The following is a 216481-nucleotide window of genomic DNA, read 5'->3' as shown; positions in this document are numbered from 1 at the left end:
GGTTACATTCCGAACCCGGAAGCTAAGCCTTACAGCGCCGATGGTACTGCAGGGGGGACCCTGTGGGAGAGTAGGACGCCGCCGAACAATTCTTGGGAAAACCCCCGCACCATTCGGTGCGGGGGTTTTCTGCGTTTCAGGGCTTTTGGGTGCCGGGCCCTTCCAAGAGGGCCCTCCACCTCCCCTTACAGACGTCCCGCTGCCTTCAGGGCCAGATACGCATCTGCCAGTGCCGGCGCCAGTTCTTCCGGGGTCTCGTCGACGACTGTGACTCCGTGACGGCGGAGCTGCTCTGCGGTGCGGTGGCGTTCACTTTGGGCTTGGGCAGCGGCTGCAGCTTCGTAGACAGAGTCAGTGCTTCCACGGGCGTTCGCCATGCGCGCGATGTACGGATCCGCCACCGATGCCATCAGAATTGTGTGGCGCTGGGTGAGTTGGGCGAGCACGGGGAGCAGACCCTCCTCCACGGGGGCCGCGTCGAGGCTTGTGAGCAGCACGATGAGTGAGCGGCGGGGGGCCGTGCGGAGTGCGGTTGCCGTCAGTCCTCGGGCATCCAGTTCGACCAGTTCCGGTTCGAGGGTGGCCATTGCGTTGACCAGGGACGGGAGGACGTCGCGTGCTGTGCGGCCCTGGACGAGGGCGCGTACCCGACGGTCGTAGGCGAGCAGGTCCACTCGGTCGCCGGCGCGTGAAGCGAGAGCTGCCAGGAGCAGGGCCGCGTCCATGGAGGCGTCGAGGCGTGGGGCGTCTCCCACGCGGCCGGCTGAGGTGCGGCCGGTGTCCAGGACGCTCAGGATGTGGCGGTCCCGTTCGGGACGCCACGTACGCACGGCGACGGCGGACTGGCGGGCCGTCGCTCGCCAGTCGATGGAGCGGGTGTCGTCCCCTGGGACGTACTCGCGCAGGCTGTCGAATTCTGTCCCTTCGCCGCGGGTGAGCACACTGGTGCGGCCGTCGAGTTCGCGGAGACGGGCGAGTTTCGAGGGCAGGTGCTTGCGGCTGGTGAAGGGGGGCAGCACGCGTACTGTCCAGGGGACCTGATGGCTGCCTTGGCGTGAGAACAGACCGAGGGGGCCGTAGGAGCGGATCGTCACGCGGTCTGCTTGACGGTCGCCGCGGCGGCTGGGGCGCAGCCGGGTGGTGGCCCGGCGGCGTTCGCCTGCAGGAACGGTCAGGCGGTGGCGTGAGGCCGCGATTTCCGTGCCGGGCTGCCAGCTACTGGGGGGCCAGGCGTCGCGCAGGCGGGCACGGAGGAGGCGGCGCGACGGGTTGGTGACGGTGAGGGTGACGTCGGCGGTCTCGCCCAGGCGGACGGACGTGTCGCCGGATCGGGTCAGGCCGAGGCGCCGTACCGGGGCCGCGAGGGCGAAGTCGCAGGCGCAGGCCAAAGCCAGGGGGCCGTTCACCGCGAGGATGCCCGTCCAACTGGGGTCCCAGATACCCACGGGGAGGGAGCCGAGGGCCGCGAGGAGCGCGGCGCGTCCGGTGAGTGGCATCAGCGGGGAACGGGGACGTGGGCGAGGATCGCGTTGATGACGGAATCCGCTGTGACGCCTTCCATCTCGGCCTCCGGGCGGAGTTGCACGCGATGTCGGAGAGTCGGGAGAGCCAAGGCCTTGACGTCGTCGGGGATGACGTAGTCACGGCCCGTGAGCCATGCCCATGCTCGCGAGGTGGCAAGGAGGGCCGTGGCGCCGCGTGGGGAGACGCCCAGGGTGAGGGAGGGCGACTCGCGGGTGGCCCGGCAGATGTCCACCACGTAGGCGGTGATTTCCGGGGAGATCGCGGTCTTGGCGACCGCGGCACGGGCGGCCTCCAGGTCGGCCCCGCCGGCCACGGGGCGTACGCCTGCGGCGCGCAGGTCGCGCGGGTTGAAGCCTTCGGCGTGTCGGGTGAGGACGTCGATCTCGTCCTGGCGGGAGGGGAGAGGGACCGTCAGTTTGAGGAGAAAACGGTCCAGTTGGGCTTCGGGGAGGGGGTATGTGCCCTCGTACTCGACCGGGTTCTGGGTTGCGGCAACAAGGAACGGGTCGGGGAGCGGGCGCGGGGTGCCGTCGACCGTGACCTGGCGTTCCTCCATGGCTTCCAGGAGGGACGACTGGGTCTTCGGGGGCGTGCGGTTGATCTCGTCTGCCAGGAGGAGGTTGGTGAAGACCGGACCGGGCTGGAACGAGAACTCGGCGGTGCGAGTGTCGTAGACCAGGGAGCCGGTGACGTCGCTCGGCATCAGGTCGGGGGTGAACTGCACGCGCTTCGTGTCGAGTTCGAGGGCGGAGGCGAGGGCGCGTACGAGCAACGTTTTGGCGACCCCGGGGACTCCTTCCAGTAGTACATGTCCGCGGCAGAGGAGGGCGACGACGAGGCCGGTCACGGCAGGGTCCTGGCCGACCACGGCTTTGGCGATCTCGGCGCGCAGGGCTTCCAGGGAGGCTCGGGCTTTGCCCGGGTCCCCGATCTGCCCGGCGTTGTCAGTGGTCGGGTCCATCATGGACGGCGTACCTCTCTTTCGAGGGCGTCGAGTTGGTCGGCGAGGGCGATGAGAGCCGTGTCGTCGGCGGGGGGCGGGCCGAAGAGGAGGGAGTTCAGAGTCTGTCCGTCGCCGTGGAGGTGGGCGGACAGGGCGGGGAGCAGGGCCTCGGGCGCGTGCGCCTGGGCGACGGGGACGCCTACGAGGGGGGCGAGGCGGGTGCGGGTGGTGGAGCGTAGAGCGGCGGCCGCGCGGTCGCGGGCGTTCGCCTTGCGGTAGAGGCGGGCGCGGCCTTCGACGGTTTCGGAGGCGCGGATCGCCACGGGGAGTTTCTCGGGCACGAGGGGGCCCAGTCGGCGTGCCCGCCAGAAGGCGGCGAGGGCTGCCGCGACGAAGAGTTGCAGTGTGCCCCAGCGCCAGCCGGAGGGGAGCAGGTCGAAGAAGCCTTTTTCGTCGCCGGTGTCGGTGGCGGAGTTGTCGGAAAGCGAGGGGAGGTACCAGACCAGATGGGGGCGGGAGCCGAGGAGTTGGAGGGCGAGCGAGGCGTTGCCCTCCTTGTCGAGGCGGTCGTTGAAGAGGATGTCGGGCGCGCCGAGGATGACGGTGTCGCCGTCTCCGGAGGTCTCCGGAATGCGCAGGAGGGTGGCCAGACGCTCGCTGCGGTAGCACTTGTCGGCGCCGAGGCGTGTGGTCGTGTAGCGGATGCCGCCCGTGTCCGCGGTGCCCGCGCGGCGGGCGGCGGGCAGTTGGCAGTCGGGGGCGAGGGTCGAGTCGAAGCTGGTGGCGGGGTCCGCGGTGACGCCGGGGACGAGCTTCTCGACGGACGAGCTGCCTGGGGCGACGAAGACGGTGCGGCCACCGGAGGGTGCGATCGCGGAGTGCAGCCTGGTCTGTTGACGGTGCGTCAACAGGTCGGGGAGTGCGACCAGGAGAGTTGTGTCCGGGGCGGCTGCTGCGCGGGCTCCGTCCAGAGTGGTGACCACGCGTGTGGACACACCGCGGTCTGCGAGGAGTTCGGCCACGGCGCGGCTGCCGTGGGAGTCGACGGAGCGTGGGTCGAGTTCGCCGTGCCGCGTGTCGGAGCGGATCACGGCGATCACGACGGCCGCCGCCAGGAGGAGCACTACGGCGAGTGCAATGCCGCGGGCGCGGGTCCACACCTGGCGTGCGGTGGGCGAGGCCGAGGTGGAGGGGAGCATGACCTCGGTCGTCATCCGGCGGCTCCCTGGCGGGCGTTGTGGGCAGTGCTGGGGCTGCTGCTCGCGAGTTGGGGCTTGGTGCGTTCGAGGTCGCGGTCGAGTTCGGCCATGCGGTGGTACGACTGCTCGCTCGCCCTTCGGCCGCCGTATGTCACATCGTCGAAGTCCCGGGCAGCGGCGTGCAGCCGGTCTCGGTGGTCGGGCAGTGCGCGGCCCGCTTCTGCGGCTGCTTCGTCCGCGGTGCGGCCGGGGCGGATGTCGAGCAGCGCGCGTTCCTCGAGGGAGCGGACGATGCCGCGCATGCGTTCCTGGACGGCTTGGTTCCAGTGGCCCTGGGCGGCGTGCGCCTCGGCGGCCGCGCGGTGTTCGGCGGCGCTGCGGGGGCGATCGTCGAACAGGGTGGCGGACGAGGCGGGTTCGCGCCGTGGTGTGCCCAGCCGCCACCACAGCGCACCCAGCAGTGCGAGGACGGCCACGATGACGATGACCAGGCCGAGTGTGCCTCCGGGGGTCGCGGCCGCCGCCGAGCCGAACAGCTTGTCGACCCAGTCCCAGAAGGCGTTCAGGGCGCGCTGGAACAGGCTGGGGTCGTTCTCGTGGTACATGCGCTTCGACAGCTCGCGACGGGCTGCCTCACGTGCGGGGTCCCGAGGGATCGTCACGGGCGGCTCGTTGCCGGAGTGCGCCAGCGACAGGACTGAATTGTTGCCGGCGCGCAGCAGCGTCCGTACGGCCGATTCTGCGGCACGCGGCACGGCCGTTGGCACCGCTGTGAGAACTCCCCCCGTGATGCTCACCGCATCAGCCTCCCGAGCCTGCGTCGGTGCCGTAGCCCTGGACACCGGCAGCGCGGCCCAATTCGAGATCCAGGGCTTCGCGGCGGATGCGCTGGTCGATGTAGAGGAGCACGGTGACGCCGGCGTTGATCGGGAAAGTGATCATGGAGCCGATCACGGAGCCGATTCCACTGATGATGAGGAAGGTCCAGCCGAGGTTGTTGCCCTCACCGTTGAGGAAGCCGACGACGCCCTCGCCGCCGAGCGCTGCGGCGAGGAAAGTGAAGGGGACGACGATGATCGCCGAGATGATGTTCGCGATGATTCCGGCGAGCAACTGGATGCCAAGGACACGCCACCAGGAGCCTCGGACCAGCTTCGCGGATCGGCTCATCGACTTCACGATGCCCTGCTTCTCCAGCATCAGTGCGGGCGACGCCAGGGAGAAGCGGATCATCAGCCACAGGGCGACGACGCCGGCGGCGAGGCCGCCCAGGACGGCGAGTGCGACACCCCCGTCGGTGTTCCCGAAGACCGCCACGAGGATGCCGGGCAGCGCGCCCCCGAACACAATGGTGACCGCGATGAGGGGCAGCAGCAGGATCAGGCCGAACAGCTTCACGACCTGAGGGCGGGCGTCGCGCCAGGCCTCTCCCGCGGTCACCGGGCGGCCGAGGACCGCGCGGCTGGTGACGGTGGTGAGCAGGGCGGTCGCGGCGACTGTGGCGATCAGAGTGATCAGGAAGACCGCACCGGAACTGAGCATGGCCTCGCCCATGGCGCGGGTCAGTTCGCTCGCGGTGGCGCTCGGCTCGTCGAGGGCCGCGGTGCTGGTGTCGTTGAGCACCAGGCCCTGGAGCAGGATGACGAGGACTTCGGTGACCACCGCGACGGTCAGGGAGATGCCCAACACCGTGCGCCAGTAGGTGCGCATGGTGGAGACGGCGCCGTCGAGGATCTCGCCCACGCCGAGCGGGCGGAGCGGAATGACACCCGGTTTGGCGGCCGGCGGGGGGCCGCCCCAGCCGCCGCCCCATGCGGGGTATCCGGGAGTGCCGTAGGCCTGGAAGCCGCCGGGACCATGGGCTCCTGGGCCGGGGGGAGGCTGGGTGCCCCAGCCCGGGCTGGGCGGTGGGGGCGGCGGAGCAGGTCGGTCGGAGCCTGCGGAGCCGGCGGGCGCGGACCACTGGCCGGGTGGCGGCTGCTGCTTGGACCACTGCGGGCCGGGGCCCTGCGGGTCAGGCGTGCCCTGCGGGTCGGAACGGGGCTGGTCCGCGGGCTCCGCGGGGCCGGGGCGGTCGGTGGGCCCGGCAGGGCCGGACGCGCCGGGCTCCTGCCCGTCGGACGGGGCAGATCCGGGCGAGGCCCAGCCCGGAGTGTCTTTCATCGTCGCTCCTTCACGGTGCCCGTCCGCGGTCGCGGCGGCAGGTTGGCAGCCATCGTGCCATGGGGTGGTCGCCGGGGTACCGGCCGCGGTATGGGCTGCACACCTTCAATTGTCCGCCGGATAAGGGGCAGACTGACCGCATGGCTGATCAGTACGTGCAATCCGGCGAAGACAGCAGTCCGACCGAGATACCGGCGATCCGCTGGGAGGAGCCACCAGAAGGGCCCGTACTGGTACTTCTCGACCAGACGAGGCTGCCGGCAGAGGAGGTCGAGCGGGTTTGCACGGACGCACCCGCGCTGGTGGAAGCGATCCGTTCACTGGCTGTGCGCGGGGCGCCGCTGCTCGGGATCGCGGGAGCGTACGGTGTCGCGCTCGCCGCCGCGCGTGGCTTCGACGTGGACGAGGCCGCAACCGCGCTGGCGGGTGCCCGGCCCACTGCGGTGAACCTCGGTGTCGGTGTGCGCAGGGCCCAGACCGCCTACCGGGCCGAGTTCGCCAGGAGCGGCGACGCCGGGCAGGCTGCGGCGGCGGCGCTCGCCGCGGCCCGTCGGCTGCACAAGGAGGACGCCGAGGCCAGTGCCCGTATGGCCGAGTGTGGGCTGGCACTGCTGGACGAGCTGTTGCCCGGTGGCGGGCACCGGATCCTCACCCACTGCAACACCGGGTCGCTGGTGTCGGGCGGGGAGGGGACCGCGTTCGCGGTGGCGCTGGCGGCGCATCGCACGGGGAGGTTGCGTCGGCTGTGGGTGGACGAGACGCGTCCGCTGCTGCAGGGCGCTCGACTGACCGCTTACGAGGCGGCCCGCAGCGGCATGGCGTACACCTTGCTCACGGACAACGCGGCGGGCTCGCTCTTCGCGGCGGGCGAGGTGGACGCGGTGCTGATCGGGGCGGACCGCATTGCGGCCGACGGTTCGGTGGCGAACAAGGTCGGGAGCTACCCGCTCGCCGTGCTCGCGCGGTACCACCATGTGCCCTTCATCGTGGTGGCACCGGTGACGACGCTGGACCCGGACACCCCCGACGGGGCCTCCATCGAGGTCGAGCAGCGGCCCGGCCATGAGGTGACCGAGGTCACCGCACCCCAGGTGCCGGTGGCGGGAGCGGAAGCAGGAGGCGGAGTTCCGGTGGCGCCGCTGGGGACCCAGGCGTACAACCCGGCGTTCGATGTGACGCCGCCGGAGTTGGTGACCGCGATCGTCACGGAGGAGGGTGCCGTCTCACCCGTGACGGCTGAGGCGCTTGCGGAGCTGCGTGCCAGGTCGCGCGAGGTGACGATCAGCTGAGGGTGGGCTCGGCCCGCGGGCGAGGTCTGCCGGGTAGCGGTCCGAGGCCGGCCAAGGGCGCTCCTCGGCCGTCCGTCAGTGAGTGGAGTCGGGGCGGGCAGGCCACGTCCGTCGTGGCATCGCTGCACTCCGGCCAAGGACTGCTGGACCGACCGTATGGTCAGGCTCCGCCTACCCTGGGTAGCTGACATCCGTGTCTGAGATCGACCTCGCGGGACAGGGGCAGACAGTGACGGCCGAGTACGACTATCGTCACGGGCCAGTGACGCTGCTCACCTGCACCTTCGCCACCGTTATGAGAATGGGATGATGTCGTTTATGAAGGGACGAGTCCTTGTCGTCGACGACGACACGGCACTGGCCGAGATGCTCGGCATCGTGCTGCGTGGTGAAGGTTTTGAGCCGTCTTTCGTAGCCGACGGCGACAAGGCGCTGGCCGCATTCCGGGAGAGCAAACCCGACCTGGTGCTGCTCGACCTGATGTTGCCCGGGCGGGACGGTATCGAGGTGTGCCGCCTGATCAGGGCTGAGTCGGGCGTGCCGATCGTGATGCTCACGGCCAAGAGCGACACCGTCGATGTGGTGGTCGGGCTGGAATCGGGTGCCGACGACTACATCGTGAAGCCGTTCAAGCCGAAGGAGCTGGTCGCCCGGATCCGGGCGCGGCTGCGGAGGTCGGAGGAGCCGGCACCGGAGCAGCTGGCCATAGGTGACCTTGTCATCGATGTGGCCGGTCACTCCGTGAAGCGCGAGGGGCAGTCGATCGCGTTGACGCCGCTGGAGTTCGATCTGCTGGTGGCGCTGGCGCGGAAGCCGTGGCAGGTGTTCACGCGCGAGGTGCTGCTCGAGCAGGTGTGGGGATACCGGCATGCTGCGGACACCCGGCTTGTGAATGTTCACGTGCAGCGGCTGCGCTCCAAGGTCGAGAAGGACCCGGAGCGGCCGGAGATCGTGGTGACCGTCAGGGGCGTCGGCTACAAGGCAGGGCCCAGCTGACATGTCCGGTGACAGTGCCGCTTCGGCGCCGGGGCCGGACAGGGTCGGCGCGGGGCGGCCTGTCGGCCGGAGGACGACAGGATCGCGCTGGGGCCGGCTGCTGGAAGGCGGACTGCTGCAGGGCGGCGTCCAGGGCAGTCCGGTGCTCCGCTTGTTCATGCGCTGGGTCCGTCGGCCGTTGCTGCCCGTCATGCGGCTGTGGCGGCGCAACATCCAGCTCAAGGTCGTCGCCACCACGCTGCTGATGTCCTTGGGCGTGGTGCTGCTGCTCGGATTCGTCGTCATCGGGCAGGTGCGCAACGGGCTGCTGGACGCCAAGGTGAAGGCCTCGCAGAGTCAGGCCACCGGCGGGTTCGCCGTGGCCAAGCAGAAGGCCGACGAGGCGGCGACCGGAACCAGCGACGACGGTACGGCGGCGGACGGACGGCAGTCGCAGAACCTCACCTCGTGGATGAGCGACCTCGTGGAGTCCCTGTCCAGCGGTGGCCAGGGCGCCTTCGACGTGGTGACGCTGCCCGCGGGCGACGCCAACAGCGGCGGCGGGCGCGGACCGCGTGCCTCCGGGTACGTCGACCCGACGGCCAGCGTGCCCGAGGACCTGCGCGCGCGGGTCAACGACGACACGACGGCAGCGCAGAGCTACACCCGCATCGTCTACTGGAACGACAGGGAGTCGGAGCCGGCACTCGTCATCGGCAAACAGGTCAACGACCCCAACGGCGAGCCGTACCAGCTCTACTACCTCTTCCCGCTCACCCAGGAGGAGAAGTCACTGAGCCTGGTCAAGGGCACGCTGGCGACCGCGGGGCTCTTCGTCGTCGTACTGCTCGGGGCCATCGCCTGGCTGGTGGTACGGCAGGTCGTCACGCCCGTGCGGATGGCCGCGGGGATCGCCGAGCGGCTCTCCGCCGGGCGGCTGCAGGAACGTATGAAGGTCACCGGCGAGGACGACATCGCCCGCCTCGGCGAGGCCTTCAACAAGATGGCGCAGAACCTTCAGTTGAAGATCCAGCAGCTGGAGGACCTCTCGCGGATGCAGCGGCGGTTCGTGTCGGACGTGTCGCACGAGCTGCGGACACCGCTGACGACCGTGCGGATGGCGGCGGACGTCATCCATGAGGCGCGGGAGGACTTCGACCCGGTGACCGCGCGGTCGGCGGAGCTGCTGGCCGACCAGCTCGACCGGTTCGAGTCGCTGCTCGCCGACCTGCTGGAGATCAGCCGGTTCGACGCGGGGGCGGCGGCGCTGGAGGCGGAGCCGATAGACCTCAGGGAGGTCGTACGGCGCGTCGTCAGCGGGGCCGAGCCGCTCGCCGAGCGCAAGGGCACTCATATACGTGTTCTGGGCGACCAGCAGCCCGTCGTCGCCGAGGCGGACGCGCGGCGCGTGGAGCGGGTGCTGCGCAACCTTGTCGTCAATGCCGTGGAGCACGGCGAGGGCAAGGACGTCCTCGTCAAGCTCGCCGCGGCCGGTGGGGCCGTCGCCGTCGCGGTGCGCGACTACGGCGTCGGACTCAAGCCCGGTGAGGCCACGCGCGTGTTCAGCCGCTTCTGGCGGGCCGACCCGGCACGCGCGCGTACGACCGGTGGTACGGGCCTGGGGCTGTCCATCGCCCTGGAGGACGCGCGGCTGCACGGCGGCTGGCTGCAGGCCTGGGGCGAGCCCGGCGGCGGCTCACAGTTCCGGCTGACGCTGCCGCGGACCGCGGACGAGCCGCTGCGGGGCTCGCCGATACCCCTGGAGCCCAAGGACTCGCGGCGCAACCGGGGACTCAACGACGCGGGGCTGCCGCGCGGCGACAAATCCGCCACCGTGCCCGCGCAGCCGGTCCCGGACCAGATGTCGCCCATAGCCCCCAGAGGGGGCGGAGCGGCCCCCACAGCCGACCCGACGGCACTGCCCGGGAACGGCGCGCGCGTGGTGCCCCGTCCGACTTCAGGGACCAGACGACACGGCGAGACGCCCGGCGAGGACGGAGCCGAGACCTCGAGCCGCCCCGACACCGGGCCGCAGGACTCGAAGAAGCAAGGGGAGGCATTTCGTGGCCGCTGACCGCCTGGGGGGCGCCGGACGCAGACCGATGCGCGCGGCGGCGTACGCAGTCTGTGGCGCCGTACTGCTGGCGGGATGCGCCTCGATGCCCGACAGCGGAGACCTGCGCGGCGTCGACTCCACACCGCGGCAGGACACCCAGGTGCGGGTCTTCGCCATGCCGCCTCAGGAAGACGCCCAGCCCCCGGACATCGTGTCCGGTTTCCTCGAAGCGCTGACCAGCGACGATCCGAACTATTCGACGGCGCGGCAGTACCTGACCAAGACGGCGTCTCAGACCTGGAAACCGGGGCTGTCCAGCACGGTCCTCGCCAACGGGCCCGGCATCGCCCCCAACCGCCTGGGCGGCCGGGAGGGCGACGACCTTTCGTTCACACTGACCGGCACCAGGGTCGCGAAAGTGGACGAGCAGCAGGCGTACTCGCCCGACGACGGGCCGTACGCCGCGCCGGTGCATCTCACGCGCGACAAGAAGACCAAGCAGTGGCGCATCGACAGGCTGCCGCAGGGCGTCGTCATGGGTAAGTCGGACTTCCAGCGCAACTACATGTCCGTCAACAAGTACTACTTCGCCTCCAACGCCGCGGCCGGGACAACGGCGCAGCCGGCGGCCGTCGCCGATCCCGTGTACGTCCGCCGGCGCGTGGACCCCATGACGCAGATGGTCCGCTCGCTGCTCAACGGGCCCACGACCTGGCTCGACCCCGTGGTGCGGACCAGCTTCCCGACGGGTACGGCGTTGAAGGACGGCGCCACCGCGCTGACGCCCGACGACCAGAACAAGCTGACCGTGCAGCTGAACGAGAGGGCCCGCCGTGTCGGGCACGGTCAGTGCAACGAGATGGCCGCCCAGCTCCTGTTCACTTTGCAGAACCTCACCCCCGCGGTGGACCAGGTCGAGCTGCAGTCCGGCAATGCGCGGCTGTGCTCGCTCCGCGAGACCGACGCCGCCACCGCGCGCGGTGCGGTGCAGCAGCCCGGCTACCTGTACTTCATCGACAACAAGAACCGGCTCGTACGGATGGGGAGCGGCGACAACAGCAGCCCCAGGGCCGAACCGGTGGCCGGGGCGCTCGGCGAGGGTGCGAAGCAGCTGCGCTCGGTCGCCGTGTCGCACGACGAGAACAAGGCGGCCGCCGTCTCCGGCGACGGCAAGGAGCTGTACGTCGCGTCTCTGGTGTCCGGCGATTCACTCGGAACCCCCCTACTGACCAGCCACGCCAAGTCCGCACAGGACCGGCTGGCGGCGCCCAGCTGGGATGTCCACGGCGACCTCTGGGTGGCCGACCGCGACCCCGGCAACCCCCGGCTGCTCCTGCTGGAACAGGGCAAGGGCGAACCGCTACCGGTGAAGATCCCGGAGCTGGACGGCCGTATCCAGGACGTCCGGGTGGCCGCCGACGGGGTGCGCATCGCGCTCGTGGTGGCGAAGGGCAAAAAGAAGTCTCTGTTCATCGGGCGTATCGAGCGACGGCAGGAAGCCACGGAGGACCGGCCCACCGTCTCGGTGCTCGGACTGCACTCCGCAACACCGGAATTGGAGGACATCACGGCCATGTCGTGGGCCGGGGACAGCCGGCTCGTGGTGGTCGGGCGTGAACAGGGCGGACTGCAGACCATGCGGTACGCGCAGGTCGACGGGTCCACGCCCGAGGGACCGGCACCCGCGGCCCTGTCCGGGATCAAGGAGATCACCGCGGCCGAGTCCGACCGGCTGCCGTTGGTGGCGGACTCGGAGGACGGGATCGTACGACTGCCGTCCGGCGGGCAGTGGCAGAAGGTCACGGACGGGGTGGCGCCGGTCTATCCGGGGTGACCCCGGTCTGTCCGGGGTGACGCCGTCTCTCGCGGGGTGTCCACAGGGAGTTATCCACAGGGCTGGCCCGGGGGCTCGGGTGTTGGCAGAGTGGTGGGCATGCGGGGGTGGTGGCAGGACCTCACCGACCTGGTGCTGCCGGCCGAGTGCGGAGGCTGCGGGAGGCCTCGCACGGTGCTCTGCCCGGAGTGCCGTGCCGTCCTGAGCGGGACCGCACCGAGCCGGGTGCGACCGGTGCCGGAGCCGCCCGGGCTGCCCGTGGTGCACGCGGCCGCCCGGTACGCCGACGAGGTGCGAGCCACGCTGCTGGCCCACAAGGAACGGGGCGCGCTGGCCCTCGCGGCACCGCTCGGCACGGCCCTGGCAGGGGCCGTGCGGACGGGGCTCAAGGAGGCGGCCGGCCCTGCCACCGCGGGCGGCGGAGCGCCCGTGCTGCTCGTTCCCGTTCCGTCCTCGCGTGCGGCGGTACGGGCTCGGGGCCACGACCCGGCACGGCGGATCGCGCTCGCGGCTGCGGGCGAACTGCGGCGGAGCGGGACGGTGGCCCGAGTCCTCGCCGTGCTGCGGCAGCGACGCGCCGTGGCCGACCAGTCCGGGCTCAACTCCCGGCAGCGGCTGGACAATCTCGCGGGCGCCCTGGCGGTGGCCCCCGGCGGTGACCGGCTGCTTCGCGGCGGTTCGGTCGTGCTCGTCGACGACCTGATGACCACCGGCGCGTCCCTGGCCGAAGCGGCGCGCGCCGTGCGGGCGGCGATCGAGCCGGAAGGGAGGGCGGGCACGTACGGGGGGAGCGAACAAGAGGCGGCTGCGCAACGGCAGTTCTCGGGGCCGGTTTCGTACGGCGAAGCAACTTCGGCCGTGTACACGGCAGCTGCTCGGGAAGGCACAGGAGAACGGATCGCCGGCTCGGCGGACGCGGGGCCCGTTGGTATGCACTCAGTGCCAGGAATGGCGGGTGCGGGCGGCGCAGGTGGCGTGATCTGCGCAGCCGTGGTCGCGGCGCCCCCAGACTCTTTCGAAATAAACCGGAACTGACTGCCAACTTGCATCGTTGCAGGTAATGAGAGGGTCAATTCACCTGAACGGAGGTACGCCGCGGTAGAGGGTGACGACATCCGTCCGGGCGAGATATGTTCGGTTGTGAGAGAAAGGCGCAGGCCATCGCTCTCGTACCCGAATGCCGTGCTGCGGGTTTTTCACAATCACCCGTCGCGGTGGAGTGGAGATCTCGTCTGCGGGGGAGGAGGTGGAAGTCACCGAGTCCGTAGGTTCCGGAGCTCGCCGGAACCTGGTGCAAAAGGGAGATGCTCCGCCAGTGGAGCGGAGTGATCCGGGAACGGAGTTCTGCGTGGACATCGTCGTCAAGGGCCGCAAGACCGAGGTGCCCGAGCGGTTCCGCAAGCACGTGGCCGAGAAGCTGAAGCTGGAGAAGATCCAGAAGCTCGACGGCAAGGTGATCAGCCTCGACGTCGAGGTGTCCAAGGAGCCCAACCCCCGACAGGCCGACCGTTGTGACCGAGTGGAGATCACGCTCCGCTCCCGCGGTCCGGTGATCCGGGCGGAGGCGGCGGCCAGCGACCCGTACGCGGCGCTGGACCTGGCGGCGGAGAAGCTGGATGCCCGGCTGCGCAAGCAGCACGACAAGCGGTTCTCCCGCCGTGGCGCGCGCAGGATCTCGGCCGCCGAGGTCCCCGACCACGTCCCGGACGCGGCGACGCTCAACGGGAACGGCCACCCCGTCCACGAGGAAGACCAGGACGGAGTGCCCACCAAGAAGATCGGTTCACTGGAGGTCAAGGGCGAAGGCCCCCTCGTCGTCCGCGAGAAGACCCATGTGGCCTCCCCGATGACTCTCGACCAGGCCCTCTACGAGATGGAACTGGTCGGACACGACTTCTACCTGTTCGTCGACTCCGAGACGAAGGAACCCAGTGTCGTCTACCGGCGGCACGCCTACGACTACGGCGTCATCCACCTCAGCACCGACCCGATGGTTGCCCAGGCGCAGTCTCCCGCGCCCGGCGGCACCCTGGGTGGCTGACCCGCGCGGCTGACGGCTGAGCCGGTGCCCCTGGAGCGCCCGTGCGCCCCCAGGGGCACCGGTGTGCGACCCCTTCACGAACCGCTCTGTCACCGCGTTGTCGTCCGGGCATGGAATCATGGCGGCAAGGGCCCAACCGGTGGGCCGCTGCCTTGGGTTGGCGATGGCACAGCACCACAGGCCACAGCCTTCAGGGGGAGGAACGATGGCGGACAGCTTCGGACCGATGCATGAGGAGGATGCCGACGGCGGCGTCGTCGGCATGGGCCCGGACGCGGGCTCTCCACGCAAGGAGCCGATCAGAGTCCTTGTCGTGGACGACCACGCCCTCTTCCGCCGGGGCCTGGAGATCGTGCTCGCGGCCGAGGAGGACATCCAGGTCGTCGGGGAGGCCGGGGACGGCGCGGAGGCCGTCGACAAGGCGGCCGACCTGCTGCCGGACATCGTCCTGATGGATGTACGGATGCCGAAGCGGGGCGGGATCGAGGCCTGCACCTCCATCAAGGAGGTCGCGCCCAGCGCCAAGATCATCATGCTGACGATCAGTGACGAGGAAGCCGACCTCTACGACGCGATCAAGGCGGGCGCGACCGGTTATCTCCTCAAGGAGATCTCCACGGACGAGGTGGCCACCGCCATTCGCGCGGTGGCCGACGGGCAGTCGCAGATCAGCCCGTCCATGGCGTCGAAGCTGCTCACCGAGTTCAAGTCGATGATCCAGCGGACCGACGAGCGCCGGCTCGTGCCCGCGCCGCGGCTGACCGACCGCGAGCTGGAGGTCCTCAAGCTGGTCGCCACCGGGATGAACAACCGGGACATCGCCAAGGAGCTGTTCATCTCCGAGAACACCGTGAAGAACCACGTCCGCAACATCCTGGAGAAGCTGCAGCTGCACTCCAGGATGGAAGCGGTGGTGTACGCGATGCGGGAGAAGATCCTCGAGATCCGCTGAAGGGCCGGTGGCCCCGGTCAGCGCATGGCCGCGACGAGTGCCCGGGTCACCTCCTTGGTGAGCGGCTCGTGTAGCTCCGGGGCGTCCACGCGCTCCACTCGTACGCTGGTGCAGTTCACCCAGCTCGCCGCTTCGACCAGCGCCTCCGCCACGGCCGGGACCACCTTGGGGCCGTCCAGGGTGACCTGCTTGGCGACCAGCGTGGCGCCGTCACGGGCCGGGTCCACCCGGCCGACGAGGCGGCCGCCGGCGAGGACCGGCATCGCGAAGTAGCCGTACACCCGCTTCGGCTTCGGGACGTAGGCCTCCAGGCGGTGGGTGAAGCCGAAGATCCGCTCGGTGCGCGCCCTCTCCCAGATCAGGGAGTCGAAGGGGGACAGCAGAGTGGTGCGGTGGCGGCCGCGCGGCGGGGTGTCCAGGGCCGCCGGGTCGGCCCAGGCCGGTTTGGACCAGCCCTCGACCGTGACCGGGACCAGGCCCGAGTCGGCGATCACCGCGTCGACCTGCTCGCCCTTGAGACGGTGGTAGTCGGCGATGTCCGCGCGCGTGCCCACGCCCAGGGACTGGCCGGCCAGGCGGACCAGACGGCGCAGGCACTCCGTGTCATCCAGCTCGTCGTGCAGCAGAGCGTCCGGGATCGCGCGCTCGGCGAGGTGGTACACCCGCTTCCAGCCGCGGCGCTCCACGCACACCACCTCCCCGTACATCAGCGCGCGCTCGACGGCGACCTTGGCGCCGGACCAGTCCCACCACTCACTGGTGCGCTTCGCACCGCCCAACTCCGTCGCCGTGAGGGGGCCTTCGGCGCGGAGCTGCTTGATGACCTGGTCGTAGGTGCCGTCGGGGAGGTCGTGGTTCCAGTGCGGGCGGCTTCGGTAGGCACGGCGGCGGAAGGCGAAGTGGGGCCACTCCTCGACGGGGAGGATGCAGGCGGCGTGCGACCAGTACTCGAAGGCGTGCGGGGCGGCGGACGGTGCCTTCCAGTACGCCTCCTCCACCTTTGCGCGGCCCACCGCGCCGAGGCGGGCGTACGCGATGAGCTCATGGGAGCGCGCCAGCACCGAGATCGTGTCCAGCTGGACCGCGCCGAGATGGCGCAGGACACCGCGGACTCCGGCTCTGCGGTCGGGCGTGCCGAGAAGGCCCTGGGCGCGCAGGGCGATGCGGCGGGCTTCGTCTGCCGAGAGTTCGGCGGCGGGGCGCGGGGTCGTCATGGTCCGCACGATAGGAGGAGGCACTGACAATACGGGGTGACCTGCGAATTCATCAGCGGACGCCCGGGGTTGAGGCGGGTGCCGGGAGATACGGCGCCGTCGACGCCAGCCCCAGGTCCGAGGGCAGCAGGGCACCCACCCACGAGTCCCGGCGCACGCCCCGGTGGATGATCGCGGAGCGCAGGACGCCCTCGATGACGAAGCCGGCGCGCTCCGCCACCGCACGGGAGGCGTCGTTGCCGACTTCCGCGCGCCATTCCAGGCGGTCGACCGACAGCTGGGTGAAGGCCCAGCGGGAGACCTCGACGACGGCCTCGGTGACATAGCCGTTGCCGCGGTGTTCCTTCGTGCCCCAGAAGCCGACCTCGGCCATGCTCAGGGAATGCATGGTGAGGCTGAGCATGCCCACGAGTTCCTCCCCTTCGGGGAGGAAGAGAGCGAAGGTGAGTATGGAACCGTTGGCCCACCCCTTGGGGGCGAGTTCCTCGGTGAATGTCCGCGCGTGCTCGGCGAGGTAGGGCGAGGGAATCGTCGTCCAGCGCTGGATGTCGGGATCCTGGGCCGCGGCGTACACCGCGTCGGTGTCCTGGGGGCCGACCGTGCGCAGGAGCAGCCGGGAGGTCGTGAGCGTGACGGGTTCCATCGGCTGATTCTCCTCGGAGGCCCGACACGGGCGCCATCCTTTTGCCGTGCGTGAGCGCGTGATCACAATTCGCGCAATTCGTGGGTGTGATGCGGCACCATCCGCAGGGCCCGTCCGTTGTCCCTTTGAAGAAGATTTGAAGCGGTGCGCCAAGCCTTCGGCGGTCGTCGTACCGGCAGGCCTCCCGGCTTGGTGGGGTCCTCGCATACGATGGCCGTTGCTCAGCAAGTCAAATGGAAACCGACCGTCCCAGGCCCGACCGGCAAGGAGACCAACCCCCGTGTCCGTCCTCTCGAAGATCATGCGTGCAGGCGAAGGCAAAATCCTGCGCAAGCTGCACCGCATCGCGGACCAGGTCAACTCCATCGAAGAGGATTTCGTCGACCTCTCCGACGCCGAGCTGCGGGCCCTCACCGATGAGTACAAGCAGCGGTACGCCGACGGCGAGAGCCTGGACGACCTGCTCCCCGAGGCGTTCGCCACCGTGCGCGAGGCCGCCAAGCGCGTCCTCGGGCAGCGTCACTACGACGTGCAGATGATGGGTGGCGCGGCGCTCCACCTCGGTTATGTCGCCGAGATGAAGACCGGTGAGGGCAAGACCCTGGTGGGCACGCTGCCGGCGTATCTGAACGCCCTGTCCGGGGACGGCGTTCACCTGATCACGGTCAACGACTACCTGGCCGAGCGCGACTCGGAAATGATGGGCCGCGTCCACAAGTTCCTGGGTCTGAGCGTCGGCTGCATCCTCGCCAACATGACGCCGGCCGAGCGCCGCCAGCAGTACGAGTGCGACATCACCTACGGCACGAACAACGAGTTCGGCTTCGACTACCTGCGCGACAACATGGCGTGGTCGAAGGACGAACTGGTGCAGCGCGGCCACAACTTCGCCATCGTCGACGAGGTCGACTCCATCCTCGTCGACGAGGCCCGTACGCCGCTGATCATCTCCGGCCCGGCCGACCAGGCCACCAAGTGGTACGGCGACTTCGCCAAGCTGGTCACCCGGCTGAAGAAGGGCGAGGCGGGCAACCCGCTCAAGGGCATCGAGGAGACCGGCGACTACGACGTCGACGAGAAGAAGCGCACGGTCGCCATCCACGAGTCCGGCGTCAGTAAGGTCGAGGACTGGCTGGGCATCGACAACCTCTACGAGTCGGTGAACACGCCTCTGGTGGGCTACCTGAACAACGCCATCAAGGCCAAGGAGCTCTTCAAGAAGGACAAGGACTACGTCGTCATCGACGGCGAGGTCATGATCGTCGACGAGCACACCGGCCGTATCCTCGCCGGCCGCCGCTACAACGAGGGCATGCACCAGGCGATCGAGGCGAAGGAAGGGGTGGACATCAAGGACGAGAACCAGACGCTCGCCACGATCACCCTGCAGAACTTCTTCCGCCTCTACAAGAAGCTCTCCGGCATGACCGGTACGGCGATGACCGAGGCGGCCGAGTTCCACCAGATCTACAAGCTCGGCGTCGTCCCGATCCCGACCAACAAGCCGATGATCCGCAAGGACCAGTCGGACCTGATCTACCGCACCGAGGTCGCCAAGTTCGAGGCGGTCGTCGACGACATCGCCGAGAAGCACGAGAAGGGCCAGCCGATCCTCGTCGGTACGACGTCGGTCGAGAAGTCCGAATACCTCTCGCAGCAGCTCTCCAAGCGCGGCATCCAGCACGAAGTGCTGAACGCGAAGCAGCACGACCGTGAGGCGACGATCGTCGCCCAGGCGGGCCGCAAGGGCGCCGTGACCGTCGCCACCAACATGGCCGGCCGTGGTACGGACATCAAGCTCGGCGGCAACCCCGATGACCTCGCCGAGGCGGAGCTGCGTCAGCGCGGCCTCGACCCCGAGGAGCACATCGAGGAGTGGGCGCACTACCTGCCCGAGGCCCTGGAGCGTGCCGAGAAGGCCGTGAAGGCGGAGTTCGAAGAGGTCAAGGAGCTCGGCGGGCTCTACGTCCTGGGCACCGAGCGGCACGAGTCGCGGCGTATCGACAACCAGCTGCGCGGTCGCTCCGGCCGTCAGGGCGACCCGGGCGAGTCCCGCTTCTACCTCTCGCTCGGCGACGACCTGATGAGGCTCTTCAAGGCGCAGATGGTCGAGCGCGTGATGTCGATGGCGAACGTCCCGGACGACGTGCCGATCGAGAACAAGATGGTCACGCGCGCGATCGCATCCGCCCAGTCGCAGGTCGAGCAGCAGAACTTCGAGACCCGTAAGAACGTCCTGAAGTACGACGAGGTCCTCAACCGCCAGCGTGAGGTCATCTACGGCGAGCGCCGCCGTGTCCTGGAGGGCGAGGATCTGCAGGAGCAGATCGGCCACTTCATGGACGACACGATCGACGCGTACATCGCCGCGGAGACCGCCGAGGGCTTCGCGGAGGACTGGGACCTCGACCGCCTGTGGGGCGCCTTCAGGCAGCTCTACCCGGTGAAGGTGACCGTCGAGGAGCTGGAGGAGGCGGCCGGTGACCGGGCCGGTCTGACCGCCGAGTGGATCTCCGAGTCCATCAAGGAGGACATCCACGAGCAGTACGCGGCACGCGAGGCGCAGCTCGGCTCCGAGATCATGCGTGAGCTGGAGCGCCGGGTCGTGCTGTCGGTCCTGGACCGCAAGTGGCGCGAGCACCTCTACGAGATGGACTACCTCCAGGAGGGCATCGGCCTGCGCGCGATGGCGCAGAAGGACCCCCTGATCGAGTACCAGCGCGAGGGCTTCGACATGTTCACCGCCATGATGGAGGGCATCAAGGAGGAGTCCGTCGGCTACCTGTTCAACCTGGAGGTCCAGGTCGAGCAGCAGGTCGAGGAGGTCCCGGTCGAGGACGCCGCGCCGGTCGACATGGAGAAGCAGGACGTGGTGCCGGCGCAGGCGGGCAGCCGTCCGGAGATCCGCGCCAAGGGGCTGGACGCTCCGCAGCGCCGGAACCTGCACTTCTCCGCGCCGACCGTGGACGGCGAGGGCGGCACCATCGAGGGCGACTTCGTCGGTGACGAGGAGCCGGTGCGCTCGGAGGCCGACGGTCTCACGCGCGCGGAGCGGCGCAAGCAGTCCCGGAGCGGGCGCCGCCGCAAGAAGTGAGCAGCGTGCCGTAGCGGCTTGAAGGGCCGGGTCACCTCGGGGTGGCCCGGCCCTTCGGCGTACTGCGGTGCGGCCGGGAGGGCGAGCTGGGCCCGCGGCCGCTTTGGTCGTCTAGTCGTCGCCGGTGGGGCGCGGCGGGCGGGGGCCGCCCAGCTCCACCGCCGTGCAGCGCCAGCGCAGGTCCTGGCCCCGCTCCAGGCGGAAGGCCATGGCCCGCAGCTGGTCGCCGGCGCCGATGCGGGCGAAGGCCTCTACGGCACCGGGACGGGCTTCGTAGTAGCCGATGTCGCGGACGACGGGGCGTGCGCCGCGGGTGCGCAGGGGGCCGCGCTCGGCGAGCCAGGCCAGTTCGTCGTAGGCCCGGCCCGCGGTGTGCCGCAGCATCGAGTGGACGGGGCGCTGACCGCTCAGCACGGCGAGGAGGAGGTCGGCGAAGACGTCGGTGGGGCGGGGCTGGGGGAGCGGTCGGGAGTGGCCGGTGGGGCAGGGCCCCGCGGCGGCGGTACGTGCGCCCGGAGCCGCCGTGGCGGTCGCGGTGCCCTTGGGCGGGGCTGCCAGGCCGGGCGGGCGACCCGGCCCGTTGAGGGCCGTGGCCGTGCTCCCGGCCGGCGTGGCGGGGGCCGTCGGCGGCCGGTTGTCGGCGGGCCCTGCGCTCGGGGAGCGGCCTTCGGCCCGGGAGCCGGGTGGGCGGCCGCCGCCCGGGGCCGTGCGGGTCTGGGTTCCGCCCGGCGTGCGGGGCGGGGCGCCGCCGGGGCGGCGGGAGTCGCGGCGGCCGGGTGGGCGGGTGCCCGGGTGGTGCTGTGCCCTGGTCATGATCTTGTGCATGTGTGTCCCCGTTCAGCGAGACGGATTGATACCCGTCGGTAACTTGGTGTTGGGGATCTTGTACGGGGCCAGGGGCGGCGGCAGCAAGGAAGCGGGGAGCTGGGCCGGGGCGGTCGGGATCTTCACCTATCAGGGTGAAGCAGGGGGCCTGGAACCCCGTGATCACGGGGGTGCGCCGGGTGAATTCCGAGGCCTCAAGTGGACGCATCCGGGCATCTGGGCAGGGACTCGAAAGGGGACTCCCGCACGTATCCTGAAGGCCCTTCAGCAGGCGCCAGAGCGCGCCCAGCCACCGACCACGAAAGCGGCCAGCCATGCGCGTCTACGTCCCCCTGACCCTCTCCGGTCTCGCCGAGGCGTACAAGACGGGAGAGCTTGGGGCGGGGCCGCTCGTGGCGTACGCCGTCACGCCCGCCCTGCGCGAGTGGTACCTCTCCGACGACATCGAGGAACTGGAGTACGCCGCCCTCAACCGCGCCGCGCTGGCCTCGCTTCGGCTGCTGGCCGCGGACCCCGGGGCGGCACGGCGCCGGGTCGTGGTCGCCGTCGACGTGCCCGACGGCGCAGCGTCCGCCGACCCCGACCGGGGCCTCGACCCGGCCGCGCTCGGCGAGGTACGGGTGACCGGGACGGTGGCGCTGGCGAAGGCCGCCGCCGTTCACGTCGACCTCGACGACGCGGAGGAGGACGTGGCCGCCGCGGCCGAGGCGCTCGAAGCGGCGGACCGCGGGGACGACGACGCGCAGTTCGTGGTGGACGGCGCCGAGGACCACGAACTGCTGTGGTACGCGACGCAGGAGATCCCCAGCCTGGTCGGGTTCGCGGACTGAGCCGTCCGGCGTCCGAGCCCTCACGCGCCTTCTCCCGCCGCGCCTGCGCCCTCCGGCGTCGGCTCAGTGGCCGTCCGACCTGCGGCGCTCTTGATTGTCAGTGGCGGCGGGTACGTTTTTGGCATGGGGAAGCAGACAGGGGCGCACATTGTCTGGGACTGGAACGGGACGCTGTTCCACGACAATGACGCGATCATCGGGGCGACGAACGCGGCGTTCGCCGAGCTCGGCCTGGAGCCGATCACGCTGGAGCGGTACCGGGCGCTGTACTGCGTACCGGTGCCGAAGTTCTACGAGCGGCTCATGGGCCGGCTGCCGACGGACGCCGAATGGGAGGTCATGGACGAGACCTTCCACCGGTACTACGCCGAGCACCGGATCGGCTGCGGGCTGACCGAGGGGGCGGCGGAGCTGCTCGCGGGGTGGCGGTCGGCGGGACGAAGCCAGTCGATCCTGAGCATGTACACGCACGACGAACTCGTCCCGTTGGTGCGGGGGTTCGGCATAGAGGCGCACTTCATACGTGTCGACGGGCGGACGGGGCCCTCGGGGGGCAGCAAGGCGGAGCACATGGTGCGGCACCTTGCCTCACTGGTCGGGGTGGATCCGGCTCGTACGGTGGTGATCGGGGATGCCGCCGATGATGCGGTGGCCGCGCTGCATGTGGGGGCGCGGGCGGTGCTGTACACCGGAGGGTCGCATGGGCGGGCCAGTCTTGAGGTGGTGGGGGTGCCTGTGGTGGACACCCTGGGGGAGGCGGTTGCTGAGGCGGAGCGGTTGGCTGCGTAGGGGGTTGCGGGGCGGGGCTGGTTTCGTGGCGCCCGGCGCTGGGGCTGGGCCGGGGGTGGGTTCGCTTGCCCGCGCGTGCGGGGTGCCGCCTGCGCCCACCCGTGCCGCCCCTAGCGGCACGACTGCCCGCAGGCGGGACGGCACGGCATGGTGGGGCATTACTGCCCGCAGGCGGGACGGCGCGGCGTGGTGGGCACGACTGCCCGCAGACGGCACGGCACGGCTGTCCGCGGGCAGGGGCCGGGCGGCGGCCAACGGTCAGATCGCCGGGGCCTTTGCGCGCAGTACCGTCAGGAACTCGCGCATCCAGGCCGGGTGGTCCGGCCAGGCGCGGGAGGAGATCAGGGTGCCGTCGACCACGGCTTCGGTGTCCTGGAAGGTGGCGCCGGCGGCCTGCATGTCGGGTTCCAGGGCGGGGTACGCCGTGACGCGGCGGCCGCGCAGGCCCTCGACCGCGGCGGTGAGCAGGGGGCCGTGGCAGATCTGGGCGACCGGCTTGTCCGCGTCGAAGAAGGACTTGAGGATCTTGCGGAGTTCGGGGTCGTTGCGGAGGTACTCGGGGGCGCGGCCGCCCGGGATGACGAGGGCGGCGTACTGGCCGGGATCGACCTCGGCGAAGGCGAGATCGGCGGGCCAGGTGTAGCCGGGCTTCTCGGTATAGGTGTCGAAACCGGGTTCGAAGTCATGGACGACGAACTGGAGCTTCTTGCGGGAGGGGGCCGCGATATGGACGTCGTAGCCCTCCTCGCGAAGGCGCTGGTAGGGGTACAGGACCTCGAGTGACTCTGCTGCGTCGCCGGTGACGATGAGGATTTTCGTGGTCATGTCGGACGGCTCCCCTCGGGCGGGTGTGCGCTGTCATGGGCAACGTGCCTCCTGGGGGGTGGCCTTGCCAAGGGGTCCGGCCGTTTTCGAGCAAGGGGGATCAAATGAGGCGTTCGTTTCGTCGGGCCGCACGACCGTGGGGTCTTTGCCGCTGTGCAGAGTGTCAAAGTTCCACCCCCGGTTTTGTACACATACGGCTCATGACGGGGCCCCCGTACTGAGCGATAGCCTTATGGCGTGATCAGCGCGATAGCTCGCGGGGGCACCGTTGCCCCTGCCCTGCGCCCGGCGAGCACGGACCACCTCCGTGACCGGGCGGCAGTCGCTGGTCTTCGCGGGCAGGAGGGGGCCGGAAGGGCTCCCGGGATGCCATTCACCCCCTGGACGCGGCCGCTGCCGAGAGCAGCGTCACACCCTCGGGGCGGCTCAAATATGGCTCATATCTTCCCGCTCATCTCACCTTGCGGCATAGCGTCGACGCAGACCGGAGAACCCGGGCCGTGGCGTCGAGCCGCAGGGGAAGAGACCGTACTTCCTTCTACGTCACGCAACGGCGCGCGACAGGAGCCAGAGGACAATGCAGACCAAGCTGGACGAAGCCAAGGCCGAGCTGCTCGAGAGGGCCGCCCGGGTAGCTGAGAACAGCCCGGTCGGGGGGCACCTACCGACCGGGACGACGGACGGGAGCACCCCAGACCGGGACACCGTGCTCGCGTTCCTCCAGCGCTACTACCTGCACACCGCCCCGGAGGACCTCACCGGCCGCGACCCGGTCGACATCTTCGGAGCCGCGCTCTCGCACTACCGGCTGGCCGAGAACCGCCCCCAGGGCACGGCCAACGTGCGGGTCCACACTCCCACGGTGGAGGAGAACGGGTGGACGTGCAGCCACTCCGTCGTCGAGGTCGTCACCGACGACATGCCCTTCCTGGTCGACTCCGTCACCAATGAGCTGACGCGGCAGGGACGCGGGATCCACGTCGTCATCCACCCGCAGATCGTCGTCCGCCGGGATGTCACCGGCAAGCTCATCGAGGTGCTCAGCGCGCAGTCGGCCGGCGACCTGCCGCACGACGCGCACACCGAGTCCTGGATCCACGTCGAGATCGACCGCGAGACCGACCGGGGCGACCTCAAGCAGATCACCGCCGACCTGCTGCGTGTGCTGTCCGACGTCCGCGAGGCCGTCGAGGACTGGGACAAGATGCGGGACGCGGCGATCCGCATGGCCGACGAACTGCCCAAGGAGCCCGTCGCCTCCGATCTGCGCGAGCAGGACGTCGAGGAGGCCCGCGAGCTGCTGCGCTGGCTGGCCGCCGATCACTTCACCTTCCTCGGCTACCGCGAGTACCAGCTGCGTGAGGACGACTCGCTGGCCGCCGTGCCCGGTACCGGTCTCGGCATCCTGCGCTCCGACCCGCACCACGCCGGGGACGACAGCCACCCGGTGAGCCCGTCCTTCGAGCGGCTGCCCGCGGACGCGCGCGCCAAGGCCCGCGAGCACAATCTCCTCGTCCTGACCAAGGCGAACAGCCGGGCCACCGTGCACCGGCCCTCGTACCTGGACTACATCGGCGTCAAGAAGTTCGACGCGGACGGCAACGTCGTCGGTGAGCGGCGTTTCCTCGGTCTGTTCTCCTCCGCCGCCTACACCGAGTCGGTGCGCCGGGTCCCGGTCATCCGCCGCAAGGTCGAGGAGGTCCTGGAGCGCGCCGGCTTCTCGCCCAACAGCCACGACGGGCGCGACCTGCTGCAGATCCTGGAGACGTACCCGCGCGACGAGCTCTTCCAGACGCCGGCCAGCGAGCTCGAGTCCATCGCCACCTCCGTGCTGTATCTGCAGGAGCGCAGGCGGCTGCGCCTGTACCTGCGCCAGGACGAGTACGGGCGCTACTACTCCGCCCTCGTCTACCTCCCGCGCGACCGCTACACCACCGGGGTGCGTCTGAGGATCATCGACATCCTGAAGGAGGAACTCGGCGGTACCAGCGTCGACTTCACGGCCTGGAACACCGAGTCGATCCTGTCCCGGCTGCACTTCGTGGTGCGGGTCCCGCAGGGCACCGAGCTGCCGCAGCTGTCGGACGCCGACAAGGAGCGCATCGAGGCCCGGCTGGTGGAGGCCGCCCGCTCCTGGGCCGACGGCTTCGCCGAGGCTCTGACCGCCGAGTGCGGCGAGGAGCACGCCGCCGAACTGCTGCGCCGCTACAACAACGCCTTCCCCGAGGGCTACAAGGCCGACCACACCCCGCGTGCGGCGGTCGCCGACCTCGTCCACCTGGAGCAGCTCAGCGAGGCACAGGCCGACAGCGGCCAGGACTTCTCGCTCAGTCTGTACGAGCCCGTCGGCGCCGCCCCCGAGGAGCGCCGGTTCAAGATCTACCGCAAGGGCGAGGCGGTCTCCCTGTCCGCGGTGCTGCCGGCCCTCAGCCGGCTCGGTGTCGAGGTGACGGACGAGCGGCCGTACGAGCTGCGCTGCTCGGATCGCACCAGCGCGTGGATCTACGACTTCGGCCTGCGCATGCCCAGGTCGCAGAACGGCGGCGACTACCTCGGCGACGACGCCCGCGAGCGTTTCCAGGACGCCTTCGCCGCCACCTGGACGGGCAAGGCGGAGAACGACGGCTTCAACGCCCTGGTGCTGAGCGCCGGACTGACCTGGCGCCAGGCGATGGTGCTGCGGGCGTACGCCAAGTACCTGCGCCAGGCAGGATCCACCTTCAGCCAGGACTACATGGAGGACACCCTCCGCAACAACGTCCACACCACCCGGCTGCTCGTCTCGCTGTTCGAGGCGCGGATGTCGCCGGACCGGCAGCGGGCCGGGCACGAGATCGTGGACGCGCTCCTCGAAGAGGTCGACGCGGCCCTCGACCAGGTGGCCTCCCTCGACGAGGACCGGATCCTGCGGTCCTTCCTGACCGTCATCAAGGCGACCCTGCGGACGAACTTCTTCCAGGAGGCGGCGGGCGGCAAGCCGCACGCGTACGTGTCCATGAAGTTCGACCCGCAGGCGATCCCCGATCTGCCGGCGCCGCGCCCGGCGTACGAGATCTGGGTGTACTCGCCGCGCGTGGAGGGCGTGCACCTGCGCTTCGGCAAGGTCGCCCGAGGCGGTCTGCGCTGGTCCGACCGGCGTGAGGACTTCCGGACCGAGATCCTCGGCCTGGTCAAGGCGCAGATGGTGAAGAACACCGTCATCGTGCCGGTCGGCGCGAAGGGCGGCTTCGTCGCCAAGCAGCTGCCGGACCCGAGCGTGGACCGGGACGCGTGGCTGGCCGAGGGCATCGCCAGCTACAAGACGTTCATCTCGGCGCTGCTCGACATCACCGACAACATGGTGGCCGGCGAGGTCGTGCCCCCGGCGGACGTCGTGCGCCACGACGAGGACGACACCTACCTCGTGGTCGCCGCCGACAAGGGCACCGCCACGTTCTCGGACATCGCCAACGGGGTCGCGGAGACGTACAACTTCTGGCTCGGTGACGCCTTCGCCTCAGGTGGCTCTGCCGGTTACGACCACAAGGGCATGGGCATCACCGCCCGCGGCGCCTGGGAGTCCGTCAAGCGGCACTTCCGGGAGCTGGGCGTCGACACGCAGAGCGAGGACTTCACCGTCGTCGGCATCGGTGACATGTCCGGTGACGTGTTCGGCAACGGCATGCTGCTGAGCGAGCACATCCGCCTGGTCGCCGCCTTCGACCACCGGCACATCTTCATCGACCCGAACCCGGACGCGGCCACCTCGTACGCCGAGCGGCGCCGTATCTTCGAGCTGCCGCGCTCCAGCTGGGCCGACTACAACACCGAGCTGCTCTCCGCCGGTGGTGGCGTCTTCCCGCGTTCCGCCAAGGCCATCCAGCTCAACTCGCACATCCGTGAGGCCCTCGGCATCGAGGGCAAGGTCTCCAAGATGACCCCGGCCGACCTGATGAAGGCCATCCTGCAGGCCCCGGTGGACCTGCTGTGGAACGGCGGCATCGGTACCTATGTGAAGGCCAGCACGGAGAGCCAGGCGGACGTCGGCGACAAGGCCAACGACCCGATCCGGGTCGACGGCGCCGACCTGCGGGTCAAGGTCGTCGGCGAGGGCGGCAACCTGGGGCTGACCCAGCTCGGCCGGATCGAGTTCGCACGGCACGGCGGCAAGATCAACACGGACGCGATCGACAACAGCGCGGGCGTGGACACCTCCGACCACGAGGTGAACATCAAGATCCTGCTCAACGGTCTGGTCGCCGACGGCGACATGACCGTCAAGCAGCGCAACAAGCTGCTCGCCGAGATGACCGACGAGGTCGGCGCGCTGGTACTGCGCAACAACTACGCGCAGAACACGGCGCTCGCCAACGCCCTGGCCCAGTCCAAGGACATGCTCCACGCCCAGCAGCGGTTCATCCGTCACATGGTGCGCGAGGGTCATCTGGACCGGGCGCTGGAGTTCCTCCCCACCGACCGCCAGATCCGCGAGCGCCTGAGCGCCGGCCAGGGCCTCACCGGCCCCGAGACGGCCGTCCTGCTGGCGTACACGAAGATCACGGTCGCCGAGGAGCTGCTGCACACCTCGCTGCCGGACGACCCGTATCTGCGCGGGCTGCTGCACGCGTACTTCCCGACGGCCCTGCGCGAGCAGTTCGCCGACCGCATCGACAGCCACCCGCTGCACCGCGAGATCACCACGACCGTCCTGGTCAACGACACGGTCAACACGGGCGGTACGACCTATCTGCACCGGCTGCGCGAGGAGACCGGCGCCTCCCTCGAGGAGATCGTGCGGGCGCAGACCGCGGCCCGGGCGATCTTCTGCTCGGCCCCGGTGTGGGACGCGGTCGAGGGCCTGGACAACCGGGTCGAGGCCGCCGTCCAGACCCGTATCCGGCTGCACTCGCGCCGACTGGTGGAGCGCGGCACGCGCTGGCTGCTCAACAACCGGCCGCAGCCGTTGCAGCTCGCCGAGACGGTCGACTTCTTTGCCGAGCGCGTCGAGCAGGTCTGGCAGCAGCTCACCAAGCTGCTGCGCGGTGCGGACCTGGAGTGGTGGCAGCAGATCTACGACGAGCTGACCGGCGCCGGCGTCCCGGACGAGCTCGCCACCCGCGTGGCCGGGTTCTCCTCCGCCTTCCCGGCGCTCGACATCGTCTCGGTGGCCGACCGCATGGGCAAGGAGCCGCTGGACGTCGCCGAGGTCTACTACGATCTCGCGGACCGTCTGCACATCACCCAGCTCATGGACCGCATCATCGAACTGCCGCGGGCCGACCGCTGGCAGTCCATGGCCCGCGCCTCCATCCGTGAGGACCTGTACGCGGCCCACGCGGCGCTCACCGCGGACGTCCTGGCGGTGGGCAACGGCACCTCGACCCCGGAGCAGCGCTTCAAGGCGTGGGAGGAGAAGAACGCCGCGATCCTGGGCCGGGCGCGCACGACGCTGGAGGAGATCCAGAGCTCGGAGACGTTCGACCTCGCCAACCTGTCGGTGGCGATGCGTACGATGCGGACGCTGCTGCGGACGCATTCGTAGCAGGCGGTACGAAAGCGAGGTGCCCCGAGCCGACCGGCTCGGGGCACCTCGCTTTCGTGGCGGTGTTCAGGCGGCCTTCGGCTTGACCTTGTCCGCGCCGCCGGTGAACTCCTCGTACGCCGCCATGACCTCCTCGGTCGGGCCGTCCATGCGCAGTTCGCCGCGCTCCAGCCACAGCACGCGTTCGCAGGTGTCGCGGATGGACTTGTTGTTGTGGCTGACCAGGAACACCGTGCCGGCCTTCTCACGCAGTTCGCGGATGCGTTGCTCGGAGCGCTTCTGGAAGGACCGGTCGCCGGTGGCGAGCGCCTCGTCGATGAGGAGCACGTCGTGGTCCTTGGCGGCGGCGATGGAGAAGCGCAGGCGGGCGCCCATGCCGGAGGAGTACGTCCGCATGGGGAGGGTGATGAAGTCGCCCTTCTCGTTGATGCCGGAGAAGTCGACGATGCCGTCGTAGCGATCCCTGATCTCCTCGCGGGACATGCCCATGGCGAGGCCGCCGAGGTAGACGTTCTTCTCGCCGGTCAGGTCGCCCATCAGGGCCGCGTTGACGCCGAGGAGGGAGGGCTGGCCGTCGGTGTAGATGTGGCCGTTCTCGACCGGCAGCAGGCCCGCGACCGCCTTCAGCAGGGTCGACTTGCCGGAGCCGTTGGTGCCGATCAGGCCGACCGCCTCGCCCTTGTAGGCGACGAAGGACACGTTCTTGACGGCGTGCACCTTGCGTACGCCGGCTGCCTTCTCGGTCTGCTGGCGGCGCAGCATGCGGTTGAGGGCGGCGGTCGCGGAGCCGCGCCCGGCGCCGGTGCCGTTGACGCGGTAGACGATGTCGACTCCGTCGACGACGACGGTGGGGATGCGTTCGATGGTGTGCTCAGCCACGGCCGTACGTCTCCTCAGCCTTCCAGAAGTAGATGAAGCCGCCGACTCCGGCGAGCAGGGCCCAGCCGATGGCGTACATCCACACATGGTGCGGCAGCTGGTGGGCGTGGAAGCTGTCGATCAGCGCGAAGCGCATCAGGTCGATGTAGACCGCGGCCGGCTGTGCCTGGAGCACCGGCTCCACCCAGTGCGGCAGGTTGCTGTGCTTGCCGGCCAGCTTGTCGATGCTCCACATCACGCCGGACACGTACATCCAGGTGCGCAGGACGAACGGCATCAGCTGGGCGATGTCCGGGGTCTTGGCGCCCATCCGGGCCATGATCATCGAGACGCCGGTGTTGAAGGTGAACTGCAGGACCAGCGCCGGGAACGCCAGCACCCAGGAGAACGTGACCGGCACCCCGAAGCAGAGCAGGATGACGACCAGCGCGGCCATCGAGAACAGCAGCTGCTGCAGCTGCTGGAGGCAGAAGGAGATCGGCAGCGCGGCCCGAGGGAAGTGCAGCGCCCGGACGAGGCCCAGGTTGCCGGAGATCGCGCGGGTGCCCGCCATGATCGAGCTCTGCGTGAACGTCCAGATGAACACGCCCGTGACCAGGAACGGGACGTAGTCCGGTACGTGCCGCTTGGTGCCGAGCAGGACACCGAAGATGAAGTAGTACACCGCCGCGTTCAGCAGCGGGGTCATGACCTGCCAGACCTGCCCGAGCTTCGCCTGGCTGTACTGGGCGGTGAGCTTGGCGGTGGCGAAGGCGGTGATGAAGTGGCGCCGGGCCCACAGCTGCCGTACGTACTCGGGCAGGGAGGGGCGGGCGCCGCTGACCGAGAGGCCGTGGCGGGCGGCGAGGGCCGCGAGGTCGTCGTCGGCCGGGGCCGGCGTCGGGGGCGGTGTGTCGAGGACCTGGCTCACATCCGCTGCTTTCACTCGGGGGAGGGGGGTGCCGGCGACGTCCGGCCCGTCGGCCGGACGGTCCGTTGCCCGGCGTTTCCTTACGCTTCTCTTCACGTTCTCTTACGTCGGGACGGGACCGTATCGTCGCAACGTGAGCGTAGGACGAGTTGGCGTCGGAACGCAACCGTTTCGTCGTAACGCGTTCGTCGGGTCAGGCCGTCGGGACGACACCGTTTCGTCGCAACGCCTCCCGCGTCAGGACGCAACCGTTTCGTCGCAACGCCCTATGCTGGTCCGCATGACGACGAACGCCGAGGAGCCCCAGACGCGTCCGCGCCGCCGGACCCCCGCGGGGGCGGCCGTACTGCGGGAGGACGTGACGGAAGCCATCCGTGCGGCCGTCTTCGAGGAGCTCGCGGCCGTCGGCTATGCGCGGATGTCCATCGAGGGGATCGCGCGGCGGGCGGGGGTCGGAAAGACCGCGGTCTACCGCCGCTGGCGCTCCAAGCTGCACCTGGTCCTCGACGTCGTCTCGGCGATCGCGGTGCTGGGGCTGCCGACGCCGGACACGGGCTCCCTGGAGGGTGACCTGCGGCTGCTGTACGAGGTCACCTCGCGCGCCCTGCGGCACCCGGTGGCCTCGCAGATCATCCCGGACCTGCAGGCCGAGGCGGCCCGCAACCCGGAGATCGCCGAAGCCATGCAGAAGACCCTGCGCGAGGGGCAGGAAAGCGTGGCCCTCAAGATCATCCTGGCGGCGGCGCAACGCGGTGAGGTCGGCGCGGAGCTGGACGAGGACCTGGCGCTCGACCTGATCTCCGGGCCCCTCTACTGGCGCTCGGTGGTGATCCGCAGCCCGAAGCTGCCGAAGGGCTATCTGGCGGCGCTGGCGCGGGCCACCGCGGAGGCGCTCAAGGCCCTGTGAGTGTGCTGCGGCCCGACCGCCTGTGGCCGGAAGCGAGTCGCCGCCCGCGGTGACCGGAGTTGAGGCGGAACTGCCGTGAGAGTCGTGATCGCCGAGGACAACGCCCTGCTGCGCGAGGGACTCGTCCTGCTGCTGACGTCCGCCGCGAGGTCGTGGGCGTCGCCGGGACGACGGGGCCCGAGGTCCTGCCCGCCCTCCTGGAGCACGTCCCGACGCGGCCGTGCTGCGCCCGCGCGGCGGAGCCGCACATCGACGGCACAGCCCCGCGCCCTTTGGCGCCCCGTGCGGTGTCTAGCCCCGTGCCGCCTCCGGATGCACCCGTACCCAGCCCTCCCAGGCCGACGTGATCATGTCCTGGACGTCGTGTGTGGCCTTCCAGCCGAGTTCGGTGGCCGCGCGGTCTGTGGAGGCGACTACTCGGGCGGGGTCGCCGGGGCGGCGCGGGGTGATCGTCGGGGGGCGGTCGTAGCCCGTGACGGCGTTGATGCGGTCGATCATTTCGCGGACCGAGACGCCCTCGCCGCAGCCGATGTTGAGGGTGAGATGGCGGCCCGGTGCGGACTGGAGCGTGCGGGCGGCTGCCACGTGGGCCTCGGCCAGGTCGACGACGTGGATGTAGTCGCGGACGCAGGTTCCGTCAGGAGTTTCGTAGTCGTCGCCGAAGATGCGCGGGGGTGCCTTGGCGGTGAGCCTCTCGAAGACCATGGGGATCAGGTTGTGGACGCCCGTGTCCGCGAGTTCGGGGGTCGCGGCGCCCGCCACGTTGAAGTACCGCAGGGAGGCGGTGGAGAGGTCTGTCGTCCGCGCCGTCGCGCGGACCAGCCATTCGCCGATCAGCTTCGTCTCGCCGTAGGGCGACATGGGCAGACAGGGTGTCTCCTCCGTCACCAGAGGTACGTCCGGCATGCCGTACACCGCCGCCGAGGACGAGAACACGAAGGACGGGACGCCGGCCGCGGTCACCGCCTCCAGGAGGACGCGCAGGCCCTCGACGTTCTCCCGGTAATAGTGCAGAGGCAGCTGAACCGACTCGCCCACCTGCTTCTTCGCGGCCAGGTGGATGACCCCGCTGACATCGTGGACCGCGAGGGCGCGCGCGACCCGCTCGCCGTCCAGCGTCGACCCCACCACCAGTTGCACGCCCCGCGGCACCCGCTCGGCGATGCCCGTCGACAGGTCGTCGTACACCACGGTCCGCTCGCCCGCCTCGATCATCGCCCGGACGACGTGCGCCCCGATGTATCCGGCGCCGCCGGTGATCAGCCAGGTCATGTGCGGCCGTCCCCTTCGTCAGTTGGCCTGTGGTGGTGCGGTATCAGTGGAGCGAGCGGTGGAGACTCGCGCCGAGGACGCTTCCTATGCTCCGGAGTGCTGGGGGAGGCGGCGGGTGACCGGCTCCGGTCCGCGCGTGGGCGCGGGAGCCACGGACGCCGGGCGGGTCGAGCGCCACAGCCGGACGAGTGACAGTACGGCGGCCGCGGCGAGCAGCCCGTTGCGGGCGAGCATCAGCACACAGCCCGCCCAGGTGCAGGCCATGACCTGGCCGTACAGGGCCGGGTAGGCGATGGCACTCAGCGCGGTCGCGCCCAGCACCAGGGCGGCCACCGGGCGCTGCACGGTGTGCCGCGAGGTCAGGCACACGGCGGCCAGGCCCAGCAGCCAGATCATGTACTGCGGGCTGATCACCCTGCTGGTGACGGTGAACAGCAGGACGGCACTGAGCGCGGCGTCGTACGGCGTCGCAGGCGTCCAGCGCCGGGCCCGCAGCCGCCACAGGAGCAGCAGCGCGAAGGCGACCGCCGTGAGGGCGAGGGAGATGTGCGCCACGGTCCGCACGTGCGGGCCGGTGAACTCCATCGCGCCGTACTGGTAGCGCACCTTCCCCGGCCATCCGGCGTGCGTCGCGAAGGCGAGCGCCGTGCCGCCCAGCGACTCGATCTGCACACCCCGCCCGCCCTGTTGCCGCAGGAAGGCGAAGGGGTTGGCGAAGAGCGCCGCGAGGACCGCGAGCGACCCGGCCCCGGTGACGGCGGCCCACGCCCACGCCGAACGCGTCCTGTGTCCCCTCGGCGTGCCCAGCAGCACCAGCGCCGGCCACACCTTCACCAGGGCGCCGAGCGCCGCGAACACCCCGCACGCGCGCGTGGAGCGCGGCAACGTCAACAGGGAGATGACGGCGAAGGCCGTGACCTGCACGTCGTAGCGGGCGAGCGGCACGTGCAGGAGGAGCGGGAGGCCGCCCACCCACATCGCCGCCCCCAGGAGCGTGCGACCCGGGCGGTTGCCCGCGACGGCCAGCGCCAGCGCGACGGCCGCGTCGGCGGCGAGCGTGAGGACGACGAACGCCTGGAAGTACGTCAGTCCCGGCAGCAGCGCGGGCGACAGCAGCACCGCGCCGGCCCCCGGCGGGTACTGCCACAGCGGGTCGTGCGCGGGAAAGGCGCCGTGCGCGAGGACGCCGTACCAGTCGTGGTAGAGGTGCCACACCTCCCGTGCAACCGAGCCCCCGCCGAGCCGGGGCGCCGCGTCGTGCGCGAGCAGCCACAGCATCAGAGCCCGGGTGGCGAGCCAGGCGGCGGCGAGGGCGAGGAGCCGGCGGTTTGCGGCGGCGGTCATCACGGCTTTGGTCACGGCGTTCATCACGGCGGATCGTAAGCCGGGCGAATGGTGTATGACTGCTAATACACCGTCAATCCTCGGTAAGAGCCCGGCTACCGCACAAAATCAGCCGTGTGCTGAGCGAGGACGCGGGGCGGGCGAACCGTCGGTGGGTGCGTGCGGAGACCGTAGCCGTGGCGGTCCCCGCCGTCGTCATACTCGCGATCGGTCTGTGGGGACTCGACCGCGGCGGCATGTGGGGCGACGAGAGCGTCACCTTCCTGGTCGGGCGGCGCACGGTGCCGCAGATCTGGCAGCTGCTGCACGGCCTGGACGCCGTGCACGGCCTGTACTACCTGTTCATGCACGTCGTCCTCGCCGTCCACCCCGGTGAGGTCCTCCTCCGGCTGCCGTCCGTGTTCGGGGCCGCCGCGACCGCCGGCCTGGTCGCGGCCCTCGGCGTACGGCTGGTACGGCCGCGGGTCGGGCTGTGGGCCGGTCTGCTGTACGCGGTCACCCCGATGACCGGCCACTACGCACAGGAAGGGCGCTCGTACGCACTCGTCGCGGCGGGCGTGGCGGCGGCGACACTGCTGCTGGTGCGGGCGGTGGAGGGGCGGTCGCGGCGCGGGTGGTGGTGGTACGGCGGCGTCCTCGCCATGACCTGTCTGCTGCACGAACTGGTCGTCCTCGTGCTGTGCGCGCATGCGCTGACGCTGGCGCTCATGCGGGTGCCGAAACGGGTGTGGCTGGGCTGGGGGCGGGCGGCCGGGCTGGCGGGGGCGGTTCTGCTGCCCCTGGTGTGGGTGTCGCACGAGCAGGCGGCGCAGGTGGCGTGGCTGGTGACACCCGGGTGGGAGCAGGCGGGACTGCTCGTGCGCGACTTCGGCCCGGTCCCGGACGGGGTGGCCTTCTGGGTGTGCGTCGCGCTGATGGTGCTGGGGCTCGGGGCGGGACGGCTCGCGGCGGTCGCACTGCCGCTGCTCGTGCTGCCGCCGGCGCTCCTGATCGCCGTGTCGCAGATCCGGCCGCTGTTTCACGAGCGGTATGTGCTGTACGCGCTGGCCGGGGCGCCTTTGCTGGTCGCCGCCGGCGCCGAGTGGGTGGCCGGGGCAGTGGGGCGCCTGCGGCTGGGCGGTCGTCGTGTGCCCACCCTCCCCCGCTCTCGGCTTCGCTCGAGCGGGGGGACCCCCCTCGCCCTGCGGAACGACTGCCCACCCGACGACGGCCGGTTGACCAGGCACCGCCTGTTGTTCGGCCGGCTCGGCACCCTCACGGGAATCCTGGCCGTCGCGCTCGCCTTCGTGCAGTGTCTGCCGCTCTACCGGCAGGACCGCTCCCCGGCGCACCGTCCCGAGAACCTCGGGGCCGTCGCCGCCCGGGCCGCCCGTGACATCCGTCCCGGTGATCCGGTGCTGTTCCTGCCGTCGAACTGGCGGCTCGCGGCGCTGACCTATCCGAAGGCGTTCCGCAGGGCCCGGGACATCGCGCTGCGGGAGTCCGGTCCCCGGTCCGGGACGCTGAGCGGCATCGAGACCACCCCGGAGGCGCTGCGGCGCAAGCTGGCGGGTGTGGACCGTGTCTGGGTCGTCGCCCAGTCGAGACTCCTGAGCTCGGGGCTGCTGCCCGCCGATCCGACCGAGCGCGTCAAACTCGCCGTCGTGGAGGAGCAGTTCATCGCCCGCGAGAGATACGTCAGCGGCCGAGTGACCTTCCTCCTCTACGTCCGCCGCTCCGCCGCCTCCGCCTCCGCCGCCGTGGCCGCGTCCAGCCCCCTGGTGAGCTCGTCGAGCCGCGACCGCAGCTGACGGATCTCTTCCACGTCGAAGCCCGTCGCCGCGACGATCCGGCGCGGTACCTGGACCGCCTGCTCGCGCAGGGCGGCGCCCTCCTCCGTCAGCCGGACCTCCACCGAGCGCTCGTCACGGGCGCTGCGCTCACGCCGTACCAGACCGGCCGTCTCCAGCCGCTTGAGCAGCGGGGACAGGGTGCCGGAGTCGAGCCGCAGATGCTCGCCCAGCTTCTTGACCGGCAGCTCGCCGTGCTCCCACAGCAGCAGCATCACCAGGTACTGCGGATAGGTGAGTCCGAGGTCCTTGAGGATCACCCGGTAGACGCCGCCGAAGGCGCGCGAGGCGGCATTCAGGGAGAAGCAGATCTGCTGGTCGAGGCGGAGCCAGTCGGTGGTCGGGGTGTCGGGCGCGGTCGTCATGCGTCCAGGATAGCTCTTGCGAGCCATTTAGTTGTGCACAATTCAGTTGTGTGCTCTACTTGTGGTCGTGAGGCGGCCGCCAGAAGGGCCGCCGGAACACGACTCCGAGAAGGATGGTCATCCATGGACGCGCTCTACACCGCTGTCGCCACCGCCACCCACGGCCGCGACGGTCGCGCCTTCACCAACGACGGCAAGATCGACGTCAAGCTGGCCCCGCCGGTGGAGCTGGGCGGCAACGGCGAGGGCACCAACCCCGAGCAGCTGTTCGCCGCCGGTTACGCGGCCTGCTTCGGCAGCGCCCTCGGCCTCGTCGGCCGCCAGGCGAAGGTCGACGTCAGCGACGCCGCGGTGACCGCCGAGGTGGGCATAGGCAAGCAGGGCGAGGGCTTCGGACTCAAGGTCACCCTCCGCATCGAGCTGCCGGAAACCGTGGACGAGGCGACCGGCCGCAAGCTGGTCGAGACCGCCCACCAGGTGTGCCCGTACTCCAACGCGACCCGCGGCAACGTCGACGTCGACCTCGTCATCGAGTAACCGAGCAGCCGGCCGACCGTCAGCTCAGCGAGTGTGCCCGCTCCGTCGAGGGAGCGGGCACCGCCGGGGCCCCCTGTGGCTCCGGCATCTTCTCGCCCAGCAGCACCGTCCGTACGACCCGCTCCGCGGCCCGCCCGTCGTCGAACTCGCAGAACCGCTCCCGGAAGGCGGCCCTGAGCCCCGCCGACTCCTCGTCCCGCCAGGTGTCCGAGGCGAACAGCCAGGCCAGCTCCCGGTAGGAACGCGACACATGCCCCGGCGCCTCGGCGGTGATGTCGAAGTAGGCGCCCCGGCTCGCCGCGTACGCGCCCCAGTCGTCGGCGTGGATCACGATCGGCCGGTCCAGGTTGGCGTAGTCGAACATCAGGGCCGAGTAGTCGGTGACCAGCACGTCGGAGGCGAGCATCAGGTCCTCGACGTGCGGCTCGTCCGTCGCGTCGACCAGCACGCCGCGCGCGTGCAGATCGGCGAGGCCGAGCCCGCGCGCCGTGCCGGTGGCGAGGGTGGGGTGCAGACGTACGACAAGGGTGTGCCCGGCACCCAGGTCCGCGGCGAACCGCGCCAGGTCGATCCGGTCGACATGCCCGCCCCGGCGGTAGTCGCGGCGGGTCGGCGCATACAGCACGACCGTGTTCCCGGCGGGGATGCCGAGCCGCGCACGGACGGCCGCACCGTGCTCCGCAGGCTGCTCGACGAGCACGTCGTTGCGCGGACTGCCGGTCCGCAGCGAGGTGAAGTGGCAGGGGTACGCCCGGTCCCACACCAGCTCGGAGTGCCGGTTGGCGACCAGGCTCAGATCCCAGCGGTCGGCGCGGTGCAGCATCTTCGGCACGCTGAAGCCGTGCCGGGCACCCGGCTTGGTCAGCAGGTCGGCACCCATGTACTTGAGCGGGGTGCCCTGGTGGGTGTGCACATGGATCTGGCCGGGGCGTTTGACCAGGGAGCCCGGCCAGTTGACGTTGTTCACCCAGTACGTGGCCCGCGCCATGACCGCGTGGTACTCCCGCGAGCCCGGCGTCACATGGTCGGTGCCGGGCGGCAGCGAGTCCACCGCGTCCTCCCGGACCACCCACACCCCGCGGATGTGCGGCGCGAGTTCGCGGGCCTTGGCGTGGATCGCGGCCGGATCGCCGTGCACACCCGCATGGTGGGTGGCCGAGTAGACGGCCAGACGCGGATCGAGGGGGAGCCTCGACTGGGCGGCGTACCAGGTGCGTTGGACCGCAGCCGATGCCTTGCCGACCGTACGCCGCTTGCCCGCCCCGGCGATCCTGCGCAGACCGCGGACCCCGCGCAGGGCCGCGTACGAGGCATAGGGCGAGCTCCCCAGGAGCCGCATCTCGGTGCCGCGCGGGCCGTCCGGCGGGGTGAAGTCCTCGGGGCAGTGACGGCGGTGGAAGGAGCGCATCTCGCGGTAGAACGCGGAGCGGTCCGACGGGGTCACCCGGTCCTCGCGGGCGATCACGAACAGCATGTGGTCCAGGGCCCGTTCGAACAGCAGGGGCCGCGCCCACGCGAGGTCGTCGCGCTCCTCCAGGAACGCGAACAGGCCCTCGTACTGCGGAAAGATGTCGAAGTGCCTGCGCCCCGGCGTCTTGGTGATCGCGCCCTGCCGGCGCTGCCGGTACTCGACGCCGATCCGGTTCAGACAGGCGATGCGGTCGGCCAGCACCATCGACCGGTAGGTGACCGGCGCGTCCTCGTACAGGCCGGACGCGTACTGCAGCCCGTGCTCCTGGAAGAAGGCCCTCCGGTACGCCTTGTTCCAGGCGACCAGGAACAGATGGACGTACTGCGGGCTCTCGCGGAGGCTGAAGACGTCCTGGCCCGCGGCGGCCAGCAGGGCGGAGGCGTCGCTCGGGCCGCCCCGCCCCCACCAGTGGGTGCGTACATGGTCGAACACCAGGATGTCCGGGTCATCGGCCGACTTCAGCCGGTCGGCGACGGCGGCGAGCAGGCCCGGCGTGTAGAAGTCGTCGCTGTCGAGGAAGAGGACGTAGTCGCCGCGCGCCTCGGCCAGCCCGGCGTTGCGGGCCCGGCCGAGACCGACGTTCTCGGGCAGATGCAGCACGCGCACCCGCTCGTCGCGTGCCGCGTACTCGTCGAGGATCGCGCCGCAGCCGTCGGGGGAGCGGTCGTCGACGGCGATCACCTCGAAGTCGGGGTACGACTGTCCGAGCACCGAGTCGATGCACTCGCGCAGGAAGCCCTGCACCTTGAAGACGGGGACGATGATGCTGAAGCGGGGCACGGGTTTCAGTTCCTCACAAGGGCGGGGACCGGGGCCGGGGTGCGCTCGGCGAGCGGGATCACGGGCGGGATCGACTCGGGCGGCTCGCCCAGCAGCACCCGGCGCACCACGCGCTCGGCGGCGCGCCCGTCGTCGAACTGGCAGAACCGCTCACGGAAGGCGGCCCGTGCCGCCGTCGACTCCGCTCCCGCCCAGGAGCCGTCGCGGAAGACCCGGGCCAGCTCCTCGGGTGTGCGGGCCACCGGCCCCGGCGGGTGTTCCATCAGGTCGAAGTAGACGCCCCGGGTCTCCCGGTAGACGTCCCAGTCGTCGGCGTACACCACGACGGGCCGGTCCAGGTTGGCGTAGTCGAACATGATCGACGAGTAGTCGGTGATCAGGGCGTCCGCGGCCAGGCACACGTCCTCGGAGGAGCGGTGCGCGGTCACGTCGATGATCCGGCCGGTGCTCCGGGCCCCGCCCTGGTCGTAGAAGTAGTGGGCGCGCAGCAGCACGACCACGTCCTCGCCGGCCTCCTCGCAGAAGGCCTCCAGGTCCAGGCCCGTCTCGAAGCCCGTGTGGTAGTCGCGGTGGGTGGGCGCGTACAGGACGGCCGTCTTCCCCTCGGGGACCCCCAGCTGTCGGCGGATGCGGGCCACGTCGTCCGCCGTCGCCGTGTAGTACACGTCGTTGCGCGGATAGCCGTACTCGAGCGTCTCGTGCGCGCCGGGGAAGGCCCGCTCCCACATCTCGGTGGAATGGCGGTTGGAGGTGAGGTTGTAGTCCCAGCGGTCGATACGGGCCAGCAGCTTGGTGAAGCTGCCGGTCGCCGCGGCCACCACGGGATAGGTCGCCTGGTCGACGCCCATCTTCTTCAGCGGGGTGCCGTGCTGGGTCGACAGGTGGACGCTGCCGGGGCGCTTGACGACGGCGTCCGCGAAGTTGGCGTTGTTGACGAGGTACTTGGCGGAGGCCAGCACGTCCCAGTACTTCGTGCTGCCGATGACCGCGTACTCGATGCCCTCCGGCATGGTGTGCTCCTGGTCCGGCTCGACCAGGAACACCGAGCGCAGATGCGGGGCGAGTTCGAGGGCCTTGGCGTGGATCGCGGCCGGGTTGCAGGCATAGCCGCGGCCCCAGTAGGCGCAGTAGACGACAAGGTTGGGGTCGAGCGGGCGGCGCAGATTGCGCGCGTACCGCAGGCGCGTGCGCACCATGTGGGGGCGCGGCAGCCGCTCGGCCGCCTTCACCGCCGCCTGGTTGGCCTCGCGCAGGGCACGGAACGCCGTGTACGCCCCGGCCGCCAGCAGCCGGTGCTGCAGACCGAGGCTGCCGGGCGGGGTCCGGTGGTCGGCGGGACGGTGCCGGCGGTACAGGGTGCTCGCCAGCCGGAAGAAGGCGCGGCGCCTGCCGGACAGCCGCCTGGGATGGGCGGCGGTCTTCAGCACGGCCGCGAAGAGCTGCTCGAAGAGCGCGGCCGAGCGGTCGCAGGGCAGGTCGAGTTCGGCGGCGCGGGTGAGGACCAGGTCGGTCTGGGCGAGCAGGTCGAGGTGGTGCTCCCCGGGGAGGGCGAGCCGGCTGCCCTGTCTGCGCACCAGATGCCGTACGACGACCTGGCGCAGCACCGCGGCCTTCTCGGCCGCCAGCGTGACCAGGCCGCAGAAGCCCACATCGGTGAAGTGGCCGTCGGGGAAGCCGATGCGCTGCTCGACCAGGAAGGCCCTGCGGTAGGCCGCGCTCCACGCCGGCAGCTGCACGCCCGTCAGCTGGGGCACCTGGTCGGGGGAGAAGGCGCCCGCCGGCGTCCTCGGCAGGAGCAGCGCGGCCGGATTGGTCGGCTCGCCCTCCCACCAGGGCACCCGCTCGTGCTCCAGGTACAGGACGTCCACGTCGCCCGTCTCGGCCAGACGTGCGTCCACGGCCGCCAGCGCCCCCGGGGCGAGGGTGTCGTCGCAGTCGAGGAACAGCAGATAGGAGCCGGTCGCCGCCCGCATCCCGGTATTGCGCGCCCCGGACAGACCGGCCGTGGGGGGCGAGTGCACCGTGGTCACCCGGGAGTCCCGCTCGGCGTACCCGTCGACGACGTCCGCCGCGGGCGTGTCGGGGCCGTCGCAGACCGGGATCAGCTCGAAGTCTCCGAAGGACTGCGCGAGCACGGAGTCCAGCGCCTGGGACAGCCGGCCTGCCACCCCATGGGACGGGACGATGATGCTGAAGCGGGGCATGCTGCTCTTTCTGTCGATGTGCGTGCGGGAACCCGGGTGCGTCTCAGCCGAGGCGTCCCGGCCGCCCTGCGGGACGCCAGGTGGACGGCCGGCTCGGTGTGGGCCGCGACGGGCTGGAGGGCATGCGAACTCCCCGGAGTGAGAACGGCGTTCAGAGGCTGTCGGTGACGGTCAGCGGGCCGCCGGGTTGCGGCACGGTCGCCTGCGGGGAGCGTGCGAGGGTCGCGGCCGCTGAGGGCACGGGGTGGCGCTCGGCGAGCGGGGTCACCGGCGGCAGGTCGGTTTCGCCCAGGACGACCCGCCGTACGACCCGCTCGGCGGCGCGTCCGTCGTCGTACGGGCAGAAGCGCTCGCGGAACGCGGTCCGCAGCTGCGTGGAGCGGGAGCCGCACCAGTGGCCGGTGGCGAAGATGTCGATCAGCTCGTCCTCGCTGCGGGCGAGGGCGCCCGGCGGGAAGGCGCGCACGTCGAAGTAGGTGCCGCGGGCCGCCTCGTACGCCGCCCGGTCCTCGTCGGCGGAGTGGAGCACGATCGGGCGGTCCAGGCCCGCGTAGTCGAACATCAGGGACGAGTAGTCGGTGAGCAGGACGTCCGAGGCCAGGCAGAGGGACTCGACGCCGGGATGGCCGGTCACGTCGATGATCCGGGCGCCCTTCGGGACGGGGCCGTGGGTGCGGGCGAGGACGACGTAGCGGGGGCCCAGGCGGCGCAGAACGCGTTCCAGGTCCAGGGGGGAGCGCTGGGTGCGGCAGTGGTCGCGGTGGGCGGGGGCGTACAGGATCGCGACGCTGTCCTCGGGGATGCCGAGGGACTCACGGAGCCGGGTGACGTCGTTCGAGGTGGCCTTCTGGAACACGTCGCTGCGCGGGGAGCCGTATTCGAGCGTGGTGTAGCCGCCGGGGTAGACCCGCTCCCAGGTGAGGGTGGAGTGGCGGTTCGCCGACAGGACGTAGTCCCATTTGTCGACGTCGTCGAGGAGCCTTTCGAAGTCCAGGCCGCGCGCCGCGGCCGGGCGTTCCTGGAGGTCCAGGCCCGCATGCCCGAGCGGCGTGCCCTCCAGGGTCTGGACCAGGATCTGGTGGCGGCGCTTGACCAGGCGGGGCTCGAAGCCGGTGTCGCTGACCAGGTACTTGGAGCGGGCCAGGGCCGTCCAGTAGGCGGCCGTGTCGGGTCGGGGGAGCCAGGTCGTGCGGATGTGCGGCGCGAAGGTGCGGAAGGCCTCCTCCAGGGCGCCCGGGTTGCACCCGTGCTCGTGGCCGTCGTACGCGGTGAAGGCGGCGCGGTCGGCGCGCAGGGGCAGCCGGAGCTGGATGCGGTAGTGCAGGCGCAGCGCCGTCGCCCTCGCGGTGCGCAGGAGTTTGACGCAGAGCTTGACCGTCCTGCGGTGCAGGGCCGCCGCCAGCTGCAGTGAGCGGTAGGTGCGGTGCAGGCCCCAGCGGATCAGGGTGTGGCGGAGGCGGGAGCCCAGCGGGACGGGCTGGCCGGGGGCGCGGTGACGGCGGTAGTGGGAGCGGGCCCTGCGCAGGAACTCGGCGCGGGAACCCCGGGGGAGGCGGTTGCGATGGGAGAACACCTTCGTCAGGTGGTTGATCATGCGGAGGAACAACATCGGCCGCCAGTGGGCGAGTTGGGGGCGCGCGTCGAGGAAGGCGAAGACGCGGTCGTACTGTTCGAAGAGGTCGAAGTGCTGGCGGCTGGTGGTGGAGAGGATGCTGCCCTGGCGGCGCTGCCGGTAGTGCACGCACACCCGGTCGAGGGTCGTGATGGACTCCGCGGCCATCAGCACCGGGAACGTCCACGGGGTGTCCTCGTAGTAGCCGGGCGGGAAGGTGAAGCCCTCGCGCTCGACGAACTCCCGCCGGTACGCCTTGTTCCAGGCCACCATCAGCACCTTCAGCAGGCCCGGGCGGTCCTCCAGGCGGAAGGGCGCCGTGCCCTGCTCGGTGAGCTCGTCGGCGACGATGTTGCGGACGGTCCCGCCCGACCAGTAGGTGCGCGCGTAGTCGTAGACCACCACGTCCGGCTCGCCGGTCTCCTTGAGGCGGTCGGCAATGGCGCGCAGGGCGTGCGGGGTGAGGGTGTCGTCGCCGTCCAGGAAGACCAGGTAGTCGCCGCTCGCCCGCTCCAGGCCCGCGTTGCGGGCGCGGCCCAGGCCCTGGTTCTCGGTCAGGTGCACGGGGTGCACGCGCGGGTCGCGGGCCGCGAACTCGTCGATGATCGCGCCGCTCGCGTCCGGGGAGCAGTCGTCGACGGCGATCAGTTCGAGATCGGGATACGACTGCGTAAGCACCGATTCCAGGCATTCGTGCAGATATGCCTGAACCTTGTACGCGGGGACGATGACACTGAACCTGGGCAAGGCACATCCATGGGGTCGGCGCGGACGACGGGGCCTTGCCCGGGAACGGCCGATGGAGTGACTTGGTTACGGTGCCTGCGGCATACGGGGGACCTTGGGTGAACGGAAGGGGGCGGGACCGTAACGTCCCACCCCCTTCGGTGCGTTGTTCCCCAGAACTATTTGACGGCGCCCGCCATGACACCCGAGACGAACTGCCGCTGGAACGCGAAGAACACCACCAGCGGGATCACCATCGAGATGAACGCGCCGGGGGCCAGGACGTCGACGTTGTTGCCGAACTGGCGTACCTGCGTCTGCAGGGCGACCGTGATCGGCTGGCTGTCGGCATTGGTGAACACCAGCGCCACCAGCATGTCGTTCCACACCCACAGGAACTGGAAGATGGCCAGGCTCGCGATCGCCGGACCGCCGAGCGGCATCACGACCCGGAAGAACAGGCGCAGTTCACCCGCCCCGTCCAGTCGGGCCGCCTCCAGCAGCTCTCTCGGGATCTCCGCGAAGAAGTTCCGCAGCAGGAACACCGCGAAGGGCAGACCAAAGCCCACGTGGAACAGGATCACCCCGAAGATCGACCCGAACAGCCCGATCTTGCCGAACAGTTCGGCGATCGGAATCAGGGCCACCTGCACGGGCACGACGAGCAGGCCGACCACGGCCAGGAACCACCAGTCGCGGCCGGGGAACTCCATCCAGGCGAACGCGTAACCCGCGAGGGAGCCGATCACGACGACGAGAATCGTCGCCGGCAGCGTGATCAGCGCCGTGTTCACCAGGGAGTTGGTGATGTCGCTGTTCTCCAGCAGCTTCTGGTAGCTGTCGAAGGTGAGCGAGGAGGGCTCGGAGAAGACGTTCCACCAGCCGTTCGCGCCGATGTCCTCCGGGGCCCGCAGCGAGGAGACGAGCAGACCGAAGGTCGGCACCAGCCAGAACAGGCCGACGACGATGAGGAACACCCGCAGCAGTCCGCCACTGACCCCTTCGGTGAGCCGCGAGCCCAGCGACCTCTTCGCCCTGACGACCGTGACGGGCGGGGCCGCCTTCCTGAGACTTCCGGCATGCGTCGTCATCGCCGCACCTCCCGCTTCAGCCGGCGAACGTTGAACCACATCACCGGAATCACCAGCAACAGCAGGAACACGGCGATGGCGCTCGCGATACCCGGCTGGTCCTCGGAGAAGCCCTTGCGGTACAGCTCCAGGGCAAGCACGTTCGCGTCGTCCTGGGAGGAGTTCGGGGCGATGATGAAGACCAGGTCGAAGATCTTCAGCACATTGATCATCAGGGTGACCGTGACGACCGCGAGGACGGGCGCCAGCAGCGGCACCGTGACCCTTCTGAACACCTGCCACTCGCTCGCCCCGTCGACCCGGGCGGCCTCCAGGAGTTCACGCGGCATCCCCGCGAGCCCGGCCGCGATCAGCACCATCGCGAAGCCCGCCCACATCCAGATGTACGACCCGATGATGGCCGGCGTGACCAGCGACGGGCCCAGCCAGTCCAGGCCGTTGTACGGCTCCTTGAAGTTGCTCGCCGGCAGCCGCAGCAGTGCTCCGTCGGCCTTGGCGGGCAGGGTGAAGGTGCCGTCCCCGGCGGCCTTGGTGGACGCGACCACCTTGCCGTCCTTGACGGCCTCGATCCGCATGCCCGAGTAGCCCAGCTCGGACGGGTCGACCCCGCCCAGCTTGCCGACGCCCCTGCCGCGTGTGAAGTCCTGCCAGGCCGTGCCGGTGATCTTCCCCGGGTCCGGCTTCGCCCGTACGGCCTTCTTGGCGCCGTCGGGCATCTGGTCGGGGGCGACGCCGACGAGCGGCAGCGCCACCGAATCCCCGGTGTGGACCGCCGCCTTGGTGATGAAGCCGCCGCCCTGAGCCGTCAGCGGCGACTGACGGCCCGGGTGCGCCTTGGGGAACGCCGAGGACTGGGCGAACGTGTCGTGGACGCCCACCCACACCGCGTTGGCGACGCCCTTCTCCGGGTCCTGGTCGTACACCAGGCGGAAGATGATGCCCGCGGCCAGCATCGAGATCGCCATCGGCATGAAGACGACCAGCTTGAACGCCGTGCCCCAGCGCACGCGTTCGGTCAGGACCGCGAAGATCAGGCCCAGCGCGGTCGAGATCGTCGGCGCGAACACCACCCAGATGATGTTGTTCTTCAGGGCGGTGCGGATGCCGTCGTCGGTGAACAGGGCCTTGTAGTTGTCGAAGCCGGCGAAACCGTCGCCGGAGGAGTTGTAGAAGCTGCGGACGATCGAGTACCCGATCGGGTAGACCACGAGCGCGCCGAGCAGCACCAGCGCGGGCAGCAGGAACATCGCTGCCACGGTCTTCCGGGTGCCGGTCACGCTCTTGCGCTTCGGGGCGGCAGGGGTGGGTGGCACCCCTGCCGCCGTGGCCGACGTCATGGCCGGATCAGCTCCCGCTGCCGTATGCCGCCGCCGCGTCCTTCTCCAGCTTCGCCTGCGTACCCGCGACGTCCGTCGGATTCTTCAGGAAGTCCTGGAGGTCCTTCCACTCACCCTTGCCGGGCGTGCCGCCGAAGGCCTGCGGGGCCTGGTCGGACATGTCGAAGCGGAAGTTGTCGCCCGAGTCGATCAGCGCCTTGGCGATCGTCTGCTGGACCGCGTTCGGATACGCCGAGTTCGGCACGTTCTTGTTCGGCGAGAGGTAACCGCCCAGCTTCGCCTGGATGGTCGCCGCGTCCGGGGAGGCCAGGAACTTCGCCAGCGCCTGCGCGCCCTTGGAGTCCTTGAAGATCACCGCCGCGTCACCGCCGGTCACCACCGGTGCGGTGGCACCGACGGTCGGGAACGGGAACACCTTCGCGTCCGTGCCGATCTTCGCCTTGGTCTGCGCGATGTTGACCTGGACGAAGTCGCCCTCGTACACCATCGCCGACTTCGGCTGGTCGCCACCGGTGAAGGTGTTGGTGACGGAGTCGGTGAACGAGGTCTGCAGCGCGCCGCTCGCGCCGCCCGCCACGTAGTCCTTCTTGCCCCAGATCTGGGCGAGAGTGGTGAGCGCCTGCTTGACGGACGGATCCGTCCACTTGATCTTGTGCTGGGCGAGCTGGTCGTACTTCTCCGGGCCGGCCTGCGACAGATAGACGTTCTCGAACCAGTCGGTCCCCGGCCAGCCGTCGGCGCCGGCCACGGAGAAGGGGGTGACACCGGAGTCGTAGACCGTCTGCGCGGTGGTCAGCAGGTCCTTCCAGGTCTTGGGCACCTTCGCACCCGCGTTCGCGAAGACCTTGGCGTTGTACCAGATCAGCGACTTGTTCGCGGCCTTGTAGTAGACGCCGTACTGCTTGCCGCCCACCTTCCCGATGTCCTGCCAGCCCTGCGAGTAGTTCTTGGCCAGCTCCGACTGGACGTCGGCGTTCACCGGCTTGGCCCAGCCCTTGTCCACGGCCTGCTTGATGGCGCCGGGTTGCGGAAGCATCGCGACGTCCGGCGGCTTGCCGCCCGCGATCTTGGAACCGAGGAAGTTGATGATCGGGTCCTGGGCGGGCACGAAGGTGACCTTGGCCCCCGTGCGCTTCTCGAACTCCGAGAGCACCGCCTTGAAGTTCTTCTGCTCGGCGCCGGTCCACACGGCGGCGACCTCGAGACTCACGCCGTTCAGTTTGGGGAGCGTGACGGTGGCGCCGGTTTCCTTGCCGCCTCCGCCGCCGTTGTCCTTCTTGTCGCTGCCGCCGCACCCCGTGAGTGCCAGCGCGAGTGCCGCCGCCAGGAGGGCGGCTGAGGATTTGGCGGCCCTGTGTGTCCGGTTCTTGCTGCTCGTGCTGCGCATCACTGCCCCGTTCTCCGTTCTTCGTCGAACGTCGAGCGCTGTCCCGTGTGATCTGGTCTACGCCCGTGGGGTGGGGTCGGCAAGTGTGCGTCCGCTGTCAACCGGGGGATCGTGACCGCGTCGTGACCAGGCGTCCGGCGGTGGTGTGACCGTGGCTGGGGGCTGCCTCCCCCCAGACCCCCGCTTCGGCCTGAACGGCCTCGTCCCGGGCTGGGATGGCCGACCGCGGCTGAAAAGGACGGACCAAACAGGACCTACAGCAGCGAAGGAACCTCCGACGCCGAGACCTCCCGTGCCGCCCGTTCCAAGGCGCTGGCCAGCAACGCCAGGTCCGTCGGGCCGTTGCCCAGTTCTCGTACGGGTCTGCGGGTCGGGGGGTCGCCCATGCGCTGCCAGTCCAGGGGGACGACCGTGGGGCGGAGGGTGGCCGTACGGGGGATGCGGCCCGTGACGCGGCCGCCCTGGAAGGGGGTCGTCCGGCCGTCGGGGCGGGTCAGGGCGCCGCGGCCCGGTGCCGGGTCGTCAGGGCCGGTGCCCGGGGCGTCGAGGGTCACCCGAAGGGTGGCCTTCCGGGCCGGTTCCGTGTCCGCCGTACGGCCGCCGGGGGCGGTTGCCGCCACCAGATGGACGCCGAGCCGCTCGCCCTCGCGGGCCACCGCCTCCAGTGCCCGCATGACGGAACCCGCGGCCGGGCGGCCGGGCGAGCCGAGTGCGGGGGAGACCAGGGCGTCCAGGTCGTCCACGACCACCACCAGCCGGGGGAGGGGCGGTGCCGCCTCCGTCTGCCGGCGCGCCGCCCCCGGACGCAGCCGAATGGTCGAGCTGGGCGGGGAGTCCAGGTCGCCGGTAGCGGTCGTACCGGTCGCCCGCTGGGCCACCATGCGGCCCGACAGCTCCCGGCCCGTGTGCCACTCGGCGAAGGCGGAGCGGCCCAGCAGCTCGGCCCGGCGCTTCAGCTCGGCGCTCAGGGACTGCGCGAACTCCCGCATGCGGACGGGGTCGTTGGCGGTGAGGTGGGTCGTGACGTGCGGGACGTCCGTACAGACCCGCAGGCCGTCGCCGCTTCCGGAGGGGGTGCTCCCGGCGCCCACGCTGTCCCGGCCGTCCATCAGGACGATGCCCAGGCGGTCGGGGCGCTCGGCCGCGGCCAGCGAGGCGACCACGGCCCGCAGCAGTTCGGTGCGGCCGCTGCCCGCGGGGCCCTCGATCAGCAGGTGCGGGCCGTCGGCGGCGAGGTCCGCGCCGACCGGGCCGCGCGGACCGGCACCGAGCACGGCCAGGGCCCGCCCGCCGAGCGCCTGCGCGTCGTCCGCCGCGTCCGCCCAACGTGCCATCAGCGACGCCGGGGTGGCCCTCGCCAGTCCCAACTCGTCCAGCAGACGCGCCGCCTGGGGCAAGGGCACGGACACGCGTGCGTGCCGCTCGGTCCCGGAACCGTCCGTCCTGAGCGGCGCCAGCGCCCGCGCGAACCGCTCGGCCCAGGCGAGCGAGACGGCGTCCACGGCGGCCACGGTGCCGGGGCCTATGGGACCGGGGTGCGGAGGGGCGGTGGCCGTGGTCACGGGTGCGGGCCTGGCCATGGTGTGTGTGTCGGCCGGTGACACCGGTTCCGTGCGGTCGGCCGGGTCCGCCGGCGTCGGCGGGAGGCCCGCGGCCGCGCCTGAGGGGATCGCGGAACCGGTCCGCGCCACCCGCATCAGCCGCAGCGCCGTCGCCACGTCCCCGCTCAGCAGCGCGACCGCGCCGCAGTCCCGGAAGGCCGGTGCCACCGCGCACGCCGCCTCGTACGTCTCCGTCACCGGCGACGCGGGCGAGGCCGACACCGTCTCGGCGAGGCAGACGACATGTATCCCGGCCCGCGGCCCCTCCAGAGCCAGCCTGGCCACCGCCTCCCGCACCGCGGCGCCTCCCGGGTCACCGTCCACGACGACCACGGTGTACGGCCCGGGGAAGCCGTCCGGTTCCTCCGCGCCGTCGTCCGTCCGGGCCCAGGAAGGCCTGCGGGCCTGGGAACGGACGTCGTGGGTGCGTGGCGCCGGCCGTGTCCCGTGCCGTGCCTCCGTCTGCTGGTCCTCAAGGCGCCGCAGCAGCTCGTCGGTGCGGGCCGTGGCCTGCTCGCGGTCGTAGGCGAGGAGCAGGCGGCAGTCCTGGCCGTGGCCCGGGCGCAGGTGGGGGAGCCAGCCGAGCCAGGACCACTCCGCGGTGCGCTCCTCCAGCGGCCGGGAGCGGTCCGCGGCGATCAGGACGATCTCCAGGGCTTCGGGCGAGTGCAGCGCGGCCAGCTGGGCCAGCACCGCGCGGGACAGCCCGGACAGCCGGGTGCGAGGGCCGGCCAGGCCCAGCGCCCCTGCCTCGCGCAGATCCGCGGTCACCGGCACCGCGGGCAACAGCCCGGAGCCGTCGGGCGCCGCCCGGTCCGCCGTGCCGAGCCGCACCGTGAGCGCCTCCGGGTGGCCCGGCCCGCGCTCCCACAGCCGGGGGCCGGGGCCGAGCGCCGTCAGCAGCAGCGCGGCCGGGTCCGGCCAGGTCTCCGTGAGCTGGGGGGCGGTGCGGGGTGCGGGCCCCGCTGCGGTGTCCGGGCCGTCGTCCTCGTCGTACGTGTCATGCCCGGCCATGGTCTGCTCGCCGCGGCCGCCGGCCAGCCGTCGAGCCCAGGCGGAGAGCCCCCCGCGCCTGCGCAGGCCGGGTGGCACGTCGGTCCCGCGGAGCGGTGTTCCCTTGCGGCGGCCGGTCTCGGGGGCCTCCGTGCCGTCCTGCGCGGCGGACGTGTCCCATGCGACCGCACCGAAGCGGCCCGCGTGAGTGTCGCCGCCCGCGGATGCTTCTGCCGCCCTCATCTCCATCCGGGGGGCTCCGCCCTGCTCGGGCACCAGCGGGGGCCCGGCGGAGCGCGTGCCGCGCGACGGGGCGGCGGAGGGGTCGCCGCCGTCGGCCACGCGCGCGTGAGGCGTCGCTTCGGGCGCGGGGGTGCCGCCCGCGGGGGCCGCCGGTGTCCCGTCGGCGCTCTCCGGCTCGCGTTCGCCCCCGCAGGAGGCCACCCGGACATGCCCCTCCCCGTCCGGAGCCGTCGGCACCCGGGCGCCCGGTCCCCCGGCCGGAGCAAGCCGCAGTGCCGACTCCCCGATACGGAGCAGTGCGCCCGGTGCGAATCGCACCGGGCGGGAGCCCAGGCGGGTGCCGTCCAGGGTCGTGCCGTTCGTCGAGTCGAGGTCGGCGACCGAGACCTGGCCGTCCGCGGCGACCGTGACCGCGCAGTGGAGGCGGGAGACGTCCGGGTCGTCGAGCGGGACATCGGCGTCGGCGGAGCGGCCGATGCGGATCTCGCCGCCGTGCAGGAGGTGCACGCCGCCCGCGTCCGGACCTGCGATCACATGCAGCTGGGTCGGGGCGTCGTCCAGCTCCGGGTGCGGCTCCGGCTCGGCGGGGGCGCCCAGGGAGAGCACCGCGCCGTCGATCAACGGGGGCTCGCCGAGAGTGCTGCGGCGGTCGTCCAGGCGCTCCGCGCCCGCGTACAGCACCACCGCGCCGCCGGAGGCCGAGGCGCTCGCGTCGCCCGCGACCGCCGAGGCCAGCGCCGACGCCACCGCGGCCAGCGCCGTACCTGCGGGCGCCGTGACCAGCACGTCACAGCTCGCCGTGCGGCCCCGCGCGCGGTCGGGCGGGCCCAGGGGGTCTACGACGGTCAGCCGGATCTGCATCGCCGTCAGCGGTCCCTTCTGCGCGGGTCTGCGCGGGCGCGGACTACCCCCACCCCACACGAGCACATCGGCCAGTACTGCTACGCAAGGCATCCTCGCACCTGCCACTGACAAAGCGCCCGCCGCTCCGGGGCAAGTGATCTTGATTGGTCGGCTCTGCCCGCAAAAGTGCCTGACAGATGACGTACCGGCGACCGCTTGAGATCGGTCACGTCTGCTTCGGGCAACCGGCGGACCACGTCGAGCGTCTTTCCTTCGAACATGCACGGGGAGGCGTACGTAAGACGCTGGGACGGCGACAGGTCGGTGCCACGCACAGCGGCACTACAGTGGGTCGGAACGGTAAGCAAGCAGCAGGGAGCACATGACGTGCGGCCGGTAGGCAGCAAGTACCTGCTCGAGGAGCCGCTCGGTCGCGGCGCCACGGGCACCGTCTGGCGGGCCCGCCAGCGAGAGACCGCGGGGGCCGAGGCCGCCGTGGCCGGTCAGCCCGGCGAGACCGTCGCGATCAAGGTCCTGAAGGAAGAGCTCGCGAGCGACGCGGACATCGTGATGCGCTTCCTCAGGGAGCGCTCGGTGCTGCTGCGCCTGACCCACCCGAACATCGTCCGGGTGCGCGACCTGGTGGTCGAGGGCGATCTGCTGGCGCTGGTCATGGACCTCGTCGAGGGCCCCGACCTGCACCGCTACCTGCGCGAGAACGGCCCCTTCAGCCCGGTGGCCGCATCTCTGCTCACCGCCCAGATCGCCGACGCGCTCGCCGCCAGCCACGCCGACGGCGTCGTGCACCGCGACCTGAAGCCCGCCAACGTCCTGCTCAAGCAGGACGGCGGTCAGATGCACCCGATGCTCACCGACTTCGGCATCGCCCGCCTGGCGGACTCCCCGGGCCTGACCCGCACCCACGAGTTCGTCGGCACGCCCGCGTACGTAGCACCGGAGTCCGCCGAGGGCCGCCCGCAGACCTCCGCCGTAGACATCTACGGCGCCGGCATCCTGATGTACGAGCTGGTCACCGGACGTCCCCCGTTCGGCGGCGGCTCGGCCCTGGAAGTACTGCACCAGCACCTGAGTGCCGAGCCGCGCCGCCCGTCCACGATTCCGGACCCGCTGTGGACGGTCATAGAGCGCTGTCTGCGCAAGAACCCGGAGGAAAGGCCCAGCGCCGAGAACCTCGCGCGCGCCCTGCGCGTCGTCGCCGAGGGCGTCGGCGTGCACGCGAACGCCGCGCAGATCGCCGCCGCGGAGGCCGTCGGCGCCCTGCTGGCCCCCGACCCCATGCCGGCCGCCGTCCCCGGCTCGGCCGACCCCACACAGGTCCTCCAGCACGGAGCGGGCTCGTACGACCCGAACGCGGCGACCAGCTTCCTGCCCCACACCGGCGGCGCACCGGGCGCCGCCGATCCCACCGCCGTACTCCCGAACACCGGTGCCGCGGACCCGACCGCCGTCATGCCCCCGATGCCCCAGGGGCAGCCGGCGCACCACCCCGAGCAGCCGCACCCCTGGCAGAACCAGCTGCGCGCGGCCCGCGACCGCAACGAGCAGACACAGGTCCAGCAGTACCTCGACCCCGACGAGGACCCGCTGCGCCGCCGCCCCCAGCGGCAGGTCGCCCGCCCGCAGCAGCAGCGACCCCAGCAGCAGCGACCGCGACAGGCGTACGGCTATCCGCAGCAGCAACAGCCCCAGCAGTACGCCCCGCCGCAGCACCAGCAGCCCCAGCGGTACGCGCCTCCTCGGGAGCCCCAGCCGCAGCAGCCCGCACGTGAGCCCCGGCAGCCGCGGCAGCGCAGCGCCAACCCGATGAAGATCCCCGGGCTCGGCTGCCTGAAGGGCTGCCTGTTCACGATCGTCATCCTGTTCGTCGCCGGCTGGCTGGTCTGGGAGCTGAGCCCGCTCCAGGAGTGGATCGGCACGAGCAAGAGCTACTGGCAGCAGCTGTCCGACCTGTTCAGCACCGTGAGCGGCTACATCGGGAAACTGGGCGACCTGGTCGGCAGCAAAGGCGGCAAGTGAGCAGCGAGCTTGGTGATTTGTCGACACCTGGCGGGTGATTTCCGTCTCTGCGGTGAAGGTTGGCTCCTCGGACGCGTAGCTTTGGCGACACAACGCGTCCCGTAGGAGCAGTCTTGGCACGGAAGATCGGCAGCCGGTACACCGCGAACCAGATCCTGGGGCGGGGCAGCGCCGGCACGGTGTGGCTGGGCGAGGGGCCCGAGGGGCCCGTCGCCATCAAGCTGCTGCGCGAGGATCTCGCGTCCGACCAGGAACTCGTCGGCCGCTTCGTGCAGGAACGCACGGCGCTGCTCGGCCTCGACCACCCGCACGTGGTCTCCGTCCGCGACCTGGTGGTGGACGGCAACGACCTCGCGCTGGTCATGGACCTCGTACGAGGCACGGACCTGCGCACCCGCCTGGACCGCGAACGCCGACTCGCGCCCGCGGCGGCGGTGGCGATCGTGGCCGACGTCGCGGACGGCCTCGCCGCCGCGCACGCGGCGGGCGTCGTGCACCGCGACGTCAAGCCGGAGAACGTGCTCCTCGACATGCAGGGCCCGCTGGGTCCCGGCGGCTCCCACCCCGCCCTCCTCACCGACTTCGGCGTCGCGAAGCTGATCGACTCCCCGCGCCGCACCCGTGCGACGAAGATCATCGGCACCCCTGACTACCTGGCCCCGGAGATCGTGGAGGGCCTGCCCCCGCGCGCGGCCGTCGACATCTACGCCCTCGCGACCGTCCTCTACGAGCTGCTGGCGGGCTTCACCCCGTTCGGCGGCGGACACCCCGGCGCCGTGCTGCGCCGTCACGTCACGGAGACGGTGGTCCCGCTCCCGGGGATCCCGGACGAACTCTGGCAGCTCCTCGTGCAGTGCCTGGCCAAGGCACCGGCCTCCCGGCTGCGCGCCTCGGAGCTGGGCGCCCGGCTGCGGGAACTGCTGCCACTGGTCGCGGGGATGCCGCCGCTGGACGTGGACGAGCCGGACACGGAACCGACTCAGGAGCCGGAGACGACGGCCGGGGAGGCCGCGGCCCCGGCCCGGGAACGGGTACGGCGCGGCGCGGTTCCCCTGGTACCGGGCGCCAAGCCGGCCGACTCCAACCGGGACACCCATACGTCGATGAGGGTCCCGGCCCCGGACGAGCTGGCCGGCGGCGCCCGCGGAACGGCCCGGGTGCCCCGGGCGGCGGGAGCACCGCGACCGGGTTCCGCACGGCACCGCGCCGTCACGCGCCGGCGCCGGATGGTGCTGGGGACGGCCGCGGCGCTGCTCGTGGCGGCGGCCGGCGTGGGGACATGGCTGGCGACCTCGGGGGACGACGCGGGGGCGACACCGCAGGACTCGAAGCACTCGGCGCCGGCTTCGCCGTAGTTGTCAGCCCGTCGCGGGGGAGTGCGAGGACGAGGCCCCTCAAGGGCCGAAGCGGGGGTCCGGGGGCGGTAGCCCCCAGCGAGGGCCGCGCCGCTTGGCGGAGCCGTTACGCTGGGGGTGTGGCAGTCGTCGATGTATCCGAAGAGCTCAAGTCCCTCTCCTCGACCATGGAGTCGATCGAGGCCGTTCTGGACCTCGACAAGCTGAGGGCAGACATCGCCGTGCTCGAGGAGCAGGCGGCCGCGCCGTCCCTGTGGGACAACCCGGACGAGGCGCAGAAGATCACCAGCAAGCTGAGCCATCTGCAGGCCGAGGTCAGGAAGGCCGAGGCGCTGCGGGGGCGGATCGACGATCTCGCCGTGCTCTTCGAGATGGCCGACGAGGAGGACGACCCGGACACCCGCGCCGAGGCCGAGTCCGAGCTCGCCGCCGTCAAGAAGGCGCTGGACGAGATGGAGGTCCGGACGCTCCTGAGCGGGGAGTACGACTCCCGCGAGGCGCTCGTCAACATCCGCGCCGAGGCCGGTGGCGTCGACGCCGCCGACTTCGCGGAGAAGCTGCAGCGGATGTATCTGCGCTGGGCGGAGCAGAAGGGCTACAAGACCGAGCTCATCGAGACCTCGTACGCGGAAGAGGCCGGCATCAAGTCGACCACCTTCGCCGTGCAGGTGCCATACGCCTACGGCACCCTCTCGGTCGAGCAGGGCACCCACCGGCTCGTGCGTATCTCGCCCTTCGACAACCAGGGGCGGCGCCAGACCTCCTTCGCGGGCGTCGAGGTGCTTCCCGTGGTCGAGCAGACCGACCACATCGAGATCGACGAGTCCGAGCTGCGCGTGGACGTGTACCGGTCGTCCGGGCCCGGCGGCCAGGGCGTCAACACCACGGACTCCGCGGTGCGCCTCACCCACCTCCCCACCGGCATCGTCGTCTCCTGCCAGAACGAGCGCTCGCAGATCCAGAACAAGGCCACCGCGATGAACGTCCTCCAGGCCAAGCTCCTTGAGCGCCGCCGCCAGGAGGAGCAGGCCAAGATGGACGCCCTGAAGGGCGACGGCGGCAACTCCTGGGGCAACCAGATGCGTTCGTACGTCCTGCACCCGTACCAGATGGTCAAGGACCTGCGCACCGAGTTCGAAGTCGGCAACCCCGAGGCCGTGTTCAACGGTGAGATCGACGGGTTCCTCGAGGCCGGAATTCGCTGGCGCAAGCAGCAGGAGAAGTAGCCGAGCCAAGTAACTTTGTCGACTTGCCAACTGCCGCCCCATGGGCGGCAGTTGCTGTTTGTCTGGGTTCTACATCACACTCACAGGTTCCAACTCGATGTAAACGAGACGCAAGTGGACATTGCGCGCGCAACGCCCTTGACGTTGCTTTGAAAAATGGGAAGGGTAAAGCGCGGCATGCGTATCTCTGGGGCGCATGTGAACCGGGGGAATTTCGCAATGCAGCTACCTCCGTCGATCACGGCCCCCGAGCGCCGCCCAACTGACGAGCAGCTACTGGGGGTAGCAACCACATGACGAACAAGACGCGGATCCGTGTCGCGCGGATTGCCGCGGGTGCCGTGATCGCCGCAGGCGCCTCGCTGACCGCTGCGGGTGTCGCATCCGCCGACGACTGCGGCCTCCTGGGCATCTGCATCACCCCGGCGCCGACCGACCCGGCGCCGACGGATCCGGCCCCGACCGGTCTGCCCACGGACCTCCCGACCGACCTGCCGACGGATCCCACCGACGAGCCGACCGAGCCGACGGAGGAGCCGCCCACCACTCCGCCCACCGACAACCCGACCTCCGAGCCGACCAACCCGGGCAACGGGAACGGCAACGGCAACGGGAATGGCAACGGGAATGGCAACGGGAACAACGGTGGTGGCAACTCCAACACCAACCCCGACGGCAACTCCGGCACCTCGGCCCAGGACGAGGGCTCCTCGGTCCTCACCGACACCGGCTCGAACACCTCGACCCAGACCAAGGGCAACGGCCAGCAGCTCGCCGAGACCGGTGCCGGCGAGACGACCTTCCTGATCATCGGTGCGGCCACCATGATCGCCGGTGGCGTCGGCTTCCGCATTCTGCCGCGCCTCGTGGGCGGCCGTGGCGGTGCGGCTGCCTGACGGTAGCCGTGCGCACACACCATGTGTGCGACGACGTACGGCGAGGGGCCCGGAGCGTGCATCGCTCCGGGCCCCTCGGGCGTCTCGGTGTCCCTGTGACGCGCCTTACGCGGTCTGGTGCGCCAGCAGCGCCACCGCCGCGATCAGCACTGCCAGCAGTGCGATCAGCGCCATGGGGTTGAGCCCCGCGAAGAAGTTCTCCTGCTGCAGCCGCTCGCGGTTCGCGCGGCACACGGGGCACCGGCCCTCGCTCACGGGCGCCGCGCAGTTTGCGCACACCAGCCGGTCGTACGTCATGCGCTCGCCCTCCTTGCGAATACGTTCCACTGGGAGAACGGTTTGTGGTTGCCGAACGTTCCCCTCTCTACTGTGCCAGGTTCCTCCGGAGGGTGCGCGGGGTCGCCCCGAGAGGGGCGGTGACGCTCGTCTCGCGGCTGCCGGCCGGTGGGGGCTTGTCGCGCCCCGCGGCGGAGCCGCAGATCGATACAGTCCCGCGCCCCTTGAAAAGCCGCTGCCCTCTCCGGCACAAAAGGGCACAAGTCGCTCTCAACCGCAACCGCTGCCTGCGCTTGTGCACCCGACTCGCGTATGGTCACGCTCATCTACCCCCGGCGACCCGTGGTGCATCCGTGATCCGATTCGACAATGTCTCCAAGGTCTACCCCAAGCAGACCCGTCCTGCACTCAGGGATGTGTCCCTGGAAGTGGAGAAGGGCGAGTTCGTGTTCCTCGTGGGGTCCTCGGGCTCCGGAAAGTCCACCTTTCTGCGGCTGATCCTCCGCGAGGAGCGGTGCAGTCACGGTCAGGTGCACGTTCTGGGCAAGGACCTCGCGCGCCTGTCCAACTGGAAGGTGCCGCAGATGCGCCGCCAGTTGGGGACGGTGTTCCAGGACTTCCGGCTCCTGCCGAACAAGACGGTGGCGGAGAACGTCGCCTTCGCGCAGGAGGTCATCGGCAAGTCGAAGGGCGAGATCCGCAAGTCCGTGCCGCAGGTGCTCGACCTCGTCGGGCTGGGCGGGAAAGAGGATCGGATGCCCGGTGAGTTGTCCGGTGGTGAACAGCAGCGCGTGGCCATCGCGCGCGCCTTCGTCAACCGGCCCAAACTGCTCATCGCGGACGAACCGACCGGCAACCTCGACCCGCAGACCTCCGTCGGCATCATGAAGCTGCTCGACCGGATCAACCGGACCGGCACCACCGTGGTGATGGCGACGCACGACCAGAACATCGTGGACCAGATGCGCAAGCGCGTCATCGAGCTGGAAAAGGGCCGCCTCGTCCGCGACCAGGCACGCGGCGTCTACGGCTACCAGCACTGACCGCCACGTCCACGGAAAGGCTCAACCAGTCGCCATGCGCGCACAGTTCGTACTCTCCGAGATCGGTGTCGGTCTCCGCCGCAACCTGACCATGACCTTCGCGGTCATCGTCTCCGTCGCCCTGTCCCTGGCCCTGTTCGGCGGGTCGCTCCTCATGAGCGACCAGGTCAGCACCATGAAGGGCTACTGGTACGACAAGGTCAACGTCTCGATCTTCCTCTGCAACAAGAGCGACGCCGAGTCCGACCCCAACTGCGCCAAGGGCGCGGTCACGGACGACCAGAAGAAGCAGATCCTCGCCGACCTGGACAAGATGACCACCGTCGTCCAGAAGGTCACCTACGAGTCGCAGGACGCGGCGTACAAGCACTACAAGGAGCAGTTCGGCGACTCCCCGCTGGCCAGTTCCCTCACGCCGGACCAGATGCAGGAGTCGTACCGGATCAAGCTGAAGGACCCGGAGAAGTACCAGGTCATCGCGACCGCCTTCGACGGGCGCGACGGAGTGCAGTCCGTTCAGGACCAAAAGGGCATTCTGGACAATCTGTTCGGGCTGCTCAACGGAATGAACTGGGCCGCGCGGGCCGTGATGGCGCTGATGCTCGTCGTCGCGCTGATGCTGATCGTCAACACCGTGCGCGTGTCCGCGTTCAGCCGGCGGCGCGAGACCGGGATCATGCGCCTGGTCGGTGCCTCGGGCTTCTACATCCAGGCGCCGTTCATCATGGAGGCGGCGGTCGCCGGGCTCATCGGCGGAACGGTGGCGTGCGGATTCCTGGTGATCGCGCGGTACTTCATCATCGACCACGGTCTGGCCCTGTCCCAGAAGCTGAATCTGATCAACTTCATCGGCTGGGACGCCGTTCTGACCAAGCTGCCGCTCATCCTCGCCACGAGTCTGCTGATGCCCGCGCTTGCCGCGTTCTTCGCGCTGCGCAAGTACCTGAAGGTGTGACGCATGCCAAGAGGGCCGTACGGTCAACCGGCCGTGCGGCCCTTCTCGTTGTCCTAGACTCACCGGCATGTCAGGTCGTGACCTGTTCTGCCAGCCCCGCCGCATTCGCCGCGGGGCCGTCCTGACATTGGTCTTCGCGAGCGTGCTCGTCGCGGGCGCGGCGACCGGCTCCTTCTCCGAAGGCGACCGGAAATCCCCGTCCGGCGCGGCCCGTTCGGCCGTCCCCGCCGGTCATCACGAGGACGTGGCGAAGGCCGCCGAGGAGGCCATGGCCGACGGCAAGTCCCCGATGGAGGCCGCCGAGCGCGCGGTCAGCCGTAGTGGGGACCGCTGGGGCGCCGTCTACTCCGAGGGCGAGTACCAGGAGTTCGAGGAGGCCCTCGACGGCCAGTACACCGGTGTCGGCCTGTGGGCCCGGCGCGAGCGGGACGGCCGTATCGAGGTGACCAAGGTGGCCGCCGACTCGCCCGCGGCCGCCGCCGGGATCCGCAAGGGCGACCGGCTGCGCAGCATCGACGGCGAGAAGGTCGACGGGCAGCCCGTCACCGAGGTCGTCTCGTTACTGCGGGGCGACGCCACCGACGCGGCAGCGGGTACGGCGGTGCGGCTGGGCCTGCAGCGCGGCACGCGCGCGTGGATCGAGATCTTGCGCCGCGCCCATCTGTCCACCGATTCGGTCACCGTCCGAAAGCTCGCCGGCGGGGTCACCGTGATCAGGATCGCCGCATTCACCAAGGGCTCCGGCGACGTGGTCCGCACCGCGGTACGGCAGGCCCCCGCCGGCGCGGGGATCATCCTCGACCTGCGCGGCAACTCCGGCGGCCTGGTCACCGAGGCCGTGACCGCCGCCTCCGCCTTCCTCGACGGCGGCCTCGTCGCCACGTACGACGTCAACGGCGAGCAGCAGGCCCTGCATGCCGCCCCCGGCGGCGACACCACCAGGCCCCTGGTCGCGCTCGTCGACGGCGGCACGATGAGCGCGGCCGAGCTCCTCACCGGCGCCCTCCAGGACCGGGGCCGCGCGGTCGTCGTGGGCTCCCGCACCTTCGGCAAGGGCTCGGTGCAGATGCCGAGACAGCTCCCCGGCGGCTCCGTCGCCGAGCTGACCGTCGGGCACTACCGCACCCCCTCCGGCCGCAGCGTCGACGGCCGGGGCATCACCCCCGACCTGGACGTCACCTCACAGGGCCAGGCGGCCGTGGAGCGGGCCGAGACCGTCCTCGGCGGACTGGGCGACGCCGACTAGACGTCGGATGGATGCCGGTTAAAGGACTGGCCCCCACACCCCCGCGTAGTGCGAAAATGGACGGCACTATGAGCAAGGGAATGTACGTACCGAAGGAGTCCCAGCCCAAGCAGGGCGGGGCGGCCGCGAAGGCCAGGGACGGCGAGAAGGGCGGCAAGCGCAAGATCGTCGCCCAGAACAAGAAGGCCAGGCACGACTACGCGATCGTCGACACCTACGAGGCCGGCCTCGTGCTGACCGGCACCGAGGTCAAGTCGCTGCGCGAAGGACGCACCTCGCTGACCGACGGCTTCGTCCAGATCGACCGGGGCGAGGCGTGGCTGCACAACGCCCACATCCCGGAGTACCACCAGGGCAGCTGGACCAACCACTCCGCGCGCCGCAAGCGCAAGCTGCTGCTGCACCGCGAGGAGATCGACAAGCTGGAGTCCAAGGCGCAGGAGACGGGTCACACGATCGTGCCCCTCGCCCTGTACTTCAAGGACGGCCGGGCGAAGGCCGAGATCGCCCTCGCACGAGGCAAGAAGGAGTACGACAAGCGCCAGACCCTGCGGGAGAAGCAGGACCGGCGGGAGTCGGACCGGGCGATCGCGGCGGCGAAGCGGAAGCAGCGGGGCGCGTAGCCGGTAGGTCGCGGGGAATACGGTGGCATCCGACCTCGTTGGTTCTGTACGATGGCACCAACACCGGCTGAACCCGGTGTGAGCATTGAAAACACAACATGGGGATGATCGGTTTCGACAGCGGCTGTCGAAGCAGGGGAAGCGTGTCGAGGAAGCGGCAATGATCTCGTAAACCATATGTCGCAAAAAATAATCGCCAATTCCAAGAGCGATTCTCCCGAGCTTTTCGCTCTCGCTGCCTGATCAGGTAGTGATCGAATAGCTCCTTAATGGGAGTGTCAGCCCGGGGCTGTTCCCGACCCGGATCCTGGCATCAGCTAGGGGACTAAACCTTGATCCCGGTCACGGGGTGAAGAGGGAAATCAAACAGTGACTGGGCCCGTCGGCGACTTGTTCGCGTGATCGCCGGGGCCGAGAAAATCGCAGCGAACTGCACACGGAGAAGCCCTGATTCCGCACCGTTGGACGCGGGTTCGATTCCCGCCATCTCCACTCATCCCATGTGGGCAAGGCCCCGTCGCTTCCGAGCGGCGGGGCCTTTGTCGTGTACACCTTCACAGAACCCGCACAGGTGCCCTAAGGTGATCGCGACCGGCGACTGGGGGGAACCAGACCGTGCGGGACCAGTCCGGGCCCTACTTCGAGAAGTACGACGCCGATTTCGGGCTCAGTGGCCTGACCGGGTCCTTCGCCCTGTCGACGCCGCCCGGGACGGAGGAGGCGGCACTCGGACTCGTCACCGGGAAGCTGATTGCATACGACGGTGAGACGCCCGTCGACAGCTCGGGCATCGAGCGGCTCAGCGAGGACGAACGGCACATCCTGGGTTTCGACGTGTTCCACGACGACTTCGGGTATGCCGAGGAACTCCGGGCGGATCTGGCCAAGCTCCTGGACTCCCCGCTGTCCGAAGAGGCGCTCGGCGCCGTGTGGCTCGCCGCCACGGGAGGCGTGTGGGATCCGCCGGCGCATGGAATCGGCGTGCGCGACTGGCTCGCGCGGATGGATGCGACCTGCGCGGCCCGTCCGCCCCGGACGATGGTGGGTCGTGCACCGGGACCGTCGTGGTCGTTCTGGCGGCTGCCGGCCGTCGAAACCGTGCGGGACGCGATCCTGGCGGAGATCCGCGCGTCCGCCGGCGAACTCCCCGGCCTCACCCCGGCGCTCGTGGAGGTCGCCACCAGGGCCGACCTCGATCTCGGGTTCCGGCTCTTTCTGCGGGCACTCAAGACGGCAGCCGTGCCGGTCCCGGAGGAGCGCTGCAACAGGCTCTGCGAGCTCGGTGAACCGTTCGGATATCCCTTCCAGGTCGTCTACGAGGGGCTCACCGTCGTGTGGCAGCCCCTGGAGGTCGCGCGGCGTCTCTTCGACGGTGACTTCGGGTTGTCCGAACTCGCCGGTCAGTTCGACCCGATCTGGGAGCGGTCCGTCCCGGCGCCCGAACTCCTGCACCGGAGCGTCATCGCCGACGGCTATCACGTCCCCGGCGTGCAGGCGCTCGTGCTGTGGGAGGACACCGTCCGGCTGCTTCGGTCCCCGCTGTCCGGGGACACCCTGACCGCGCTCTGGGTCGCCGCGTCGAACACGGACCCCGGCCGCTTCGCAACCGACGGACCGGGCTGGCTGCGCAGAATCGCCGAGGCATGCCGGGCGCGGCTGGCCGCGGCCGCCCCCGAGCACACCCCCGCCCTGCCCCCGATCCGGGCCGACCTGGCGGACGCGGTCCTGCACGAACTCCGGGAAGCCACACCCCTGTTGGAGCCCGAGCACGCGACCGCCCTGGAGCAGGTCGTCGTCCAGGTCGACCCCGACCTCGGATTCCGGCTGCTGCTGAGAGTCCTGAACACGGCGTCCGGGTCACTCACGAAAGGGCAGTACGCCCGCTGCCGGGCTCTCGGCGAACGCTTCGGCTACGGCGAGGATCACGTGTCCTACGCGATCGAGCACCTCGCCCAGGACGAGTGACCGCAGGGCCGGCCCCGCCCCGCACCTCTGCATGGCCGCACGGCCTCACCCCACCCCACGAAGGACCCGCCCGCGCATGTTCCTGATCCATCTCCTGCCCAAGCTGCCCCGCGAGATCTGCCTCGCCGTCCTCGGGCTCATCGGCGGTGTCTACCTGGCCGGCCACGGCATCGTCCAGGCCCACGCCGAACTCACCGGCATGCCCGGGACCGTCCAGGTCGGCGACTGCCACCGCGCCACCGGAGCGTGGAGCGACCTCTGGGAGGACGGATGGGTCTGTGCCGGGGCGTTCGAGTCCGACGACCACCGCGTGCGGATCACAGCCGTCGAGATCGACGGCATCCTGACGTCCCCTCCCGACAAGCCCCTCGCCGTCCGCGTGGGCGGGGCCTCGGCCCACACCGCGGCCCAGGACAGCTCCGGCCGGTGGAAGTGGCCCGCCCTCACCGGCGTCGTCGTGCTCGCCTTCACCGCCTGGCGGATCCGCTCCCTCCGAGGGCTGCTGCGTGAGCGCCGCGTCGGCGCGGCCGTACACCCGGTCTCGGCCTGAGGGTCTGCTCCCGTGTCCCACAAGCGCGGCGCCCGATGTGGTGGCGCACCACATGTCGACGGACCGTTCACGCTTCTACGGTCCCTCCCCATGACCCAGACCAGAGCCGCACGTCACACCACCGTCCTCGCGACCCTCCTGGTCGCCCTGATCGCCGCCTTCCTCACCCCGGGCAGAGCATCCGCCGCCTCCCTCCAGGAAGTCACCGGCTTCGGCTCCAACCCCGGCGCCCTGCGCATGTTCCGCTACGTGCCCGACGGGCTGCCCGCCGGGCGGCCCGTCGTCGTGGCGCTGCACGGCTGCACACAGGACGCCTCCGGCTACGGCACCGGCAGCGGCTGGCTCCAGCTCGCCGACCGGTGGGGGTTCTCCGTCGTGCTGCCGCAGCAGCAGAGCGGCAACAACGCCTCGAACTGCTTCGACTGGTTCCAGAGCGGGGACATCGAGCGGGGGCAGGGCGAGGCCGCGAGCGTCGCGCAGATGGTGGACCGCCAGCTCGCCGACGTCGGCGGGAACGCCTCGCGGGTGTATGTCACCGGGCTGTCGGCCGGCGGTGGCATGACCGCTGTGATGATGGCGGACTACCCGGAGAAGTTCGCCGCGGGCGGGATCGTCGCCGGGCTGCCGTACGGATGCGCGCAGGCCGCCGGATCGCCGTATGTGTGCATGTACGTCGGTGCCACGCAGACGGCGAAGCAGTGGGGGGACCGGGTGCGCGCCGCCCGGCCGGGCTACACCGGCCCCTGGCCCACACTCACCGTCTTCCAGGGAACGGCCGACTACACCGTCAAGCCCGTCAACATGACCGACCTGATGAAGCAGTGGACCGATGTGCACGGGGCCGACCAGACCGCGGACGCCGGCGACACCGTCGCCGGCTATCCCCACCAGGTCTTCCGGGACCCGGCAGGGAACACCGCAGTCGAGACGTACAGCATCACCGGGATGGGACACGGGCAGCCCGTCGACCCCGGCAGCGGCACCGCGCAGTGCGGTGCCGCCGGGGCCTACCTCCTCGATGTCAACCTGTGCGCCGCCTACCGGCTCGGGCTCGCCTGGGGCCTCAGCGCAGGGTGAACGTCGACAGACGTACGCCCTTGCTCAGCACCAGGTAGACGTCCGTACGGCCCTTCGTCGCGCCCGACAGCTTCGCGGTCACCGTCGTGTAGTCGTACGGCGACGACGTGCCCGCGAAGCGCGCGGTGCCGACGAGGGTGCCGGTCGGTGAGCCGAGCCGCACCTCGACCGTGCCGGACGACGTTCCGGCGACCCGTGCGCCGAACTCGCCCGTGTCCGGGACCGGTCGGGTGTCCGCGAACTTCAGCCACGCGCCGTCGGAGGCCGCCGACACCGCCGTACCGCTCGCCTTGGACTCGTCGACGAGAGCGATGCCTGCGGAGTAGTCGTCGAAGTTCTCCGCGCGGGTCGTCCGCGAGAGGTCGCGGGGCGGGATGGTCTCGCCCTTCACCTGCCAGGCGGCCCGGGCACGGATGTCGGAGGACGACGAGCCCACCAGGACGTCATAAGTGCCGCTCTCCACCACCCACTTGGAGCGGGTGACGTCCCAGTGCGCCAGGTCCGACGGCCGTACCTGCAGCCGGACCGTCCTCGTCTCACCGGGCTTCAGGGACACCCGCTGGAAGGACTTGAGCTGCTTGAGCGGCTGTTTGTCGCGGGAGACGCGCTGATGGGTGTAGAGCTGGACGACCTCCGCGCCCGCCCGGCTGCCGGTGTTGGTGACCCGCACCTCGTAGCCGTCGCCCACCCGCCGCAGACCGGAGTACGCGAACGTCGTGTACGACAGGCCGTAGCCGAAGGGATAGAGCGCCTGCCCCCTGAAGTACTGGTAGGTGCGGTCCGACTTGATGATGTCGTAGTCGAGGATCGACGGGAGGTCGGCGTCGGACCGGTACCAGGTCTGGGTGAGGCGGCCCGACGGGTCGGCGTCGCCGTAGAGGAGGTCGGCGAGGGCGTTGCCGGTCTCCTGGCCCGCGTGGGTGGTCCACAGCAGTGCGGGGACCTCCTTCTGCAAGGAGCCCAGCGTGGTCGGATAGCTGTTCTCGACGATCACCACCGTGTGCGGGTTGGCCGCGCGCACGGCCTTGACCAGGGTCTCCTGTGTCGGCGCCAGGGCCAGGTCCGTGCGGTCGTGGGCCTCGCGGCCGTTGATGGAGGGGTCGGAGCCGACCACCACGACGGCCTGGTCCTTGCCCTTGACCGCTGCGACCGCCTCCTCGACACCGCTGCGGACCACGTCCTTGGTGTAGTGGGCGGCCTGGTCCTTGGCGACCAGACCGAGGGTGCCGTCCGTGCCCGTCGGGCCCAGGTAGACCGGGTTCGACCACCAGGACTCGGCGGTCTCGTAGCCGGCGTAGCGGAGCAGGTACGTGCCGTCGTCCTGGCGTTCCAGCTTGAACTGCTGCTGTACGTACCAGCCGTTCGGCTGCTTCTGGTCGTTGACGAAGTTCGACCAGTTGTAGCCGACGTACCTGCCGTTCGCCGCGGAGCGCAGGGTCACGATGCCGGAGCCCCAGTCGAAGACGTCGAACTGGGCTCCCGTACCGGAATCCGCCGTCTCCTTCAGGGGCGCGCCCGCCTCGCCCGTCCCCGCCGTCACGTACTTGCCGGTCGCGGTGTCCTTCAAGGCGATGCGGTCCACGCCCTCGCTGCTCGCGACCGGGGCGCCCAGCTTGGACTCGATGCCGTCCTTCGGGGTGACGGCGTAGGGGAGGGTGCCTGAGTACCAGTCGGTGTAGAGGGTGTCGGCGAGCGGGCCGACGACGGCGGCACTGCCCGTCTTCTTCAGCGGCAGCGCGCCGTCGTTCTTCAGCAGGACCACCGACTCGGTGGCCGCCTTGCGGGCCAGGGCGCGGTGGGCGGGGCTGTCGATGACGGACGCGTCGATGGAGCCGTACTTGCCGCCGCCGGGGTCGAACTCGCCGAGGCGCACGCGGATGCTCAGCACGTCTCCCGCGGCCTTGTCGACGTCCGACTCCTTCAACAGGCCTGTGGACAGCGCCGACTTGATCGCCGTGGTCGTCGGGCCGGAGTCCGTGTCGTTGTCGGTGAAGCTGTCGATACCCGCCTTCAGCGCCGCCGCGTCGGCCTCGGTCAGGGTGCCGTAGTACTTCTGGCTGCCGACCAGGTTGCCGGGCGCGTAGGCGTCCGTGACGTTGAGCAGCCGCTCGGAGGTCCAGGTGCGGACGGTGTCGTCGAGAGCCGGATTCACCGTGTTCGGACGGCCGTTGACCAGGTTGTACGAGGACATCACGCCCGTCGCCGCGTCCGCCTCGACCGCGGGCTTGAAGGCCTGCACGTCGTACTCCTTCAGCACGCGCGGCCGCAGTTCGGAGCTTGTGGTGTCGCGGTGCTCCTCGTTGTTGTTGGCGAGGAAGTGCTTGATCGTCGGGGCCGTCTTGAGATGGTCCGGGTCGCCTCCCGTCAGGCCCGTGCCGTACGCCGTGGAGATCGCGCCGGTCAGATACGGGTCCTCGGAGTAGCCCTCCTCGTTGCGGCCCCAGCGCGGGTCGCGCAGCAGGTTGACCACGGGCGCCCACAGGTTCAGGCCCCAGCCCGCGGGGCGGGTCTGCTGGAAGCCGCGTGCCTCGTCGCCGACCGCCGAGCCGACCTGGCGGAGCAGGGCCGGGTCCCAGGTCGAGGCAAGGCCGACGGCCTGCGGAAACACGGTCGTCTTGCCGAGCCAGGCCACGCCGTGCAGGGCTTCGGTGCCGGTGCGGAAGGACTGGATGCCGAGGCGGGGGATGGCGGGCTCGTACTGGTGGAGGAGCGAGATCTTCTCGTCGAGGGTGAGGCGGGAGAGGAGATCGGAGACGCGGGCCTCCACCGGGAGGCTCGGGTCGCGGAAGGGGTAGGCGGGGTCGTCGGCGTGGGCGGGGACGGTGGCGCCCAGACCCGCGATCAGGGTCAGGGCCGCCAGCAGCGTGGTTCTTTGTCTTTTGCGCTTGCCCTTCATGTCACGGCTCCTTCAAGTAGGGCCTTGCACAGGTGAGTTGGTCAGGCATTGCGTGGCATGGTGCTCGCCCGCTGCGTCAGTCGCGGCGGCAGCAGCGTGGCCTCGGGTACGGCGCCGCCGCCCAGCTTCTTCATCAGGAGCTCCACCGCTCGCTCGCCCACCTCGGCGGAGGGCAGGGCGACCGAGGTGACGGGGACGCGGACGGATTCGGCGAGTTCGTCGGGGCAGATGGCGGTGACGGAGAGGTCGCCGGGGACCCGCAGACCGAGCTGCTCGAAGGCCTCGATGAGCGGTTCGAGGATCGGCTCGTTGTGGACGACCACCCCGGTCAACGCCGGTTGTTCGCGCAGGAGTTGTTCGGCTACCAGACGGGCGGCCGCGGGCGAGGCCTCGCAGGGGTGCACGGAGGAGGACAGCCCGCTGCGGTCGGCGGCGGCCGTGAAGCCCTGCACCACGCGCTGGGCGAACGCGGTCTGCCGCACGTACACCTCGGGCGGCGACCCGACCAGCGCCACCACCCGGTGCCCGAGCCGCGCCAGATGCTCCACGCACGCCTCACCGGCCGCCTTGAAGTCGAGGTCGATGCAGGTCAGACCCTCGGAGTCGGCAGGGAAGCCGATCAGTACGGACGGCCGTTCCAGCGAGCGCAGCAACGGCAGCCGCGGCTCACGCAGTTGGACGTCCATCACGATCAGCGCGTCCACCAGCGCCGTGTCCGCCACCCGCCTGAGCCCCTCCTCGCCCTCCTCCTGCGTCAGCAGCAGCACGTCGTGGTCGTGCTTGCGGGCCGTCGTCACCACCGACACCGCGAACTGCATCACCACCGGGACGTGGATGCCCGCCCGTAACGGGATCACGAGTGCCAGGACGTTCGACCTGCTGCTGGCCAGGGCGCGGGCGCCCGCGTGCGGCCGGTAGCCCAGCTCGCGGGCGGCCGCCTCGACCCGCTGCCGGGTCTCCTCGGAGATCGGGCGCTTGCCGCTGAGCGCGTAGGACACGGTGCTCGGGGAGACCCCGGCGTGCCGTGCCACATCGGTGATCTTCACCATCAGCCCAGCTCCAGGGAGAGGAAGCCGGTACCCGCCTGTGCCCGCGCCGTCCGCTCCCCGGCGGCGAGGCTCCACTCCGCCACCGGCTCACCGCACGAGGCCCGCAGCGTGTCCCCTTCGCGTACGACGGTGAAGGTCACGTCCCCCACCTGCACCGTCACCTGCGCGCCCCGCTCCAGGCCGTAGGCCCGCAGGGTGACCCCGTCGGCATGGTCGTAGTCGGGGCGGTCGGCCACGGCGCCCACCGGGATCACCGTGCCCGGCCGTACCAGCAGGGGCACGCTCAGGAAGCCGTGCCGTTCGCGCACCCAGCGCGGCCCGGTCACCGTCCGCCCGCTCAGGAAGTGCGTCCAGGTGCCCTCGGGCACGTAATAGGACACGTCTCCCTCGTCGTCGAAGACCGGCGCGACCAGCAGATCCGGCCCCAGCATGTACTGCCGCTCCAGATGCGCGCACCCCGGATCGTCCGGGAACTCCAGCACCATCGCCCGCATCATGGGCACGCCCTCGGTGTGGGCGGTGCGCGCGGCCTCGTACAGATACGGCATGAGCCGGAGCTTCAGCCGGGTGAACTGCCGCAGCACGTCCACCGACTCCTCGTCGAACAGCCAGGGCACGCGGTAGGAGGAGCTGCCGTGCAGCCGGCTGTGGGACGACAGCAGTCCGAAGGCCAGCCACCGCTTGAACAGGGCCGGGGTCGGGGTCCCCTCGAAGCCGCCGATGTCATGGCTCCAGTAGCCGAAGCCGGACAGGCCGAGCGAGAGCCCGCCGCGCAGTGACTCGGCCATCGACTCGTAGGTCGCCTCGCAGTCGCCGCCCCAGTGCACCGGGAACTTCTGGCTGCCGGTCGTCGCCGAGCGGGCGAAGAGCACGGCCTCGCCCTCGCCGCGGTGCTTGCGCAGCACGTCGAAGACGGTGCGGTTGTAGAGGTACGTGTAGTAGTTGTGCATCCGCTCCGGGTCGGAGCCGTCGGACCACTCCACGTCGACGGGTACCCGCTCGCCGAAGTCGGTCTTGAAGCAGTCCACGCCCTGCGCGAGCAGTGCCTCCAGCTTCGAGGCGTACCAGTCGCGGGCGGCCGGGCTGGTGAAGTCGACCAGTGCCATGCCCGGCTGCCACATGTCCCACTGCCAGACGCTCCCGTCGGGCCGCTTCAGCAGATGGCCGAGCGCCTTGCCCTCAGCGAAGAGAGGGGAGCGCTGGGCGATGTACGGGTTGATCCAGACGCAGACGCGCAGGCCGCGCGCCTTCAGCCGGGCCAGCATGCCCTCCGGGTCGGGGAAGACCCGCGGGTCCCACTGGAAGTCGCACCACTGGAACTCCCGCATCCAGAAGCAGTCGAAGTGGAAGACGGAGAGCGGGAGTTCACGTTCCCGCATGCCCTCGATGAAGGACGTCACCGTCTCCTCGTCGTACGAGGTCGTGAAGGACGTCGACAGCCACAGGCCGAACGACCAGGCGGGCGGCAGGGCCGGCCGGCCGGTGAGGGCCGTGTACTTGCGGAGGATCTCCTTGGGGCCGGGGCCGTAGATGACGTAGTACGTCAGCTCCTGGGTCTCCGCGCTGAACTGGACCCGGGACACCGCCTCCGAACCGACCTCGAAGGACACCTTGCCCGGGTGGTCGACGAAGACGCCGTAGCCCGCGTCCGTCAGATAGAACGGGACGTTCTTGTAGGCCTGCTCGGTGGCGGTGCCGCCGTCGGCGTTCCAGATGTCGACGACCTGGCCGTTCTTGACCAGTGGGCCGAAGCGCTCGCCGAGGCCGTACACGGACGTACCGACTGCAAGGCCCAGCTGTTCCCGCAGGTAGTGCGCCCCCTCCGCGTTCCGCATGATGCCCATGCCCTTGGGGCCGCTGGAGGTGAGGGTGCGGCCGTCGGCGAGGAAGTCGACGTGCCAGGAGCCGGTACGGGCCACTCGGACCGACAGGGCGCCGGAGGTGAGGGTCGCGTGCTCGTCGTCGTAGCCGACCTGTGGGGCGAACTCTTCCTCCGCGAGGTCGAATTCGGGGCCCCGCGGTTGCTCGCCCTCGAAGTGGGTGAAGGTGAGGCCGATGACGTCGGGCATCGGGGTGTGTGCGCTGATCGTCACGACCGGTCCCTTCAGCAGGTCGCCGCGGTGGCGGATGGGCTGGGTCGGCGCATGGATCTCCAGCGAGCCGCCCGTGGCCGTGACGTCGAGAACCTCGACGGGGTGGGCCGCGGTGACTCCCTCGCGCAGCAGCCAGTAACCATCGGTGAACTTCACGTGGGGGGTCCTTACTTGACGGCACCGACGGCGATGCCGCGGGTGAGGGTCCGCTGGAAGACGAGGAAGAACACGATCGCCGGGAGCACGCCGAGCAGGGCCGCCGCATTGGTCATCGTGGCGTCCATCAGGCGCTGGCCCTGGAGGACGCCGAGGGCCACCGACACCGTCTGGTTGTCGTTGGAGATCAGCATCACCAGGGGGAGCAGGAACTCGTTCCAGGTCCAGATGAAGAAGAAGACCAGGAGCACGCCGATGGTCGGCCGGCTGACCGGGACGACGATCCGCCACAGCACCTGCCACTTGTTCGCACCGTCGATGCGGGCCGCCTCGATGATCTCGCGGGGGAACTGGCCCAGCACCGACGAGAGCAGATACGTGCCGAAGGCCGCCTGGATCACCGTGAAGACGATGATCACGCTCAGCCTGGTGTCGTACAGGCCGGCTTGCTTGGCCAGGTAGTAGATCGGGTAGACCAGCGCCTCCTGCGGCAGCACGTTGGCGAGCACGAAGAAGGCCAGGACCCAGGTGCGGCCCTTGATCCGGCCGATGCCGATCGCATACGCGTTGAGGACGGAGAGGATCACCGCGAGCACGGCCACCGAGCCGCTGATCAGCACCGAGTTGACCAGCTTCCGGCCGAAGTCGACGCGTTGCCAGAAGCTCTTCAGGCCGTCCAGATACAGGCCCTCGGGCAGGCTGAGCGGGCCGTGCTGGGAGTACTCGGCCGGCGACTTGAACGCGTTGACCGCGACGATCAGGAACGGCACCACCATGAACAGGGCGGCGATGCACAGGGCGATCAGCACCGGGTAGCGGCGCAGGGCGGTCGTCATGTGCGGTCCCCTTCCTCGTCGCGGGTCTGGAGCTTCAGGAGGACCAGGGACAGCGCGAGGATGATCACCGTCAGGATCGTGGAGATCGCCGCGCCGTAGCCGACCTGGGTCTTCTCGAAGAAGGTGGAGAAGGAGAAGTAGGACGGGACGTCGGTCGCGCCGCCCGGGCCGCCCTTGGTCAGCACGTAGACCGCCCCGAACACCTTGAGCGCGGCGATCGTGCACCAGGTCAGGACGACGTAGATCTCCGGGCGGATCTGCGGCAGCGTGATGTGCCAGAAGCGGCGCCACCAGCCCGCGCCGTCCAGCTCGGCCGCCTCGTACAGCTGCGGGTCGACGCGTTGCAGGCCCGCCATGAACACCACCAGCGGGAAGCCGATCTGCACCCAGACCATCACTCCCATCACGCTGTACAGCGCGATGTCGGGGTCACCGAGCCAGTCCTGCTGCCAGCTGCCGAGTCCGACCGCCTTCAGCAGTTCGTTCAGGGAGCCGTTGTCGGGGGCGAGGATCCAGCTCCAGACGATCCCGGCGACCGCGATCGGCAGCACCTGCGGGAGGTAGAAGCAGGCGCGCAGCACCGCGGCCCACCTGGATCCGAAGTGCTTGCCGATGTAGTCGAACAGGGCGGCCGCCAGGACGAGACCGATCATCGTCGGTACGACCGCCATGGCGACGACCATGAACAGGCTGTGCCGGAACGACGCCCAGAACTCCGCGTCGTCCATCAGCTCGCGGTAGTTGGCGAGCCCGGTCCACTTGGGGCTGCCGATGCCCTGCCACTCCGTGAAGCTGACGCCCGTGTTCATCAGGAACGGGACGACGATGATCGCCGTGAAGGCCAGGATGCCGGGGAGCAGGAACAGGGCGTACGAGTCGCGGGTACGGGGGCGGCGCGGGCCGGCGTCCGGGTGCTTGTCGACGGCCCGCGCACCCCGTTCGACGGTCACCGTCATTTCGTCGGCGCGCCCTTGTCGTAGGCCTGCTGAAGTGCGCTGAGGTAGGCGGCCGGTTTCTCGCTGCCCGTCATCAGCTTCTGCGTCTCGGAGACGAGGACGTCGTAGAAGCCGTTCACCGGCCAGTCCGGGTAGAAGGCCAGGCCGTCACGCCCGCTGAGGGTGTTGAAGTTGGCGATGAGCTGCTTGGACTTCGGGTCCGTGATGGCGGAGGTGTCGGCCGCGACCGGGATGCCGCCCTTGTTGCCGAGCAGGTTCTGGATCTTCTTCGACATGGTGATGTCGATGAAGTCGTAGGCCAGGTCCTTGTTCTTGGCGTTCTTGGGGACCACCCAGATGTTCCCGCCCGAGCCGAGGGTCAGGTTCGAGCCGGGCCACAGGGTGGTGTCCCAGTCGAACTTGGCCTCCTGCTGGAAGCGGCCGTACCACCAGCTGCCGGAGAACAGGATCGGTGCCTTGCCCTGGATCCAGGAGACGCCCGCGTCCTCGGCCTTGGTGCTGGTGGACTTCTTGCTGATGTAGCCCTTCTTCACCCAGTCGGCGAAGGTGTTCGCCGCGTACGTCCAGGCCGTGTCGTGGAAGTCGGTCTTGCCCTTGTACAGCTCGTACTTGTCGACCCAGGAGCGGTCGGCCTTGGAGAGGGCCAGCTGGTAGAGGTACTGCTGGGCCATGTACTCGGCGCCCGCGTTGGCGAGCGGGGTGACGCCCTTGGCGACGAACTTGTCCATGGCGGCCGTCAGTTCGTCGAACGTCTTCGGCTCGCTGATCCCGTACTTCTTGAAGAGATCCTTGTTGTAGAAGACCATCGTGTACTCGGCGTAGTTGGGGACGCCGTACCAGTTGCCGGAGCCCATGACGCCGTTGGTGTCGTACCTGCTGGTCGTGCGGACGCCCGCGCTGAGCTTCTTGTCCCAGCCGAGCTTGGTGGCCTCGGCCGTCAGATCGGTCAGCAGGCCCTGTTTCGCGAGAGCGCCCGCGGTCGCGTTGCCCTTGTTGTACTCCATGATGTCGGGCACGTCGGAGGAGTTAAGGATCATGGGCGCCGTCTTCTGGATCTGTTCGAAGCCCTTCTCCTCGAACTTCACCTTGACGCCCGGGTGTTTCGCCTCGAACTCCTTGATCGCCTCGTTCCAGGCCACGCCCATCGCGCTGTCGGGACCCTCGTAGTGCCAGAGCTTGAGCGTCTTGGCGTCGGAGGACCCGCTGTCCGAGCCGCCGCATGCCGTGACCAGCAGCGATCCGCCGAGGAGCGCGGCCGTGACCGTCATCACACGCCTTCGTGCCGTCAACATCCCGTGCCTCCTGGAGAGCCGGATGGGTAGTCGGGGCGTCACGCGGCGGTCGGATCCGGTCGTCGAATCGATTCGATGCGTGACGTCGAAGCGCTTCGACGGGCGAAGGTATGTGCGGGCCGTGGTCGCGTCAATGGATCGGACGGGAATTGCTGTCCGGGGCCATGAGGATCTGGTGGGCGAGTGCGATCAACAGCGCCGCGGCGGCCGCTGTCACCGGCACCCCGAACCCGGCCGTCGGGGCCACGTGGTCCACCAGCCGGCCACCGGTCGCGGAGCCGCAGGCGATCCCGCCGAGCAGGCCGGTCACCGCGAGGGTCATGCCCTCGTTGAGGCTGCCCTCGGGGGTGCGCCGCTGCACCAGCGTCATCGTCGTGACCATGGTCGGAGCGGTCGCCATGCCCGCGACCAGCAGTGCGCCCGCCAGCAGCAGGAGCGAGCCGGTGAGGGCGGCGGCGAGGAGGGGGAGGGTCAACAGGGTGGTCATCGCGGCGATGCACCACGGCAGTCGGGCATCGGCGGGACCGCTCGGCTCGAGGGCTCCGTACAGCAGACCCGCCCCGCACGAACCGGCCGCCTGCAACGCGAGCACGAGGCCCGCAGCCGAACGGTGTCCCTGTGCGTCCGCGAACGCGATCGTGACGACCTCCATGGAGCCGAACACCGCGCCCATGGCGAGACAGACGGCGAGCAGCGGGGGCATTCCGGGCGCACGGAACGGGGACCTGGCGCGGGCCTGGCGCCGTACCGGCGGCTCGGTCGAGCGCTGCGCGGCGAACACCAGCATGCCGGCGAGCAGCAGCACCGCCCCCACCAGCGTGCCCGCCTCCGGGAAGAAGGTCCCGCACAGGAAGGCCGCGAGCACCGGGCCCAGCATGAAGCAGAGCTCGTCGGCGGCCTGTTCGAAGGAGTTCGCGGTGTGCAGCGCGCCGTCGTCGCCCTTCAGCAGATGGGCCCAGCGGGCGCGGGACATGCCGCCGATGTTCGGGGTCGTCGCGGTGGCGGCGTAGGAGGCGAACAGAGTCCAGGCGGGGGCGCCGAAGTGCACACAGAGCAGGAGGGCGAGGGAGCCGAGGGCCGCGATCACCGTGGCGGGTACGGCGATCCGGGCCTGTCCGTAACGGTCGACGAGCCGCGCGGTCCACGGCGCCACCACGGCCGTCGCCGCGAGGCCGGTCGCGGTGACGGCGCCGGCGAGGGCGTACGAGCCGCGCGCGCCGGAGACCATCACGACCGCGCTCACGCTGAACATGCCCATCGGGAGCCGCGCCAGCAGATTCCCGAAGGTGAAGGCGCGGGCGCCCCGGGTGGCGAGGAGTCGGCGGTAGGGACCGGGCGGACGGTCGCGGGTGCGGGGGCCGAAGTCGACGGCGACGAGGGTGTCGGCGGTGACGGTGAACAACGGGGCCGTGTGCGGAGTCGGTTGCGGCATGGGCACTACGGTCGCCCGTGGGTGATCAAGGGGTCCAACACCTTCTCCGCACAAATTCACGCATCTGTGGTGTAAGTCCTGTTGTACGTTCGCCGGATGCCCGCGACCAGCCATCTCGACCCCCGCCTTCTGCGTGCCTTCCTCGCCGTCGCCGAGGAACTGCACTTCACACGTGCCGCCGCCCGGCTCTACGTCGCCCAGCAGGCGCTCAGCCGGGATGTGCGGCGCCTGGAGCGGGAGCTCGGGGCCGAGCTGTTCGTGCGCAGCACCCGGCAGGTGACGCTCACGGCCGACGGTGAGCGGCTGGTGCCGTACGCGCGCCGGGCGCTTCAGGCGCAGGACGAGCTGCTGGCCGCCTTCGGGCAGGCCAGGCCGCTGCTGGTCGACCTCAACTACCGGGGCGCGGCCACCGCGCGCCGCGTCCTGCACCGCGCCCGCGAACTCGCCCCCGACCACGAGCTGATGGCCCGTTACGAGAGCGGGCTGACCGGCGCGGCGGAGGAACTGCTCGCCGGGCGGCTCGACGCGTCGTTCGGCCGCTTCGCAGGCCTGGACCCGGTGCTGCGGGCCCGGCTGGAGCACCAGCCGGTGCGCTACGAGCCGATGGCGGTCGTGCTGCCCGAAGACCACCGGCTGGCCGAGCTGGACGCGGTGCCGCTCGCCGCGCTGGCGGGGGAGACGGTGTACGCGGGAGCGGGAAATCCGCGGACACCGGAGTGGACGGATCTCGCCCGTCGGCTGTTCGACGGCCGGGGCATCGAGATCGCGCCGCCCGTTCCGCTGGCCGTGGGGGAGGAGGAGTTCGAGCGGATCATGGCCAAGACGCGCAACCCGATCCTCGCCGTGGTGGAATTTCCGGCCATGCCAGGGAGGGTGCTGCGGCCCTTGACCGATCCTGTGCCGCTGTCGCCGGTGTCACTTGTGTGGCGGAAGGGGCTGGTGCACCCGGCATTCGATGCGCTTCGACGGGCGGCGGCCGAACTGTCGGCGGAGGAGGCGTGGCTTGGGGTGCCCTCCGATGGATGGTTTCCAGGCATCGACGCGGACGTCATGCCCGCCGGGGCCCGGCGGAACCGCTGACCGGACACGAACGGGCGGCGCACTCCGACGCGTTGTCGGTGTACGCCGCACTGGGGTGGGACGGTTGTGCGGGGTGGCCCGCGCTCTCATGACGGTTACTTCGGCTCGCTGTTGAACTTCGATGCCGACCAGAAGTAGCCGAGGACCGCGAGGCCGACGCACCAGGCGATGGCGAGCCAGCCGTTGTGGCCGATCGGGGTGCCGAGGAGGAGTCCGCGCAGGGTCTCGATGGCGGGAGTGAAGGGCTGGTACTCGGCGATCGGCTGGAACCAGCCCGGCATGGTGTGCAGGGGGACGAAGGTGCTGGAGATGAGCGGGAGGAAGATCAGCGGCATCGCGTTGTTGCCGGCGGCCTCGGCGTTCGGGCTGACCAGGCCCATCCCGACCGCGATCCAGGTGAGCGCCAGGGCGAACAGCGTGACCAGCCCGAAGGCGGCGACCCACTCCAGGACGGTGGCGTCGGTGGAGCGGAAGCCGATGGCCACGGCGACCGCGCCGACCAGGACCACGCTCATCAGGCACTGCAGCACGCTGCCGATCACGTGCCCGATGAGCACCGACCCGCGGTGGATGGCCATGGTGCGGAAGCGGGCGATGATGCCCTCGGTCATGTCCGTGGAGACGGACACCGCGGTGCCGATCGTGGTGGAGCCGACGGTCATCAGCAGCAGGCCCGGCACGAGGTAGGCGATGTAGTCGGAGCGGTCGGCGCCGCCGCCGAGGCCGGCGCTCATCGCGTCTCCGAAGATGTAGACGAAGAGCAGCAGCAGCATGACCGGGGTGAGCAGCAGGTTCAGGGTGAGTGACGGGTAGCGGCGGGCGTGCAGCAGATTGCGCCGCAGCATCGTGGAGGAGTCGCGCACGGCGAGGGAGATCCGGGTCGGGCGGGCGGGAGCCAGAGGGGCGCTCATCGCAGGGCCTCCTTGGGGTGGGTGCTGCTGGTCAGGGCGAAGAAGACGTCGTCGAGGTCGGGGGTGTGCACGGTCAGCTCGTCGGCCTCGACGCCGGCCGAGTCCAGCCGGTCGAGGATGGAGCGCAGTTCGCGCTGGCTGCCGTCGCTGGGGATCCGCAGGGCGAGGGCTTCGTCGTCCCGGGCCGCCTCGGCCAGGGCGGAGGCGGCGCTCTGATACGCGGCCGGGTCGGTGAAGCGGAGCCGTACATGGCCGCCGGGGACGATCCGCTTGAGCTGCTCGGCGGTGCCTTCGGCGGCGATCCTGCCGTCGTGGAGGACGGCGATACGGTCGGCGAGCTCGTCGGCCTCGTCCAGGTACTGGGTGGTGAGGAAGACGGTGACGCCGTCGCCTGTGACGAGGTCGCGGATGATCTGCCACATGGTGTGCCGCGAGCGCGGGTCGAGACCGGTGGTCGGCTCGTCGAGGAAGATGATCCGCGGACTGCCGACCAGGGTCATGGCGATGTCGAGGCGGCGCTTCATGCCGCCGGAGTAGGTGGAGGCGGGCTTCTTCGCGGCCTCGGTGAGGTCGAAGCGCTCCAGGAGTTCGGCGGCGACCTGCTGCCCCTCCCGCCTGGGGAGGTGGTGCAGGTCCGCCATCAGGAGCATGTTCTCCTCGCCGGTGATCAGGTTGTCGACGGCGGAGAACTGCCCGGTGACGCCGATCGCGGCGCGCACGGCCTGCGCGTCGGTGGCGAGGCTGTTGCCGCCGACGTACAGGTCGCCGGCGTCGGCGCCGACGAGGGTGGAGAGGATCTTGACGGCGGTGGTCTTGCCGGCGCCGTTCGGGCCGAGCAGGGAGAAGATCGTTCCTTCCGCGACGGCCAGATCGATGCCGTCGAGGACGGTCTTGTCCCCGTAGGACTTGCGCAGCCCGTTCGCTGAGATGGCCAGGTCGGTCATGGGAAGTGCTCCTTCGAAGGCTGGGAGGCCGCGGGCGGTCAGAGGCTGCGGGCGGTGATGTCACCGGAGGAAGTGGTGGCGCGGATGTCGAGTTCGGCGGTGCCGTCGTTCTTGAGCGCGTTGCTGATGCGCCCGTGGCCGGTGCCGGCGTCCAGGACGGCGGAGACACCGGCCGCGGCGCCGACCGAGATGTCGCCGGACTGGGTGCGCAGGGTCACCGTGCCGCGTACGGCCTCGCCGATCCGGATGTCGCCCCGTGCGGTGCTGATCTCGGCGGGGCCGCCCAGCCGGCCGACCTCGACGTCGCCGTCGACCGCGGTGAGGCGGAGGCTCGCGGCCTCGTCGATCTTGATCTGGCGGTAGGCGCCTTCGAAGACGACGTCACCGAGCCGGCCGACGGTCCGCAGCTCGGCGCCGGCCGTCCTCGCCTCGACGTGGGAGCCGGCGGGCAACTGGACGGTGACCTCCACGGATCCCGAGGGGCCGAGGTACTGGTTCTTCGCCGGCTTCGCCTCGACCCGCAGAATCCCGTCCCGGTAGACGGCCTCCAGCTGCTCGGCCGCCTTCACATCGCGGTTCCGGGAGGCGTTGGCGGGCCGGACCTCGACCGTGGTGTCGGTCCGGTCGGCGGCGATGAACTGGATGCGTCCGGCGGGGATGTCGAGGACGGCGGAGACGACGGCGGGGGTGTCGAACTTCTGCATGGTGCTCTCCTTCGTGTACAGCGGGCGCTCTGTCGGCCCGCTGTTTCTGATAGTGGAAAGCTACGTTGCGTTCATGGATCGAGCAACATGCTTGTTGCGTAGAAAGGCAATCAATGCAGGTGAGAGCAGGTAAATCGTTGCAACGGTTCAAAATTTAATGCAACGTCAGCACTCTGATCATTGCAATGGGATGAAGGTGAACGCTAGAGTGGGGGCGCCGAAGCGGGCGTACGAAGGAGAAGACGATGCCGGGAGGCAGGCTCACCCAGCAGGACCGCCAGCAGATCGCGCTCGGGCTGGCCGACGGCCTCGCCTACGCGGAGATCGCCCGACGCCTGGACCGCCCGACCTCGACCATCACGCGCGAGGTGCTGCGCAACGGCGGCCCCACCGCCTACCGCGCCGAGCTCGCCCACCGCGCGACGGCACACCGCGCCCACCGCCGCAAGCAGGCCGCACCCCGGAGCTCGCAGGCATCCCCCCAGCCCTACGGGCGTGACGCCGAGGCGGTGCGCGCGTACGAGGAGACGCTCGCCACCGTGTTCGTGCAGTCGGGCACGCCGCAGATGATGGCCCGGGTACTGGCCGCCGTCTGCCTCAGCGACGCCGGCAGCCTCACCGCCGCCGAACTCGTACAGCGCCTCCAGGTCAGCCCGGCGTCCATCTCCAAAGCGGTCGCGTTCCTCGAGGAACAGGGCATGATCCGACGGGAACGCGACGCACGCCGCCGGGAACGGTACGTCGTCGACTCCGACGTCTGGTACCAGTCGATGATGGCCAGCGTCCGCGGCACCGCCCAGGTCGCCGAGACCGCACGGCAGGGCGTCGCCGTCCTCGGCGCCGGCACCCCGGCCGCCGTCCGCCTGGAGAACATCGCCCGCTTCCTCGACTTCGTCTCGGAGAGCATCGCCAGGGCAGCGGACCAGGCGCGGGACGTGCTGCATACGCGGCCCGAAACGGGTTCGGGCGGCAACGCGGAGCCACGTTCGGATCCCTGACGGACAGGTTCGGATCACTCATTGAGGTGAGGCGACCACGTTTTCCCCTGGGTACGCTGAACCGACAGTCGAGACTCCGTCCCATGGGAGCACCGATGAGCGCCGCATCCGACGACAGGTTGGACGACGAGCCCGCGTACCGCTGGCCCGTCCCGCCCCCCGGGGGCTGGACCGCGGACGACCTCGACCGGATTCCGGGCCTCCCGCCGCACACGGAGTTGATCGACGGGAGTCTCGTCTTCATGAGTCCGCAGACCGCATTCCACGTTCGGTGCATGCGCCTGCTTGAGCACACTCTTCTCGGACAGGCGCCGGATCACCTGGATGTCATGCGGGAGATGACGGTCAAGCTGGATGCGAAGAACCGGCCCGAGCCGGACATCCTGGTCCTCCCCCTGGAGGCGACCACCGGACCCGACCAGACCTGGTACAAGCCCGAGGACGTCATCCTCGCCGTCGAAGTAGTCTCCGCCGACTCCCGGGAGCGCGACCGCGAGGTCAAGCCCCGCAAATACGCGGCCGCCGGCGTTCCGCACTTCTGGCGGGTCGAGCAGGACGACGACAAGGGATACCCCGTCGTGTACGTCTACGAGCTAGACCCCGCCACCAAGTCCTACGGCCTCACCGGCATCTTCCACGACAGGCTCAAGGTCTCCGTGCCCTTCGACATCGAGATCGACCTGACGGCCGTCGACCGCCGCGGTCGATGAAACCTCGCCGCCCGTTCGTGATCCTTCACGGAGACCTCTTCGTAATGCGGAGGTCTTCGTAACGTACGGCCGCAGAACCTCTCATCCCCCCTCCGCCCGGGGTGAGAGCAAAGTTCCTTTCCGGTCACCCAGTGCCACAGGCCGGAAACGCTGCCTCCCTACCTTCGGGACTCATCACCGCTCATCTGCCCCAAGCACGACCGAGCCCCGGAGCACCGTGGAGGCGTCATGACAGCCCCTAGCACAGCCCCCGCACCCAGCAGGGGAGGCCGCTGGATCCAGCAGTGGGATCCCGAGGACGAGACCTTCTGGAACGAGACCGGAGAGAAGATCGCCAAGCGGAACCTGCTCTTCTCCGTTCTCTCCGAGCACATCGGGTTCTCGATCTGGACCCTGTGGTCCGTGCTGGTGCTCTTCATGGGCCCCGAGTACGGGCTCACCCCGGCCGACAAGTTCCTGCTGACCTCGATGGTCACCCTGGTCGGCGCGGTCGTCCGCGTCCCCTACACCTTCGCCGTCGCCATCTTCGGCGGCCGGAACTGGACGATCATCTCGGCCAGTCTGCTGCTCATCCCGACGATCGCCGCGTTCACGGTGATGAAGCCGGGAACCTCCTTCGACACCTTCCTCTGGATCGCCCTGCTGGCCGGCATCGGCGGCGGCAACTTCGCCTCCTCCATGACCAACATCAACGCCTTCTTCCCGCTCCGTAAGAAGGGGTGGGCGCTCGGCCTCAACGCGGGCGGTGGCAACATCGGCGTGGCAGCGATCCAGCTCGTGGCCCTCGCGGTCATCGGCGCGAGCGGCGGGCCGCGCGTGCTGCTCGGGATCTACATCCCGCTGATCGTGGTCGCCGCCATCCTCGCCGCACTGTTCATGGACAACATCGAGAACGTCAAGAACGACACCGGCGCCGCCAAGGACGCCGTGAAGGACGCCCACACCTGGATCATGTCCGTCCTCTACATCGGGACGTTCGGCTCCTTCATCGGCTACAGCTTCGCCTTCGGGCAGGTGCTGACGAACCAGTTCGGCCGTACGCCGCTGCAGGCCACGTACCTCACCTTCATGGGCCCGCTGCTGGGCTCGCTGATCCGTCCGGTGGGCGGCTGGCTCGCCGACAAGTACGGCGGCGCGAAGATCACCCTCTACAACTACGTCGCCATGGGCGCCGCGACCGCGGTCCTCGTCGTCGCCAGCATGCAGAAGTCGCTGCCGCTGTTCGTCGTCGCCTTCGCGGTCCTGTTCTCGCTCACCGGCATCGGCAACGGATCCACGTTCAAGATGATCCCTGGCATCTTCCAGACCAAGGCCCTCGCCAAGGGGCTGGAAGGTGAGGAGGCGGCCAAGTACGGGCGCCGGCTCTCCGGGGCGTCCATGGGTCTCATCGGCGCGGTCGGGGCCCTCGGCGGCGTCGGCATCAACCTGGCCTTCCGGCAGTCCTTCCTCTCCTACGGTTCCGGCACCGGCGCATTCGTCGCCTTCCTCGGCTACTACGCCCTGTGCTTCGCTGTGACCTGGGCCGTATACCTTCGACGCCCGGCCGCGGCGGTGCGGTCCGAGGCTGCCGCAGAGGCGAAGCCGCAGCTCAGCTACGCCGAGGTGTGACGTAACACCAGCGACATGTAGCCGAACCGAGCCTGTCACGGACCGTTGACAGGCTCGATCGGCATGCCAGGCAGTACCGCCGTACTGCATGTACGACGACTCTTCGGGACGAGAGCCATGTACGAGGAACAGCAGCGACCGGATCCGGGCCGGCAGAGCCCCCTGGCGGGATTCACCGTGGGCGTGACCGCCGCCCGGCGGGCCGACGAGCTGGGCGCGCTGCTGCAGCGACGGGGAGCCGCCGTCCTGCATGCACCCGCCCTGCGCATCGTGCCGCTCTCCGACGACAGCGAACTGCTCGCGGTGACGAAGGACCTGATCGACCAGGCGCCGGACGTGGTGGTCGCCACGACCGCCATCGGCTTCCGTGGGTGGGTCGAGGCCGCCGAGGGATGGGGGCTCGGCGAGCCGCTCCTCGACCGGCTGCGGCATGTGGAGCTGCTGGCGCGCGGACCCAAGGTCAAGGGTGCGATACGGGCCGCCGGGCTGACCGAGAAGTGGTCGCCGTCGAGCGAGTCCATGGCCGAGGTGCTGGACCGGCTCCTCGAGGAGGGCGTCGACGGGCGCCGTATCGCCGTACAGCTGCACGGCGAGCCGCTGCCCGGTTTCGTGGAGTCGCTGCGGGCCGCGGGAGGGGAGGTCGTCGGGGTCCCGGTGTACCGGTGGATGCCGCCGGAGGACCTGGCGCCGCTGGACCGGCTGCTGGACGCCGCGGTCTCCCGGGGCCTTGACGCGATCACCTTCACCAGCGCGCCCGCCGCCGTGTCGCTGCTGAACCGGGCCGAGGAGCGCGGGATGCTGCCCGAGCTGCTCGCCGCCCTCCACCACGACGTGCTGCCGGCCTGCGTCGGCCCCGTCACCGCGCTGCCGCTGCAGGCTCACAGCCTCGACACGATCCAGCCCGAACGCTTCCGGCTCGGGCCCCTGGTCCAGCTGCTGTGCCAGGAGCTCCCGAACCGGGCGCGGTCCCTGCCCATCGCCGGGCACCGGGTGGAGATCCGCGGCCATGCGGTGCTCGTGGACGGCGACCTCAAGCCCGTACCGCCCGCCGGGATGTCGCTGCTGCGGGCGCTGTCGCGGCGGCCGGGCTGGGTGGTGGCCCGGGCGGAACTGCTGCGGGCGCTGCCCGGTGCCGGACGCGACGAGCACGCGGTGGAGACCGCGATGGCTCGGCTGCGGACGGCTCTCGGTGCGCCGAAGTTGATCCAGACGGTGGTGAAGCGGGGGTATCGGCTGGCGTTGGATCCCGCAGCGGACGCGAAGTACGCGGACGTGTGACCCTGCGCGAGCCTGCGGGCAGTCGTGCCGCTGGGGCGGCTCCCGACCCAAAGAAAGGCGGCACCCCCCGCAGCGCCGGGTTGCGCAGCCTGCCTGTGGCTCACCCCGATGCCGGTACAGGCTCACGCCCGTAGAGAAGCAGCGCCCGCACCAAACACCCCACCGCCACCGTCGACACAACCGCCCGCACCACATTCCACGCCACCCACACGTGCTCGAAGTGCTCCCGTGCCGCCGTCGGATCCTTCATGTGCGCCAGGTCGTTGTTGAGCGGGATGTTGACGGCGACCGTGGTGAGGAAGCCGAGCGCGTAGGCCGCCAGGGCCGTCCACACCCACCAGCGGTACGGCTGCCCGCGCAGCTGCCACGAGGAGATTGCCGTGAGCAGCAGCGCCCCCATGAAGCTGAGGAAGAACACCGGGTTCTGGATCACGTCGTTGATGTTCCGCATCACCTCGACGTAGACCCGGTCCTCGCTGCGGGCCAGCGCCGGCATCACGCAGCACGCGAAGATGTAGTAGACGCCCGCGATCAGGCCCGTCGCGACCGTGGCCGCACCCAGTACGAATCCCGTGCTCCTGCTGTGGGTTGTCATGCCCTCCAGTCAACGGACGGCGGCGCGGCCGGAACATCGCCGAGAAGCGCAGCCGCATAAGCGCGCGTCCAGCCGTCGCCCTGTCCACCGGCGGTACGGGGTCTTCCGGCCGCGCCAGCGGGAAGGCACTGTAAGAGGGATCGGTTGCTTCAGCCCTCAGGTTCCCGAGCCAGGCGGTGACAGGCACATGGCACTGGGTACGGCCACGGTCGCGTACGAGCTGCGGTTCGACGCCGGGCGGATCTGTCTCGACCTCCTCGCCACCACCCATCCCGAGGAGCGGTTCGACTCCCTCGAGGTGCTGTGCGCCTGGATCACCGGGGCAGGCCTGGTGCCCGCGACCACCCCGCTGACCCATGCCGACCCGTCCTGGCTGACCGGCTTTTGTGAACTGCGCGGACAGATCGGGCAGTTGGTGCACGCGGGACTCGCGCAGGCGCTGCTCAGGCCGTCGTACGACATCGCGCTCGCCCGCGTGAACGAGATCGCCCGTGTCTCACCTCCCGCCCCACGCGCCGTGCGGAGCGAGGACGGCTCGCTCGTACGTGAGTTGGACGGCCCGCCCGAGTGCGCGGCGCTGCTCGGCGCGATCGCCCGGGACGCCGTGGAGCTCCTCACCGACCCCGTCGCACGGGCCGGTCTGCGGCAGTGCGAGGGGGACAACTGCCCGATCGTTTACGTGGATTCGTCCCGGGGGCGCAGGAGGCGCTGGTGCTCCAGTGAGGTCTGTGGGAACCGCGAAAGGGTGGCCCGGCACCGTCGGCGGGCGGCTGTGGCGCGCACCTGACGTCCGGTATGCGGCTTCTGCGAAGGAGTCGTCGAAGTGATTTCGATTACACACCGTTTACCTCATCCGTGACATGGGCAGCGGTTGCGATCTCGCCAATGTGGCGGAAATGTAAAGATCGCGGGGTGGGAATGTGCGCCCATGTCCACCTCGTCACGTCACTCAGAAGAAAACTGTCATCTCACGTTGAACATGACCTGGCCCACATCCGTACCCGTGGAGGAGCGACCGACTGGGGGAACCCCCGGACATCGGAGGTGGGCGTGCGCAAGGATTCCGTCGTGGCCAATGAACGTGGATCGAGGGCCCGACATCGCATGTCCCAGCCCTCGGAACCTGATGAGGAGCTGATGCGTGCGCTCTATCGCGAGCACGCCGGACCTCTCCTTGCATACGTACTGCGCCTGGTGGCCGGAGACCGGCAACGCGCCGAGGACGTGGTCCAGGAGACATTGATCCGTGCCTGGAAGAACGCCGGTCAGCTCAATCGGGCGACCGGATCTGTACGCCCCTGGCTGGTGACGGTCGCGCGCCGCATCGTCATCGACGGCCACCGCAGCCGGCAGGCCCGGCCGCAGGAGGTCGATCCGTCGCCGCTGGAGGTCATCCCCGCGGAGGACGAGATCGACAAGGCGCTGTGGTTGATGACGCTGTCGGACGCGCTGGACGACCTGACCCCGGCCCACCGGGAGGTGCTCGTCGAGACCTATTTCAAGGGGCGTACCGTCAACGAGGCCGCCGAGACGCTGGGCATTCCCAGCGGCACGGTGCGGTCCCGGGTGTTCTATGCCCTGCGGTCGATGAAGCTGGCACTGGAGGAGCGGGGGGTGACGGCGTGATGAGTGTTTACGGGGGAAACCAGGGATTCGGTACAGGTGGTTCGGGTATGTCTGGCTCCATGATGGGATCTCCGGGCCCGAGCGAACACGAGACGGTCGGCGCCTACGCTCTCGGCATCCTCGACGACGCCGAGGCAACCGCTTTCGAGGCACACCTCGCGACCTGCGAATGGTGCGCCCAGCAGCTCGACGAGCTGGCCGGGATGGAACCGATGCTCGCCGCCCTCGCGGACCTTCCGGGGACGGGTTCGCCCGCGATCGGGGAGTCCCTGTCCGCCAGGCCCAGCCCGCGGCTGGCGGAGAAGCTGGTCGACGAGGTCGCCGAGCGCCGGGCGCAGAAGCGCCGCAAGGGCTTCTATCTGGTGGCGGCCGCGGCAGCGCTGATCATCGGCGGTCCGCTGGGTGTCATGGCGGTCAACGGCGGCGGTGACTCGGGTACGACCGCCACACCGCTGGCGGCCGGAGCCAAGGCTGCCTTCGGCACCATCTCCGACAAGGTCTCCAACACGGACGCGTCCACCAAGGTCAAGGCGACCGTGGCGATGGAGCAGAAGGACTGGGGCACCTGGGGCGTCGTCGAGCTCAGCAACGTCAAGGGCCCGCTGAAGTGCTCGCTCATCGCCGTCGGCAAGAACGGCGAGCGCGAGACCATGTCCTCCTGGTCGGTCCCGAAGTGGGGCTACGGCATTCCGAACGGCAAGACCGAGGAGGCGAAGCAACCGCTCTACGCCCAGGGCGGCGCGGCCCTCAAGCCCAACGAGATCGACCATTTCGAGGTCATGACCTTCCAGGGCAAGAAGCTCGTCGAGGTCGACGCGTAGTTCTCGTGAAGATCGACGCGTAACTTACGTAGCTTTGCCGGGTCCCCTTCGCGTACGGTTGACGGCTGCCATGCACGTCAGAAGGGGGCCCGGTGGCCGCTCAGGCTCAACCCGAAACCGCCGTCGGCTCGGATCACGACTCCGTACGCGACCGAGAGATCAGCGTCGAACAGGAACACCTCGACCGGGTGTACCGGCGTCTCGAGGAGAAGATCCACGAGGCCGAGTTCCTGATGAACGACGCGGCCAAGCGCGGTCAGGTCGGCACGCCCGGCGCCCTCGCCGAGCGGGACGCACAGGTCTTCCGGGCGGGAATCCACCTCAACCGGCTCAACAACGAGTTCGAGGACTTCCTCTTCGGGCGGATCGACCTGCTGCTCGGCAAGGACGGCAAGAAGGGGCCCGACGGCGCCTACACCGCCGTAGAACCTGCCGAGGGCGCCGTGCGGGACGACGACACCGCCGATATCGCCGAGACCCTGCACATCGGGCGGATCGGTGTCCTGGACTCCGAGTACGCGCCGCTCGTCATCGACTGGCGGGCGCCCGCCGCCGCGCCCTTCTACCGCTCCACCCCGGTCGACCCCGGCCGGGTGGTGCGCCGCCGTGTCATCCGCTCCAAGGGCCGCAAGGTGCTCGGCGTCGAGGACGACCTGATGCGCCCCGAGCTCAAGGCCTTCCTCGACGGCGACGAGCTGCCCGTCATCGGCGACGGCGCCCTGATGGCCGCCCTGGGCCAGGCCCGCAGCCACACCATGCGGGACATCGTCGCCTCCATCCAGGCCGAACAGGACCTGGTCATCCGCGCGCCCGCCGCCTCGGTGACCTATGTCGAGGGCGGCCCAGGAACGGGCAAGACGGCCGTGGCACTCCACCGCGCCGCCTACCTCCTCTACCAGGACCGCCGCCGGTACGCGGGCGGCATCCTGATCGTCTCCCCGACCCCCCTGCTCGTCGCCTACACCGAGGGGGTCCTGCCCTCCCTCGGCGAGGAGGGCCAGGTCGCCATCCGCGCGATCGGCTCGCTCGTCGACGGCGCGGAGGCCACGCTCTACGACTCCCCGTCCACGGCCCGCGCCAAGGGCTCGTACCGCATGCTCAAGGTCCTGCGGAAGGCGGCGCGCGGAGCCCTGGAACTGGGGCCGACGGCCGACTCCGGGCGCGCAGCCTCCGGTCAGCTCGCCTTCGGTGAGGACGACACGGACGCGTCCGCAGCCCCGGCCGGCCCGCCCACCCGTCTGCGGGTCGTCGCCTTCGGCCGCCGTCTGGAGCTGGAGGCCGCCGAGCTGAGCCGTATCCGCCAGGCCGTGCTCGGCGGCACCGCGCCCGTGAACCTGCTGCGCCCCCGCGCCCGCAAGCTGCTCCTCGACGCCCTGTGGGCACAGTCGGGCGCGGCCGGCCGTCACACCGACCCGGAGCTCGCCGCCGAACTGCGCTCCTCCTTCGACGAGGACGTGTCGAGCGAGGACAGCTTCCTCACCTTCCTGGACGCCTGGTGGCCCGAGCTCACGCCCAGGGCCGTCCTCGCCGCCATGGCCGACGAGCGGCGCCTCGGCCGCTGGGCCCGCCGGATCCTCAACCCGGGCGAGGTCCGCAGGGTCGCCCGCTCGCTGCGCCGCGACGGCCACTCCGTGCACGACATCGCCATGCTCGACGAGCTCCAGTCGATCCTCGGTACCCCGGCCCGCCCCAGGAAGAAGCGCGAACTGGACCCGCTCGACCAGCTCACCGGCCTGGAGGAGCTGATGCCGGTGCGTGAGGAGTCGCAGCGCGAGCGCGCCGAGCGACTCGCGCAGGAGCGCACCGAGTACGCCCACGTCATCGTGGACGAGGCCCAGGACCTCACCCCGATGCAGTGGCGCATGGTCGGCCGCCGCGGCCGGCACGCCACCTGGACCGTGGTCGGCGACCCGGCCCAGTCCTCCTGGTCCGACGTCGACGAGGCGGCCGAGGCGCGGGACGAGGCCCTCGGCACCCGCCCCCGCCGCCGCTTCGAGCTCACCGTCAACTACCGCAACCCGGCCGAGATCGCCGAGCTCGCCTCCAAGGTCCTGGCCCTCGCCATGCCGGGCGCCAAGTCACCGTCGGCCGTACGGTCGACCGGTGTCGAGCCCCGCTTCACCGTTGTACGGGACTCCCTCGCGCAGTGCGTCCGCGAGGAGGCCGCCCGTCTCCTCGACCGCGTCGACGGCACGGTCGGCGTCGTCGTCGCCATGCAGCGCCGCGAGGAGGCCGCCCGCTGGCTCGCCGGGCTCGGCGACCGGGTGGTGGCCCTCGGCAGCCTGGAGGCGAAGGGCCTGGAGTACGACGCGACGGTCGTCGTCTCGCCCGCGGAGATCGCCGACGAGTCCCCGGCCGGCCTGCGGATCCTGTACGTCGCCCTCACCCGCGCGACCCAGCAGCTGACCATCGTCTCGACCGACCGCGACGACCCGGACGCGAACGCCGTCCCCGACCTGCTCCGGGACTAGCACGTGCTCCATCGAAGTTAAGAACCGGATGAACTCTCGGCACGGGAATGGCCTTACGGGATCTGTTTGTTAGCCTGGGTGTGGCACCGGCCCGATCCAAGCCCCCGGGCCCAACCTTCGTCGCTACGAGCGACCACTTGCCGCGAGGCGAGCATGGCGGGTCGGTGCCACTGACCTGCGAGAGGCCCGCGTCACCCTGTGACGCGGGCCTCTTTTGCCGTGAACAAAACGATCGCAATCCGGAGCGGCTAACGCCTACTCGGCAGTAGGTGCGACCATCGGACGGCATACCCAGCGTCACGGTGAAAGCAGAGGAAGTCGGCCATGGCAACGGCGCCCAGCGTCTCCTACTCCATTACGGTCCGGTTGGAGGTGCCCGCGAGCGGAACCGCGGTCTCCCAGATCACCACGGCCGTAGAGTCCCACGGAGGCTCGGTGACCGGCCTCGACGTGACCGCCTCCGGGCACGAGAAGCTCCGCATCGACGTCACCATCGCGGCGAGTTCGACGGCCCACGCCGACGAGATCGTCACTCAGCTGCGCGGCATCGAGGGCGTCACCCTCGGCAAGGTCTCCGACCGTACGTTCCTGATGCACCTCGGCGGCAAGATCGAGATGGCGTCGAAGCACCCCATCCGCAACCGTGACGACCTCTCCATGATCTACACGCCGGGTGTGGCCCGCGTCTGCATGGCGATCGCCGAGAACCCCGAGGACGCCCGCCGCCTCACCATCAAGCGCAACTCCGTTGCGGTCGTGACGGACGGCTCGGCCGTGCTGGGCCTCGGCAACATCGGCCCGAAGGCCGCTCTCCCGGTCATGGAGGGCAAGGCGGCCCTCTTCAAGCGGTTCGCCGGCATCGACGCCTGGCCGCTGTGCCTCGACACCCAGGACACCGACGCGATCGTCGAGATCGTGAAGGCGATCGCCCCCGGGTTCGCCGGCATCAACCTCGAGGACATCTCCGCACCCCGCTGCTTCGAGATCGAGGCGCGGCTTCGCGAGGCCCTCGACATCCCCGTCTTCCACGACGACCAGCACGGCACCGCGATCGTCGTCCTCGCCGCCCTGACGAACGCACTTCGCGTCACCGGCAAGGCAATTGAGAACATCCGGGTCGTCATGTCCGGCGCCGGCGCGGCCGGTACGGCCATCCTCAAGCTGCTGCTCGCCGCGGGCGTCAAGAACGCCGTCGTCGCCGACATCCACGGCGTCGTGCACAGCGGCCGCGAGGACCTGCGGGAGGCCGCGGTCGACTCCCCGCTGCGCTGGATCGCCGACAACACCAACCCCGAGGGCCTCACCGGCACGCTGAAGGAAGCCGTGCGCGGCGCCGACGTCTTCATCGGCGTCTCAGCCCCGAACGTCCTCGACGGCGAGGACGTGGCCGCCATGGCCGACGGCGCCATCGTGTTCGCGCTCGCGAACCCCGACCCCGAGGTCGACCCGGCAATCGCCCGTCAGACGGCGGCCGTTGTGGCCACCGGCCGCTCCGACTTCCCGAACCAGATCAACAACGTGCTGGTGTTCCCGGGCGTCTTCCGCGGTCTGCTGGACGCCCAGTCCCGCACGGTCAACACCGAGATGATGCTGGCCGCCGCGACCGCTCTCGCGGACGTGGTGACCGAGGACGAGCTGAACCCGAACTACATCATCCCGAGCGTCTTCAACGACAAGGTCGCGGGCGCGGTGGCCGGTGCGGTGCGGGAAGCGGCGAAGGCCGCGGCAGCCTCGTAAGGGCCGGCAAGGGCTTTTCCGTAGGCTGTGAGGATCGCCACGGCAAGGCCTTGCACCGGCGCGTCGTGGAACCTGACCCTCCTGGTCGCCGTTTATCGTGTCGGCCAGGCTCAGGCCCTCTTTTCGTGTGACTCCCAAGGGTGTTCTCACGACTCCTGCGGGTGCCGGATTGGCTTTCGCGCCGCAGGTAGGGGCAGGATGCGTCCCTGGGCGCGAGGGGTCTGACCACGGACCCGGGCCCGGGGCCTCTCCGAGGACCCTGGCAGCATCGGCAGCACCGTGCCCGATATGCGGCTCCGCCGCGTGGCACGCCTCAACGGCAAGAAGAACACGGGAGTAACAACATGAACCGCAGTGAGCTGGTGGCCGCGCTGGCCGACCGCGCCGAGGTGACCCGCAAGGACGCCGACGCCGTGCTGGCCGCGTTCGCCGAGACCGTCGGCGAGATCGTCGCCAAGGGCGACGAGAAGGTCACCATCCCCGGCTTCCTGACCTTCGAGCGCACCCACCGTGCCGCTCGCACCGCGCGCAACCCGCAGACCGGCGACCCGATCCAGATCCCCGCCGGCTACAGCGTCAAGGTCTCCGCGGGCAGCAAGCTGAAGGAAGCCGCGAAGGGCAAGTAAGCGCTCCGCTTCGAGCGCCGGGCAACTGCGACCGCCGTCGGCCGACGGGACGTCGGTGGCTGGTCGCGCCCGCGCGGCGGTAGCCGCATGTAGAGGCAGCCCCGCGCCCCTTCGGGGCGCTCCCACAACGCTGATGGGGCGGTCACCCGGACTTGGGTGACCGCCCCATCTGCGTTCGTACGACTGCCCGTCTACCCGAGCGCCTTGCCCGGAAGCTCGACCTTCGCGCCGAGCTCCACGAGCTTCTCCATGCTGTGTCTGTCCGGGGGATGACCCCCGGACCCCCAGCCGGAAGTCGGTGTTGCCCCTGGGCCGGCCGGCAGGCTGAGGTCAGCCGAGCGCCTTGCCCGGAAGCTCGACCTTCGCCCCGAGCTCCACGAGCTTCTCCATGAAGTTCTCGTAGCCGCGGTTGATGAGGTCGATGCCGTGGACGCGGGAGGTGCCCTGGGCCGCCAGCGCGGCGATGAGGTACGAGAAGCCGCCGCGGAGGTCCGGGATGACCAGGTCGGCGCCCTGGAGCTTCGTCGGGCCCGAGACGACGGCCGAGTGCAGGAAGTTGCGCTGGCCGAAGCGGCAGTCGGAGCCGCCCAGGCACTCGCGGTACAGCTGGATGTGGGCGCCCATCTGGTTCAGCGCGGAGGTGAAGCCGAGACGGGACTCGTAGACCGTCTCGTGGATGATCGACAGGCCCGTCGCCTGCGTCAGCGCGACCACCAGCGGCTGCTGCCAGTCCGTCTGGAAGCCCGGGTGCACGTCCGTTTCGAGCGCGATGGACTTCAACTGGCCGCCGGGGTGCCAGAAACGGATGCCCTCGTCGTCGATCTCGAAGGCACCGCCCACCTTCCGGTAGGTGTTCAGGAACGTCATCATCGAGCGCTGCTGGGCGCCGCGGACGTAGATGTTGCCCTCGGTCGCCAGCGCCGCGGACGCCCAGGAGGCGGCCTCCAGGCGGTCCGGGAGCGCGCGGTGGTTGTAGCCGCCGAGCCGGTCCACCCCCGTGATGCGGATGGTGCGGTCGGTGTCCATCGCGATGATGGCGCCCATCTTCTGCAGAACGCAGATCAGGTCCTCGATCTCCGGCTCCACGGCCGCGTTCGAGAGTTCCGTGACGCCCTCCGCGAGGACCGCCGTCAGCAGCACCTGCTCGGTCGCGCCCACGGACGGGTACGGCAGCCGGATCTTCGTGCCGCGCAGCCGCTGCGGCGCCTCCAGGTACTGTCCGTCCGCCCGCTTCTCGATGCGCGCGCCGAACTGCCTGAGCACCTCGAAGTGGAAGTCGATCGGCCGGCCGCCGATGTCGCAGCCGCCGAGACCCGGGATGAACGCGTGGCCGAGGCGGTGCAGCAGCGGACCGCAGAACAGGATCGGGATACGGCTGGAGCCCGCGTGGGCATCGATGTCGGCGACGTTCGCGCTCTCGACGTGCGAGGGGTCCATCACCAGCTCGCCCGGCTCCTCACCCGGACGGACCGTCACGCCGTGCAGCTGCAGCAGTCCGCGTACGACACGAACGTCCCGGATGTCCGGAACATTGCGCAGTCGACTCGGTTCACTGCCCAGCAGGGCGGCGACCATTGCCTTCGGTACGAGGTTCTTCGCACCGCGGACACGGATCTCGCCCTCCAGCGGGGTTCCGCCGTGGACAAGCAGGACATCGTCGTTGACGGTCATGTATCTCGCGTTCCGATGAGTGGGGCAGGGGCCAGAAGGGAAAGGGTAATCGCCGCCCACCCCCCTTCTGTAAGCCCAAGGGCGGCCCAGCTACGTCATAGCTGTGTCACAACACGAACTGTTCCCTGGTGGGCACATGGGGTCACCGGCCTGCTGGTGCGCCCGGCACGCTTCATTCCGCCCTGAGCTGCATTCACCCGCTAACCGCCATTGCCTCCCCACACGGAGGCAAGATGCGGGATCATGTCTGCCATGACCGAGGTGTCCTCGCTCACAGGGCGGTTGCTCGTGGCAACGCCCGCCCTGGCGGACCCGAACTTCGACCGTGCGGTGGTGCTCCTTCTCGACCACGACGAGGAGGGCTCCCTCGGTGTCGTCCTCAACCGTCCCACCCCGGTGGACGTCGGCGACATCCTGGAGGGCTGGGCGGATCTCGCGGGTGAACCCGGCGTCGTCTTCCAGGGCGGCCCGGTGTCCCTCGACTCGGCCCTCGGGGTCGCCGTCATCCCGGGCGGCGCGACCGTCGACGGGGCGCCGCTGGGCTGGCGCAGAGTGCACGGCGCGATCGGTCTGGTCGACCTGGAGGCACCGCCCGAGCTGCTCGCCTCGGCCCTCGGCTCCCTGCGGATCTTCGCCGGATACGCCGGCTGGGGCCCCGGCCAGCTGGAGGACGAGCTGGTCGAGGGCGCCTGGTACGTGGTCGAGTCCGAGCCCGGCGACGTCTCCTCGCCGTCCCCGGAGAAACTCTGGCGCGAGGTGCTGCGCCGCCAGCGCAGCGAACTGGCGATGGTGGCCACATATCCGGACGACCCATCGCTCAACTGATCCGTGTGACCTTCAGTACCCTTGGCACTTATGAGCACTCTTGAGCCCGAGCGCGGGACTGGTACGGGAACCCTCGTAGAGCCGACGCCACAGGTGTCCCACGGCGACGGCGACCACGAGCGCTTCGCCCACTACGTCCAGAAGGACAAGATCATGGCGAGCGCCCTCGACGGGACCCCCGTCGTGGCGCTGTGCGGCAAGGTGTGGGTGCCCGGCCGCGACCCGAAGAAGTACCCCGTGTGTCCCATGTGCAAGGAGATCTACGAGTCCATGGGCGCCGGCGGCGACAAGGGCAAGGACGGCGACAAGTAGTCCTGCCTGCGGCCCGAGGCTGGTGATCCCGCCTCCGGCTTGAGCTTGGCGAGGCCCCGGGCGCGTTTCGGCGCGTCTTCGGGGCCTCGGTCGTGTGCGGAGACCGCGGCCGTCCAGCCGCTTCCCGCCCCGACCGTGACCTGCTTCTTCGTACCCGTACAGCGACGGCTGGTCTCCGGGCCGGGCGGAGCGGCAAAGGACCGACGTGACCTCAGAGACGGAACTGATGCCTGCGCCCCGCAGCCTCGTCGCCGGCGTCGGCGAGGTGCGCCTGACGGAGCACTCCCGGTTCCATGCCGGCACGGCGACCGAGGGCGTCGGCCGCTGGCTGCGCACGGTCCTGTGGCAGGCCACCGGGCTGCCCCTGCCGGAGGCGCGGGACCTCGACGACACACACGGCGACGGCATCGCGCTCCGGCTCGGCCCAGAGCTCGGTCCCGAGGAGTACCGCCTCGTCAGCGACAAGAACGGCGTCCTCATCGAGGGCGGCAGCGCGGCCGGTGTCTTCTGGGGCGCCCAGACGCTGCGACAGCTCCTCGGCCCCGACGCCCACCGCAGGTCCCCGCTCGACCGCGACCGCACCTGGGCCGTGCCGCACCTCACGATCGAGGACGCCCCCCGCTTCCGGTGGCGCGGCCTCATGCTCGACGTCGCCCGGCACTTCATGCCCAAGGAAGGCGTCCTGCGCCATCTCGACCTGATGGCCGCGCACAAACTCAACGTCTTCCACTTCCACTTGACGGACGACCAGGGCTGGCGCGTCGAGATCAAGAGACATCCCCGGCTGACCGAGGTCGGGTCCTGGCGCGTGCGCACGAAATCCGGCCACCGGGCCTCACCGCTGTGGGACGAGAAGCCGCACGGTGGCTTCTACACCCAGGAAGACATCCGCGAGATCGTCTCCTACGCCGCCGAGCGGCATATCACCGTCGTCCCCGAAATCGACGTACCCGGCCACTCGCAGGCCGCCATCGCCGCATATCCGGAACTCGGCAACACCGACGTCATCGACACAACCACCCTCTCCGTCTGGGACAACTGGGGGATCTCCGCCAACGTACTCGCCCCCACTGACAACACCCTGCGTTTCTACGAGGGGGTGTTCGAGGAACTCCTCGGTCTGTTCCCGTCGGAGTTCATCCATGTCGGCGGTGACGAATGCCTCAAGGACCAGTGGCGTCGGTCCCCGACCGCGCAGGCCCGCATCAAGGAGCTCGGGCTCGCGGACGAGGACGAGTTGCAGGCGTGGTTCATCGGCCACTTCGACAAGTGGCTGACCGCGCGCGGTCGCCGGCTCATCGGCTGGGACGAGATCCTGGAGGGCGGGCTCGCACAGGGCGCGGCCGTGTCCTCCTGGCGCGGGTACGAGGGCGGGGTCGCCGCGGCCCGGGCCGGTCACGACGTGGTCATGTGCCCCGAGCAGTACGTGTACTTGGACCACCGCCAGGCGGCGGGCGAGGACGAGCCGGTGCCGATCGGCTACGTGCGCACCCTGGAGGACGTCTACCGGTTCGAGCCCGTTCCACCGGAGTTGACCTCCGAGCAGGCCGGACACGTGCTCGGCACTCAGGCCAACGTCTGGACCGAGGTGATGGAGGACCCCGCACGGGTGGACTACCAGACGTACCCGCGGCTTTCGGCCTTCTCGGAGGTGGCCTGGAGTGCGCTTCCCGCCCCCGCGGAACGGGACTTCGCCGACTTCGAACGGCGGATGGACGTCCATTACCGGCGACTTGACGCCCTGGGAGTGGGCTACCGGCCGCCGACCGGGCCACTGCCCTGGCAGAAACGTCCCGGGGTGCTCGGGCGGCCGCTGGACGGGGCGCCTCCGAACAGGTAAGTGAGCTCCCGAACAGGTAAGGCAAAAACGTCGTAAGCATCACCGAAGAGTGGCAATTCGTGCGCACCGGTGATGCCGTACGAAAACGGACCATCTCCCTGGTGAAGTGGGCGAATGCCTCCTAGCGGACCCCCGTCTTCGGGGCTTGCGAAGATGTGCCAGAGTTGCCACGTCCGCCCTGTCAGCACGTACCGTACGGCAGCACAGGTGGGACCAGGTGGGGCAGCGGGAAGGGGCAGCCGGTTTTGACCACGCACGCACCGCAGGCGGCGCAGGCCGTCACGCTGCCCACGACGCTGGACGAGGCCGTGGCGGCCCTCACCGCCGTGCCCGCCGCCGTCCCGGTGGCCGGCGGCACCGACCTCATGGCAGCCGTCAACTCCGGGCAGCTCAGGCCCGCCGCACTGGTCGGTCTCGGCAGGATCAGCGAGATCCGCGGCTGGCAGTACCAGGACGGACACGCCCTGCTGGGCGCCGGGCTCACGCACGCGCGCATGGGGCGCCCGGACTTCGCGGCCCTGATCCCGGCGCTCGCCGCCGCCGCGCGCGCGGCGGGCCCGCCGCAGATCCGCAACGCGGGCACCCTGGGCGGCAACATCGCCTCCGCGTCCCCCACCGGGGACGCGCTGCCGGTGCTGGCCGCCCTGGAGGCGACACTGATCATCGCGGGCCCGGGCGGAGCCCGCCGGGAGATCCCGGTGTCGCACCTGCTGGCCGCGGTCGACATGCTGCGCGCCGGCGAACTCATCGGGTACGTGCGCGTGCCGCTGCTGCACGCGCCCCAGGTCTTCCTGAAGGCGACCGGCCGGACCGGCCCCGGACGCGCGGTCGCGTCCGTCGCGCTCGTCCTCGACCCCGCCCGGCGCGGAGTCAGGTGCGCCGTCGGTGCCATAGCGCCGATGCCGCTCAGGCCCCTGGACGCCGAGCAGTGGGTCGCCCGGCTCATCGACTGGGACAACGGCCGGACGATCGTCCCGGAGGCGCTGACCGCCTTCGGCGAGTACGTCGCGGCGGCCTGCATCCCCGACCCCGTTCCCGAACCGGACGGCACCGTCCAACAGCTTCCGCCCGCCGTACTGCACCTGCGGCGCACCGTCGCCGCGCTGGCCCGACGAGCACTGGGGAGGGCGCTGTCGTGACCGACGACCAGCACGGAGAGGGCACACCCCACGGCGGCGGCCGCTGGGACCCGCTGCCCCAGGGTGACTACGACGACGGCGCCACCGCCTTCGTGAAACTCCCCGAAGGGGGCATCGACGCCCTCCTGGCCTCATCCGACAGCCCCCTCGCGGCGCCCGGCCACGGCTATGTGCCGCCGCCGATAACGGCCGATCCCGGCGCGGGCGCGGGGGCCGACCCGGCGGCGACCGGCAACTGGGCCGTGCCCGCCGACGGCGCCCGGTGGCCCGACCCCAACGCCGTGCCGCAGGACACCACGGGCGACCGGTTCGGGTACAACCCCGCGGCCACCCAGCAGTGGAACTTCGAGGAGACGGCGACCCGGGAGTCCGCCCCCGCGCCGGGTCACGACGTGACCGGGCAGTGGTCGATCCCCGTGGCCGGTGGCGACCTCCCGGACGAATCGGGTGAGTTCACCACGTCGTCCCTCGTCCAGCAGTGGGGCGGCACACCGCCGGCCACGCTCCCGGGCGGTGCCCCCGCCCCCTGGGCGACGGAAGCGGCGGGACAGCCCTGGGGGCAGCCGCGGACCGAGGAGCCGACGGCGCCCGAGGACGGCTCCGGGCACGCCTACGAGCAGCCCCCGGCCCACACCGACGGCCGGCCCGCCGAGCACGCCGGCACCGGCCACGCGCCCGTGGAGCCGGACCCGGCAGCGCACGAGCCCGAGAACGCGCGGGCGCACGCACACGAGCAGTCCAGGCCCCAGGCCGACGAGTACGGGCCCGCACCCACCGACGCGTATGCGGAGACGCCCGCCGGATCCGCCGTGAACGCCTCACAGCCCCCGCACGGGTCCGGTGAGGCCGACGGAGCGGCGGAGAGTGCCCAGGAGGCCGCTGAGGCCCCTGAGGGGGCCGTGGAGCCGCTCACGGAGCCCGCGGCGGAGGCCGGGCCGGACGGCTCCGGACCGTCCACGGCGACGCCGGCCGAACCCGCCGCCTCCAACCCGCCCGACTCTCGGGACACTTCGGATACTTCGGTCGAACCGGACGCGGTCGACGGCTCCGGCACCGAAGCCGCGGAGGAGGCCCCGCCGCCCCCCGGCGAGGAGCACCCCCTGGCCTCGTACGTCCTGCGCGTCAACGGCGTCGAGCGCCCCGTCTCGGACGCCTGGATCGGCGAGTCGCTGCTCTACGTGCTGCGCGAGCGGCTCGGCCTCGCGGGCGCCAAGGACGGCTGCTCCCAGGGCGAGTGCGGAGCCTGCAACGTCCAGGTCGACGGCCGCCTCGTGGCCTCCTGCCTGGTGCCCGCCGTGACCGCCGCCGGCAGCGAGGTCCGTACCGTCGAGGGCCTCGCCGTCGACGGGCAGCCCTCGGACGTGCAGCGCGCGCTCGCCCGGTGCGGCGCCGTGCAGTGCGGGTTCTGCGTGCCCGGCATGGCGATGACCGTGCACGACCTCCTGGAGGGCAACCCGGCGCCCACCGAGCTGGAGACCCGCCAGGCGCTGTGCGGCAACCTGTGCCGCTGCTCCGGCTACCGGGGCGTCGTCCAGGCCGTACAGGAGGTCGTCGCCGAACGCGAGGCGCACTCCGAAGGAGACGCTTCCGAACAGGACGGCGACGAGGCACGTATCCCTCACCAGGCGGGTCCCGGAGCCGGCGGTGTCAACGCGTCGGCGTTCGAGTCACCCGGGTTCCCCGCGCAGCCGGGACCGCATGACCAGGCGTACGGACAGGACGGAGGCCAGGCGTGAGCAACGAAGCCGCCACCGCGACCACCGCCGCGGAGGCAGCACCCGCCCCCGAGCAGCTGCCGCACGGCCTCGGCGCCTCCCTGCCGGCCGCCGACACCCGTGCCAAGACCGAGGGCACGTTCCCGTACGCGGCGGACCTGTGGGCCGAGGGCCTGCTGTGGGCCGCCGTACTGCGCTCCCCGCACCCGCACGCGCGCATTGTGTCCATCGACACGTCCCACGCGCGCGAGATGCCGGGCGTACGAGCCGTCGTCACCCACGAGGACGTACCGGGCACCGCCCGCTACGGCCGCCGCAACGCCGACCGGCCCGTGTTCGCCTCCGAGGTCGTGCGCCACCACGGCGAGCCCATCGCCGCCGTCGCCGCCGACCACCCGGACACCGCGCGCATGGCCGCCGCGGCCGTCATCGTCGAGTACGAGGTGCTCGACCCGGTGACCGACCCCGAGCAGGCCTTCGAGGCCGAGCCGCTGCACCCCGACGGCAACCTGATCCGGCACATCCCGCTGCGCCACGGCGACCCGGACGCGGCCGGCGAGATCGTCGTCGAGGGCCAGTACCGCATCGGCCGCCAGGACCCGGCTCCCATCGGCGCCGAGGCCGGCCTCGCGGTGCCCCGCCCCGACGGCGGTGTCGAGCTGTACCTCGCCTCCACCGACCCGCACGCGGACCGCGACACCGCCGCCGCCTGCTACGGCCTCGAACCAGAGCGCGTCAAGATCGTCGTCACCGGAGTGCCCGGCGCCACGGCCGACCGCGAGGACCAGGGCTTCCAACTCCCGCTGGGCCTGCTCGCGTTGAAGACCGGCTGCCCGGTGAAACTCACCGCCACGCGCGAAGAGTCCTTCCTGGGGCACACGCACCGGCACCCGACCCTCCTGCGCTACCGCCACCACGCCGACGCCGAGGGCAGGCTGGTGAAGGTCGAGGCGCAGATCCTCCTCGACGCGGGCGCGTACGCCGACACGTCCTCCGAGGCCCTCGCGGCCGCCGTCGGCTTCGCCTGCGGCCCCTATGTCGTCCCGAACGCCTTCATCGAGGGCTGGGCCGTACGCACCAACAACCCGCCCTCCGGCCATGTGCGCGGCGAGGGCGCGATGCAGGTGTGCGCCGCCTACGAGGCCCAGATGGACAAGCTGGCGAAGAAGCTGGGCATGGACCCGGCGGAACTGCGCCTGCGCAATGTGATGGCCACCGGGGACGTACTCCCCACGGGCCAGACGGTGACCTGCCCGGCCCCGGTGGCGGAACTGCTCCAGGCCGTCCGCGACTTCCCGCTCCCCGCGCTGCCCAAGGACACCCCCGAGGACGAGTGGCTGCTGCCCGGCGGCCCCGAGGGCGCGGGCGAACCGGGCGCGGTGCGGCGGGGCGTGGGCTACGGCCTGGGCATGGTGCACATGCTCGGTGCGGAGGGTGCCGACGAGGTCTCCACCGCGACCGTGAAGGTCCAGGACGGCGTGGCGACCGTGCTCTGCGCGGCCGTGGAAACCGGCCAGGGATTCACCACGCTGGCCCGCCAGATCGTCCAGGAGACCCTCGGTATCGACGAGGTGCACGTGGCGCCCGTGGACACCGACCAGCCGCCGGCCGGCGCGGGCTGCCGCGGCCGCCACACCTGGGTGTCAGGCGGTGCGGTGGAGCGCGCGGCCAAGATGGTCCGCACCCAGCTCCTGCAGCCCCTGGCGCACAAGTTCGGCATGTCGACCGAGCTGCTCCAGATCACCGACGGCAAGATCACCTCGTACGACGGTGTCCTGTCGACCACCGTCACCGAGGCGATGGACGGCAAGGAACTGTGGGCCACGGCCCAGTGCAGACCCCACCCGACGGAGCCGCTGAACGAGGCCGGCCAGGGCGATGCCTTCGTCGGCATGGCGTTCTGTGCGATCCGCGCGGTCGTCGACGTCGACATCGAGCTCGGTTCGGTACGGGTCGTGGAGCTGGCGCTCGCCCAGGACGTCGGCCGGGTCCTCAACCCGGCCCAGCTGGCCGCCCGTATCGAGGCGGGCGTGACGCAGGGAGTCGGCATCGCGTTGACGGAGAACCTGCGCACCGCGCGCGGGCTGATCCGCCACCCGGACCTGACGGGGTACGCCCTGCCGACCGCCCTGGACGCACCCGACATCCGGATCGTCAAGCTGGTCGAGGAACGCGACGTGGTCGCCCCCTTCGGCGCGAAGGCGGTCAGCGCGGTCCCGGTGGTGACGTCCCCGGCGGCCATCGCCTCCGCCGTACGGGCCGCCACGGGTCGCCCGGTGAACCGGCTGCCGATAAGGCCGCAGGCCGCCGTGGTGACCGACCGGTGACCGCACAACTGGCGGTCGTGCAGGGCGGCATGTACTTCGCGTGAGAGGCGTTGTCGTCATCACCGGTGATGGGGGTACCTCCCACGCCCTTTAGGCAGTGGGGGAGGCGTCCGGCAAGTCGACGGTGGCGCAGGCGCTGGCGGAGAGGCTGCCGCGGGCGGCACATGTGCGGGGTGACGTCTTCCGGCGCATGATCGTGTCCGGGCGCGAGGAGTACGTCCCCGGGGCCGACGGCGAGGGAGAGGCGCAGCTCCGGCTGCGGTACCGGCTGTCGGCGGCGGCCTGTGCGCACGCGGCCCCTGTACGTCGTCGTACTGGCTCCGGGTCCCGGGGCCGTGGCCGCGCGGGAGGCGGGGCGGGCGAAGACGGGCTGCGGCGCGTGGACGCGATCCTCGCGGGGCCGGAACGGGCGAGGGTGCGCTGAGCGTCCTGTGGTCCGGGGCGTTGTCAGTGGCGGGGCGTACTGTTCTGAGCAGTGGGGACGGCCGCCGGAGTCGTACGGCGCGACGACGCATGCCCGGCCGCGCCCCGCACGGGGACTGTGAGCAGACACATGCGCCGGGGCACATGTGACGAAGCACATGCGGGGGATGCAATGAGCACGACCGGTGCCGCCACGGCGGTGATCACGCTGACCGAGGACCAACTCGATCCGTACGTCACGCACGGGGCGACGCGCCGCTGGCTGACGGGGCCCGGACTGCCGGGCGACAGCGGCCTGTTCACCTTCGAGGAGCTGTGCCGGGAGGGCCTGCGGACGGTCGGGGACTCCACCGGTGACCCGGATGGCCGCCTGGCGGCGGAGCTGCGGGATCAGCTGGTCATCGGGGCGCTGCTCGACCCGCGGGGCCTGGAGACGGAGTCGGTGCTGCTGGACGGCGCGACGGGACAGATCGCGACGACGTACTTCCTGCACGACCGCCCCGACCTGATGGACAGCCGCCCGCTGGCACCGTCGCTCGGCACGCTGGTGCGGTTCGCGACGGCCGCGGACGAACTGGCCGGGCTGCGCGGCCGGTTCGCGTCCTACGCCGGCCGTTTCGGACCGAAGGCCGCGGCCGAGGCGTCACGCCACCTGCTGGCGGTGTTCGAGGAGGGCACGGACGGCGAGGTGCCGCCGTTCTGGAAGATGGCGGCCCTGATCCGCCCCCTGTCCCTGGTGGCGGGTCCCGGAACGGCCTCCGGACTCGCTCTCGACCTCCCGACCCGCCTCCTGGACGGGGAGTTCGGCCACGGCAAGGTGTGGCGCTTCGAGGACGTCGACTTCCCCTCGACCCTCACGCACGAGCCCACCCGACGCTTCCTGCGCGACACGGGCCTGCCGGAGGACGGCGTGCTCTTCCACCTCGACACGGACGTCCCCCTGCCGACCCTGGCCGAGCACTACGCCTACCAGGGCCCGGACGGCTTCGATCCCGCCCGGCTGCCGCACCGGGCCTCCCACCTGATACGGCTGGGCAACCTCATCGAGGACAACAGCCTGGTGGTCGACGGCGAAACGGGCGCGGTCCTCAACTGGAGCGAGCCCGAGGCCACCCTGTATCCGCTGAACACGGACGTCTCCACCCTGGCCTTCACCCTCTGGCTCCTGCACCGCGAGAGGGCCATCGACGAGGACCTGGCGGGCGAGCTGACGACCGACGCCTACGACGAGCTGGCCACGACGATGATCCACACCCTGTCGGCCATCGACCCGACCACCCTGACGACGAAGCCGGGCCGGCACTACTGGACGGAGGCGTTCCAGGACGAGGCGGGCGGGGTGCTGTGACCGCGAGGGGGAGTTCGGGGCAGGCGGCCGGAACACGCTGAGGGCGGCACCCTCAGCGGGTGCCGCCCTTCGTTGCCTGGTCAGGCAGCCTGAGGCCGTGGCGGGAATTGAACCCACGTACCTCGCTTTGCAGGCGAGTCCCTAAGCCACTCGGGCACACGGCCGGGTCGATGCGGAGCGCCTGGCTCCGTTCCGAACTCGGTGAAACGACCGTACGGCCGGGCCGGGAGGGAGCTCAAGGGAAACACGGGGGCTGCAACGGGACTGCCATACGGCGTTCATGAACGGGCGGCGGCCGGCCGTGCCGGGTGACACCGATTGGTACCACGTAGTACCGTCGAAGCATGGCTGGACTGAACCTGCGGTTTACGGACGAAGAGCTCGACGCCCTGCGTGAGCGTGCGGCGGCCGAGGGGCGCAGCATGCAGGCCTTTGCGCACGACGCGGTGATCGCGGCTATAAACGAGCACTCCCGGCTGTTCAACGAGGCCGCTGAGCACGTCCTGAAGGCGAGCGCCGAGCTGAACCGGAGGCTCGCCTGATGCACTACCTCACCCTGCCCGAGCTGCTGAACCTCGCACAGCGGCTCGGGGCGGACGAGGTGCGTGACTACGGGCTGCTGGACTCGGCCCTGGCGCGTCCGCAGTCGAGTGTCTTCGGGCAGGACGCCTATCCGGACGTGTGGCAGAAGGCCGCCGCGCTGATGGAGTCCCTTGCACGCAACCATGCCCTCGTGGACGGCAACAAGCGCATCGCCTGGTACGCCACCTGGGTCTTCCTCCACATGAACGGGCACCCGTTGGACGCCGACTTCGACGTGGACGAAGCGGAACGTTTCGTGCTGGATGTCTGCCAAGGCGCTCTGGACGTACCCAAGATCGCCGCCCAGTTGCCCCGCTTCGCACGCTGACTGTGACCTCGGTCCCACCCGTCGGCGACGTGGCCCCGTCCGCGCGTTGACCCAACCGAGGCGCCGGTAGGGTGGCCCGGTTGTCATACCCAGCCGAGCCGCCCCAACAACCCACGGAGACCGTGACTACCACCGCCGCCAGCTCTGCCTCGCACTCCCACCACCTCTCTCCCGCCTTTCCCGGCCGTGCCCCCTGGGGCACCGCCAGCAAGCTGCGTGCCTGGCAGCAGGCGGCGATGGAGAAGTATGTCCAGGAGCAGCCCCGCGACTTCCTCGCCGTGGCCACCCCCGGCGCCGGCAAGACGACCTTCGCGCTGACGCTCGCCTCCTGGCTGCTGCACCATCACGTCGTGCAGCAGGTGACCGTGGTCGCGCCGACCGAGCATCTGAAGAAGCAGTGGGCGGAAGCGGCGGCGCGCATAGGCATCAAGCTGGACCCCGAGTACAGCGCGGGTCCGCTCGGCAAGGACTACCAGGGCGTGGCCGTCACGTACGCCGGTGTCGGCGTGCGGCCCATGCTGCACCGCAACCGCGTCGAGCAGCGCAAGACCCTCGTCATCCTCGACGAGATCCACCACGCCGGTGACTCCAAGTCCTGGGGCGAGGCCTGTCTTGAGGCCTTCGAGCCGGCCACGCGCCGGCTCGCGCTGACCGGTACGCCGTTCCGCTCCGACACCAATCCCATCCCCTTCGTGACGTACGAGGAGGGGAACGACGGGATCCGGCGGTCCGCCGCCGACTACACCTACGGCTACGGCAACGCGCTCGCCGACCACGTCGTGCGGCCCGTCATCTTCCTCTCCTACAGCGGCAACATGCGCTGGCGCACCAAGGCCGGTGACGAGATCGCCGCCCGGCTCGGCGAGCCCATGACCAAGGACGCGATCAGCCAGGCCTGGCGCACCGCCCTCGATCCGCGCGGCGAGTGGATGCCCAGCGTGCTGCGCGCCGCCGACCAGCGGCTGACCGAGGTCCGTAAGGCCATCCCGGACGCCGGCGCCCTCGTCATCGCCTCCGACCAGGACTCCGCCCGCGCCTACGCCAAGCTGATCCGTGAGATCACGGGCAACAAGGCGACCCTCGTCCTCTCCGACGACGTCGGCGCCTCGAAGCGGATCGACGAGTTCAGCGAGAGCAACGACCGCTGGATGGTCGCCGTCAGGATGGTGTCGGAAGGCGTCGACGTGCCACGCCTCGCGGTCGGCGTGTACGCCACCACCATCTCCACCCCCCTCTTCTTCGCCCAGGCCGTCGGCCGCTTCGTGCGTTCGCGGCGGCGCGGCGAGACCGCCTCCGTCTTCCTCCCCACCGTCCCCGACCTCCTCACCTTCGCCAACGAGATGGAGGTCGAGCGCGACCACGCCCTCGACAAGCCGAAGAAGGAGGGCGAGGAGGACCCGTACGCCGAATCCGAGAAGGAGATGGAGGAGGCGAACAAGGAGCAGGACGAGGACACCGGTGAGCAGGAGGAGTTCTCCTTCGAGGCGCTGGAGTCCGACGCCGTCTTCGACCGGGTGCTCTACGACGGCGCCGAGTTCGGCATGCAGGCCCACCCGGGAAGCGAGGAGGAGCAGGACTACCTCGGCATTCCAGGGCTCCTCGAACCCGATCAGGTGCAACTCCTGCTCCAGAAGCGGCAGGCCCGGCAGATCGCGCACAGCCGCAAGAAGCCGGACGCCGAGGCGGACCTGCTGGAGCTGCCCGCCGAACGGCGCCCGGTCGTCTCGCACAAGGAGATGATGGAGCTGCGCAAGCAGCTCAACACCATGGTCAGCGCGTACGTCCACCAGAGCGGCAAGCCCCACGGCGTCATCCACACCGAGCTGCGCCGCACCTGCGGCGGCCCGCCGAGCGCCGAGGCCACGGCGGGACAGCTGCGCCAGCGGATCGCCAAGGTGCAGGAGTGGGCCACGCGTATGCGGTGACGGCCGCCGCGTGCCGTACCGGTCGTGCTGTACGTATCGGGACATACGGAGGTACTCCCTCCCCGTATGTGACCGGATTCTGGACGGATACTTCCGCTCAGCGAACCCCCTTCGCTACTGTCCGGCTACGCACACGCCCCGTGGCAGCGCCGCCGCGGAGCGCAGCCGTGAAGCGACGCGGCCCGGCAGCGGCCGGGCCGCCGGCCGATCGGCGGCCTCTGTTGCGCGTCATCGACGGGACTCGGTGACGCACCGCCGCGCGGAGGTCGCCGACCTCACCACTTGGAGGAGTGGGCGTCGTGACCGCGGAGACTTCCCAGACGCTCGACCGGGGGCTACGAGTCCTCAAGCTGCTGGCCGACACGGACCACGGGCTGACCGTCACCGAGCTGTCCAACAAACTGGGCGTGAACCGGACCGTGGTGTACCGGTTGCTCGCCACGCTGGAACAACATGCGCTCGTACGGCGTGACTTGGGTGGCCGCGCCCGGGTCGGGCTCGGGGTGCTCAGGCTGGGCCGGCAGGTGCATCCCCTGGTGCGGGAGGCCGCGTTGCCGGCGCTCCGGTCGCTGGCCGAGGACATAGGCGCGACGGCTCATCTGACGCTGGTGGACGGGGCGGACGCGCTGGCCGTGGCGGTCGTCGAGCCGACGTGGACGGACTATCACGTGGCGTATCGGGCCGGGTTCAGGCATCCCTTGGACCGGGGCGCCGCGGGCAAGGCGATCCTTGCCGCGAGGGCCAAGCCGGCGGCGGAGTGCGGGTACACGCTGACGCATGGGGAGTTGGAGGCGGGGGCCAGTGGGGCCGCGGCGCCGCTCCTCGGGGTCACCGGGGTCGAGGGCAGCGTCGGTGTGGTGATGCTGGCCGACGCGGTGCCGGAGCGGGTCGGACCGCGGGTGGTCGATGCGGCCCGGGAGGTGGCCGAGGCCCTCCGCTGAGCGGCCCACCGGGTTGGCCGATGCGCCAAACCGCTCCCGTCACCTCTGGCCGATCCTCTCACCGCTGTCCGCCCGTCCGCCCGCATCATCAGGGGCCAGGCAGTGGAACAGCGGAGAGGGTGACCAGTGGACGCAGTCGGAAACCGGGCCGAGGTAGGGCAGCAGACGGGTCCGCTCGACCTCACCTCCGATGTCGTCGCCCTCACCCGCGCCCTGGTCGACCTCCCCTCCGAGAGCGGACAGGAGGACCGGATCGCGGACACCGTCGAGGCCGCCCTGCGGGGCCTCGCCCATCTCACCGTCGAGCGGATCGGCAACTCGGTCGTCGCGCGTACCGGCCTCGGCCGCCCCCGACGGGCCGTCCTCGCCGGGCACCTGGACACCGTCCCGGCCGCGGGGAACCTGCCCTCCCGGCTCCACGACGACCGCGTCCACGGCCTCGGCGCCTGCGACATGAAGGGCGGCGTCGCCGTCGCCCTCCGCCTCGCGGCCACGGTCCCGGCCCCCACCCTCGACCTCACATACGTCTTCTACGAGTGCGAGGAGGTCGAGGGCGACCGCAACGGGCTGCACCGGATCGCCGCCGAGCGGCCCGAGCTCCTGCGAGCGGACCTGGCGATCCTCATGGAACCCTCCGACGCGGGTGTCGAGGCCGGCTGCCAGGGCACCCTCACCGCCGACATCGTGGTGCGCGGGGCGCGCGCCCACACCGCCCGCTCCTGGATGGGCGCCAACGCCGCGCACCTCGCCGCCCCCGTCCTCCAGCGGCTCCACGACCACGTGCCCGAGCGCGTCGTGATCGACGGGCTGGAGTACCGGGAGGGCCTCAGCGCGGTCGCGGTACGTGCCGGGGTCGCCGGGAACGTCGTACCGGACGAGTGCGTGATCACCGTCAACTCCCGCTTCGCGCCGAGCCGTTCACCACAGGAGGCGGAGGCTCGCGTGCGGGGGCTCTTCCCCGAGTACGAGGTCCGCGTCACCGAAGTCGTCCCCGGCGCCCTCCCGGGGCTGGAGCGCCTCGCCGGCCTCGTGTCCGCTCTCGGCGCCTCACCCCGCCCCAAGCTGGGCTGGACGGACGTGGCCCGCTTCGCCGCGCTCGGCACACCCGCCCTCAACTACGGCCCCGGAGATCCGACGCTGGCGCACACGGCGGGAGAGTGCGTACCGGTCGAGCACCTGCGCACCTGCGAGGAACGCCTCAGGAAGTGGCTCCTTCAGGCACCTTTGAGCCCCGCCAGCGTCCGCAACTGAAGCCACAGCACCAGCCGTTCGTCGGGGTCGTCGAGGTCGATCCCGACGTGCTGCTGTGCCTGCTTCAGGCGGTAGCGGCAGGTGTTCGGATGCACGGCGAGCAGCTTCGCCGCGCCCGCCATGTCACAGCCCGCGTCGAACCAGCTGACCAGGGTGCGCGCATAGTCGGTGCCGTGCTGCTCGTCGTACGCCAGCACCCGCCGCCACGCCCCCGCGCTCAACTCCCGCCGCTCGCCGAGCACTTCGGACAACCTCAGCAGTGTCACCCGCGGGCGCACCTCGTCCACCGTCGCCACCGGCAGGTCAGGTCCGAGCACCCGCAGCACCAGCTCGGCGTCCTCCCGCGACCCCACGACCTCCACCGGCCCCGCCACCACCTCGCCCAGCGCCGCCCGCACGGGCACCCGCAGCGCCTGCCCGGCCCGCGCCACGATGTCCTCAGCCAGCCTCTTGTGCCGCGCGCCCGGCCCGGGGAGGACCGCGTACACCACCCCGTCGACCAGCACGCACGCGTGCCGCCCGTAACGTGCCTCGCACTGAAGTCGTACGACGTCCAGCAGGCGCAGGGCGGACTGCTCGGCGTCCGGGAGGCTCGCGGCGTCCAGGACGAAGGCGGCCACCCGGACCGCGCCCTCGAGTCCCAGGCGGTCGAAGGCGGTTGCCGGGTCCGCGGTGCCGTCGAGCAGGCGGCGCAGCAGGTCGCTGTTCTGGTGGCGGGCCAGTTCCTGTGCCGCCCGGGCCCGCAGCAGGAGCAGCGCCGCCGTGGACGCGCCCTGCGTCAGGGTCTCCTCGGCGTCGGGTGCGAGCGTGCCGTCGTCGACCACCCAGACCGAGCCGAGCGTCTCGCCGCCCGCGCGGACGGCGACCGCGAGACGCGGCAGGTCGCCTTCCCGGAGCGCGGGCATCCGTACCGGCCCCCGGGCGGCGAACAGTGCCCGGTACTGCTCGGTGTTGGGCGTGCTGGCCGGCACCTGGAGGCCGAGGATGCTCTGCCGCCGGTCCTCGTCGACCGGCTGGCCCGGCACCGTGGAGTAGGCGAGGATCCGCTGGCGCGGGTCCTCCACGGCCGTGGCACCGCCGGTCGCCGCGGCGACCGCGTCCGCGAGCGCGAACAGGTCCCCGAGGCCGTTCACCGACGGTGCGGGCCGGGCCGCGATCGCCGAGGACAGCAGCAGGTGGACGTGGTGCCAGGCCGCGTCCTCGTCGACCGACAGCAGCGCGAGGCCGTGCGTCTCCGCCTCGCCGGCCGGCCCGTCCGGGCCGCGTACGACGAGCCCGGTCATCCCGGCCTCCGCGGCCACCCGGACGAGGGGACCCGCGGCCGCCGCCCGCACGCCCACGGCCAGCAGCAGCGCGCCCGGCGCAGGCGGCAGCGGGGCGTGGGCGTCGTAGAGCAGCGCCTCGGTGACCGGGGCGGCGAGCCCGGCGGGGGCCGTGTGCAGGCGCAGCGAGGGGCCGCCGATGACGTCCAGCAGGTCGCCGAGGGTGCAGGCGTCCATGGGGCTCCTCGGGTGCGGGTGCGGTCGTACGGCGGCCGGTTGGCCGATTCCGAAAAGAACGTACGCAGCGGTTGTGCAGACGCACAACCCGGGGAGGTGTGCCGGGCTCGAAACTCGACTCATGACCCTCGACAGCCCGCCCGGAGTGAGCATTCGCACCGTCCACGACGTCGCCGGTCTCGCCGCCGTCGCCGACTACTTCAGCGAGGTCTGGCAGACCCCGCGCAGCGCCCCGCCCTACCCGGCCGAGGTGCTGCACAGCCTCGTCCACGCGGGCGGCGCCGTGCACGCCGCGTACGACGGGACGCGGCTAGCGGGAGCGTCGGTCGCGGTGTTCGGGCCGCACGGGGACGCGTACTCCCTGGTCGCCGCCGCCGACCGGGGCCTCGGGTACGCCGTCAAGCAGGCCCAGCGCGCCTGGGCCCGCGGCCTCGGCGCCGGCACCATGCGGTGGACCTTCGACCCGCTGGTCGGCCGCAACGCCCGCTTCAACCTGGCCAAGCTGGGCGCCACCGGCACCGAGTACCTCGTCGACTTCTACGGCCCCATGGCCGACGGCGTGAACGACGGCGACGAGAGCGACCGGCTGACGGTGACCTGGGAGCTGGCGGCGCCGGCCCCCTCGTCCGAGACCACCGACCGGGACACCGCCCCCGGCACCCACACCGCCCCCGACGGCGCGACGCTCGCCCGCCGGGACCCGGCCGGCCGGCACATCTGGTGCCGGGTCCCGGACGACATCGTCCGGCTCCGCGCCGCCGACCCGGAACTCGCCCTGCGCTGGCGGTATGCCGTCCGTGAGGTGTTCACGGAGGCCTTCGCGCAGGGGTTCAGGGCGACGGGGATGTCCCGTGACGGCTGGTACACCCTTTCGAGAGAGGCAGCGGCATGAAGCTGGAACGCGTGGAGATCGTCCATGTGGAGATCCCGCTGGTCACCCCGTTCCGTACGTCCTTCGGCACGATGACGACGAAGGACACCTTCCTGCTCCATGTCGTGACCGACGAGGCGGAGGGCTGGTCGGAGTTCGCCGCCGACCCGGAGCCGCGGTACTGCTCGGAGTTCGTGGCCGGTGCGGAGATCGTGCTGCGGGACTTCCTGCTGCCGCCCGTCGCCGCCCTTCCGCGGCTCACCGCGTCCGCGCTCGCCCCCGCCATGGCGAAGACCAAGGGCCATGAGCTGGCGAAGGCGGCCCTGGAGACGGCGGTCCTGGACGCGGAGCTGCGGTCGTACGGCATGCCGCTCGCCACCTACCTGGGCGCGGTGCGCGACCGGGTCCCCGCGGGGGTGTCCGTCGGCATCAAGGACTCCGTCCCCGAACTGCTGGACGACGTCGAGCGCTACCTCGCCGAGGGCTATGTCCGCATCAAGCTGAAGATCGAGCCGGGCTGGGACGTGGAGCCGGTCCGGGCGGTCCGCGAGCGCTTCGGGGACGCGCTGCCCCTCCAGGTCGACGCCAACACGGCGTACACCCTCGCCGACGCCGAGCATCTGCGGCGCCTGGACTCCTTCGGGCTGCTGCTGATCGAGGAGCCCTTGGACGAGAACAACCTGTACGCCCATGCGCAGCTCCAGAGGCGTCTGCAGACGCCCGTCTGCCTCGACGAGTCCCTGCACAACGCCCGTGACACCGCCTCCGCGATCGCGATGGAGGCCTGCCGGGTCGTCAATGTGAAGCCCGCGCGCGTGGGCGGCTATCTGGAGGCCCGCCGCATCCACGACGTGGCGCACGCCCACGGAGTGCCCGTGTGGTGCGGCGGCATGCTGGAGACGGGTATCGGCCGCTCCCCGAACCTCGCCCTGGCCGCCCTCCCGGGCTTCACCCTCCCCGGAGACACCTCCGCCTCCAGCCGCTACTTCGCCGAGGACATCACCGAACCGTTCGTCCTGAAGGACGGCCACCTGCCCGTCCCCACCGGGCCCGGGATCGGTGTCGAACCGCTGCCGGACGCCCTGAGGCGGTTCACCAGGGAGAAGCGAGACCTGTACGTGAGCCGACCGACACCTGGCCGGAAGTGACCGTCACGTTAGATTGATCCCGTGCTCTCTCGCCTCACACGCCCCCAGGCCCTCGCCGTCTGCGCACTGCCCGTCGTGGCGCTGATCGCCACCGCGGTCCTCGCGCCGCTGCCGTTCTCGCTGGCGCAGCCCGGGCTGACGGCGAACGTGCTCGGGGACAACAAGGGCACCCCGGTGATCACGATCTCGGGGGCGAAGGTTCGGCAGACGAGCGGGCAGCTGCGGATGACGACGATCGAGGCGACCAACCCGGACGCGCATGTCTCGCTGGGCGATGTGATCAGTGCCTGGTTCGCCACGGACCGGGCCGTCATGCCGCGCGACTCGGTGTATCCGAGCGGGCAGTCCACCAAGGAGATCGAGCAGCACAACAGCGCGCAGATGAAGCAGTCCCAGAACGCGGCGACCCGGGCCGCCCTGGACTATCTGCACCTCAGTGACAAGAAGGTCAAGGTCACGCTGAAGCTGGCCGACGTGGGCGGTCCCAGCGCCGGGCTGCTGTTCACCCTCGGCATCATCGACAAGCTGGACGGGAACGGCAGCGGCGGCGACCTCACGGGCGGCCGCCGGATCGCCGGTACGGGGACCATCGACGGCGACGGGACGGTCGGCGCCGTGGGAGGCGTGGCCCTCAAGACGCAGGCCGCGCGCCGGGACGGCGCGACCGTCTTCCTGGTCCCGAAGGCCGAGTGCTCCGACGCCAAGTCGGAGCTGCCGAAGGGTCTGCGGCTGATCCCGGTGACCACGCTGAAGGGCGCCGTGAACTCCCTGGTGGCACTGGAGACGGGCAAGGGGACCGTCCCCAGCTGCTGATTCAGTCGGTGTCCTCCAGGGGGTGCTGCCAGCGGAGGCCGGGGAAGCGGGTGAAGTCACGGTCGGCCGAATAGAAAGTGGCGCCGTGCTCTATGGCAAGAGCGGCGAGGTAGGCGTCCTGGACGAGGTTGGCGCGCGCGCCTACTTTGCGGCACAACCGGTCGAAGATGTCCCAGTGGCGTGGCCCTTCGACCAGCGGGACGGTCGCCGGGGCATCGCGCAGGGCCTGCACGAAGTCCAGTGCGGACTCCACCGGTGCCGGATCGCGGTAGATCCGTGGGTGCGTCACGATGCGCACGAAGCCGCTGAGCACCACCGAGCTGAGGCCGATGGGCTCATCGCCCTGGAGCCGCTCGGTGAGCCATGGGTTGTACGCGGCGTGCTGTTCGACGTCCTTGCGGAAGGAGTACACCAGGACGTTCACGTCGCAGAAGATCATTCGATGCCGTCCATGATGTCGAGCAGCGCGGCGTTGTTGTCCAGGTCGACACCCGGACGGACACCGCCGGTCCCGTAAGTGGGCAGGTTGACGATGTTCTGCGCCGCCGCCACATCCCGTGCGAACGACGCCCGCAGTGCATCCTCTATCACCGCACTGACCGTGACGCGTCTGCGCGCCGCCCGCAGCTTGGCTTCCTGGATCAGGTCCTCGGAGAGGTCGACTGTTGTCCTCATGCATACGAGCGTAAGACGGCTGCATCATGATGCGCCATGGTGAATCGATGATGCACGGAATTGACCGTCCGCATCTACTTCACGAACCCCTCCGCCTTCATCCAGTCCAGTGCCACCTGATGCGGGTCCTGCCCGTCCACGTCCACCTTGGCGTTCAGCGTCCGCGCCACCGCGTTGTTCAGCCTCTTCGTCACCGGGTCCAGGACCTCGGCGATCCCCGGCCACTTCTTCAGGGCCTTGGTGTTGATCTCCGGCGCCACGTTGTAGTTGGGGAAGAACTTCCTGTCGTCCTTCATCACCGCAAGGTTCATGGACTTGATGCGGCCGTCGGTGGTGAACACCTCGCCGTAGGTGCAGCTCCCCTTCTTCACCTGGGTGTAGATGATCCCGGTGTCCATCTGTGTGATGTTCTTCGCGGGCACGCTCATCCCGTACGCCTTCTCCATGCCCGGCAGCCCGTCCGCCCGGTTGGCGAACTCGCTCTCCACGCACAGCGTCACCGCGCCGGGGTCCTTCCTGGCCAGCGCGGCCACGTCGGACAGCGTCCTGGTGCCGTACTTCTTGGAGTTCGCCTGGTTCATCGCCAGCGCGTAGGTGTTGTTGAGGGATGAGGGCGGCAGCCAGGTCAGGCCGTTCCTGAGGTCCGCGTCGCGCACGGCCTGCCACTGCTTCCGCGGATCGGGGATCGGCTCGCTGTTGCCCTGGTACGTGATCCACGCGGTGCCCGTGTACTCGTACATGCCGTCCGCGTCGCCCTTCTTGACCGCCTCCCGCGCTCCGATCGAACCCTGGATGCCCGTGCGGTCGAGGACATCCGCGCCGGCCGCCTGGAAGGCGATGCCCATGATCGCGCCGAGGATGAGCTGCTCCGTGAACTCCTTGGAGGTGACGGTGAGATGGGCGCCCTTGAGGGGCTCGCCCCGGGCGATGGAGCCGGGCTTGACGTCGTCGGCCATGGGCGAGCCGCTCTGCAGGCCGCAACCCGAGGCGGCGATGAGCACCCCGGCCGACAGCAGACACGTACGCCCTCTCACGTCCCCACCTCCAGCCCCCGTGGCCTGAGCAGGAGTTCCGCCAGCGAGGCGAGCCAGTCCACCAGCAGTGCCAGGGAGACCGTGAGGATCGAGCCCAGCACCAGAACGGGCATCCGCTGGGTCGTGATGCCGGTCTGGATCAGCACACCGAGGCCGCCGCCTCCGCCGAAGGTCGCCAGAGTCGCCGTGCCGACGTTGAGGACCAGTGCCGTACGGATACCCGCGAGGATCAACGGGACGGCGAGCGGCAACTCCACGCGCGACAGCACGCCCATGGGGGACATGCCGATGCCGCGTGCCGCCTCCAGCAACGTCGGGTCGTTGGCCTTCAGACCTGCGATGGTGTTCGACAGCACCGGCAGGATGGCGTAGATCGTGATGCCGATCAGGGCCGACTTCATTCCTGTGCCGAGCCAGATGACCAGCAGCGCCAGCAGGCCGATCGCCGGGGTCGCCTGGCCCATGTTGGCGATCGTCATCGCCACCGGGGTCGCCTTCCGGAACGCCTTGCGGGTGAGCAGGATGCCCAGCGGGATCGCGATGACCAGGACGAAGAACGTGGAGATCACGGTCAGTTGGATGTGCTGCCAGAGGGCCTTGGAGACCGCACCGCCCGAGAGCGCGTTCTCGGAGATCGAGTCGAGGTCGGCCTGACGGAACCACAGCCAGGTCGCGAGCAGGACGGCGACGATCACGGCAGGCAGGAACGTCAGCTTCTGCCAGGTGATGCGGGGCTTCAGGGGGCTCGGCGCCGGCGGCGGTGCCTCGGCCTCCTGCGGGTCCTCCTGCGGGGCTTCCTGTTCGGCCTGCTCGGGGTCCTCCAGCTCGGGGGTGGTCATGCCTTCGTCACCCCGCCGGGGCCCTCCTGTTCGGCGTGTGTCTGGGCGGCCCGCAGCTCCTCCAGCTCGTGCTGGGCCTCCAGTGCCTCCAGCCGGTCCGCCTCCAGCAGTTCGTGCACGGAGTTCATGAGCGTCTCCATGTCGACCACGCCCTCGTACTCGCCGCGCCGCCCGGTGACCGCGACCCGCCCCGCGTTGTCGGTGAGGACCGCCTCCAGGGCGTCCCGGAGCGTGGCGTCCCTGGTCACGGTGTCGCTCACCAGCGTGCCCGCCCGGGCCAGCGAGCCCCGCGCACGCATGAGGTCGCCGCGCCTGAGCCACTTGTAGGGCCGGCCGCGCTTGTCGAGCAGCAGGATCTCGTTGGTGCCGCTGCCGCGAAGCCGGTTGAAGATCTCCTGGAGCGGGTCGTCGAGGGTGACGGTCGGGTAGTCGGTGATCTCGACGTCCCGTACCCGGGTGAGGTTCAGCCGCTTCAGGGCGGCCCCCGCCCCCACGAACCCGGACACGAAGTCGTCCGCCGGGTTGGTCAGGATCGCCTCCGGGGTGTCGAACTGCGCGATGTGCGAGCGTTCGCGCAGCACGGCGATGCGGTCGCCCAGCTTGATCGCCTCGTCGAAGTCGTGCGTGACGAACACGATCGTCTTGTGCAGCTCGTGCTGCAGCCTGATCAGCTCGTCCTGGAGGTGGTCGCGGGTGATCGGGTCGACCGCGCCGAACGGCTCGTCCATCAGCAGGACCGGCGGATCGGCGGCCAACGCCCGTGCCACGCCGACGCGTTGCTGCTGTCCGCCCGACAGTTGCCGCGGATAGCGGGCGCGGAACTCGACCGGGTCGAGACCGACCAGGTCGAGCAGCTCCTCCACCCGGGACCGGATCCGCGCCTTGGACCAGCCGATCATCTTCGGTACGAGGGCGATGTTCTGGGCGACCGTCATGTGCGGGAAGAGCCCTGCCGACTGGATCGCATAGCCCACCTTGCGGCGCAGCTTGACCGGATCAATGTCGGTCACGTCCTCACCGTTGATCCGGATGCGACCACCGGTCGGCTCGATCAACCTGTTGATCATCTTGAGTGTCGTCGACTTACCGCATCCGGACGGGCCGACGAAGATGACGAGCTCGCCCGCCTTGATCTCCATGTTGACGTTGTCGACGGCAGGGCTGGGGTTGCCCGGATACCGCTTGGAGAGGTGCTCCAGCTCGATCGTCGCCCCGTGGGTGGCCTCAGGCACGGATCCCCCTGGGAATGGTCAGCCGCCCGACCAGGACGTACGCGGCGTCGAACAGCAGCGCGAGGACGATGATCCCGAGGGTGCCCGCGAGGACCTGGTTGAGCGCGTTCTTGCTGCCCAGCGAGCCGATACCGCGGAAGATCTCGTTGCCGAGGCCCGGCCCGGAGGCGTAGGCGGCGATCGCGGCGATCCCCATCAGCATCTGTGTCGAGACCCGGATCCCGGTCAGGATCGGCGGCCAGGCCAGCGGCAGCTCGATGCGCATCAGCCGCATCAGCCGGGACATCCCGATGCCGCGCGCCGCGTCCACCAGCGACGGGTCGACCCCGCGCAGTCCCACGATCGAGTTCCGCACGATCGGCAGCAGCCCGTACAGCGTCAGTGCGATCACCGTGGGCGGCACGCCAAGGCCCACGATCGGGATGAGCAGACCGATCATGGCGAGCGAGGGAATGGTCAGGATGGTCGAGGTCGTCGTGGTCGCGAGGCTGCCCGCCCAGTCGCTGCGATAGCTGACGATCCCGATCAGTACGCCGATCACGGTCGCCACGACCATGCACTGGAACACGGCGCTGGCGTGCTGGTAGGCGTCGGTGAGCAGCTGCTGGTGCCGGTTGCCCAAGTACTCCCAGAAGCTCATACGCGCGCACCCCCGGCCGTCGGCTAGGTCCTCTCGGCGTCCTCGGCCGCCTGTTCCACCAGCGGGATGATCCGCAGCGGAACGGGGTTCTCCATCACGATCGCGGTGGCGGCCCGGACAATGCCATCAAAACCGACAACCAGGTCGATGACCCTCTGGAGATCGGCGTTGGAGCGGGCCACCAGCCGGCACAGCATGTCCCCGCTGCCTGTGGTGGTGTGCAGTTCGAGCACCTCGGGCACGGTCGCCAAGTGCGCGCGGACGTCGGCCCCTTGGCCCTGGCGGATCTGGAGGGTGGCGAAGGCGGTGACGGGGTACCCGAGAGCGGCAGGGTCCACCTGCGGTCCGAACCCGCGGATGACGCCATTCGACTGAAGCCGGTCCAGCCGCGCCTGCACCGTCCCGCGCGCCACCCCGAGCCGCCGGGACATCTCAAGGACCCCGATCCGCGGCTCCCGCGCCAGCAGCACGATGATCCGGCCGTCCAGACGGTCGATCGCCACAGCCGCCTCCCTGGTGTGGTGGTCATCCTGTACAGAAGTCCGGGAAATCCCGGCCACTGACTGAACACATTGCCCAGCAAAAAAAGAAACTATTGCGCACCTTGCCGCATGGGGATGAGGCTGCCGCTATGACGCAGACCACACACCACACTCCCGACACCGCCCGGCAGGCCGACCCCTTCCCGGTCAAGGGAATGGACGGGGTCGTCTTCGCCGTGGGCAACGCCAAGCAGGCGGCGCACTACTACTCCACCGCCTTCGGCATGAAGCTGGTCGCGTACTCCGGACCGGAGAACGGCAGCCGCGAGACCGCGAGCTACGTCCTGGAGAACGGCTCCGCCCGCTTCGTCCTCACCTCCGTCATCAAGCCTGCCACCACCTGGGGCCACTTCCTCGCCCGGCATGTGGCCGAGCACGGCGACGGGGTCGTCGACCTCGCCATCGAGGTCCCGGACGCCCGCCGCGCGTACGCCTACGCCATCGAGCACGGCGCGAAGAGCGTCGCCGAGCCGTACGAGCTGAAGGACGAGCACGGCACGGTCGTCCTCGCCGCGATCGCCACGTACGGCGAGACCCGCCACACCCTCGTCGACCGCTCCGGCTACGACGGCCCCTACCTCCCGGGCTTCGTCGCCGCCGCCCCCATGGTCGAACCGCCCGCCCGGCGCACCTTCCAGGCCATCGACCACTGCGTGGGCAACGTCGAGCTCGGCAGGATGAACGAGTGGGTCGGCTTCTACAACAAGGTCATGGGCTTCACGAACATGAAGGAGTTCGTGGGCGACGACATCGCCACCGAGTACAGCGCGCTGATGTCGAAGGTCGTCGCCGACGGCACCCTCAAGGTCAAGTTCCCGATCAACGAGCCCGCCATCGCCAAGAAGAAGTCCCAGATCGACGAGTACCTGGAGTTCTACGGCGGCGCGGGCGTCCAGCACATCGCGCTCAACACGAACGACATCGTGCAGACGGTCCGCACGATGCGCGCGGCCGGCGTGGAGTTCCTGAACACCCCGGACTCGTACTACGACACCCTCGGCGAGTGGGTCGGCGACACCCGGGTGCCGGTCGAGACCCTGCGCGAGCTGAAGATCCTCGCCGACCGCGACGAGGACGGCTATCTGCTGCAGATCTTCACCAAGCCGGTCCAGGACCGTCCGACCGTCTTCTTCGAGATCATCGAGCGGCACGGCTCGATGGGCTTCGGCAAGGGCAACTTCAAGGCCCTGTTCGAGGCGATCGAGCGGGAGCAGGAGAAGCGCGGCAACCTCTGAGGCCTGTGCGGACCCTGTGAATCCGTAGAACATGCAACCGGAGAACGCCGGTTGACGCTCTCATGTCCTGTGGGTGCCAAGGGGGCATCCACAGGACTCGGGGGAGAGCGTGACCACTCCGGCAGACCTCGCCGTACCGTCCGTCCGCTGGCTCTGGCAGAAGGCCACGCTGAAGGAGCCGACGGTGCTGCAGTCGTTCGCGTTCGACGAGGCACACAAGCACCTGTACGTCCTTCAGGTCACCGCCACCGGCCACGCGGCCGGCGACCTGTGCCTGAACAAGCTGGATTACCAGGGCAACCGGCTGGGCGCCATGTATCTGAAGGGCTTCGGGCACGGCGTCAGCATGGGCGTCCAGCGCGACGCCAAGGACGGCTCCACCTGGATCTGGACCGAGGCCGACGCCGAGAACGGCTACGGGCAGGGTGTCACCCGCTTCCACTTCAAGGACGGGGCCGTCCGCACCGGCGCGGACGTCAGGATCCGCAAGCCCGTCCCGGGCTCCACCAACAACCAGCCGTCCGTGTGCACGGCCTCCCGGCGCATCGCCGTCCGCTACCGGGACAAGGCCAACAAGCCCCGCTACCGGATATGGGACCTGGACGCCTTCACCGCCCACGACTACGCCGACCCGATCGCGGACATCGCCCAGGTGGGCGCCCACCCCGACCCGAAGATCCCCTTCCAGGGCTACGCCCTGCACCGCGACGTCATCTACCAGCTCGCGGGCACGGCCTACGACGCGAAGACCAACCCGGCCGCGAAGCACGGCAACGCATACGTCTCCAGCCTCGACATCACCACCGGCAAGCTGCTCCAGCAGCAGCGCACCGAGGCCGGCTACACGCTCACCTACCGCGAACCGGAGGGTGTCGCCGTGCGCGGTACAGCGGACGCGAAGGTGTACCTCGGCTTCGCCTCGGGGGAGCGGGGGGCACGCCGCTTCTCGATCTTCGTCAAGGACGACGAACAGCCGTAGCGGGAGCCGTAGTCTGGCCGCATGGCCAGGATCAACGACGTGGGCGGTACGGAGGGCTTCGGCGCCGTCGACGTCACCGACGACGCCGCGCCCTTCCACGCGGACTGGGAGGCCCGTGTCGTGGGGCTCCTCGGTGCCCTGCGCGCGCAGGGGATCTTCAACACCAACGAGTTCCGGGACGCCATCGAGTCGATGCCGCCCAGGGAGTACCTGGCGGCGTCGTACTACGAGCGCTGGTTCGAGGCGATCCGCACCCTGCTGGAACGCAAGGGCGTGATCGAGCCGGGTGAGCTGGACGATCTCGATGGCTGACGGCGACCGTTTCCCGCCGGGCACGGCGGTCCGCACCTTCCATCACGACCCGCCGCACCACACCCGCCTGCCGCGGTACGCACGCGGCAAGCGGGGCGTCGTCCTCGAGCCGGAGGGGCGGGCGGAACTGGCCGACATCAGTGCTCAGGGGCGCGGGGACGCGCCGGTCGAGCAGGTCTACGCGGTCCGGTTCGCGGCCCGTGACCTGTGGGGCGAGGGCGACCACCACGTCGTACTGGACCTGTGGGAAAGCTACTTGGAAGCGGACGAGGAAGGTGCGGCCCGATGAGCGGTGACCACTCCGACGCGACGATCGCGCGGCGGGTACGGCGCCTGGAGACCCTGCTGGAGGAGAAGGGGATCGTGTCGGGCGCCCGGCTGGACGAGATCATCGACGCCTCCCTGACCGGCGCCTCGCCCGCGAACGGCGCGCGCGTCGTCGCCCGTGCCTGGACCGACGCGGACTTCAGGGCGCGGCTCCTGGCGGACGGCACCGCCGCCGTCCGCGAACTCGGCTACATGGAGGGCTCGTACCAGCGCCTGCGGGTCGTCGAGAACACGGACACGACCCACAACGTCATCGTCTGCACCCTCTGCTCCTGCTATCCGCTGCGCCTGCTCGGCCCGTCCCCGAGCTGGTACAAGTCCGAGGCCTACCGCTCCCGCGTGGTCCGCGAACCCCGGGCCGTACTGGCCGAGTTCGGCCTCGAACTGCCCGCCGGCACGGAGATCACGGTGTGGGACTCCAGCGCGGAGACGCGCTACATGGTGCTCCCGCGCCGCCCCGACGGCACGGACGCCCTGGACGAGGACCAGCTCGCGGCACTCGTCACCCGCAACGCACTGATCGGAACCGCGGCTGTCTGATGTTCCAGTTCCGGGTGTTCCAGCGGTTCCGGATGTCTCCTAGTCGTCGTCCTCGGCGCTCGGGCTGCCCGACGGCAGCGGCTCGTCCGGTGGGTCGCCCAGCGTCGCCAGCGCCTGCTTCGCCAGGGGCACCCTGAGCGGCGAGAAGTACGGATTGATCCGCAACGCCTCCTGCAGATGCCGCCGCGCGGGCCAGACCAGCTCCAGCTCCTGCTCGATCATGCCCCGGTGGTACGCGTACAGCGCACTGCGTACGGCGCCCCCGTGCGCCCTGTCCGTCGCCGCCATGGCGAACTTCAGCGCCCCCTTGTCGTCCCCCGCCATGTGCAGCGCCCACCCCAGGGCATCCGCCACCTCGGTCCCGGGCTGTCGCCGCCACTCGGCGCGCAGCAGCCGCACGGCCGCCCGCGCGTCCCCGTGGTCCGCCTCGAACACACCGAGCACCAGGTCGTCGTCCACACCGCCCGCCACCTCGTCCCGCACCCGGGTGCCCAGCACGTCGTACTCCGCGCGGGCGGCGTCCGCCATCCCCAGCGACTCGTACAACTCGCCCAGTTCCAGGGCATACCGAGGACACGGCTGCTTGTCGAGCGCCACCCGGTACGCGTTCAGCGCCTCCGTCGTGCGGCCCAGTGCCGCCAGCGTCCTGCCCTGCCCGGCCTGCGCGGCCCGCTGGTCGGGGTCGAGCCGCACCGCCGCCTGGAAGTGCCGGAGCGCCTCCTCCAGGTCCCCGCGCTCGAAGGCCAGCTGCCCGGACCGCTCCAGCCATGCCGCCTGCTCGGCCGGTGTGCCCGCGGCCGCCGCCGCGTCGGACAGGGCGGCCGCGGCGTCCTCCCGCCAGCCCCGGTCGCGGTAGAGGGCCGCGGCCCGCGCCCGCACGGCGGCCGCCCCCGGGCGCAACTCCAGCAGCCGGTCGAGCGTCTTCTTGGCCGCCTTGTAGTCGCCGAGCCCGGTGTAGGCGTCGATCAGCAGCGGATACGTCGTCCACCGCTTCGGCGCGAGCTTCAGCGCCGCCTCGCCCCAGGCCCGCGCCGACCGGAAGTCCCGGCGGGCGTTCGCCAGCGCCGCCATGCCGTCCAGTGCCGCCGCGTTCCCCTTCTCCCGGACCTTCAGCGAGGTCCGCAGCGCCCTCTCGGCCCGTGGATAGTTCGACGCGTCCGCCGTGCGCCGACCCTGCTCCACATAGGCCGACCCGAGCACCGCCCACGACTGCGCGTCCTCGGGGTGCGCCCGCACCCGGGCCTCGCGCCCCGCGATCAGCATCGCCAGGTCCGGCAGCGCGGCCGGCACGCCGGAGGTCACCGCCGTCAGCGCCTGGGCGCCCGGTGCGGGCGCCGGCGCCACCGGCCGGGGTGCGGCCGCCCGCTCCCAGGGCCACAGCGCCAGCGCCCCGCCGAGCACGGCACACCCCGCGACGGCGGCGATCAGCACCCGCCGGACCGGACGCGGGCGGCGGCCCTCCGCTTGCTTCTCCATGGCGATCACTGTGCGTCAATACGACGAGCACATCCCGGCATACGTCCGGTGCCGTAGACGGGGTTCACACCGATGGCCCCGGGTGCGACGCTGTGATCATGAGCCGTATCGAAGCGCCTCGCGACGAAGTGACAGGCAACCTCGTCGACCGTCTGCTGGGCGGTCTGCCCGCCGAGGCCGTCCTGACCGACCCGGACGTCACGGCCTCCTACGCCAACGACATGGCCAGCTTCTGCCCGGCCGGCACCCCCGCCGTGGTCGTGCTGCCCCGCACGGTCGAAGAGGTCCAGCACGTCATGCGCATCGCCACCGAACTGCGCGTCCCGGTCGTCCCGCAGGGCGCCCGCACGGGCCTGTCGGGCGGCGCCAACGCCTCCGACGGCTGCATCGTGCTGTCCCTCACCAAGATGGACCGCATCCTGGAGATCAGTCCCGTCGACCGCATCGCCGTGGTCGAACCGGGCGTCATCAACGCGACCCTCTCCCGCGCGGTCGGCGAACACGGCCTGTACTACCCGCCGGACCCGTCCAGCTGGGAGATGTGCACGATCGGCGGCAACATCGGCACGGCCTCGGGCGGACTGTGCTGTGTGAAGTACGGGGTCACGGCCGAGTACGTGCTCGGCCTGGAGGTCGTGCTGGCCGACGGGCGGCTCATGTCCACCGGCCGCCGTACGGCCAAGGGCGTGGCCGGTTACGACCTCACCCGGCTCTTCGTCGGCTCCGAGGGCTCGCTCGGCATCGTCGTCAAGGCGATCCTGGCGCTCAGGCCGCAGCCACCGCAGCAGCTGGTGCTGGCCGCCGAGTTCGCGTCCGGCGCGGCCGCCTGCGACGCCGTGTGCAGGATCATGGAGGGCGGCCACGTTCCGTCCCTGCTCGAACTGATGGACCGTACGACGGTCAAGGCGGTCAACGACCTCGCGCACATGGGCCTTCCGGAGACCACGGAGGCCCTGCTCCTGGCGGCCTTCGACACCCCGGACCCCGCCGCCGACCTCGCCGCCGTCGGCGCGCTGTGCGAGGCGGCGGGCGCCACCCAGGTCGTCCCCGCCGACGACTTCGCCGAGTCCGAACTCCTCCTCCAGGCGCGGCGGTTGTCACTCACCGCGCTCGAGGCCGTCAGCGGTACGACGATGATCGACGACGTGTGCGTGCCCCGGTCCAGGCTCGGCGAGATGCTCGAAGGCACCGAGCGGATCGCCGAGAAGTACCAGCTCACCATCGGGGTCGTCGCGCACGCCGGCGACGGCAACACCCATCCGACGGTCTGCTTCGACGCCGCCGACCCCGACGAGTCCCGGCGCGCCCGCGAGTCCTTCGACGAGATCATGGCCCTCGGGCTCGAACTCGGCGGCACGATCACCGGCGAGCACGGCGTGGGCGTCCTGAAGAAGGAGTGGCTGGCGCGCGAGATCGGCCCGGTGGGGGTGGAGATGCAGCGTGCGGTCAAGCAGGTCTTCGACCCGCTGGGCATCCTGAACCCGGGCAAACTCTTCTGACAGCCGGACCGCGTCACTGGGCGAGCAGCTGGTCGAGCGCGGCGTCGATCCCCAGCTGCTCGCCCTCAGTCCCCGGGGGCACCACCCGCAGCGTCCGCTCCAGCCAGGCCGACACCTGAGCGGCAGGTGCCTCCAGCAGGGCGTCACCGTCGGGTGAACTGAGCGCCATCAGAACGACGCTGCGGCCCTCCGACTTGGTCGGCCACACCCGCACGTCCCCGTGCCCGCAGGCCCGGAACACGCCCTCCACCAGGAGGTCGCGGGAGAACGTCCAGTACACGGGGTTCTCGGAGTTGATGTGGAAGGTGACGTGGACGGCGTACGGGTCGTCGGTGCGGTAGCCCAGCCGGGCCGGGACCGGAATGCTGCGCTCCGGGGACAGGATCAGTCTGAGCTCGAGCTCGCGCTCCACCACGGTGTAGTGCATGTCGTGCGGTTCCTCTCTCGGGCAGGTGTACGGGGCCCTGCGGGTGGGCCCGTACACGTGGAGAGGGGAGAGGGGCGCGAGCATTACGCGGGTTCGGAGAATTTTTTTTCCGGACGTGTGAGGACGGTGCACGGCGTTGCCCGAAAGGGGTGGGACTGGCGGGACTGTCGGTGGGGGTTGCGCCCGTCTGACTGTGCTTTCCCGGGGGCCAACCCCCGGACCCCCGGCCGAACGATTCGTGGCTCCCCGGGTTTTATTCGTGTGAAGTACATGTACGAGGTTGCCCGGAAAGGGGTGGGACTGGCGGGACTGTCGGTGGGGGTTGCGCCCGTCTGGTAGATGTGGAGGCCTCTATATTCACCCCCGAGCAGATACGGGACGACGGACATGAGCGCCCCAACCCCGGCACCCGGTGACAACAGGCCCCGCGAAGGGTATTACCCGGACCCGTCCATTCCCGGATACGTCCGGTACTGGAACGGCGCGTCCTGGGTGCCGGGCACCAGCCGTCCGGCCCCGACGGACGGCGAGTCGCTCGCCCCGCCGCCCGGCAGCGACCCGGCTCCGGTCGAGGAGACGGGACCGCACTTCTTCGACGAGGACCCGGCGCCGCAGTCGGCCCCGGCCCAGCACGGCAACCGACCCGAACCCTCGAGCGCCTGGGGCGCCGACAGCTCCCGGCAGTCCGGCTTCGGCGGCGACCAGGACCGCCGGGTCTCGTGGGGCAACCCGCCCTCCGCGGACCCTCGCCTCGCCGACGGTGCCCCGCCCCAGCCGGACGGCCAGGCGTCCCGCACCGACGGCACGGCGACGATCCCGCCGGCGAACCCGGAAGCGGACGCCCCGGCCTCCGGCGGCACGTTCGTGTTCCGCAGGCCGACGGCGCGGACCGGGGAGACGGAGCCCCCGGCAGCGGCCGGCCGCGGCATCCCCGGCCCCGGTGGCCCCGCGGCCGACGAGGGCACCATGACGTTCCGTGCGCTGTCCCAGCGCACGGGCAGGCAGGGCGGGGCGCAGAACGGCAGCACGGGGGCGCCCGGCTTCGGCGCGGGCAAGGCGGCCGCCGACCGTGCCGCGGCGGCGCAGGCGCAGCCCGCCCCCTCGGGCCCCCAGCAGGCCACCCCGGTGATCCCGCCGCAGGGCGGCGGCGCCCGGCCCGCAGCGGCCGTGCAGCAGCCCGCCGCGCAGGCCCCCGCACCCGTCGCCACCCCCATGACCAGCGGCCCCGGCGGCGGCCAGCACTCCTGGGCGCAGCAGGTCCACCGGCTCGCGGGCGCCGACGAGGACCAGCCCGTGGCCCCCTGGAAGCCGCCGGTCGAGGACATCTTCCAGGCGGCCGCCATGCGCCAGGCGGCGGCCCGCCCCGCAGGCCTCGGCAAGCGGCTGGCCGCCCGGCTGCTGGACACCGTCGTCCTCGCGGCCGTCACGGCCGTGGCCGCCGTACCGCTCGGCAGCAAGGCCGTCGACCACGTCAACGAGAAGATCGACGAGGCCAGGCTCTCCGGCCAGACCGTGACCGTCTGGCTGCTGGACGGCACGACGTCGGTGTACCTGGGCATCATCCTGGCCGTACTGCTCGGCTTCGGCGTCCTCTACGAGGTGCTGCCCACAGCCAAGTGGGGCCGCACGCTCGGCAAGAAGCTGCTGGGTCTCGAGGTGCGGGACATCGAGGCGCACGAGCCGCCGTCGTTCGGCGGGGCGCTGCGCCGCTGGCTCGTGTACAGCGTGCCGGGCCTGCTCGGCGTCGGCATCGTGGGTGTCGTGTGGTGCGTGTTCGACCGCCCGTGGCACCAGTGCTGGCACGACAAGGCAGCGGGTACGTTCGTCGCGGGCTGACCGCGTCCGACGTATGCACCAGCCGATTCGGTACTCCGGACGGCCGTTCGCCGGATGCGGAGCCGGGAGGTTCGCGGTCCACTCGGGCCATGAGCAGCGAACCGCCCCCCGGATCCGGCGGACCGCCGGAGGACGACCCGTTCAGGAAGCAGCCCCCTCCTGGCCAGGGATCGGGCTCACCGTACGACGCCCCCGGCGGTGGCGGGCAGCCACCGCCGTACGGCGGTGACCCCTACGGCGGCGGCCAGTACCCCACCGACCCCCTCGCCGGTATGCCCCCGCTCGCCGAGAGCGGCAGGCGCACGCTCGCCCGGATCATCGACCTGATCCTCGTGGGCATCGTCGTCTGGCTGCTCACCTGGGCGTTCAACGTCCACGAGTACGACGTGAACGGCAACAACCTCTCCTACACCAAGTCCTTCGCGCAGTCGCTGATCGCCGCCGTGCTCTACATCGGCTACGACACGTATCTGATCAGCAGGACGGGACAGACGCTCGGCAAGAAGTGGCTGAGCATGCGCGTCGCCAACCTCGACAACGGCTCCACGCCCTCCGTGCAGACCTCACTGACCCGCGCGGCGGTGCTGTGGATCCCGTTCGCGTTCTGCTGCGCGTGCATCTGGACCGCGATCGCGGGCGGCTGGAGCTACTTCGACCGCCCGTACAAGCAGGGCCTGCACGACAAGGCGGCCAAGACCGTGGTGGTCAGCACCCATTGAGGCGGCAGGTCAGGACGCGGCGCGCTCGTGCACGGGCTCGGAGGCCGCTGCGGCGACCGTGGCCGGTACGGGGACCTCCTGCTCCGTCTCCACGGTCGCGGGCTGCCGGACCAGGACCACCTTCGGCCTGGGCAGTGGGACCGTCATGGCGACCAGAAGCCCGAGGGCGAGTGCGGCGAAGGCGATGACCGCGATCCCCACGCCCGAACTCGTCTGCGACAGCAGCAGCATGGCGAGTGTCGAGAAGATCACGGTGCAGGAACCGTAGACGAGCTGGGCGGGCGTCGGACGAGGCATGGCAATCGTGTCCTCGGAAGTGGGGGTCCACGGGCGAGTCGGCCTGGGTTTCTGCCGATTTCCGGGCAGTCCGCCAACCGACTCTAATCGCGTGCATGCCCGAGTGGAACGAACGGTAAGCGTGACCTAACCAACAGTGCCGGTGCACAGGGGGCGCACGGAGTCATGGCGTCCATCAAGTGGACGTTCGAACGCGCCGGTCGGAGTGTCCGCAAAGCGAACCTCAGCTCCGCATAGTGCCATTGTTGTGTCCAAGTCAAGGTCTGTCTTTTCTTACCGACCTCTAGTCAAATTGCGTCACTTGACTTGCCACCTTGACCAAGAGGAACTCAAGTGACCCCAAAACCCTGGACGTTCAGAGCAACCGCGGTCGGCGTCGCGCTCGCGGCGGCCACTGCCACGTTCTCGACGTTCGCCGTGGCCCAGGCCGCCGACCCGGCCGCGACGGCCACTCGTGACCGCCATGACCCGGCGGCGGTCAAGAGCGTGGAGCAGGACGACCTCGACGGTCCGCTCTCCAAGACCCAGGATGCCCAGCGCCAGGAGGCCCTGAACCAGGTCATATCCGGCCAGGCCCAGGTCAAGGACCGGGGCGGTTCGCAGGTCGTCCAGCTGAAGGGCAAGAAGGGCGACCCCAAGTACGTGGAGCTGGGCCGGGAGAAGACCGACAAGATCTTCACGATCCTGGTCGAGTTCGGCGACAAGATAGACAGCACGTACGGCGGCACGGCGGGCCCCGCGCACAACCAGATAGCCCAGCCCGACCGGGCGAAGGACAACTCGACCGCCTGGCAGGCGGACTACAACCGCCAGCACTTCCAGGACCTCTACTTCGGCACCGGCACGGACTCCATGAAGTCCTTCTACGAGAAGCAGTCCTCGGGCCGCTACTCGGTGGACGGCGAGGTCGCCGACTGGGTCAAGGTCCCCTACAACGAGGCCCGCTACGGCAACAACGCCTGCGGCTCCACCAACTGCACCAGCGTGTGGAACGTCGTCAGGGACGGCGTCACCGCGTGGGTCGCCCAGCAGAAGGCAGCCGGCAAGTCCGACGCCGACATCAAGGCGGACCTGGCGAAGTTCGACCAGTGGGACCGCTACGACTACGACGGCGACGGCAACTTCAACGAGCCCGACGGCTACATAGACCACTTCCAGATCGTGCACGCCGGCGAGGACGAGTCCGCGGGCGGCGGCGCCCAGGGCACGGACGCCATCTGGGCGCACCGCTGGTACGCGTTCGGCAGCGACACGGGCAGCACCGGCCCCACGGGCAACAAACTGGGTGGCGCGCAGATAGGCGACACCGGCATCTGGGTCGGCGACTACACCATCCAGCCGGAGAACGGCGGACTCGGCGTCTTCGCCCACGAGTACGGCCACGACCTGGGTCTGCCGGACCACTACGACACCACCAACGCCGGTGAGAACTCGACCGGTTTCTGGACGCTGATGTCCAACGGTTCCTGGCTCGGCCGCGGCGAGGACACCATCGGTGACCTGCCCGGCAACTTCAACGCCTGGGACAAGCTGCAGCTGGGCTGGCTGAACTACGACACGGCGAAGGCCGCGACGAAGTCGAAGCACAAGCTGGGTGTCGCGGAGTACAACACCAAGAACAAGCAGGCGCTGGTGGTCTCGCTGCCCGACAAGGCGGTCACCACCGAGGTCGTGCCCCCCGCCCAGGGCTCGTCCCAGTGGTGGAGCGGCAGCGGCAACGACCTCAAGAACACGCTGACGCGGTCGGTCGACCTCACCGGCAAGTCCAAGGCCACCCTCACCCTGGACGGCTACTACGACATCGAGGCGGGCTTCGACTACCTCTACGCCGAGGTGTCGACCGACGGCGGCGCCAACTGGACCCCGCTCGACGGCACGGTGGACGGCCAGGCCATCCCGCGCGACGGCAGCGACAAGCCGGCGCTGACGGGCACGGTCGACGGCTACAAGAAGCTGTCGTACTCGCTGGACGCCTACGCGGGCCAGAAGATCGGCCTGCGCTTCCGCTACCAGACCGACGGCGGTGTGGCGCAGAAGGGCTTCACTGCCGACGAGATCACGGTGACCGCGGACGGCACGGCGCTGTTCAGCGACAACGCCGAGAGCGCGGACCCGGATTGGACCGCCACCGGCTTCTCCCGCATCGGCGCGTCCTTCACCAAGGACTACAAGCAGTACTACATCGCGGAGAACCGCCAGTACGTGTCGTACGACAGGACGCTCAAGGTCGGCCCGTACAACTTCGGCTTCTCGACGACCCGTCCGGACTGGGTGGAGCACTACCCGTACCAGAACGGTCTGTTGATCTGGAAGTGGGACACCTCGCAGCAGGACAACAACACCAGCCAGCACCCCGGTGTGGGCCTGGTCCTGCCCGTCGACTCGCACCCGACGGCGCTGAAGTGGTCCGACGGCAAGCCGATGCGCAGCCGTATCCAGTCCTACGACTCGCCGTTCAGCCTGTACCGCACGGACGGCATCACGCTGCACAACGCGGACGTCGAGACGAGGATCCCGTCCTCGAAGGGCGTGCCGGTCTTCGACGACCATGCGAGCACGTACTACGACGACTCGACCCCGTTCGCCGGTGTCAAGATCACTGACACCAATACCAAGATCAAGATCGTCAGGGAGGCCAAGGATGGCTCGACGATCAAGGTCGAGGTCGGTCCCGCGGTGAAGTAGTCGACATTTCCGCAGGTCAGAAGCGTATCGGCGGCGACCCCCTGGCGGGTTGCCGCCGATCGTGTTTAGGTGCGTCCTGTGCTTCCCTTATTGACACCGGTAACGACAACGACTCGCACGGGGGTGTGACTGCATGGCCGCAGGAGGTTTCTGCAAGCTGCCGACAGGCAGCGTGGTGGTGGCGCTGAACCTGCCCAGCCCCACCGCCGACGGCACGGGCTGCATACGCTTCCTCGTGCACGCCCAGAACCGGGCGCGGGCCCTGACCAGGCTGCGCAACCTGGGCATGCGGGCGGTGTACCTGCGCGGCAACGCCGCCCCGCCCACCCCGGACGAGATCACCGCGGTCCTGCACCACCCCGACGGCCTCATATGGCGCACGGCACCTGACATCGGTGTCGTAACCGGCCCGGAGCTGCCCCAGGAGCTGTGGCACCCGGTCAGGGCCTTGCTGAGGCGTCCCACGGCTCCGGCGCAACCGGACGTGCACGGCAGCGCCCCTTCAGGGGCGCGGGGCGGCATTGAATCTGCGGCTACCGCCGCGCGGGCGCGACCAGCCACGACGAACCTGTAGTCGCTCGACAACCCATCGCGGCACAGCGAGGCGTCAGGCAACCACAGGCTTCCCGGACAACTCCACACCCGCCGAGCGCAGCTCCTCCAGAGCACGCTCGGTGGTTTCCTCGGCCACCCCGGCGGTCAGGTCGAGCAGCACCTGGGTGCGGAACCCCTCCCGGGCGGCGTCCAGCGCGGTGGCGCGCACGCAGTGGTCGGTGGCGATCCCGACGACGTCGACCTCGCCGACCTCCCGGGCGCGCAGCCAGTCGGCCAGCTTGACGCCGTTCTCGTCGGCCCCCTCGAACCCGCTGTACGCCGCCGCGTACGCGCCCTTGTCGAAGACGGCGTCGACCGCCCCGGAGGCGACGGCGGGCGCGAAGTTCGGGTGGAAGCCGACGCCCTCGGTGCCCGCTACGCAGTGCGCGGGCCAGGAGTGCTGGAAATCGGGGTTGTCGGCGAAGTGGCCGCCGGGTGCGATGTGGTGGTCGCGGGTGGCCACCACATGCCGGTAGCCGGAGCCGCCCGCCTGCCCGATCAGCTCGGTGATGGCGGCGGCCACATCGGCACCCCCGGCCACGGCGAGGCTGCCCCCCTCGCAGAAGTCGTTCTGCACGTCAACGACGATCAAGGCGCGGCGCATGGTGGGTGTCCTTCTCGACGATGGGGTCGGGGGAGGGGTGCGGGCCCGGCCATGGAACTTCCGAGCGTATTGAGTTCCCGTCCGGTAGGGGAGGGGGCGTCACGGGGCGTATCCGGCGGCACCTGCTTTAGCTACCCGAGCGCCCGTGTACGTACTCCGTCGGAATGACCGGTTCCCCGCGCGAGAGCTGGGTCGCGGACAGCGGCAGATTGGCGCGCGCGGCCGTGTGCCGGTCGCGTACGACGTCCAGCGGCTCGCGCGCCACCACGTCGCCGCCCTTGACCAGCTCGACCAGCAGCTGCCGGTCCGCCAGCTCGGCCGGGACGGTGCCGGTGCCGACGACCTCGGCCTCCGCGACGCCGTCCGCGTCGAGGCGCCGCGCGGCCCACTTGCGGCCGCCGATGGACGTCTTGCCGCCGCTGGACTTCTTCGCCACCGGCACCAGCGGCGCCCTCGGGTCCGCGGATTCGGCGCGGGCGACCAGCTTGTACACCATCGAACAGGTCGGGTGCCCCGACCCGGTCACCAGCTGGGTACCGACGCCGTACGCGTCCACGGGCGCAGCCGCCAGCGAGGCGATGGCGTACTCGTCGAGGTCCGAGGTCACGATGATCTTCGTGGCCGTCGCGCCCAGCTCGTCCAGCTGCTGCCGCACCCGGTGCGCGACCAGCAGCAGGTCGCCGGAGTCGATGCGCACGGCGCCCAGCTCGGGCCCGGCGATCTCGACGGCCGCCCGGACGGCCTCGGCGACGTCGTAGGTGTCCACGAGCAGGGTGGTGTTCCGGCCGAGCGAGTCCACCTGGGCCCGGAAGGCGTCCCGCTCGCGGTCGTGCAGGAGGGTGAAGGCGTGGGCGGAGGTCCCGACGGTCGGGATGTTGTAGCGGAACCCGGCCGCGAGGTCCGAGGTGGAGGCGAAACCGCCGACGTACGCGGCACGTGAGGCGGCGACGGCCGCGAGCTCGTGGGTGCGCCGGGCGCCCATCTCGATCAGCGGGCGCTGTCCGGCGGCCGAGGACATCCGGGAGGCGGCCGCGGCGATCGCGGAGTCGTGGTTGAGGATGGAGAGGATCACCGTCTCCAGCAGCACGCACTCGGCGAACGAGCCCTCGACCCGCATGATCGGCGAGCCCGGGAAGTACACCTCGCCCTCCGGGTAGCCCCACACGTCACCGGAGAAGCGGTAGGAGTCGAGCCACTCGAGGGTCGCCTCGTCGACGATGTTCCGCTCGCGCAGGAAGCCGAGGACGTCTGCGTCGAAGCGGAAGTTCTCCACGGCGTCCAGGACCCGCCCGGTGCCGGCCACCACGCCGTAGCGCCGCCCCTCCGGCAGCCGCCGGGTGAAGACCTCGAAGACGCTTCGCCGTTCGGCCGTACCGGCCTTGAGGGCGGCCTGCAGCATCGTGAGCTCGTACTGGTCCGTGAAGAGCGCCGTCGAGGGAACGTCCACCGGCAGCCCAAGGTCCGCTGTGTTCATGGCAAGGAATGCTACACCCCTTCGCGTCAGTGTGACGATTTGTGGGGCCCGTGGCAGCATGGGCTGTGTGACGTCACCCGCTCCCCTTGAGATCGAACGGACCGAATCTGCGGAAGAGGTCTTCGCCGTACCCGAGCCGGACGTCCCCTGGGTCACGATCGTCCACAACGACCCGGTCAACCTCATGAGCTATGTGACGTACGTCTTCCAGACGTACTTCGGCTACACCAAGGACAAGGCCACCAAGCTCATGCTCGATGTCCACCACAAGGGCCGGGCGGTCGTCTCCAGCGGCACTCGCGAGGAGATGGAACGCGACGTGCAGGCCATGCACGGCTACGGACTGTGGGCCACCCTCCAGCAGGACCGGAAGTAGCGACTCAACCTGATGCCAGGAACCTTCGAACCGCTCCCCGGCGGCGGCGCGGCCGTCGCGCTCGACGACGTCGAGATCTCCATCATCCGGTCGCTGGCCGTCCAGCTCCTGGAGCTCGTCGGACCCGGCCCCGGCGAGGACGCCCCCGACGACCCGCTGGCCGAGCTGTTCGCCGAGGGCCCCAGTGAGCCCCCTAAGGATCCCGTGCTCAAGCGGCTCTTCCCGGACGCCTACAGCGACCCGGAGGGCACCCCCGGCACCGAGGAGGCCGAGGAACAGCAGGCGTACTCCGCCGAGTTCCGCCGTTTCACGGAGAACGACCTGCGCGCCGCCAAGCGTGAGAGCGCCCTCGCCGTGATCCGTTCCCTGGACGCGCTCACACCGGCGGGCGACGGCGGGGCGATCCTCAAGCTGTCCGTCGAGGAGTCCCGGCAGTGGCTCGGCACCCTCAACGACCTGCGCCTGGCGATCGGCTCCCGGCTGGAGATCACCGACGAGGACGACACCGACCTCCTCTACCGCCTCCCGGACGAGGACCCGCGCAAGCCGATGGTGATGGCGTACCTGTGGCTCGGCGGCCTCCAGGAGACGCTCGTCTCGACCCTTATGCCCTGATCCGAGGCGTTCGGCGTTCGCTCAGAGGACGCTCAAATCCGGATAACGATGAGGTCACCAGGGTCGCCTTCTATGCGCCCGTGGGGTGGCCTTTGTCCGGTTCTCCCTGTGGCGTGCGCCACATTTCCCTCGGGCGATCAAGATTGCGGCCGTGATAAATCTTCACGACCGCCCGGCGAACACCACCCATGTTCAGCCGGGTGCGCCACCGAGCCGGCGGATCGCCGGCCAGGCACGGACGGGTCCGCAAAACCCGCCCAGCTCCATCAATCCGGGGGGATCGAGACCCGATCCGGGGCCGACGAGAGGCCCGGGGTCGGAATGGAGAAAGGCGCACCACCACATGACCTCCGCTCAGGTCGGTACGGACAACGCCCCCGAGGGGGCCGAAGAGGGGTACGAGCGCGGGCTCGGCAGCCGTCAGGTCCAGATGATCGCGATCGGCGGCGCCATCGGCGTCGGCCTCTTCCTGGGTGCCGGGGCGAACATCGCCAAGGCCGGCCCCAGCCTCATCTTCATGTACGCCCTCGCGGGCGTGATCATCTTCTTCATCATGCGGGCACTCGGCGAGCTGCTCCTCTACCGCCCGGTCTCGGGCTCCTTCGCGGAGTACTCCCGCGAGTTCCTCGGCCCGTTCTTCGGCTACTTCACCGCCTGGACCTACTGGCTGATGTGGGTCGTCACGGGCATGGCCGAGCTGACGGCCGCCGCGATCTACGTCCACTACTGGTTCCCGCACGTCCCGCAATGGACCACCGCCCTGGTCTTCCTGGTGATCCTCTTCGGGGTCAACCTGATCTCCGTGAAGCTCTTCGGCGAGCTGGAGTTCTGGTTCTCGATGGTCAAGGTCACCGCGCTGATCGGCATGATCGTGATCGGCCTCGGCGTCCTCACCTTCGGCTTCAGCGCCGCCGGTGACACCGCCTCCGTCGCCAACCTCTGGCAGTTCGACGGCTTCTTCCCCAAGGGCGTCGGCTCGTCCCTGATGACCCTGCAGGGCGTCATGTTCGCCTACCTCGCCGTCGAGCTGGTCGGTGTCACGGCCGGCGAGTCCGAGAACCCGGAGAAGACCCTCCCCAAGGCGATCAACACCCTGCCCTGGCGCATCGCGCTGTTCTACGTCGGCGCGCTCACCGTCATCCTCTGCGTGGTCAAGTGGACCGAGTTCGCGGACGGCGTCAGCCCCTTCGTGAAGGCGTTCGCGCTGATCGGCATCCCGGCCGGTGCGGGCATCGTCAACTTCGTCGTCCTGACCGCGGCCCTGTCCTCCTGCAACTCGGGCATGTACTCCACGGGCCGCATGCTGCGCACGCTGGCGGACAACGGCGAGGCCCCGCGCGCCTTCGCCAAGCTGTCGGCCTCCAAGACCCCGGCCCTCGGCATCACCGTCTCCGTCGCCTTCATGGGCATCGGTGTGGTCCTCAACTACATCGTCCCGGAGAAGGCGTTCGGCTACGTCACCTCGGTGGCCACCGCGGCCGGCATCTGGACCTGGCTGATGATCCTGATCAGCCATGTCCTCTACCGCCGTGCGGTCGTCGCGGGCCGGCTGCCCGCCTCGTCCTTCCCGGCACCGGGCGGCGCGGTGTGCTCGTACATCGCCATCGTGTTCCTGCTCTTCGTCACCGGCCTGATCGCCTACGACGCCGACTCCCGCGTCTGCCTCTACGTGATGGCCGGCTGGGCGGTCGTCCTCGGCATCGGCTGGGCGATCCTGAAGGCGAGCAACCCGGAGGTCACCCGGCGGCGCGAGCCCGAGCTGGAGAAGGTCGGCTGACCGCAGCTCTCTGTTCGGCATCCGGGCCGTCCCGTACCACCCCTCGGTACGGGACGGCCCATCTGATCGTCCTGGTAGTCCCCCTGCTTATCCTGACGAGCATGCTGACCATCACCCAGGCCCTCGTCGACCAGATCGTCGCGCACGCGCGCAAGGACCACCCCGACGAGGCGTGCGGCGTCGTCGCGGGCCCGGCCGGTTCGGACCGCCCCGAGCGGTTCATCCCGATGCTGAACGCGGCCATGTCGCCCACGTTCTACGAGTTCGACTCCGGCGACCTGTTGGGGCTCTACCGCGAGATGGACGACCGCGACGAGGAGCCGGTGGTCATCTACCACTCCCACACCGCGACCGAGGCCTACCCGTCCCGCACCGACATCTCCTACGCCAACGAGCCCGGTGCCCACTACGTGCTGGTCTCCACCGCGGACACCGACGGCCTCGGCGACTTCCAGTTCCGCTCGTACCGGATCGTGGAGGGCGAGGTCACGGAGGAGGAGGTCACGGTCGTGGAGGCCTACTGATCTCGCGGTTCGGTCAGAATTCGTCCAGTATTCGAGATCACACTCCGGGACCGGGGCCGGGAATCGATACGATGACCCCATGGTTTTCCACGACGTGAGCGACAAGACGCCGGGCATGCTGCTCGTGGCGCGGCTGCACGTCGACCTGTGCAGGCTGCAGAGCGCCATCTGTACGCGCTGACCCCTGCCGCCGTACGGCCGTGAGCCGCGGCGCCTTGTGCACCACACGCTGTACTGCGCTGCCGCGCGCCCACCGACTGACTACTCCCGACAGGAGCCCTGAGCCATGGCCATCGAGGTCCGCATCCCCACCATCCTTCGCACCTACACCGACGGCGAGAAGGCGGTGGAGGGCAACGGGGACACCCTCGCCGAGCTCTTCGCCGACCTCGAGACCCGGCATGCGGGCATCCAGGCCCGCATCGTGGACAACGGCGAGCTGCGCCGCTTCGTCAACGTCTATCTGAACGACGAGGACGTCCGCTTCCTCGAGGGCATCAACACCAAGGTCGCCGACGGCGACAACGTCACGATCCTGCCGGCCGTGGCCGGCGGCATGGCCTGATCCGCATGCGCTACGACTCCCCGCTGGCCGCGGTGGGCAACACCCCCCTGGTGCGCCTGCCGCGGTTGTCGCCGTCCGAGGACGTCCGCATCTGGGCCAAGCTGGAGGACCGCAACCCCACCGGCTCGGTCAAGGACCGCCCGGCCCTGCACATGATCGAACAGGCGGAGAAGGACGGCCGTCTGACCCCGGGCTGCACCATCCTGGAGCCGACGAGCGGCAACACCGGCATCTCCCTCGCCATGGCCGCGAAGCTCAAGGGCTACCGCATGGTGTGCGTGATGCCCGAGAACACCTCGCAGGAGCGCCGCGACCTGCTCGGCATGTGGGGCGCGGAGATCATCTCCTCCCCGGCGGCGGGCGGCTCCAACACCGCGGTCCGGGTCGCCAAGGAACTCTCGGCCGAGCACCCGGACTGGGTGATGCTCTACCAGTACGGCAACCCGGACAACGCGGGCGCCCACTACGCGACCACCGGCCCCGAGATCCTCGCCGACCTCCCCTCGGTCACCCACTTCGTGGCGGGCCTCGGGACCACGGGGACGCTGATGGGCGTCGGCCGCTTCCTGCGCGAGAACAAGCCCGATGTGAAGATCGTCGCCGCCGAACCGCGCTACGACGACCTGGTGTACGGGCTCAGGAACCTCGACGAGGGCTTCGTACCGGAGCTGTACGACGCCTCCGTGCTGACGACCCGCTTCTCCGTCGGCTCGGCGGACGCCGTCACCCGCACCCGTGAACTCCTCCAGCAGGAGGGCATCTTCGCGGGCGTCTCCACCGGAGCGGCCCTGCACGCGGCGATCGGCGTCGGCACCAAGGCCCTCAAGGCCGGCGAGAGCGCGGACATCGTGTTCGTCGTGGCCGACGGCGGCTGGAAGTACCTGTCGACGGGCGTCTACACGGCGGCCACGACGGAGGAAGCCATCGAAACGTTGCAGGGGCAGCTCTGGGCGTGATCAGCCACCCCAGGGGCGCGGGGCTGTGTTGAACATGCGGCTCCGCCGCGTGGGCGCGACCAGCCCCCACTGGCCCGCAGACAAGTAACCGGCCCCACCAGCGGAGCGCTACGTCGCCAGGTGACGGACCTGGTCCCACAGGACCGGGTCCACCACACCCACCCTCCGCCGGAACTCCCACACCGGAACCTCGCGCAGCTCGTCCGTCTCCAGGAAGCTCGCGCGCCCCTGCGCATCGCCCACGGCCCCCGGCGGCAACGGGATCACCCCGGCCCGCTCGTCGTGGTACTTGCTGGTGATCTTCGCGACCACCGCCCGCTCCCCGTGCACCACCAGCACCAGACAGGGCCGGTCCTTGTTGCCCGGCCGGTCCTCGTACGGAACGTTCGCCCACCAGATCTCCGCGGGCTTGGGCCGCCCGCCACCCCGCACGCCCGGCCGGCCCGGCGGCCGCGTCCGGCGCCCCGCCGGCCGCCGCCCCCGCCCCCAGCCGTCGACGAGCGTGGCGACCAGCGCGAGCAGTATCACCGCCGCGAGCGCGAGCCACCATGACGTGTCCATACGAAGACGTTACCGGCGCACGATCAGCGCCGCGCGCCCTCTGCGCAACCCGCGCTCGCCCTCTCGCGCCTCACCCGCCCCGCTTCCAGCCGAACCGGTGACACCACAGGTGAGTTCGCCCACAACAGCCCCTGCCTGAGGAGCGACCGGACGTTTTGCGCCTTACGCTCGACGGACCGCACGACCCCCGTTCCCCTTCCCAGAAAAGTTCCCGCCAGCGGAGGTTTCTGCTTCATGAAGCTCACCGTCGTCGGTTGCTCGGGGTCGTTCCCGTCCGCGGAATCGGCCTGCTCGAGCTACCTCGTAGAGGCCGACGGCTTCCGGCTGCTTCTCGACATGGGCAACGGTGCCCTTGGCGAGCTGCAGCGCCACTGCGGTCTCTACGACCTCGACGCGATCTTCCTCAGCCATCTGCACGCCGACCACTGCATCGACATGTGCGCCTACTTCGTGGCGCGCTACTACCGGCACGACGGCGGCCGCTGCGACCCGATCCCCGTCTACGGACCCGAGGGAACGGAACACCGGCTGACCACCGCCTACGCCGACACCCCCACCGCCTCTTCCATGAGCGAGGTCTTCGACTTCCACACGGTCAAGCCGTCCACGTTCGAGATCGGCCCGTTCACGGTGCACACGGAACGCGTGGCCCATCCCGTGGAGGCGTACGGCATCCGCATCGAGCACGGCGGGACGTCCCTGACCTACTCCGGCGACACGGGCACGACCCCCGTCCTGGACGAACTCGCCCGCGACACCGACCTGTTCCTGTGCGAGGCCGCCTTCACGCACGGCAAGGAGAGCATCCCCGACCTGCACCTCAACGGCCGCGAGGCAGGCGAGACGGCGGCCCGGGCGGGCGCCCGGCGCCTGGTCCTGACGCACATCCCGCCGTGGACCGACCCACAGGTCAACCTGGCGGACGCCCGCGCGGTGTTCGACGGCCCGGTGGAACTGGCGGCGCCGAGGCAGTCGTACGAGATCTAGCGCGACGAACATGCGGAAGGCTCCCGGAACCGAGGGGTTCCGGGAGCCTTCGTGCAGTCCGGGGCCGGCCTACTTGGCCTCCGCCTTCTGCAGCTCCGCCAGTTCCTCGTCGGACTCGCGGCCCGGCGTCGGCAGGTTGAACCTGATGATCGCGAAGCGGAAGATCACGTAGTAGAGGACACCGAAGCACAGGCCCACGAGCATCAGACCCCACGGGTTGGTCGCGATGCCCAGGTTCAGCCCGAAGTCCACCACGCCCGCCGAGAAGCCGAAGCCGTCCTTCATGCCCAGCGCCCAGGTCAGCGCCAGCGAGACACCGGTGAGGACCGCGTGGATGGCGTACAGGACCGGGGCGATGAACATGAACGTGAACTCGATCGGCTCGGTCACGCCCGTCACGAAGGACGTCAGCGCGATCGAGAACATCATGCCGCCGACCACCTTGCGGCGCTCCGGGCGGGCGCAGTGCACGATCGCCAGACAGGCCGCCGGCAGACCGAACATCATGATCGGGAAGAAGCCGGTCATGAACTGGCCGGCCGTCGGGTCGCCCGCCAGGAAGCGCGCGATGTCACCGCTCTTGCCGTGGTAGTCGCCCGCCTGGAACCACGGGAACGAGTTCAGCAGGTGGTGCATGCCGATCGGGATCAGCGCACGGTTGGCCACACCGAAGATGCCCGCGCCGACCGCGCCCGACCCCACCAGCCACTCGCCGAAGTTGTGCAGACCCGTGCCGAGGACCGGCCAGATGTAGCCGAAGACGATGCCGATGACCAGGCCCGCGAAGGCCGACAGGATCGGTACGAGCCGGCGGCCGCCGAAGAAGCCCGCCCAGTCCGGCAGCTTGGTGCGGTAGAAGCGCTGGTACAGCAGCGCGACCACGAGACCCATCACCACACCGCCGAGCACCTTGGCGTCGACCGGCGCGTTCACCATGACGACCTTGCCGTCGACGGCCGTCGCCACCTTCGGCAGGTTCTTGTCCGTGAACGTGGCCAGCACGTTCTTGAAGACCAGGTAGCCGACGACCGCGGCCAGCGCCGTCGAGCCGTCCGACTTCTTGGCGAAGCCGATCGCGATGCCCACCGCGAACAGCAGCGCCATGTTGTCGAGGATCGCGTTGCCGCCCGCCGCCATGAACCCCGCGATCTTCGTGAGGAACGTGGGGAAGGACGGGCGTCCGAGCATGTCCGTGTTGCCCAGCCGCACCAGAAGGGCGGCGGCGGGCAGGACGGCCACCGGGAGCATCAGGCTGCGGCCGATACGCTGCAGCACAGCCATCGCGCCGGGGCCCTTCTTCTTCTCGGCCGCGGGAGCGGCGCTGGCCGTGGTCACAACTTCCTCCAGGGGGCAGAGCGCCGCCCGGGGACAGGGAAGAGGGCGGCGGCATTGCTGGTCTGAACCATTGTCGAACACTCAGTGGTTTAGACCTGTGGTGTAGACCTGTTGTAGCACGGTGAAGGCCGGATAAGGAACCCACTGTTTTCCGGTGATGCCCCGTAAGGTTGGCGAGCGTCTGTCTGCTGGTGTAGACCAGTTGCGGAGCACACCGCGCGTGAGGAGACTGACATGGCCAGCAAGGCTGAGAAGATCGTTGCCGGGCTCGGCGGCATCGACAACATCGAGGAGATCGAGGGCTGCATCACTCGGCTGCGCACCGAGGTCAGCGACGCCTCGCTGGTCGACGAGACCGCCCTGAAGGCCGCCGGCGCCCACGGCGTCGTCAAGATGGGCACCGCGATCCAGGTCGTCATCGGCACCGACGCCGACCCCATCGCCGCGGAGATCGAAGACATGATGTGAACCGACGTGAGATGAGCCACGGCCACCCCGGCCCGCACTCACTCGTTGGGGCCCCTTCCCACCACGGGAGGGGCCCTTTCCGCTTGTACGGCTAGGCTCAGCGCCATGTCTCGAATCGACGGCCGCACCCCCGAACAACTCCGCCCGATCACCATCGAACGCGGCTGGAGCAAGCACGCCGAGGGCTCCGTCCTCATCGCCTTCGGCGACACCAAGGTCTTCTGCACCGCCTCCGTCACCGAAGGCGTCCCCCGCTGGCGCAAGGGCAGCGGCGAGGGCTGGGTCACCGCCGAGTACTCCATGCTCCCCCGCGCCACCAACACCCGCGGCGACCGCGAGTCCGTCCGCGGCAAGATCGGCGGCCGCACCCACGAGATCAGCCGCCTCATCGGCCGCTCCCTGCGCGCGGTCATCGACTACAAGGCGCTCGGCGAGAACACCATCGTCCTCGACTGCGACGTCCTCCAGGCCGACGGCGGCACCCGCACGGCCGCGATCACCGGCGCATACGTGGCCCTGGCCGACGCCGTCGCCTGGGCCCAGGGCAAGAAGCTGATCAAGGCCGGCCGCCAGCCGCTCACCGGCACCGTCTCGGCGGTCTCGGTCGGCATCGTCGGTGGCGTCCCCCTCCTCGACCTCTGCTACGAGGAAGACGTGCGGGCCGACACCGACATGAACGTCGTCTGCACCGGCGACGGCCGCTTCGTCGAGGTCCAGGGCACCGCGGAGGCCGAGCCGTTCGCCCGCGAGGAGCTCAACTCCCTTCTCGACCTGGCGGTTTCCGGCTGCTCGGAACTCGCTGTCCTTCAGCGCAAGGCGCTTGATACGGTCCTCGAAAAGTAAAGGACGCACCAAGCGGAACGGCGGCCCGAGGCAACCCGGACGCCCCTCCCAGCGTCCCTACGAATGCGGGCGCACGGCACACCACCGTGCGCCCGACCAGTACGGGGGGCCCACGGGCCTGGACACGGAGGGACCACAGTCATGGCCGCGAGCCGAGGCCGCCGCATCACCGTCACCATCGCAGCACTGGCAGCCATAGGGCTGACCGCGGGCCTCACCACCGGCTGCGACGCCGTCGACAAGGCCCTGGACTGCGTCCAGACCGCCGACACCATCGCCGACAGCGTCACCGACCTCCAGCAGGCCGTGGAAAACGCCTCGAACGACCCGACCCAGCTCGACGAGTCACTCGCCTCCATCGACAAGAACCTCGACAAGATCGGCGACAAGACCGACAACGCCGACGTCAACAAGGCAGTCGACGACCTGAACAAGGCCGTGAGCAACGTCCGTACGGCGATCAAGAACGGCGACAAGACCCCGGACGTCAGCCCCGTCACGGACGCGGCGGGCGAACTCACGAAGGTCTGCACCTCGTAAGGACCCCCTACGGGCCGCGCCGTACTGTTGCCCCATGACGACGCGCTTGATCCTCGCCACCCGCAACGCCGGAAAGATCACCGAGCTCAGGGCGATCCTCGCCGAAGCAGGACTCGCCCATGAGCTGGTCGGGGCGGAGGAGTATCCGGATGTCCCCGACGTCAAGGAAACAGGTGTGACGTTCGCCGAGAACGCGCTCCTGAAGGCCCACGCCCTGGCGCAGGCGACGGGCCTGCCGGCGATCGCCGACGACTCGGGTCTGTGCGTGGACGTGCTGCACGGCGCGCCGGGCATCTTCTCCGCCCGCTGGGCCGGCAAGCACGGCGACGACCGGGCCAACCTGGAGCTGCTGCTGGCCCAGCTGTCGGACATCGCGGACGAACACCGGGGCGCGCACTTCGCGTGCGCGGCGGCACTGGCACTGCCGGACGGCCGGGAACGCGTGGTCGAGGGGCAACTGCGGGGCGTGCTGCGGCACACCCCGGTGGGCATGAACGGCTTCGGCTACGACCCGATCCTCCAGCCGGAGGGGGAGACGCGGACGTGCGCGGAGCTGAGCGCGGAGGAGAAGAACGCGATCAGCCATCGGGGGAGGGCGTTTCGGGCGCTTGTGCCGGTGGTGCGGGAACTGCTGGGCTGACAACGGTGAAGGTCCACCTGCGTTCAGGTGGACCTTCGAATCAAAGGTGTGCGGCCGGAGGGACTCGAACCCTCAAGGGATTTCTCCCACAACATCCTAAGTGTTGCGCGTAGGCCAATTCCGCCACGGCCGCTTGCGCGCTCATGCTACCCGGCGTGGCGGCTTCGTAGTCGAGGGCCTAGGCGGCTCTACGGCCACCTCGGCACCACGTGTTGGTGATCGCATGGCAATTGGGGCACAGCAACCGCAGGTTCTCCCGCCTGTCGTCGCTCCAGTCCCCGTTGATGTGATCGACCTCCAGCGTCATGGGCTTCCCGAGCCACTCGGGACCTGTTCCGCACTCGGCGCACTCCTGGGGGACGCCCACCTCCAAAAGCGCCCGGCGGAGCAGATGGGTCCTGGTCCGGCGCCGGCCGTCGTGCTGGATCAGGATGTCCTCGGCGCGCCTGAGCGGTGTGGTGCCTGGCCCGCCGCGTTGATGGGCCTGCCCAAGGAAATGGGAGGTGTCGAGACCGTCCTCGGTCACCCAGCGTCGGAGGTGAGCGCGCAACCTGCTGTTGTAGGGCTCCATCCCGAGAGCGCGCAGCGTATCGGCGATGGAGGTTGCTCCTGCGACCGCTCGGCGCAACTCGTCGGCGGCTGGTCGGGCGGGCACTCCGCTCGCTCGCCTCTGGCGGGGCATGTGCGAGACGTCGATTCCGAAGTGGTCGAAGCGCCGGAAGAGATGACGGCGCAGTTGGCCGTATGGCCGGGTGCCGAAGAACGCGATGACCTCGTCGATGTCCGAACACTGCGCGGCGGCTTCTGCCAGTCGTTCCCGGGTGTACTGCACGCCGCTGCTCATGAAGCCCTGCCCTTGCCGCGTCCCCGGTAACTGTCCGTTGTCGAGTGGCAGTTGGGGCACAGGAACCGCAGGTTCTCGATGCGGTTGTCGCGCCAGTTGCCGTCGATGTGATCGACCTCCAGAGGGAGCGGATGCCCTCGCCACACCGCTTCCGTCCCGCATCGGGCGCATCGCTCTTGCATGCCCAGGGCCGTCAACGCCCACTTGAGTCGATCGCTGGGGATGCGCCGGGCCTGGCCGACGGGCTGCTCGACGAGCAGTCCCTCAGGTGTCCGGGGACGCCATGCCTTGCCGCGTCTGGTCGGCACCTGAAAGTGCGAGGTGTCGATGTCGTACGCCTTGATCCGTCGGCTGATGTGAGTGTGGTGCCCGCCGACGACCTCGAGCCCCAGGTGCCGTAGCACCTCGCACATGTTCGTCGACGCGGAGACCGCCACTTGCAGGATCTCTCGTGTCCACTTCACCCCCTCCCGCTCGAAGTGCGACGTGTCCACCCCCAGCTTCTTCATCCGTCCCAAGACATACCGCCGGGTAGAACCCCCCGGATCCACCCCCAGCCTCACCAACGCCTCCGACAACGTCCGCGCCCCCCGAGCCGCCTCCTCCAGCCGCTCCTTGGTGTATGCACTGGCCCCCATGAGCCCCCTCCGTTCCGGCCGCACGTTCGCAGCCCGTACGGAGTAACGAACAGCTCATCCGACAGTCACGCCCGAAATGTAAAGCGGCCCGCACCGGGGCATCCCGGTGCGGGCCGCTGAAGCAGCGGAGACGGACCCTCAGATCCCCAGGTCCTTGATGATCTTGGCCACGTGACCCGTCGCCCGCACGTTGTACAGCGCCCGCTCGACCTTGCCCTCCTCGTCCACGATCACCGTGGAGCGGATGACGCCCATGTACGTCTTGCCGTAGTTCTTCTTCTCGCCGTACGCGCCGTAGGCCTCGGTGACCGTCTTCTCCGGGTCGGCCGCCAGCGTGATCTTCAGGGACTCCTTCTCGCGGAACTTCGCCAGCTTCTCCGGCTTGTCCGGGGAGATGCCGATGACGTCGTAGCCGGCGCCGGCCAGCAGTTCCAGGTTGTCGGTGAAGTCGCAGGCCTGCTTGGTGCAGCCGGGCGTCAGGGCCGCCGGGTAGAAGTAGACGATGACCTTGCGGCCCTTGTGGGCCGAGAGGGACACGTCGTTGCCGTCGGCGTCGGGGAGGGTGAAGTCGGGGGCCACGTCCCCCGGCTGGAGTCGCTCGCTCATCGAACCAGCGTAACCGGGGGTCCTGACGGTGCAGGGGCGGGCGGAACTGACAGACTGTCCAGAACAAGTAGCAGCAGGCAGGCATCAGGCGACTTCGGAGGCCCCACGGTGGCGGACACGTCGGACATCAGAACCCCGGCGCAGATCGAGGCGGACATCAGGCGCCGCCGCGAAGTGCTGGCCGAGACGCTCGACGAGATCGGGGTGCGGGTGCATCCGAAGACGATCGTCGGCGATGCCAAGGCCAAGGTCGTGTCGAACATCGATCAGACCCTGGGACGGGCCTACGTCGGGGTCAACAAGGTCGTGAGCGATGTGAAGGCGCAGTTCGTGGACGAGGAGGGCGCGCCCCGGCTTGAGCGGATCGTGCCGGTCGCGGTCGTCGCCGTGGGACTGGTGGGCCTGCTCGCGCTCGGGACCCGGCGGCGCAGGGGCTGACCAAGCGCCGACCCGGCGGCGTACGGACTGGGTAAAGGCAGGTAGGTTCAAGGCGTGAGCGCCAAGAGAAACGAGCACAGCACCCAGCACGACAAGCTGCCCATCCGGATGCTGCACGACCGAGTCCTCGTGCGGCAGGAGACCGGTGAGGGTGAGCGGCGGTCGGGCGGGGGCATCCTGATCCCCGCCACGGCGGCGGTCGGGCGTCGGCTGGCCTGGGCCGAGGTCGTAGCGGTGGGCCAGAACGTACGGACCGTGGAGCCGGGCGACCGGGTCCTGTACGACCCGGAGGACCGGGCCGAGGTGGAGGTCCGGGGCGTCGCCTACGTGCTCATGCGTGAGCGTGACCTGCATGCCGTGGCCGCGGACCGCTTCGAGGGGTCCGAGGACACCACGGGTCTGTACCTGTAGGGCCCTGTAGCTGTAGGGCCCTGCACCGGTAGGACCCCGTACCTGTAGGACGCCGTGTCTGTTGGACGGCGGCGAAGAGGGCTGGTGACCATCGTCACCAGCCCTCTTCGTCGCTTCAGGTCGGCGGGCCCCCCGTGCCCGCCGAGGTGCCCACGTCCGTGCCGGCCGTGGTGCCGCCGTCGCCGGTGCCTCCGGTGTCCGTGCCGTCCGTCGTCCCGCCGTCGGTCGTGTCGCCGGTCGTCCCGCCCGTCGTGGTGTTTCCGCCGTCCGTGGTGCCACCGGTCGTGTTTCCGCCGGTCGTGCCGCCGTTCGTGGTGTTGCCCGTGGTGTTCGCCCCCCCGTTGGTGGCGCCGCCGTTGTTCTGGCCCTGGGTCTGGCCCTGGTTGTTCTGGCCGTTCGTGGTGGGCGTGGGGCCGGTGGTGCCGCCCGTGCCCGGCTGCTGCGAGGGCTCGTCGGTGGCGGGCGGCTCCGTCTCCTCGGCGCCCGGCTGGAGCTGGAGGTCGAAGTCCGTCGCCGGCTTCCCCTTCAGGGCGTCCTTCGTGTACTGCGCCCAGATCTCGGCGGGCGGGCCGCCGCCGTTGACGCGCGCCAGGCCCATCGCGCCGTACAGCGACTTGTGGGCGGCCGTGACCGGGTCCTGGCCCATCACGGAGACGACGGTGGCGAGGTCGGGCGTGTAGCCGGCGAACCAGGCGGCGGTGTCCTCCTCCGCGGTGCCCGTCTTGCCGGCGGCGGGGCGGTCCGCGCCCTGGGCGGCGGTGGCGGTGCCGTTCTCGACGACGCTCTGCAGGATGGACGTGGTGGTGTCGGCGGCCTCACGGCTGACGGCCTTCGAGGTCGTGTCCTTTGGCAGCTCGACGACGTCCTTGCCGTCCTTGGTGATCGAGTCGATCATCGTGTACGTGGAGTGCTCGCCGTGGTTGGCGAGTGTCGCGTAGGCCTCCGCCATGTCGAGGACGCTGGCGGTGTTCACTCCGAGCGCGATGGACGGGGTGCCGGTGAGGTCGGGGGTGTCGGACGGGATGCCGAGTGCGACCGCCGTGTCCTTCACCTTGTCGGGGCCCACGTCCACGGCCATCTGCGCGTACACCGAGTTGACGGACTTGTCGGTGGCGGTGCGCACGGTGATGTCGCCGTAGGAGACGTCGTCCTCGTTCGCGGGGGAGTAGCTGCCGCCGGACCAGCCCTGTACGGGGCGCTTGTCGGTGCCGTCGTAGTAGGTGTTCGGGGTGATGGTCTCGCCGTCCTGCGTCGTGGAGTGGTTCTGGACGGCCGAGGTGAAGACGAAGGGCTTGAAGGTGGAGCCGACCTGGAAGTCGCCGCGGGTCGCGCCGTTGGTGTACTGCTTGACGTAGTCGATGCCGCCGTACATCGCGACGACCTTGCCGGTCTTCGGGTCGACGGAGGCGCCGCCCGCGCGGACGTAGTTGTCGACCTTGTTGTGCTTCTTGTTCAGCTTGGACATCACCTTGTCGTTGACGGCCTTCACGAAGGCGTTCTGCTTGCTCTTCTGCAAGGTGGTGGTGATGCGGTAGCCGCCGGCCTCGAGGTCGTCCGCGGTGACGATCTTGTTCTTGGTGAGGTAGTCCCTGATCGCGGTGACGATGTAGCCGCGCTGCCCGGACATGCCGGTGGAGACGGTCTGTTCCTTCGGCATGGGGAACTTCAGGCCGGACCGCTCGCCCTCGCTCAGCCAGCCCTTCTTGACCATGCCGTCCAGGACGTAGTTCCAGCGGGCGACGGCGGCCGCCTTGTTCTCGGGGTGCGCGATCACGTCGTACTCGCTGGGGGCGTTGACGAGCGCGGCGAGGTAGGCGGCGTGGGCCGGGTCGAGGTTGGTGGCGTTCTGGCCGTAGTAGGCCTGGGCGGCGGCCTGGATGCCGTAGGCGTTGCGGCCGAAGTAGCTGGTGTTGAGGTAGCCCTCGAGGATCTTGTCCTTGGGCTGCTCGCGGTCCAGCTTGATCGAGATGAAGAACTCCCTGGCCTTGCGGGTGAGCGTCTGCTCCTGCGCGAGGTAGTAGTTCTTCACGTACTGCTGGGTGATCGTCGAGCCGGACTGCTTGCCCTTGCCGGTGGCGGTGTTCCAGGCGGCGCGCAGCATCGCCTTGGGGTCGATGGCGGACTCGGAGTAGAAGTCGCGGTCCTCGGCGGCCAGGACGGCGTGCTGGGCGTCCTTGGAGACCTGGGCGAGCGTCACGTTCTCCCGGTTGATGTCACCGTCGCGGGCGATCTGGGAGCCGTCCGCGTAGAGGTAGACGTTGGCCTGCTTGGTGGCGAGGGCGTTGGCGGGCGGGATCTTGACCAGTGAGTAGCCGAGGAAGAACAGGCCGATCAGCAGCAGTATGCCGATGACGAAGGTGCCGAGCACCATCCGCCAGGTCGGGATGAGCCGGCGCCAGCCGGTGCGCCTGGGCCGCTTCGGCTTCTCGCCGCCCGGCAGGGGAGCGCCCGGCTCGGCAGCGCCTTGCGCCTGTCTCGGTGCCCAGCCCTGGTTCGGCTGCTGCGGCTGCGGCTGGTCGCTCATCTCGTGCACGGACTCCTGTTTCGCGTCGTACGTTCCCGTACGCCCTCGTACGCCATCTGCGCCCCCTCTTGAAGACTCTCGCACCATGCGTTCCGTTCCCGGATCACGGCACGCGTCCCCTCGGGAAAATGCGTGGCGTACGTCACTACCGGCGGACTAGGCTCCTGCGCTTCGGTGTCGGGCGGTCCGGGAGGTTGACTGACGTGGGCTCGGGACGGTTGTACGCGGCCGTCGTAGCGGGCGGTTTCAGACGTTACGCGACGTATCGGGCGGCCACTGCGGCCGGGGTGTTCACCAACACCGTCTTCGGGCTGATCCTCGTCTACACGTATCTGGCGCTGTGGGACGAGAAGCCGCACCTCGGCGGGTACGACCAGGCGCAGGCCGTCACCTATGTGTGGCTGGGTCAGGCGATCTTCGCGGCGCTGGCGATCGGGGGCAGCGGGGTCGAGGGCGAGTTGATGGAACGGATCCGGACGGGGGACGTCGCGATCGACCTGTACCGGCCGGCCGATCTTCAACTGTGGTGGCTGGCGGCCGACGTGGGGCGCGCGCTGTTCCAACTGCTCGGCCGGGGCATCATCCCGTTCGGCTTCGGTGCGCTGGTCTTTCCGGTGGCGCTGCCGGGGGATCTGGCGACCTGGGGCGCGTTCCTGGTCACCCTGGTGCTGGCCATGGTGGTCGGTTTCGGTATCCGTTACCTGATCGCCCTGTTGACGTTCTGGCTGATGGACGGCAGCGGAGTGACGCACCTGACCATGCTCGCGGGCTTTTTCTGCTCGGGGATGATGCTGCCGCTCAATGTGTTCCCGGGCGCGCTCGGCGATGTCGTACGGGAGTTGCCGTGGTCGGCGCTGCTGCAGAAGCCGGCGGACGTGCTGCTCGGGGAGGCCGATCCGTGGGGGACGTTCGCCTTCCAGGGGGCGTGGGCGGTGGTGCTGTTGGGGGCCGGGCGGCTGCTGCAGTCGGTGGCGACGCGGAGGGTGGTCGTTCAGGGTGGCTGAGGTGAGCCGGGTGGTGGACGGGCTGCGGGCCTACCGTCTGATCGGCGGGATGTGGGTCCGCTCCACGATGGCGTACCGGGCGTCCTTCGCGATGACCACGTTCGCCAACTTCGCGGTGACCGCGCTGGACTTCGTGGGGATCCTGCTGATGTTCTCGCGGGTGAAGGTGCTGGGCGGCTGGCCGCTGCCCGAAGTCGCCTTCCTGTACGGCCTGTCGAGCGTCGCCTTCGGGTTCGCGGACCTGGCGATCGGCTCGATGGAGCGGCTGGGGCAGCGGGTGCGCGACGGCACGCTGGACACGCTCCTCGTACGTCCGGCACCGGTGCTGGCGCAGGTCGCGGCCGACCGGTTCGCGCTGCGGCGGCTGGGGCGGATCATGCAGGGTGCGCTGGTGCTCGGGTACGCGCTGGCCGCCGTCGACATCGACTGGACGCCGCTGCGGGTGCTGTTGATGCCGGTGATGGTGCTGAGCGGCGCGGGGATCTTCTGCGCGGTGTTCGTGGCGGGCGCGGCCTTCCAGTTCGTGGCGCAGGACGCGTCCGAGGTGCAGAACGCGTTCACGTACGGCGGTGCGACGCTGCTGCAGTATCCGCCGACGGTGTTCGGCCGGGAGCTGGTGCGCGGGGTGACGTTCCTGCTGCCGCTGGCCTTCGTCACCTGGCTGCCCGCGGCCTATGTGCTGGGGCGGCCGATGCCGCTCGGGCTGCCGCGATGGGTGACCTTCGCGCCGCCCCTGGTGGCGGCGGCGTGCCTTGCGCTGTCCGGTCTGGCGTGGCGGGCGGGGCTCAGGACGTATCGGAGTACGGGGAGTTAGCGGGGTGACGATGGACGCCTTCATTGAACTGGACCGTGTGGAGAAGGTCTTCGACGTACGCAAGAAGACCGGCTTCCTCAAGCGCGAGCGACGGCAGGTGCGGGCCGTCGACGGCATCTCCTTCACGGTGGCGCGCGGCGAGATGGTCGGCTACATCGGCCCGAACGGCGCGGGGAAGTCGACGACGATCAAGATGCTGACGGGGATCCTCACCCCGTCCGGCGGCCGGCTGCGGGTCGCGGGCATCGACCCCTCGCGCGAGCGCACGCGCCTCGCGCACCGTATCGGGGTGGTGTTCGGGCAGCGTACGACGCTGTGGTGGGACCTGCCGCTGATCGACTCGTACAAGCTGATGCACCGCATGTACCGGATCGCGGACGCCCGCTACCGCGAGAACCTCGACCGCTGTGTCGAACTCCTGGAACTCGCCGACCTGTTGGACGTCCCGGTACGGCAGCTGTCGCTGGGCCAGCGGATGCGCGGGGACATCGCGGCGGCGCTGCTGCACGACCCGGAGGTGCTGTACCTGGACGAGCCGACGATCGGCCTTGACGTCATCTCCAAGGCCAAGGTGCGGGGGTTCCTGCGGGAGTTGAACGCCGAGCGGGGCACCACCGTGCTGCTGACGACGCACGACCTCCAGGACATCGAGCAGCTGTGCTCGCGGGTGATGGTCATCGACCACGGGCGGCTCATGTACGACGGAGCGCTCGCCGGGCTGCACGAGGTGGGGGAGAGCGAACGCACCCTGGTGGTGGACCTGGAGCGGGAGACGGCGCCGATCGACGCGGCACCCGCCCGGGTGGTGAAGGTGGAGGGGCCGCGGCAGTGGCTGGCGTTCCCGGCGGGGGAGTCGGCGGCGGCGCTGGTGGCGCGGATCGCGGCGGAGTATCCCCTGGCGGATCTCTCGGTGCGGGAGCCGGACATCGAGGACGTGATCGCCAAGATGTATGCGGGTTCGGCCCCGGGACAGGCCGAGAAAGCGGTCTCGTAGCCGCGCGGCGGGCGAACTCGTAGGCTGCCTTGTATGACCGACGACGCCGCAGTCCCGGAGCTTCGCGCATCCGACGCCGATCGTGAACGAGTCGCCGAGGTCCTGCGGGACGCCCTCGCGGAGGGGCGTCTCGACATGGAGGAGTTCGAGGAGCGGCTGGAGGCCACCTACAAGGCGCGGACCTACGGCGAACTCACGCCGATCACCCGTGATCTGCCGGTCGCCGGGGTGACCCCGCCGCCTCCGGTGTCGCTGGCCAAGGAGCCCGTGCAGAGCGGGAGTTGGGCCGGACGGGTCGTCGGCGGTGAGGGGTCCTCCTCGTGGGCGGTCGCCGTGATGTCGGGGTTTCAGCGCAAGGGGCGCTGGACCGTGCCGAAGGTGTTCAACTGCTTCGCCTTCTGGGGCGGCGGGGAGATCGATCTGCGCGAGGCGAACTTCGCGGACCGCGAGGTCGAGATCAACTGCGTTGCCATCATGGGCGGGATGAACATCATCGTGCCGCCCGGTGTCGAGGTCGTGGTGCGTGGCATCGGGATCATGGGCGGGTTCGACCACAGCGAGGAGGGCGTGCCGGGGGAGCCCGGGGCGCCGCGGGTGATCGTGAACGGGTTCGCCTTCTGGGGTGGGGTCGGGATCGAGCGGAAGCTGACTCGTCAGGAGCGGCGGCGGCTCAAGGAGGAGCGGCGGCAGGGGAAGCTGGAGCGTGGGGGTGCGCATCAGCTGGGGGAGGGGTTCGCGGATCATCGCCGGATGCTGGAGGAGCATCGGGAGTGGCGGCGGGACCTGCATGAGGAGCGCCGTGAGCGGCATGAGGAGCGGCGGGAGCGGCATCGGGATCGGCGGAGGGGCGGGGAGTACTGAACCGGCGGTTGCGCTGAGGTGACGGCGGTTCGCTTGCCGGCGCTTGCCGGGTGCCGCCTGCGCCCACCCGTGCCGCCCTTAGGCGGCACGATTGCCCGCAGGCTGGGCAGGCTGGGCAGGCGGGGGCGGTGCGGCTGCCCGCAGGCCAGCGCGGTGCGTGCCCGCGGGCTACGGCGGTCTGTTAGAGCTCTGCTGGTGCCGAACCCTTGAACTCGTTCAGGTCGAAGGTCTGGGCCATCCTCGCGAAGCCCTTGTCCGTGGGGTGGAGGTGGTCGCCCGAGTCGTAGTCGGAGCGGAGGCGGCGGGGGTTGTACGGGTCCCGTAGGGCCTTGTCGAAGTCGACCACCGCGTCGTAGATGCGGCCCGAGCGGATTTCGGCGTTGATCTCTTGCCGGACCGCCTCGCGGGCCGCGGTGTAGCCCCGGTGGCCCTGGAAGGGCATCAGGGTGGCGCCGATGACCTTGATGCCGTGGGAGTGGGCCCCGCGGACCAGGGTGCGCAGGCCGTCGAGGACCCTGTCCGGGTCGGCGAGGCGGGGATTGCGCAGGATGTCGTTGACGCCGAGGTCGATGACGACGACCTTGACGTTCGTACGGGCGAGGGCGTCACGGGAGAAGCGGCTGAGGCCGCTCTGGTTGTCGGCGGGACGACCCAGGCCGCTCGCGAGGACCTGGTTGCCGCTGATGCCCTCGTTGACGACGCTGTAGCGGGGCAGGTCCTCGCCGGAGCGGATCGCCGTGCGCAGCCGCTCCGAAAGGACGTCCGTCCAGCGGTGATTGGCGTTCTGCGTGGACGTTATGCCGTCGGTGAGGGAGTCGCCGAACGCGACGACGGTGCCGTCCGAGTCGTTGCTCAGCACGTCCAGCGCGGTGAGGTAGCGCCAGAACGGCGTCTGCTCGGTGTAGCCGGTGCCGGTCACGTCCTCGGTGAGGTCGCCCTCGGCGACGTAGGAGATCTGGCGTGCGTGCGGATGGTAGGTGACCGGGCCGGAGGGGGTCGGGGAGTACGTGGTGACCAGGACGTCGCCGCCCTCCGGGATCACGATGCGGACGGCGTCGCTGAGGACCTGCCCTCCGGCCGGGACGACGACCGTGGTGCTGCCGCCGAAGGTCAGCCGCCGCATGGTGTCAGCGGAGGCCGCCGCGGTGTCGGAGGCGACGGCCACGGCGATCGAGGCGTGCGTGATGGTCAGCGCCGTCTGGCCGTAGAGATTGGAGAGGGTGATACGGGCACTCGTACCCCCCACGCTGGTGTGCACGACGTTGCGCACCGAGCGGCCCGCCATGCCGAACGTCTCGGTGCCGGGCTCGGCGGCGGCCGGGGAGGCCGACCAGGAGCCGACCCAGATGCCGGTGGAGGCGGGAGCGGCGGGGTTGCGCGGGGCGCCTCCCCTGCCGAGGGCGGTCGTGCCGGTGCTGCCGTCGTCGGCTGCGACCCCGACGTATATGGCAGTGGAAAGGCCCACGATCACAGCGATGATCGCAGAAAGCAGGGCATAACCGTGACGCTTGGTCATGCGGTGCGGGTCTCCTCGGGAAAGTGGAGCCCGAGGCTCCGAAGTGATCACCCCATGATGCGGCATGGGGTGAGGGGTGGCCGAACAGGACCCCCCTTTGGGCCACCGGAGTTCACGAAGAGCCTCCCCCTCCTGACAGACGCAGGGAACTCTCGTTCCGTTCCAGTAGTCGGTCAGGAAGGGACAATGTGTGCAGGGGATCACGAACGGGTGGAGTGTATGGAGCGCACGAATCCGGTGGAGAAGGGTGTCACCGCCCGCACGATGACGACGTTCAGCGCCGCCGACGAGGAGAAGCAGCGCGGGGTGCGCCGTATGAAGCTCACGGCGGCCGGGCTGCTGCTCTTCGTGGCGCTGGTGTACGCCCTCGCCAAGTGGGCGGAGAACTCCGGGGCGGGCCCCTGGGCGGGCTATGTCGCCGCGGCCTCCGAGGCGGGCATGGTGGGTGCGCTCGCCGACTGGTTCGCGGTCACCGCCCTCTTCCGGCACCCGCTGGGCCTGCCGATCCCGCACACGGCGATCATCCCGACCAAGAAGGACCAGCTCGGGGTCTCCCTGGGCGAGTTCGTCGGCGAGAACTTCCTCTCCGAGGACGTCGTACGACAGCGTCTGCGCGCCGTCGGCATCGGCAGCCGGCTCGGCGCCTGGCTCGCCGACCCCGAGCACGCGGACCGCGTGACGGCCGAGCTGTCGGCGGCGCTCAGGGGCGCGCTGACCGTGCTGCGCGACTCGGACGTCCAGGCGGTCGTCGGCGAGGCGATCACGCGGCGCGCGGACGCCCAGGAGATCGCACCCGGGATCGGAAAGATGCTGGAGAAGATCGTCGCGGACGGCGGCCACAAACGGGTCGTCGACCTGATCGTCACGCGCGCGCACGACTGGCTGGTCTGGCACGACACCGAGATCATGGAGGCCGTCCAGGGCGGCGCCCCCGGCTGGACGCCCCGATTTGTCGACAAGAGGGTCGGCGAGCGCGTCTACAAGGAACTCCTGCGCTTCGTCACCGAGATGCGGGACATGCCCACCCACCCGGCCCGCGGCGCCCTCGACCGCTTCCTCGCCGACTTCGCCTCCGACCTGCAGTCCGACACGGACACCCGCACGCGGGTGGAACGCCTCAAGGGCGAGGTGCTGGGCCGCGGCGAGGTGCAGGACCTGATCGCGTCCGCCTGGACCGCCGTACGGTCGATGATCGTGTCGGCGGCGGAGGACGAGCGCAGTGAGCTGCGGCTGCGCGTGCGGGCCTCGCTGCTGTCGCTGGGAGCGCGGATGGCGGTGGAACCCAAGGTGCAGGCGAAGGTCGACCGCTGGGTGGAGGGCGCGGCGGTCTACGTGGTCACCACCTACCGCAAGGAGATCACCTCCCTGATCACCGACACGGTGGCCGGCTGGGACGCCGAGCACACCACCCGCAAGATCGAGGCCCACATCGGCCGCGACCTGCAGTTCATCCGGATCAACGGCACGGTGGTCGGCTCGCTGGCCGGGTTGTTGATCTATACGGTGTCGCGGGCGCTGGGGGCGTAGAGCGGCAGCGCCAGGGCACCCGGGCGGGGTTCCGCTCAAGGAGGAGGGAGCCCATGCCCAGCGCTCAGCCCGGCGGCAGCGCCGCCGCCGCAACCGGTCACACCGTGACCACCGACATCCCTGCCCGTCTCGACCGTCTGCCATGGTCGCGCTGGCACTGGACGATCGTGATCGGCCTCGGCACCGTCTGGATCCTCGACGGTCTGGAGGTCACGGTCGTCGGCAACATCGCCAGCCGGCTCTCCGAGTCCGGCAGCGGCCTGCCGATCTCCTCGGGCCAGGTCACCGGCATCGCGGCCGCCCTGTATGTGGCGGGAGCGTGTGCCGGTGCCCTGTTCTGGGGCCGGCTGACCGACATATGGGGCCGGAAGAAGCTCTTCATGATCACTCTGGCCGTGTATCTCGCGGCCACCGCCCTGACCGCCGTCTCGTTCTCGAGCTGGTGGTTCTTCGCCTTCCGCTTCCTGACCGGCTTCGGTATCGGCGGCGAGTACGCGGCGATCAACTCGGCGATCGACGAGCTCATCCCGGCCTTCTACCGCGGCCGCGTCGACCTGATCATCAACGGCAGCTTCTGGCTCGGCGCGGTGGGCGGCTCGCTGCTGTCGATCGTCGCGCTGAACACCGACATCTTTCCGAAGGACGTGGGCTGGCGACTGACGTTCGCCCTCGGCGCGCTCCTGGCGTTCGTGATCCTTCTCGTACGGCGACACGTCCCGGAGAGTCCACGGTGGCTGCTGATTCACGGCAGGGACCGTGAGGCGGAAGAGATCGTGACGTCGATCGAGGAAAGGGTGCAGGCGGAGCAGGGCCGGCCGCTGGAGCGCCCCGAGGGGGAGATCACGATCCACCAGCGCCGCAGCGTGACCTTCGTGGAGATCGCCCGCACGCTGTTCTCCGACTACCGGCGCCGCTCGATCCTCGGCTTCTCGCTCTTCATCGGCCAGGCCTTCCTCTACAACGCGATCACCTTCGGCTTCGGGGCGATCCTGACGAAGTTCTTCGACGTCCCGACCGGCGACACCGGCTACTACTTCGCGGTGATCGCGATCGGCAACTTCTGCGGTCCGCTGCTGCTCGGCAAGCTCTTCGACACGGTCGGCCGCCGGGTGATGATCTCCTCGACGTATCTGATCTCGGGTCTGCTGCTGTTCGGCACGGCATGGCTGTTCGACCGGGGCTCGCTGAGCGCGGGCACGCTGACGGCCTGCTGGTGCGCGGTCCTGTTCTTCGCGTCGGCCGGCGCGTCCAGCGCCTATCTGACGGTCTCCGAGGTCTTCCCGATGGAGACCCGCGCGATGTCCATCGCCTTCTTCTACGCCCTCGGCACCGCGGCCGGCGGCATCAGCGGCCCGCTGCTGTTCGCCGACCTCACCGGCACGGGCAAGGTCGGCGACACGGTCCTCGCCTTCCAGATCGGCGCGGCCCTGATGTGCGCGGCGGGCCTGGTCGCGGCGTTCCTGGCGGTACGGGCGGAACGCCGCTCCCTGGAGGACATCGCGAAGCCGCTCACGGCGGTGGCATCGACGGTGACCGGGAAGGCCCGGTCGGCGAAGGAGGGGCAGAGCAGGTCGCGACCGGCCACGGCCTAGTAGGACGTGTCACTGGGCGCCGCCCTGCCGGGCCCGGTCACGGCGCCGCAGGAACAACACCCCGCCGGCGACGGCGGCGACCCCCGCGGCGGCCGCCCATCCGACGACGTCCCCGGAACCGGTGGCGGCGAGGCCGCCGCCGGCCGGGGATGCGGACGCGGAGGCCGCCGTCCGGGGCCGGGCGCCGGATCCGGCGTCGGAGGCCGAGGCCGACGGCGTGGGCGTGGCGGCGGTGGTCACGCCCTTGTCCCGGGTGAACGCCAGCGTTCCGAAGCCCAGTTGGTCGTACCCGCCGCTGTTGGGCCCGTAGTCCCCGCCGCCCTCGGGCGCGGACTTGGCGGCGATCTGCGTGAGGTACGTGGCGGACAGCCCGCGCCGCTTGGTGTAGTGGTTGGCGATCATCGCCCAGACCGGGCGCATCTGCGCCGGGTCGGCGGGGGCGACCCGGGTGGGGGTCTGGATCCCCGGCCTGCGGTCCACCTGGGCGTAGGGGGTGTACGGCACATTTCCGCCCAGGCTCCACTTGGCCACGTACTGGGCGCCCTTGAGGAAGCGGTTGTCGTCGTAGCCGTACAGGTCGATGCCCTGGTTCCAGGCCATCTCGCAGACGATGCCCATCAGTCCGACGCCGAGCAGCGAGTGTCCCTGGTCGCGCCCGGCCTCCATCCACTCGGCGAGCCCGTCGTCGTGCACGATCGGGATGGCGTGCTTGATCGAGCCCATGCCGACTCCGTGCTTGAAGTACTCGGCGGCCTGCTCGACCTTGGCCCGGTCGTCGCAGAAGATGCCCGTGGCGAGCGCGCAGGCCATGTTGGACAGGTCCCAGTTGGGCCAGTAGTGGGGGGCGGGAGTGCCGTTGTGGCGGAGGAGGAAGCCCTCACTCACCGAGTAGAAGACGTCGACCAGCATCTTCTGGAACCGGCCGAGCTCGAAGTCGGGGTGGTCGCGGACGAGTTCTGCTGCGTTGGCCGCCTGGTACCCCTGTAGCCCGGCGAGCAGGAACCGGTCGGCGCTGCCGGAGACCTTCGTCAGCTTCGCCGACCAGGCGTTGAGGATCGCCACGGCGGTGTCGGCGTGGGCGCTGTCGCCGCCGACGTGGTAGCGCAGGGCGTTCTGGTACGCGGCGTGGATGTCGATGTAGAGGATCCCGTAGTTCTGCGGCCATGTGCTGCGGGGGCGCAGTTCCACGCCCCGGTACACGATGGCCTGCGGATTGGGCGTCCAGTCGCTCTGTGAATGCCGGTTGGCGGTCAGCTTCGCGTACCCGGCGGTGTAGGGGGAGGCACCGGCCTTCACTTTGGCGGCCATACGGGCGAGGTCGGCGCCGGTGTGGAGGAGTCCGGGATGCGCGAAGGCCCCGGTCGCGGCCACCGCGGGGGCGGTGACAGTGGTGAGGCCGACGGCTCCGGCTGCGGCGCCAGTGGCCTTGAGCACGGTCCGTCGGCTGATCTGTCGTGTCACATGCATGCCACGGAGACGGCCGGGACGGCGCCCGATAACGAAAAGTGACCGGGGCGGTCGTCGTGGAGCCCGCGCCGCGGGACTACGAAGCCGGACTCGGGCGGGCCCCGTTGACGGCCGCGTCGAACACCGGCCGGTACTCGCCCCACTGGGCATTGGGAGCGGAGAGGTAGATCACGTACTGCGTGCCGTCGGTGCCGGCGAAGGCCAGTTCGGCCGCGCGGTACGTGCGGGCCCTGCCGTCGAAGGTGAACTCCCAGTAGCCGGCGGGCCGGCCGCGGAAGGTGGTCTCGGTCATCCGGACGCGTTCGTAGCCGGGGTTGTCCCGCCGGGTCTGGTCCTCTTCCGTGTCGCGCCAGTGCCGCACGGGATCGCTGCCCGCGAACTGGACCACGTTGACCCGCAGGCCCACCAGGCCGGACTGGTCTATGTAGCCGACCTCGCCGCCGGGCAGCGTCTTACGGGTCCAGCCGTCCCGCACGGGAACGGAGATACCGGTGTCCGCCTTCACCAGGTGGTAGCCGGTGGGCACGGCGGGGACCGTGGGGCCCGTGCTCGGAGAAGGAGACGGCGTCGAGGCGGTCGCCCGCGAGGTGTGGCTGCCCTGTGCGTCCGCGCCGCCCTTGAACCACCACAGCGCGCCGCCCGCTCCACAGGCGGCGAGCGCGACCGCGGAGACCGTCAGCAGCGCCGTACGACGGCGGTTGCCGCCTCCCTTCCGGGCGGGAGTCCCGACCGTGCCGACGGGTTCCGGGCGCGTGGGCGGGTCGAGGGGTGCGGTTCGGGTGGCCGTCACATCGTCGAGGCGGCGTTCGACCTCGTGCACGTCCATGCGCCGTTCCGGCTCCTTGAGGAGCAGGCCCTCGATCACCGGGGCCAGGTCGCCGGCGTTGCGCAGGGGCTCGTAGGGATCGGTTGCAATGGCGTACGCGGTCTCGATGGGGGTGGCGCGCTGGAACGGGTGCCGGCCCTCGACCGCCTGGTACAGCGTCGCCCCCAGGGCCCACAGGTCGGCGGCGGGTCCGGGCCCGGTGCCCGAGGCCCTGAGCCGCTCGGGGGCCAGGTAGCGGATGGAGCCGATCAGCTCGCCGGACTTGGTGAGCGAGGAGGTGCCCGACTCCATGGCGATCCCGAAGTCGGTGAGGACGATCCGGCCGTCCTCGGCGAGCAGGACGTTGGCGGGCTTGACGTCCCGGTGCAGGACCCCGGCGTTGTGGGCGGCGCGCAGCGCGGCGGCCATGGCACGGCCGATCCGGGCGGCCTCGTGGGGCGGCAGCGCACCCCGGCGCTTGAGGACGTCGCTCAGCGTGGCGGAGGGGATGTACTCCATGACGATGCACGGCAGGCCCTCGTCGTCGACGACGTCGTGCACCACGATCACATTGGGATGGGTGATCCGGGCGGCACTGCGGGCCTCGCGCCGGGTGCGCTCGTGGAGCGTGCGGACCTCGTCCTCGTGCAGGTGCGGCGGGACGTGCAGCTTCTTCACGGCGACATGGCGGCCGAGCACCTTGTCCTCGGCACGCCACACGGTGCCCATGCCGCCGCTGCCCACCCGCTCGACCAGCAGATACCGGCCGGCGACGAGCCGCCCAAGATCCGACACCGTGTCTCCTTCTGATCCCCGTCCGAACTCCTTCCGCGCTTTCCGTTCGCGAATGAGGGAGATCGAACAGGCACGATAACGCATTCGGTCGAACGGGCGGGGCGGCCGCTCGGTCAGGGGCTTTCGGCCGCTGCGTTCAGGCGCTCCAGCAGTTCCAGCAGCGTCACCCGGTCCGGGTCGGACAGCGGTGCGAAGCACTCGGCCAGCACCTTCTCCGCCACCTTGTGGCCGGCCTTCAGGACCCGTTCGCCCGCCGGTGTGAGGTGGTGCTCCATGCGGCGGCCGCGACCGGGGCGGCGCTCGACCAGGTCCTGTGCGGTCAGCCGGCCCACCAGCGTGCCGAAGGCCTGCTCGGTCTGGAAGGTGGCCGCGGCCAGTTCGCGTGCCGAAGCGCCGGGCGTACGGCTGATCGCGCGGAGCGCGTCCCACTGGGCGAGCGTCGAGCCGACCGCCGCCAGGGCGCTGTCCAGGGCGCGGTGCTGGCGGTACTGGGCCTGTTTGACCGCCCGGCCGAGAAGTTGCAGGTCAGCATGCATGAAGGGAGTCTACCCGAAAACTAAGCTAGCTTATATAAACATCTTTAGTTAGACTCCCGGTCATGCCTACACATCACAGCTCCGCGCCCGCAGATCACAGCTCCGACCGTCCCGTCCTCGTCCTCCACGGTGGCGGAGGCCCCGCCACCGTCGCCGGGATAGCCCGGCACCTGTCCCCTGCCGCCCGCGTCCTCGCCCCCGTCCACCCCGGCTGGGACGGCACCCCGCGCCCCGACTGGTGCACCGGCGTCGACGACCTCGCCCTCTCCTACCTCCACCTCCTCCAGGACCGCGACCTGCACGACGTCCTGGTCGTCGGCTCCTCCCTCGGCGGCTGGGTCGCGGCCGAGATGGCCGTACGGGACACCGCCGGGCGCATCAGCGACCTGGTGCTGATCGACGCCGTCGGTGTGCAAATCGAGTCCGAGCCGATCGCCGACTACTTCGCCCTCGACCCCCGCACCGCGGCGGAACTCTCCTGGCACGACCCGGACCGCTACTACATCGACCCGGCCTCGCTGCCCGCCGACCAACTCGCCGTACGCCAGGCCAACATGGCCACCATGCGCACCCTCGCAGGCGACCCGTACATGCACGACCCGAAGCTGCTGCACCGGCTGGGGCGTGTACGGACGCCCGCACTTCTCGTATGGGGCGAGAGCGACCGCATCGTGACCCCCGCCTACGGGGCCGCCTATGCCGCCGCCTTCGGCAACGGCCGGCTCGAGGTCGTCCCCAAGGCCGGGCACCTGCCGCACATCGAGCAGCCGGAGGCCACGCTCGGCCTCATCGACGAGCATCTCCGGCGGACGGCGTCATGACGCCGAGGGACGGCATGACGCCGAGGGACGGCATGACGCCGAGGGACGGCATGACGCCGAGGGACCAGGTCGTCCCATGCAGGAGGTGAAGGAGGCGCCAAGATCCGCTCAACCTCCCTTGGCCTGCGGGGAGTTCATGGCAGGATCCGCCCCCATGGAATTCTCCGAGGTGGTCCGTCGTCGCCGTATGATCCGGCACTACTCCGACAAACCCCTGGCGCCCGAGGTGATCGAGCGCATCCTCGCCTCCGCACTCCGAGCACCCTCGGCCGGCTTCTCCCAGGGCTGGGCTTTCCTCGCCCTGACCGACCCCGCCGACCGCGCCCGCTTCTGGCCGTTCGTGCCGACCCGCGTCGAGAAGACGCCGACCATGCAGGACGCCCCGCTGATCGTCCTACCCCTCGCCCACAAAGCCGCCTACCTGGAGCGTTACGCCGAACCCGACAAGGGCTGGGAGGACCGCGCCGAGGCCCGCTGGCCCGCCCCGTACTGGCACATCGACACGGGCATGGCGGCCCTCCTCATGCTGCTGACCGCGGTCGACGAAGGCCTCGGCGCCTGCTTCTTCGGCATCATGCCCGAACATCTGCAGCCGTTCCGCGAGGAGTTCGGGATCCCTGAGGAGTACGCCCCCATCGGCGGGATCACGGTCGGCCACCGCGCCGACGACGTGCCCCCGCAGAGCGGTCGCGTCAAGGAACGACGACGGGGCGCGGACGACGTCGTGCACCGGGGGCAGTGGGGGCGGCACGCCTAGACACGATCGAGCCCGGCGGTGGACCACCCCCCCGGCTCAGTCGTGTCCAGGGTGACGCGCCAGTCGCCCCAAAGCGCCCAGCGCCGGGCTCGGACAGGAGGGGGCGGCTCCTCGAAGCCGCCCCGGTTCCGCCAGGAGGCCGCTGCCGGCGGGCTGTCAGCGCTGTCAGGGGTGGCCGCCGCAGCCGCAGCCCGTCATGGTCGCCCCCTCCTGGGGCGGCGGGGTCTGCGCGGCGGCCTCTTCCACCGCCGCGAGCAGCCGGCGGCGTTCCTCGGGCGGGATCCACCTGCCGTCGACGACCACGCCGTGGATACGGCGGGTGTTGCGGATGTCGCGCATCGGGTCGGCGTCGAGGACGAGCAGATCGGCGGCCTGTCCGCGCGCCAGGGTGCCGACGTCGGGCAGGCCGAGGGTGCGGGCCGCGTCCCGCGTGGCCGAGCGCAGCGCCTCAGCCGGAGTGAGCCCGGCCGCCACGAGCAGCGCCAGCTCGTCGTGGAGGGCGAAGCCCGGGACGAGGTATCCCGTGCCGGTGTCGGTGCCCGCCGCCAGCCGTACGCCCGCGCCGTGCAGCTCGCTCACCAGCCGGAGCCGGTGCGCGAAGATCCGCCGGATCTGCCGAGCCTGCTCGGGGGTGCGCCCACCCGTCAGGGCCGTCAGCTGGTCCGGCCAGCTCTCCACCTGCCAGGCGGGCAGGTACTTCCACTCCTCGGCCCGGGACGGAACGTCGTCGGGCAGCTCCAGCGTGCGGTGCACGCTCAGCGTGGGGACGACCGCGGTCCCGTGCGCCGCCAGGCTCCGGAAGAGGGCGTCCGCCCGGCCCCGGTCGTAACCCTGCACCGCGCGCCATTCGAGGGGATGCACCTGCTGGAACCAGCTGTGGTAGCGGGACAGGCTGCTGGGGTCGCGCGGGTCGATCCGTACGGCGGCCAGTAGGCGCCGTAACTCCTTCTCGTGCCGTGAGGTCGCGAGGAGCAGGGCGTGCAGGTGCTCGATGGTGCGGTGGCCGGCGGCGCTCGCCTCCGCGATCCGTACGGTGTCGGGGCAGTGCCCCAGGTGGGGGATGCCCTGGCGCCGGGCCTCGTCCGCGAGGGCGAAGTAGGCCTCGCGGGACAGGCGGGAGTACGCCTTGACGAAGTCCGCGCCCTCGCGCTTGACCTGCCGTACGGCGCGCCGGGCGTCGGCGGCGTCGTGCACCTCGATGGTCGGGCCCACGTCGGCCGCCCACAGCGAGGGCGCGCCGTCGACGATGGGGCTGCCGATGACCCAGCGGGGGCCGAGCAGTGCACCGCTGCGGATCTTCTCGCGCCACTCGTGGTGGACCGGCTGGCCCCGCATCTCCCGGACCGTGGTGACGCCGGTGAGGGCGTACAGCGCCGGGATCACCGTCTCCGGGCCGTCGCTGTGGGTGTGTGCCTCGATCAGTCCCGGGATCAGATACTTGCCGGTCAGGTCGACCGTTCGGGTGCCCGGGCGGAGCCGGGTCCGTGCACTCGGGGCGAGTCCGGTGATACGGCCGCCCTCGACGACGACCGTCATGTCGGAGGCCGGAGGTGCTCCCGATCCGTCGATCACGGTGGCGTGGGTGAACGCCAACGGGCCGGTACCGGCACCGTTTCCGTCCCTCGCCCGGGCCGCCCGTGCCGTGCCGGCGACCGCCGTGCCCGCCAGAACCGTACCCGCCACGGCGCCGGCCCCGGCGAGTAAGCCGCGTCGCCCTATCCCACGTCGTGCCCCAACTGCCCCTTCGGACATGCTGTTTCCCCCTCCTGCCAGTGAACCCGTCGGCTGCGTCCGCCGACCCCCACGACGATGGCGGAGACGGGGTGAATGGACAGTGGGGCCAGGGGGTGCATGTGGGGGTGTTGCTGGGTCCACCGAGGGGATGTCGGCTCCCTGGAGCCGGACCTCGCGAGGTGGCGACGGGCCCAAGGAAGCGGACGCCTCGCGCGTCAGTCGGTCACCTGTAGATGCGCGTCAACGCTGTGCGCGTCACCGCTGTCCGCGCCCAGGCCCGCGAGCAGGCGCAGCCCGTCCGCGGCGGGGCTGCCGGGTTCCGCGGACAGCACCAGCAGCTCCAAACCCGACTCGTCCGGCAGTGCGAAGTTCTCCTGGTGCAGTTCCAGCACTCCGACCAGCGGGTGCCGGTACGCCTTGCGTCCATGGGTGCGGGCGCGCACGTCCGCGCGGGCCCACAGGCGGCGGAAGCGCTCGCTGCCCATCGCCAACTCGCCGATGAGCGAGGCCAGTCGGGAGTCCTCCGGATATTTGCCGGCGGCCAGGCGCAGATGCCCGACCACGTCGAGGGTGCACTGCTCCCAGTCCGCGTACAGGCCGCGCTCGGCCTCCTCGAGGAAGATGTGCCGCGCGGTGTTCAGGCCCGGCATCGGCCGGCCGTAGAGGAGCCCGGCGAGGCGGTTCCCCGCGAGCACGTCCAGGCGGTGGTTCATGATCAGTGCGGGTGCGTCGGCGACCAGGTCGAGGACCCGTAGCAGCTCCGGCCGGATCCGCCCGCCCGGCGCCTTGGCGCGGCGGCGGCGCTGGCGGGCGAGCCGGTACAGATGCCCGCGTTCGGTCTCGTCGAGGCCGAGTACGCGGGCGAGCGCGTCGAGAACCTGCTCGGAGGGCTGGGTCGCGCGGCCCTGCTCCAGGCGTACGTAGTAGTCGACGCTGACTCCGGACAGGTGCGCGACCTCCTCGCGGCGCAGCCCTTCGACCCGGCGGCGGCTGTCGGTGGGGATACCGGCGGCGGCCGGGTCGACCCGGGAACGCCGGGTCCGCAGGAAGCCCGCAAGATCGTCCATGCCCCCAGTATGGCCTCGGAGTTGCCCGTGAGGGTGGTCCTGCCGATACCAGGAAGTCCAGTCCGACGGAAGAGGAGCCCCTGAACGCCGGGCGCCGCGGCGCCCAGGATCGAAGGCACCCGATCCGAAGGAGTTCCCATGAAGACGCTGATCGTCTACGCCCACCCGGAGCCGAAGTCGCTCAACAGCTCGCTGAAGAACCTCGCGGTGTCCACATTGGAGACCGCCGGGCACGAGGTACGGGTGAGCGATCTGTACGCGATGAACTGGAAGGCGGTAGTGGACGCCGCGGACTACGGCCCCCACGCCTCAAGTCCGCTGAAGGTCGCGCTCGACTCGGGCCGGGCCTTCGACGCGGGAACGCTCACCCCGGACGCACGCGCCGAGCAGGAGAAGCTGCTGTGGGCCGACACGATCATCTTCCAGTTCCCGCTGTGGTGGTACACGATGCCCGCGATCCTCAAGGGCTGGGTGGACCGGGTGTTCACCTACCACTTCGCGTACGGCGTCGGCGAGCACAGCGGCACCAGGTACGGCGAGCGCTTCGGCGAAGGCACCCTCGCCGGCAGGAAGGCCCTGCTGTCGGTGACCGCCGGCGGCCCGGAGTCGCACTACTCCGCCCGCGGCATCAACGGCCCCATCGACGACCTCCTCTTCCCGATCCACCACGGCATCCTCTACTACCCGGGCATCGAGGTGCTGCCGCCGTTCGTGCTGTACGGCGCCGACCGCATGACGGGCGAGGACTACCCGGACGTCGCCAAGGCATGGGAGCAGCGCCTGCTCACCCTGGAGTCGACCGAACCGATCCCCTTCCGGCGGCAGAACTTCGGTGACTACGAGATCCCCTCGCTGCAACTGAAGGAGGGACTGGAGCCCGCGGGCCGAACAGGGTTCGGGCTGCATGTGCGGGGTTGACCGCCGACCCGACACCTGTCACGGCCGATCCCGCTCACCGGCCCTGTACCTCCTGCTTCATGGTGCCGGCGCGACCCTGGTAAGCGCCTTGCTGAATCTGCGCGGGGATGTCGATCCAGGCAGGCTCTGTTCGACGCACGGGTGAGAGAAGGCCATCAACACGAGAGGTGAAGGCCATGCCCAAGGTCCGCGTACACAACGTGACGATCTCCCTCGACGGCTTCGCGGCCGGCGCGAACCAGCGACTGGACGCCCCCTTCGGTGACGGCGTCGGCTGGGGTGACGAACTGCATGGCTGGTTCGTCTCCGCGATGGAAGATGCCGCCGCGGGCAAGACCGGAATCGATGTCGACTACTTCACCCGCGGCGATCAGAACATCGGCGCCACGATCATGGGACGGAACATGTTCGGGCCGCAGCGCGGACCCTGGCAGGACGAGTCCTGGAAGGGCTGGTGGGGCGACAACCCGCCCTACCACCACGACGTTTTCGTACACACCCACCATCTGCGCCCGTCGCTGGAGATGGCCGGCGGAACGACCTTCCACTTCACCGACGAGCCGCTGGAGACGGTGCTCCAGCGCGCGTTCGACGCCGCGGGCGGCAAAGACGTCCGGATCGGCGGCGGCGCGGCGGTCATCCAGCAGTATCTGCGCGCCAGGCTGATCGACGAACTCCACCTCGCGATCGCGCCGATGCTCATCGGACGCGGGGAGCGCCTGCTCGACAATCTGGGCGACGGGATCGACGGCTACCGGGTGTCCGAACTGGTCGGCTCGCCGACCGTCACGCATGCGGTGCTGGTGCGCCGCTGAGGCGGGGGGGCAGGGTTCGCGGGTGGGTGTGCCGCCGCGAGCCTCGACGACCGGGAGCCGGCGTCAAGCGATCAATGCGGCTGTTCAGCGCGTCGATCAACGTACCGTCGACGTCAAACAGGACATCTGTCCGGAGGCGGGCTGCGCGTGTAGTTGCGTAGGCAGACACAAGCGCACGCCGGGCCCGTTTCTGCGATTCACCCCTGATACGCCCGGAACGGCACGGCGTTCTCCAGAGCAAGTTCGCGCCACGCGAGGTACTTGCCGATGTCCGGATCCCGGATCAGCTCTCGATTGATCTGTGTTCCGTCCTGGCGATAGTTGAGGTGTACGACGGTCGTCTCGTCGAACATCCAGAAGTCCTGTTCCGGCAACCCGGGATTCGGCCGCTCGGTCACATCGAGGATTCGGTAGTCCTCCCCGGCCTCGACATTTCCGGGGATGCCCCACGCGAACAGATAGCGGCTGTACGGCGTGAGCGGGCGCCGAACGACCTTTGCGCGGGTCATCGTCCGCCCCGACGAGACGTTGACCCGGATGGTCTGGTGCCACGTCTTGTTGAAGTCCGTCGGCATCGGTTCCCCGGAGCGGAAGGCGCGGAACGTCTCGGCCTCGCCGGGCATCGTGTACGTCTGGTGCACTTCGAGCCGGAACGCGGACCGCTTGAAATCGCGGAAGTACGTCTTCCAATCGTCGCCGTCCAGGTAAACGGGCTCGGAGCCGGTCTCGGGCATGTGCAGCCTCCTCAGAGTGAATGCGTGCAGTCGGCGCGGGGCGTCAGCTCGATCCGGCCGGTCATCAGGACGTCGTGGTTGGCGAACAGCGCGTCGAGGGCGAAGCGTCGGCGGATGTACGCCGTCCAGGTCGCGTCCGGCAGATCGTCGAAGGCGCTGATCATCCGGGCGCGGCCGGCCTGGGTGAGGATCCACCGGGCCTGGTCCCCGTCGGTAGTACGCCCGCCGAGGTCTCGCGCGAGCTGCCACAACTCGTCGCCGTCGTGACCGAGTTCGTCGCCGTCTTCGCGGACGACGGTGACGAGTCCGATGTCGCCCAGGCCGCGCTCGTCACTGGACTGGGTCGTGTAGGCGACGGTGAGCTTTTCGAGCGGGAAGACTGTCACGCGACTGGTCGCGGTCAGCTCGGTCAGGGGCACGGGCAGGCTCCGATCTGGCGCAGGGGCAGCGGGCGGGCCGACCTGGGGAAGGCCGGCCAGCCCTGTCGAGGAGTGGTCAGGGGAGCGCGCTCAGCAGCAGGGGCCGTCGCCGCAGCAGGCGGGAGGGTTGCAGTCGGCCGCCGTACCCCACAGCCGTTCGTCGACCTCGAAGCCGGCCGCGCGGATCTTCCCGACGACGTCCGTCATCAGGCCGCGGGTGCGGGTCTTGCTGTTCGGCTGGTGGTGCAGGAAGTAACCGAACTGTTCCTGGCACCAGTTGGCGTACCAGTCGGTGTGCAGGATGAGCGTGTGCCAGCCGGGGTCGACCTGCTGGGAGGGGGCCATGGTGGCGCCCTGGCCGGTGGAGCCCATGACGTGGACCAGGGCGAGGGCCTGGTCCATGACGCGGTCGGCGACGCTGCGTTCGAGGTTGTACTCGTCGGCGCAGACGGCGAGCATGTCGAAGTCGAGGTCGGTGACGAGGGACCGGCCGGTGCGGGTTGCGGTGGCGACGGTGGTGGTCATCGAGTCGCCCCCCTTCGCGCACTGATTCGGGCACGGCAGGGTTGTGTAGAGCACGAATTCACCTCACAGTGGGTGGACCTTCGGGTAACCCTCTCCCTGAGTGCCGAATGCCTGTCGAAGCTCGGGGAGAGGGATTTTGCGCTCGCGGCCGAACGAGTGCGCGTGTGACCGCTTCCGGTACGGCAGCGAAATTCCATAAGAGCCGCGGTCAGGCAGTGGCGTGCAGCGCCAGCTTTCGTCGGCCATTGGCGACAAGGGACCGCACAGCTCCGGGGCGGCAGAGATCACCGTCGTATCGCGGCGGCACTGCCCAGTAGGTTCCGGGCGGTTCTCGACGGTCGATGCGCGGGACACCGAGGTAGGTGCCCGTACCCAGGCAGGGCGCATCCTCGTTCTGTTCCATCTGCTGGATCACGCCCGCACCCCAATTGATCAGGGCGTAGTACGTGGCTCCTGTGGACCGGTGATCGTGAATGACGGGACCTTGCAGCAATGAGCCCAGGGCGGAGGCCACCTGGCCGGCGTCTTCGCTGCCGACGGCCGCGTTCACCAGTTCACCCGGCAGACGAACCGCGGCGAACAGGTCGCCGAGCGGGAGTAACGCCACCCCTTGGTTCGACCACTCCGTACGAGCCCGCTGTGGTACCGGATGCGCTCGGGCGAGCCACTCAGAGATCAGTCTGTCCATGTCTGTCGGCGCCAGCACCATCGCTCCCTCGGTTGAGTGCGTTGTTCACGCTCATGAGGAAACCCGAAGTGACCCGTCGGCCATGAGGACAGATTTTGGGGAGTTACCCGCCGACGACCGGACAGTTTTACCGAGCGGCGGTTGCCGGTAGGACTACCGTCGAGGGACCAGCCAGGCGAGGGAGCACCTGTGGCCGCCAAGAGGAACACCAGGCTCGAAGCCCTGTTGGCCGAGTTCGGCTACACCCACGAGGGACTCGCTGAGGCGGTGAACAGCGCAGCGGAAGATCTCTTCGGCAGCCCCGTGAACTGCACTGATCGTCATGTGCGCAGGTGGATCGCCGGGGACGTGCAGTGGCCGTGGTCGCGCTACCTGGCACCCCTCCAGCAGGTCTTCGGCCGAAGCCCGCACGAGATGGGCTTCATTCCGCGCAAGTCCTCACGCATCCCGTCGCAGCCGACGCGGCCGCGGCATGGGGTGGCACAACAGGCCTTGGGGCGAAGGGAGTTCATCGCGATTGGCCTGGCAGCAACCCTCGGCCTGGATCTCATCCCGACGGTCGGTCGGCTCGGTACCAGCGATGTCGATCGCATCCGCGACATCGTTCCTACGCTGTACAAGTACGACCATGCCTTGGGCGGCGGCGCCCTGCACGATGTCGCCTCGGAAGCCCTGCGTCGTGTTCAAGATGCCGTCAACCGCTGCACTTACGGAGAACGGGTGGAGCGACTGTTGTACTCGGCCATGGGAGATCTGGCTGCCTCCGCCGGATGGTTCGCCTATGACGCCGGTCGGCAGGCGGACGCGGCCAATCTGTACAACGAGGCACTGCAAGCAGGCATGCTCTCTGGAGACGGGATGCTTCAGGCTCGGGTCTGGTCCAACCTTGCGATGCAGGCTCGGCTCCTCAACCGAGACAGGGAGGCCCTGCGCATTGGGCGTGCGGCCGTCGAAACTCGGCAGGCGAAGAACGATGCATGGCTGATGGCGTTGCTTCACTGCCGCCAGGCTGTCGGTCATGCTCGAACCGGCGACCGTACGCGTGCCCAGCGCTCGCTCGCCCGAGCTGAGACGGCATATGAGCGAACGCAGGGCCAACCCGTTGCCTGGCTCTCGTTCCTCACCCCCGCGGAGTTGATGGGCCTTGCGGGTGCCGCCCACCACGCCCTCGGGCAGTACCGGCGAGCGGAGGAACTCACCTGCTCGGCACTCCAAATGCTCGAACCGCGCTTCGAACGCAACCGGGTCTACTACACCGTCCAACACGCCCAGGCGCTCCTCGACGACGGGAATGTCGAGCACGCAGCTGCACAGGCCGGCGAAGCGGTCGCTCTTGCGGGACGCGTTCAAAGCGAGCGGGTCCAGGGCAAGCTCGGTGATCTGCGGCGGCACCTCCAGCGCCATGCTCGGGTCCCGGCCGCCGCGGATTTCCTGGAACGGACTCGAGAGACGGGAGCGTGAAATGGAAGGGTTGCGACTGGAACGCAGGGACGCGGTAGGCCTCCGCGACATCCGACAGCAGCTCCTCGACGTGTATGCCGAGATCTACAAGGAGCGGCTGGGCGAAGAATTCCACAGCGTCGAGCGATTCGACGAACGGCTCGGCTGGAACGCTGAGGTTCCCGGATTCGCCGCGGTTGTCGGCTACGTCGATGACACCCCCATCGGTTACGCGTACGGATGCACGTTGCAGGAAACGACGCGATGGTGGAACGGGCTTCAAACCCCAGTGCCCGACGGGGCCACCATGGAGAACGGTTCACGCACCTTGGCGCTTTCAGAGCTCATGGTTGTCGAGAAAGTGCGTGGTACTGGTATTGCGCAACAAATCCACGATGCTTTGCTCAGTGGCCGCCCTGAGGAACGGGTCACACTCCTTGTCGAGCGGGACCGCCCCAAGGTCCGCGCGCTCTACGAGTCGTGGGGCTACGAGTGGTTCGGGGAAGTACAGCCCTTCCCTGATTCGCCGTTGTACGACGCGTTGGTGCTCCGGCGCGGGGCTGGATGAGACCGAACTGCATGGCCGACTGATCGGCGACCGCCAGCACATCGAGGCGTTGAACTGCGGATCGAGCAAGCCCAAACGCTCGTCTGCGCCCAGCGATCTGCAAACAAGGGGCGGTCACGGCGAGAGGTCTCGCAAACCTTCTCCGATGGGTTCCGTGGATGAGCCCAATGCGAACCATTGGAGCTTGGTACTCGAGTCCACCACCTCCCAGCTGAAGTGCAGAGGTTTTTCGGTTTTTAGCATCTCGTAGTAACGATCGAAGTCAGCATCCGTGGCATAACACGACACGATCCGACTGTCGTAGAATTCGCCGATGTCGTTCGGGCTCCAGAGGTCGCGAAAGAAGTAGACAACCGCGGAGATCTTGGGGTGGTCCAAGGCGATCGTCAGAAATCCGTTCTGTCCTCCCACCCCTCTGAACTGCGTGCAGGAGACCGAATAGTTTTTGACCTGCAATGTCGGCATACGCCTCGGCCCTTCCCTCGGCTGGCAGTAAAGGTCGCCTGATCGTGAGACTGACATGCCGGGTCGCGGGCAGCACCTCGACGCATCCGTTCCGGTGACCGCTGCGCATACCCGCCTTTGCAGTCAAGGACCTTGCTGAGCGGGCGCTGACGAGACCGTCCAGCCCAGAAGCTCCCAACCCGGCGTGCGGATCTCTGGCAAGACGGTGCCCTGGCATGGGTGGTCCGGCCCGATCGGTGGCCTGTCACCGGTTCAGGTACGTCAAGTAGCCAAGAGGCAATGGCTAGTTGGCTTGGCAAGCGCCACCGTTGGAAGCTCCATCGCCTGAACTGGAGCTCCAGGCGCGCACGCACGGTGCAGTACGGCCCGGTCAGCCGCGCAAGTAGGCGTACACCGCTGAAGCAATGGCGGTGCCAAGAGGGATGGGCACGGCATTGCCGATCTGTCGGGCGATGTCGGTCTTCGAACCGCACCAGCGGAAGTCGAGCGGGAAGCCCTGAATGCGGGCAGCCTCGTAGTGGGTGATCGGACGAGGCGCGGTGGGGTGGAGGTAGCGGCCCTTCTCCGGCTTGAAGAACTCGGTCCGGATCGTCACCGAGGGCTCGCCCAGGCGAAGTCGACCCATGACATCGCCGGTACCGGTGTTGTGGTTGTCCCAACTCTCGGTCGAGAGGTAGGTCACCTGTGTCTTCACACCTGCGGGCTTCGAAGTGTCGAAGATTCGAATCTCTCCGTCCCCGTCCACCGTGTACCACTTGCCGCTCAGGTCTTTGCGGTTACCACCCTTGGGGATGGCTCGATAGCGGGCCATTGAGAGCAGCTCCGGATTCCGGCCGAAGTGCAGGTCGGTGGTTGCGAACACTCCCGGGAGGACGGAATCCACGTCAACGATGTATTCCTTGCCGTCCGGAAGCTCGGTGCCTCGGAGTTCGAGCAATTCCGATTCGTCGAATACGCCATCGACTGCCTTCCAGTACGAAGGCTCCACGTCGACGCCGGCGAGGGGCTGACTCGGGATGCCGATGCTGCGCTTTGGCCGTCGAAAATGAGTTGTAGTGGGGTAATTCAACGTTCGGCCATTTTCGATGTCCTTGCGGACGCCGATCACGATGGCCCGGCGGCGTGCTTGAACCGCACCGTAGTCGGCCGCATTGAGGAGGTAGCGCTTGTGCCTGTTCTCCTCTGTTTCCCCTGGCTCATGACCGGGGGGATCGATCAGCCGGTATTCGGACAGCCGGCCGCCCTCTTCCACTTCGCTGAGAAGGTTGCGGAACTCGTCCGATTTGAGGAAACGGTCGACATTTTCAATTACGAAGACCTTCGGGCGAATTCTGCCAACAATGCGAACGTATTCCTCCCAAAGGCGGTTCCGTTCAGCGCCCTTCTTGTGACGGTTGAGGGCCGAGAAGCCTTGGCAGGGAGGCCCTCCCACTACGACGTCCGAGTGGAGGGCTTCCTCTGTAGGCTTCCAGTCCTCGATGTCCTCGAGATGTACCCGCGCAGCAGGAAGTCCGTTGCCTGAATTGTGACTTCCGAAGTTCACCGCATAGGTCGCCGCGGCAGCGAGGTCGTGTTCGACTGCCGCGACGCTGCGGAAGACGGGCCCGCTCTCCTCGTCCCCCTTCGGGCGAAACTCATGAAACCCCTGGGTGAAGCCCCCGCATCCAGAAAAAAGATCAAGGACGGTGATGGGCTCGGGTGCGAGTGGGCGGGGCGTGCTCATGAGGCGATCTTAGCCGCGCAGGGCGGCCGAGATGGCCCGTCCGACGGCGGTTGCAAGGGGCGGTGGCATGGCGTGTCCGATCTGTCGATACTTGGATGTCTTGCCACCGAAGAAGCTCCATTCCTCTGGGATCGACTGGATCAGCGCAGCCTGTTCGACGGTCAACTTGGGTTGGCCGTCCGCAGGGAAGTCCGTCCCTGGAGGTTCATCACCGAGGCTGTTGCCGTTCACGCCGAGGGCGGCCCATGCCTTCTTGGTGCCCGTGGGACCGAGGTCGGCGCCTCCTCGACGATCGGAGCCGCCGACAAGGGCGGGTGCGATGCGGTCGGCCCCCTTGATCCAGCGTTCGGCGCCGAGCCATCCGTGAGCGGACATGGAGGGGCCCAGGACCTGGCCGACGGACGGTGGTGGCGACTTGTCCGGCTCTGGCCAGGAGAACCGGGAGAAGTAGGGATCCTGCAGGGCGACGAGGAAGCCGCTGCTGCGGTTCTGCGGTACACCGAAGTCTGACGCATTTAGAACTCGCCAACTCCACTTGTAACCGGCAGTCCTGAGTTCGACTTCGATCCACGTACGGTCGGAGGCGAAGTCTGGGCTCTCGACGAGGTCCGGAACGTTCTCCAACAGCACTGCTTTCGGGTTGATTGCGCGTACCAGACCTATCGCAGCTCTGAGAACTCCGCGCTCTTCCATGTCTTCGGCTCGGCCGACACTGGCGGGAGACTTCACGCGGGGGAGCCCACCGCTGACCAAGTCGACACCCAGAGTCTCCGGACGCTCACTCGGATGGAATTGGGCGACGTCCATGCAGATAACGTCCCACTCCGGCCGATTCAGGTCGATCGTGAAGCAGGCATCCGCTTTGCTGTCGATGAGCAGGACGGGATCGAACCCGGCTCGTTCCAGCCCGAGGGCCTGCGCTCCTGCCCCGGCGCAGATCTCGACCGAGCGGAATCGACGAGGCTGGGCCGTTTTCACCGGAGCAGCCTTGAGCGTTGATGCCCCTTCTTCGGCGGACGCCAACGTGGACGACTGGCGCTGAGCGTCGACGGACTCCGCCGCGACGGCGCGCAATTCTTGGTCCAAGGCCTGCTCCTCGATCCCGTCGAAGAGCACGAACGGCGCGAGCCGCAACAGCCTCTTGAGAAAGTCACGCAAGGTATCGCGTTCGTTCAGGCCGGTCAGATCAAGGTCCTGCCACACGCGGAGGATGGCGCGGACCATGTGAGGACTTCCGCCGAGCGCTGCCCGGCGGGCGTAGATCTGATCGAATGCGGCTTCGCCGAGAATCTTGAGGGCGCCGTACGGTTCCAGGTCGTCCGACGACCGCACGAGTTGGGCTCGCCACCACAGCCGGCCGAAGACATGCCGGGTGAGGTCTGTGCCCAGAACACGGTCCTTGGGCGGCAGGGGGTAGCGCCAGAAGGCGACATCCGGGAGCAGGACGAGTGCCAGAAAGGCCCAGACATCCCGTGAGGCGGCTTCGGCGGGCACCATGCCCATCTCAGCGTGGAGCAGAGCAGCGAGCCGGAGGTCGAAGTCGGCATTTCCGGCGCGATCGGAGTCGTCGGGGAACCCTGCATCCTTGGCGAGGTCGACGACGCCTGCACGCAGTTCTTTGAGCTGAGCCGCAGAGACGCGATCACCACCTGTGGCCACGTAGACCGCCGAATCGTGCGAGACGGCCATCCGGCCTGTCAGTTCCGCGACAGACAGATGCCTGTACTCCTCGAAGAGCGGCTTCGCCTGTTCGGACAGCAAGCGCGGGTACAGGAAGCTCATCACGACACCTCGAAGATCTTGACCGCCGCCTGCAGATCTGAGGCGAACAGAGCCGGTGACTGCCGTTGGCGCAGACGGATGTCGTTGATTGGCTGACCGGGAAAGAGCTGGTCGAACAGGCTCAACATGGTGGCGCCCAACGAGCCCTCAGGAAAGTCGGAGTCCTCGGCGAAGTCGTCGTTGCTCAACGCGTGTTCAACCATGATCCGGGCAGCGTCCGCGTATACGGCGGAGAGCACGATCCGATCCACCGGGCGTGGTTTTCCCGCATTCTCGAATGCGGTGGCTGTGACCGTGTTCCTCTCGTTGACGAGAAGGAGCAGGGAGCCCATCGTTGCGCTCTCCAGGCTTCCACTGATCTGCAGGTGCCAGGCTGCGTGGTCGGGAAAGGAGGTCCGGGCGAAGTCGATCACGGCCATGGGGAACTGTGGAGCGTCCCCCTGCAGACGTAGGAAATTGCGGTCACTCCACAATACGGAGCCTGCTCGGCGAGGCGACGAGGGGCGGGCATCATTCCGGCGCTCGGCCAGTACAAGCGCGGTGTCGAGCATGAGCAGACCGCCCAGGTCTGCGCCCCGCAGCCGGAACTCGAGCTCGACGGCGCTCGTGCCGCCGTCCGTCAGACGTATGTGCTGAGCTGGTCCACTCAGGTTGGATCCGGTGGCTGTCCATACGGCCGCGAGCGTGAGTGCCGCATCGGTTGGGAGACCGGATTGCGCCCGTGCCCGGTCCAGGTCGACACGTACGGTCCTGCGGAGATGCAGGTCCATCTGGTAGTCCCAGTCAGGAAGGGCCTCGGGCAGTGCAATCTCGCCGTCCGGGGTCACCAGCAACCATGCCTCTGAGGTGACAACGTCCTCAGACGGGACGCGATATGGAAGGACGCGACGGGTCACGAGGTCTTCACCGCCTCGACCTTGATGCCGATTTCGGTCATGGTGTCGGGGGCCGGCCTTACAAGAGCCCGCCAGACGGCTTCGCCGCCCTCGATCACGTGTGGCTCGGACGCGTACAGGCGACCGCTGTCGTCCTCCCAACCGATGAGCTCAGGCATGCTCGCCCCGATGGGTGGGTCCGTCTCACGTCCGCCGGTACCGGGAAGAGTCACTGCCAGGTCGATCCGGACTTGCTGGGGCCCGGAAACGGGCAGGCGAAACTCCTGGACCAGTACGGAGTCGTCGCCGTGGTCGTCGTAGTAGGGCTCGCCGACGTACTGCACTCGCGGACGTCGCCGTGGCGTGATTGTTCCGGCGGTGCCGGGTACGTCGGGGAGCGACTCGGTGCCCATGCCGAATCCGTTCGGGCCGGCCGGCCCGTCGTCCGTGTGTCGATCATCCATGGACGGGGTTGGGAGGGGGCGGCCCGGCGTTGAACGTGGCGTCCTCTCCTCCACGACGTCTGACTTCGACCCACGTGTGGTGGTGCTGCCGGGCTTGGCGTAGGCCGTCGCTCCACCAATGCCCCAGGCTCCCCCCACCAACCCGGAAAAAAGGGAACTTGCAGCGCCCAGGGCGATGTTGCTGGCTCCGGTGCGGGCGACGCCACCGAGGGACAGCAGGGCATCCAGAGCTTCGTTGATGCGCCGGAACGTGGTGTGCACGAATGTGCTCTCGGGCCTTACCAGCGACTGCGGATTCCAGGCGTCGTGTGTGGGCGGTTCCGCCTTGGCGTAGACCTCGTCCATCGCCTCGTCAGCTCGAAAGACTCCGGCATATCCCTGATTCACGCTCGGAGGCTTCGGCCCGGGCTGGTAAGTGACGACGAGCTCCGCCGGTCGCATCAGACACACGTGATGGACGATGTCCTCGATGTCGAGCATGAGTGAGGCCCGCGTCGGCTCCAACGGCGGCATGATCCGTTTCACGAGTCCGAGACGCCCGAGATACTGCTTGGGCTTCAAGCAGTGCAGGGCACTGCCGTCCGGGCCGGTCATCACCTCGTATGCGTCGACGAACATGTTGAGAGGGCGAGTCTCCCGCGGGTCCGGTACGGGGTATTCGACCCCGTCACAGGCCACGGCGAACCTCATGGCGGGCGAGTTGCCGCCGACGGAGATCATCTTTGGCCACAGATGCCAGGTGATCGTCTCCGCCAAATAGGCGGCTGCTTCCGGCGGCGAGAGTTCGTCCAGGTCCGGGTCGATGACGACGACGGTGGTTCCCGTCTCCTCGGGACCGAAAGGCCTGAGCCCCAGCCGCTGAGCCGTTGTCTCAGCTTCTCGCCCGACGAGGGGTTCGACTACCTCTCCCGATGCGTCGCCCCACCAATGGCGACCGGTGTAGCGGCGATCCGCTCCGGCCTCGTCGGCCACGTAGCTCTTCCAGAGCGTGCAGCCGATGAGCCGTGTCTCGTGGCCTCCCTGTGCTGTGCGACAGCGGGAGTGCACAAGCACCGTTCCGGACTTGGACAGCAGATAGAAGATGCCCTTGCCGAAGCCGTAGGTGCCACCGCCGAGTTCGGTGTCGCGTGGTTCACCGATGTTGCGGATGAAAGAGACGAAGTCTCGGTCGGGGCCCACTGCGTCGTCTGCGCGAGTGGGTCCTCCAAGCCCTCGGGTGCCGCGGTCGGAGACAGCCAGGACTTGGACCGGCCCGCGCTTCAGAGCGTCACTCAAAGGAAAGGCGCCCGAACGCGCAGGCGCGCCGTTGAGCAGCAGCTCTCTCCATGCGCCGGTGTGAGCCGGACCGACCGTCCACATGTCGATGCGGTAGTCCACAGGTGACGAGGACTGCGTGATGCGGGCGTCCCAGCTGTTCTGGGCGGATTCCCGCACGAGGATGGTGAGCAGGTCGAGTTCCGGACGCCCGAGCTGGTTGCGGATTCCCTCGGCGGCGCTTGCGCCTTCCGGGGGGTAAGGCTGTGAGAACCAGCGGGGCTCCGTCATGCAGACTCCTGGATCATGCTCGCGATCAGTTGAGGTATCTGGGCGGATGGGATGGGAGCAGGGGTCTCGCCGGACACGTCGATGGTGTACTCGACGTCCAGGATCGAAACAGGTATTCCGGCCTTGACGAGTTCCTGTGATGTCAGGCCGGGAAAGTTTGGGTCAACCTGGTACCACCGCTCTTCGCTGATCACGAAACGCATGTCGTGATAGCGACCGGAGTCCGTGGGTCGATAGCCGACGGCTGCGAGTAGATCGAGGAGTGCTGCTTCGTCGTCACAGAGCCGAAGCGCCTGGTCGACCAAATCTGTGAACGCGATGCCTGCACCGTTCCGAGACGCGCGTTGCAGGCGGAACCAGGCGAGGCAGAGGGTCCCGTCCGTCGGTGGTTCAAGTTGGTCCAGCCCGTGGATCCGCGGCCTCCGCCCTTCGCCGGCAGTGGTGGCCTTCACTTCGACGGCGGTGGCGCCCGTTGTGAAGTCGTGCCGATACCCTTCTGGGCCGTGCCAGAGCCGGTGAGCGCTCGGGTCTTTCTCAAGGAGCCGACCGAGCACTACCAATTCACCGAAGAGTCCCGCAATTTGTTCAGGTCCGAGCGGCGCACCTTGTGCCTGGAAAAGGGCCTTCCATCGGTCGAGAACACGGTAGAGAGCCTTGACCGGGTTCTCCTGCAGTTCTTCGACTTCGCCCAGGACGTCGACGCACAGCTCCGTGAACAGATCATTGAGGTCGGTGCGCAGACAGGCGAGATCGGCGTAGGTTTGGTAGGTCTCTTCGTCCTCCAGAGCCCGCTTGATCAAGCGGAGTACGGGTCCGTCCAGACCTGGTCGCACTTTGCGGTGGGCATGAATAGGAACCAGGAAGTGGCGATGACCACTGTGGTCGACGGCCACTGCGAGTGGCCCGCCGGCGCCGGCCACGGGCAATTGCGAGACCCTCAGGCTTCGTTCGCCTGTGGTCGGCTCGGCGTTGAGCGCGGTCCACCGATCGTCTATGAGCTTGCGAAGCGCATCCTCGTTCATGCGTCCTCGCTGTCGAGAGCGCTGTAGTCCTCGTCCTCGATCCGTACATTGGACAGGTCGGCGGAGATGTAGTTCTCCACAGTGCTGTCTGTGTCCCAGGGCTCGGGGAAGACCAAGCCGACGCCGATCACGTGATCTTCTGCATTCAGAGGCGCACGCAGCTTCTTCGACGGGCTTGGCTCGGACACCTTGTCGATCGGGTACAGAACCAGCAGGCCCGTGTCTGGAAGTTTCTTGCGACGCACGTCCATGATGCCTTTTTCGGTCAGCTTTCCGGTGTCGCCGTCCAGATCCACTGCGGCATCGCGACGGCTCATGAGCGTCTTGATGTCCGCGAAGTCCGGATCGGGGTTGGTGACGGCGAGACGGGCACGAGAATTACGCCCGACAGCCACGTTGGGGGCGAAGGTGAAGTCGTCTCCCTTGCCCCTGGGATTTCCGACGATCGCGACGTTCCACCGCCTCAGCGAGCCGGCAGCCGAGACTCGCTTCCGGATGTAGCCGACGATCAGGTCGGCGTCGTTCTCCGGGGACTTCTCGTGGAACTTGTAGGTCTCCAGAAAGTCGATCACCACGTCGTGCGGCACATCACGGAAGACATATCGGCCCTCTGACGCGCGGTCCTCCAGCTTGACGGCGTTCGCAACAGAGGAAGCCACCAGTTTGCGGGCGGCGTCGATGTTCCCCCGCAGCCACTCCGCGTTGGTGTGGAAGTAGTGAGTCTGGACGCGCTTACCGCCGTAGGACGCAGCCGCTTTGACGGCACCGCGCATCTTGGCGGCTGCAGTCACACGCAGCGCAGGGTGCGTACGCAGACGCACTGCGAAGGTGAGAGGCGTCTCGTCCTCGGTCATGTAGATGTCGATGTCGCGACGCATCTCTGTCTCGACAGTTGCCAGATGACGGAACCACTCGGCCAACTCGTCGGTCATCCAGATACGGGGCAAGTCGGCGTAGCCACCCCGGAAGCCGAACCAGCGCCCCATCTGCAGCAGAGTGTCGTACGCGGAAACGGCGCGGACGAAGTAGCTGACCGACAGGCCCTCGAGCGTCAGACCTCGCGAGAGGGTGTTGCCACCCACGGCTATCGCCACGACGGGCCCGTTCTCGTAGTCGAGACGGTCCTCACTGCTGGAGTTGTCCATGATGACGCGGCAGTTGTCGAGAACTCGCGGTAGTTCCGGTATCAGATGCTCGAACGGCACCTTTGTCTCGCCGAAGTCCTCGGCCGGGACACGGGCGGTCTCCTCCTCCCAGAGGTCACGCAGGCGGGAGAGGAACTTGGGATCTGCCAGGGAACGCGCCGACCGGTCACGCAGATGCTTCAGCGGCCTTCCGAAGCTGTTGTGCACGGATGTGTTGACGCTCGTGTGAATCAGCATCGTGCTGTGCGGGTTGCCGGTGCCGCGTACGTGCCTGGCGGCAGTGACCAGCCAGAAGTACTCGATCGCCCTGCGTAGCGTGTCGGTGATGACAGGTTCGAAGCCTTCCACGTCGGCTCTCGTCCCAGGGCGCACGCAGGGTATGTCCTCGTCGGGGACCGACCTGATCATGTCGTAACCGTCGTCGACCTGCTCCGGGTCCTCGCCGTCGAGGGCGTAACGCCCGAAGAGAACCTCGGTGCCGAAGTGTCCTTGCGGCTTGGGCAGATTGACCACGAAGTGCTCGGGATACAGGTCTTTGGCGCTGGGATCGATCAGCAGGTTCGCGAAGGGCGAGGCCGTGTAGCCGACGTACGCACACTTGGGCAGCGAACTCATGATGTCGAGGATGAGCGGATTGATCGATTTCGTTGCCACGGTGGCCTGGTCGGCCTCGTCGTCGATGATCAGTGCAGGGCAGTCCTCGAGGTAGTCGGACGCCTTCTCGAGCCAGCGAGCGAGTTTGCGCAGTACCGTCGCGTTCTTCTTCACCACGCAAAGCACGCGGGTCTTGTTGCTCTTTCCGAAGTAGGAGGCCGGGTTCTCCTGCGGCGTGAAGTCCTTGTCCAATCCCGTGAGTTGGGACCACATCGAGGGGTTCGGCTCGACGAGTTGCTGCACGAGGCGCGCCTGGGTCTGGCGGCGAAGACCATTGTGGATGCCCGCAAGGACGATGAACAGCTTGTACCCGCGGTCGGCGGCCTTGGCCATGACCGAGGTGAAGTTGGTCGTCTTTCCGGACTGCACATAGCCGACGACGAGGCCTCGGGTGGAGAATTCCTTCTCCTTCGGATGGTTCAGCAGCGAGACGACGCGAGTGGAGGAGTCGTCGAGACTGCTGATCGCAGGGTCCTGAGGCCAGCCGTCCTTGCGAAGGAGATCGACGACTGCCGGCCAGCACTTGTCCTTCGGCTGAGGGCCCGTGTACCAGGTGTCGCGGTTGTCCATGACCACCGCGTGCGGTTCATCCATCTCTCGAATGCGTATGGTCCCCTGCTCATGTCGCTCACGAATCCGTTCGACGTTCTCCGGACTGACGCCAAGCTGCTCCAGCCGCTTGACCGCTTCCGAAGGGGTGAACAAGTCCAAGAGAGCCTTGAACGTTTCATACATACCGTCGAATTCGTCGGACATGAGGGTCGACCGTTCCCCGTTCCTGCTCGCCGGGGCCGGCCACCCACAGGTCCTGCCCGACTCTGTGGATGACTCCGTGAACGGCACAGGGGTGTGGGCGAGCGTCGGCCCGCCACTGTCATATGACTTCTACACACTATTGGGTGGGATAGTCACGCATACAGGAAACGGCTGCAGTGATTGTCTGTCGCGCCGAGGAGATGTCGAAGCTCGTCGGTGCAGTGGCCGATCCAGGCGCCTGCGGCAAGGTCCCGAGCAGTCGGAATGGGTCGCCTTGTCCTGCTTTATGGGCCCTCGCGGAGTGCCCGCCGAGACGCGACAGCGACTGCGATTTGGCGCGCGACATCCTCGGCGGACTCGTGCTCCCAGAATCTCAGGACCGTCCAGCCCGCAGCACGTAGATGATCTGTCGTCTCGCGGTCACGAGCCATGTTCTTGTCGAGCTTGGCACGCCACCACTCCGCGTTCGCCTTGGGGTGGGTCGCGTGCTGCGGACAGCCGTGCCAGAAACAGCCGTCCAAGAAGATCGCGATCTTGACCTTGCCGAAGACGATGTCGATCGTGCGACGCGGTGCACCGGGCACGGGCACGTTCACCCGATAACGCAGACCCGCCGCGTGCAAGAGCCGTCTAACGGCAACCTCAGGGGCCGTATCGCGCGAGCCCTGTCGGCTCATACGAGCGGAGACGGCAGCGGAGGACGGAACAGCATCTGGCACATGAGCATTGTGCCGCAGCGGCCGAGATGCTCGTGCCTGGCCGGCTTCGTGGCAGGTGAGGCGGATCAGGGTTGGATTGGCGACTGGCGGGCGGGTCTCATCCACCGCCAGCCGCTGATGCGTGACGGGTGTCTTACGCCCCGTGGCACCCTTCATAAACCCGCCCCGACCCACACCAACACCCAGCCCCCCGCTGCGGCGGCCACTCCACAGCCCGCCCCCGGGCCGCCAGCGTCGTCGCATACTGCGGCAACAGCTCCGCCTCCCCCGGCGAAGTCATCTCCGAAGCCGCGAAGGCCTCGTAAGAAGGGACCGTCCCCGTGACGATCCCAAGGTTCGGAGTTCCGCTCGCCGCAAGCTCGCGCAGCGACCCCTCTATCGTCGCCAGGTGCTCCTCATGGGAGGGGTACTCCGCGGCCAGACTCGGGTATGCCTCCACCAGTTCCGACAGTTCCCCCGCCGGCCAGTGCAGTACCGCCACCGGGAACGGACGGGACAGCGCCTCGCGGTACGTCCCCAACTCCGCCCGCAGGCGCGAGATCTCCGCTGCCAGTTCCGCCGGGTTGTCCGAGCCCAGCGACCACACCCGTTTCGGGTCGTGGAGCTCGTCCAGCGGGACCGGGGACGAGTGGAGCAGGTCCGCAATGGTGTCCCACTCGTCGTGGGCGACGCCCAGCATCCTGCGCACGCGGTGGCGGCCGAACAGCAGCGGATGCGTCGAGTACGGAGGCTCCTCCACATCCGTCAGGAGCACACGCGCCCCCTCCGTGAAGGTCTCCTCAGCCGCTTCCAGCTCGTCGTGGGCCTCCAGGGACTCCGCCACGATGACCCAGGGGGCCGGGTCGCGCGGGGCTGCTGCCCGGACGCCGTCGATGATCGCTCGGGCCTCGGCCTCGTGGCCGTACTCCCACAGGTTGGAGGCCTTGAGGGCGCGTACCAGGTACGGGTTCTCCAGGCCCGCCTGGGACGACAGCAGGCGGTCGTAGAGCGTGGTCGCGGCGGGGCGGTCGCCGGCCAGTTCCAGGTGGGCCGCGGCCTGGAGGAGCAGGGCCTCGGCGTCCTCCGGGTACAGGCCGGCGGTTCGCTCCAGGCGGGCCGCTTCGGCGGTGTGGTCGACGTTCTCGGCAGGCGTGTCGGGGCGCATGAGGGAAACCGTACTGCCCATCCGTGGCGAAGAAGAGGTATGTGCTGGTCAAAGGGTGGGGATCACGTGAGCGGCCCGGGGCGCCCGCTCGCCGCCCGCACCATCGTCGCCAGCGCCGCCGCCACGATGCCCGCCCCCACGTACAGCGGAGCCGTATAGCCGAGGCCCGCGCTGATCGCGATCCCGCCCAGCCACGCCCCCAGAGCGTTGCCCACATTGGATGCCGAGACGTTCGCGCTCGCCGCCAGCGGGACGCCCTGGGCGTGGTCCGTGACGCGGGTGATCATGCCGGGGACGGGCGCGAAGCCGAACACCCCCATGAGGAAGACCAGGACCACGGAGGCGGCCGGGCTCTGCGCCAGCAGGCCGAACAGCGCGAGGGTGGCCGCCAGCGCCGCCAGGGAGATGATCAACGTGAGGTCGCGGTTGTGGTCCGCGGCGCGGCCGCCCGCCAGGTTGCCGAGGACCAGCCCGCTGCCGTAGACGACAAGGAGCCAGGCCACGTCCGTGTCCGAGAAGCCGGTGACCTCGGTGAAGGTGTAGGCGAGGTAGCTGAAGGCGCCGAACATGCCGCCGTAGCCGAGGGCGGTCGCGGTGAGGGTCAGCCGGACCTGGCGGGAGCGCATCGCCCGTAGCTGTCCTCTCAGGGCGCTCCCCGACCCGGCGGCCTTCCCCGCCCAGCCCGGCACCAGCACCGCAATCGCGACCGCCGCCGCCACCCCGATCGCCGTGATCGCCCAGAACGTCGCCCGCCAGCCCCAGCGGTCGCCGACCAGCGCGCCGAAGGGGACTCCGAGCACGTTCGCGACCGTCAGGCCCGCGAACATCACCGCCACCGCCCGCGACGCGCGCTCCGGTGGGACCAGGCGGCGGGCGACGAGGGAGCCGATGCCGAAGAACGAGCCGTGGCACAGGGCGGCGATCACCCGTCCCAGCATCATCATGGGATAGTTCGGCGCGAGGGCCGAGACGAGGTTGCCGAGGACGAACAGCACCACCAGGCCGATCAGGACCGGCTTGCGGGGCAGCCCCGCCGTCGCGGCCGTCAGCGCTATCGCGCCCACCGCGACGGTCAGGGCGTAACCGGATATCAGCCACCCCGCCGCGGCCTCCGACACGGCGAGGCTCCGGGCCACCTGTGGCAGGAGCCCCGCGATCACGAACTCCGTCAGGCCGATACCGAAACCGCCGAGCGCGAGCGCGACCAGCCCGGCCGGCATGCCGCCAGAGGGAACGGACGGTGAGGAGGTCAGATCGTCACCCCGTCTATCTGCAAGGTCTGCACCGCCTTCCCCGCCAGCGACACCGAGACCGACTTCCCGCTCAGGAACGTGTCCGAGTACGACCTGTACAGGTCCCCGCCCGTCGTCACCGTGTTCCAGCGGGGGACGAGGCCGCCCGAACCGCCGGTCACCGTGGTGAAGTTGGAGAGGTTGAAGGTGAAGGTCTGGGCCGACGTCGAGGTGTTCAGCGCCACGATCACCAGGCGCTTCGCGCTCGAGTCGTAGGCCGCGACCGCGTTGCTCACACCTGTGTCGAGGATCTTCATGCCGGGGCGGATGTGCCGGCTGAACTGCGCCATCGTGTAGTACTTCGTCTGCACCGCGCCCGCCTGCAGCGTGTTCGCGTCGTACGCGATCATCGCCCAGTTCGTCGAGGGGTCCATGACCTGCCAGTAGACCCAGGCGGTGGGGTGCAGCCAGCGGAAGTCGTAGAGGAGGTTGAAGGCGAGGGTGTAGCCGGTGCCGTCGTTGTCGCCGGTCTCGGAGTTCCACAGGGCCTTGCCGGCCGTTGTCACGACATCCGTGTAGAGCAGGTCCCTGCGGCCGCCCGAGCCCTGGTAGCCGTGGACGTTGACCCGGTTCACATAGCCTTTCGTCGTCGAGGAGAAGGAGTTCCACGTCGTGCGGGCCAGGTCGTAGCTCGTCTCGTCCGAGGCCGAGATCTTCGTCGACGTCAGACCTCGCTTGTCCAACTCGCTGCGGACGTACGGCAGTACGGCGGACTGGACGGTCGAGTCGATGTGGCAGCCCTCCTGGGTACCCGTCGCCGTCCACCAGCTGGAGCTCGGCTCGTTGAAGGCCTCGACCGTCGCGAAGTTCACGCCCCAGTTGTTCTTCGCGTAGAGGGCCACCGCCGCCAGGTGGGAGGCGTGCTGGCGGTAGTTCCAGGACTGGAGGTTGTTGCCGCCGTCGGAGGCGCCGGACGGGTTGTGGTTCAGGCACATCCACCACATGGGGGAGTTGGCGAACAGCTCGGTGGTCGCCCCGCGGGCCACGGCCTTCGTCAGCATCGCGCGCTGGGTGGCGTCCGCCGTCCACTTCCAGGCCGAGGACGTCGGGTCCTCGCTGTTCCAGTCCTGCCAGTAGCCCTCGATCTGCTTGAACGCGGGGATGTTGGGGGAGGCGACCATGCTCTCGCCGCTCACGGTGTTCCAGCTGCACGCGCCCAGGTTGTAGCGCGCGATGTTCAGGCCCAGTCCCGGAAGCGAAGTGCCGTTGTACGTAGTCGACTTGGTGGTGAAGAAGATGTCGGCGAAGTCGTCCCGCGCGCCGAACACATTGGCCCACCAGGCGAGGGAAGTGCCCCAGCCCTCCCAAGTGCCGTACATAGTCCCGGGGTTGACGGCGATCGTGGCGTCCGCGCGTGCGGTACCGGTCGCGAGAGCGCTGCCGAGGAGGGTGCCGCCCGCTGCGGTCAGCAGGGTTCTGCGTCGGATCATGGCTTCTCCGCCTTCGCTGGGACCTGGCCCGTCAGGTCACTGGAGGGAAGCATCGGGTGTGACGGGTGGGGTTGTCGAGGGTTGCGCCAGCCCTTTCTAAAACCTATGTACGAAGTCCGGACAGGGTCTGTCCCACGGCTGCCGCCGTGCGGGTCTGGTGACTTCGACGTCCGGCCCCTATCGTGCGGGCGGCTCGGTGAAGGAGGCGTACGGATGCGCGTTCCGGTCGTGCAGCACACCACCCGGCGGCAGCGCGCGCGCCGCCGGCGTGCGCTGTGGACCGGCGGCGAACTCCTCGTCACCGCGGGCCTCGTGCTCCTGCTGCTCGTCGTCCACCAGTTGTGGTGGACCAACCGGGAGGCCAGGCGCGGCGCCGAGCGCAAGGTGGAGGCCCTGGAGCGGGAGTGGGGCGGCGGGGCCACTGGCAAAGGCGGCGAGTCCGGCGACTCCGGTACGTCCGACCCGGCCGCGACGCCCCAGCCGCGCACCGGCACCCGTGACAGCCACCGGACGGCCACCGCCGGGCAGCCCCGCCCCTCCTGGTCCCAGGCCTACGCCGTCCTCATCATCCCCCGCCTGGGGCTGCGCGTCCCCGTCGCCGAGGGCGTCAGCAAGCAGGACGTCCTCAACAAGGGGTACGTCGGCCACTACCGCGGCACCGGGCAGCCCGGCCAGGCTGGCAACTTCGCGCTCGCGGGGCACCGGAACACGCACGGCGAGCCGTTCCGGTACATCAACCGGCTGCGGGCGAAGGACCTCGTGGAGGTCGAGACGAGGACCGCGACCTACACCTACGCCGTCGACCGGACGCTCCCGCAGACCTCGGCCCGTGACTCGGGTGTCGTGCGCCCGGTTCCACGCTCGATCGTCGAGCCCCGCTATGGGTACTCCGAGCCCGGCTACTACATCACGCTGACGACCTGCACCCCCGAGTACACCTCGAGGTACCGGCTGGTGGTGTGGGGGAAGCTGGTGTCGATGCGGCCCCGGTCCTAGACGGCGAAGGGGCCGCCGGACAGCGGAAGGGTCCGCCGGCATGCTGACGGACCCTGCCTGGGCGGGTGGGGGGCTTGCCGGGCTGTCGTCACCGGCACTCCGGTACGTGCGGCTTCCATTGCGACGGCGAACCGGTCGTCACGTACCAGTCGTTGATGAATCCGCCGTCGCTGTCGAAGTCGAGCGCGAACCAGTAGCGGTCGCCGTGACCGTCCGCGTCGCCGTCGCCCGTGGTCCAGCAGGCCAGCATCATGGTCTGGCCGTTGTAGTAGCGGTGACCGGTCGTGCCCGAGGCGTAGGACGGCCCGTTGTGGGAGGCCAGGTAGGAGCCGGCCGATATGCCGGTCACCGACGCGCACCACACGGTGTGCCCGTCGTGGTCACAGGCCCAGCCCGCGGCCGAGGCCGGCGAGGCGGCCGTGCCCACCGCGACCGCGGCCAGCGCCAGCGTGCCGGCCAGCGCGGCGGCGCGACGCCGTACGGGTCCCGCCTGGCGTACATGACTCTTCATCGTGGTTCCCCCGATCGTCGATTCCGCGGCACCTCAACGTAGATGCGGCCCAGAGGCAGCCGCAAAGACTTCGAAGACCGTCGAAAGGTGCCGGGCCGACCGGCTCCGCCGCATCGTGGAACGCAGGCCGTGGAACGGGAACCTGATAGTTCTCAGGGTGACTTGGGCGGGCTCTACGCTCGGCCCCGCTCGCGCAGCACCAGCACGGCCACCGCTGCCGACAGCGCCAGCCCCGCCGACACCAGCAGTGCGATGTTCGCTCCGTGGCCCAGGCCCCCGCCCGACGACGTCACGATCGCGATCGTCAGGGCGACGCCCGCGCAGGAGCCGATGTAGCGGAAGGTCTGCTGGGCACCGGAGCCCATGGCCGCGCGGGCCGCCGGCACCGACTCCACCGACAGCAGGGGCAGGGCGGCGTTCAGCAGGCCGCTGCCGATGCCGCCCAGGATCAGGCCGGGCAGGAGGCGCTGCCAGGAACCCGAGTCGATCGCACCGAGCATCGCCAGGACGCCCGCCGCGTGCAGGGTGAAGCCGACGGCCAGCTGGTGGCGGGGCGGCACGCGGCCCGCGAGGCGCTTCGCCTGGAGCGCCACCGTGAAGGACAGGCCGGACCAGAGCAGGAACAGCCAGGCCGTGTCCATGGGGGACAGTCCGAGCACCTGCTGGAAGAGGACCGGCAGGAAGCTGAACAGGCCGATCACCGCGAGGCCCGTGAACAGGCCGCCCGCGGACGAGGCCAGGAAGCCGGGCCTGCGCAGCAGGCTCAGGTCGATCATCGGGGTCGCGGTGCGGTGCTCCACCAGCGCGAACACGGCCACCAGCACCACGGCCGCCAGGAACAGCAGGCCCACCTCGGCGCGCAGCCAGCCGTCCCGGCCGAGGGTGAGCGCGGCGACCAAGGAGACCAGGGCCAGGCCGAAGGTGAGCGCGCCCAGGATGTCCGGGCGGCCGCCCCTCGGGGAGCGCGATTCGGTCAACGTACGTGTTCCCAGGGCCGCCACGATCACCGCCGCCGCGCCCAGCACGCCGTACGCCATTCGCCAGTTCGGCATCGCGCCCGCGAGGAGTGGCCCCGCCGCGATGCCGCCGCTCACGAAGGCTCCCCACACACCGGTCGCGTGCAGCCGGCCTCGTGGGGTCGGGAAGGCGTGCACCAGCAGGCCAAGGCTGCTGGCCAGGATCGCCGCGCTCGCCGCGCCCTGCGCTATACGGGCCAGCGTGAACTGGAGGGTGGAGGAGGCCAGGGCGCCGAGGGCCGTGGTGATGCCGAGGGCGAGGGTGCCGAAGAGGAAGATCCGGCGCCGGCCGTAGTCGTCGGCCAGGCTGCCGGCGACCAGGAGGAGCGCGGCGAGGCCCAGCGGGGTGCCGTTGATCAGCCACGCCTGCGCGGAGAGCGGGGTGTGCAGCGCGATCGCCGTGTCCCGGAGGGTGACCACCGGGGCGGTGTACGTCATGAGGGTCACGGCCGTTGCCGCGCTGGTCAGGGCGAGCGTGGCGCGGGGGTGCGGGGGCGCCTCCGCAAGGTGCGGTGTCCTCGTACTCGGAGTGTTGACCTCAGTGAGGGTTCGTTCATTGAACCTAGTCATGTCCTGAACCGTAACACGGTAGGTTCGGTCACTGAACCAAGCTCGCGAAAAATGGTTACAGTGGACGGCATGGCACTCGGCAAGGACTACGCGACACAGGAGTGCTCCATCGCCCGCGCGCTGGAGATCGTCGGCGAGCGCTGGACGCTGCTCGTCATCCGCGACGCGCTCTACGGTGTGCGCCGCTACAACGACTTCCTCGTCCACCTCGGCATCCCGCGCGCGGTCCTCGCCGCCCGCCTCCAGTCGCTGACGGCGGAGGGGATCCTGGAGAAGCGGCGCTACCAGGAGTCGCCGCCGCGGGACGAGTACGTCATCACCGAGCGCGGCATCGCCCTGTGGCCGGCCCTCCGCTCCCTCGGCCTCTGGCGCCGCGAGCAGTACGCCGAGACCCAGCTGCGCTACTTCCGGCACGCGGACTGCGGCACCGAACTCGGGCCGTACGGCGAATGCCCGGCCTGCGGGATCGTCGTACCCGTCGAGGACGTCCTCATGGTGCCGGGACCCGGGCTCGATCAGGACCCGGCGGATCCGGTCAGCCGGGCGCTGCTCAGGCCGCGGAGGCTGTTGCAGCCCCTGGAACTGCCCGTAGAGAGCAGTGAGGTATAACCGAGGCAGGACGAACAGGCGAGCAGCAGCAGACGAGTAGCAACAGACGAGCAGCAGTACGTACGCGTATGAAGGGGGGGCGTCATGATCCGCAGCCGCATGTCGCTGCGCCCCGTCGCCCTTCTTCTGCTCCCGCTGCTCGTCCTCCAGGTCGCGCTGCTCGACACCGGCAGCCTCACCGCCACCGTCGCGCTCGCCGCGACCGCCGCGGCCGGCTCCGCGCTCGCCGCCTGCGCCCTGCTCACCGCGCGCTGCGCACCCGCGGTGCCGCCCACCCGGGTGCGTACGGCCATCCGCGACCGTGCCCGCCGTACGGCATTCCTGCCGCAACGCGACCCCGACGCCAAGGGGCGCACCCGGCCCCGAGCCCCTGGATCAGCCCTTCCGGCGACCGCCGCGCAGGGCTCACTCATCACATGTAGCTGACCCCGCGCGGGTCGTCATGCCGCCCTGTCCCAGTACCGGCACGACGAGACCCCCGGAGGGCTCACCCATGTCCGTTTTCGCTGTCTTCGCCGACCTGGTCGGACGCTTCGCCGACCTGCTCCAGCCGCTGTTCGGCGCCTCGGCGGCGGCCGCCGCCATCGTCCTGTTCACCGCTCTCGTACGACTGCTCGTGCATCCCCTGTCCCGGGCCGCAGCCCGCGGTCAGAAGGCCCGGACCGCACTGCAACCGAAGATCGCCGAGCTGCGGAAGCAGCACAAGAAGGAACCCGAGAAGCTCCAGAAGGCGGTGCTGGAGCTGCACGCCGAGGAGAAGGTGTCACCGGTCTCCGGATGCCTGCCGTCCCTGCTCCAGCTGCCGGCGTTCTTCCTGCTGTACCACCTGTTCTCCAGCACGAGCATCGGCGGACAGGCGAACGAACTGCTCACGCACCAGCTGCTCGCCGCTCCGCTGGGCGGTCGGTGGGCGGACGCCCTCGGGGGCGGTGGGGTGTTCGGGGGCGCGGGGCTGGTCTATCTGGGACTGTTCGCCGTGGTCACTGTTGTCGCTGTCTTCAACTACCGGCGTACGAAGCGGATGATGGCCGCCGGCAATCCCCTCCCCGTGCAGGACGGCGAGGCCGTGCCGGGGCTCGGTGCCGTCAGCAAGGTGATGCCGTTCATGTCCTTCTTCACCTTGTTCACGGTGGCGGTGGTGCCGCTGGCCGCCGCGCTGTACGTGGTCACCAGCACGGCGTGGAGCGCTGTGGAGCGGGCGGCCCTGTACTCCTGATCCCGTGGTTACGGTCCAGTCCGTGAACCGGGTATTGCGGACTGGACCGTGACCTTGGAGGATCGACCAGTCCTCCGATGGCTGCACCCATCGGTCGGCGCCCCGCGATCGAGGGAGAAAGTGATCATGAAGCTGCTGCGAGTCGGTACGGCGGGAGCGGAGACGCCTGCGCTGCTCGACGCCGAGGGGGTTCTGCGGGACCTGTCCGGTGTCGTGACCGACATCGACGGGACAGTGCTCGCCGACGACGAGGCGCTCGGGCGGATCCGCGCCGCCGCCGAGGCCGGCGAGCTGCCCGCGCTGGACGCCACCGGGCTGCGGGTCGGGCCGCCGGTGGGGCGGATCGGCAAGATCGTGTGCATCGGGCTGAACTACCACGACCACGCCCGCGAGACCGGGGCCGAGCCGCCCGCCGAGCCGGTGGTCTTCTTCAAGGCCGCGGACACGGTGGTCGGACCCTATGACACCGTTCTCGTGCCGCGGCGGTCGGTGAAGACCGACTGGGAGGTCGAGCTCGCCGTCGTCATCGGGCGCACGGCCCGGTATCTGCCGGACGACGAGGATCCGCTGGCGTACGTCGCCGGGTACGCGGTGGCGCACGACGTGTCCGAGCGGGAGTTCCAGATCGAGCGGGGCGGGACCTGGGACAAGGGGAAGAACTGCGAGACGTTCAATCCGCTGGGGCCGTGGCTGGTGACGGCGGACGAGGTGGGTGATCCGCAGGATCTGTCTTTGAAGCTGTGGGTCAACGGGGAGTTGAAGCAGGACGGGACCACGGCTGAGCAGATCTTTTCCGTGGCGGAGGTTGTTCGGTACGTCAGCCAGTTCATGACCTTGTATCCCGGGGATGTGATCAATACCGGGACGCCGGCGGGGGTTGCCATGGGCGAGCCTGAACCGAAGCCGTATCTGCGGGCCGGGGATGTTGTGGAGCTGGAGATTTCGGGGCTTGGCCGCCAGCGGCAGGAGTTGAAAGACGCCTAAGGGGTGGGGGACTGCGCTTGTTCTGCGGCTGCGGATGCGTCGTGGTTGCTCGCGCAGTTCCCCGCGCCCCTGAAAACGTGCAGTTGCCCGGCGCCCTGAAAGCGTCAGCCCTTGTGCAGGAACTCCTCCAAGGCCTCCACCACGAAGCGGTGGTCCGCCAGTTGGGGCAGTCCCGATACCGTCACCGCGCCGACGACTCCCACGCCCAGGACGTTGATCGGGAAGGAGCCGCCGTGGGCCGCGTACTCGTCCGGGGCCAGGCGGGAGGAGTCCTCGAAGGTGGTGCCCTTGGCGCGGAAGCGGGCGCCCACCAGGTAGGAGGCGGAGCCGTAGCGTTCGACCACGCGGCGCTTGCGGGCGATCCAGGCGTCGTTGTCCGGGGTTGAGCCGGGCAGGGCCGCGTGGAAGAGCTGCTGGCCCGCGCGGTGGATGTCGATCGCGACCGGGGCCTGGCGCTCGCGGGCCATCTCCACGAGCAGGCAACCCAGCGCCCAGGCGTCCTCGTAGGTGAACTGGCTGAAGACCAGGTGCCGTTCCTGCGCCTCCAGTTCCTCCAGGGGCGGGGTGAGCTCCGGGTGGAACTTCGGGGTGATCTCCTGGTTGTGCGTCACAGCGCCACCGCCACTCCGTCGCGGGCCGAACGGCGGGCCGCCTCGAGCACGTCGAGGGCGGCGGCCGCCTCCAGAGCGGTCACCGGGTTGGGACCGTCGTCGTTGAGGGCCCTGGTCACGGCCGCATAGTAGGCCGGATAGTCGCCGGGGAGGGTGGGTTCGACGCGGCCGCCTCCGGTCAGCGGGGACTCGCCGGAACCGACGCGGCCCCACAGCGACTCGGGTTCCGTGCCCCAGTCGGTGGTCGTGTGCGGGCGCCTGCCCTCCCGCAGGGCCGCCTCCTGCGGGTCGAGGCCGTACTTGACGTAACCCGCCTTCGAGCCCAGCACCCGGAAACGGGGGCCGAGTTGGGCGGTCGTCGCGGAGACATACAGGTGGGAACGGACACCGCTCGTGTGCGTGACGGCGATGAACGTGTCGTCGTCCGTCTCGGCGCCCGGGCGGCGGATGTCCGACTCGGCGTAGACCTGTGCCGCCGGGCCGAAGAGCACCAGTGCCTGGTCGACGACATGGCTGCCGAGGTCGTAGAGCAGACCTCCGATCTCTGCGGGGTCGCCGGACTCGCGCCAGCCGCCCTTCGGCTGCGGACGCCAGCGCTCGAAGCGGGACTCGAAGCGCCATACGTCGCCCAACTCGCCCTCGGCCAGCAGCTTGCGGAGGGTCAGGAAGTCGTTGTCCCAGCGGCGGTTCTGGTAGACGGAGAGCAGCAGGCCGCGGTCCTCGGCGAGGGCGGCCAGCTCGCGCGCCTCGGCCGCCATGCCCGCGACGGGCTTGTCCACGACCACCGGGAGTCCGGCCTTCAGGGCGGTGGCCGCCAGCGGGACATGCGTCTTGTTCGGGGACGCGATGACGATCAGGTCCAGCTCGGCGGCGCGGTCGAACAGCTCGTCGGGGGTCGCCGCGATCCGTACGTCCGGGAACTCGGCGCGGGCCTGCTGCTGCCGCTCCGGGTTCGAGGTGACCACTGTGTCGAGGGCGAGACCCTCGGTGGCGGTGATCAGCGGGGCGTGGAAGACGGAGCCCGCGAGGCCGTAGCCGACGAGGCCCACGCGCAGAGGGGTGCGAGTCATGCCTCCTACTTTCGCAACGCTGTTGCCAAAGTGCAAGCGGGGGAGAATGGGGGCGTGGACAGGACGAACGGTGAAGCGGCGACAGGAGCAGGGGCCGGACGGGCGGCGATGGCGGGCTCCGTCGGCGTCAATCTGCCGGTGCTGCGCAGCCACAACTCGGCGCTCGTGCTCGATCTGCTGCGCACGGCAGGGGAGGAGGGCATCAGCCGGCTGGAGCTCGCGGAGCGGACCGGGCTGACCCCGCAGGCCGTCAGCAAGATCACCGGACGGTTGCGGGACGAGGGGCTGGTGACGGAGGCCGGTCGCAGGGCGTCGACGGGAGGCAAGCCCCCCACGGTGCTGCGGCTGGTGCCCGAGGCGGGCCACGCCGTCGGGCTGCACCTGGACCGCGACGAACTGCGGGCGGTACTGGTCGACCTCACGGGGACCGTGCTGGGGGAGCGGCGCGCCTCGCTGGACCTGGGGGCGGGGGCCGAGGCCGTCGTCGCCGCGGTGGCGGGGGAGGCGGGCGCGCTGATGATGGAGGTCTCGGGCGCCGGTTCCGTCCTCGGCGTCGGCGTCGCGCTCCCCGGTCCGCTCGACCACGACCGGGGTGTCCTGCACCGCGTGACGGGATTCCCCGAGTGGAACGGCTTCCCCCTGCGGGACGCGCTCGCGCGGCGGCTCGGGGGGCCGGTCGTCGTCGACAAGGACACCAACGCGGCTGCGCTGGCACTCGCCGTCGGGGGCGAGAGAGGGACCTTCGCCTATCTGCATCTCGCTACGGGGCTCGGCGCCGGGATCGTCATCGGCGGTGCCGTGCACCGGGGGGCCCGTACCGGGGCCGGGGAGTTCGGGCACCAGGTCGTCCAGCTGGACGGACCGCCGTGCGGCTGCGGCAACCGCGGCTGCATCGAGGCGCTGTGCCTGGCCGCGATGGCACGCGGCGCGGTCGACGAGGCGGCGCACGTTCTCGGCATCGGCGCCGGCAACCTGGTCGCACTGCTCGACATCGACCTCGTACTCCTCGGCGGCCGCACCGTCACCGCCGCCCCGGACGCCTTCCTGCGCGGGGTGCGCACTGTCCTCGTCGAACGCGCCGGCCGCCTCGGCGAGGCCCCGGTACCGGTCCGACTCGCCTCCGGCGGCGTGGCCGAGGGAGCGGCACAGCTGATACTGGCAGGGCTTTTCAGCCCGTCCGGGCCTTGATCTTTCACCCGCCCGGGGCTTGACCTCTCAGCCCGTCCGGCGTTTGAGGACGAGGCCGTTCAGGCCGAAAGCGGGGGTCTGGGGGCGGCAGCCCCCAGGGTCGGGACGGGAAGGGGCGGAGGGGGCGAAACGCACGCATGCCCGGCGGCAGCCCCACGCACGCGTGCGCTGAACGAGCGGACCTGACCCCCCGCACGGAGCGGCACCGCTCCCCGCCGGCCGGCCAACGGCAGACTCACCTGTCCATGCGACCCTGCACGCCCGTCTCCCTCTGCCTGGCGGCAGCCGCCCTGTTCCCCGCGGCGCCCCCGGCGCATGCGTCCGCCGCCCCCGACTGCGCCGCCCCCGACGACCGCCGCTTCCCCGTCACCACCCGCATCCACGGCGGCCCCGACACCTATGAAGCGGGCGGCGGATACGGCGTCTGGTATCTGGACCTCACCAACACCACCACACGGACCTGCGAAAACATCCACCCGGTCGTGGTGCTCGTCGACGAGCGGCACGAGCTGACGCCCTCGCAGCCCCACCTGGAGTTCTACGACGGCACCCACCCGCACCCCGTCCGCTTCGAGACCACCGACGAGGACGAACTCGTCGGGCCCTTCGACGACGGCTTCCCCGGCTTCACCGTCCGCCCCGGACGGACCGTCACCGTGAAGCTCCGTCTCTCCCTCACCTCCGACACCGCCCCCAACCAGGTCACCGCCGACGCCGCCGTCGTCCAGCGGCGGGGCGACGACGGCGACTGGGTCGGCCAGTCCAACGACTACGTCTTCCGCATCGACAACGACGCGAGCCCCACGCCCGGCCCCAGCACCACGGGAACCGGCACCACCCCGCCCAGCCGCGCCCCCCGCCTCCCCTTCGCCGAAGAACTCGCCCGCACCGGACCGGCCACCCCCGGTGTCGCCATCGCCGCCGCAGCGGTCCTCGTCACCGGCGGTGCGCTGCTGCTGGCCCGCAGACAGCGCAGGCGCCGCTGAGACGCCCATTCCGCAAGATCCGGCCAGTGTTTACGCTGGGGGGCGCACACGCAGCACCGCGCACATGCGTACGGCAGGAGATCCCGCACATGGCAGAACGCAGGCCCATCGAGTCGTGGCTCACCGACATGGACGGTGTGCTCATCCACGAGGGCGTACCGATCCCCGGAGCCGATGCCTTCCTCAAGAAGCTGCGCGAGTCCGGAAAGCCCTTCCTCGTCCTCACCAACAACTCGATCTACACCCCGCGCGACCTGCACGCCCGGCTGCGCCGCATGGGACTGGACGTGCCGGTCGAGTCCATCTGGACCTCGGCCCTGGCCACCGCCCAGTTCCTGGACGACCAGCGGCCCGGCGGCTCGGCCTACGTCATCGGCGAGGCGGGTCTCACCACCGCCCTGCACGACATCGGGTACATCCTCACCGACCACGAGCCGGACTACGTCGTCCTCGGCGAGACCCGGACGTACTCCTTCGAGGCCATGACCAAGGCCGTACGGCTGATCAACGACGGTGCCCGCTTCATCTGCACCAACCCGGACGAGACCGGCCCCTCCGCCGAGGGCCCGCTGCCCGCCACCGGCGCGGTCGCCGCGCTGATCACCAAGGCGACCGGCAAGAAGCCGTACTTCGCGGGCAAGCCCAACCCGCTGATGATGCGGACCGGTCTCAACGCCATCGGGGCGCACTCCGAGACCAGCGCGATGATCGGTGACCGCATGGACACCGACGTACTGGCCGGCATGGAGGCCGGAATGCAGACGTTCCTGGTGCTCACCGGGCTGACCCGGCCCGAGCAGGTCGAGGACTTCCCGTACCGGCCGTCCAAGGTCGTCGACTCGATCGCGGACCTCGTCGATCGGGTCTGAAACCCCGATTGACCCATTCGGAGCAATGCGGCCCCGCTGAGGATGCGGGGCCCCGGCCCGCGGGGGAGTCTCCAGATATCTGGAGGTTTCACGATGGGTTCACTACGTCTCACTCTCTGTACGGGGTTTCTGGCCGCCTGCGCCCTCACCCCGCCGGCGTACGCCGCCGACGCGAGCGGAGCCGGCATCTCGGTGAGCCCCTCGTCCCCCGCACCGGGGGCGGACGTCGCGCTCCGGGTGACCGGCTGCTCCGCGAAGGCGGGGAGCGCCGCGTCCGGGGCGTTCGTCGCGGACGTGCGACTCACGGGCGCCGACGGCACGCTCACCGGGGACGCCCGCGTGCGCGCCTCGACCGCGCCCGGTTCCTACGACGTGAAGGTCACCTGCGCGGGCGCCGTGACCACGGGCCGGATCACCGTCGTATCCCCGTCGAAGTCCCCGTCCCAGCCGGACTCGCACCTCGCGGCGTCCCCCGTCGCCCCCGTCCACGCGGGCGGTGGCGGCACCTCGCACTTCGCCACCGTGGACGTCCGCGAGGCCGGACCCGGTGCGGGGCAGGCGATCACCGGGCTGGTGCTCGTGGGCGCGGCCGCGGGCGCCGTCGCGGTCCTGAGCTCGCGCCGGAGCCGCGGAACGGACTGAGCCCATGGCCGACGACGAACACTCCTCCGGCTCCGGCCGTCTCCTGATGGGCGTGACCTGGGCGGTGCTGCTGCTCGCGCTGTGGCACTGGGGGTTGCAGGTGACCGACGTACGGCAGAACACCTCCGCACCCGCCACCGGTGACATGGCGGCGGCCGGACGGCCGCCGGACACCGAACTCCCGCCCGCCGCCCGCCCGTTGGGGGACGCGCTGCCGCAGCGCATCGACATTCCCGCCCTGGGCGTCCAGGCACCCGTGCTGCCCCGCGGCCTGGACCGGCAGGGAGCGATCGAACCGCCGCCCTTCGGCCAGGCGGGCGCCGTCGGGTGGTACGCGGCCGGGACCCGACCGGGCGCCGCCGGGGCCGCGCTGATGGTGGGTCACCTCGACACCCGCACCCGGCCCGCCGTCTTCTACCGGCTGAACTCCGTACGACCCGGCCAGACCGTCCGCGTGGTCCGCGACGACGGCAAGGTCGCCGAGTTCACCGTCGAGGACGTCCAGGTCCAGGACCGCGACAGCTTCGACGCCCGACAGGCCTACGGACAGCACCGACCGGGGCGCGCCGAGCTGCGGCTGATCACCTGCGGCGGCACCTTCGACCGGGACAGCGCCAGCTACACGGCGAACGTGATCGTCTCGGCCTACCTGACAGGAACCAACCACTGACCCGGCCCGCGCGGCGGAGCCGCGGGCCGCGCTGGCCCTCAACCACCCGCGCACGGGGCTGGCCCCCGGGCCGACAGCAGGAAGGCGGGTGGGCGGGGTGTGGGGTGCGGACATTGCGACGCGATTCCGCGTGCCGGCACCGGGTCCGCACCTGGCTTGCCTGGCGGCCCGCGCGGCCGACCGAGCTGGTCCTCGACCGCGTGCACGGGCTGCGGGGGTGCTGCACCGTTTCCGGGGGCTGGCCCCCGGGCCCCGGCAGGAAGGCGGGTCGCCGGGTGACAGGCTGCGGCCGAGGGCGAGGGTGTACTCGAGGGTGCGGGCATCGTGAGGTGGTCCCGCGTGCCGGTGCCGGGGGCGCACCTGGCCCGGCCGGCGGCCCGCTCCCCCCGAAGCCGCCGGCCGGGCTGGTCCTCAACCGCGCGCGCACGGGCTGCGGGAGTAACCCGGCGTCCGGCGCGGGAGGTCATGGGGGGCCACAGTGGCAAGAACGGGCCGGGGGCCGGGGCCGTCTGAGAAGACTCTAGAACGGATGAGCGCCAGAGCCTAGAGGCTGAATGACGCCAGGTCCCGTTGCGGTGGCTCTGCGTCATACACGCTGGTGGCCGACGGTAGCGTGAGGGTTCTACGGCGACCCTCCGGGCCAGGCGGGTACTGCCGTGGCCACCCCGGCCTTGGGGCTGTAACAGCTCGCCGACAAGGTCCGGGCGACCTCGTGGGCGAGGCGGGCCGTATGTCAGGATTGAGACTTGGACCAGTGCACCCAAGGGGGAGTTGGATGTACGGCATGAGGGGGGCCGGAATGAGGGCTTCCGCGGCGGTGCTGGGGGCGGCGCTGCTGGTCGCGGGATGTTCCTCCGGAGGCGGCGACGACAAGGACGCCGGCGCGAGGATCACCCAACAGCCCAAGGACAGCGACCCGTTCTGGGTCAACCCGGACGGCAACGCGGCACGTCAGGTCGCCGCCTACGCCAAGTCAGGCAAGGACTCCGAGGCCGAGCAGATCCGCAAGATCGCCGAGCAGCCGACGGGCGAGTGGATCGGCCCGGAGAACCCCGAGCAGGAGGCCCAGGGCTTCACGGAGGCCGCCGACAAGGCCGGCCGCACGGCCCTGCTGGTCCTCTACAACATCCCGCACCGCGACTGCGGCCAGTACTCCCAGGGCGGCGCGGCCGACGGCAACGCCTACCGCGCCTGGATCGACGGGGTGGCCGCGGGCATCGGGGACCGCGCCGCCATGGTGATCCTCGAACCGGACGCCGTACTGCACCTGGTGGACGGCTGCACCCAGCCCCAGTTCCAGGAGGAGCGCTACAGCCTCCTCAACTACGCCATCACCAAGCTCAAGTCCCTGAAGAACACCAAGGTCTATCTGGACGCGGGCAATGCCGGCTGGGGCCACCCCGACCAGATCTTCCAGCCCCTCCAGCGCGCGGGCATCGCCCAGGCCGACGGCTTCTCGGTGAACGTCTCCAACTTCTACTCCACCCAGGACTCCATCGCGTACGGCAAGCAGCTGTCCGCAAAGGTGGACAACAAACACTTCGTCATCGACACCAGCCGCAACGGCAACGGCCCCTACACGGCAGGCAAGGCCGACGAGAACTGGTGCAACCCGCCCGGCCGCAAACTGGGCGAGACCCCGACGACGAAAACAGCGGATCCGCTGGTCGACGCCTACCTGTGGGTCAAACGCCCGGGCGAGTCCGACGGCACCTGCAAGGGCGGCCCCAAGGCGGGCGAATGGTGGCCGACCTACGCTCTGAAGCTGGCGGAGGGGTCTGGTAGTTAGGGGCGCGGGGCTGTGACATTGCGGCTCCGCCGCGTGGGCGCGACAAGCCACGGCGCTCCCGCACCCGACCAACCAACCCGCGGGAGCGCTACGGCACCTTCACCCACTGCGCCTTGGACGGCGTCCCCTGATCGTCATCGACAAACAGCATGTACCACCCGGACGTCACGAGATTCCGATTCTTCGGCACGGTCACCGTGATCTTGTCGCCGGAGACCGTGTAGTCCAAGGCAATGGACCGCTGATCCACGTCCGTGACGTGAGTGCTGGCGCTGGGCCGGATCAACCGCACCTTCTTGATCGCCGAAGCCTGCGGAGACGTGAACGTCCCCGACCCGCCCCGAGCAATGGTCTGCGGCCCCCCGGACAACGACGGCCGCGAATCCCGATAAAGATAGGGCGGGGTGTAGATCTCGATCCGCTGCTCGAATTTCCCCGGCTTCGTGTTCGCCTTGTCGCCGTACAGCGAGTCCGATCCGAAGAACATCACCCGCCCGTCCGGCAGCAGAATCGACCCCGAGTGGTAGTTCCGCCCCACCTCTGGATCGGCGACCCGCTGGAACGTGTTGGTGTCCGGGTGATAGAGCCGGGCCTGCAGGATGTTGGAGTCGCTGCGCCCGCGATAGTCCTCCGACCCGCCGGACACCAGCACCGTGTCGTCGGGCAGCACCGAGGACTGCGGATACCGCGTCCCCTTCTCCAGCGTCGGCCCGTCCACGAACTTCGGGTTGTCGTCCTTGAGGTCGATCAGCCGCGTCTTGTTGCTGGACAGCTTGGACTCGCCGACCCCGCCACCGCCGATCACCATGAACTTCTCGTTCTGCGCCGGAGGCAGCAGCACCGTGCCGGACGTCTCCATCTTGTCGGCGTCGCTCAGCCCGGGCAGCTTGGTGAACTTATTGGTGTCGATATCCCAAATACCGGGAATGCGGCCGACATTGTCCGGCCCGTACCCGGCATTCGAACCCGAGTAGAAGATCTTGCCGTTCTGCATCAGGAACAGCGCCGGGTACGTCGGGAGCTGCCGGATCTTCGGCAGGTACGTCCACTTCTTGGTCTTCGGGTCGAAGACCTCGTTCTTGCCCGGCACCAGCTGCCCGATGTCGTCCAGCCCGGACACACTGAGGATCTTGCCGTCCGACAGTGTCGTCAGCGTCGGATACCAGCGCGCCTCGTTCATCGGGTCGACCTTGATGTACTTCTCGGCCACCGGGTCGAACTCGAAGGCGTCCCGGATCCCCTGGAAGTCCTTCTTGTCGAGGGCGAGCTTCTGCGCGATGCCGTAGGTGTTGCGGGCGTCGGCGCCGGTCAGGCCCTGGATCCGGTAGTTGTCCTGGGTACCGGTCTCGTACTTCGTCCCGCTCTTCTTCGCCTCGACGTAAATACGTCCCAGACCCGGGTCGTTGCGCAGGAACCTGCCGGTCTTCGGGTCGAAGACCTTCTTCGCGCGCGGCACGAGCACCGGGTCCTTCGACACGAAGGTCTTGCCGTTCTCCTTGCCCGTGAACTTCGTCCCCGCGGGCAGCGTGATCGGCTTGTCCGGGTTCTCGTTGTGCACCACCATCAGGCCGCCGGCCTTGGTGACGTCACCCTTCAGCTTCTCGTACCGCTTCGTACCGCCCGCGATCAGCAGATTGCCGTTCGCCAACTGCGTGTGGCCGGTGCAGAACAGGTCCTTGGGCGTCGGGATCTTCTTGATCGTGCCCTTGAGCGGGTCCCAGATCCGGGTGTCGAACTTCTTCGCGTTGAAGTTGTCCTGGTTGTTGCCCGAGCCGGCGATCAGCAGCACCTTGCCGGTGCGCAGCAGCGCCGCGTGAATGGTGTCCTGGCGGTACTCGGGCGGGAACTCGATGATGTCCCAGTGCCCGTTGTCCGCCTTGTACTCGGGTCTGTTGATCTTGTACTGGTGGTATTTCTCGGAGCCGACGCGGTAGAGCCACGGCCCGTTCATCCCGGCCAGCGCGAGCACCACCGCCGTGCCGATCGCGAGTCGACGGGCGCGGCGGCGGCCTGCACGGTCGTTCATTCCTTACGTCCCCCAAATCCACCGAGAGCGATCTGCATCGTCTGGTCATTGCCTGCGCTCGGACCCCCGCCGGAGGCAGCCCAGCTGGGCTTCTGCCCCGAGCCGTGCGGCGCGTGCTGCCCGGGCAGCGGCTTCGGCTGGTACGCCGCCGCGGGCGCCGCCGAGTCCTGCGGCTCCTCGTAGAGCGGCGCGGGTGGCTGCTTCTTCGCCTGCCTGAGGCCGTAGCGCCAGGCGAAGATCGGCGACGCGGTGATCAGCAGGGCGAACGTGGCCCAGGTGATCATCGCCGGGTGCGAGTGCCCGAGCGTGAAACCGGCGGCGATCGAGCCGCCGAAGACCAGGATGAAGAACAGGTGGATCCGGAAGGTCCCGAACAGCGTGTCCGGGCTGGCCGAGTCGCCCTTGGGCGTCACCACGAACTTGCTCTTGCGGCGCAGCACGGTGTCCAACAGGGAGCGTGCGTAGATCGGCGCCGAGAGGGCCGACATCACCATGCCCGCCACACCGCCGGAGCCCTCCGGCTCGTGCGGGGAGACGTTGTGCCGGCGGTTCCAGACGTACAGGCCGATCTGCAGCGCGGACGCGTTGCCGTACAGCATCAGCCAGACCGTCGGGTCGATGTTCACACCCGAGGCGCCCAGACCCAGGAACAGCGCACAACTCAGCGCCGCCAGGATCCAGTTGAGGGCCGACATCGGGTAGAAGATGATCATCATCGTGTAGTTGAAGAGCTTGCCCGGAGGCAGCGAGAACCAGCCCTTCCAGTACTGCTTCAGGATCGTCTCGTACGTGCCGCGGGACCAGCGCAGCTGCTGCGTGAAGAAGTCCGTCCAGGCGCCCGGGCCCTCGCCCACCGCGAGGACGTCCGGCGTGTACACCGAGCGCCACTTCTTGCCCGTGGCCGGGTTCTTGTGCCGGTGGATCTCGAAGCCGGTGGCCATGTCCTCGGTGATCGAGTCGTACAGACCGCCGATCTGCTTGAGCGCCTTGATGCGTACGGCGTTCGACGTACCGACGAACATCGGGGCGCCGTAGCGGTTTCCGGCCCGCTGGATGAGGGCGTGGAAGAGGAACTGCTGGGATTCGGCCGCCTTGGTGATGGGGTTGTCGTAGTTGCCGTACACCTGCGGGCCGATGACGAAGCCGACGTCCGGGTCGCGGAAGAAGCCGAGCATCCGCTCCAGGTAGTTGGGCAGCGGCACGTGGTCGGTGTCGACGGAGGCGAAGAAGTCGTAGTCGTCGCCGTGCGCCTCGAGCCAGGCGTTGTAGTTGCCGTGCTTGGTCTTGGCGCGGTGCGGGCCCTTCTTCTGGTTCCACTTCTCGACGCCCTTGCGGGAGAAGTGGTGCACGCCGAGGCGCTCGCAGACCGCCTTCACCTCGGGGTCGTCGCCCTCGTCGAGCAGCCAGATGTGCAAAAGCCCCCGGTGGCGCAGCCGCACGGCCGCCTCCAGGGTCTTCGTCACCATCTCCAGGGGTTCCTTGCCGGGCACGTACGTCGTGATGAACGCGACTCTGGTGCCGGTCTCCGGCACCACCGGGATGGGGTCGCGGGCGACCAGCGTGGCGTGCGCGTTGGAGAGCACGTTCATGCAGCGGAAGAACTCGATCAGGCCGATCGAGACGAGCATGACGACGTCCAGCGTCGGCAGGAAGCTGAAGGCGGGGTAGTCGCGCTCGGTCCAGTGCTGCGGCTGCAGCAGCCAGCCGAGCAGGATCAGTGAGAGCAGCGGCGCCGCGCCCAGCATCAGGGCGGCGCGCAGCCGGTGCGGCTCCTGCGAGAGCAGCGAGCGGTACTGCACCTTGTACGGCTTGTTCGGGTCGGGCTGGGTGAGGGGACCGGCCAGCCGGCTGTAGTGCTCGTAGTCGTATCTCGGCAGGGTCTTCTTGATGCGCCGGAACTGGCCTGTCGTGCTGTTCCGGTGAGACGGCACCCTGAGCTGGGTGGTTTCTGACGGGTCGAAATTCTGCCGGGCGCCCGTCGGCGTCGACGTCATGAGTCATCCCCCCACACGCAAGCCACTGCGTGTTGTGTCGGTTCCTTCCGCCCGCGGCCGAGTCCCCCTCGACTCTCCACAGACGTATCAGTGACCGGCCGCAGTCACCACACTTTCCACACCCAAAGACATGGAACCGCGACCTTCCGGTTGCATGATGCCCCCCTCGGCATCCGCTCGTGAACGGGGCCCCCTATCCCCGCGAACCCGGCAACCGCTTACTTGCCCCCCAACTGCCGCGTATCCGCAGCATCTTGGAAAACAGGGTTCTACGGCGTTCATCATGATCGCAAGATGCGAAACGCGGTGTTTACCGGTCATACGCGTTCATTGTGGCGCCTGTGGGGGTCCCGTGGACCAGTTGTGGACAGCCGGGCGCGGATGTTGCCGAAGTGGTCTCTTATCGCCTCCTCCGCCCGTACCGAGTCGCCCGACCGCACCGCGTCGAGGATGTCCCGGTGCTGTCTGCAGGTCACCTTCGGGTCCTGGGGCACGCCACCCAGGTCCGTCTGTACGCGGTGGAAGGCGTCCCAGAACGCCTCCAGGACCTCGCCGAGGAGCACGTTGTCCAGCCCTCGGTAGAGGGTGGCGTGAAAGGCTCGGTCGGTGTCCGCGAGGCCGGCGCCTCCTTGCGCGGCCTGGTGTTCCATACGGTTCACGAGGGCGTCGAGTTCAATGAGGTCCGGCTCGGGGATCCGTCCCGCGAGCCGGGAGACGAGGCCCGTCTCGACCGCCTCGCGCAGCTCGAGGAGCTGGAGCAGGGAGTCCTCGCCGCGGTAGTGCCCGGCGACCGTGCGGAAGGCGAGGCCCTCGATCATCGGGGCCAGTGACATCGGGCCGACATACGTGCCGAAGCCGTGCCGGATCTCGACGATGCCCATCGCCTGCAGTGCCTTCAGCGCCTCGCGCACCGAGTTCCGGCTCGCGCCGAGGAACTCCATCAGCTCGGGCTCGGTCGGCAGCGGGGCCCCGGAGGGCAGCCTGCGGTCGATGATCAGCTTCTTGATCCGCTCCTGGAGGTCGCGCGCTGCCATGGCGAGAGGGTAGCGCTCCGCTCGGGGTGCGGGACCGGGCCGCGGGGCGTCCGCGCCGCCGTCGCGGCTGGCCGCGCCCACGCGGCGGAGCCGCACATCGACACAGCCCCGCGCCCCACGGGGGTGCGCCCGAACCGCACCCGGCCGCCTCCGGGCTGCCGAGAGGAGTCCGCCCCCCCATGGCGAAGGCCCCCCTTCCGTGAGGGGCCTTGCTGTCTGTGCGCCGCCGGGGACTCGAACCCTGGACCCGCTGATGCTGCATTTCCTGGGGGGCGACCCCAGACCCCCAGCCGTGCCTGTGGGAGCCGGGGGTGACTTGCCGCAATGGCGAAGGCCCCCCGCTTTCGCGGAGGGCCTTGCTGTCTGTGCGCCGCCAGGGACTCGAACCCCGGACCCGCTGATTAAGAGTCAGCTGCTCTAACCAACTGAGCTAGCGGCGCCTGCTGACGTCGTAACTCTACCCGACGGTCGGGGGTGCTCCGGACCACCCGCCCCCGTGGCCCCCCGGGTCACGGGCGGCCCTTGTACATCATTCGGACCGTCAACATGCGCGTCGGGAAGAGCGTTGGGAAACTGATCATCGTGGACAGGCCCGGTCATTTTCATCTGAAGTGTGAGGGGAATCGCATGGCGTCTCCGGTATTCGAGGAATTCGATCCGGCAAGCGACTGCGACTGTCCGGGATGTGCGCACTGGCGGAGTGTTCTGCCGTATTCGCGGGCCGTACGGCATCCGGCGGCCCGCCGGGCCGTGATCGTGGCGGCCGCCGCGTCCGCGGCGCTCGGCGCGGGGCACGTGGCGCCGGCGCTCGCCGCCCCGCAGGTACCGCCCGGACCGGGCGTTTCCGCAGGCAGCGAGGTTGCCACCCCGCAGGGGCACCGGGCCCCGCTGCACGGCAGGGGCGGCCCGCCCGTCGAGCCCGCGAGTGACGTCAAGGCGCCCCAGACCACCCGCGCGGAGATCATCACCCGGGCCAAGAAATGGGTCGACGCGAAGGTGCCGTACAGCATGGAGGCGTACTGGTCCGACGGTTACCGGCAGGACTGCTCGGGCTACGTCTCGATGGCCTGGGGCCTGCCGGGGAACGAATGGACGGGCACCCTGGACCAGTTCGGGGAGCGCGTCTCCAAGGAGGAACTGCAGCCCGGCGACATTCTGCTGTTCCACAATCCGCAGAACCCGGAGAGGGGCTCGCACGTCGTCATTTTCGGCGGCTGGAAGGACTACACGCACGCCTCGTACCTCGCCTACGAGCAGCGGCCCCCGCAGGCCCGCCGCAAGGAGACCCCGTACGCCTACTGGCACCAGTCGAACCGCTACGTCCCCTACCGCTACAAGGGGCTCAAGGAGGACCCGGCGGCGGGCCCGGACAAGCCGAAGCCGCCGGGCCTCGCGGCGCCGTACCCGGGAGCGGCGTATTTCGGCCCCGGCGCGAACAACAGGTACGTGACCCAGCTCGGGCAGATGCTCGTCGCGCGCGGTGCCGGGCAGTACTACGCCTTGGGCCCCGGCCCTCGCTGGTCGGACGCCGACCGCCGGGCCACCGGGGCCTTCCAGCTGGCCCAGGGCTGGAAGGGCGCGGACGCCCGCGGGCTGCCGGGGCCGCTGACCTGGGACCTGCTGGTGTCGGGCAAGGGCAAGGACATCGCTCCGGCCGACGCGGCGGACCCGCAGGTGCCTTCCTCCCACGGGGTCCCGGGCTATCCGGGACGGGCGATGTTCCGCCCCGGTGCCTCCAACCCGTACGTCACCCAGCTGGGGGAGCAGCTGGTGAAGAAGGGGTTCGACAAGTACTACACGGCTGATCCGGGGCCGGACTGGGACGAGGAGGACCGGCGCAACGTCGAGGACTTCCAGCGCTCCCAGGGATGGCGGGGCGGCGCGGCGGACGGCGTCCCGGGCCCGGAGACCTGGCGGCGGCTCTTCTCCTGAGCACTTCCGGCAGTGCCTGCTCTGTCTGGTTCTGAGCGGTTTGGTTTGACCCATCTGTTGTGACGCATCTGGCGCGGAGGCTGGAGGCACGCATGAGTACGACGACCACTTCACAGACACCCGAGTCCGAAGGCCCGGGCAGACCCGGCCGCCTCATCCAGAACGAGGCGACCACCGAGATCCCCGTCCATCTGCTGTTCCGCGACGAGACGGCCCCGGTGTCCGTGCCGCTCAGCCCGACGGTGGTCGGCCGACGGCAGGGGACGGGCGAACAGCCCCGGTTCCGGCGCCCCACCCCGGTGAAGCCGCGGTCCGCGCCCGAGGTCGACCCCGACCTGGCCGAGCGGCCCGCCAGGGTGCTGCCCGCCACGGCGGGTGTGCTCGCCGGGGCCTGCGGGGCGGCCGGGTGCGTGGCGACCTCGTGGTGGGCCGGCGTCCTGCCGTCCCTCGCGGTGACGGCGCTGCGCCTGCCGGCCGACCCGGGCGCCGGGCTCGGCCCCGCGCAGTGGGCGGCCTACGCGGGCGCCGCGGCGCTGGGCTTCTTCGGGTTCGGCGGACTCGCCCGCGGCCGGACCGGACGGGCCTGGGTGCTGGGACTGTACGGCCGCTACCGGGGCACCGTCCGGCGCACCGGCCTGATGTGGGTCAACCCGCTGCACCTGCGCCGCCGGGTCGACGTACGGCTGCGGCACTGGCGCAGTGAGGAGATGCCCGCGGCCGACGGCAACGGGGTCGCGCTGCGGGTGGTGGTGCTGGTGGTGTGGCGGGTGCGGGACACCGCGCGGGCGGTGCTCGGCATCGAGGACCACGAGACCTATCTGCGCGAGTGCGTGGAGGCTGCCCTCGCGCGGGTCGCGGTGGAGGCGCCCGGTGCGTCGCGGGGTTCGGTGGAGGTGGTCGCGGAGGCGCTGACCCGGCTGACGGCGGCGGACGCGGCACCGGTCGGTCTCGAGGTGTTCTCGGTGCAGCCGGTCCGCGTCGAGTACGCCCCCGAGGTGGCCGCCGCGATGCAGCGCCGCCGGATCGCGGCCCTGGACGCGGAGCACCGCGCGACCGTGCTCACCTCGGTCGTCGACTCGGTGGAGGACACCGTGACGCGGCTGACCGTGCGGGGTCTGGTGGAACTGGACGACTACGAACGCAAGGCGCTGGTCAAGGACTTGACGGTGGCGTTCTGCGCGGGGCGCACGGAACCGGGCCCGTGATGGATGTGGACATGTCTGTCGCATCGAGCCGGCTGCATGGACACGACTACGTGGACACGACTGCATAGACACGCCAAACAATCGGCAATAATCTGGGACTTGGTCTAGACCTGCACGCCTCATGGAACTTCCCCCACGTTCTTCAGGAGCGGCAGCATGCGCAAAAAGACCAAGTGGTACGCCGCCGCGCTCGGACTCACCACGGCAGGAGCCTTCGTGCTCTCCGCCGGAGGCGCGAGCGGCCACGGCTACACCGACCTCCCCGTCAGCAGGCAGAAGCTCTGCCAGAACGGCACCGTGACCAACTGCGGCGAGATCCAGTACGAGCCGCAGAGCGTCGAGGGCCCCAAGGGCTTCCCCGCCGCCGGGCCGGCCGACGGCGCCATCTGCTCCGGCGGCAACTCCCGCTTCTCCCAGCTCGACAGCCCGCGGACCCCCTCGGGCGGCGCCTGGCCCACCACCAGGGTGACGGGCGGGCAGAGCTACACCTTCCGCTGGCAGTTCACCGCCATGCACGCCACCACCGACTTCAAGTACTACGTCACCCGGCAGGGCTGGAACCAGAACCACAACCTGGCCCGCTCCGACCTCAACACGACACCGTTCCTGACGGTGCCGTACAACGGTCAGCGTCCCCCGGCCACCCTCTCCCACAGCGGCACACTGCCGTCCGGACTGAGCGGCCACCACGTCATCGTCGCCGTATGGACGATCGCGGACACGGGCAACGCGTTCTACGCCTGCTCGGACGTCACGTTCTGAGGGTTCCTTGAGCCAATGGCGCGGTCGGCGTGGGTAGGTTCCTCCCACGCCGACCGAACGAAGGCGGCGTACTGACCTCGGGGGACCCCATGGACGCTATGGATGCTCTGTTCTACGTCGTGCCCAGCCTCATGATCGCCCTCGCGCTCACTGGCCTGATCGGCCTGCTGCGCCGCGCCCGGCGCATCCGCAGCGCCTGGAACAGCGGACTCACCGCCGAGGCGCGCTGCCTGAACACGTACACCACGACCAGTGGCGGCGGTGGCGACAGCTCCGTGAGCACGACGCTGCACCACGTCTACGAGTTCACCACCCGCGAGGGTCGCGCGGTCCGGTTCGAGGAGAGCAGCGGGCCGCGGACGATCGTCACCGGCGACATCGTCACGGTGCGGTATCCGGCCGAGCACCCGGAGTGGGCCACGGCGAGGCCACCCCAGCCCGGTCGGCTCGTGGCCGAGCAGGGCTGCCTGCTGGCCTTCTTCGGTGTGTTCATCGCCTTCTGCATCGCCTTCATGGTCGGGTTCAGCCTGATCTCGGACGTCTTCAGTTCCGGCGACGGCGTGGACGACACCACCAACACCGTCGTCGTCGACGGCGTCACGATGACCCCGTGACCCTCCACATCTGACGGACCATCAACTACCGTGCTCGGCCATGCAGTCCAACAGGCGCACGGTCGCGGAACTCGTAGCCGAGCGGTGGGGCGACCACCGGCCCGGGCTGTGGTGCGGGGAACGGGTGCTCACCCACCACGAGGTGGCCGCCGGTTCCGCCGCCCGGGCGGCCCTGCTGGCCGATCTGCTGCCGCCCGGCGCCGAACCGCATGTGGGTGTGCTGCTCGACAACACCCCTGAGTACCCACTGTGGCTGGGCGCGGCGGCACTCGCGGGAGCGGCGGTCGCCGGGATCAATCCCACCCGACGGGGCCCGGAGCTGGCCCGGGACATCCTGCACACCGAGTGCCGGATCGTCCTCACCGAGCGAACCCGTCTGCCACTCCTCCACGGCCTCGAACTCCCCGGCGTACGCCTGCTGTTGACCGACAGCGAGGAGTACGACGATCTGCTCGCTTCGTATACGAACGCCGCACCGGACGCCTCCCGGGCCGCTCCCGAGGACCGCCTCCTCCTCTACTTCACCTCGGGCTCGACCGGTGCCCCGAAGGCCGCGATCTGCAGCCAGGGGCGGCTGGCCGCCGCGGGAGCCTCGCTGGTCGGCCAGTTCGGGGTGCGTCCCGACGACGTGCACTACATCTGCATGCCGATGTTCCACGGCAACGCGGTGATCGCCGACTGGGCGCCCGCGCTGGCGGCCGGTGCGGGTGTGGCGCTGCGGCGGCGCTTCTCGGCCTCGGGGTTCCTGGCGGACGTACGGAAGTACGGGGCGACGTACTTCACGTATGTGGGGCGGGCTGTGCAGTACATCCTGGCCACCGAGGAGCGCGAGGACGACCGGGACAATCCGCTGCGGCTCGGCTTCGGCACGGAGGCGGGCGCGGTGGACGCGGCGGCTTTCGAGCGGCGGTTCGGGGTGCGGCTGGTGGAGGGGTACGGGTCGTCCGAGGGCGGGGCGGCCGTGCAGTGGTCGCCGGGGACGCCGGCCGGGGCGGTGGGGAAGGCGGCGCCCGGTCTCGTCGTACTCGATCCACGGACCCGTGCGGAGTGCCCGCCCGCGGTGTTCGACGCGGCCGGGCGGCTGCTCAACGGGGACGAGGCCATAGGGGAGCTGGTGAACCAGGGGCCCAACCCGTTCGAGGGGTACTGGCGCAACCCCGCGGCGGAGGCCGAGCGGCGGCACGGCGGCTGGTACTGGACCGGCGACCTCTTCTACCGTGACGCCGACGGGTACCTCTACTTCGCGGGCCGCACCGACGACCGCCTCCGCGTCGACAGCGAGAACCTGGCCGCCGCGATGATCGAGAACATCCTCGCCCGGTACGAGGGCGCCGACGCCGTCGCCGTGTACGCCGTGCCCGATCCGGTGACCGGGGACCAGGTGATGGCGACGATCGCCGGGACCTTCGACCCGGCGGGTTTCGCCGACTTCCTCGCCGCCCAGCCCGACCTCGGCACGAAGATGGCGCCCCGCTTCGTGCGGGTGGTGAAGCGCATGCCGGTCACAACCACAAACAAGATCCACCGCGCACAGCTGAGAAGGGAGGGCCTCCACTGCCCCGACCCGGTGTGGTGGCGCCCTCCGGGCGAACAGACGTCCCCGTACCGAAGACTGAGCGAGAAAGACCGGCAGACCGCCGAAGGACCTCTCCCTCCCACGAGAGACCTCGTCTGATCCACTGCAACCACCGAACGCCCACCACGCACGGCCTCCGGGCCGGGGGTGGGTTCTTCACGGTGCGGCTGCGGCTGCGGCTGCTGCCGGTGGACGGGGGCGGGGTGGCGCGCCCTGCCGTGCGGGGTGGCGCAGCCGGGGGCCGGCTTTTCGCTCTGCGGCCGGGGCGGCTGTCGGTGGAGGGGAGGCGTGTATGGCGCGTCCCGGCCCGCGTGGCTGGCCGGGGCTGATTTCTGCAGGGTGCTGCCGTGGCAACTGCCCGATGGAAAGGGTGGGGGTGGCGCGCCCCCGCCCCGCGTGGCAAGCCGGCTGACGGCTGAGTTCCTTACGGTGCGGCCGCGGCGGCTGCCGGTGGATGAGGTGGCGCGCCCCCGCCGTGCGTGGCAAGCCAGCCGGGGCCGGCTTCTTCACCGTGCCGCCGTGGCGGCTGCCGGTGGAAGAGGCGTGCGGGTGGCGCGGCCCTGCCGTGCGGGGTCGTCCAGCCGGGGGCCGGCCTTTCACCGTGCGGCTGTGGCGGCTGCCGGTGGAACGGGGGTGTGGGTGGCGAAGCCCCCACCACGCGCGGCGAAGCCGCGCAAAAACGGCGATGGCGAGACAGGTTCGCGCTTTCCGCGAACATGCCTCGCCATCGCCATCGTGCGCCGCCAGGGACTCGAACCCCGGACCCGCTGATTAAGAGTCAGCTGCTCTAACCAACTGAGCTAGCGGCGCATGACTCACGCCGTCCGCGTTTCACACTTTTGTGTCTCGCGGGTGGCGACGAAGAAAATAGTACCTGGTCCGGAGGGGTGCTCCGGACCACCTGTCGGGGTCGGTCTAGATCGCCAGGGACAGCAGTACGGGCGCCGCGTTCCGGTTCAGGGTGTCCGCGGCCTGGCGCAGGCGGTGGGCGTCCTCGACGGGGAGGGAGAGGGCCAGGCAGCCGACCGAGGAGCCGGCGCTGATCGGGACGGCCGCGCAGACCGTGCCGACCGCGTACTCCTGGAGGTCCAGGTGGGGCACGGTGGGCGGCTGGGACTCCAGGCGGGAGAGCAGGAGCCGGTCGCTGGTGATCGTGCGCGAGGTGAGGCGGGCCAGCTTGTGCCGGGAGAGATGGTCGCGCCGGCTGTTGTGGTCGAGCTGGCCGAGAAGGCTCTTGCCGATCGCGGTGGCGTGGGCGGAGTAGCGGAAGTCGACCCACTCGTTGACCACCGGGGTGGTCGGGCCGTCGGCGTACTGGGCGATCTTGACCTCGCCGTCCACGTACCGGCTCAGGTACACGGCCGCGCCCACCGAGTCGCGCAGCCGGTCCAGGGTGCGCTGGAGCTTGTCGCGCAGTGCCTGCTCGCGGCCCTGTGCGGAGCCGAGGCGGGTGAGGGCGTCGCCCGTGACGTAGGCGCCGTCGGTGATCTGCTCGACGTAGCCCTCGCGGCGCAGCATCCTCAGGAGCGTGGTCAGTCGCTCCGGGGTGAGGCCGGTCAGCCTGGCGAGCTCGGTGTCGGTGACTCCGGTGGTGTGCCGTGCCACGGTCTCCAGGACGCGCAGGGCGTCCTGGGCCGAGTGGTACGGCGCGGTCGGCTCGTGCTTCAGCGCCACGGTGGTCCCCCTGCGCTCGCTCTACAACTGGGCCGTATTGCGGACAGTGAATCTCTTCCACGATAACGGTCAAGCGGCTTGTTGTGAGCGGTTGTTGACGAGATTAAGACCCCGGTGCACCGCTCTCAGCAGGGGCGCAGGCACTCTGGCATATGCCGATGTCATGCCCCGGGGCCCGGACCTCGGGGATTGAACTACGTTCAACCCCTTGCGCGGCGCCGTCGCGACGAGAAATTTCCGGACCCGGAGCGAGACGTCTACCTGCTGTGGGAGCTTCTGCCCGGGCAGATCAGATCATGGTGAAGGTTGGCGACGACCGCCGCCTCGAGCCGTGTGCGCAGCCCCAGCTTCTCGATGATGTGCGCGACATGGGCCTTGACCGTCCGCTCCGCGATGCCGAGCTGGCGTGCGAGGAGACGATTGGGCAGTCCGCCCCCGAGGAGCACCAGGACCTGTCGCTCACGGTCCGTCAGCTCGTCCACCGCCGGTTCGGTCTCGACCGGCTGGAATGCGAGCCGACAGGGGCAGTGAGGATCTCCCGGCTCGTGCGGTGTGTTGTGGCAGTCGTATTGCCCGGCATTCTTGGTCAGCACGGTGATGGTTACCTTCCCCGTTTTACTTCACCTTCGCCCAACACTCTAGGGCAGCGCCTTCGCATCCGCGATCCATTGGCGAGATCCATGGATAAGGGATAGGGGGCGGGGGTGATGTGAGGCCGAATTGCGGAGAGGGGAGGGGGAAGGGGCGGGATTATTTGCCGTCGGCGCTCGGGGGTTGCGGAATGCCGACAATGCGATACGGCCCGCCTTGGCGGGCGGGCCGTATCGGCGAGGGTGCGGGGTGCGCGGGCTCAGGCCTTGAGGCAGACCTTCGCCTCGCTGCGCACCGGGTTCGCCTCGTCGAGGGGGGAGTTGACGTAGGCGAAGGCGCAGATGTTCTGCTTGCCCCTCGGGTTCGTCTCCTTCAGGGCCTTGGTGTACACCTTCTTGGCGGTGCCGCGGGCGGTGGTGTGCTTGATGCGGTTGTTGTTGATGCTGATGCCGACGACCACCACCTGCGACATCCGCACCTTGCACTCGCCCGAGGCCGCGCCGTTGGCGGTCCCGCCGGCGCTGACCGCGACGTAGACGCGGCACTTGTAGCGGGCCGGGCCGGTCGCGACCCACTTGCCGTACTTGTCCTTCCCGACCACGGCGCTCGCGCCGGAGTGCGCGGCGCCGGCGGACGGTGCGGCGGTGGCGGCGGGGCTCGCCGCTCCCAGCAGGACGAGGGAGGCGGTGGCCGCCAGGCCTGCGGCCGCGACGCGGCCCACGGACGTGCGGCGAGCGGTGGTCAATGCCATGGGGGATACCTCCAGGTACCGGAACCGGTGACTTGGCTGAAATTCTTCAACGCCGTGTTCCCGGTCGCCATTGGGACTTGGGGAGGTGTCCACAAGGGCAATGCCCTTAAGGGCAGTCGCGTGCTGGGAAAATGTGTGAAGGGTAAGTCATTCACCCTTCACGCGACCGCCTCGGGCCGGTTACAGGACCGCGCTCAGGAATTGTCGCGTGCGCTCGTGGTCCGGCTCGGAGAATATTTTCTCCGGCGAACCGGACTCGATTACCCGGCCCGCGTCGAACATGAGGACATCGTCGGAAATGTCCCGGGCGAAGTTCATCTCATGGGTGACGCAGAGCATCGTGATGTCCGTCGTGTGCGCGATGTCGCGCAGCACGTCCAGCACCCCGGCCACCAGCTCGGGGTCGAGCGCGGAGGTGACCTCGTCGAGCAGGAGCACCTGGGGGCGCATGGCGAGGGCGCGGGCGATGGCCACGCGCTGCTGCTGGCCGCCGGACAGCTGGGTCGGGTACTTGTCCGCGTGCTCGGTCAGATCGACCAGCTCCAGCAGCTCGCGGGCCCGCTCCTCGGCCTCGTCGGCGGACAGGCCGAGGACGTGCACCGGCGCCTCGGTGATGTTCCGCATGACCTTCATGTTGGGGAACAGGTTGAACTGCTGGAACACCATGCCGATGTGCTTGCGCACCTCACGGATGTGCTTCTCGCCGGCCGGGACGAGCCTGCCGCCCCGTTCCTCGTGGGTGAGGTACTCGCCGCCGACCTTGATGGTGCCCTCGTCGGGCCTCGTCAGGGTCATCAGCAGGCGCAGGATCGTGGTCTTCCCGGATCCCGACGGCCCGATCAACGTGACGTGCTTGCCGGACGAGACGGTGAAGTCCAGGGAATCGAGGACCGTGTTGGCGCCGAAGCGCTTGGTGACCTTGTCGAAGCGGATCAGCTCGCTGCCGTCCACCGCGGGATTGGCCGTTTCTTTCGAGGGGCTGCTGTCAACGGACAAGACGACGCTCCAGGACTCGCAGGAGAAGGGATGCCGGGTAGGAGATGACGATGAAGGCGATGCCGACGATCGTGATGGGCTCGACCGTGTGGAAGGTCTGGGCGGAGTACTGCCGGGCCTCGCCCAGCATCTCCAGCACGCCGATCACGAAGATCATCGGTGTGTCCTTGAGCATCGCGACGACGTAGTTGCCCAGCGCCGGCACGACGCGCCTGATCGCCTGCGGCAGGATCACCGCGAACCAGGTACGGGCGCGGGGCAGGCTGAGCGCGGTGGCCGCCTCCCACTGGCCCGCGGGCACGCCGTCGATACCGGCCCGGTACACCTCGGCGGTGTAGGTCGAGTAGTGCAGGCCCAGACCGATCACGCCGGTGGCGAGCGCCGAGAGCGTGAGCCCCCATTCGGGCAGCACATAGAAGAGGAAGAACAGCTGCACCAGCAGCGGGGTGTTGCGTACGAACTCGGTGACCGCCATCACCGGCCAGCGCACCGCGGCCTGCTCCGAGCGCTGCATCATGGCCCACACCAGGCCGAGGGCGAAGGCGAGCACGGCGCCGAGCGCCAGTGCCTCGAGGGTGACCAGCAGACCGTGCCAGAACATCGGCATGAAGTCGCCGACCGCATTCCAGTCCCACTTCACTGGACAGCACCTCCGCCGGGAGTCGCGCCCGAGCGCGCGAAGTCGTTCACCTGGGCGCCGGTCGCCCGGGCCCGCAGGCCGTCGCGCTTCTGCGGCGCCTGGCCGATACCGGCCTTGGCGTGCCGCTCCACGACCCGCATGCCGCGGGTGAGGACGAACGCCAGCACGAAGTACATGACGAGGATGATCGTGTAGACGGGAGCGCTCTGACCGGTGGCGTTGCGCACCAGGGAGGCGCCGAAGGTGATGTCGCCGACGCCCATGATCGAGACCAGCGCACTGCCCTTGAGCATCTCGATGAGCAGGTTGTTGAACGGTGGGACCATCCCCGGCCAGGCCTGCGGCAGGATGATCTTGCGCAGCTGCTGGGCGGGAGTGAAGCTGAGTGCCACACCCGCCTCGCGCTGGGCGGGCGCCACCGCCTTGACCGCGCCTCGTACGATCTCCGATCCGTATGCGCCGTAGCTCAGGCCCAGGGCCAGCACGGCGGCCCACATCGGGACCAGCTGCCAGCCGAAGCCGATCGGCAGCACGAAGAAGATCCAGAACATCAGGATCAGCGCGGAGGTGCCGCGGAAGATCTCGAAGTACGCGCCGGAGAGGAAGCGCACGATCCACAGGCGGTGGGTGCGCGCCAGACCGATGACGAAGGCCACGACGGCGGCGAGCGCGGCGCTGTAGACGGTGAGCTGGACGGTGATCCATATGCCGCCCAGGAGGAGTTTCCACAAACCCCAGCTGATTTCGCTCATGGCTTGCACTTCTCCTTGGCGGTGATGGTCGTCATCTGGTCCTTCGTGAATCCGAAGGGCCGCATGATCTCCAGGAGTTCGCCGCTCCGCTTCATCTTGTGCAGCTCGCGGTTGAACGCGTCGCGGAGGTTGGTCTCGGGGCTGCGGAAGGCGAAGGCGCCGACGTCGACGACCGGCTTTCCGTCCACGTACGGTGTGACTTCCGGTGTGCCCTCGACCTTCTTGGAACCGGTCTCCTTCACGACATTGCGCACGGTGACCGCGGTGCCCACGAAGACGTCGACGCGGCCCTGTTCGACGGCGAGGAGGCCGGCCAGCTGGTCGGGCAGGGTCGTGATGTGCTTGACCCCGGCCTCCTTGGCGTAGTCGATCTCCGCGTAGCCGACTCCGGTGGCCATCCTGGCGCCCGTCCTGGCGATGTCCTTGTAGGTGCGGAGCTTCTTCGGATTTCCCTTCGGCACGATGAAGGCATCGAGCATCTGGTACTCGGGGTCGGCGAAGATGACCTGATCGCAGCGCTCCGGAGTGATGTACATGCCGGCCGCCACACAGTCGAACTGAAGGGAATTCAGGCCGGTGATCAGCGAGCCGAACTCGGTCGCGAACGGCTCGACCCTGGCGACCCCGAGCCGCTTGAAGATGCGCTCGGCGATGGCCGGCGCCGAGCCCGTCATCTTTCCGTCCTTGCCGATGTAGCCGTAGGGCTGCTCGCCCGCCAGCCCCAGCCGGACCACGCCTTTCGCCCGGAGCTGTGCCAGCAGATGACCGCCGTCGCCGGTGTCCGCCGTCGCCACCCTGCTGCACGCGCTCGTGGCGCCCATCGTTCCCACCGCGCCGAGCGCCGCCACCCCCGCGAGCAGCGAGCGGCGTCGGATGCCTGGTGCGTCGCTTCTTTTGTCGGTTCCTGAGTTCTTGCCCTGTGGTGGAGCCATGGGCGCGCGTCTACCCAGACCCATTGCACCTATGCCGGTCGTTTGCGGCCCCTGATTCAGGTGGGTGCAGGCGAAAAAGAGGCGTGGGGGGGGGGGCCGGGGGGGGGGGGGGGGCCCGGGGGGGGGGGGGGGCGCCCCCCCCCCCGCAGAGGGCGTGATCAGGGTTGTGGGCCC

189 protein-coding genes, 4 tRNA genes, 1 rRNA gene, 1 other RNA gene and 4 pseudogenes are annotated in these 216481 nt (G+C 69.8%); 107 read left to right on the top strand and 92 right to left on the bottom strand.

Translation table 11 applies throughout. The features are described 5' to 3' along the window. Window positions 1-87 (top strand): 5S ribosomal RNA (gene rrf, locus ABT254_RS29340); the annotation flags it as partial. 98 nt (window positions 88-185) lie between these two features. Here rrf and ABT254_RS29335 read toward each other — a convergent pair. The 5 genes from ABT254_RS29335 to ABT254_RS29315 are packed head-to-tail and all read right to left on the bottom strand — an operon-like array spanning window position 186 to window position 5829. Then, complete coding sequence (locus ABT254_RS29335; protein ID WP_351476286.1) at window positions 186-1496, bottom strand: DUF58 domain-containing protein; 1311 nt, start codon at window positions 1494-1496, stop codon at window positions 186-188. Further along, the gene (locus ABT254_RS29330) at window positions 1496-2485 is read right to left on the bottom strand and encodes an AAA family ATPase (RefSeq protein WP_351476283.1); all 990 of its coding nucleotides are present in this window, start codon (window positions 2483-2485) and stop codon (window positions 1496-1498) included. The genes ABT254_RS29335 and ABT254_RS29330 overlap by 1 nt, the downstream gene beginning before the upstream one ends. Further along, complete coding sequence (locus ABT254_RS29325; RefSeq protein WP_351476280.1) at window positions 2485-3681, bottom strand: DUF4350 domain-containing protein; 1197 nt, start codon at window positions 3679-3681, stop codon at window positions 2485-2487. Before ABT254_RS29325 ends, ABT254_RS29330 begins: the two co-directional genes overlap by 1 nt. After that, the gene (locus ABT254_RS29320) at window positions 3678-4433 is read right to left on the bottom strand and encodes a DUF4129 domain-containing protein (RefSeq protein ID WP_351476277.1); all 756 of its coding nucleotides are present in this window, start codon (window positions 4431-4433) and stop codon (window positions 3678-3680) included. The genes ABT254_RS29325 and ABT254_RS29320 overlap by 4 nt, the downstream gene beginning before the upstream one ends. A gap of 34 nt (window positions 4434-4467) precedes the next feature. Continuing rightward, window positions 4468-5829, bottom strand: coding sequence for a DUF7847 domain-containing protein (locus ABT254_RS29315; RefSeq protein WP_351476274.1), 1362 nt, complete (start codon window positions 5827-5829; stop codon window positions 4468-4470). Between the two features lie 140 nt (window positions 5830-5969). On the opposite strand from ABT254_RS29315, the gene mtnA reads away from it, so the two are divergent. From mtnA to ABT254_RS29280, 7 genes are all read left to right on the top strand, one after another. Then, entirely contained in the window at window positions 5970-7118 is a 1149-nt protein-coding gene (gene mtnA / locus ABT254_RS29310) for an S-methyl-5-thioribose-1-phosphate isomerase (protein WP_351476271.1), read from the top strand. 306 nt (window positions 7119-7424) lie between these two features. Then, window positions 7425-8114, top strand: coding sequence for a two-component system response regulator MtrA (mtrA, locus tag ABT254_RS29305; protein ID WP_016438163.1), 690 nt, complete (start codon window positions 7425-7427; stop codon window positions 8112-8114). A 1-nt stretch (window position 8115) separates the two neighbouring features. After that, window positions 8116-10167, top strand: coding sequence for an MtrAB system histidine kinase MtrB (gene mtrB, locus ABT254_RS29300; protein WP_351476267.1), 2052 nt, complete (start codon window positions 8116-8118; stop codon window positions 10165-10167). Then, window positions 10157-11983, top strand: coding sequence for an LpqB family beta-propeller domain-containing protein (locus ABT254_RS29295; RefSeq protein WP_502972064.1), 1827 nt, complete (start codon window positions 10157-10159; stop codon window positions 11981-11983). Before mtrB ends, ABT254_RS29295 begins: the two co-directional genes overlap by 11 nt. Window positions 11984-12082: 99 nt before the next feature. Further along, entirely contained in the window at window positions 12083-13018 is a 936-nt protein-coding gene (locus ABT254_RS29290; protein ID WP_351476264.1) for a ComF family protein, read from the top strand. Between the two features lie 313 nt (window positions 13019-13331). Beyond that, a complete protein-coding gene (gene hpf, locus ABT254_RS29285; RefSeq protein WP_450750230.1) occupies window positions 13332-14024 on the top strand; it encodes a ribosome hibernation-promoting factor, HPF/YfiA family in 693 nt (230 codons plus the stop codon). Window positions 14025-14229: 205 nt separating this feature from the next. Beyond that, window positions 14230-14976 (top strand): response regulator, encoded by a 747-nt coding sequence (locus ABT254_RS29280; RefSeq protein WP_351476258.1) that lies wholly within the window; start codon window positions 14230-14232, stop codon window positions 14974-14976. A 17-nt stretch (window positions 14977-14993) separates the two neighbouring features. Here the strand turns inward: ABT254_RS29280 and ABT254_RS29275 are convergent, their stop codons facing one another. Together ABT254_RS29275 and ABT254_RS29270 are read right to left on the bottom strand one after the other, a co-directional pair. Then, window positions 14994-16190, bottom strand: coding sequence for a winged helix-turn-helix domain-containing protein (locus ABT254_RS29275; RefSeq protein WP_351476255.1), 1197 nt, complete (start codon window positions 16188-16190; stop codon window positions 14994-14996). Window positions 16191-16242: 52 nt separating this feature from the next. Continuing rightward, window positions 16243-16833: a GNAT family N-acetyltransferase gene (locus ABT254_RS29270; protein ID WP_351476252.1), complete on the bottom strand. Its 591-nt coding sequence runs from the start codon at window positions 16831-16833 to the stop codon at window positions 16243-16245. A 280-nt stretch (window positions 16834-17113) separates the two neighbouring features. On the opposite strand from ABT254_RS29270, the gene secA reads away from it, so the two are divergent. Further along, window positions 17114-19927, top strand: a complete 2814-nt coding sequence (gene secA / locus ABT254_RS29265) for a preprotein translocase subunit SecA (RefSeq protein WP_351476249.1) — start codon at window positions 17114-17116, stop codon at window positions 19925-19927. A gap of 111 nt (window positions 19928-20038) precedes the next feature. Here the strand turns inward: secA and ABT254_RS29260 are convergent, their stop codons facing one another. Next, entirely contained in the window at window positions 20039-20752 is a 714-nt protein-coding gene (locus ABT254_RS29260) for an Rv3235 family protein (RefSeq protein WP_351476246.1), read from the bottom strand. A 314-nt stretch (window positions 20753-21066) separates the two neighbouring features. On the opposite strand from ABT254_RS29260, the gene ABT254_RS29255 reads away from it, so the two are divergent. After that, entirely contained in the window at window positions 21067-21582 is a 516-nt protein-coding gene (locus ABT254_RS29255) for a DUF6912 family protein (RefSeq protein WP_351476243.1), read from the top strand. 123 nt (window positions 21583-21705) lie between these two features. Then, the gene (locus ABT254_RS29250) at window positions 21706-22371 is read left to right on the top strand and encodes an HAD family hydrolase (RefSeq protein ID WP_351476240.1); all 666 of its coding nucleotides are present in this window, start codon (window positions 21706-21708) and stop codon (window positions 22369-22371) included. Window positions 22372-22629: 258 nt separating this feature from the next. Here ABT254_RS29250 and ABT254_RS29245 read toward each other — a convergent pair whose 3' ends face one another. Next, on the bottom strand, window positions 22630-23196 hold the full coding sequence (locus tag ABT254_RS29245) for a DJ-1/PfpI family protein (protein ID WP_351476237.1): 567 nt from the start codon (window positions 23194-23196) through the stop codon (window positions 22630-22632). A gap of 577 nt (window positions 23197-23773) precedes the next feature. On the opposite strand from ABT254_RS29245, the gene ABT254_RS29240 reads away from it, so the two are divergent. Further along, the gene (locus ABT254_RS29240; RefSeq protein ID WP_351476234.1) at window positions 23774-28717 is read left to right on the top strand and encodes an NAD-glutamate dehydrogenase; all 4944 of its coding nucleotides are present in this window, start codon (window positions 23774-23776) and stop codon (window positions 28715-28717) included. A gap of 66 nt (window positions 28718-28783) precedes the next feature. Here ABT254_RS29240 and ABT254_RS29235 read toward each other — a convergent pair whose 3' ends face one another. Both ABT254_RS29235 and ABT254_RS29230 read right to left on the bottom strand, forming a co-directional pair. Continuing rightward, window positions 28784-29596: an ABC transporter ATP-binding protein gene (locus ABT254_RS29235; protein WP_351476231.1), complete on the bottom strand. Its 813-nt coding sequence runs from the start codon at window positions 29594-29596 to the stop codon at window positions 28784-28786. Then, a complete protein-coding gene (locus ABT254_RS29230; RefSeq protein ID WP_351476228.1) occupies window positions 29589-30506 on the bottom strand; it encodes an ABC transporter permease in 918 nt (305 codons plus the stop codon). The genes ABT254_RS29235 and ABT254_RS29230 overlap by 8 nt, the downstream gene beginning before the upstream one ends. A 280-nt stretch (window positions 30507-30786) precedes the next feature. Between ABT254_RS29230 and ABT254_RS29225 the strand changes: the two genes are divergently transcribed. Both ABT254_RS29225 and ABT254_RS29220 read left to right on the top strand, forming a co-directional pair. Next, window positions 30787-31413 carry a TetR/AcrR family transcriptional regulator gene (locus ABT254_RS29225; RefSeq protein ID WP_351476225.1) on the top strand — a complete coding sequence of 209 codons (627 nt, stop codon included), beginning with the start codon at window positions 30787-30789 and terminating at the stop codon, window positions 31411-31413. 75 nt (window positions 31414-31488) lie between these two features. Then, window positions 31489-31625, top strand: a pseudogene (locus tag ABT254_RS29220) (DNA-binding response regulator); the annotation flags it as partial. Window positions 31626-31704: 79 nt separating this feature from the next. Here the strand turns inward: ABT254_RS29220 and galE are convergent. Both galE and ABT254_RS29210 read right to left on the bottom strand, forming a co-directional pair. Then, window positions 31705-32685, bottom strand: a complete 981-nt coding sequence (galE, locus tag ABT254_RS29215) for a UDP-glucose 4-epimerase GalE (protein WP_351476222.1) — start codon at window positions 32683-32685, stop codon at window positions 31705-31707. 84 nt (window positions 32686-32769) lie between these two features. Then, window positions 32770-34053 (bottom strand): glycosyltransferase 87 family protein, encoded by a 1284-nt coding sequence (locus ABT254_RS29210; protein ID WP_351476219.1) that lies wholly within the window; start codon window positions 34051-34053, stop codon window positions 32770-32772. 131 nt (window positions 34054-34184) lie between these two features. Between ABT254_RS29210 and ABT254_RS29205 the strand changes: the two genes are divergently transcribed. Continuing rightward, on the top strand, window positions 34185-35819 hold the full coding sequence (locus tag ABT254_RS29205) for a glycosyltransferase family 39 protein (RefSeq protein WP_351476216.1): 1635 nt from the start codon (window positions 34185-34187) through the stop codon (window positions 35817-35819). Here the strand turns inward: ABT254_RS29205 and ABT254_RS29200 are convergent. Further along, window positions 35732-36223: a MarR family winged helix-turn-helix transcriptional regulator gene (locus ABT254_RS29200; protein ID WP_351476213.1), complete on the bottom strand. Its 492-nt coding sequence runs from the start codon at window positions 36221-36223 to the stop codon at window positions 35732-35734. The genes ABT254_RS29205 and ABT254_RS29200 overlap by 88 nt on opposite strands. Before the next feature lie 123 nt (window positions 36224-36346). Here ABT254_RS29200 and ABT254_RS29195 point away from each other — a divergent pair, with 123 nt between their 5' ends. Beyond that, complete coding sequence (locus tag ABT254_RS29195; protein ID WP_351476210.1) at window positions 36347-36760, top strand: organic hydroperoxide resistance protein; 414 nt, start codon at window positions 36347-36349, stop codon at window positions 36758-36760. 19 nt (window positions 36761-36779) lie between these two features. On the opposite strand, the gene ABT254_RS29190 is transcribed toward ABT254_RS29195, so the two are convergent. From ABT254_RS29190 to ABT254_RS29160, 7 genes are all read right to left on the bottom strand, one after another. Further along, on the bottom strand, window positions 36780-39011 hold the full coding sequence (locus tag ABT254_RS29190; RefSeq protein ID WP_351476207.1) for a bifunctional glycosyltransferase/CDP-glycerol:glycerophosphate glycerophosphotransferase: 2232 nt from the start codon (window positions 39009-39011) through the stop codon (window positions 36780-36782). A gap of 5 nt (window positions 39012-39016) precedes the next feature. Continuing rightward, entirely contained in the window at window positions 39017-41215 is a 2199-nt protein-coding gene (locus ABT254_RS29185) for a bifunctional glycosyltransferase/CDP-glycerol:glycerophosphate glycerophosphotransferase (RefSeq protein WP_351476204.1), read from the bottom strand. 151 nt (window positions 41216-41366) lie between these two features. Then, window positions 41367-43574 (bottom strand): bifunctional glycosyltransferase/CDP-glycerol:glycerophosphate glycerophosphotransferase, encoded by a 2208-nt coding sequence (locus tag ABT254_RS29180; RefSeq protein ID WP_351476201.1) that lies wholly within the window; start codon window positions 43572-43574, stop codon window positions 41367-41369. A gap of 158 nt (window positions 43575-43732) precedes the next feature. Beyond that, window positions 43733-44644: a carbohydrate ABC transporter permease gene (locus ABT254_RS29175; protein ID WP_351476198.1), complete on the bottom strand. Its 912-nt coding sequence runs from the start codon at window positions 44642-44644 to the stop codon at window positions 43733-43735. Continuing rightward, window positions 44641-45981: a carbohydrate ABC transporter permease gene (locus ABT254_RS29170; RefSeq protein ID WP_351476195.1), complete on the bottom strand. Its 1341-nt coding sequence runs from the start codon at window positions 45979-45981 to the stop codon at window positions 44641-44643. The genes ABT254_RS29175 and ABT254_RS29170 overlap by 4 nt, the downstream gene beginning before the upstream one ends. Before the next feature lie 7 nt (window positions 45982-45988). After that, window positions 45989-47368 carry an ABC transporter substrate-binding protein gene (locus tag ABT254_RS29165; protein ID WP_351476192.1) on the bottom strand — a complete coding sequence of 460 codons (1380 nt, stop codon included), beginning with the start codon at window positions 47366-47368 and terminating at the stop codon, window positions 45989-45991. A 254-nt stretch (window positions 47369-47622) separates the two neighbouring features. Then, window positions 47623-51066 carry an FHA domain-containing protein gene (locus ABT254_RS29160; RefSeq protein ID WP_351476313.1) on the bottom strand — a complete coding sequence of 1148 codons (3444 nt, stop codon included), beginning with the start codon at window positions 51064-51066 and terminating at the stop codon, window positions 47623-47625. A 369-nt stretch (window positions 51067-51435) separates the two neighbouring features. Here ABT254_RS29160 and ABT254_RS29155 point away from each other — a divergent pair, with 369 nt between their 5' ends. The 4 genes from ABT254_RS29155 (at window position 51436) to ABT254_RS29140 (ending at window position 56562) form a co-directional block, all read left to right on the top strand. Further along, complete coding sequence (locus ABT254_RS29155; RefSeq protein WP_351476189.1) at window positions 51436-53085, top strand: serine/threonine-protein kinase; 1650 nt, start codon at window positions 51436-51438, stop codon at window positions 53083-53085. 113 nt (window positions 53086-53198) lie between these two features. Then, on the top strand, window positions 53199-54440 hold the full coding sequence (locus ABT254_RS29150; RefSeq protein WP_351476187.1) for a serine/threonine-protein kinase: 1242 nt from the start codon (window positions 53199-53201) through the stop codon (window positions 54438-54440). A 119-nt stretch (window positions 54441-54559) separates the two neighbouring features. Then, the gene (gene prfB / locus ABT254_RS29145) at window positions 54560-55666 is read left to right on the top strand and encodes a peptide chain release factor 2 (RefSeq protein ID WP_351476184.1); all 1107 of its coding nucleotides are present in this window, start codon (window positions 54560-54562) and stop codon (window positions 55664-55666) included. Window positions 55667-55959: 293 nt separating this feature from the next. Beyond that, on the top strand, window positions 55960-56562 hold the full coding sequence (locus ABT254_RS29140) for a hypothetical protein (protein ID WP_351476181.1): 603 nt from the start codon (window positions 55960-55962) through the stop codon (window positions 56560-56562). Between the two features lie 105 nt (window positions 56563-56667). Here the strand turns inward: ABT254_RS29140 and ABT254_RS29135 are convergent, their stop codons facing one another. Next, window positions 56668-56859, bottom strand: coding sequence for a hypothetical protein (locus ABT254_RS29135; RefSeq protein ID WP_016438128.1), 192 nt, complete (start codon window positions 56857-56859; stop codon window positions 56668-56670). 332 nt (window positions 56860-57191) lie between these two features. Between ABT254_RS29135 and ftsE the strand changes: the two genes are divergently transcribed. From ftsE to ABT254_RS29095, 8 genes are all read left to right on the top strand, one after another. Continuing rightward, window positions 57192-57881 carry a cell division ATP-binding protein FtsE gene (gene ftsE / locus ABT254_RS29130; protein WP_030943440.1) on the top strand — a complete coding sequence of 230 codons (690 nt, stop codon included), beginning with the start codon at window positions 57192-57194 and terminating at the stop codon, window positions 57879-57881. A gap of 34 nt (window positions 57882-57915) precedes the next feature. Further along, the gene (ftsX, locus tag ABT254_RS29125; RefSeq protein WP_351476178.1) at window positions 57916-58836 is read left to right on the top strand and encodes a permease-like cell division protein FtsX; all 921 of its coding nucleotides are present in this window, start codon (window positions 57916-57918) and stop codon (window positions 58834-58836) included. A gap of 67 nt (window positions 58837-58903) precedes the next feature. Further along, a complete protein-coding gene (locus tag ABT254_RS29120; RefSeq protein ID WP_351476175.1) occupies window positions 58904-60082 on the top strand; it encodes a S41 family peptidase in 1179 nt (392 codons plus the stop codon). An 80-nt stretch (window positions 60083-60162) separates the two neighbouring features. Continuing rightward, window positions 60163-60705: an SsrA-binding protein SmpB gene (smpB, locus tag ABT254_RS29115; protein ID WP_099934178.1), complete on the top strand. Its 543-nt coding sequence runs from the start codon at window positions 60163-60165 to the stop codon at window positions 60703-60705. A gap of 100 nt (window positions 60706-60805) precedes the next feature. Then, window positions 60806-61200, top strand: a transfer-messenger RNA (tmRNA) gene (gene ssrA, locus ABT254_RS29110). Between the two features lie 120 nt (window positions 61201-61320). Continuing rightward, window positions 61321-62670: a hypothetical protein gene (locus ABT254_RS29105; protein WP_351476172.1), complete on the top strand. Its 1350-nt coding sequence runs from the start codon at window positions 61321-61323 to the stop codon at window positions 62668-62670. A gap of 76 nt (window positions 62671-62746) precedes the next feature. Then, window positions 62747-63220 carry a hypothetical protein gene (locus ABT254_RS29100; RefSeq protein WP_351476169.1) on the top strand — a complete coding sequence of 158 codons (474 nt, stop codon included), beginning with the start codon at window positions 62747-62749 and terminating at the stop codon, window positions 63218-63220. A gap of 90 nt (window positions 63221-63310) precedes the next feature. Continuing rightward, the gene (locus tag ABT254_RS29095; RefSeq protein ID WP_351476166.1) at window positions 63311-64297 is read left to right on the top strand and encodes an extracellular catalytic domain type 1 short-chain-length polyhydroxyalkanoate depolymerase; all 987 of its coding nucleotides are present in this window, start codon (window positions 63311-63313) and stop codon (window positions 64295-64297) included. Here the strand turns inward: ABT254_RS29095 and ABT254_RS29090 are convergent. The 7 genes from ABT254_RS29090 to ABT254_RS29060 form a co-directional block, all read right to left on the bottom strand. Continuing rightward, complete coding sequence (locus ABT254_RS29090) at window positions 64284-67193, bottom strand: glycoside hydrolase family 3 protein (RefSeq protein WP_351476163.1); 2910 nt, start codon at window positions 67191-67193, stop codon at window positions 64284-64286. The two genes, ABT254_RS29095 and ABT254_RS29090, sit on opposite strands and share 14 nt — an antisense overlap. Window positions 67194-67234: 41 nt before the next feature. Further along, on the bottom strand, window positions 67235-68242 hold the full coding sequence (locus tag ABT254_RS29085) for a LacI family DNA-binding transcriptional regulator (protein ID WP_351476160.1): 1008 nt from the start codon (window positions 68240-68242) through the stop codon (window positions 67235-67237). Beyond that, window positions 68242-70491, bottom strand: coding sequence for an alpha-xylosidase (gene yicI, locus ABT254_RS29080; protein WP_502972061.1), 2250 nt, complete (start codon window positions 70489-70491; stop codon window positions 68242-68244). Before yicI ends, ABT254_RS29085 begins: the two co-directional genes overlap by 1 nt. An 11-nt stretch (window positions 70492-70502) precedes the next feature. After that, window positions 70503-71327 carry a carbohydrate ABC transporter permease gene (locus ABT254_RS29075; RefSeq protein ID WP_351476157.1) on the bottom strand — a complete coding sequence of 275 codons (825 nt, stop codon included), beginning with the start codon at window positions 71325-71327 and terminating at the stop codon, window positions 70503-70505. Further along, complete coding sequence (locus tag ABT254_RS29070) at window positions 71324-72283, bottom strand: carbohydrate ABC transporter permease (RefSeq protein ID WP_351476154.1); 960 nt, start codon at window positions 72281-72283, stop codon at window positions 71324-71326. The genes ABT254_RS29075 and ABT254_RS29070 overlap by 4 nt, the downstream gene beginning before the upstream one ends. Beyond that, window positions 72280-73575 (bottom strand): ABC transporter substrate-binding protein, encoded by a 1296-nt coding sequence (locus tag ABT254_RS29065; protein ID WP_351476151.1) that lies wholly within the window; start codon window positions 73573-73575, stop codon window positions 72280-72282. The genes ABT254_RS29070 and ABT254_RS29065 overlap by 4 nt, the downstream gene beginning before the upstream one ends. Before the next feature lie 130 nt (window positions 73576-73705). After that, entirely contained in the window at window positions 73706-75007 is a 1302-nt protein-coding gene (locus ABT254_RS29060) for an MFS transporter (protein WP_351476149.1), read from the bottom strand. 96 nt (window positions 75008-75103) lie between these two features. On the opposite strand from ABT254_RS29060, the gene ABT254_RS29055 reads away from it, so the two are divergent. Then, the gene (locus ABT254_RS29055) at window positions 75104-76087 is read left to right on the top strand and encodes a LysR family transcriptional regulator (RefSeq protein ID WP_351476146.1); all 984 of its coding nucleotides are present in this window, start codon (window positions 75104-75106) and stop codon (window positions 76085-76087) included. Window positions 76088-76182: 95 nt separating this feature from the next. Here the strand turns inward: ABT254_RS29055 and ABT254_RS29050 are convergent, their stop codons facing one another. The 3 genes from ABT254_RS29050 to ABT254_RS29040 are packed head-to-tail and all read right to left on the bottom strand — an operon-like array spanning window position 76183 to window position 78646. Next, the gene (locus ABT254_RS29050; RefSeq protein WP_351476143.1) at window positions 76183-76998 is read right to left on the bottom strand and encodes an ABC transporter permease; all 816 of its coding nucleotides are present in this window, start codon (window positions 76996-76998) and stop codon (window positions 76183-76185) included. Continuing rightward, complete coding sequence (locus ABT254_RS29045; protein ID WP_351476140.1) at window positions 76995-77942, bottom strand: ATP-binding cassette domain-containing protein; 948 nt, start codon at window positions 77940-77942, stop codon at window positions 76995-76997. Before ABT254_RS29045 ends, ABT254_RS29050 begins: the two co-directional genes overlap by 4 nt. Window positions 77943-77980: 38 nt before the next feature. Further along, on the bottom strand, window positions 77981-78646 hold the full coding sequence (locus tag ABT254_RS29040; RefSeq protein WP_351476137.1) for a DUF4097 family beta strand repeat-containing protein: 666 nt from the start codon (window positions 78644-78646) through the stop codon (window positions 77981-77983). 245 nt (window positions 78647-78891) lie between these two features. Between ABT254_RS29040 and ABT254_RS29035 the strand changes: the two genes are divergently transcribed. The 4 genes from ABT254_RS29035 (at window position 78892) to ABT254_RS29020 (ending at window position 83240) form a co-directional block, all read left to right on the top strand. Beyond that, the gene (locus ABT254_RS29035) at window positions 78892-79644 is read left to right on the top strand and encodes a GbsR/MarR family transcriptional regulator (protein WP_351476134.1); all 753 of its coding nucleotides are present in this window, start codon (window positions 78892-78894) and stop codon (window positions 79642-79644) included. 95 nt (window positions 79645-79739) lie between these two features. Next, window positions 79740-80354 (top strand): Uma2 family endonuclease, encoded by a 615-nt coding sequence (locus ABT254_RS29030; RefSeq protein WP_351476131.1) that lies wholly within the window; start codon window positions 79740-79742, stop codon window positions 80352-80354. A 228-nt stretch (window positions 80355-80582) separates the two neighbouring features. Then, window positions 80583-81962, top strand: coding sequence for a nitrate/nitrite transporter (locus ABT254_RS29025; RefSeq protein WP_351476128.1), 1380 nt, complete (start codon window positions 80583-80585; stop codon window positions 81960-81962). Window positions 81963-82079: 117 nt separating this feature from the next. Further along, the gene (locus ABT254_RS29020) at window positions 82080-83240 is read left to right on the top strand and encodes a uroporphyrinogen-III synthase (RefSeq protein WP_351476309.1); all 1161 of its coding nucleotides are present in this window, start codon (window positions 82080-82082) and stop codon (window positions 83238-83240) included. A 100-nt stretch (window positions 83241-83340) separates the two neighbouring features. Here ABT254_RS29020 and ABT254_RS29015 read toward each other — a convergent pair whose 3' ends face one another. After that, window positions 83341-83835, bottom strand: coding sequence for an anthrone oxygenase family protein (locus ABT254_RS29015; RefSeq protein ID WP_351476125.1), 495 nt, complete (start codon window positions 83833-83835; stop codon window positions 83341-83343). 187 nt (window positions 83836-84022) lie between these two features. Between ABT254_RS29015 and ABT254_RS29010 the strand changes: the two genes are divergently transcribed. The 6 genes from ABT254_RS29010 (at window position 84023) to ABT254_RS28985 (ending at window position 91116) form a co-directional block, all read left to right on the top strand. Further along, the gene (locus ABT254_RS29010; protein ID WP_351476122.1) at window positions 84023-84622 is read left to right on the top strand and encodes a CGNR zinc finger domain-containing protein; all 600 of its coding nucleotides are present in this window, start codon (window positions 84023-84025) and stop codon (window positions 84620-84622) included. Window positions 84623-84939: 317 nt separating this feature from the next. Next, window positions 84940-85461 (top strand): sigma-70 family RNA polymerase sigma factor, encoded by a 522-nt coding sequence (locus tag ABT254_RS29005; RefSeq protein ID WP_010039908.1) that lies wholly within the window; start codon window positions 84940-84942, stop codon window positions 85459-85461. Then, a complete protein-coding gene (locus ABT254_RS29000) occupies window positions 85461-86282 on the top strand; it encodes an anti-sigma factor family protein (protein ID WP_450750202.1) in 822 nt (273 codons plus the stop codon). Before ABT254_RS29005 ends, ABT254_RS29000 begins: the two co-directional genes overlap by 1 nt. A gap of 92 nt (window positions 86283-86374) precedes the next feature. Continuing rightward, on the top strand, window positions 86375-88753 hold the full coding sequence (locus tag ABT254_RS28995) for a HelD family protein (RefSeq protein ID WP_351476118.1): 2379 nt from the start codon (window positions 86375-86377) through the stop codon (window positions 88751-88753). Window positions 88754-89077: 324 nt separating this feature from the next. Beyond that, complete coding sequence (locus ABT254_RS28990) at window positions 89078-90490, top strand: NAD-dependent malic enzyme (RefSeq protein ID WP_351476115.1); 1413 nt, start codon at window positions 89078-89080, stop codon at window positions 90488-90490. Between the two features lie 344 nt (window positions 90491-90834). Then, a complete protein-coding gene (locus tag ABT254_RS28985; protein WP_007382399.1) occupies window positions 90835-91116 on the top strand; it encodes an HU family DNA-binding protein in 282 nt (93 codons plus the stop codon). A 330-nt stretch (window positions 91117-91446) separates the two neighbouring features. Here the strand turns inward: ABT254_RS28985 and murA are convergent, their stop codons facing one another. Further along, window positions 91447-92787, bottom strand: a complete 1341-nt coding sequence (murA, locus tag ABT254_RS28980) for a UDP-N-acetylglucosamine 1-carboxyvinyltransferase (protein WP_099929217.1) — start codon at window positions 92785-92787, stop codon at window positions 91447-91449. A 252-nt stretch (window positions 92788-93039) separates the two neighbouring features. Here murA and ABT254_RS28975 point away from each other — a divergent pair, with 252 nt between their 5' ends. The 8 genes and pseudogenes from ABT254_RS28975 (at window position 93040) to ABT254_RS28940 (ending at window position 102716) form a co-directional block, all read left to right on the top strand. Next, the gene (locus ABT254_RS28975; RefSeq protein WP_351476306.1) at window positions 93040-93612 is read left to right on the top strand and encodes a YqgE/AlgH family protein; all 573 of its coding nucleotides are present in this window, start codon (window positions 93040-93042) and stop codon (window positions 93610-93612) included. A 30-nt stretch (window positions 93613-93642) separates the two neighbouring features. Next, a complete protein-coding gene (locus ABT254_RS28970; protein WP_078912757.1) occupies window positions 93643-93924 on the top strand; it encodes a DUF3039 domain-containing protein in 282 nt (93 codons plus the stop codon). A gap of 226 nt (window positions 93925-94150) precedes the next feature. Then, entirely contained in the window at window positions 94151-95764 is a 1614-nt protein-coding gene (locus ABT254_RS28965) for a beta-N-acetylhexosaminidase (RefSeq protein ID WP_351476303.1), read from the top strand. Between the two features lie 245 nt (window positions 95765-96009). After that, window positions 96010-96903: an FAD binding domain-containing protein gene (locus ABT254_RS28960; protein ID WP_030943523.1), complete on the top strand. Its 894-nt coding sequence runs from the start codon at window positions 96010-96012 to the stop codon at window positions 96901-96903. After that, window positions 96900-98639 carry a 2Fe-2S iron-sulfur cluster-binding protein gene (locus tag ABT254_RS28955; RefSeq protein WP_351476110.1) on the top strand — a complete coding sequence of 580 codons (1740 nt, stop codon included), beginning with the start codon at window positions 96900-96902 and terminating at the stop codon, window positions 98637-98639. The genes ABT254_RS28960 and ABT254_RS28955 overlap by 4 nt, the downstream gene beginning before the upstream one ends. After that, window positions 98636-100945 (top strand): xanthine dehydrogenase family protein molybdopterin-binding subunit, encoded by a 2310-nt coding sequence (locus tag ABT254_RS28950; RefSeq protein WP_351476108.1) that lies wholly within the window; start codon window positions 98636-98638, stop codon window positions 100943-100945. The genes ABT254_RS28955 and ABT254_RS28950 overlap by 4 nt, the downstream gene beginning before the upstream one ends. Window positions 100946-101042: 97 nt before the next feature. After that, window positions 101043-101331: pseudogene (locus ABT254_RS46575) on the top strand (phosphotransferase); the annotation flags it as partial. A gap of 209 nt (window positions 101332-101540) precedes the next feature. Then, window positions 101541-102716, top strand: a complete 1176-nt coding sequence (locus ABT254_RS28940) for an SUKH-4 family immunity protein (RefSeq protein ID WP_351476106.1) — start codon at window positions 101541-101543, stop codon at window positions 102714-102716. A gap of 92 nt (window positions 102717-102808) precedes the next feature. On the opposite strand, the gene ABT254_RS28935 is transcribed toward ABT254_RS28940, so the two are convergent. Beyond that, window positions 102809-102880, bottom strand: a tRNA-Cys gene (locus tag ABT254_RS28935). Window positions 102881-103060: 180 nt separating this feature from the next. Here ABT254_RS28935 and ABT254_RS28930 point away from each other — a divergent pair. The 5 genes from ABT254_RS28930 to dapE all read left to right on the top strand — a co-directional run bounded on the left by ABT254_RS28930 (window position 103061) and on the right by dapE (window position 107743). After that, window positions 103061-103258 carry a hypothetical protein gene (locus ABT254_RS28930; RefSeq protein WP_124441851.1) on the top strand — a complete coding sequence of 66 codons (198 nt, stop codon included), beginning with the start codon at window positions 103061-103063 and terminating at the stop codon, window positions 103256-103258. Beyond that, window positions 103258-103626: a type II toxin-antitoxin system death-on-curing family toxin gene (locus ABT254_RS28925; protein WP_062703422.1), complete on the top strand. Its 369-nt coding sequence runs from the start codon at window positions 103258-103260 to the stop codon at window positions 103624-103626. Before ABT254_RS28930 ends, ABT254_RS28925 begins: the two co-directional genes overlap by 1 nt. A gap of 122 nt (window positions 103627-103748) precedes the next feature. Then, complete coding sequence (locus ABT254_RS28920; protein WP_351476102.1) at window positions 103749-105551, top strand: DEAD/DEAH box helicase; 1803 nt, start codon at window positions 103749-103751, stop codon at window positions 105549-105551. A gap of 299 nt (window positions 105552-105850) precedes the next feature. Next, window positions 105851-106492 carry an IclR family transcriptional regulator gene (locus ABT254_RS28915; RefSeq protein ID WP_351476099.1) on the top strand — a complete coding sequence of 214 codons (642 nt, stop codon included), beginning with the start codon at window positions 105851-105853 and terminating at the stop codon, window positions 106490-106492. A gap of 126 nt (window positions 106493-106618) precedes the next feature. Beyond that, entirely contained in the window at window positions 106619-107743 is a 1125-nt protein-coding gene (gene dapE / locus ABT254_RS28910) for a succinyl-diaminopimelate desuccinylase (protein WP_351476096.1), read from the top strand. Here the strand turns inward: dapE and ABT254_RS28905 are convergent. Then, entirely contained in the window at window positions 107707-109242 is a 1536-nt protein-coding gene (locus tag ABT254_RS28905; RefSeq protein WP_351476093.1) for a PucR family transcriptional regulator, read from the bottom strand. The genes dapE and ABT254_RS28905 overlap by 37 nt on opposite strands. Before the next feature lie 121 nt (window positions 109243-109363). Between ABT254_RS28905 and ABT254_RS28900 the strand changes: the two genes are divergently transcribed. From ABT254_RS28900 to ABT254_RS28890, 3 genes are read left to right on the top strand one after another with little or no spacing between them, the layout of a single operon-like run. Next, window positions 109364-110134 (top strand): chorismate synthase, encoded by a 771-nt coding sequence (locus ABT254_RS28900; RefSeq protein ID WP_351476091.1) that lies wholly within the window; start codon window positions 109364-109366, stop codon window positions 110132-110134. Then, complete coding sequence (gene menC / locus ABT254_RS28895) at window positions 110131-111261, top strand: o-succinylbenzoate synthase (RefSeq protein ID WP_351476088.1); 1131 nt, start codon at window positions 110131-110133, stop codon at window positions 111259-111261. Before ABT254_RS28900 ends, menC begins: the two co-directional genes overlap by 4 nt. A 21-nt stretch (window positions 111262-111282) precedes the next feature. Further along, complete coding sequence (locus ABT254_RS28890; protein ID WP_351476085.1) at window positions 111283-112074, top strand: YlbL family protein; 792 nt, start codon at window positions 111283-111285, stop codon at window positions 112072-112074. A 1-nt stretch (window position 112075) separates the two neighbouring features. Here ABT254_RS28890 and ABT254_RS28885 read toward each other — a convergent pair whose 3' ends face one another. From ABT254_RS28885 to ABT254_RS28855, 7 genes are all read right to left on the bottom strand, one after another. After that, on the bottom strand, window positions 112076-112513 hold the full coding sequence (locus ABT254_RS28885) for a type II toxin-antitoxin system VapC family toxin (protein ID WP_351476083.1): 438 nt from the start codon (window positions 112511-112513) through the stop codon (window positions 112076-112078). Further along, window positions 112510-112749, bottom strand: coding sequence for a ribbon-helix-helix domain-containing protein (locus ABT254_RS28880; protein WP_351476080.1), 240 nt, complete (start codon window positions 112747-112749; stop codon window positions 112510-112512). The genes ABT254_RS28885 and ABT254_RS28880 overlap by 4 nt, the downstream gene beginning before the upstream one ends. Window positions 112750-112823: 74 nt before the next feature. Then, window positions 112824-113783 (bottom strand): glycine betaine ABC transporter substrate-binding protein, encoded by a 960-nt coding sequence (locus ABT254_RS28875; RefSeq protein WP_351476077.1) that lies wholly within the window; start codon window positions 113781-113783, stop codon window positions 112824-112826. Then, window positions 113780-114622: an ABC transporter permease gene (locus ABT254_RS28870; RefSeq protein WP_351476074.1), complete on the bottom strand. Its 843-nt coding sequence runs from the start codon at window positions 114620-114622 to the stop codon at window positions 113780-113782. Before ABT254_RS28870 ends, ABT254_RS28875 begins: the two co-directional genes overlap by 4 nt. Continuing rightward, complete coding sequence (locus tag ABT254_RS28865; RefSeq protein ID WP_351476071.1) at window positions 114619-115854, bottom strand: betaine/proline/choline family ABC transporter ATP-binding protein; 1236 nt, start codon at window positions 115852-115854, stop codon at window positions 114619-114621. The genes ABT254_RS28870 and ABT254_RS28865 overlap by 4 nt, the downstream gene beginning before the upstream one ends. Beyond that, window positions 115847-116494: an ABC transporter permease gene (locus ABT254_RS28860; RefSeq protein ID WP_351476068.1), complete on the bottom strand. Its 648-nt coding sequence runs from the start codon at window positions 116492-116494 to the stop codon at window positions 115847-115849. The genes ABT254_RS28865 and ABT254_RS28860 overlap by 8 nt, the downstream gene beginning before the upstream one ends. A 23-nt stretch (window positions 116495-116517) precedes the next feature. After that, window positions 116518-116997, bottom strand: a complete 480-nt coding sequence (locus tag ABT254_RS28855) for an Lrp/AsnC family transcriptional regulator (RefSeq protein ID WP_351476065.1) — start codon at window positions 116995-116997, stop codon at window positions 116518-116520. A gap of 128 nt (window positions 116998-117125) precedes the next feature. Here ABT254_RS28855 and hppD point away from each other — a divergent pair, with 128 nt between their 5' ends. The 5 genes from hppD to nthA all read left to right on the top strand — a co-directional run bounded on the left by hppD (window position 117126) and on the right by nthA (window position 120429). Next, window positions 117126-118271, top strand: a complete 1146-nt coding sequence (gene hppD, locus ABT254_RS28850) for a 4-hydroxyphenylpyruvate dioxygenase (RefSeq protein WP_351476062.1) — start codon at window positions 117126-117128, stop codon at window positions 118269-118271. Window positions 118272-118380: 109 nt separating this feature from the next. Then, window positions 118381-119250 (top strand): phage baseplate protein, encoded by an 870-nt coding sequence (locus ABT254_RS28845; protein WP_351476060.1) that lies wholly within the window; start codon window positions 118381-118383, stop codon window positions 119248-119250. Between the two features lie 21 nt (window positions 119251-119271). Beyond that, window positions 119272-119562, top strand: a complete 291-nt coding sequence (locus tag ABT254_RS28840; RefSeq protein ID WP_351476057.1) for a hypothetical protein — start codon at window positions 119272-119274, stop codon at window positions 119560-119562. Then, window positions 119555-119851: an SH3-like domain-containing protein gene (locus ABT254_RS28835; protein ID WP_351476055.1), complete on the top strand. Its 297-nt coding sequence runs from the start codon at window positions 119555-119557 to the stop codon at window positions 119849-119851. Before ABT254_RS28840 ends, ABT254_RS28835 begins: the two co-directional genes overlap by 8 nt. Continuing rightward, a complete protein-coding gene (nthA, locus tag ABT254_RS28830) occupies window positions 119848-120429 on the top strand; it encodes a nitrile hydratase subunit alpha (protein ID WP_351476052.1) in 582 nt (193 codons plus the stop codon). The genes ABT254_RS28835 and nthA overlap by 4 nt, the downstream gene beginning before the upstream one ends. A 39-nt stretch (window positions 120430-120468) precedes the next feature. Here nthA and ABT254_RS28825 read toward each other — a convergent pair whose 3' ends face one another. After that, on the bottom strand, window positions 120469-121905 hold the full coding sequence (locus ABT254_RS28825; protein WP_351476049.1) for a tetratricopeptide repeat protein: 1437 nt from the start codon (window positions 121903-121905) through the stop codon (window positions 120469-120471). 92 nt (window positions 121906-121997) lie between these two features. Between ABT254_RS28825 and ABT254_RS28820 the strand changes: the two genes are divergently transcribed. Beyond that, window positions 121998-123404: an FAD-binding oxidoreductase gene (locus ABT254_RS28820; RefSeq protein ID WP_351476047.1), complete on the top strand. Its 1407-nt coding sequence runs from the start codon at window positions 121998-122000 to the stop codon at window positions 123402-123404. Window positions 123405-123417: 13 nt separating this feature from the next. Here the strand turns inward: ABT254_RS28820 and ABT254_RS28815 are convergent, their stop codons facing one another. Next, window positions 123418-123831 (bottom strand): SsgA family sporulation/cell division regulator, encoded by a 414-nt coding sequence (locus tag ABT254_RS28815; protein WP_351476044.1) that lies wholly within the window; start codon window positions 123829-123831, stop codon window positions 123418-123420. A gap of 387 nt (window positions 123832-124218) precedes the next feature. On the opposite strand from ABT254_RS28815, the gene ABT254_RS28810 reads away from it, so the two are divergent. Both ABT254_RS28810 and ABT254_RS28805 read left to right on the top strand, forming a co-directional pair. Continuing rightward, the gene (locus tag ABT254_RS28810) at window positions 124219-125667 is read left to right on the top strand and encodes an RDD family protein (RefSeq protein ID WP_351476041.1); all 1449 of its coding nucleotides are present in this window, start codon (window positions 124219-124221) and stop codon (window positions 125665-125667) included. A gap of 89 nt (window positions 125668-125756) precedes the next feature. Beyond that, window positions 125757-126386 (top strand): RDD family protein, encoded by a 630-nt coding sequence (locus ABT254_RS28805; RefSeq protein ID WP_351476038.1) that lies wholly within the window; start codon window positions 125757-125759, stop codon window positions 126384-126386. 9 nt (window positions 126387-126395) lie between these two features. On the opposite strand, the gene ABT254_RS28800 is transcribed toward ABT254_RS28805, so the two are convergent. Beyond that, window positions 126396-126683, bottom strand: coding sequence for a hypothetical protein (locus ABT254_RS28800; RefSeq protein WP_351476035.1), 288 nt, complete (start codon window positions 126681-126683; stop codon window positions 126396-126398). A gap of 333 nt (window positions 126684-127016) precedes the next feature. Here ABT254_RS28800 and ABT254_RS28795 point away from each other — a divergent pair, with 333 nt between their 5' ends. Together ABT254_RS28795 and ABT254_RS28790 are read left to right on the top strand one after the other, a co-directional pair. Further along, complete coding sequence (locus tag ABT254_RS28795) at window positions 127017-129368, top strand: immune inhibitor A domain-containing protein (RefSeq protein ID WP_351476032.1); 2352 nt, start codon at window positions 127017-127019, stop codon at window positions 129366-129368. Between the two features lie 133 nt (window positions 129369-129501). After that, window positions 129502-129837, top strand: a pseudogene (locus ABT254_RS28790) (hypothetical protein); the annotation flags it as partial. A gap of 138 nt (window positions 129838-129975) precedes the next feature. Here ABT254_RS28790 and ABT254_RS28785 read toward each other — a convergent pair. After that, complete coding sequence (locus ABT254_RS28785; RefSeq protein WP_351476029.1) at window positions 129976-130566, bottom strand: isochorismatase family protein; 591 nt, start codon at window positions 130564-130566, stop codon at window positions 129976-129978. Between the two features lie 127 nt (window positions 130567-130693). Next, complete coding sequence (locus ABT254_RS28780) at window positions 130694-132040, bottom strand: nicotinate phosphoribosyltransferase (protein WP_351476026.1); 1347 nt, start codon at window positions 132038-132040, stop codon at window positions 130694-130696. Between the two features lie 58 nt (window positions 132041-132098). Here ABT254_RS28780 and clpS point away from each other — a divergent pair, with 58 nt between their 5' ends. From clpS to ABT254_RS28745, 7 genes are all read left to right on the top strand, one after another. After that, entirely contained in the window at window positions 132099-132416 is a 318-nt protein-coding gene (gene clpS, locus ABT254_RS28775) for an ATP-dependent Clp protease adapter ClpS (RefSeq protein ID WP_030943626.1), read from the top strand. A 12-nt stretch (window positions 132417-132428) separates the two neighbouring features. Continuing rightward, window positions 132429-133031, top strand: coding sequence for a DUF2017 domain-containing protein (locus tag ABT254_RS28770; protein WP_351476022.1), 603 nt, complete (start codon window positions 132429-132431; stop codon window positions 133029-133031). Between the two features lie 343 nt (window positions 133032-133374). Further along, window positions 133375-134808, top strand: a complete 1434-nt coding sequence (locus ABT254_RS28765) for an amino acid permease (RefSeq protein WP_351476019.1) — start codon at window positions 133375-133377, stop codon at window positions 134806-134808. A gap of 101 nt (window positions 134809-134909) precedes the next feature. Further along, the gene (locus ABT254_RS28760; RefSeq protein WP_351476016.1) at window positions 134910-135332 is read left to right on the top strand and encodes a M67 family metallopeptidase; all 423 of its coding nucleotides are present in this window, start codon (window positions 134910-134912) and stop codon (window positions 135330-135332) included. A gap of 79 nt (window positions 135333-135411) precedes the next feature. Next, window positions 135412-135513, top strand: a complete 102-nt coding sequence (locus ABT254_RS28755; protein ID WP_311736770.1) for a putative leader peptide — start codon at window positions 135412-135414, stop codon at window positions 135511-135513. Between the two features lie 105 nt (window positions 135514-135618). After that, window positions 135619-135897, top strand: coding sequence for a MoaD/ThiS family protein (locus ABT254_RS28750; protein WP_351476012.1), 279 nt, complete (start codon window positions 135619-135621; stop codon window positions 135895-135897). 5 nt (window positions 135898-135902) lie between these two features. Continuing rightward, complete coding sequence (locus ABT254_RS28745) at window positions 135903-136853, top strand: PLP-dependent cysteine synthase family protein (protein ID WP_351476009.1); 951 nt, start codon at window positions 135903-135905, stop codon at window positions 136851-136853. A gap of 108 nt (window positions 136854-136961) precedes the next feature. Here ABT254_RS28745 and ABT254_RS28740 read toward each other — a convergent pair whose 3' ends face one another. Then, window positions 136962-137414 carry a type II toxin-antitoxin system PemK/MazF family toxin gene (locus ABT254_RS28740; RefSeq protein WP_266955760.1) on the bottom strand — a complete coding sequence of 151 codons (453 nt, stop codon included), beginning with the start codon at window positions 137412-137414 and terminating at the stop codon, window positions 136962-136964. Between the two features lie 234 nt (window positions 137415-137648). Between ABT254_RS28740 and ABT254_RS28735 the strand changes: the two genes are divergently transcribed. Further along, complete coding sequence (locus ABT254_RS28735; protein ID WP_351476007.1) at window positions 137649-138401, top strand: MBL fold metallo-hydrolase; 753 nt, start codon at window positions 137649-137651, stop codon at window positions 138399-138401. A 69-nt stretch (window positions 138402-138470) separates the two neighbouring features. Here the strand turns inward: ABT254_RS28735 and ABT254_RS28730 are convergent, their stop codons facing one another. After that, a complete protein-coding gene (locus tag ABT254_RS28730) occupies window positions 138471-139736 on the bottom strand; it encodes a PTS transporter subunit EIIC (RefSeq protein WP_351476004.1) in 1266 nt (421 codons plus the stop codon). A gap of 225 nt (window positions 139737-139961) precedes the next feature. Here ABT254_RS28730 and ABT254_RS28725 point away from each other — a divergent pair. The 4 genes and pseudogenes from ABT254_RS28725 to rdgB form a co-directional block, all read left to right on the top strand. After that, a pseudogene (locus ABT254_RS28725) lies at window positions 139962-140204 on the top strand (PTS sugar transporter subunit IIB); the annotation flags it as partial. Window positions 140205-140309: 105 nt separating this feature from the next. Then, window positions 140310-141047, top strand: a complete 738-nt coding sequence (rph, locus tag ABT254_RS28720; RefSeq protein ID WP_351476001.1) for a ribonuclease PH — start codon at window positions 140310-140312, stop codon at window positions 141045-141047. A gap of 141 nt (window positions 141048-141188) precedes the next feature. Beyond that, entirely contained in the window at window positions 141189-141587 is a 399-nt protein-coding gene (locus ABT254_RS28715; RefSeq protein WP_351475998.1) for a hypothetical protein, read from the top strand. Between the two features lie 34 nt (window positions 141588-141621). After that, window positions 141622-142227, top strand: a complete 606-nt coding sequence (gene rdgB / locus ABT254_RS28710) for an RdgB/HAM1 family non-canonical purine NTP pyrophosphatase (protein ID WP_351475995.1) — start codon at window positions 141622-141624, stop codon at window positions 142225-142227. Window positions 142228-142276: 49 nt separating this feature from the next. Here rdgB and ABT254_RS28705 read toward each other — a convergent pair. From ABT254_RS28705 to bcp, 4 genes are all read right to left on the bottom strand, one after another. Next, window positions 142277-142360: transfer RNA gene (locus ABT254_RS28705), tRNA-Leu, on the bottom strand. A gap of 45 nt (window positions 142361-142405) precedes the next feature. Next, window positions 142406-143071: an HNH endonuclease gene (locus ABT254_RS28700; protein WP_351475992.1), complete on the bottom strand. Its 666-nt coding sequence runs from the start codon at window positions 143069-143071 to the stop codon at window positions 142406-142408. Further along, the gene (locus ABT254_RS28695; protein WP_351475989.1) at window positions 143068-143709 is read right to left on the bottom strand and encodes an HNH endonuclease signature motif containing protein; all 642 of its coding nucleotides are present in this window, start codon (window positions 143707-143709) and stop codon (window positions 143068-143070) included. The genes ABT254_RS28700 and ABT254_RS28695 overlap by 4 nt, the downstream gene beginning before the upstream one ends. 138 nt (window positions 143710-143847) lie before the next feature. Further along, entirely contained in the window at window positions 143848-144315 is a 468-nt protein-coding gene (bcp, locus tag ABT254_RS28690; RefSeq protein WP_115907926.1) for a thioredoxin-dependent thiol peroxidase, read from the bottom strand. A 108-nt stretch (window positions 144316-144423) separates the two neighbouring features. Here bcp and ABT254_RS28685 point away from each other — a divergent pair, with 108 nt between their 5' ends. Further along, window positions 144424-144753, top strand: a complete 330-nt coding sequence (locus tag ABT254_RS28685; RefSeq protein WP_351475986.1) for a DUF3618 domain-containing protein — start codon at window positions 144424-144426, stop codon at window positions 144751-144753. 54 nt (window positions 144754-144807) lie between these two features. Beyond that, the gene (locus ABT254_RS28680; RefSeq protein ID WP_266955698.1) at window positions 144808-145164 is read left to right on the top strand and encodes a GroES family chaperonin; all 357 of its coding nucleotides are present in this window, start codon (window positions 144808-144810) and stop codon (window positions 145162-145164) included. 115 nt (window positions 145165-145279) lie between these two features. Here ABT254_RS28680 and ABT254_RS28675 read toward each other — a convergent pair whose 3' ends face one another. Beyond that, the gene (locus tag ABT254_RS28675) at window positions 145280-147688 is read right to left on the bottom strand and encodes a transglycosylase domain-containing protein (protein WP_351475984.1); all 2409 of its coding nucleotides are present in this window, start codon (window positions 147686-147688) and stop codon (window positions 145280-145282) included. 203 nt (window positions 147689-147891) lie between these two features. On the opposite strand from ABT254_RS28675, the gene ABT254_RS28670 reads away from it, so the two are divergent. The 4 genes from ABT254_RS28670 to ABT254_RS28655 are packed head-to-tail and all read left to right on the top strand — an operon-like array spanning window position 147892 to window position 151361. Then, window positions 147892-148692, top strand: coding sequence for an ABC transporter permease (locus ABT254_RS28670; protein ID WP_351475982.1), 801 nt, complete (start codon window positions 147892-147894; stop codon window positions 148690-148692). Between the two features lie 49 nt (window positions 148693-148741). Next, a complete protein-coding gene (locus ABT254_RS28665; protein WP_351476300.1) occupies window positions 148742-149506 on the top strand; it encodes an ABC transporter permease in 765 nt (254 codons plus the stop codon). Window positions 149507-149516: 10 nt separating this feature from the next. Next, window positions 149517-150500 carry an ABC transporter ATP-binding protein gene (locus tag ABT254_RS28660; RefSeq protein ID WP_351475979.1) on the top strand — a complete coding sequence of 328 codons (984 nt, stop codon included), beginning with the start codon at window positions 149517-149519 and terminating at the stop codon, window positions 150498-150500. A 33-nt stretch (window positions 150501-150533) separates the two neighbouring features. Continuing rightward, window positions 150534-151361: a DUF1707 SHOCT-like domain-containing protein gene (locus tag ABT254_RS28655; protein WP_351475976.1), complete on the top strand. Its 828-nt coding sequence runs from the start codon at window positions 150534-150536 to the stop codon at window positions 151359-151361. A 181-nt stretch (window positions 151362-151542) separates the two neighbouring features. Here the strand turns inward: ABT254_RS28655 and ABT254_RS28650 are convergent, their stop codons facing one another. Beyond that, window positions 151543-152877 (bottom strand): SGNH/GDSL hydrolase family protein, encoded by a 1335-nt coding sequence (locus ABT254_RS28650; RefSeq protein ID WP_351475973.1) that lies wholly within the window; start codon window positions 152875-152877, stop codon window positions 151543-151545. A 219-nt stretch (window positions 152878-153096) separates the two neighbouring features. On the opposite strand from ABT254_RS28650, the gene ABT254_RS28645 reads away from it, so the two are divergent. Both ABT254_RS28645 and ABT254_RS28640 read left to right on the top strand, forming a co-directional pair. Continuing rightward, on the top strand, window positions 153097-154404 hold the full coding sequence (locus ABT254_RS28645; RefSeq protein ID WP_351475970.1) for a DUF445 domain-containing protein: 1308 nt from the start codon (window positions 153097-153099) through the stop codon (window positions 154402-154404). Between the two features lie 53 nt (window positions 154405-154457). Then, window positions 154458-155996 carry an MFS transporter gene (locus tag ABT254_RS28640; protein ID WP_351475967.1) on the top strand — a complete coding sequence of 513 codons (1539 nt, stop codon included), beginning with the start codon at window positions 154458-154460 and terminating at the stop codon, window positions 155994-155996. Between the two features lie 9 nt (window positions 155997-156005). On the opposite strand, the gene ABT254_RS28635 is transcribed toward ABT254_RS28640, so the two are convergent. The 3 genes from ABT254_RS28635 to ABT254_RS28625 form a co-directional block, all read right to left on the bottom strand. Further along, on the bottom strand, window positions 156006-157463 hold the full coding sequence (locus tag ABT254_RS28635) for an alginate lyase family protein (protein ID WP_351475964.1): 1458 nt from the start codon (window positions 157461-157463) through the stop codon (window positions 156006-156008). Between the two features lie 76 nt (window positions 157464-157539). Next, window positions 157540-159063 carry a serine/threonine-protein kinase gene (locus ABT254_RS28630; protein WP_351475961.1) on the bottom strand — a complete coding sequence of 508 codons (1524 nt, stop codon included), beginning with the start codon at window positions 159061-159063 and terminating at the stop codon, window positions 157540-157542. 113 nt (window positions 159064-159176) lie between these two features. Then, window positions 159177-159599, bottom strand: a complete 423-nt coding sequence (locus tag ABT254_RS28625; protein WP_351475958.1) for a MarR family winged helix-turn-helix transcriptional regulator — start codon at window positions 159597-159599, stop codon at window positions 159177-159179. A 62-nt stretch (window positions 159600-159661) separates the two neighbouring features. Here ABT254_RS28625 and ABT254_RS28620 point away from each other — a divergent pair, with 62 nt between their 5' ends. Beyond that, window positions 159662-160420 carry an alpha/beta fold hydrolase gene (locus tag ABT254_RS28620; RefSeq protein ID WP_351475955.1) on the top strand — a complete coding sequence of 253 codons (759 nt, stop codon included), beginning with the start codon at window positions 159662-159664 and terminating at the stop codon, window positions 160418-160420. A 154-nt stretch (window positions 160421-160574) separates the two neighbouring features. Beyond that, a complete protein-coding gene (locus tag ABT254_RS28615) occupies window positions 160575-161177 on the top strand; it encodes a nitroreductase family protein (RefSeq protein ID WP_351475952.1) in 603 nt (200 codons plus the stop codon). A 165-nt stretch (window positions 161178-161342) separates the two neighbouring features. Here ABT254_RS28615 and ABT254_RS28610 read toward each other — a convergent pair whose 3' ends face one another. Both ABT254_RS28610 and ABT254_RS28605 read right to left on the bottom strand, forming a co-directional pair. After that, a complete protein-coding gene (locus ABT254_RS28610) occupies window positions 161343-162860 on the bottom strand; it encodes an amidohydrolase family protein (RefSeq protein ID WP_351475949.1) in 1518 nt (505 codons plus the stop codon). Between the two features lie 266 nt (window positions 162861-163126). Then, window positions 163127-163978, bottom strand: coding sequence for a helix-turn-helix transcriptional regulator (locus ABT254_RS28605; RefSeq protein ID WP_351475946.1), 852 nt, complete (start codon window positions 163976-163978; stop codon window positions 163127-163129). Window positions 163979-164116: 138 nt separating this feature from the next. Between ABT254_RS28605 and ABT254_RS28600 the strand changes: the two genes are divergently transcribed. Together ABT254_RS28600 and ABT254_RS28595 are read left to right on the top strand one after the other, a co-directional pair. Continuing rightward, window positions 164117-164896 carry an NAD(P)H-dependent oxidoreductase gene (locus ABT254_RS28600; RefSeq protein ID WP_351475943.1) on the top strand — a complete coding sequence of 260 codons (780 nt, stop codon included), beginning with the start codon at window positions 164117-164119 and terminating at the stop codon, window positions 164894-164896. Window positions 164897-165072: 176 nt separating this feature from the next. Further along, window positions 165073-165711 (top strand): dihydrofolate reductase family protein, encoded by a 639-nt coding sequence (locus ABT254_RS28595; RefSeq protein WP_351475940.1) that lies wholly within the window; start codon window positions 165073-165075, stop codon window positions 165709-165711. Window positions 165712-165908: 197 nt separating this feature from the next. Here the strand turns inward: ABT254_RS28595 and ABT254_RS28590 are convergent, their stop codons facing one another. From ABT254_RS28590 to ABT254_RS28575, 4 genes are all read right to left on the bottom strand, one after another. Next, complete coding sequence (locus ABT254_RS28590; RefSeq protein WP_351475937.1) at window positions 165909-166445, bottom strand: DUF6879 family protein; 537 nt, start codon at window positions 166443-166445, stop codon at window positions 165909-165911. Between the two features lie 11 nt (window positions 166446-166456). Then, window positions 166457-166864, bottom strand: a complete 408-nt coding sequence (locus ABT254_RS28585; RefSeq protein ID WP_351475934.1) for a hypothetical protein — start codon at window positions 166862-166864, stop codon at window positions 166457-166459. Between the two features lie 90 nt (window positions 166865-166954). After that, window positions 166955-167389, bottom strand: a complete 435-nt coding sequence (locus ABT254_RS28580; protein ID WP_351475931.1) for a UCP032817 domain-containing protein — start codon at window positions 167387-167389, stop codon at window positions 166955-166957. Window positions 167390-167597: 208 nt separating this feature from the next. Next, window positions 167598-168098, bottom strand: coding sequence for a hypothetical protein (locus tag ABT254_RS28575; RefSeq protein ID WP_351475928.1), 501 nt, complete (start codon window positions 168096-168098; stop codon window positions 167598-167600). Between the two features lie 168 nt (window positions 168099-168266). Between ABT254_RS28575 and ABT254_RS28570 the strand changes: the two genes are divergently transcribed. Together ABT254_RS28570 and ABT254_RS28565 are read left to right on the top strand one after the other, a co-directional pair. Next, window positions 168267-169538, top strand: coding sequence for an NsdA family TPR-like regulatory protein (locus ABT254_RS28570; protein WP_351475925.1), 1272 nt, complete (start codon window positions 168267-168269; stop codon window positions 169536-169538). Window position 169539: 1 nt separating this feature from the next. Beyond that, window positions 169540-170085: a GNAT family N-acetyltransferase gene (locus tag ABT254_RS28565; protein WP_351475922.1), complete on the top strand. Its 546-nt coding sequence runs from the start codon at window positions 169540-169542 to the stop codon at window positions 170083-170085. Window positions 170086-170199: 114 nt separating this feature from the next. Here the strand turns inward: ABT254_RS28565 and ABT254_RS28560 are convergent, their stop codons facing one another. From ABT254_RS28560 to ABT254_RS28510, 11 genes are all read right to left on the bottom strand, one after another. Then, window positions 170200-170550 (bottom strand): hypothetical protein, encoded by a 351-nt coding sequence (locus ABT254_RS28560; RefSeq protein WP_351475919.1) that lies wholly within the window; start codon window positions 170548-170550, stop codon window positions 170200-170202. 370 nt (window positions 170551-170920) lie between these two features. Beyond that, window positions 170921-172273: a DNA cytosine methyltransferase gene (locus ABT254_RS28555; RefSeq protein ID WP_351475916.1), complete on the bottom strand. Its 1353-nt coding sequence runs from the start codon at window positions 172271-172273 to the stop codon at window positions 170921-170923. Window positions 172274-172282: 9 nt separating this feature from the next. After that, window positions 172283-174055, bottom strand: coding sequence for a DNA cytosine methyltransferase (locus ABT254_RS28550; RefSeq protein ID WP_351475913.1), 1773 nt, complete (start codon window positions 174053-174055; stop codon window positions 172283-172285). Further along, a complete protein-coding gene (locus tag ABT254_RS28545; protein WP_351475910.1) occupies window positions 174055-174882 on the bottom strand; it encodes a hypothetical protein in 828 nt (275 codons plus the stop codon). Before ABT254_RS28545 ends, ABT254_RS28550 begins: the two co-directional genes overlap by 1 nt. A gap of 65 nt (window positions 174883-174947) precedes the next feature. Further along, window positions 174948-176939 (bottom strand): hypothetical protein, encoded by a 1992-nt coding sequence (locus ABT254_RS28540; protein ID WP_351475907.1) that lies wholly within the window; start codon window positions 176937-176939, stop codon window positions 174948-174950. Further along, on the bottom strand, window positions 176936-177961 hold the full coding sequence (locus ABT254_RS28535; RefSeq protein ID WP_351475904.1) for a PD-(D/E)XK motif protein: 1026 nt from the start codon (window positions 177959-177961) through the stop codon (window positions 176936-176938). The genes ABT254_RS28540 and ABT254_RS28535 overlap by 4 nt, the downstream gene beginning before the upstream one ends. Further along, a complete protein-coding gene (locus tag ABT254_RS28530; RefSeq protein WP_351475901.1) occupies window positions 177958-180516 on the bottom strand; it encodes a Z1 domain-containing protein in 2559 nt (852 codons plus the stop codon). The genes ABT254_RS28535 and ABT254_RS28530 overlap by 4 nt, the downstream gene beginning before the upstream one ends. A 284-nt stretch (window positions 180517-180800) precedes the next feature. Next, window positions 180801-181193 carry a very short patch repair endonuclease gene (locus tag ABT254_RS28525; protein ID WP_502972065.1) on the bottom strand — a complete coding sequence of 131 codons (393 nt, stop codon included), beginning with the start codon at window positions 181191-181193 and terminating at the stop codon, window positions 180801-180803. A gap of 175 nt (window positions 181194-181368) precedes the next feature. Continuing rightward, window positions 181369-182379 (bottom strand): SEC-C domain-containing protein, encoded by a 1011-nt coding sequence (locus ABT254_RS28520; protein WP_351475898.1) that lies wholly within the window; start codon window positions 182377-182379, stop codon window positions 181369-181371. Between the two features lie 62 nt (window positions 182380-182441). Then, on the bottom strand, window positions 182442-183599 hold the full coding sequence (locus ABT254_RS28515) for an MFS transporter (RefSeq protein ID WP_351475896.1): 1158 nt from the start codon (window positions 183597-183599) through the stop codon (window positions 182442-182444). 29 nt (window positions 183600-183628) lie between these two features. Next, entirely contained in the window at window positions 183629-185101 is a 1473-nt protein-coding gene (locus ABT254_RS28510) for a glycoside hydrolase (protein ID WP_351475893.1), read from the bottom strand. Between the two features lie 213 nt (window positions 185102-185314). On the opposite strand from ABT254_RS28510, the gene ABT254_RS28505 reads away from it, so the two are divergent. Next, entirely contained in the window at window positions 185315-186097 is a 783-nt protein-coding gene (locus ABT254_RS28505) for a class E sortase (protein ID WP_351475890.1), read from the top strand. Window positions 186098-186185: 88 nt separating this feature from the next. On the opposite strand, the gene ABT254_RS28500 is transcribed toward ABT254_RS28505, so the two are convergent. Together ABT254_RS28500 and ABT254_RS28495 are read right to left on the bottom strand one after the other, a co-directional pair. Then, on the bottom strand, window positions 186186-186608 hold the full coding sequence (locus tag ABT254_RS28500) for a hypothetical protein (protein WP_351475887.1): 423 nt from the start codon (window positions 186606-186608) through the stop codon (window positions 186186-186188). Between the two features lie 173 nt (window positions 186609-186781). After that, complete coding sequence (locus tag ABT254_RS28495) at window positions 186782-188194, bottom strand: MFS transporter (protein WP_351475884.1); 1413 nt, start codon at window positions 188192-188194, stop codon at window positions 186782-186784. A gap of 69 nt (window positions 188195-188263) precedes the next feature. On the opposite strand from ABT254_RS28495, the gene ABT254_RS28490 reads away from it, so the two are divergent. The 4 genes from ABT254_RS28490 (at window position 188264) to ABT254_RS28475 (ending at window position 191003) form a co-directional block, all read left to right on the top strand. Continuing rightward, on the top strand, window positions 188264-188803 hold the full coding sequence (locus tag ABT254_RS28490) for a winged helix-turn-helix transcriptional regulator (RefSeq protein WP_351475881.1): 540 nt from the start codon (window positions 188264-188266) through the stop codon (window positions 188801-188803). An 84-nt stretch (window positions 188804-188887) separates the two neighbouring features. Beyond that, window positions 188888-189229, top strand: coding sequence for a DUF6412 domain-containing protein (locus ABT254_RS28485; RefSeq protein WP_351475878.1), 342 nt, complete (start codon window positions 188888-188890; stop codon window positions 189227-189229). A gap of 67 nt (window positions 189230-189296) precedes the next feature. After that, complete coding sequence (locus ABT254_RS28480; protein ID WP_351475875.1) at window positions 189297-190019, top strand: YidC/Oxa1 family membrane protein insertase; 723 nt, start codon at window positions 189297-189299, stop codon at window positions 190017-190019. Window positions 190020-190145: 126 nt separating this feature from the next. Next, on the top strand, window positions 190146-191003 hold the full coding sequence (locus ABT254_RS28475; RefSeq protein ID WP_351475873.1) for a fumarylacetoacetate hydrolase family protein: 858 nt from the start codon (window positions 190146-190148) through the stop codon (window positions 191001-191003). Window positions 191004-191107: 104 nt separating this feature from the next. On the opposite strand, the gene ABT254_RS28470 is transcribed toward ABT254_RS28475, so the two are convergent. Together ABT254_RS28470 and ABT254_RS28465 are read right to left on the bottom strand one after the other, a co-directional pair. Continuing rightward, window positions 191108-191614 carry a heme-degrading domain-containing protein gene (locus tag ABT254_RS28470; RefSeq protein ID WP_351475870.1) on the bottom strand — a complete coding sequence of 169 codons (507 nt, stop codon included), beginning with the start codon at window positions 191612-191614 and terminating at the stop codon, window positions 191108-191110. After that, on the bottom strand, window positions 191611-192684 hold the full coding sequence (locus tag ABT254_RS28465) for a Gfo/Idh/MocA family oxidoreductase (protein WP_351475867.1): 1074 nt from the start codon (window positions 192682-192684) through the stop codon (window positions 191611-191613). The genes ABT254_RS28470 and ABT254_RS28465 overlap by 4 nt, the downstream gene beginning before the upstream one ends. Window positions 192685-192792: 108 nt before the next feature. On the opposite strand from ABT254_RS28465, the gene ABT254_RS28460 reads away from it, so the two are divergent. The 6 genes from ABT254_RS28460 to ABT254_RS28435 all read left to right on the top strand — a co-directional run bounded on the left by ABT254_RS28460 (window position 192793) and on the right by ABT254_RS28435 (window position 198828). Beyond that, window positions 192793-193872 carry an ROK family transcriptional regulator gene (locus tag ABT254_RS28460; protein WP_351476294.1) on the top strand — a complete coding sequence of 360 codons (1080 nt, stop codon included), beginning with the start codon at window positions 192793-192795 and terminating at the stop codon, window positions 193870-193872. A gap of 245 nt (window positions 193873-194117) precedes the next feature. Further along, window positions 194118-194858, top strand: a complete 741-nt coding sequence (locus ABT254_RS28455; RefSeq protein WP_351475864.1) for a hypothetical protein — start codon at window positions 194118-194120, stop codon at window positions 194856-194858. Between the two features lie 89 nt (window positions 194859-194947). Then, the gene (locus tag ABT254_RS28450) at window positions 194948-195727 is read left to right on the top strand and encodes an HAD-IIA family hydrolase (protein WP_351475861.1); all 780 of its coding nucleotides are present in this window, start codon (window positions 194948-194950) and stop codon (window positions 195725-195727) included. A gap of 93 nt (window positions 195728-195820) precedes the next feature. After that, the gene (locus ABT254_RS28445) at window positions 195821-196369 is read left to right on the top strand and encodes a hypothetical protein (RefSeq protein ID WP_351475858.1); all 549 of its coding nucleotides are present in this window, start codon (window positions 195821-195823) and stop codon (window positions 196367-196369) included. Window positions 196370-196373: 4 nt separating this feature from the next. Then, a complete protein-coding gene (locus ABT254_RS28440) occupies window positions 196374-197039 on the top strand; it encodes a class F sortase (protein ID WP_351475855.1) in 666 nt (221 codons plus the stop codon). A gap of 775 nt (window positions 197040-197814) precedes the next feature. After that, on the top strand, window positions 197815-198828 hold the full coding sequence (locus ABT254_RS28435; RefSeq protein WP_351475852.1) for a glycoside hydrolase family 6 protein: 1014 nt from the start codon (window positions 197815-197817) through the stop codon (window positions 198826-198828). An 88-nt stretch (window positions 198829-198916) separates the two neighbouring features. Here the strand turns inward: ABT254_RS28435 and glxA are convergent, their stop codons facing one another. From glxA to ABT254_RS28415, 4 genes are all read right to left on the bottom strand, one after another. Next, the gene (gene glxA / locus ABT254_RS28430; protein ID WP_351475849.1) at window positions 198917-200854 is read right to left on the bottom strand and encodes a radical copper oxidase GlxA; all 1938 of its coding nucleotides are present in this window, start codon (window positions 200852-200854) and stop codon (window positions 198917-198919) included. Next, window positions 200851-202848 carry a glycosyltransferase family 2 protein gene (locus ABT254_RS28425; RefSeq protein WP_351475846.1) on the bottom strand — a complete coding sequence of 666 codons (1998 nt, stop codon included), beginning with the start codon at window positions 202846-202848 and terminating at the stop codon, window positions 200851-200853. The genes glxA and ABT254_RS28425 overlap by 4 nt, the downstream gene beginning before the upstream one ends. Window positions 202849-203165: 317 nt before the next feature. After that, window positions 203166-203882, bottom strand: a complete 717-nt coding sequence (locus tag ABT254_RS28420; RefSeq protein ID WP_351475844.1) for a FadR/GntR family transcriptional regulator — start codon at window positions 203880-203882, stop codon at window positions 203166-203168. Window positions 203883-204248: 366 nt separating this feature from the next. After that, window positions 204249-204322 (bottom strand) — tRNA-Lys (locus tag ABT254_RS28415). A gap of 187 nt (window positions 204323-204509) precedes the next feature. Between ABT254_RS28415 and ABT254_RS28410 the strand changes: the two genes are divergently transcribed. The 5 genes from ABT254_RS28410 (at window position 204510) to ABT254_RS28390 (ending at window position 210070) form a co-directional block, all read left to right on the top strand. Further along, window positions 204510-205814 (top strand): peptidoglycan-binding protein, encoded by a 1305-nt coding sequence (locus ABT254_RS28410; protein ID WP_351475841.1) that lies wholly within the window; start codon window positions 204510-204512, stop codon window positions 205812-205814. Window positions 205815-205906: 92 nt separating this feature from the next. Next, a complete protein-coding gene (locus ABT254_RS28405) occupies window positions 205907-207019 on the top strand; it encodes an SPFH domain-containing protein (RefSeq protein ID WP_351475838.1) in 1113 nt (370 codons plus the stop codon). Between the two features lie 156 nt (window positions 207020-207175). Next, window positions 207176-207781, top strand: a complete 606-nt coding sequence (locus ABT254_RS28400) for a lytic polysaccharide monooxygenase auxiliary activity family 9 protein (protein ID WP_351475836.1) — start codon at window positions 207176-207178, stop codon at window positions 207779-207781. 98 nt (window positions 207782-207879) lie between these two features. Beyond that, entirely contained in the window at window positions 207880-208395 is a 516-nt protein-coding gene (locus ABT254_RS28395) for a DUF3592 domain-containing protein (protein ID WP_351476292.1), read from the top strand. A 40-nt stretch (window positions 208396-208435) separates the two neighbouring features. Beyond that, window positions 208436-210070, top strand: coding sequence for a long-chain-fatty-acid--CoA ligase (locus tag ABT254_RS28390; RefSeq protein WP_351475833.1), 1635 nt, complete (start codon window positions 208436-208438; stop codon window positions 210068-210070). Window positions 210071-210707: 637 nt separating this feature from the next. Here the strand turns inward: ABT254_RS28390 and ABT254_RS28385 are convergent. From ABT254_RS28385 to ehuB, 8 genes are all read right to left on the bottom strand, one after another. Continuing rightward, window positions 210708-210781: transfer RNA gene (locus ABT254_RS28385), tRNA-Lys, on the bottom strand. A 105-nt stretch (window positions 210782-210886) separates the two neighbouring features. Continuing rightward, entirely contained in the window at window positions 210887-211645 is a 759-nt protein-coding gene (locus tag ABT254_RS28380) for an IclR family transcriptional regulator (protein ID WP_099929127.1), read from the bottom strand. 257 nt (window positions 211646-211902) lie between these two features. Further along, window positions 211903-212238, bottom strand: a complete 336-nt coding sequence (locus ABT254_RS28375; RefSeq protein ID WP_351475830.1) for a LuxR C-terminal-related transcriptional regulator — start codon at window positions 212236-212238, stop codon at window positions 211903-211905. Window positions 212239-212495: 257 nt separating this feature from the next. Then, complete coding sequence (locus ABT254_RS28370) at window positions 212496-212987, bottom strand: hypothetical protein (RefSeq protein WP_351475827.1); 492 nt, start codon at window positions 212985-212987, stop codon at window positions 212496-212498. A 180-nt stretch (window positions 212988-213167) separates the two neighbouring features. After that, window positions 213168-213938: an ectoine/hydroxyectoine ABC transporter ATP-binding protein EhuA gene (gene ehuA, locus ABT254_RS28365; protein WP_450750243.1), complete on the bottom strand. Its 771-nt coding sequence runs from the start codon at window positions 213936-213938 to the stop codon at window positions 213168-213170. 34 nt (window positions 213939-213972) lie between these two features. Beyond that, a complete protein-coding gene (gene ehuD, locus ABT254_RS28360; RefSeq protein WP_351475821.1) occupies window positions 213973-214623 on the bottom strand; it encodes an ectoine/hydroxyectoine ABC transporter permease subunit EhuD in 651 nt (216 codons plus the stop codon). After that, a complete protein-coding gene (gene ehuC, locus ABT254_RS28355; RefSeq protein WP_351475818.1) occupies window positions 214620-215375 on the bottom strand; it encodes an ectoine/hydroxyectoine ABC transporter permease subunit EhuC in 756 nt (251 codons plus the stop codon). Before ehuC ends, ehuD begins: the two co-directional genes overlap by 4 nt. Then, on the bottom strand, window positions 215372-216307 hold the full coding sequence (gene ehuB, locus ABT254_RS28350; RefSeq protein WP_450750112.1) for an ectoine/hydroxyectoine ABC transporter substrate-binding protein EhuB: 936 nt from the start codon (window positions 216305-216307) through the stop codon (window positions 215372-215374). The genes ehuC and ehuB overlap by 4 nt, the downstream gene beginning before the upstream one ends. Window positions 216308-216481 lie beyond the last annotated feature (174 nt).

Source organism: Streptomyces sp. NPDC001137 (assembly GCF_040298885.1).
Classification (GTDB): domain Bacteria; phylum Actinomycetota; class Actinomycetes; order Streptomycetales; family Streptomycetaceae; genus Streptomyces.
The sequence above is the reverse complement of the archived record's forward strand: the minus strand, read 5'-3'. Positions and strand labels throughout refer to the sequence as shown.

Bases quoted from the DNA above. Each gene is read 5' to 3' on its own strand.
- ABT254_RS29335 (WP_351476286.1), bottom strand. From the start codon at position 1,496: ATGCCACTCACCGGACGCGCCGCGCTCCTCGCGGCCCTCGGCTCCCTC.
- ABT254_RS29330 (WP_351476283.1), bottom strand. From the start codon at position 2,485: ATGGACCCGACCACTGACAACGCCGGGCAGATCGGGGACCCGGGCAAA.
- ABT254_RS29325 (WP_351476280.1), bottom strand. From the start codon at position 3,681: ATGACGACCGAGGTCATGCTCCCCTCCACCTCGGCCTCGCCCACCGCA.
- ABT254_RS29315 (WP_351476274.1), bottom strand. From the start codon at position 5,829: ATGAAAGACACTCCGGGCTGGGCCTCGCCCGGATCTGCCCCGTCCGAC.
- mtnA (WP_351476271.1), top strand. From the start codon at position 5,970: ATGGCTGATCAGTACGTGCAATCCGGCGAAGACAGCAGTCCGACCGAG.
- mtrA (WP_016438163.1), top strand. From the start codon at position 7,425: ATGATGTCGTTTATGAAGGGACGAGTCCTTGTCGTCGACGACGACACG.
- mtrB (WP_351476267.1), top strand. From the start codon at position 8,116: ATGTCCGGTGACAGTGCCGCTTCGGCGCCGGGGCCGGACAGGGTCGGC.
- ABT254_RS29290 (WP_351476264.1), top strand. From the start codon at position 12,083: ATGCGGGGGTGGTGGCAGGACCTCACCGACCTGGTGCTGCCGGCCGAG.
- ABT254_RS29280 (WP_351476258.1), top strand. From the start codon at position 14,230: ATGGCGGACAGCTTCGGACCGATGCATGAGGAGGATGCCGACGGCGGC.
- ABT254_RS29275 (WP_351476255.1), bottom strand. From the start codon at position 16,190: ATGACGACCCCGCGCCCCGCCGCCGAACTCTCGGCAGACGAAGCCCGC.
- ABT254_RS29270 (WP_351476252.1), bottom strand. From the start codon at position 16,833: ATGGAACCCGTCACGCTCACGACCTCCCGGCTGCTCCTGCGCACGGTC.
- ABT254_RS29260 (WP_351476246.1), bottom strand. From the start codon at position 20,752: ATGCACAAGATCATGACCAGGGCACAGCACCACCCGGGCACCCGCCCA.
- ABT254_RS29255 (WP_351476243.1), top strand. From the start codon at position 21,067: ATGCGCGTCTACGTCCCCCTGACCCTCTCCGGTCTCGCCGAGGCGTAC.
- ABT254_RS29250 (WP_351476240.1), top strand. From the start codon at position 21,706: ATGGGGAAGCAGACAGGGGCGCACATTGTCTGGGACTGGAACGGGACG.
- ABT254_RS29245 (WP_351476237.1), bottom strand. From the start codon at position 23,196: ATGACCACGAAAATCCTCATCGTCACCGGCGACGCAGCAGAGTCACTC.
- ABT254_RS29240 (WP_351476234.1), top strand. From the start codon at position 23,774: ATGCAGACCAAGCTGGACGAAGCCAAGGCCGAGCTGCTCGAGAGGGCC.
- ABT254_RS29225 (WP_351476225.1), top strand. From the start codon at position 30,787: ATGACGACGAACGCCGAGGAGCCCCAGACGCGTCCGCGCCGCCGGACC.
- galE (WP_351476222.1), bottom strand. From the start codon at position 32,685: ATGACCTGGCTGATCACCGGCGGCGCCGGATACATCGGGGCGCACGTC.
- ABT254_RS29210 (WP_351476219.1), bottom strand. From the start codon at position 34,053: ATGAACGCCGTGACCAAAGCCGTGATGACCGCCGCCGCAAACCGCCGG.
- ABT254_RS29200 (WP_351476213.1), bottom strand. From the start codon at position 36,223: ATGACGACCGCGCCCGACACCCCGACCACCGACTGGCTCCGCCTCGAC.
- ABT254_RS29195 (WP_351476210.1), top strand. From the start codon at position 36,347: ATGGACGCGCTCTACACCGCTGTCGCCACCGCCACCCACGGCCGCGAC.
- ABT254_RS29185 (WP_351476204.1), bottom strand. From the start codon at position 41,215: ATGCCCCGCTTCAGCATCATCGTCCCGTCCCATGGGGTGGCAGGCCGG.
- ABT254_RS29175 (WP_351476198.1), bottom strand. From the start codon at position 44,644: ATGACGACGCATGCCGGAAGTCTCAGGAAGGCGGCCCCGCCCGTCACG.
- ABT254_RS29170 (WP_351476195.1), bottom strand. From the start codon at position 45,981: ATGACGTCGGCCACGGCGGCAGGGGTGCCACCCACCCCTGCCGCCCCG.
- ABT254_RS29165 (WP_351476192.1), bottom strand. From the start codon at position 47,368: ATGCGCAGCACGAGCAGCAAGAACCGGACACACAGGGCCGCCAAATCC.
- ABT254_RS29160 (WP_351476313.1), bottom strand. From the start codon at position 51,066: ATGCAGATCCGGCTGACCGTCGTAGACCCCCTGGGCCCGCCCGACCGC.
- ABT254_RS29140 (WP_351476181.1), top strand. From the start codon at position 55,960: ATGACGAACAAGACGCGGATCCGTGTCGCGCGGATTGCCGCGGGTGCC.
- ABT254_RS29135 (WP_016438128.1), bottom strand. From the start codon at position 56,859: ATGACGTACGACCGGCTGGTGTGCGCAAACTGCGCGGCGCCCGTGAGC.
- ftsX (WP_351476178.1), top strand. From the start codon at position 57,916: ATGCGCGCACAGTTCGTACTCTCCGAGATCGGTGTCGGTCTCCGCCGC.
- ABT254_RS29120 (WP_351476175.1), top strand. From the start codon at position 58,904: ATGTCAGGTCGTGACCTGTTCTGCCAGCCCCGCCGCATTCGCCGCGGG.
- smpB (WP_099934178.1), top strand. From the start codon at position 60,163: ATGTACGTACCGAAGGAGTCCCAGCCCAAGCAGGGCGGGGCGGCCGCG.
- ABT254_RS29100 (WP_351476169.1), top strand. From the start codon at position 62,747: ATGTTCCTGATCCATCTCCTGCCCAAGCTGCCCCGCGAGATCTGCCTC.
- ABT254_RS29095 (WP_351476166.1), top strand. From the start codon at position 63,311: ATGACCCAGACCAGAGCCGCACGTCACACCACCGTCCTCGCGACCCTC.
- ABT254_RS29090 (WP_351476163.1), bottom strand. From the start codon at position 67,193: ATGAAGGGCAAGCGCAAAAGACAAAGAACCACGCTGCTGGCGGCCCTG.
- ABT254_RS29085 (WP_351476160.1), bottom strand. From the start codon at position 68,242: ATGGTGAAGATCACCGATGTGGCACGGCACGCCGGGGTCTCCCCGAGC.
- ABT254_RS29075 (WP_351476157.1), bottom strand. From the start codon at position 71,327: ATGACGACCGCCCTGCGCCGCTACCCGGTGCTGATCGCCCTGTGCATC.
- ABT254_RS29070 (WP_351476154.1), bottom strand. From the start codon at position 72,283: ATGACGGTGACCGTCGAACGGGGTGCGCGGGCCGTCGACAAGCACCCG.
- ABT254_RS29065 (WP_351476151.1), bottom strand. From the start codon at position 73,575: ATGTTGACGGCACGAAGGCGTGTGATGACGGTCACGGCCGCGCTCCTC.
- ABT254_RS29060 (WP_351476149.1), bottom strand. From the start codon at position 75,007: ATGCCGCAACCGACTCCGCACACGGCCCCGTTGTTCACCGTCACCGCC.
- ABT254_RS29055 (WP_351476146.1), top strand. From the start codon at position 75,104: ATGCCCGCGACCAGCCATCTCGACCCCCGCCTTCTGCGTGCCTTCCTC.
- ABT254_RS29050 (WP_351476143.1), bottom strand. From the start codon at position 76,998: ATGAGCGCCCCTCTGGCTCCCGCCCGCCCGACCCGGATCTCCCTCGCC.
- ABT254_RS29045 (WP_351476140.1), bottom strand. From the start codon at position 77,942: ATGACCGACCTGGCCATCTCAGCGAACGGGCTGCGCAAGTCCTACGGG.
- ABT254_RS29040 (WP_351476137.1), bottom strand. From the start codon at position 78,646: ATGCAGAAGTTCGACACCCCCGCCGTCGTCTCCGCCGTCCTCGACATC.
- ABT254_RS29035 (WP_351476134.1), top strand. From the start codon at position 78,892: ATGCCGGGAGGCAGGCTCACCCAGCAGGACCGCCAGCAGATCGCGCTC.
- ABT254_RS29030 (WP_351476131.1), top strand. From the start codon at position 79,740: ATGAGCGCCGCATCCGACGACAGGTTGGACGACGAGCCCGCGTACCGC.
- ABT254_RS29025 (WP_351476128.1), top strand. From the start codon at position 80,583: ATGACAGCCCCTAGCACAGCCCCCGCACCCAGCAGGGGAGGCCGCTGG.
- ABT254_RS29020 (WP_351476309.1), top strand. From the start codon at position 82,080: ATGTACGAGGAACAGCAGCGACCGGATCCGGGCCGGCAGAGCCCCCTG.
- ABT254_RS29015 (WP_351476125.1), bottom strand. From the start codon at position 83,835: ATGACAACCCACAGCAGGAGCACGGGATTCGTACTGGGTGCGGCCACG.
- ABT254_RS29010 (WP_351476122.1), top strand. From the start codon at position 84,023: ATGGCACTGGGTACGGCCACGGTCGCGTACGAGCTGCGGTTCGACGCC.
- ABT254_RS29005 (WP_010039908.1), top strand. From the start codon at position 84,940: ATGTCCCAGCCCTCGGAACCTGATGAGGAGCTGATGCGTGCGCTCTAT.
- ABT254_RS29000 (WP_450750202.1), top strand. From the start codon at position 85,461: ATGAGTGTTTACGGGGGAAACCAGGGATTCGGTACAGGTGGTTCGGGT.
- ABT254_RS28990 (WP_351476115.1), top strand. From the start codon at position 89,078: ATGGCAACGGCGCCCAGCGTCTCCTACTCCATTACGGTCCGGTTGGAG.
- ABT254_RS28985 (WP_007382399.1), top strand. From the start codon at position 90,835: ATGAACCGCAGTGAGCTGGTGGCCGCGCTGGCCGACCGCGCCGAGGTG.
- murA (WP_099929217.1), bottom strand. From the start codon at position 92,787: ATGACCGTCAACGACGATGTCCTGCTTGTCCACGGCGGAACCCCGCTG.
- ABT254_RS28975 (WP_351476306.1), top strand. From the start codon at position 93,040: ATGACCGAGGTGTCCTCGCTCACAGGGCGGTTGCTCGTGGCAACGCCC.
- ABT254_RS28970 (WP_078912757.1), top strand. From the start codon at position 93,643: ATGAGCACTCTTGAGCCCGAGCGCGGGACTGGTACGGGAACCCTCGTA.
- ABT254_RS28965 (WP_351476303.1), top strand. From the start codon at position 94,151: ATGCCTGCGCCCCGCAGCCTCGTCGCCGGCGTCGGCGAGGTGCGCCTG.
- ABT254_RS28940 (WP_351476106.1), top strand. From the start codon at position 101,541: ATGAGCACGACCGGTGCCGCCACGGCGGTGATCACGCTGACCGAGGAC.
- ABT254_RS28930 (WP_124441851.1), top strand. From the start codon at position 103,061: ATGGCTGGACTGAACCTGCGGTTTACGGACGAAGAGCTCGACGCCCTG.
- ABT254_RS28925 (WP_062703422.1), top strand. From the start codon at position 103,258: ATGCACTACCTCACCCTGCCCGAGCTGCTGAACCTCGCACAGCGGCTC.
- ABT254_RS28905 (WP_351476093.1), bottom strand. From the start codon at position 109,242: ATGGACGCCTGCACCCTCGGCGACCTGCTGGACGTCATCGGCGGCCCC.
- ABT254_RS28900 (WP_351476091.1), top strand. From the start codon at position 109,364: ATGACCCTCGACAGCCCGCCCGGAGTGAGCATTCGCACCGTCCACGAC.
- menC (WP_351476088.1), top strand. From the start codon at position 110,131: ATGAAGCTGGAACGCGTGGAGATCGTCCATGTGGAGATCCCGCTGGTC.
- ABT254_RS28885 (WP_351476083.1), bottom strand. From the start codon at position 112,513: ATGATCTTCTGCGACGTGAACGTCCTGGTGTACTCCTTCCGCAAGGAC.
- ABT254_RS28880 (WP_351476080.1), bottom strand. From the start codon at position 112,749: ATGAGGACAACAGTCGACCTCTCCGAGGACCTGATCCAGGAAGCCAAG.
- ABT254_RS28870 (WP_351476074.1), bottom strand. From the start codon at position 114,622: ATGACCACCCCCGAGCTGGAGGACCCCGAGCAGGCCGAACAGGAAGCC.
- ABT254_RS28860 (WP_351476068.1), bottom strand. From the start codon at position 116,494: ATGAGCTTCTGGGAGTACTTGGGCAACCGGCACCAGCAGCTGCTCACC.
- hppD (WP_351476062.1), top strand. From the start codon at position 117,126: ATGACGCAGACCACACACCACACTCCCGACACCGCCCGGCAGGCCGAC.
- ABT254_RS28840 (WP_351476057.1), top strand. From the start codon at position 119,272: ATGGCCAGGATCAACGACGTGGGCGGTACGGAGGGCTTCGGCGCCGTC.
- ABT254_RS28835 (WP_351476055.1), top strand. From the start codon at position 119,555: ATGGCTGACGGCGACCGTTTCCCGCCGGGCACGGCGGTCCGCACCTTC.
- nthA (WP_351476052.1), top strand. From the start codon at position 119,848: ATGAGCGGTGACCACTCCGACGCGACGATCGCGCGGCGGGTACGGCGC.
- ABT254_RS28825 (WP_351476049.1), bottom strand. From the start codon at position 121,905: ATGGAGAAGCAAGCGGAGGGCCGCCGCCCGCGTCCGGTCCGGCGGGTG.
- ABT254_RS28815 (WP_351476044.1), bottom strand. From the start codon at position 123,831: ATGCACTACACCGTGGTGGAGCGCGAGCTCGAGCTCAGACTGATCCTG.
- ABT254_RS28810 (WP_351476041.1), top strand. From the start codon at position 124,219: ATGAGCGCCCCAACCCCGGCACCCGGTGACAACAGGCCCCGCGAAGGG.
- ABT254_RS28805 (WP_351476038.1), top strand. From the start codon at position 125,757: ATGAGCAGCGAACCGCCCCCCGGATCCGGCGGACCGCCGGAGGACGAC.
- ABT254_RS28800 (WP_351476035.1), bottom strand. From the start codon at position 126,683: ATGCCTCGTCCGACGCCCGCCCAGCTCGTCTACGGTTCCTGCACCGTG.
- ABT254_RS28785 (WP_351476029.1), bottom strand. From the start codon at position 130,566: ATGCGCCGCGCCTTGATCGTCGTTGACGTGCAGAACGACTTCTGCGAG.
- ABT254_RS28780 (WP_351476026.1), bottom strand. From the start codon at position 132,040: ATGAACACAGCGGACCTTGGGCTGCCGGTGGACGTTCCCTCGACGGCG.
- clpS (WP_030943626.1), top strand. From the start codon at position 132,099: ATGGGCTGTGTGACGTCACCCGCTCCCCTTGAGATCGAACGGACCGAA.
- ABT254_RS28770 (WP_351476022.1), top strand. From the start codon at position 132,429: ATGCCAGGAACCTTCGAACCGCTCCCCGGCGGCGGCGCGGCCGTCGCG.
- ABT254_RS28765 (WP_351476019.1), top strand. From the start codon at position 133,375: ATGACCTCCGCTCAGGTCGGTACGGACAACGCCCCCGAGGGGGCCGAA.
- ABT254_RS28760 (WP_351476016.1), top strand. From the start codon at position 134,910: ATGCTGACCATCACCCAGGCCCTCGTCGACCAGATCGTCGCGCACGCG.
- ABT254_RS28755 (WP_311736770.1), top strand. From the start codon at position 135,412: ATGGTTTTCCACGACGTGAGCGACAAGACGCCGGGCATGCTGCTCGTG.
- ABT254_RS28750 (WP_351476012.1), top strand. From the start codon at position 135,619: ATGGCCATCGAGGTCCGCATCCCCACCATCCTTCGCACCTACACCGAC.
- ABT254_RS28745 (WP_351476009.1), top strand. From the start codon at position 135,903: ATGCGCTACGACTCCCCGCTGGCCGCGGTGGGCAACACCCCCCTGGTG.
- ABT254_RS28740 (WP_266955760.1), bottom strand. From the start codon at position 137,414: ATGGACACGTCATGGTGGCTCGCGCTCGCGGCGGTGATACTGCTCGCG.
- ABT254_RS28735 (WP_351476007.1), top strand. From the start codon at position 137,649: ATGAAGCTCACCGTCGTCGGTTGCTCGGGGTCGTTCCCGTCCGCGGAA.
- rph (WP_351476001.1), top strand. From the start codon at position 140,310: ATGTCTCGAATCGACGGCCGCACCCCCGAACAACTCCGCCCGATCACC.
- ABT254_RS28715 (WP_351475998.1), top strand. From the start codon at position 141,189: ATGGCCGCGAGCCGAGGCCGCCGCATCACCGTCACCATCGCAGCACTG.
- rdgB (WP_351475995.1), top strand. From the start codon at position 141,622: ATGACGACGCGCTTGATCCTCGCCACCCGCAACGCCGGAAAGATCACC.
- ABT254_RS28700 (WP_351475992.1), bottom strand. From the start codon at position 143,071: ATGAGCAGCGGCGTGCAGTACACCCGGGAACGACTGGCAGAAGCCGCC.
- ABT254_RS28695 (WP_351475989.1), bottom strand. From the start codon at position 143,709: ATGGGGGCCAGTGCATACACCAAGGAGCGGCTGGAGGAGGCGGCTCGG.
- bcp (WP_115907926.1), bottom strand. From the start codon at position 144,315: ATGAGCGAGCGACTCCAGCCGGGGGACGTGGCCCCCGACTTCACCCTC.
- ABT254_RS28675 (WP_351475984.1), bottom strand. From the start codon at position 147,688: ATGAGCGACCAGCCGCAGCCGCAGCAGCCGAACCAGGGCTGGGCACCG.
- ABT254_RS28665 (WP_351476300.1), top strand. From the start codon at position 148,742: ATGTGGGTCCGCTCCACGATGGCGTACCGGGCGTCCTTCGCGATGACC.
- ABT254_RS28660 (WP_351475979.1), top strand. From the start codon at position 149,517: ATGGACGCCTTCATTGAACTGGACCGTGTGGAGAAGGTCTTCGACGTA.
- ABT254_RS28655 (WP_351475976.1), top strand. From the start codon at position 150,534: ATGACCGACGACGCCGCAGTCCCGGAGCTTCGCGCATCCGACGCCGAT.
- ABT254_RS28650 (WP_351475973.1), bottom strand. From the start codon at position 152,877: ATGACCAAGCGTCACGGTTATGCCCTGCTTTCTGCGATCATCGCTGTG.
- ABT254_RS28645 (WP_351475970.1), top strand. From the start codon at position 153,097: ATGGAGCGCACGAATCCGGTGGAGAAGGGTGTCACCGCCCGCACGATG.
- ABT254_RS28640 (WP_351475967.1), top strand. From the start codon at position 154,458: ATGCCCAGCGCTCAGCCCGGCGGCAGCGCCGCCGCCGCAACCGGTCAC.
- ABT254_RS28635 (WP_351475964.1), bottom strand. From the start codon at position 157,463: ATGCATGTGACACGACAGATCAGCCGACGGACCGTGCTCAAGGCCACT.
- ABT254_RS28625 (WP_351475958.1), bottom strand. From the start codon at position 159,599: ATGCATGCTGACCTGCAACTTCTCGGCCGGGCGGTCAAACAGGCCCAG.
- ABT254_RS28620 (WP_351475955.1), top strand. From the start codon at position 159,662: ATGCCTACACATCACAGCTCCGCGCCCGCAGATCACAGCTCCGACCGT.
- ABT254_RS28615 (WP_351475952.1), top strand. From the start codon at position 160,575: ATGGAATTCTCCGAGGTGGTCCGTCGTCGCCGTATGATCCGGCACTAC.
- ABT254_RS28605 (WP_351475946.1), bottom strand. From the start codon at position 163,978: ATGGACGATCTTGCGGGCTTCCTGCGGACCCGGCGTTCCCGGGTCGAC.
- ABT254_RS28600 (WP_351475943.1), top strand. From the start codon at position 164,117: ATGAAGACGCTGATCGTCTACGCCCACCCGGAGCCGAAGTCGCTCAAC.
- ABT254_RS28595 (WP_351475940.1), top strand. From the start codon at position 165,073: ATGCCCAAGGTCCGCGTACACAACGTGACGATCTCCCTCGACGGCTTC.
- ABT254_RS28590 (WP_351475937.1), bottom strand. From the start codon at position 166,445: ATGCCCGAGACCGGCTCCGAGCCCGTTTACCTGGACGGCGACGATTGG.
- ABT254_RS28580 (WP_351475931.1), bottom strand. From the start codon at position 167,389: ATGACCACCACCGTCGCCACCGCAACCCGCACCGGCCGGTCCCTCGTC.
- ABT254_RS28575 (WP_351475928.1), bottom strand. From the start codon at position 168,098: ATGGTGCTGGCGCCGACAGACATGGACAGACTGATCTCTGAGTGGCTC.
- ABT254_RS28565 (WP_351475922.1), top strand. From the start codon at position 169,540: ATGGAAGGGTTGCGACTGGAACGCAGGGACGCGGTAGGCCTCCGCGAC.
- ABT254_RS28560 (WP_351475919.1), bottom strand. From the start codon at position 170,550: ATGCCGACATTGCAGGTCAAAAACTATTCGGTCTCCTGCACGCAGTTC.
- ABT254_RS28555 (WP_351475916.1), bottom strand. From the start codon at position 172,273: ATGAGCACGCCCCGCCCACTCGCACCCGAGCCCATCACCGTCCTTGAT.
- ABT254_RS28550 (WP_351475913.1), bottom strand. From the start codon at position 174,055: ATGAGCTTCCTGTACCCGCGCTTGCTGTCCGAACAGGCGAAGCCGCTC.
- ABT254_RS28540 (WP_351475907.1), bottom strand. From the start codon at position 176,939: ATGACGGAGCCCCGCTGGTTCTCACAGCCTTACCCCCCGGAAGGCGCA.
- ABT254_RS28535 (WP_351475904.1), bottom strand. From the start codon at position 177,961: ATGAACGAGGATGCGCTTCGCAAGCTCATAGACGATCGGTGGACCGCG.
- ABT254_RS28530 (WP_351475901.1), bottom strand. From the start codon at position 180,516: ATGTCCGACGAATTCGACGGTATGTATGAAACGTTCAAGGCTCTCTTG.
- ABT254_RS28525 (WP_502972065.1), bottom strand. From the start codon at position 181,193: ATGAGCCGACAGGGCTCGCGCGATACGGCCCCTGAGGTTGCCGTTAGA.
- ABT254_RS28520 (WP_351475898.1), bottom strand. From the start codon at position 182,379: ATGCGCCCCGACACGCCTGCCGAGAACGTCGACCACACCGCCGAAGCG.
- ABT254_RS28515 (WP_351475896.1), bottom strand. From the start codon at position 183,599: ATGCCGGCCGGGCTGGTCGCGCTCGCGCTCGGCGGTTTCGGTATCGGC.
- ABT254_RS28510 (WP_351475893.1), bottom strand. From the start codon at position 185,101: ATGATCCGACGCAGAACCCTGCTGACCGCAGCGGGCGGCACCCTCCTC.
- ABT254_RS28505 (WP_351475890.1), top strand. From the start codon at position 185,315: ATGCGCGTTCCGGTCGTGCAGCACACCACCCGGCGGCAGCGCGCGCGC.
- ABT254_RS28500 (WP_351475887.1), bottom strand. From the start codon at position 186,608: ATGAAGAGTCATGTACGCCAGGCGGGACCCGTACGGCGTCGCGCCGCC.
- ABT254_RS28495 (WP_351475884.1), bottom strand. From the start codon at position 188,194: ATGACTAGGTTCAATGAACGAACCCTCACTGAGGTCAACACTCCGAGT.
- ABT254_RS28490 (WP_351475881.1), top strand. From the start codon at position 188,264: ATGGCACTCGGCAAGGACTACGCGACACAGGAGTGCTCCATCGCCCGC.
- ABT254_RS28485 (WP_351475878.1), top strand. From the start codon at position 188,888: ATGATCCGCAGCCGCATGTCGCTGCGCCCCGTCGCCCTTCTTCTGCTC.
- ABT254_RS28480 (WP_351475875.1), top strand. From the start codon at position 189,297: ATGTCCGTTTTCGCTGTCTTCGCCGACCTGGTCGGACGCTTCGCCGAC.
- ABT254_RS28475 (WP_351475873.1), top strand. From the start codon at position 190,146: ATGAAGCTGCTGCGAGTCGGTACGGCGGGAGCGGAGACGCCTGCGCTG.
- ABT254_RS28465 (WP_351475867.1), bottom strand. From the start codon at position 192,684: ATGACTCGCACCCCTCTGCGCGTGGGCCTCGTCGGCTACGGCCTCGCG.
- ABT254_RS28460 (WP_351476294.1), top strand. From the start codon at position 192,793: ATGGCGGGCTCCGTCGGCGTCAATCTGCCGGTGCTGCGCAGCCACAAC.
- ABT254_RS28455 (WP_351475864.1), top strand. From the start codon at position 194,118: ATGCGACCCTGCACGCCCGTCTCCCTCTGCCTGGCGGCAGCCGCCCTG.
- ABT254_RS28450 (WP_351475861.1), top strand. From the start codon at position 194,948: ATGGCAGAACGCAGGCCCATCGAGTCGTGGCTCACCGACATGGACGGT.
- ABT254_RS28445 (WP_351475858.1), top strand. From the start codon at position 195,821: ATGGGTTCACTACGTCTCACTCTCTGTACGGGGTTTCTGGCCGCCTGC.
- ABT254_RS28440 (WP_351475855.1), top strand. From the start codon at position 196,374: ATGGCCGACGACGAACACTCCTCCGGCTCCGGCCGTCTCCTGATGGGC.
- ABT254_RS28435 (WP_351475852.1), top strand. From the start codon at position 197,815: ATGTACGGCATGAGGGGGGCCGGAATGAGGGCTTCCGCGGCGGTGCTG.
- glxA (WP_351475849.1), bottom strand. From the start codon at position 200,854: ATGAACGACCGTGCAGGCCGCCGCCGCGCCCGTCGACTCGCGATCGGC.
- ABT254_RS28425 (WP_351475846.1), bottom strand. From the start codon at position 202,848: ATGACGTCGACGCCGACGGGCGCCCGGCAGAATTTCGACCCGTCAGAA.
- ABT254_RS28420 (WP_351475844.1), bottom strand. From the start codon at position 203,882: ATGGCAGCGCGCGACCTCCAGGAGCGGATCAAGAAGCTGATCATCGAC.
- ABT254_RS28410 (WP_351475841.1), top strand. From the start codon at position 204,510: ATGGCGTCTCCGGTATTCGAGGAATTCGATCCGGCAAGCGACTGCGAC.
- ABT254_RS28405 (WP_351475838.1), top strand. From the start codon at position 205,907: ATGAGTACGACGACCACTTCACAGACACCCGAGTCCGAAGGCCCGGGC.
- ABT254_RS28400 (WP_351475836.1), top strand. From the start codon at position 207,176: ATGCGCAAAAAGACCAAGTGGTACGCCGCCGCGCTCGGACTCACCACG.
- ABT254_RS28395 (WP_351476292.1), top strand. From the start codon at position 207,880: ATGGATGCTCTGTTCTACGTCGTGCCCAGCCTCATGATCGCCCTCGCG.
- ABT254_RS28390 (WP_351475833.1), top strand. From the start codon at position 208,436: ATGCAGTCCAACAGGCGCACGGTCGCGGAACTCGTAGCCGAGCGGTGG.
- ABT254_RS28370 (WP_351475827.1), bottom strand. From the start codon at position 212,987: ATGGCATTGACCACCGCTCGCCGCACGTCCGTGGGCCGCGTCGCGGCC.
- ehuC (WP_351475818.1), bottom strand. From the start codon at position 215,375: ATGAGCGAAATCAGCTGGGGTTTGTGGAAACTCCTCCTGGGCGGCATA.
- ehuB (WP_450750112.1), bottom strand. From the start codon at position 216,307: ATGGCTCCACCACAGGGCAAGAACTCAGGAACCGACAAAAGAAGCGAC.